General features: G+C 63.5%; 196 protein-coding genes, 13 tRNA genes and 4 pseudogenes (2 of these 213 running past the window's edge). 130 read left to right on the plus strand and 83 right to left on the minus strand.

Features of this window, described 5'->3' with window-relative positions:
- Positions 1–4,228, minus strand: partial view of an Ig-like domain-containing protein gene (locus tag SA190iCDA_RS08735; RefSeq protein ID WP_236101135.1) — the 5' portion only. 8,852 nt of this gene lie to the left of the window's left edge; only the first 4,228 of its 13,080 coding nucleotides appear in the window; its start codon is at positions 4,226–4,228; its stop codon lies off the left edge, out of view.
- A gap of 39 nt (positions 4,229–4,267) precedes the next feature.
- On the opposite strand from SA190iCDA_RS08735, the gene SA190iCDA_RS08740 reads away from it, so the two are divergent.
- The 4 genes from SA190iCDA_RS08740 (at position 4,268) to SA190iCDA_RS08755 (ending at position 9,716) form a co-directional block, all read left to right on the plus strand.
- Positions 4,268–4,621 (plus strand): hypothetical protein, encoded by a 354-nt coding sequence (locus SA190iCDA_RS08740; RefSeq protein ID WP_170833994.1) that lies wholly within the window; start codon positions 4,268–4,270, stop codon positions 4,619–4,621.
- A gap of 190 nt (positions 4,622–4,811) precedes the next feature.
- On the plus strand, positions 4,812–6,164 hold the full coding sequence (locus SA190iCDA_RS08745; RefSeq protein ID WP_070887968.1) for a TolC family outer membrane protein: 1,353 nt from the start codon (positions 4,812–4,814) through the stop codon (positions 6,162–6,164).
- Positions 6,165–6,196: 32 nt separating this feature from the next.
- Positions 6,197–8,353: a type I secretion system permease/ATPase gene (locus SA190iCDA_RS08750; RefSeq protein WP_070887860.1), complete on the plus strand. Its 2,157-nt coding sequence runs from the start codon at positions 6,197–6,199 to the stop codon at positions 8,351–8,353.
- Between the two features lie 19 nt (positions 8,354–8,372).
- Positions 8,373–9,716, plus strand: a complete 1,344-nt coding sequence (locus SA190iCDA_RS08755; protein ID WP_139159564.1) for an HlyD family type I secretion periplasmic adaptor subunit — start codon at positions 8,373–8,375, stop codon at positions 9,714–9,716.
- A gap of 4 nt (positions 9,717–9,720) precedes the next feature.
- On the opposite strand, the gene SA190iCDA_RS08760 is transcribed toward SA190iCDA_RS08755, so the two are convergent.
- Both SA190iCDA_RS08760 and SA190iCDA_RS08765 read right to left on the minus strand, forming a co-directional pair.
- The gene (locus SA190iCDA_RS08760; protein WP_070887858.1) at positions 9,721–10,821 is read right to left on the minus strand and encodes an enoyl-CoA hydratase/isomerase family protein; all 1,101 of its coding nucleotides are present in this window, start codon (positions 10,819–10,821) and stop codon (positions 9,721–9,723) included.
- A gap of 31 nt (positions 10,822–10,852) precedes the next feature.
- Positions 10,853–11,671, minus strand: coding sequence for an enoyl-CoA hydratase (locus tag SA190iCDA_RS08765; RefSeq protein WP_070887857.1), 819 nt, complete (start codon positions 11,669–11,671; stop codon positions 10,853–10,855).
- A 350-nt stretch (positions 11,672–12,021) separates the two neighbouring features.
- Between SA190iCDA_RS08765 and ung the strand changes: the two genes are divergently transcribed.
- Positions 12,022–12,720, plus strand: a complete 699-nt coding sequence (gene ung / locus SA190iCDA_RS08770) for a uracil-DNA glycosylase (RefSeq protein WP_070887856.1) — start codon at positions 12,022–12,024, stop codon at positions 12,718–12,720.
- On the opposite strand, the gene SA190iCDA_RS08775 is transcribed toward ung, so the two are convergent.
- The 6 genes from SA190iCDA_RS08775 to SA190iCDA_RS08800 all read right to left on the minus strand — a co-directional run bounded on the left by SA190iCDA_RS08775 (position 12,721) and on the right by SA190iCDA_RS08800 (position 19,069).
- Positions 12,721–13,575 carry a DUF6279 family lipoprotein gene (locus tag SA190iCDA_RS08775; protein ID WP_070887855.1) on the minus strand — a complete coding sequence of 285 codons (855 nt, stop codon included), beginning with the start codon at positions 13,573–13,575 and terminating at the stop codon, positions 12,721–12,723.
- A 105-nt stretch (positions 13,576–13,680) separates the two neighbouring features.
- Positions 13,681–14,736, minus strand: a complete 1,056-nt coding sequence (locus tag SA190iCDA_RS08780) for an AbrB family transcriptional regulator (RefSeq protein WP_070887854.1) — start codon at positions 14,734–14,736, stop codon at positions 13,681–13,683.
- A complete protein-coding gene (locus SA190iCDA_RS08785) occupies positions 14,729–16,243 on the minus strand; it encodes a tripartite tricarboxylate transporter permease (RefSeq protein ID WP_236101137.1) in 1,515 nt (504 codons plus the stop codon). Before SA190iCDA_RS08785 ends, SA190iCDA_RS08780 begins: the two co-directional genes overlap by 8 nt.
- 3 nt (positions 16,244–16,246) lie before the next feature.
- A complete protein-coding gene (locus SA190iCDA_RS08790; protein ID WP_083329825.1) occupies positions 16,247–16,702 on the minus strand; it encodes a tripartite tricarboxylate transporter TctB family protein in 456 nt (151 codons plus the stop codon).
- Positions 16,703–16,789: 87 nt separating this feature from the next.
- A complete protein-coding gene (locus SA190iCDA_RS08795; protein WP_070886586.1) occupies positions 16,790–17,773 on the minus strand; it encodes a Bug family tripartite tricarboxylate transporter substrate binding protein in 984 nt (327 codons plus the stop codon).
- Between the two features lie 30 nt (positions 17,774–17,803).
- Positions 17,804–19,069, minus strand: a complete 1,266-nt coding sequence (locus SA190iCDA_RS08800; protein ID WP_070886587.1) for an OprD family porin — start codon at positions 19,067–19,069, stop codon at positions 17,804–17,806.
- Between the two features lie 240 nt (positions 19,070–19,309).
- Between SA190iCDA_RS08800 and SA190iCDA_RS08805 the strand changes: the two genes are divergently transcribed.
- The gene (locus SA190iCDA_RS08805) at positions 19,310–19,981 is read left to right on the plus strand and encodes a response regulator (protein WP_070886588.1); all 672 of its coding nucleotides are present in this window, start codon (positions 19,310–19,312) and stop codon (positions 19,979–19,981) included.
- A complete protein-coding gene (locus SA190iCDA_RS08810; RefSeq protein WP_070886589.1) occupies positions 19,974–21,365 on the plus strand; it encodes a sensor histidine kinase in 1,392 nt (463 codons plus the stop codon). Before SA190iCDA_RS08805 ends, SA190iCDA_RS08810 begins: the two co-directional genes overlap by 8 nt.
- 33 nt (positions 21,366–21,398) lie before the next feature.
- On the opposite strand, the gene SA190iCDA_RS08815 is transcribed toward SA190iCDA_RS08810, so the two are convergent.
- Both SA190iCDA_RS08815 and SA190iCDA_RS08820 read right to left on the minus strand, forming a co-directional pair.
- Positions 21,399–22,235, minus strand: a complete 837-nt coding sequence (locus tag SA190iCDA_RS08815; RefSeq protein ID WP_070886590.1) for an HDOD domain-containing protein — start codon at positions 22,233–22,235, stop codon at positions 21,399–21,401.
- 48 nt (positions 22,236–22,283) lie between these two features.
- On the minus strand, positions 22,284–23,225 hold the full coding sequence (locus tag SA190iCDA_RS08820) for a YgfZ/GcvT domain-containing protein (RefSeq protein ID WP_070886591.1): 942 nt from the start codon (positions 23,223–23,225) through the stop codon (positions 22,284–22,286).
- A 157-nt stretch (positions 23,226–23,382) separates the two neighbouring features.
- On the opposite strand from SA190iCDA_RS08820, the gene SA190iCDA_RS08825 reads away from it, so the two are divergent.
- Together SA190iCDA_RS08825 and SA190iCDA_RS08830 are read left to right on the plus strand one after the other, a co-directional pair.
- Positions 23,383–23,637, plus strand: a complete 255-nt coding sequence (locus SA190iCDA_RS08825) for a succinate dehydrogenase assembly factor 2 (protein ID WP_070886592.1) — start codon at positions 23,383–23,385, stop codon at positions 23,635–23,637.
- Positions 23,621–24,073: a protein YgfX gene (locus SA190iCDA_RS08830; RefSeq protein WP_070886593.1), complete on the plus strand. Its 453-nt coding sequence runs from the start codon at positions 23,621–23,623 to the stop codon at positions 24,071–24,073. Before SA190iCDA_RS08825 ends, SA190iCDA_RS08830 begins: the two co-directional genes overlap by 17 nt.
- On the opposite strand, the gene nadB is transcribed toward SA190iCDA_RS08830, so the two are convergent.
- Entirely contained in the window at positions 24,042–25,658 is a 1,617-nt protein-coding gene (nadB, locus tag SA190iCDA_RS08835) for an L-aspartate oxidase (RefSeq protein ID WP_070886594.1), read from the minus strand. The genes SA190iCDA_RS08830 and nadB overlap by 32 nt on opposite strands.
- Positions 25,659–26,261: 603 nt before the next feature.
- On the opposite strand from nadB, the gene rpoE reads away from it, so the two are divergent.
- The 11 genes from rpoE (at position 26,262) to pdxJ (ending at position 36,411) form a co-directional block, all read left to right on the plus strand.
- The gene (gene rpoE / locus SA190iCDA_RS08840; protein WP_013792331.1) at positions 26,262–26,843 is read left to right on the plus strand and encodes an RNA polymerase sigma factor RpoE; all 582 of its coding nucleotides are present in this window, start codon (positions 26,262–26,264) and stop codon (positions 26,841–26,843) included.
- Positions 26,844–26,874: 31 nt separating this feature from the next.
- Positions 26,875–27,462, plus strand: coding sequence for a sigma-E factor negative regulatory protein (locus SA190iCDA_RS08845; RefSeq protein WP_070886596.1), 588 nt, complete (start codon positions 26,875–26,877; stop codon positions 27,460–27,462).
- Between the two features lie 11 nt (positions 27,463–27,473).
- A complete protein-coding gene (locus SA190iCDA_RS08850) occupies positions 27,474–28,427 on the plus strand; it encodes a MucB/RseB C-terminal domain-containing protein (protein ID WP_070886597.1) in 954 nt (317 codons plus the stop codon).
- Between the two features lie 102 nt (positions 28,428–28,529).
- On the plus strand, positions 28,530–29,963 hold the full coding sequence (locus SA190iCDA_RS08855) for a DegQ family serine endoprotease (RefSeq protein WP_070886892.1): 1,434 nt from the start codon (positions 28,530–28,532) through the stop codon (positions 29,961–29,963).
- A gap of 238 nt (positions 29,964–30,201) precedes the next feature.
- On the plus strand, positions 30,202–32,001 hold the full coding sequence (gene lepA / locus SA190iCDA_RS08860) for a translation elongation factor 4 (RefSeq protein WP_070886598.1): 1,800 nt from the start codon (positions 30,202–30,204) through the stop codon (positions 31,999–32,001).
- A gap of 5 nt (positions 32,002–32,006) precedes the next feature.
- Entirely contained in the window at positions 32,007–32,861 is an 855-nt protein-coding gene (gene lepB, locus SA190iCDA_RS08865) for a signal peptidase I (protein ID WP_070886599.1), read from the plus strand.
- Positions 32,862–32,967: 106 nt separating this feature from the next.
- Positions 32,968–33,345 (plus strand): DUF4845 domain-containing protein, encoded by a 378-nt coding sequence (locus SA190iCDA_RS08870; protein ID WP_013792325.1) that lies wholly within the window; start codon positions 32,968–32,970, stop codon positions 33,343–33,345.
- A complete protein-coding gene (gene rnc / locus SA190iCDA_RS08875) occupies positions 33,342–34,031 on the plus strand; it encodes a ribonuclease III (RefSeq protein WP_070886600.1) in 690 nt (229 codons plus the stop codon). The genes SA190iCDA_RS08870 and rnc overlap by 4 nt, the downstream gene beginning before the upstream one ends.
- Positions 34,024–34,926 carry a GTPase Era gene (gene era / locus SA190iCDA_RS08880; RefSeq protein ID WP_070886601.1) on the plus strand — a complete coding sequence of 301 codons (903 nt, stop codon included), beginning with the start codon at positions 34,024–34,026 and terminating at the stop codon, positions 34,924–34,926. Before rnc ends, era begins: the two co-directional genes overlap by 8 nt.
- 49 nt (positions 34,927–34,975) lie before the next feature.
- Entirely contained in the window at positions 34,976–35,671 is a 696-nt protein-coding gene (recO, locus tag SA190iCDA_RS08885; RefSeq protein ID WP_070886602.1) for a DNA repair protein RecO, read from the plus strand.
- Complete coding sequence (pdxJ, locus tag SA190iCDA_RS08890; protein WP_070886603.1) at positions 35,668–36,411, plus strand: pyridoxine 5'-phosphate synthase; 744 nt, start codon at positions 35,668–35,670, stop codon at positions 36,409–36,411. The genes recO and pdxJ overlap by 4 nt, the downstream gene beginning before the upstream one ends.
- Here the strand turns inward: pdxJ and SA190iCDA_RS08895 are convergent.
- Positions 36,408–37,310, minus strand: coding sequence for a LysR family transcriptional regulator (locus tag SA190iCDA_RS08895; protein ID WP_070886604.1), 903 nt, complete (start codon positions 37,308–37,310; stop codon positions 36,408–36,410). The genes pdxJ and SA190iCDA_RS08895 overlap by 4 nt on opposite strands.
- A gap of 126 nt (positions 37,311–37,436) precedes the next feature.
- On the opposite strand from SA190iCDA_RS08895, the gene SA190iCDA_RS08900 reads away from it, so the two are divergent.
- Entirely contained in the window at positions 37,437–37,712 is a 276-nt protein-coding gene (locus SA190iCDA_RS08900) for a hypothetical protein (RefSeq protein ID WP_070886605.1), read from the plus strand.
- A 7-nt stretch (positions 37,713–37,719) separates the two neighbouring features.
- Here SA190iCDA_RS08900 and cmoB read toward each other — a convergent pair whose 3' ends face one another.
- From cmoB to metR, 5 genes are all read right to left on the minus strand, one after another.
- Positions 37,720–38,688: a tRNA 5-methoxyuridine(34)/uridine 5-oxyacetic acid(34) synthase CmoB gene (cmoB, locus tag SA190iCDA_RS08905; protein WP_070886606.1), complete on the minus strand. Its 969-nt coding sequence runs from the start codon at positions 38,686–38,688 to the stop codon at positions 37,720–37,722.
- Positions 38,685–39,461: a carboxy-S-adenosyl-L-methionine synthase CmoA gene (gene cmoA / locus SA190iCDA_RS08910; RefSeq protein ID WP_070886607.1), complete on the minus strand. Its 777-nt coding sequence runs from the start codon at positions 39,459–39,461 to the stop codon at positions 38,685–38,687. Before cmoA ends, cmoB begins: the two co-directional genes overlap by 4 nt.
- An 83-nt stretch (positions 39,462–39,544) precedes the next feature.
- A complete protein-coding gene (locus SA190iCDA_RS08915; RefSeq protein ID WP_070886608.1) occupies positions 39,545–39,937 on the minus strand; it encodes a protease inhibitor I42 family protein in 393 nt (130 codons plus the stop codon).
- 76 nt (positions 39,938–40,013) lie between these two features.
- Positions 40,014–40,343: a DHCW motif cupin fold protein gene (locus tag SA190iCDA_RS08920; protein WP_070886609.1), complete on the minus strand. Its 330-nt coding sequence runs from the start codon at positions 40,341–40,343 to the stop codon at positions 40,014–40,016.
- 28 nt (positions 40,344–40,371) lie between these two features.
- Positions 40,372–41,292 carry a transcriptional regulator MetR gene (metR, locus tag SA190iCDA_RS08925; RefSeq protein ID WP_070886610.1) on the minus strand — a complete coding sequence of 307 codons (921 nt, stop codon included), beginning with the start codon at positions 41,290–41,292 and terminating at the stop codon, positions 40,372–40,374.
- Between the two features lie 211 nt (positions 41,293–41,503).
- On the opposite strand from metR, the gene SA190iCDA_RS08930 reads away from it, so the two are divergent.
- Positions 41,504–42,493 carry an alpha/beta fold hydrolase gene (locus SA190iCDA_RS08930; protein ID WP_070886893.1) on the plus strand — a complete coding sequence of 330 codons (990 nt, stop codon included), beginning with the start codon at positions 41,504–41,506 and terminating at the stop codon, positions 42,491–42,493.
- On the opposite strand, the gene glpD is transcribed toward SA190iCDA_RS08930, so the two are convergent.
- From glpD to SA190iCDA_RS08950, 4 genes are all read right to left on the minus strand, one after another.
- A complete protein-coding gene (glpD, locus tag SA190iCDA_RS08935) occupies positions 42,417–44,015 on the minus strand; it encodes a glycerol-3-phosphate dehydrogenase (protein ID WP_070886611.1) in 1,599 nt (532 codons plus the stop codon). The genes SA190iCDA_RS08930 and glpD overlap by 77 nt on opposite strands.
- Positions 44,016–44,277: 262 nt before the next feature.
- The gene (locus SA190iCDA_RS08940; protein WP_070886612.1) at positions 44,278–45,033 is read right to left on the minus strand and encodes a DeoR/GlpR family transcriptional regulator; all 756 of its coding nucleotides are present in this window, start codon (positions 45,031–45,033) and stop codon (positions 44,278–44,280) included.
- Between the two features lie 82 nt (positions 45,034–45,115).
- Positions 45,116–46,612, minus strand: coding sequence for a glycerol kinase GlpK (glpK, locus tag SA190iCDA_RS08945; RefSeq protein WP_070886613.1), 1,497 nt, complete (start codon positions 46,610–46,612; stop codon positions 45,116–45,118).
- Between the two features lie 69 nt (positions 46,613–46,681).
- Positions 46,682–47,530 carry an MIP/aquaporin family protein gene (locus SA190iCDA_RS08950; protein ID WP_070886614.1) on the minus strand — a complete coding sequence of 283 codons (849 nt, stop codon included), beginning with the start codon at positions 47,528–47,530 and terminating at the stop codon, positions 46,682–46,684.
- 336 nt (positions 47,531–47,866) lie between these two features.
- On the opposite strand from SA190iCDA_RS08950, the gene ybaK reads away from it, so the two are divergent.
- The 3 genes from ybaK to SA190iCDA_RS08965 all read left to right on the plus strand — a co-directional run bounded on the left by ybaK (position 47,867) and on the right by SA190iCDA_RS08965 (position 50,159).
- Positions 47,867–48,334: a Cys-tRNA(Pro) deacylase gene (ybaK, locus tag SA190iCDA_RS08955; RefSeq protein ID WP_070886615.1), complete on the plus strand. Its 468-nt coding sequence runs from the start codon at positions 47,867–47,869 to the stop codon at positions 48,332–48,334.
- Positions 48,335–48,540: 206 nt separating this feature from the next.
- Positions 48,541–49,284, plus strand: a complete 744-nt coding sequence (locus tag SA190iCDA_RS08960; protein WP_236101140.1) for a substrate-binding periplasmic protein — start codon at positions 48,541–48,543, stop codon at positions 49,282–49,284.
- A 95-nt stretch (positions 49,285–49,379) separates the two neighbouring features.
- Positions 49,380–50,159, plus strand: coding sequence for a PhzF family phenazine biosynthesis protein (locus SA190iCDA_RS08965; protein WP_070886617.1), 780 nt, complete (start codon positions 49,380–49,382; stop codon positions 50,157–50,159).
- Here the strand turns inward: SA190iCDA_RS08965 and SA190iCDA_RS08970 are convergent.
- On the minus strand, positions 50,156–51,241 hold the full coding sequence (locus tag SA190iCDA_RS08970) for an ABC transporter ATP-binding protein (RefSeq protein WP_070886618.1): 1,086 nt from the start codon (positions 51,239–51,241) through the stop codon (positions 50,156–50,158). The genes SA190iCDA_RS08965 and SA190iCDA_RS08970 overlap by 4 nt on opposite strands.
- Positions 51,238–52,158, minus strand: coding sequence for an ornithine carbamoyltransferase (argF, locus tag SA190iCDA_RS08975; RefSeq protein ID WP_070886619.1), 921 nt, complete (start codon positions 52,156–52,158; stop codon positions 51,238–51,240). Before argF ends, SA190iCDA_RS08970 begins: the two co-directional genes overlap by 4 nt.
- A gap of 286 nt (positions 52,159–52,444) precedes the next feature.
- Between argF and SA190iCDA_RS08980 the strand changes: the two genes are divergently transcribed.
- The gene (locus SA190iCDA_RS08980) at positions 52,445–54,553 is read left to right on the plus strand and encodes a molybdopterin oxidoreductase family protein (RefSeq protein ID WP_070886620.1); all 2,109 of its coding nucleotides are present in this window, start codon (positions 52,445–52,447) and stop codon (positions 54,551–54,553) included.
- Between the two features lie 106 nt (positions 54,554–54,659).
- On the plus strand, positions 54,660–54,986 hold the full coding sequence (gene grxD, locus SA190iCDA_RS08985) for a Grx4 family monothiol glutaredoxin (protein ID WP_070886621.1): 327 nt from the start codon (positions 54,660–54,662) through the stop codon (positions 54,984–54,986).
- Positions 54,987–55,511: 525 nt separating this feature from the next.
- Here the strand turns inward: grxD and tsaA are convergent.
- From tsaA to SA190iCDA_RS09025, 8 genes are all read right to left on the minus strand, one after another.
- Positions 55,512–56,204, minus strand: coding sequence for a tRNA (N6-threonylcarbamoyladenosine(37)-N6)-methyltransferase TrmO (gene tsaA, locus SA190iCDA_RS08990; RefSeq protein ID WP_070886622.1), 693 nt, complete (start codon positions 56,202–56,204; stop codon positions 55,512–55,514).
- A 6-nt stretch (positions 56,205–56,210) separates the two neighbouring features.
- Entirely contained in the window at positions 56,211–56,672 is a 462-nt protein-coding gene (locus tag SA190iCDA_RS08995; RefSeq protein WP_070886623.1) for a DUF1456 family protein, read from the minus strand.
- Positions 56,673–56,733: 61 nt separating this feature from the next.
- On the minus strand, positions 56,734–57,444 hold the full coding sequence (locus tag SA190iCDA_RS09000; RefSeq protein ID WP_070886624.1) for an rRNA pseudouridine synthase: 711 nt from the start codon (positions 57,442–57,444) through the stop codon (positions 56,734–56,736).
- A gap of 404 nt (positions 57,445–57,848) precedes the next feature.
- The gene (locus SA190iCDA_RS09005; protein WP_070886625.1) at positions 57,849–58,550 is read right to left on the minus strand and encodes an ABC transporter ATP-binding protein; all 702 of its coding nucleotides are present in this window, start codon (positions 58,548–58,550) and stop codon (positions 57,849–57,851) included.
- On the minus strand, positions 58,550–59,317 hold the full coding sequence (gene livG, locus SA190iCDA_RS09010) for a high-affinity branched-chain amino acid ABC transporter ATP-binding protein LivG (protein ID WP_070886626.1): 768 nt from the start codon (positions 59,315–59,317) through the stop codon (positions 58,550–58,552). Before livG ends, SA190iCDA_RS09005 begins: the two co-directional genes overlap by 1 nt.
- Positions 59,314–60,573 carry a high-affinity branched-chain amino acid ABC transporter permease LivM gene (locus SA190iCDA_RS09015; RefSeq protein WP_070886627.1) on the minus strand — a complete coding sequence of 420 codons (1,260 nt, stop codon included), beginning with the start codon at positions 60,571–60,573 and terminating at the stop codon, positions 59,314–59,316. Before SA190iCDA_RS09015 ends, livG begins: the two co-directional genes overlap by 4 nt.
- Positions 60,570–61,493 carry a high-affinity branched-chain amino acid ABC transporter permease LivH gene (gene livH, locus SA190iCDA_RS09020; protein WP_070886628.1) on the minus strand — a complete coding sequence of 308 codons (924 nt, stop codon included), beginning with the start codon at positions 61,491–61,493 and terminating at the stop codon, positions 60,570–60,572. Before livH ends, SA190iCDA_RS09015 begins: the two co-directional genes overlap by 4 nt.
- Positions 61,494–61,612: 119 nt before the next feature.
- Positions 61,613–62,734, minus strand: coding sequence for a branched-chain amino acid ABC transporter substrate-binding protein (locus SA190iCDA_RS09025; RefSeq protein ID WP_070886629.1), 1,122 nt, complete (start codon positions 62,732–62,734; stop codon positions 61,613–61,615).
- A gap of 290 nt (positions 62,735–63,024) precedes the next feature.
- On the opposite strand from SA190iCDA_RS09025, the gene SA190iCDA_RS09030 reads away from it, so the two are divergent.
- The 3 genes from SA190iCDA_RS09030 to SA190iCDA_RS09040 all read left to right on the plus strand — a co-directional run bounded on the left by SA190iCDA_RS09030 (position 63,025) and on the right by SA190iCDA_RS09040 (position 64,739).
- A complete protein-coding gene (locus SA190iCDA_RS09030; RefSeq protein WP_070886630.1) occupies positions 63,025–63,336 on the plus strand; it encodes a DUF2288 domain-containing protein in 312 nt (103 codons plus the stop codon).
- Between the two features lie 197 nt (positions 63,337–63,533).
- Positions 63,534–63,902, plus strand: coding sequence for a DUF5064 family protein (locus SA190iCDA_RS09035; protein ID WP_070886631.1), 369 nt, complete (start codon positions 63,534–63,536; stop codon positions 63,900–63,902).
- 45 nt (positions 63,903–63,947) lie between these two features.
- On the plus strand, positions 63,948–64,739 hold the full coding sequence (locus tag SA190iCDA_RS09040) for a hydroxypyruvate isomerase family protein (protein WP_070886632.1): 792 nt from the start codon (positions 63,948–63,950) through the stop codon (positions 64,737–64,739).
- Here the strand turns inward: SA190iCDA_RS09040 and mdoH are convergent.
- The 4 genes and pseudogenes from mdoH to lon all read right to left on the minus strand — a co-directional run bounded on the left by mdoH (position 64,722) and on the right by lon (position 73,030).
- Positions 64,722–67,294, minus strand: a pseudogene (mdoH, locus tag SA190iCDA_RS09045) (glucans biosynthesis glucosyltransferase MdoH). The gene SA190iCDA_RS09040 and the pseudogene mdoH sit on opposite strands and share 18 nt — an antisense overlap.
- Positions 67,291–68,835 (minus strand): glucan biosynthesis protein G, encoded by a 1,545-nt coding sequence (locus SA190iCDA_RS09050; protein WP_070886894.1) that lies wholly within the window; start codon positions 68,833–68,835, stop codon positions 67,291–67,293. Before SA190iCDA_RS09050 ends, mdoH begins: the two are co-directional and overlap by 4 nt.
- A 143-nt stretch (positions 68,836–68,978) precedes the next feature.
- Positions 68,979–70,235, minus strand: coding sequence for an acyltransferase family protein (locus tag SA190iCDA_RS09055; protein ID WP_070886634.1), 1,257 nt, complete (start codon positions 70,233–70,235; stop codon positions 68,979–68,981).
- 407 nt (positions 70,236–70,642) lie between these two features.
- Entirely contained in the window at positions 70,643–73,030 is a 2,388-nt protein-coding gene (gene lon, locus SA190iCDA_RS09060; RefSeq protein WP_070886635.1) for an endopeptidase La, read from the minus strand.
- 195 nt (positions 73,031–73,225) lie between these two features.
- On the opposite strand from lon, the gene SA190iCDA_RS09065 reads away from it, so the two are divergent.
- The 6 genes from SA190iCDA_RS09065 to SA190iCDA_RS09090 all read left to right on the plus strand — a co-directional run bounded on the left by SA190iCDA_RS09065 (position 73,226) and on the right by SA190iCDA_RS09090 (position 79,012).
- Positions 73,226–73,978, plus strand: coding sequence for an AraC family transcriptional regulator (locus SA190iCDA_RS09065; RefSeq protein WP_070886636.1), 753 nt, complete (start codon positions 73,226–73,228; stop codon positions 73,976–73,978).
- Between the two features lie 177 nt (positions 73,979–74,155).
- Positions 74,156–74,833: a methylamine utilization protein gene (locus SA190iCDA_RS09070; RefSeq protein WP_070886637.1), complete on the plus strand. Its 678-nt coding sequence runs from the start codon at positions 74,156–74,158 to the stop codon at positions 74,831–74,833.
- Positions 74,820–77,126, plus strand: coding sequence for an EAL domain-containing protein (locus tag SA190iCDA_RS09075; protein WP_070886638.1), 2,307 nt, complete (start codon positions 74,820–74,822; stop codon positions 77,124–77,126). Before SA190iCDA_RS09070 ends, SA190iCDA_RS09075 begins: the two co-directional genes overlap by 14 nt.
- On the plus strand, positions 77,123–77,989 hold the full coding sequence (locus SA190iCDA_RS09080) for a DUF3034 family protein (RefSeq protein ID WP_070886639.1): 867 nt from the start codon (positions 77,123–77,125) through the stop codon (positions 77,987–77,989). The genes SA190iCDA_RS09075 and SA190iCDA_RS09080 overlap by 4 nt, the downstream gene beginning before the upstream one ends.
- A 2-nt stretch (positions 77,990–77,991) precedes the next feature.
- The gene (locus tag SA190iCDA_RS09085; protein ID WP_419203832.1) at positions 77,992–78,417 is read left to right on the plus strand and encodes a group I truncated hemoglobin; all 426 of its coding nucleotides are present in this window, start codon (positions 77,992–77,994) and stop codon (positions 78,415–78,417) included.
- A gap of 139 nt (positions 78,418–78,556) precedes the next feature.
- Complete coding sequence (locus SA190iCDA_RS09090) at positions 78,557–79,012, plus strand: GNAT family N-acetyltransferase (RefSeq protein ID WP_070886640.1); 456 nt, start codon at positions 78,557–78,559, stop codon at positions 79,010–79,012.
- 220 nt (positions 79,013–79,232) lie between these two features.
- Here SA190iCDA_RS09090 and SA190iCDA_RS09095 read toward each other — a convergent pair whose 3' ends face one another.
- The 3 genes from SA190iCDA_RS09095 to imuA are packed head-to-tail and all read right to left on the minus strand — an operon-like array spanning position 79,233 to position 84,347.
- Positions 79,233–82,319: an error-prone DNA polymerase gene (locus SA190iCDA_RS09095; RefSeq protein ID WP_070886641.1), complete on the minus strand. Its 3,087-nt coding sequence runs from the start codon at positions 82,317–82,319 to the stop codon at positions 79,233–79,235.
- Positions 82,316–83,725 (minus strand): Y-family DNA polymerase, encoded by a 1,410-nt coding sequence (locus SA190iCDA_RS09100; protein WP_070886642.1) that lies wholly within the window; start codon positions 83,723–83,725, stop codon positions 82,316–82,318. Before SA190iCDA_RS09100 ends, SA190iCDA_RS09095 begins: the two co-directional genes overlap by 4 nt.
- 1 nt (position 83,726) lies before the next feature.
- Positions 83,727–84,347, minus strand: a complete 621-nt coding sequence (gene imuA, locus SA190iCDA_RS09105; protein ID WP_070886643.1) for a translesion DNA synthesis-associated protein ImuA — start codon at positions 84,345–84,347, stop codon at positions 83,727–83,729.
- Between the two features lie 304 nt (positions 84,348–84,651).
- Here imuA and SA190iCDA_RS09110 point away from each other — a divergent pair.
- Positions 84,652–84,741: transfer RNA gene (locus SA190iCDA_RS09110), tRNA-Ser, on the plus strand.
- Between the two features lie 52 nt (positions 84,742–84,793).
- Here the strand turns inward: SA190iCDA_RS09110 and SA190iCDA_RS09115 are convergent.
- The 3 genes from SA190iCDA_RS09115 to SA190iCDA_RS09125 all read right to left on the minus strand — a co-directional run bounded on the left by SA190iCDA_RS09115 (position 84,794) and on the right by SA190iCDA_RS09125 (position 85,699).
- Entirely contained in the window at positions 84,794–85,129 is a 336-nt protein-coding gene (locus tag SA190iCDA_RS09115; RefSeq protein WP_070886644.1) for a type II toxin-antitoxin system mRNA interferase toxin, RelE/StbE family, read from the minus strand.
- Positions 85,126–85,404, minus strand: coding sequence for an antitoxin of toxin-antitoxin stability system (locus SA190iCDA_RS09120; protein ID WP_083329828.1), 279 nt, complete (start codon positions 85,402–85,404; stop codon positions 85,126–85,128). The genes SA190iCDA_RS09115 and SA190iCDA_RS09120 overlap by 4 nt, the downstream gene beginning before the upstream one ends.
- An 85-nt stretch (positions 85,405–85,489) precedes the next feature.
- Positions 85,490–85,699 (minus strand): DNA-binding protein, encoded by a 210-nt coding sequence (locus tag SA190iCDA_RS09125; RefSeq protein WP_070886646.1) that lies wholly within the window; start codon positions 85,697–85,699, stop codon positions 85,490–85,492.
- Positions 85,700–85,789: 90 nt separating this feature from the next.
- On the opposite strand from SA190iCDA_RS09125, the gene SA190iCDA_RS09130 reads away from it, so the two are divergent.
- The 3 genes from SA190iCDA_RS09130 to SA190iCDA_RS09140 all read left to right on the plus strand — a co-directional run bounded on the left by SA190iCDA_RS09130 (position 85,790) and on the right by SA190iCDA_RS09140 (position 87,821).
- Positions 85,790–86,092, plus strand: a complete 303-nt coding sequence (locus SA190iCDA_RS09130) for a DNA-binding protein (protein WP_236101142.1) — start codon at positions 85,790–85,792, stop codon at positions 86,090–86,092.
- Between the two features lie 54 nt (positions 86,093–86,146).
- Positions 86,147–86,836 carry a hypothetical protein gene (locus SA190iCDA_RS09135; protein WP_139159520.1) on the plus strand — a complete coding sequence of 230 codons (690 nt, stop codon included), beginning with the start codon at positions 86,147–86,149 and terminating at the stop codon, positions 86,834–86,836.
- 232 nt (positions 86,837–87,068) lie between these two features.
- Positions 87,069–87,821 carry a hypothetical protein gene (locus SA190iCDA_RS09140; RefSeq protein WP_083329829.1) on the plus strand — a complete coding sequence of 251 codons (753 nt, stop codon included), beginning with the start codon at positions 87,069–87,071 and terminating at the stop codon, positions 87,819–87,821.
- Here SA190iCDA_RS09140 and SA190iCDA_RS09145 read toward each other — a convergent pair.
- Complete coding sequence (locus SA190iCDA_RS09145) at positions 87,805–88,380, minus strand: hypothetical protein (RefSeq protein WP_139159521.1); 576 nt, start codon at positions 88,378–88,380, stop codon at positions 87,805–87,807. The two genes, SA190iCDA_RS09140 and SA190iCDA_RS09145, sit on opposite strands and share 17 nt — an antisense overlap.
- 756 nt (positions 88,381–89,136) lie before the next feature.
- A complete protein-coding gene (gene yghU, locus SA190iCDA_RS09150) occupies positions 89,137–89,976 on the minus strand; it encodes a glutathione-dependent disulfide-bond oxidoreductase (RefSeq protein ID WP_070886648.1) in 840 nt (279 codons plus the stop codon).
- A 297-nt stretch (positions 89,977–90,273) separates the two neighbouring features.
- Between yghU and SA190iCDA_RS09155 the strand changes: the two genes are divergently transcribed.
- Entirely contained in the window at positions 90,274–90,723 is a 450-nt protein-coding gene (locus SA190iCDA_RS09155) for a DNA methylase (RefSeq protein WP_070886649.1), read from the plus strand.
- Positions 90,724–90,751: 28 nt separating this feature from the next.
- Here SA190iCDA_RS09155 and SA190iCDA_RS09160 read toward each other — a convergent pair whose 3' ends face one another.
- A complete protein-coding gene (locus SA190iCDA_RS09160) occupies positions 90,752–91,243 on the minus strand; it encodes a hypothetical protein (RefSeq protein ID WP_070886650.1) in 492 nt (163 codons plus the stop codon).
- A gap of 203 nt (positions 91,244–91,446) precedes the next feature.
- On the opposite strand from SA190iCDA_RS09160, the gene SA190iCDA_RS09165 reads away from it, so the two are divergent.
- The 3 genes and pseudogenes from SA190iCDA_RS09165 (at position 91,447) to SA190iCDA_RS23385 (ending at position 93,744) form a co-directional block, all read left to right on the plus strand.
- Positions 91,447–91,992, plus strand: a complete 546-nt coding sequence (locus SA190iCDA_RS09165) for a DUF4124 domain-containing protein (RefSeq protein WP_070886651.1) — start codon at positions 91,447–91,449, stop codon at positions 91,990–91,992.
- A gap of 708 nt (positions 91,993–92,700) precedes the next feature.
- A pseudogene (locus tag SA190iCDA_RS23380) lies at positions 92,701–92,823 on the plus strand (hypothetical protein); the annotation flags it as partial.
- 216 nt (positions 92,824–93,039) lie between these two features.
- A complete protein-coding gene (locus SA190iCDA_RS23385; protein WP_419203914.1) occupies positions 93,040–93,744 on the plus strand; it encodes a methyl-accepting chemotaxis protein in 705 nt (234 codons plus the stop codon).
- 32 nt (positions 93,745–93,776) lie between these two features.
- On the opposite strand, the pseudogene SA190iCDA_RS09175 reads toward SA190iCDA_RS23385, so the two are convergent.
- From SA190iCDA_RS09175 to SA190iCDA_RS09185, 3 genes and pseudogenes are all read right to left on the minus strand, one after another.
- Positions 93,777–93,986: pseudogene (locus tag SA190iCDA_RS09175) on the minus strand (hypothetical protein); the annotation flags it as partial.
- A gap of 82 nt (positions 93,987–94,068) precedes the next feature.
- Complete coding sequence (locus tag SA190iCDA_RS09180) at positions 94,069–94,692, minus strand: LysE family translocator (protein WP_070886653.1); 624 nt, start codon at positions 94,690–94,692, stop codon at positions 94,069–94,071.
- Positions 94,693–94,845: 153 nt separating this feature from the next.
- On the minus strand, positions 94,846–96,048 hold the full coding sequence (locus tag SA190iCDA_RS09185) for an NAD(P)/FAD-dependent oxidoreductase (protein WP_070886654.1): 1,203 nt from the start codon (positions 96,046–96,048) through the stop codon (positions 94,846–94,848).
- A 142-nt stretch (positions 96,049–96,190) separates the two neighbouring features.
- Here SA190iCDA_RS09185 and SA190iCDA_RS09190 point away from each other — a divergent pair, with 142 nt between their 5' ends.
- Positions 96,191–97,693: a PLP-dependent aminotransferase family protein gene (locus tag SA190iCDA_RS09190; protein WP_070886897.1), complete on the plus strand. Its 1,503-nt coding sequence runs from the start codon at positions 96,191–96,193 to the stop codon at positions 97,691–97,693.
- A 163-nt stretch (positions 97,694–97,856) separates the two neighbouring features.
- On the opposite strand, the gene SA190iCDA_RS09195 is transcribed toward SA190iCDA_RS09190, so the two are convergent.
- The 3 genes from SA190iCDA_RS09195 to SA190iCDA_RS09205 are packed head-to-tail and all read right to left on the minus strand — an operon-like array spanning position 97,857 to position 101,018.
- Positions 97,857–98,201 carry a YdbL family protein gene (locus tag SA190iCDA_RS09195; protein WP_070886655.1) on the minus strand — a complete coding sequence of 115 codons (345 nt, stop codon included), beginning with the start codon at positions 98,199–98,201 and terminating at the stop codon, positions 97,857–97,859.
- A 10-nt stretch (positions 98,202–98,211) separates the two neighbouring features.
- Entirely contained in the window at positions 98,212–98,403 is a 192-nt protein-coding gene (locus SA190iCDA_RS09200; RefSeq protein WP_013792254.1) for a YnbE family lipoprotein, read from the minus strand.
- 14 nt (positions 98,404–98,417) lie between these two features.
- The gene (locus SA190iCDA_RS09205; RefSeq protein WP_070886656.1) at positions 98,418–101,018 is read right to left on the minus strand and encodes a YdbH domain-containing protein; all 2,601 of its coding nucleotides are present in this window, start codon (positions 101,016–101,018) and stop codon (positions 98,418–98,420) included.
- A gap of 523 nt (positions 101,019–101,541) precedes the next feature.
- Here SA190iCDA_RS09205 and SA190iCDA_RS09210 point away from each other — a divergent pair.
- Positions 101,542–101,949, plus strand: a complete 408-nt coding sequence (locus SA190iCDA_RS09210; protein WP_083329830.1) for a tetratricopeptide repeat protein — start codon at positions 101,542–101,544, stop codon at positions 101,947–101,949.
- 57 nt (positions 101,950–102,006) lie between these two features.
- The gene (gene rmuC / locus SA190iCDA_RS09215) at positions 102,007–103,494 is read left to right on the plus strand and encodes a DNA recombination protein RmuC (RefSeq protein WP_070886657.1); all 1,488 of its coding nucleotides are present in this window, start codon (positions 102,007–102,009) and stop codon (positions 103,492–103,494) included.
- A gap of 22 nt (positions 103,495–103,516) precedes the next feature.
- Here rmuC and SA190iCDA_RS09220 read toward each other — a convergent pair whose 3' ends face one another.
- Together SA190iCDA_RS09220 and SA190iCDA_RS09225 are read right to left on the minus strand one after the other, a co-directional pair.
- A complete protein-coding gene (locus SA190iCDA_RS09220) occupies positions 103,517–103,855 on the minus strand; it encodes an FKBP-type peptidyl-prolyl cis-trans isomerase (RefSeq protein ID WP_070886658.1) in 339 nt (112 codons plus the stop codon).
- 314 nt (positions 103,856–104,169) lie between these two features.
- Positions 104,170–107,646 carry a hybrid sensor histidine kinase/response regulator gene (locus SA190iCDA_RS09225; protein ID WP_070886659.1) on the minus strand — a complete coding sequence of 1,159 codons (3,477 nt, stop codon included), beginning with the start codon at positions 107,644–107,646 and terminating at the stop codon, positions 104,170–104,172.
- A gap of 238 nt (positions 107,647–107,884) precedes the next feature.
- Here SA190iCDA_RS09225 and SA190iCDA_RS09230 point away from each other — a divergent pair, with 238 nt between their 5' ends.
- The 9 genes from SA190iCDA_RS09230 (at position 107,885) to SA190iCDA_RS09270 (ending at position 117,248) form a co-directional block, all read left to right on the plus strand.
- A complete protein-coding gene (locus SA190iCDA_RS09230) occupies positions 107,885–108,454 on the plus strand; it encodes a GNAT family N-acetyltransferase (RefSeq protein WP_070886660.1) in 570 nt (189 codons plus the stop codon).
- A 3-nt stretch (positions 108,455–108,457) separates the two neighbouring features.
- A complete protein-coding gene (locus SA190iCDA_RS09235; protein WP_070886661.1) occupies positions 108,458–109,303 on the plus strand; it encodes a helix-turn-helix transcriptional regulator in 846 nt (281 codons plus the stop codon).
- Between the two features lie 324 nt (positions 109,304–109,627).
- Complete coding sequence (locus SA190iCDA_RS09240; protein WP_070886662.1) at positions 109,628–110,338, plus strand: AzlC family ABC transporter permease; 711 nt, start codon at positions 109,628–109,630, stop codon at positions 110,336–110,338.
- Positions 110,338–110,667 (plus strand): AzlD domain-containing protein, encoded by a 330-nt coding sequence (locus SA190iCDA_RS09245; RefSeq protein WP_070886663.1) that lies wholly within the window; start codon positions 110,338–110,340, stop codon positions 110,665–110,667. Before SA190iCDA_RS09240 ends, SA190iCDA_RS09245 begins: the two co-directional genes overlap by 1 nt.
- Before the next feature lie 134 nt (positions 110,668–110,801).
- A complete protein-coding gene (locus tag SA190iCDA_RS09250; RefSeq protein ID WP_070886664.1) occupies positions 110,802–111,419 on the plus strand; it encodes a glutathione S-transferase family protein in 618 nt (205 codons plus the stop codon).
- A gap of 38 nt (positions 111,420–111,457) precedes the next feature.
- Positions 111,458–113,524, plus strand: coding sequence for a pyridoxamine 5'-phosphate oxidase family protein (locus tag SA190iCDA_RS09255; RefSeq protein WP_070886665.1), 2,067 nt, complete (start codon positions 111,458–111,460; stop codon positions 113,522–113,524).
- Positions 113,525–113,570: 46 nt separating this feature from the next.
- The gene (locus tag SA190iCDA_RS09260) at positions 113,571–114,035 is read left to right on the plus strand and encodes a DUF1348 family protein (protein WP_070886666.1); all 465 of its coding nucleotides are present in this window, start codon (positions 113,571–113,573) and stop codon (positions 114,033–114,035) included.
- A gap of 352 nt (positions 114,036–114,387) precedes the next feature.
- On the plus strand, positions 114,388–115,278 hold the full coding sequence (locus SA190iCDA_RS09265) for a LysR family transcriptional regulator (protein WP_070886667.1): 891 nt from the start codon (positions 114,388–114,390) through the stop codon (positions 115,276–115,278).
- 95 nt (positions 115,279–115,373) lie between these two features.
- Positions 115,374–117,248, plus strand: a complete 1,875-nt coding sequence (locus SA190iCDA_RS09270) for an MFS transporter (protein ID WP_070886668.1) — start codon at positions 115,374–115,376, stop codon at positions 117,246–117,248.
- 57 nt (positions 117,249–117,305) lie between these two features.
- Here SA190iCDA_RS09270 and sugE read toward each other — a convergent pair whose 3' ends face one another.
- From sugE to rdgC, 3 genes are all read right to left on the minus strand, one after another.
- Positions 117,306–117,623 (minus strand): quaternary ammonium compound efflux SMR transporter SugE, encoded by a 318-nt coding sequence (gene sugE, locus SA190iCDA_RS09275; protein ID WP_070886669.1) that lies wholly within the window; start codon positions 117,621–117,623, stop codon positions 117,306–117,308.
- A 277-nt stretch (positions 117,624–117,900) separates the two neighbouring features.
- Entirely contained in the window at positions 117,901–118,839 is a 939-nt protein-coding gene (locus tag SA190iCDA_RS09280) for a bile acid:sodium symporter family protein (protein WP_070886670.1), read from the minus strand.
- A gap of 388 nt (positions 118,840–119,227) precedes the next feature.
- Positions 119,228–120,148 carry a recombination-associated protein RdgC gene (gene rdgC / locus SA190iCDA_RS09285; protein ID WP_070886671.1) on the minus strand — a complete coding sequence of 307 codons (921 nt, stop codon included), beginning with the start codon at positions 120,146–120,148 and terminating at the stop codon, positions 119,228–119,230.
- Between the two features lie 310 nt (positions 120,149–120,458).
- On the opposite strand from rdgC, the gene SA190iCDA_RS09290 reads away from it, so the two are divergent.
- Positions 120,459–120,534, plus strand: a tRNA-Val gene (locus tag SA190iCDA_RS09290).
- A 12-nt stretch (positions 120,535–120,546) separates the two neighbouring features.
- Positions 120,547–120,623: transfer RNA gene (locus tag SA190iCDA_RS09295), tRNA-Asp, on the plus strand.
- Between the two features lie 86 nt (positions 120,624–120,709).
- Here SA190iCDA_RS09295 and SA190iCDA_RS09300 read toward each other — a convergent pair.
- From SA190iCDA_RS09300 to SA190iCDA_RS23150, 5 genes are read right to left on the minus strand one after another with little or no spacing between them, the layout of a single operon-like run.
- The gene (locus SA190iCDA_RS09300) at positions 120,710–121,378 is read right to left on the minus strand and encodes a DUF3618 domain-containing protein (RefSeq protein WP_070886672.1); all 669 of its coding nucleotides are present in this window, start codon (positions 121,376–121,378) and stop codon (positions 120,710–120,712) included.
- Positions 121,375–121,779, minus strand: coding sequence for a phage holin family protein (locus tag SA190iCDA_RS09305; RefSeq protein WP_070886673.1), 405 nt, complete (start codon positions 121,777–121,779; stop codon positions 121,375–121,377). The genes SA190iCDA_RS09300 and SA190iCDA_RS09305 overlap by 4 nt, the downstream gene beginning before the upstream one ends.
- Positions 121,776–122,189 carry a hypothetical protein gene (locus SA190iCDA_RS09310; protein WP_070886674.1) on the minus strand — a complete coding sequence of 138 codons (414 nt, stop codon included), beginning with the start codon at positions 122,187–122,189 and terminating at the stop codon, positions 121,776–121,778. The genes SA190iCDA_RS09305 and SA190iCDA_RS09310 overlap by 4 nt, the downstream gene beginning before the upstream one ends.
- A gap of 46 nt (positions 122,190–122,235) precedes the next feature.
- Entirely contained in the window at positions 122,236–122,658 is a 423-nt protein-coding gene (locus SA190iCDA_RS09315; protein ID WP_070886675.1) for a YgaP-like transmembrane domain, read from the minus strand.
- Positions 122,659–122,704: 46 nt separating this feature from the next.
- Entirely contained in the window at positions 122,705–122,830 is a 126-nt protein-coding gene (locus SA190iCDA_RS23150) for a hypothetical protein (RefSeq protein WP_268963891.1), read from the minus strand.
- A 271-nt stretch (positions 122,831–123,101) separates the two neighbouring features.
- On the opposite strand from SA190iCDA_RS23150, the gene SA190iCDA_RS09320 reads away from it, so the two are divergent.
- Entirely contained in the window at positions 123,102–124,895 is a 1,794-nt protein-coding gene (locus SA190iCDA_RS09320) for a thiamine pyrophosphate-requiring protein (RefSeq protein ID WP_070886676.1), read from the plus strand.
- Here SA190iCDA_RS09320 and SA190iCDA_RS09325 read toward each other — a convergent pair.
- The gene (locus tag SA190iCDA_RS09325) at positions 124,892–125,389 is read right to left on the minus strand and encodes a CinA family protein (protein ID WP_070886677.1); all 498 of its coding nucleotides are present in this window, start codon (positions 125,387–125,389) and stop codon (positions 124,892–124,894) included. The genes SA190iCDA_RS09320 and SA190iCDA_RS09325 overlap by 4 nt on opposite strands.
- 148 nt (positions 125,390–125,537) lie before the next feature.
- On the opposite strand from SA190iCDA_RS09325, the gene SA190iCDA_RS09330 reads away from it, so the two are divergent.
- Both SA190iCDA_RS09330 and SA190iCDA_RS09335 read left to right on the plus strand, forming a co-directional pair.
- Positions 125,538–126,338, plus strand: coding sequence for a glucose 1-dehydrogenase (locus SA190iCDA_RS09330; RefSeq protein ID WP_070886678.1), 801 nt, complete (start codon positions 125,538–125,540; stop codon positions 126,336–126,338).
- Positions 126,331–128,142 carry a glycoside hydrolase family 15 protein gene (locus tag SA190iCDA_RS09335; protein ID WP_070886679.1) on the plus strand — a complete coding sequence of 604 codons (1,812 nt, stop codon included), beginning with the start codon at positions 126,331–126,333 and terminating at the stop codon, positions 128,140–128,142. The genes SA190iCDA_RS09330 and SA190iCDA_RS09335 overlap by 8 nt, the downstream gene beginning before the upstream one ends.
- Before the next feature lie 4 nt (positions 128,143–128,146).
- On the opposite strand, the gene SA190iCDA_RS09340 is transcribed toward SA190iCDA_RS09335, so the two are convergent.
- The 5 genes from SA190iCDA_RS09340 to SA190iCDA_RS09360 form a co-directional block, all read right to left on the minus strand.
- Positions 128,147–129,001, minus strand: coding sequence for a DMT family transporter (locus SA190iCDA_RS09340; protein WP_070886680.1), 855 nt, complete (start codon positions 128,999–129,001; stop codon positions 128,147–128,149).
- Between the two features lie 689 nt (positions 129,002–129,690).
- On the minus strand, positions 129,691–131,160 hold the full coding sequence (locus SA190iCDA_RS09345) for a sodium:solute symporter family protein (RefSeq protein ID WP_070886681.1): 1,470 nt from the start codon (positions 131,158–131,160) through the stop codon (positions 129,691–129,693).
- Positions 131,161–131,278: 118 nt separating this feature from the next.
- Positions 131,279–131,671: a RidA family protein gene (locus SA190iCDA_RS09350; RefSeq protein WP_070886682.1), complete on the minus strand. Its 393-nt coding sequence runs from the start codon at positions 131,669–131,671 to the stop codon at positions 131,279–131,281.
- A 16-nt stretch (positions 131,672–131,687) separates the two neighbouring features.
- Positions 131,688–133,151 (minus strand): N-acyl-D-amino-acid deacylase family protein, encoded by a 1,464-nt coding sequence (locus tag SA190iCDA_RS09355; protein WP_070886683.1) that lies wholly within the window; start codon positions 133,149–133,151, stop codon positions 131,688–131,690.
- A 3-nt stretch (positions 133,152–133,154) separates the two neighbouring features.
- Positions 133,155–134,018, minus strand: coding sequence for a MurR/RpiR family transcriptional regulator (locus SA190iCDA_RS09360; protein WP_070886684.1), 864 nt, complete (start codon positions 134,016–134,018; stop codon positions 133,155–133,157).
- A gap of 173 nt (positions 134,019–134,191) precedes the next feature.
- On the opposite strand from SA190iCDA_RS09360, the gene SA190iCDA_RS09365 reads away from it, so the two are divergent.
- The 3 genes from SA190iCDA_RS09365 to SA190iCDA_RS09375 all read left to right on the plus strand — a co-directional run bounded on the left by SA190iCDA_RS09365 (position 134,192) and on the right by SA190iCDA_RS09375 (position 137,744).
- The gene (locus tag SA190iCDA_RS09365) at positions 134,192–135,412 is read left to right on the plus strand and encodes an amino acid deaminase (protein ID WP_070886685.1); all 1,221 of its coding nucleotides are present in this window, start codon (positions 134,192–134,194) and stop codon (positions 135,410–135,412) included.
- Positions 135,413–135,608: 196 nt separating this feature from the next.
- Entirely contained in the window at positions 135,609–136,571 is a 963-nt protein-coding gene (locus tag SA190iCDA_RS09370) for a sugar kinase (protein ID WP_070886686.1), read from the plus strand.
- Positions 136,572–136,691: 120 nt separating this feature from the next.
- Positions 136,692–137,744: an NAD(P)H-dependent flavin oxidoreductase gene (locus SA190iCDA_RS09375; protein WP_070886687.1), complete on the plus strand. Its 1,053-nt coding sequence runs from the start codon at positions 136,692–136,694 to the stop codon at positions 137,742–137,744.
- A 72-nt stretch (positions 137,745–137,816) separates the two neighbouring features.
- Here the strand turns inward: SA190iCDA_RS09375 and SA190iCDA_RS09380 are convergent, their stop codons facing one another.
- Positions 137,817–138,086: a hypothetical protein gene (locus SA190iCDA_RS09380; protein WP_070886688.1), complete on the minus strand. Its 270-nt coding sequence runs from the start codon at positions 138,084–138,086 to the stop codon at positions 137,817–137,819.
- A 449-nt stretch (positions 138,087–138,535) separates the two neighbouring features.
- Between SA190iCDA_RS09380 and SA190iCDA_RS09385 the strand changes: the two genes are divergently transcribed.
- From SA190iCDA_RS09385 to SA190iCDA_RS09455, 15 genes are all read left to right on the plus strand, one after another.
- A complete protein-coding gene (locus tag SA190iCDA_RS09385; protein WP_070886689.1) occupies positions 138,536–139,756 on the plus strand; it encodes an aspartate aminotransferase family protein in 1,221 nt (406 codons plus the stop codon).
- A 124-nt stretch (positions 139,757–139,880) separates the two neighbouring features.
- The gene (aruF, locus tag SA190iCDA_RS09390; protein ID WP_070886690.1) at positions 139,881–140,897 is read left to right on the plus strand and encodes an arginine/ornithine succinyltransferase subunit alpha; all 1,017 of its coding nucleotides are present in this window, start codon (positions 139,881–139,883) and stop codon (positions 140,895–140,897) included.
- Between the two features lie 52 nt (positions 140,898–140,949).
- On the plus strand, positions 140,950–141,966 hold the full coding sequence (gene astA / locus SA190iCDA_RS09395) for an arginine N-succinyltransferase (RefSeq protein WP_070886691.1): 1,017 nt from the start codon (positions 140,950–140,952) through the stop codon (positions 141,964–141,966).
- A 290-nt stretch (positions 141,967–142,256) separates the two neighbouring features.
- Entirely contained in the window at positions 142,257–143,711 is a 1,455-nt protein-coding gene (gene astD, locus SA190iCDA_RS09400; RefSeq protein WP_070886692.1) for a succinylglutamate-semialdehyde dehydrogenase, read from the plus strand.
- Complete coding sequence (gene astB, locus SA190iCDA_RS09405) at positions 143,708–145,108, plus strand: N-succinylarginine dihydrolase (RefSeq protein WP_070886693.1); 1,401 nt, start codon at positions 143,708–143,710, stop codon at positions 145,106–145,108. The genes astD and astB overlap by 4 nt, the downstream gene beginning before the upstream one ends.
- The gene (locus SA190iCDA_RS09410; protein ID WP_070886694.1) at positions 145,105–145,389 is read left to right on the plus strand and encodes a topoisomerase II; all 285 of its coding nucleotides are present in this window, start codon (positions 145,105–145,107) and stop codon (positions 145,387–145,389) included. The genes astB and SA190iCDA_RS09410 overlap by 4 nt, the downstream gene beginning before the upstream one ends.
- A gap of 8 nt (positions 145,390–145,397) precedes the next feature.
- A complete protein-coding gene (gene astE, locus SA190iCDA_RS09415; protein ID WP_070886695.1) occupies positions 145,398–146,408 on the plus strand; it encodes a succinylglutamate desuccinylase in 1,011 nt (336 codons plus the stop codon).
- A 38-nt stretch (positions 146,409–146,446) separates the two neighbouring features.
- A complete protein-coding gene (gene ltaE / locus SA190iCDA_RS09420; RefSeq protein ID WP_070886696.1) occupies positions 146,447–147,448 on the plus strand; it encodes a low-specificity L-threonine aldolase in 1,002 nt (333 codons plus the stop codon).
- Positions 147,449–147,764: 316 nt separating this feature from the next.
- Positions 147,765–150,389 carry an alanine--tRNA ligase gene (gene alaS / locus SA190iCDA_RS09425; protein WP_070886697.1) on the plus strand — a complete coding sequence of 875 codons (2,625 nt, stop codon included), beginning with the start codon at positions 147,765–147,767 and terminating at the stop codon, positions 150,387–150,389.
- Positions 150,390–150,499: 110 nt separating this feature from the next.
- Positions 150,500–151,738 (plus strand): aspartate kinase, encoded by a 1,239-nt coding sequence (locus SA190iCDA_RS09430; RefSeq protein ID WP_070886698.1) that lies wholly within the window; start codon positions 150,500–150,502, stop codon positions 151,736–151,738.
- A 179-nt stretch (positions 151,739–151,917) separates the two neighbouring features.
- The gene (gene csrA / locus SA190iCDA_RS09435) at positions 151,918–152,103 is read left to right on the plus strand and encodes a carbon storage regulator CsrA (protein ID WP_013792214.1); all 186 of its coding nucleotides are present in this window, start codon (positions 151,918–151,920) and stop codon (positions 152,101–152,103) included.
- Between the two features lie 61 nt (positions 152,104–152,164).
- Positions 152,165–152,255 (plus strand) — tRNA-Ser (locus tag SA190iCDA_RS09440).
- Positions 152,256–152,323: 68 nt separating this feature from the next.
- Positions 152,324–152,400 (plus strand) — tRNA-Arg (locus SA190iCDA_RS09445).
- 109 nt (positions 152,401–152,509) lie between these two features.
- Positions 152,510–152,586 (plus strand) — tRNA-Arg (locus SA190iCDA_RS09450).
- 111 nt (positions 152,587–152,697) lie between these two features.
- Positions 152,698–152,774 (plus strand) — tRNA-Arg (locus tag SA190iCDA_RS09455).
- Positions 152,775–152,829: 55 nt separating this feature from the next.
- Here SA190iCDA_RS09455 and bamE read toward each other — a convergent pair.
- Positions 152,830–153,258 (minus strand): outer membrane protein assembly factor BamE domain-containing protein, encoded by a 429-nt coding sequence (gene bamE, locus SA190iCDA_RS09460; RefSeq protein WP_236101145.1) that lies wholly within the window; start codon positions 153,256–153,258, stop codon positions 152,830–152,832.
- A 389-nt stretch (positions 153,259–153,647) separates the two neighbouring features.
- Here bamE and mgtE point away from each other — a divergent pair, with 389 nt between their 5' ends.
- Positions 153,648–155,090, plus strand: coding sequence for a magnesium transporter (gene mgtE, locus SA190iCDA_RS09465; RefSeq protein ID WP_070886700.1), 1,443 nt, complete (start codon positions 153,648–153,650; stop codon positions 155,088–155,090).
- Positions 155,091–155,207: 117 nt separating this feature from the next.
- Here mgtE and SA190iCDA_RS09470 read toward each other — a convergent pair whose 3' ends face one another.
- Positions 155,208–155,537 (minus strand): Arc family DNA-binding protein, encoded by a 330-nt coding sequence (locus SA190iCDA_RS09470; RefSeq protein WP_070886701.1) that lies wholly within the window; start codon positions 155,535–155,537, stop codon positions 155,208–155,210.
- A 422-nt stretch (positions 155,538–155,959) separates the two neighbouring features.
- Between SA190iCDA_RS09470 and phnN the strand changes: the two genes are divergently transcribed.
- Positions 155,960–156,538, plus strand: a complete 579-nt coding sequence (phnN, locus tag SA190iCDA_RS09475; RefSeq protein ID WP_070886702.1) for a phosphonate metabolism protein/1,5-bisphosphokinase (PRPP-forming) PhnN — start codon at positions 155,960–155,962, stop codon at positions 156,536–156,538.
- An 18-nt stretch (positions 156,539–156,556) separates the two neighbouring features.
- On the opposite strand, the gene SA190iCDA_RS09480 is transcribed toward phnN, so the two are convergent.
- From SA190iCDA_RS09480 to SA190iCDA_RS09490, 3 genes are all read right to left on the minus strand, one after another.
- Positions 156,557–156,739, minus strand: a complete 183-nt coding sequence (locus SA190iCDA_RS09480) for a PA3371 family protein (protein WP_139159522.1) — start codon at positions 156,737–156,739, stop codon at positions 156,557–156,559.
- A gap of 187 nt (positions 156,740–156,926) precedes the next feature.
- Positions 156,927–157,163, minus strand: coding sequence for a hypothetical protein (locus tag SA190iCDA_RS09485; RefSeq protein ID WP_070886703.1), 237 nt, complete (start codon positions 157,161–157,163; stop codon positions 156,927–156,929).
- A 178-nt stretch (positions 157,164–157,341) separates the two neighbouring features.
- The gene (locus SA190iCDA_RS09490; RefSeq protein ID WP_070886704.1) at positions 157,342–157,809 is read right to left on the minus strand and encodes an Lrp/AsnC family transcriptional regulator; all 468 of its coding nucleotides are present in this window, start codon (positions 157,807–157,809) and stop codon (positions 157,342–157,344) included.
- A 198-nt stretch (positions 157,810–158,007) separates the two neighbouring features.
- Here SA190iCDA_RS09490 and SA190iCDA_RS09495 point away from each other — a divergent pair, with 198 nt between their 5' ends.
- From SA190iCDA_RS09495 to SA190iCDA_RS09510, 4 genes are all read left to right on the plus strand, one after another.
- The gene (locus SA190iCDA_RS09495) at positions 158,008–161,475 is read left to right on the plus strand and encodes an indolepyruvate ferredoxin oxidoreductase family protein (RefSeq protein WP_070886705.1); all 3,468 of its coding nucleotides are present in this window, start codon (positions 158,008–158,010) and stop codon (positions 161,473–161,475) included.
- A gap of 223 nt (positions 161,476–161,698) precedes the next feature.
- Positions 161,699–161,773, plus strand: a tRNA-Arg gene (locus SA190iCDA_RS09500).
- Between the two features lie 446 nt (positions 161,774–162,219).
- Positions 162,220–162,867, plus strand: coding sequence for a YceH family protein (locus SA190iCDA_RS09505; RefSeq protein ID WP_070886706.1), 648 nt, complete (start codon positions 162,220–162,222; stop codon positions 162,865–162,867).
- 160 nt (positions 162,868–163,027) lie between these two features.
- Positions 163,028–164,359, plus strand: a complete 1,332-nt coding sequence (locus tag SA190iCDA_RS09510; RefSeq protein ID WP_070886707.1) for an MFS transporter — start codon at positions 163,028–163,030, stop codon at positions 164,357–164,359.
- A 215-nt stretch (positions 164,360–164,574) separates the two neighbouring features.
- Here the strand turns inward: SA190iCDA_RS09510 and SA190iCDA_RS09515 are convergent, their stop codons facing one another.
- From SA190iCDA_RS09515 to flgA, 4 genes are all read right to left on the minus strand, one after another.
- On the minus strand, positions 164,575–165,324 hold the full coding sequence (locus SA190iCDA_RS09515; protein ID WP_070886708.1) for a flagellar brake protein: 750 nt from the start codon (positions 165,322–165,324) through the stop codon (positions 164,575–164,577).
- Between the two features lie 78 nt (positions 165,325–165,402).
- Positions 165,403–165,870, minus strand: coding sequence for a flagella synthesis protein FlgN (locus SA190iCDA_RS09520; protein ID WP_070886709.1), 468 nt, complete (start codon positions 165,868–165,870; stop codon positions 165,403–165,405).
- A gap of 105 nt (positions 165,871–165,975) precedes the next feature.
- Positions 165,976–166,314, minus strand: coding sequence for a flagellar biosynthesis anti-sigma factor FlgM (gene flgM / locus SA190iCDA_RS09525; RefSeq protein ID WP_070886710.1), 339 nt, complete (start codon positions 166,312–166,314; stop codon positions 165,976–165,978).
- Positions 166,315–166,458: 144 nt separating this feature from the next.
- Positions 166,459–167,217 carry a flagellar basal body P-ring formation chaperone FlgA gene (flgA, locus tag SA190iCDA_RS09530; protein ID WP_070886711.1) on the minus strand — a complete coding sequence of 253 codons (759 nt, stop codon included), beginning with the start codon at positions 167,215–167,217 and terminating at the stop codon, positions 166,459–166,461.
- A gap of 79 nt (positions 167,218–167,296) precedes the next feature.
- Here flgA and SA190iCDA_RS09535 point away from each other — a divergent pair, with 79 nt between their 5' ends.
- The 25 genes from SA190iCDA_RS09535 (at position 167,297) to SA190iCDA_RS09655 (ending at position 197,945) form a co-directional block, all read left to right on the plus strand.
- A complete protein-coding gene (locus SA190iCDA_RS09535; RefSeq protein WP_070886712.1) occupies positions 167,297–168,220 on the plus strand; it encodes a chemotaxis protein CheV in 924 nt (307 codons plus the stop codon).
- Between the two features lie 100 nt (positions 168,221–168,320).
- Entirely contained in the window at positions 168,321–169,148 is an 828-nt protein-coding gene (gene cheR / locus SA190iCDA_RS09540; protein ID WP_070886899.1) for a protein-glutamate O-methyltransferase CheR, read from the plus strand.
- Positions 169,149–169,433: 285 nt separating this feature from the next.
- Positions 169,434–169,844 carry a flagellar basal body rod protein FlgB gene (flgB, locus tag SA190iCDA_RS09545; protein WP_070886713.1) on the plus strand — a complete coding sequence of 137 codons (411 nt, stop codon included), beginning with the start codon at positions 169,434–169,436 and terminating at the stop codon, positions 169,842–169,844.
- A gap of 11 nt (positions 169,845–169,855) precedes the next feature.
- Complete coding sequence (gene flgC / locus SA190iCDA_RS09550; RefSeq protein ID WP_070886714.1) at positions 169,856–170,299, plus strand: flagellar basal body rod protein FlgC; 444 nt, start codon at positions 169,856–169,858, stop codon at positions 170,297–170,299.
- Positions 170,300–170,313: 14 nt separating this feature from the next.
- Positions 170,314–170,985, plus strand: coding sequence for a flagellar hook assembly protein FlgD (flgD, locus tag SA190iCDA_RS09555; RefSeq protein ID WP_070886715.1), 672 nt, complete (start codon positions 170,314–170,316; stop codon positions 170,983–170,985).
- A gap of 43 nt (positions 170,986–171,028) precedes the next feature.
- Positions 171,029–172,510: a flagellar hook protein FlgE gene (locus SA190iCDA_RS09560; protein WP_070886716.1), complete on the plus strand. Its 1,482-nt coding sequence runs from the start codon at positions 171,029–171,031 to the stop codon at positions 172,508–172,510.
- 193 nt (positions 172,511–172,703) lie between these two features.
- Complete coding sequence (locus tag SA190iCDA_RS09565; protein ID WP_070886717.1) at positions 172,704–173,444, plus strand: flagellar basal body rod protein FlgF; 741 nt, start codon at positions 172,704–172,706, stop codon at positions 173,442–173,444.
- 46 nt (positions 173,445–173,490) lie between these two features.
- On the plus strand, positions 173,491–174,276 hold the full coding sequence (gene flgG, locus SA190iCDA_RS09570; RefSeq protein WP_070886718.1) for a flagellar basal-body rod protein FlgG: 786 nt from the start codon (positions 173,491–173,493) through the stop codon (positions 174,274–174,276).
- 61 nt (positions 174,277–174,337) lie between these two features.
- The gene (gene flgH, locus SA190iCDA_RS09575; protein ID WP_070886719.1) at positions 174,338–175,051 is read left to right on the plus strand and encodes a flagellar basal body L-ring protein FlgH; all 714 of its coding nucleotides are present in this window, start codon (positions 174,338–174,340) and stop codon (positions 175,049–175,051) included.
- Between the two features lie 12 nt (positions 175,052–175,063).
- The gene (locus tag SA190iCDA_RS09580) at positions 175,064–176,161 is read left to right on the plus strand and encodes a flagellar basal body P-ring protein FlgI (RefSeq protein ID WP_070886900.1); all 1,098 of its coding nucleotides are present in this window, start codon (positions 175,064–175,066) and stop codon (positions 176,159–176,161) included.
- A gap of 12 nt (positions 176,162–176,173) precedes the next feature.
- Positions 176,174–177,397 carry a flagellar assembly peptidoglycan hydrolase FlgJ gene (flgJ, locus tag SA190iCDA_RS09585; protein WP_070886720.1) on the plus strand — a complete coding sequence of 408 codons (1,224 nt, stop codon included), beginning with the start codon at positions 176,174–176,176 and terminating at the stop codon, positions 177,395–177,397.
- 6 nt (positions 177,398–177,403) lie between these two features.
- Entirely contained in the window at positions 177,404–179,443 is a 2,040-nt protein-coding gene (flgK, locus tag SA190iCDA_RS09590; RefSeq protein ID WP_070886721.1) for a flagellar hook-associated protein FlgK, read from the plus strand.
- A gap of 197 nt (positions 179,444–179,640) precedes the next feature.
- On the plus strand, positions 179,641–180,885 hold the full coding sequence (flgL, locus tag SA190iCDA_RS09595) for a flagellar hook-associated protein FlgL (RefSeq protein WP_070886722.1): 1,245 nt from the start codon (positions 179,641–179,643) through the stop codon (positions 180,883–180,885).
- Positions 180,886–181,550: 665 nt separating this feature from the next.
- On the plus strand, positions 181,551–182,318 hold the full coding sequence (locus SA190iCDA_RS09600; RefSeq protein WP_236101147.1) for a class I SAM-dependent methyltransferase: 768 nt from the start codon (positions 181,551–181,553) through the stop codon (positions 182,316–182,318).
- On the plus strand, positions 182,315–182,920 hold the full coding sequence (locus SA190iCDA_RS09605; RefSeq protein WP_070886723.1) for an HAD-IB family phosphatase: 606 nt from the start codon (positions 182,315–182,317) through the stop codon (positions 182,918–182,920). The genes SA190iCDA_RS09600 and SA190iCDA_RS09605 overlap by 4 nt, the downstream gene beginning before the upstream one ends.
- A complete protein-coding gene (locus SA190iCDA_RS09610; protein WP_070886902.1) occupies positions 182,896–183,558 on the plus strand; it encodes an NTP transferase domain-containing protein in 663 nt (220 codons plus the stop codon). Before SA190iCDA_RS09605 ends, SA190iCDA_RS09610 begins: the two co-directional genes overlap by 25 nt.
- On the plus strand, positions 183,551–188,842 hold the full coding sequence (locus SA190iCDA_RS09615) for a glycosyltransferase (protein ID WP_170833961.1): 5,292 nt from the start codon (positions 183,551–183,553) through the stop codon (positions 188,840–188,842). Before SA190iCDA_RS09610 ends, SA190iCDA_RS09615 begins: the two co-directional genes overlap by 8 nt.
- Positions 188,843–189,171: 329 nt before the next feature.
- Positions 189,172–190,359, plus strand: coding sequence for a flagellin (locus SA190iCDA_RS09620; RefSeq protein WP_070886903.1), 1,188 nt, complete (start codon positions 189,172–189,174; stop codon positions 190,357–190,359).
- Between the two features lie 75 nt (positions 190,360–190,434).
- On the plus strand, positions 190,435–190,794 hold the full coding sequence (locus SA190iCDA_RS09625) for a flagellar protein FlaG (RefSeq protein ID WP_070886725.1): 360 nt from the start codon (positions 190,435–190,437) through the stop codon (positions 190,792–190,794).
- Positions 190,795–190,867: 73 nt separating this feature from the next.
- On the plus strand, positions 190,868–192,313 hold the full coding sequence (fliD, locus tag SA190iCDA_RS09630) for a flagellar filament capping protein FliD (RefSeq protein WP_070886726.1): 1,446 nt from the start codon (positions 190,868–190,870) through the stop codon (positions 192,311–192,313).
- Positions 192,314–192,733: 420 nt separating this feature from the next.
- On the plus strand, positions 192,734–193,111 hold the full coding sequence (gene fliS / locus SA190iCDA_RS09635) for a flagellar export chaperone FliS (RefSeq protein ID WP_070886727.1): 378 nt from the start codon (positions 192,734–192,736) through the stop codon (positions 193,109–193,111).
- Between the two features lie 28 nt (positions 193,112–193,139).
- Positions 193,140–193,436 carry a flagellar protein FliT gene (locus SA190iCDA_RS09640; protein WP_070886728.1) on the plus strand — a complete coding sequence of 99 codons (297 nt, stop codon included), beginning with the start codon at positions 193,140–193,142 and terminating at the stop codon, positions 193,434–193,436.
- Positions 193,437–193,660: 224 nt separating this feature from the next.
- Positions 193,661–195,133 (plus strand): sigma-54 dependent transcriptional regulator, encoded by a 1,473-nt coding sequence (locus tag SA190iCDA_RS09645; protein WP_070886729.1) that lies wholly within the window; start codon positions 193,661–193,663, stop codon positions 195,131–195,133.
- Positions 195,134–195,335: 202 nt separating this feature from the next.
- A complete protein-coding gene (locus SA190iCDA_RS09650) occupies positions 195,336–196,541 on the plus strand; it encodes a sensor histidine kinase (RefSeq protein ID WP_070886730.1) in 1,206 nt (401 codons plus the stop codon).
- Between the two features lie 3 nt (positions 196,542–196,544).
- A complete protein-coding gene (locus SA190iCDA_RS09655) occupies positions 196,545–197,945 on the plus strand; it encodes a sigma-54-dependent transcriptional regulator (protein ID WP_070886731.1) in 1,401 nt (466 codons plus the stop codon).
- A 789-nt stretch (positions 197,946–198,734) separates the two neighbouring features.
- On the opposite strand, the gene SA190iCDA_RS09660 is transcribed toward SA190iCDA_RS09655, so the two are convergent.
- Positions 198,735–198,810, minus strand: a tRNA-Asn gene (locus SA190iCDA_RS09660).
- Positions 198,811–198,876: 66 nt separating this feature from the next.
- Positions 198,877–200,073 (minus strand): amino acid aminotransferase, encoded by a 1,197-nt coding sequence (locus SA190iCDA_RS09665; protein ID WP_070886732.1) that lies wholly within the window; start codon positions 200,071–200,073, stop codon positions 198,877–198,879.
- 166 nt (positions 200,074–200,239) lie between these two features.
- Between SA190iCDA_RS09665 and uvrB the strand changes: the two genes are divergently transcribed.
- From uvrB to SA190iCDA_RS09705, 8 genes are all read left to right on the plus strand, one after another.
- Positions 200,240–202,255, plus strand: coding sequence for an excinuclease ABC subunit UvrB (gene uvrB, locus SA190iCDA_RS09670; RefSeq protein ID WP_070886733.1), 2,016 nt, complete (start codon positions 200,240–200,242; stop codon positions 202,253–202,255).
- Entirely contained in the window at positions 202,252–202,767 is a 516-nt protein-coding gene (locus tag SA190iCDA_RS09675) for a nucleoside 2-deoxyribosyltransferase (protein ID WP_070886734.1), read from the plus strand. Before uvrB ends, SA190iCDA_RS09675 begins: the two co-directional genes overlap by 4 nt.
- A 194-nt stretch (positions 202,768–202,961) precedes the next feature.
- Positions 202,962–204,443: a glutamate--tRNA ligase gene (gene gltX / locus SA190iCDA_RS09680; protein WP_070886735.1), complete on the plus strand. Its 1,482-nt coding sequence runs from the start codon at positions 202,962–202,964 to the stop codon at positions 204,441–204,443.
- Positions 204,444–204,589: 146 nt separating this feature from the next.
- A tRNA-Ala gene (locus SA190iCDA_RS09685) sits at positions 204,590–204,665 on the plus strand.
- Positions 204,666–204,724: 59 nt separating this feature from the next.
- Positions 204,725–204,800 (plus strand) — tRNA-Glu (locus tag SA190iCDA_RS09690).
- A 49-nt stretch (positions 204,801–204,849) separates the two neighbouring features.
- A tRNA-Ala gene (locus SA190iCDA_RS09695) sits at positions 204,850–204,925 on the plus strand.
- A gap of 47 nt (positions 204,926–204,972) precedes the next feature.
- Positions 204,973–205,048: transfer RNA gene (locus tag SA190iCDA_RS09700), tRNA-Glu, on the plus strand.
- 214 nt (positions 205,049–205,262) lie between these two features.
- Positions 205,263–205,697: an acyl-CoA thioesterase gene (locus tag SA190iCDA_RS09705; RefSeq protein WP_070886736.1), complete on the plus strand. Its 435-nt coding sequence runs from the start codon at positions 205,263–205,265 to the stop codon at positions 205,695–205,697.
- A gap of 4 nt (positions 205,698–205,701) precedes the next feature.
- Here the strand turns inward: SA190iCDA_RS09705 and SA190iCDA_RS09710 are convergent, their stop codons facing one another.
- Positions 205,702–206,091: a hypothetical protein gene (locus SA190iCDA_RS09710; RefSeq protein ID WP_083329833.1), complete on the minus strand. Its 390-nt coding sequence runs from the start codon at positions 206,089–206,091 to the stop codon at positions 205,702–205,704.
- A gap of 157 nt (positions 206,092–206,248) precedes the next feature.
- On the opposite strand from SA190iCDA_RS09710, the gene SA190iCDA_RS09715 reads away from it, so the two are divergent.
- Complete coding sequence (locus SA190iCDA_RS09715) at positions 206,249–207,262, plus strand: tRNA dihydrouridine synthase (protein WP_070886737.1); 1,014 nt, start codon at positions 206,249–206,251, stop codon at positions 207,260–207,262.
- Here the strand turns inward: SA190iCDA_RS09715 and SA190iCDA_RS09720 are convergent.
- Complete coding sequence (locus SA190iCDA_RS09720; RefSeq protein WP_070886738.1) at positions 207,246–207,992, minus strand: SDR family oxidoreductase; 747 nt, start codon at positions 207,990–207,992, stop codon at positions 207,246–207,248. The two genes, SA190iCDA_RS09715 and SA190iCDA_RS09720, sit on opposite strands and share 17 nt — an antisense overlap.
- Before the next feature lie 118 nt (positions 207,993–208,110).
- Here SA190iCDA_RS09720 and SA190iCDA_RS09725 point away from each other — a divergent pair, with 118 nt between their 5' ends.
- Positions 208,111–208,563 (plus strand): Hsp20 family protein, encoded by a 453-nt coding sequence (locus SA190iCDA_RS09725; RefSeq protein ID WP_070886739.1) that lies wholly within the window; start codon positions 208,111–208,113, stop codon positions 208,561–208,563.
- Between the two features lie 48 nt (positions 208,564–208,611).
- Here the strand turns inward: SA190iCDA_RS09725 and SA190iCDA_RS09730 are convergent, their stop codons facing one another.
- Positions 208,612–211,536, minus strand: a complete 2,925-nt coding sequence (locus SA190iCDA_RS09730; RefSeq protein ID WP_070886740.1) for an EAL domain-containing protein — start codon at positions 211,534–211,536, stop codon at positions 208,612–208,614.
- Between the two features lie 91 nt (positions 211,537–211,627).
- Positions 211,628–212,533, minus strand: a complete 906-nt coding sequence (locus tag SA190iCDA_RS09735; protein ID WP_070886741.1) for a LysR family transcriptional regulator — start codon at positions 212,531–212,533, stop codon at positions 211,628–211,630.
- Between the two features lie 173 nt (positions 212,534–212,706).
- Between SA190iCDA_RS09735 and leuC the strand changes: the two genes are divergently transcribed.
- The 10 genes and pseudogenes from leuC to folC all read left to right on the plus strand — a co-directional run.
- The gene (leuC, locus tag SA190iCDA_RS09740) at positions 212,707–214,134 is read left to right on the plus strand and encodes a 3-isopropylmalate dehydratase large subunit (protein WP_070886742.1); all 1,428 of its coding nucleotides are present in this window, start codon (positions 212,707–212,709) and stop codon (positions 214,132–214,134) included.
- Between the two features lie 11 nt (positions 214,135–214,145).
- Positions 214,146–214,793 carry a 3-isopropylmalate dehydratase small subunit gene (leuD, locus tag SA190iCDA_RS09745; protein WP_070886743.1) on the plus strand — a complete coding sequence of 216 codons (648 nt, stop codon included), beginning with the start codon at positions 214,146–214,148 and terminating at the stop codon, positions 214,791–214,793.
- A gap of 197 nt (positions 214,794–214,990) precedes the next feature.
- On the plus strand, positions 214,991–216,073 hold the full coding sequence (gene leuB, locus SA190iCDA_RS09750) for a 3-isopropylmalate dehydrogenase (protein ID WP_070886744.1): 1,083 nt from the start codon (positions 214,991–214,993) through the stop codon (positions 216,071–216,073).
- Positions 216,074–216,127: 54 nt separating this feature from the next.
- On the plus strand, positions 216,128–217,240 hold the full coding sequence (gene asd, locus SA190iCDA_RS09755) for an aspartate-semialdehyde dehydrogenase (protein WP_070886745.1): 1,113 nt from the start codon (positions 216,128–216,130) through the stop codon (positions 217,238–217,240).
- A 129-nt stretch (positions 217,241–217,369) separates the two neighbouring features.
- Positions 217,370–218,373, plus strand: a pseudogene (locus SA190iCDA_RS09760) (aspartate-semialdehyde dehydrogenase).
- Between the two features lie 146 nt (positions 218,374–218,519).
- Positions 218,520–221,354 (plus strand): FimV/HubP family polar landmark protein, encoded by a 2,835-nt coding sequence (locus SA190iCDA_RS09765; RefSeq protein WP_070886747.1) that lies wholly within the window; start codon positions 218,520–218,522, stop codon positions 221,352–221,354.
- Positions 221,355–221,513: 159 nt separating this feature from the next.
- Positions 221,514–222,365 (plus strand): tRNA pseudouridine(38-40) synthase TruA, encoded by an 852-nt coding sequence (gene truA, locus SA190iCDA_RS09770; protein ID WP_419203833.1) that lies wholly within the window; start codon positions 221,514–221,516, stop codon positions 222,363–222,365.
- Positions 222,366–222,423: 58 nt separating this feature from the next.
- Positions 222,424–223,056, plus strand: a complete 633-nt coding sequence (locus tag SA190iCDA_RS09775) for a phosphoribosylanthranilate isomerase (protein WP_070886748.1) — start codon at positions 222,424–222,426, stop codon at positions 223,054–223,056.
- Positions 223,057–223,228: 172 nt separating this feature from the next.
- Positions 223,229–224,113 carry an acetyl-CoA carboxylase, carboxyltransferase subunit beta gene (gene accD, locus SA190iCDA_RS09780; RefSeq protein ID WP_070886749.1) on the plus strand — a complete coding sequence of 295 codons (885 nt, stop codon included), beginning with the start codon at positions 223,229–223,231 and terminating at the stop codon, positions 224,111–224,113.
- Positions 224,110–225,283 carry the 5' portion of a bifunctional tetrahydrofolate synthase/dihydrofolate synthase gene (gene folC / locus SA190iCDA_RS09785; protein WP_070886750.1) on the plus strand. The gene runs 134 nt beyond the window's last position, so 1,174 of the gene's 1,308 nt are visible here — the first part of the coding sequence; the start codon lies at positions 224,110–224,112; its stop codon lies off the right edge, out of view. The genes accD and folC overlap by 4 nt, the downstream gene beginning before the upstream one ends.

Genomic DNA, 225,283 nt, shown 5'->3' on the forward strand with positions numbered 1-225,283 from the left:
TAGTACCGGTGATGGTCGGCGTGGTGTCATTGGTAATGGCCGGCGCATCGACGGTGATCGCCGGCGCGGTGGTATCGATGGCACCACTGTCGGTAGCCGAACCAGTGTTGCCCGCCGGATCAGTTACCTGAGCGCCAACGGTATACGGGCCTTCGGCCAGCGGCTGAGGTAGCTCGACGCTGTAGGTACCGCCAGCCAATACCGGCGTGCTGACCGTAAAGGTGTTGGCGCCTTGAGTAATGGCTAGGGTAACGGTGCTGCCCACCAGCGCATCGGTGGTACCGGTAATGGTCGGCGTGGTGTCGTTGGTGATAGCCGGGGCGTCGACGGTGATTGCTGGAGCAGTCGTGTCGATGGCGCCACTGTCAGTGGCCGAGCCGGTGTTGCCGGCGGCGTCGGTGACGATGGCATCAACCGAGTACGGACCTTCAGCCAGGCCAGCAGGCACGTCAGCGGAATAAGTGCCGCCCGCCACGACCGTAGCTGTGGTGGCCAGTACGGTAGTGCCTTGTGTAATTGTCAGCGTAATAACGCTGCCTACTGGTGCATCGGTAGTACCGGTAATGGTCGGCGTAGTGTCGTTAGTAATAGCAGGCGCATCGACGGTAATTGCCGGAGCCGTGGTATCGATGGCACCGCTGTCAGTGGCCGAGCCAGTATTGCCAGCGGCGTCAGTGATCGAGGCATCAACGGCGTAGGATCCTTCGACCAGGCCTGCCGGTACGTTGGCAGAATAGGTTCCACCAGCAACCACGGTAGCCGTGGTGGTCAGTACGGTAGTGCCTTGTGTAATTGTCAGCGTAATAACGCTGCCTACTGGTGCATCGGTAGTACCGGTGATGGTCGGCGTGGTGTCGTTAGTAATAGCAGGCGCATCGACGGTAATTGCCGGAGCCGTGGTATCGATCGCACCGCTGTCAGTGGCCGAGCCGGTGTTGCCGGCGGCGTCGGTGACGGTGGCATCAACCGAGTACGGGCCTTCAGCCAGGCCAGTAGGTACGTCAACGGAATAAGTGCCGCCCGCCACGACCGTAGCTGTGGTGGTCAATACGGTACTGCCCTGGGTAATGGTCAGCGTAACGGTGCTGCCCACCAGCGCATCGGTGGTACCGGTAATGGTCGGCGTGGTGTCGTTGGTGATAGCCGGGGCGTCGACGGTGATTGCTGGAGCAGTCGTGTCGATAGCACCGCTGTCTGTGGCCGAGCCAGTATTGCCGGCGGTGTCAGTGATCGAGGCATCAACGGAATAGGGCCCTTCGACCAAGCCAGTAGGTACGTCAGCGGAATAAGTGCCGCCCGCCACGACCGTAGCTGTGGTGGTCAGTACGGTGGTGCCCTGAGTAATAGTCAGCGTGACAGTGCTGCCCACCGGCGCATCGGTAGTTCCGGTGATGGTCGGTGTGGTGTCGTTGGTGATAGCCGGGGCGTCGACGGTGATTGCTGGAGCAGTCGTGTCGATGGCGCCACTGTCAGTGGCCGAGCCGGTGTTGCCGGCGGCGTCGGTGACGATGGCATCAACCGAGTACGGACCTTCAGCCAGGCCAGCAGGCACGTCAGCGGAATAAGTGCCGCCCGCCACGACCGTAGCTGTGGTGGTCAGTACGGTGGTGCCCTGAGTAATAGTCAGCGTAATAACGCTGCCCACCGGCGCATCGGTAGTACCGGTAATGGTCGGCGTAGTGTCGTTAGTAATAGCAGGCGCATCGACGGTAATTGCCGGAGCCGTGGTATCGATGGCACCGCTGTCAGTGGCCGAGCCGGTGTTGCCGGCGGCGTCGGTGATCGAGGCATCAACGGCGTAGGATCCTTCGACCAGGCCTGCCGGTACGTTGGCAGAATACGTTCCGCCGGCAACCACGGTAGCCGTGGTGGTCAGTACGGTAGTGCCTTGTGTAATTGTCAGCGTAATAACGCTGCCTACTGGTGCATCGGTAGTACCGGTGATGGTCGGCGTCGTGTCGTTGGTAATGGCCGGCGCATCGACCGTAATTGCCGGAGCGGTGGTATCGACAGTACCGCTGTCAGTGGACGAGCCGGTGTTGCCGGCTGGGTCAGTTACCTGAGCGCCAACGGTATACGGGCCTTCGGTCAGAGCCTGGGGCACATCGGCGATATAGGTGCCGCCAGCCAGAACCGGGGTAGTCACGGTAATGACGGTACTGCCCTGGGTAATGGTCAGCGTAACGGTGCTGCCCACTGGTGCATCGGTAGTACCGGTGATGGTCGGCGTAGTGTCGTTGGTAATGGCCGGCGCATCGACCGTAATTGCCGGAGCGGTAGTGTCGATAGCGCCGCTGTCGGTGGCCGAGCCGGTGTTGCCAGCGGCGTCAGTGACCGAGGCATCAACGGAGTAAGGACCTTCAGCCAGGCCAGCAGGCACGTCAACGGAATAAGTGCCGCCCGCCACGACCGTAGCTGTGGTGGTCAGTACGGTACTGCCCTGGGTAATGGTCAGCGTAACGGTGCTGCCCACCGGTGCATCGGTAGTTCCGGTAATGGTCGGCGTCGTGTCGTTGGTAATGGCCGGCGCATCGACCGTAATTGCCGGAGCGGTGGTATCGACAGTACCGCTGTCAGTGGCCGAGCCGGTGTTGCCGGCTGGGTCAGTTACCTGAGCGCCAACGGTATACGGGCCTTCGGTCAGAGCCTGGGGCACATCGGCGATATAGGTGCCGCCAGCCAGAACCGGGGTAGTCACGGTAATGACGGTACTGCCCTGAGTAATTGTCAGGGTAACGGTGCTGCCCACTGGTGCATCGGTAGTACCGGTGATGGTCGGCGTAGTGTCGTTGGTGATAGCCGGCGCATCGACCGTAATCACCGGTGCGGTGGTATCGACAGTACCGCTGTCTGTGGCCGAGCCAGTATTGCCGGCGGTGTCAGTGACCGAGGCATCAACGGAGTAAGGGCCTTCAGCCAGACCAGCAGGCACGTCAACGGAATAAGTGCCGCCCGCCACGACCGTAGCTGTGGTGGTCAGTACGGTACTGCCCTGGGTAATGGTCAGCGTGACAGTGCTGCCCACCGGCGCATCGGTGGTACCGGTAATGGTCGGCGTGGTGTCATTGGTAATAGCAGGGGCATCGACGGTAATTGCCGGTGCAGTCGTGTCGATGGCGCCACTGTCGGTAGCCGAACCGGTGTTGCCGGCGGCGTCAGTGATCGAGGCATCAACGGCGTAGGATCCTTCGACCAGGCCTGCCGGTACGTTGGCAGAATACGTTCCACCAGCAACCACGGTGGCTGTCGTGGTCACAACGGTAGTGCCTTGTGTAATGGTCAGCGTAACGACGCTGCCCACCGGCGCATCGGTAGTTCCGGTGATGGTCGGTGTGGTGTCGTTGGTGATAGGCGGGGCATCGACAGTGATTGCTGGAGCAGTCGTGTCGATGGCACCACTGTCGGTAGCCGAGCCAGTATTGCCGGCGGCGTCGGTGACGGTGGCATCAACCGAGTACGGGCCTTCAGCCAGGCCAGTAGGTACGTCAACGGAATAAGTGCCGCCCGCCACGACCGTAGCTGTGGTGGTCAGTACGGTACTGCCCTGGGTAATGGTCAGCGTAACGGTGCTGCCCACCGGCGCATCGGTGGTGCCGGTAATGGTCGGCGTGGTGTCGTTGGTAATGGCCGGCGCATCGACGGTGATCGCCGGCGCCATAGTATCGACGGTATAAGGACGGCTGGCCGTGGCGGTGCCGACATTGCCTGCTGCATCCGCACTGCTGACCGTCGCGCTGATGGTGTTGAGGCTGCCGAGGTCAGCGCTGCTGACCGGAATGCTGAAGCCGAGCGCGCCGTTGCCGAGGGCGATGACCGTACCACTATAGAGGGTGCCCCCCAGGTTCAGGGTGATCGCGTCGCCAACTCGCGCATCGCCGCCCACCGTGCCGGTGATGGTCACCGTGGCGGTGCCGAGGTCGGCGCTGTTGAGAGCGTCATCGCCAGTGATCGGATCGATGCCGATGGTTACCACTGGAGCGGTTGCGTCGGGTGGGGTTGTATCGGGTGTGGCCGTGGCCGCTGCAGTGGTGAAAATGGCCGGGTCGTTGTCTTCGATCAGGTTGAAGCCGGGGGTGCCCAGTCCGGTAGTCTGAAAACCGATCGTCGGATCAACGCGTTGTGCCGTCTCGTCGAGCATTACCGCGCTATGGCCGCCACCCGCGCCGCCGCCACCAGCGCCCGCGCCGGGACCTGCCGCGGTGGGCTCGAGGTCGACGGTGGGGTCCATGCCTGCTGCCAGTGCCTGCTCGAGTTCACTGGCGGGCGCTTGCGCAGCCTCCGCAACGTCTTGCGTTTCGGGGTTGCCGGCTTGCCAGGAGCTGTTGGCACCAAGCTGGACGGTTTCGCCGTTCGCCATCTCAAGCGTCACGGAGCCGCCATCGGCCGTGGTGACCTGCTCGCCAGCGAAGACGCGATCCCCCTCAAATACCTGACGCCGAACTCCGTCAATCGAGGTGACGAAGACTTGGCCAATCAAAGATTTGATGACGGCGGCGAAATTGCTCATAACCAGCTCCATGCGCATGCGCGAGGTAAAATCTGTGAAAAGCGTCTATACCGATTTATAGCGGATAATGCTGAAAATACGGCGTCATATAATTGGCGGAAATTTATTGCTTGAGGGTGGCCGCCAGACTATTGACCCTTCGGGTCCGATCATAAACAATCGGACCGGTTGATGTCACTTTGATATTTTCAGCTGTTTGCCTTCTATCAAACACTTGAAGTTCCGTGGCAATGATAGTCTTCTGCCGGTCGCTCAGCGACTTGATATATACCGATCAAACATGTCGGCTTTAACAGGGAATTTACTGAACATGCGTTTCGTTGCCACGCTTCCTCTTGCCCTTGCCCTTGCCGTTTCAGCCCAGGCGCAGACGTTGACCGAGGCCATGCAGAACGCACTCACCGTGCATCCTGAAATCCAGTCCGGTATCAATGCGCGGCTGGCGGTCGAAGAGGACATGAAGGCGGCTCGGGCAGGCTATCTGCCGCGTGTCGACGTGCAGGCCGGCTATGGCCGCGAGGGTACCGAGAACAACAGCACCCGTGCCAGTGACGACCGCGGCTATCGGACCCTTAACCGCTCCGAAGCCAGCCTGACCGTTCAGCAGATGCTGTTCGACGGCTTCGCCACCCGCAATGAAGTCGCTCGTCAGCGCGCTACCGTCAACGCCCGTGCCTATGCGCTGCTGGCCAACTCCGAGCGCACGGCGCTGGAGGTGGCCCAGGTCTACCTGGATGTCTTGCAACGTCAGGAGCTGGCGCGCCTGGCAGAAGAGAACCTGCGCAGCCACGAGCGCATCTACGATCAGATTTCCCTGCGCAGCGAGCGCGGTGTAGGGCGCATGGCCGACCTCGACCAGGCCGAGGCGCGCCTGGCCCAGGCGCGTAACAACCTGCTGACCGAGCAGACCAATCTGGCCGATGCCCAGGTCACCTACCTGAGCGTGGTGGGTCGCGAGCCCGTCGACCTCGCCATGCCGGACAGCATGGGCGTTCATCTACCTGAAAGCCTGACGGCTGCCCGTGACGAACTGCTGGCCAACAACCCCAACATCAGCTCGGCCGAGGCCGATGTGAGGGCAACCGAGGCGCAATACGCCGCGGCGAAAAGCATCTACTACCCACGCTTCGATGCCGAAGTTTCCACCGGCCTCAACGACAACGTCGACGGTGTGGAAGGGCAAAACAAGGAATGGCAGGCAATGGTGCGCATGCGCTACAACCTGTACGCGGGCGGTAGCGACAGCGCCAACGTGCGCTCCAGGGCGTACCTGAGCAACCAGGCCATGGATATTCGCAACAATGCATTGCGCGTGCTCAACGAAGAGGTCGGGCTGGCCTGGAACGCACTGCAGAACGCCCGCGCGCAACTGCCGATCGCTCAGCAATACGTCGACCACAGCTCCCGAGTGCGTGACTCCTACCAGAAGCAGTTCGGGCTGGGCGAGCGCACCCTGCTGGATCTGCTCGACAGCGAAAACGAATACTTCACTGCCGCCCGCCGCCTGCAGGAAGTGCGCTTTACCGAGCTGTTCACCCATTACCGCATCAAGGCGACCACCGGTACGCTGCTCAAGAGCCAGGGAATCGCGGCGCCGATGGCTTCCGTGCCGCTCGATACGGTCAAGACTAATGTGCAACTGCCCAACATGAACTAGAGTTCGGTTTTTTAGGTAAGGGTAAATGTGCAGTGGCAGTAGAACCTGATCCATCCCAGCCACGTAACGATCCCCGTGACCGTTACGACGATCCTCTGCTGGATAGTTTACTGTCGTTGTGCAGTCTCCATCAGAAATCCGTCAGCCGGGCCATGCTCACTGCCGGGCTGCCGCTGCCCAAGCAGCGCCTGAGCGCCGAATTGCTCCCCCGGGCTGCCGCCCGCGCCGGGCTGCAGGGCCGCTGGCTGCGGCGCAATCTCGACAAGATCCCCGAACTGGCGTTGCCCGCGCTGCTGTTGCTGCGCGACGGGCGCAGTGCGCTGCTGCTTGGTTGGGAGGCCGATGGGCAGGCGCGCATCATGCCCAGCGAGACGGAAGGCGGCGAAGTGCGGGTCAGCGCCGAAACCCTGGCCGAGGACTACAGTGGCCGGGTGTTCTTCGCCCAACCTCAGCACAAGTTCGATTTCACCCGCGGCGAGCTCATTCCCCGGGCCAGCTCGTGGTTTCGAGATACCCTCAAGCGCTCGCGCTGGCTGTACATCGACGCGGTCGCGGCCAGCCTGCTGATCAACCTGATCGGCCTGGTCACCCCGCTGTTCGTGATGAACGTCTATGACCGCGTCGTGCCCAACCAGGCCGAGGCGACGCTGTGGGTGCTGGCCATCGGCATCGGTGGGGTGTTCATCTTCGATCTGTTGCTCAAGACATTGCGCGGCCTGTGCCTGGATCTGGCTGGCAAGAAGACCGACATGATCATCTCGGCCACCCTGTTCGAGCGCATCGTCGGCATGGCGATGAAGCATCGTCCGGCGCGGGTCGGCAGCTTCGCCCAGAACATTCACGAGTTTCAGAGCCTGCGCGACTTCCTCGCGTCCCTGACGCTGGCCAGCGTTATCGACCTGCCCTTTACCATCCTTATCCTTGCTGTCATCGCCTATCTGGGTGGGCACCTGGTGTGGATCCCCATCATCGCCTTCCCGCTGGTCGCACTGATCGGCTGGGCGCTGCAAAAGCCGCTGGCCGAGACCATGGAGCGCAGCATGGCCCTGGCGGCCGAGCGCCAGTCCGGCCTGATCGAGAGCCTGGCCGGCCTGGATGCGGTCAAGGTCAACAACGCGGAGAGCGAGCGTCAGTACCTCTGGGAGCAGACCATCGGCACCCTGGGCCGCTTCGAACTCAAGGCGCGCATGTTGTCGAGCCTGGCGATGAACGCGACGCTGTTGCTGCAGCAACTCGCCGGCGTGGTGATCATCGTGCTGGGCGTGTACCAGATCATCGCCGGCAACCTGAGCATGGGCGGGCTGATTGCCTGCTACATGCTCAGCTCCCGCGCCCTGGGACCCCTGGCCCAGGTGTCCGGTCTGCTGATTCGTTACCAGCAGGCCCGCGTGACGTTGGACTCGGTCAACCAGATGATGGAGCTGCCTCAGGAGCGCCAGGCCGACGAGCGCCCCCTCAAGCGCCAGACGCTGCAGGGCGGCATCGAATTTCGCCAGCTGGATTTCCATTACCCGGATCAGCAGCAGGCCGCGTTGCAGGGCATCAACCTGGTGATTCGCCCCGGCGAAAAGGTCGGCATCATCGGTCGCAGCGGCTCCGGCAAGAGCTCGCTGGCCAAGCTGATCGTTGGCCTCTACCAGGCCGATGCCGGCAGCCTGCTGGTCGACGGTATCGATGTGCGCCAACTGGATGTCAGCGACGTGCGCTACAACATCGGTTACGTGCCCCAGGATATCCAGCTGTTCGCCGGCACCCTGCGCGACAATCTGGTCTCGGGTGCGCGCTACGTCGAAGACGAGCTTGTACTGCAAGCCGCCGAGCTGGCCGGCGTGCACGAGTTCGCACGCCTGCACCCCAATGGTTACGAGCTGCAGGTGGGCGAGCGCGGCCAGAATCTTTCCGGCGGTCAGCGCCAGAACGTGGCCCTGGCCCGGGCACTGCTGCTGGATCCGCCGATCCTGCTGCTCGACGAGCCCACCAGTGCGATGGACAACACCGGTGAAGAGCGCCTCAAGCAGCGCCTTGCCGCCATCAGCAAGAACAAGACGCTGCTGCTGGTCACCCACCGCGCCTCGATGCTCAGCCTGGTGGAGCGGCTGGTCATCGTCGACCGGGGTCGCATCATCGCCGACGGTCCGAAAGAGAGCGTCATGGAGGCGTTGAAGAAGGGGCAGATCAGTGTCAGTTAAGGACTCCCTCCAGCGCTTCATACGCGCTGCCGCTTCCTATTTCGGCCCCCGTGACGAGGTTGGCGACGAGCCGCTCCCCGAGGTGCGCAAGGCGCTCATCGAGGATGCGCCGCGGGTCATGCGCCTGACCCTCTGGGGCATCATCGCCTTCGTGGTGTTCTGCCTGCTGTGGGCCAATTTCGCCGAAGTCGACGAGGTGACCCGCGGCGAAGGCAAGGCCATTCCGTCCTCGCGGGTGCAGAAGATCCAGAACCTGGAAGGCGGCATCGTTTCCGAGCTGTTCGTCCACGAAGGGCAGGTGGTCGAAGCCGGCACGCCGCTGTTGCGCCTGGACGACACGCGCTTCGCCTCGAACGTGGGCGAGACCGAAGCCGATCGCTTGTCGTTGGCCATGCGCGTCGAACGCCTGAGTGCCGAAGTCGAAGGGCGTGAACTGGCCATTCCCGAGGACATCGCCGCCAAGGCACCAGGCCTGGCGCAGAGCGAACGGGCGTTGTTCCTCAGCCGTCAGCAGCAGTTGCAGGACGAGATCGCTGGGCTGCAGGAACAGTTGACCCAGCGCCGTCAGGAAGTGCGCGAGTTCGTGTCCAAGCAGAGTCAGTTCCGAAACAGCCTGGAATTGTTGCGCCAGGAAATCCGCATGTCCGAGCCGCTGGTGGCCGAGGGCGCCGTATCGCCGGTGGAGGTGCTACGCCTCAAGCGGGCCGAAGTGGAAAGCCGCGGTCAACTGGAGGCGACCGGCCTGGCGATCCCCCGTGCCGAGGCAGCGATCAAGGAGGTGGAGCGCAAGATCGACGAGACCCGTGGGCGTTTTCGCAGCGAGGCGCTGACCCAGCTGAACGAGGCGCGCACCGACCTGAGCAAGATCGAGTCCACCGGTAAAGCGCTGGAGGATCGGGTCAATCGCACCCTGGTCACCTCGCCGGTACGGGGTATCGTCAAGCAGCTGCTGGTCAATACCATTGGCGGCGTGATCCAGCCCGGTAGCGACATGGTGGAAATCGTGCCCATCGACGACACCATCCTGGTCGAGGCGCGCATTCGTCCGCAGGACATCGCCTTCCTGCATCCGGGGCAGGAAGCCGTGGTCAAGTTCACCGCCTACGACTACACCATCTACGGTGGCCTTAAGGCCAAGCTGGAGCAGATCGGCGCGGATACCGTGACCGACGAGGAAGGCAACAGTTTCTACCTGATCAAGCTGCGCACCGAGAAGAGCCACCTGGGCACCGAGGAGCATCCGTTGCTGATCATTCCGGGCATGGTCACCTCGGTGGACATCATCACCGGCAAGAAGAGTGTGCTCAGCTACCTGCTCAAGCCGATCATTCGCGCTCGCGCCGAGGCGCTGCGCGAGCGCTGATCGGTCAGGCCAGATCGGCCAGGGGGTGATCGTCGAACGCGGCGAAATGCGCGGCGATCACCTGCTCCGGCACCTGGGTCACGTCCGGCCAGTGCCAGCGGGGGGCGTGATCCTTGTCGATCAGCCGGGCCCGCACACCTTCGGCGAACTCCGGGTGACGACAGCAGCTCAGGCTCATGCCATATTCCATCCGAAACACCTGGGCCAATGACAGGTGCCGGGCGCGCCTGATCTGCTCCCATACCAGATGACCGGTCAGCGGGCTGCCGCCGAGCAGGGTCTTGGCGGCCTTGGCGAGCAGGGCGTCGTCATCGTTTTCCAGGCTGGCCAGGGCCTGCCAGCTCAGGGGCAGGGTGGCCTGATCGAGCAGGGCATCGAGGCGCTCGCGGCGTGGCAGCCACTGCGCGGCGGGTAGCTCGCCTTGGGCCTGCTGTGCGAGCGCCTTGAGTAGACTATGCAATTGCAGGTCGGCCTGGTCACGCCAGTTCAGCTGAATCAGCCCGTCGATCAGGGCGTCCTGCTGGTCGTCCAGCAGAAAGCGATCGGCCAGGTTCAGGTCGAGGGCGTCGCGGGCATTCAGAGGGCTGGCGGTCAGCCCGAAGAACAGGCCCAGCTTGCCGGGCAGGCGAGACAGGAAGTGGCTGCCGCCCACGTCCGGAAACAGGCCGATGCTGATTTCCGGCATGGCCAGCCGGCTGCTCGGCGTGACGACGCGAATCCCCGCGCCCTGCAGCAGCCCCATGCCGCCACCCAGAACGTGGCCGTGAGCCCAACAGATCAGCGGCTTGGCGTAAGTGTGCAGATAGTGATCGAGGCGATACTCGCGGGCGAAGAAGCGCTCGGCTAGTTCGGGCGCCTCACCGGGGCTGGCCAGGCATTGCTTGGCCAGTTGCACCACATCGCCGCCCGCGCAGAATGCCTTGCTGCCGTTGCCGCGCAGCAGCACGCAGGCAATATCAGCGTCGTCGGCCCAGGCCTGCAGGCGATCCTGCAGGGCGTCGATCATCGGCAACGACAGGGCATTGAGGCTGGCGGGGGCGTCCAGGCTGGCGATGGCGATGCGGTAGCCATGCAGGCTGGGGCGTTCTTCGAAGGTGACATTCATGTGCAGTTCCAGGGGCAGTTGCCGGTAAACGTCATTGATTGCGCCAGTTGGCCGTGCGCTTTTCCAGAAAGGCGTTGACCCCTTCTCGGGTATCGACGGCATCGAACAGGTCGACGAAGCGTTCGCGCTCGGCAGCCAGCCAGGTCGTCGGAGCCCTTTCGCGCGCACCCTGGATCAGCGGCTTGATGGCGCGCACTGCCACCGGGCTCTGGCTGGCGACCCTGGAAGCCAGTAACAGCGCATGGCCGCGCGCTTCGCCGGTATCGACCACCTGCTCCACCAGGCCGATGCGCAACGCGGTGTCGGCATCGAGCCGTTCCCCGCACAGAATCATGCGCTTGGCCCAACCTTCGCCGACCAGCCAGGGCAGGTTCTGGGTGCCGCCGGCGCAGGGCAACAGACCGACGCTGGCTTCCGGCAGGGCCATCATGGCCTGGCGCTCGGCGATGCGGATGTCGCAGGCCAGTGCACACTCCAGGCCGCCACCCATGGCGTAGCCGTTGATCGCCGCAATGGATACCCCGCGGAAGGCGCTGAGTCGTTCGAATGCCTCGCCAAAGCGGCTGGCCATTTCCCGGGCGCGGGCCTTGTCGCCATCGGCGAACAGTTTCAGGTCGGCCCCGGCCGAAAAGAACTTGCCACCCTGGCCGGTGATGACCAGCGCATAAATGTCGTCATCGCGGTCCAGGTGGTCGATCAGCTGCTTGAGACCGATCAGCGATTCTCGGTCCCAGGTATTGGCAGGTGGGTTATTGATGGTGAGCAGGGCGGTGTGGCCGTGCTTTTCCACCGTGAGCTTGTGGGTCAGGTCGAAGATACCGGGTTTGTAGGGTTCCAGTGCCGTACTCATAAGGTGTCCTCTTCTAGCGGTGGTGTCTTTACTGTAGCGTCAAAGCTCGCTCGGCGTGGCAGCGCGTGCTCTGCCAGGTGGCCAGATCGCAGTCCGGTGCCGCCCTCCGGGCTACCAGCGCGTTTTGCTGGCGACCGCCACCGCCGGACGACGCTGCAGGTCCAGGCCGTTGGGCTGGCAGGGTTACTGGCCGCTCCTTTTTACGCGGTTATCGGCGGTTCGTGTGATTCGCTTTTGGTCTAAGAAATTGCCGCTGCCAAACCTTGTCGTCATACGTGACCGGGCGTTGCCTTGACTTGAGCAGGAGGCTTCTCTAGCGTGCCGGTTTCATTGGATTACCGGGAGCAGGCATGTCCGCCGCAGACAAGGTCAAGCTGGAGGCCGGCTGGAAACAGGCGCTTCACGACGAGTTCGACAAGCCCTACATGAGCGTCCTGGGCGATTTCCTGCGCCAGGAAAAGGCGGCCGGCAAGGAGATCTATCCACCCGGCCCGCTGATCTTCAACGCCCTGAATTCCACGCCCCTCGATCAGGTCAAGGTGGTGATCATCGGCCAGGATCCTTACCACGGTCCAGGCCAGGCCCATGGCCTGTGTTTCTCGGTGCAGCCCGGGGTGGCTACGCCGCCGTCGCTGCTGAACATCTACAAAGAGCTCAAGCGCGACCTCAATATCGATATTCCCAGCCACGGCTATCTGCAGTCCTGGGCGGAGCAGGGCGTGTTGCTGCTCAACACCTCGCTCACCGTCGAGCGCGGCAATGCCGGCTCCCATGCGGCCAAGGGCTGGCAACCATTCACAGACCGGATCATTTCATTGGTCAGCGAGCAGCGCCCGCATCTGGTGTTTCTGCTTTGGGGCGCCCATGCGCAGAGCAAGGAGCGCTTGATCGACACCAGCAAGCACCTGGTGCTGCGCTCGCCCCATCCCTCACCGCTGTCGGCGCATCGCGGTTTTATCGGTAACGGCCACTTCAGCCGCACCAACAAGTTCCTCGAGCAGCATGGGCTGGCGCCGATCGACTGGCGCCTGCCGCCGCTCCAGGATTGATCAGCCGGTGCAGATCTGCCCGGCCAGGTCGCTTTGCAGGGACGCGATGCGCTGGTTCACCTGGGTACGCTGCTTGTCGTCGGCAGCGGCCAGCAGATCGCTGAGCAGGGCGGCCATCGCCTGGCGCGATTGCTCGTAGGCCTGGGTGGCCTGCTCGTCATGGGCGCCGCGACGGTTCTCCAGCACCTGGTTCATGCGCTGGGCGAAGTCCTCGGCGTCGCGCTGGTCCAGCACGCTGCGAAATTCGCTCTGCCAGCGTGCACGGTTTTCCAGCCACAGGCGGTTCTGATCACGGCGCTCGCTAGCCCACTGGCCGATGCGCGCCCGCTGTGTCTCGTTGAGTGAGCCGAACCAGGGGCTCAGGCGCTTTTCCAGGCGCTCGGCACGCTCGCTGATCTGGGTCTGCAGGGGCGGCTCGAGAAATTTCTGGCGGTCTTCGACATTGCCCTTTTCCATCCGCGCATAGAGCCGCTCGACCTGTTCGGGGCGCAGATCGGCAAGCAGCGCGACGGCCGTGGGGTTGGTCTGCTGCACGACGGCATGGAACGCCTGCTCGGCCTCGATCATCTGTGCCTCCAGTTGACTGGCGTCTGGCGCGGGCTCCTGAAGCAGGTCCTGAGTGCGCTGCAGCCAGTCCACATAGCGCGGCAGTTCGGTGCTGCAGTGCCAGGCCAGATGCTCCTGCAGCTTCGGCTTGAACCAGGCCTTTTGCTGCGAATCGAGATCCAGGTACTGATCTACCCGCCAGGAAATCACCCAGTCCAGGTTGCGATAGGCCAGGCCAGCCTTGCTACAGGCACTGACCAGCAGGCCGAGCGATAGCAGCAGGAGCAAGCTCTTCAGATACCCGGACATGTCGATTCCTCTCGGTGCGCGCTGGGAAAGAGTACGCCAGCCATGTCGACAGCGCGCATTCGGACATATCCGCTAAAAAAGCCTGACGGAGTCAGACCTGAGAGGTCAGGGCAGCGGCGAGTGGCGCTGCCACAGCCGGAACAGGGGTTCGGCCAGAAACATCACCAGAAACAGGCGCAAGGCCTGCAGCGCCGTGACCAGGGCCACCGACAACTGCAGCGCTTCTGCGGTCAGGCACAGTTCGGTGATGCCGCCAGGCATCATGCCGAGCATCAGCGACACCGATTCGATACCACTCACCCAGCCGATGGCCGAACCGAGCAGCGCCGTGACGATCATCGCCAGCAGGGTGAACAGCATCACGCGCAACAGAAAGCCCGGTGCGCTGCGAAAGAACGCCCGGTCGAAATGACAGCCCAGGGCGCAGCCTATCAGCCATTGCCCGGCCTGACCGAGCCAGCCCGGCATGCCGATATGCAGATCGAAAATCACGCTGGCTGCGGCGCACAGCGTCAACGGGCCGAGCATCCAGGGGTTGGGTTGCCCGAGGCGGCGCCACAGCACGGCCAACAGTGCACCTGCGGGCAGCAGGATGGCCAGCCAGAACCAGTCCACCGGCACGGGCGGTGCGGGCTCGGCGGGTGGCAGGCCCCAGGTGAACAGTGCCGGGATCAACAGGATGACCATCAGCAGGCGCATACTGTGCGCGGCGGCGATACGTGCCGGTTGGGCGCCATGGCGGCGGGACAGGTTGACCATTTCGCTGGCTCCGCCCGGCATGCTGGCGAAGAACGCCGTGGCACGATCCACCCCGGCGCGGCGCAGGCCGGCAATGCCGATGGCGCTGAGGGCGAGGGTAGCGAAGGCGCCGAAGAGGATGATCGTCAGGTTGCCGAGCACCTGCTCGAGCACTTCGCTGGTGAAATGCAGGCCGATGCCGGCGGCCACCAACCATTGACCGACCTGGCGGCCGCCCGGCATTTCCTGGCTGAGTACGCCGCAGCAGCGCAGCAGGATGACTGCCAGCAGCGAACCGATCACCCACGGCAACGGCCAACCGACGAGGCTGGCCAGGTAACCACCAGCTGCGCCAACCAGTGGCGTGAGCCACCAGCTGCGCAGGTGCTTGGAATTGCCGTGCGGGTTTTCGCTATCAGGCATTGGCCGCATCGGCCTTGCGCTGGCTGCGCTTGCGCCAGGTGCGGTAGAACGGCAGGGCGATCATCACGGCGATCAGTGCCCATACGCCCCAGGTGATCGGGCTGGCGAACAGGATGCCTAGCTCGCCGTTGGAGATCGACAGGGCGCGGCGCAGGTTCTGCTCCATCATGCCGCCGAGAATGAATCCCAGCAGCACCGCCGACAGCGGAAAGTCCATCTTGCGCAGGATGTAGCCTGCGACGCCGATGCCGATCATCAGATACAGGTCGAACGCGGTGGCATGCACCGCATAGACGCCTATCGAGGTGATGATGGCAATGGCCGGCACCAGGGCCCAATACGGCACGGCCAGGATCTTGGTGAACACCTTGATCATCGGCACGTTGATGATGATCAACATGATGTTGGCCACGAACAGCGAGGCGATCAGACCCCAGACGATATCCGGTTGGTCGCGGAACAGCAGCGGGCCCGGGGTAATGTTGTACAGCGTCAGGGCGCCGAGCATCACCGCGGTGGTGCCCGAGCCGGGAACGCCGAGGGTCAGCATCGGTACCATCGAGCCGCAGGCCGCGGCGCTGTTCGCCGTTTCCGGCGCCGCCAGGCCGCGCAGGTCGCCGTCACCGAACTTGTTGTCCTTCACCGCCAGGCGTTTCTCGGCCATGTACGACACGGCGCTGGCCAGGGTTGCGCCGGCGCCTGGCAGAACACCCATAAAGAAGCCGGTGGCACCGCTGCGCAGGTTGGTAGCGAGTACCGACATGCCTTCCTTGACGTTGAACAGCATGCGGCCACTGGCGTCGATGGCCTTCTGACCATGGTGGGTGCGCTCGAGCAGCACGAGGATCTCGCTGACCGAAAACAGACCCAGCACCAGCACCACGAACTGAATGCCGTCGGCCAGGCCCAGGCTGCCGAAGGTGAAGCGGTACACGCCGCTGTTGGAGTCGATACCGACGCACGACAGGAACAAGCCGATACAGGCCGCGATGGCGGTCTTCATGGGTTTGTTGCCGGCCATGCCCGCCAGGCAGACGATGGCGAAGACCATCAGCACGAAGTATTCGGCCGGGCCGAAGGCCACTGCCCACTTGGCGAGCAGCGGGGCGAAGATCACCACGCCACAGGTCGCCATCAGGCCACCGACGAACGAGCTCCAGGCGGAGATCGACAGCGCCACGCCAGCCTTGCCCTGGCGGGCCAGCGGATAGCCGTCCAGGGTAGTCATCACCGCCGAGGCCTCGCCTGGGATGTTCAGCAGGATCGAGGAAATACGACCGCCGTATTCGCAGCCCAGGTAGACCGCCGCGAGCAGGATCAGCGCGGTTTCCGGTGGCAGGCCGAGGGCGAAGGCGATTGGAATCAGCAGCGCCACGCCATTGATCGGGCCCAGGCCCGGCAGCAGGCCGACGACGGTGCCGATCAGGGTGCCGCACAGGGCGGTGAACAGGTTGTAGGGGCTCAGGGCGACGCCGAAGCCCTGGCCCAGGTAGCTAAAAGTATCCACGGATCAGATCTCCAGGCTGGAAAGAATGCCGAGCGGCAGCGGGACGTCGAGGATCTTGTCGAACAGCAGGTACAAGCCGACTGCCAGCACCACGCCGGAAATCACGCTGGTCTTCCAGCTGCCCTCATAGAGTCGGGCCATGGCGATGCCGAAGATCAGGCTGGCGGGAATGAAACCCAGGGGCTCGAACAGCGCCGCATAGAGGGTGAAGACCACCACGCAACCGGCCACCTTGGCGATCACGTGCCTGTCCAGCGGGGGCTCGTCGTCATGAGACGTCGTGCTGGACGGTTTGACCAACAGGTAAATGGCGCCCAGGCCCATGAGGATCAGCAGCAACATCGGGTAGGCGCGCGGGCCCACCGGTTCGTAGGAGAAGGGCGCATGGTAGCCCCAGGCAACGATGCCCAGCCCTGCGCACGCCAGCAGTAGCACCACGCCAAATATGCGTTGTGACATGAGGGAGTCCTCGTTTTTTATCATGCCAAAAGCATCCCCTGGGCAGTGCCCAGAGGATGACCGTGAGTCGTAAGCGGTTAGAGCGGGTTACTGCTGAATCAGGCCGAATTCCTGAGCCAGCTCCTTGTACTGGGCAACCTGCTTCTTCACGTAGGCGTCCAGTTCTTCACCGGTCATGGCGAACGGATACAGCTCGCGGCTTTCACGCAGCTTGGCGAAGTCGTCGGAGGCCAGCAGCTGGTCGAACGAGTTCTTCCACCAGGTGTAGGCTTCGTCGCTGACCTTCGGGCCGAGGTAGAAGCCGCGGATTACCGGCCAGACCACGTCATAGCCCTGTTCCTTGGCGGTCGGGATGTCGGCCACCTTGGCACCCGGCAGGCGCTCTTCGGCGAAGACGGCGAGGATACGCATGTCGCCGCTTTCGACGTGCGGCACCGAGTCGGAAATGTCGGTACTGGCGACCTGGATATGGCCACCGAGCAGGGCGGTGGCCAGCTCACCACCGCCCTCCATCGCGACATAGCGCATTTCGCGCGGGTTGATACCGGCGGCGCGGGCAACCAGAGCGGTTTGCATCCAGTCCTGGCTGCCGACGGTACCGCCGGAACCAATCACCACCTTGCCGGGGTTTTCCTTGAGAGCCTTGACCAGGTCATCCAGATTCTTGAGCGGCGAGTCCTTGCGGACGGCCAGGGCACCGTAGCTGGTGCCAACGCCGGCCAGCCACTTCACGGCGTTCTCGTCGAAGCGGCCGAACTTGCCCTGGGCGAGGTTGAGCAGCGAGCCGCTGGAGAAGGCGGTGATGGTGCCTTCTTCGGAAGGGCGCTGGGCGACCACGGCGTTGTACGCTACTGCGCCGACGCCGCCGGGCATGTAGGTCACACGCATCGGCGATTTGAGCAGCTTGCTCTCCACCAGCGCGCTCTGCGCCAGCTTGCAGGTCAGGTCGAAGCCGCCGCCGGGGGCTGCCGGCGCGATGCATTCCGGACGACGGGGCTCATCGGCCAGTAGGGGGCCTGCGAAGGCCATGCAGGCGGCTGTCAGGGCTATACGGGTAAAGGTCTTTTTCATGGGACGGATCCTCCGAGTTTTTATTGTGAGTTACCAAATAGGCAGCGAGTAGCCAACGATGATGCGGTTTTCATCGGCATCGCGAGCGAAATCGGAGCGGAAGCTGGCATTACGCACGCGCACGTAGAGATCTTTCAGCGCGCCGCTCTGCACCACGTACTTGAGTTCGATGTCGCGCTCCCACTCGCCGCCGGTCTGGTTGCTGCCGCTGATCTTGGCGTCGTCACCACTGATGTAGCGGGCCATGAAGCTCAGGCCAGGAACGCCGACCTTGGCGAAGTCGAAATCGTAGCGGGCTTGCCAGGAGCGTTCGTCGGCGTTGGCAAAGTCGTTGATCTGCACGAAGTTGACCAAAAACGGATCGCTGCCATCGATATAGGCGAAGCCGGTGTCGCCGCTCATGTCCTGATAGCCGAGGCCGAACTTGTGGCTGGCGATGGCGTAACTGACCATGCCGTTCAAGGCCCGGTTGTCGATCTTGCCGGCCTTGGACGCGCCGCTGTCGTTGCTGATGGCCAGGCGCAGGTCACTGGAGAGTACGCCGGCGCCCAGGGCATGCTTGGTCTGCAGCCCGAAGAAATGCTGGCGGTAGATATCGTCGAGGTCGGCGAAGTAATAACGCCCCGTCACGCTTTTGCTGAAAGCGTAATCGAGACCCGCCAGGTCGAGATGGTCGGCGGTGATGCCGCCGGCATAACGGCCGTTCTTGCTGTTGAGCAGCATGTCTTCGGAGTTGGTCGAGGCACGGTCGATAACCTTGTCCAGGCGACCACCGGTGAGCGTCAGGCCGTCCAGTTCGGACGAGGTCAGCAGGCCGCCTTCGAATACCTGCGGCAGCAGGCGGCTGTCGCTGGCCTTGATCACCGGCAGTTCGGGAATGTGCGAGCCGTAGCGCATCTCGGTTTCCGACACCTTGAGCTTGGCGGTCAGGCCCAGACGGGAGAACTCATCCGGCGTACCGCCGTCATCCTGAACCGGCAGCAGGTCGGTACCGGTGCGGCCGCCGCCGGAGTCCAGCTTGACGCCCAGCATGCCCATCGCATCGACACCAAAACCGACGGTGCCTTCGGTGAAGCCGGAACGCAGGTCCAGCAGGAAACCCTGACCCCATTCTTCGCGTTTGTTCTGGCCAGTGCCTTCGCGGAAATCACGGTTCAGGTAGATATTGGTGGTGGTCAGGCTGGCGGAGCTGTCTTCGACGAAAGCAGCGTGAGCCATTGGGGCGAGTAGTGCGGTTGGCAGTGCGAGGCTGAGCAGGCTCAACGGCGAGATAGCCTGGCGCATGGCTGTCGGCATGTGGGGTAACTCCATTGTTGTTATTGTTTTTCACGACCGCACAGCACTGCGCAGATCGTTTTGCGAGCGGATCGAGCCGCCCTGTAGCGATCCTAGAAGTGCAACCTTTCATCAACCTTTCAGTGTTGAAAGTTGTTGCATATGTGCCGCCGCTGCACGCCGTAACTGCCAACGCCTCGCGCTAGCGGTAAACTCTCGCCACACATGGCGGTCAAGTCCATGGTTCGGTTGGAGGTTGCAGTGCGAATTCTGCTGGTCGAGGATCATCCGCAGTTGGCGGCAAGCGTCACCCAGGCGCTCAAGAGCGCTGGTTGGACGGTGGATGTTCTGCATGATGGCGTGGCGGCGGATCTCGCCCTCGGCAGCGAGGAGTACGCCCTGGCGATCCTGGACGTCGGCCTGCCACGCATGGATGGCTTCGAGGTGCTGGCCCGTTTGCGCGCCCGTGGCAAGACCGTGCCGGTGCTGATGCTCACGGCCCGCGGAGAGGTCAAGGACCGCGTGCACGGCCTCAACCTGGGCGCCGACGACTACCTGGCCAAGCCCTTCGAACTGAGCGAGCTGGAGGCGCGGGTCAAGGCACTACTGCGTCGCAGCATGCTCGGTGGCGAGCAGCAGCTGCGTTGTGGCGACCTGGTCTATGACCTGGATACCCGACGCTTCACCCTGCTGGAGGAAAGCCTCGCCCTGACCTCCCGCGAACAGGCCGTGCTCGAGGCGATGATTTCCCGGCCTGGACGGGTGATGAGCAAGGAGCAGTTGGCCTCCCAGGTGTTCGGCCTGGACGAGGAGGCGAGCGCCGATTCCATTGAGATCTACATCCATCGCCTGCGCAAGAAGCTCGAGGGCGGTGCGGTGCGCATCGTCACCTTCCGCGGCCTGGGTTATCTGCTGGAAGCCACGGGTGGTTAGCCCCGGCAGTTTGCGTGGCCGGCTGATTCGCCGGCTGGCCGTGCTGTTCACGGTCATCCTGCTGGTCAGCAGCCTGACCGCCTACTGGAGCGCCCGGCACGCCGCCGATACGGCCTATGACCGCACCTTGCTGGCCTCGGCACGGGCGATCTCCGACGGGCTCTACGCCGTCGAGGGCATGCTCAGCGCCAACGTGCCCTATATTGCCCTGGATACCTTCGCCTACGATAGCGCCGGGCGTATCTACTACCAGGTGCTCGGGCCCAAGGGTGAACTGGTCTCGGGTTACGAAGACCTGCCGGCCGCCCCGCCGGAAACACCGCGAACCAACGATTACCCGGCACTGGCCAAGTTCTACGACGGCGACTACCGCGGCCAGGGGGTGCGGGTGGTAAGTTTTCTGCAGCCGGTCAGCGAGCCCGGCTACAGCGGTGTTGCCGAGATTCGCGTGGCTGAAACCCAGGGTGCCCGGGAGCGCATGACCCGCGATCTGCTGCTGGGCACGCTGTGGCGCATGGGTTTGCTATCGCTCAGCGCGCTGCTGCTGGTCTGGTTGGCAGTAAGCGCCGGGTTGCGCCCGCTCGAAAGCCTGCGTAGGACGGTCGCCGCGCGAAGCAGCGACGACCTGCGGCCATTGCCGGACGAGGACATGCCCAGGGAGCTGCGACCGCTGGTCAACGCCTTGAATCAGTTCAACGACCGCCTGCGCGGCCTGTTCGAGCGGCAATCGCAGTTCATCGCCGATGCCTCCCATGAGCTGCGCACGCCCCTGGCGGCGCTCAAGGCCCGAGTCGAACTGGGCTTGCGTGACCAGGACCCGCGCATCTGGCACGCGACGCTGGAAGACGCCGCCCTCAATGCCGATCGCCTGACCCATCTGGCCAACCAGCTGTTGTCGCTGGCGCGAATCGAAAGCGGTGCGCGGGCAATCGCCGAAGGCGGGGCGTTGCGCCTGGATCTCAGCCAACTGGCCCGTGAGCTGGGCATGGCGCTGGCGCCCCTGGCCCATTCGCGCGGCGTCGCCCTGGCGCTGGAAGCCGAGCAGTCGGTGTGGATTCGCGGCGAGCCGACGCTGCTCAACGAGCTGTTGTGCAACCTGGTCGACAACGCCATGGCGTATACCGAAGCCGGCGGCAACGTCATCCTGCGGGTGCAGGAGCCGGGCGTGCTGGAGGTCGAGGACGATGGGCCGGGCATTCCCGAGGAGGATCGGGAGCGGGTATTCGAGCGGTTCTACCGACGCCAGGCCCAGGGGCTGGGCGCTGGCCTGGGGCTGGCCATCGTCGGCGAGATCTGCCGCGCCCACCGGGCCGATATCAGCCTGCATCAGGCCAGCCCCCATGGGCTGCTGGTGCGTGTGGTATTCCGCGGCGAAGCCAGTTGACCGCGGGGCGAGGCAGGCCTCGCCCCGCAGCGGTCACTGCAGCATGGTCATGGCTGCGTCCATGGCCGCCGACAGATCTTCGTCGGCGTGGATATCCAGGTCCGGCTTGATGCCGAGCTTGGCGAACGCCGGAATCTGGCTCCAGTCCAGCTGCGTGTAAGGATGCGGGGTGCCAAGGTGGCTCTGCAGCGTGGCGACCTGAACGATGTCTACGTAATCGACCTTGCCACCGTCGCGGCTGAAGTTCAGGTACTGGCTCGGGATGCAGGCGATCATTTCCGGGAATTCCCAGGTGCGCAGGATCTTGTCGCCAATGATCGGATGGATCTGCTCGATCACGTGGTTGAGGCTGATCGAGTCGGCCAGCAGCTCGCTGTGCTCTTCGGCGTAGGTGAGAATCGGCAACACGCCAATCTGGTGCACCAGGCCGGCGAGGGTGGCCTGGTCCGGCATCAGGCGCGTGTAGTGGCGGCACAGGACGTGGCAGATGCCGGCAATCTCGGTGCTCTTGGTCCACACTTCGCGCATCTTGCGGTCGACCACATCGGTGGTCGCCTGGAACATCTGCTCCATGGCCAGGCCGGTGGCCAGGTTGCAGGTGTAGTTGATACCCAGGCGGCCAATAGCCATCTGCAGATCGGTGATTTCCCGGTTGGTGCGCAGCAGCGGACTGTTCACCACCTTGATGATGCGCGCAGTCAGCGCCGCATCGTTGCCGATGACCTTGGTCATCTCGGGAATGCCGACGTTAGGGTCCTCCGCCGCCTCGCGAACCTTCAGGGCGACCTCGGGCAGGGTAGGCAGCACCAGTTCATCGTGGTCGATGGCCCTGGTCAGATCCAGCAGGACTTTTTCGGCGAGTTTGCTCATGAAATTCTCGTTATTGGCGGAGTGAGGGCAGACGCTACCCAGTGTAGGTCAGCGCTGAATTTCGCGGTTGCTGTCCAGCGCGTACGGCAGCTCGAGCAGGTCGAGCGGTAGACCTTCCAGACTGCCCAGGTGAACGCGGCCATCGAGCGCGGCATCTTCCTGCACGACCGCCAGCAGCTCGATACCCTCGGCACTCGAGGCGGCCAGCACCACTTCGCCCACCGCGCTGCGGTGCACAGGGGAGAACAGTTCGGTACCAGGCACGGGCGGTTGCTCGCCAGCCATGCGCAGGCGATAAAGGCGGCGCTTGAGCTTGCCCAGGTACTGCATGCGAGCAACGATTTCCTGGCCGGTGTAGCAGCCCTTCTTGAAGCTCACGCCGCCCACGGCCTGCAGGTTGATCATCTGCGGGATGAACAGCTCGCGGGTCGTGCCGGTCACCTGGCCAATGCCGGCGCGGATCTGCGCGAGCAACCAGTCATTGAGGCTGGCTTCGGCGAGGTGCTCGCTCAGGCGTGCGCGCAGGGGGTCGGCCTGCTCGGCCGGCGCCCATAACTCGGCGCGGCCGTCGCTGAGGCGAATGGCGAGCAACGAATCCGTACTGGTCACGCTGTCGGCCTCGGCGGCGAGATCCAGTCCCAGGGCCTGCAGGACGGCATCCGCGCCACCCAAGCCGAAGCGAACCCAGGCGGCGCTTTCATCGCCCAGCTTGGCCTTGGAGAACACCGCATATTTCTGCAGTTCGGCGAGCTGCGGTGCCAGCAGCTCCTGGCTCATGGCCAGGAGAAACCCGTCGGCTACGCTGACGATACGAAAGCTCGACAGCATACGGCCCTTTGGCGTGCAGCGAGCGCCCAGGCTCGAGCCGCTGGTGCCGAGGTAGTTGATGTTGCAGGTGATCTGGCCCTGCAGGAACTTGCCTGCATCGGGGCCGCGCACGGCAAGGATGCCTTCGTGGGTAAGCGGGCAAAAGAAAGCGCTGTCGGCCATGGTCGAGACGATCGTGGGCAAAGAATGAGGCTGCCATGATAAGAGCAGCGGCAAGCGTCTAGCTACAGGCAAAAGCACCGCCTGGCGTTTCGGCTGGCGACGCTGATGCAAGCGGCGGCTGTTGGTATACTGCCGGCCTTTTCCGAGGAGCATTGCCATGGTCGACGCCACTGAACTCAATCGCCTCTTCTGGCACAGCCGGCGCGGCATGCTGGAGCTGGACGTTTTGCTGGTGCCATTCGTGCAGGAGGTCTACCCCTCGCTCGACGAGGGCGATCGTGCCCGTTACCGCAAGCTGCTCGAGTGCGAGGATCAGGACATGTTCGGCTGGTTCATGCAGCGTGGCGAGCCGGAGGATGCCGATCTGCGTCACATCGTTCGCATGATCCTGGATCGTGTCCAGCCCAAGTAAACGCTTCGAGTGCCACTGGCGGCCGTCACGGCGGCTGCTGGAAATCTACCTGTGCGCCCAGGCCCTGGCGCTGCTGACGTTACTGCTCGTCGAGGTTGCCCTCTGGGCGCGTCTGCTCGGCCTGCTGGCGTGCGGCTGCCATGCCGCCTGGGTATTGCCCAGGCATGTGTTGCTGACCCATCCGGCCGTCTTCAACCGTTTACGTCATGACGACGAAGGTTGGCAGGTGCAGCGCGGCGGCGGGCAATGGCAACCCGTCACCCTGCAGGCAGACAGCATGGCGCTGCCCTGGCTGGTCATCGTGCGTTTGCGCCTGCCGGGGCGCCCGTTCACCCACAGCCTGTGCATCCCTGTCGACGCCATGCTGCCGGACATGCATCGACGCCTGCGGGTGCGCCTGAAGTTCAGCCGTCAGCGTTGGCGGGTTGCAGAATAGTGTCGCGTGCTTCGGCTAGCAGGTCCGGGTAATCCAGGGTGTAGTGCAGGCCGCGCGACTCCTTGCGCGCCATGGCCGACAGGATCATCAGTTCCGCCACCTGGGCCAGGTTGCGCAACTCGATCAGATCCCGGCTGACCTTGTAATTGCTGTAGAACTCGTCGATTTCATCGAGCAGCAGGCGCACGCGATGTTGGGCGCGCTGCAGCCGCTTGGTGGTGCGCACGATGCCCACGTAATCCCACATGAAGCGCCGCAGTTCGTCCCAGTTGTGGGCGATGATCACGTCCTCGTCCGAGTCGGTGACCTGGCTGGCGTCCCAGGAGGGCAGGTCGGCGGGCATCGCCACTTTATGCAGGTTGGCGACGATGTCGGCGGCGGCCGAACGCGCATACACGAAGCACTCGAGCAACGAATTGCTGGCCATGCGATTGGCGCCGTGCAAACCGGTGAAGCTGGTTTCGCCAATGGCGTACAGACCTGCCACGTCGCTGTGTCCGGCCTGATCGACGAGCACGCCGCCGCAGGTGTAGTGGGCCGCGGGTACCACCGGAATGGCCTGGCGGGTGATGTCGATGCCGAATTCCAGGCAGCGCTGGTAAACGGTCGGGAAGTGGTTTTTGACGAAGTCCGCCGGCTTGTGGCTGATATCCAGATAGACGCAGTCGATACCCAGGCGCTTCATCTCATGATCGATGGCGCGGGCCACGATGTCACGTGGCGCCAGTTCCTCGCGGGGGTCGAAGCGCGGCATGAAGCGTTCGCCGTTGGGCAGGCGCAGCAGTGCGCCTTCGCCACGCAGGGCTTCGGTAACCAGAAAGCTCTTGGCCTGGGGGTGGTAGAGGCAGGTGGGGTGGAACTGGTTGAATTCCAGGTTGCCGACCCGGCAGCCGGCGCGCCAGGCCATGGCGATGCCGTCGCCGCAGGCGCCGTCCGGGTTGCTGGTATAGAGGTAGACCTTTGCCGCGCCGCCGGTGGCGAGAATGACGAAGCGCGCGTGGTGAGTGTCCACCTCGCCGCTGCGCCGGTTCAGCACATAGGCGCCCAGGCAGCGCTGGCCGTCTCGGCCCAGTTTGCGTTCGGTAATCAGATCCACGGCGACCCGCTGCTCGAGCAATTCCACGTTGCGGCGCTGGCGTGTGCGCTCGAGCAGGGTGTTGAAGATGGCTGCGCCCGTCGCGTCGGCAGCGTGGATGATGCGTCGGTGGCTATGGCCGCCTTCACGGGTCAGGTGAAATTCGAAGCCGCCGTCTTCGCGATCATGCTTGTCGTCACGGGTGAAGGGCACGCCCTGTTCGATCAGCCATTCGATGGCTTCGCGGCTGTGCTCCACGGTGAAGCGCACGGCATCTTCACGGCACAGGCCGGCACCGGCATTGAGGGTGTCGTTGACATGGGAATCGACGGTGTCGCCGTGATCCAGCACCGCGGCGACTCCGCCCTGGGCCCAGTAGGTCGAGCCATTGGTCAGCTCGCCCTTGCTCAGCACGGCGATGCTCAGGTCGTCGGGAAGGGTGAGCGCCAGGGTAAGGCCGGCGGCCCCGCTGCCGATAACCAGAACGTCGTGCTGAAAATGTTGGCTCATTGTTATGGGTCCGCTGGGTGGCGTGCAGCTGAAAGGATGCGCCTGTCGATCACTGCGGGTGCTCTCTGTCGACACGGTCATGGCCGTCAACTTTTTGTATCTGGAGGTCACTCGAATGGTCGCTATGAGCCTGCGGCGGGGCTTCAAGGGCCATGGCGGCAGCTCGGCGGCCCCTAGTATATAGAGGGGGGCAACGGCACAATAGCCGACCTGGTAGGTTGTGCGGCGCAGAACGTGTATCGTGTTGGGATGGCGATATGCCTGCGCGGCTGGCCGCCATGCTGGAGCTGCATCTTATCCGCTGAAACCTGTATGAACTTTGTCATGGGGCAGGGTTCTATAGCGGAGTCGCCCCGGAGAGGGAATGTGTCTGGCGAGTCGGCGAGCGAAGTGGTCGTACCATTCGATTCGATCCGTCAGGTGATCTAAAGACAATTCGCGCAGCAGGCAGTGGCCCTGGTGCGTGGTTTCGTGCAAAACCAAAAAATGTTTTGTGGGAAGCTTGTTTGTAGGGGGAGAACTTTTGCATATGACTCGAGTCTATTTCGGCAGATCGATCTTCTGGCAGGCGCAGACCTCCTACGGGCTCAACGAGGAGTATTCATGCTAACCCAGGAAGAAGATCAGCAGCTGGTCGAGCGCGTGCAGCGCGGTGACAAGCGAGCATTTGATCTGTTGGTGCTGAAGTATCAGCACAAGATTCTCGGGTTGATCGTGCGATTCGTGCACGACACCCATGAAGCTCAGGATGTCGCCCAGGAAGCTTTTGTAAAAGCTTACCGGGCACTGGGAAACTTTCGCGGCGACAGTGCGTTCTATACATGGCTGTACCGCATCGCCATCAACACGGCGAAGAATCATCTCGTTTCTCGTGGCCGCCGGCCACCGGACAACGATGTAAGTGCAGAGGATGCCGAGTTCTACGATGGCGACCACGCCCTCAAGGATATCGAATCTCCCGAGCGAGCCCTGTTGAGGGATGAAATCGAAGCCACCGTGCATCGGAGCATCCAGCAACTGCCAGAAGATTTACGAACGGCGCTAACGTTACGTGAATTTGATGGTCTTAGTTATGAAGACATTGCGAGCGTCATGCAGTGTCCAGTTGGTACCGTGCGTTCGCGAATCTTTCGGGCGCGTGAAGCCATCGACAAGTCCCTGCAACCTTTGTTGCAGGAAGCCTGAGACAGCGGCGACAGCCAAGAGAGGAACCGCTATGAGTCGTGAAGCCCTGCAGGAATCGCTGTCCGCGGTGATGGATAACGAAGCGGATGAACTTGAACTTCGGCGTGTGCTCGGTGCGAGCAACGATGCCGATCTGCGTGCCACCTGGTCCCGTTATCAGGTAGCCCGTGCCGCGATGCACAAGGACCTGCTCGTGCCTAAACTGGACATCGCCGCAGCCGTTTCCGCGGCTCTGGAAAACGATGCCACTCCAGTTGTGCAAGAGAAAGTCGTGCGTGGTCCGTGGCGCAGCCTGGGACGCGTAGCCGTTGCTGCGACCGTCACGGTTGCCGTGTTGGCCGGCGTGCGTTTCTACAATCAGGATGACGTTTCTGGTGCCCAGTTGGCGCAGCAGGATCAGCCGTCCATCGCGCTGCCGCAAGCTCAGGGGCCGGCCATTCTGGCAGGCTTCAAGACTTCGGATGAGCAGCCGGCTGTAGAGACCGTCTCTGCCGAAGGTGAAGGCTGGCATGAACAGCGTCTGCCTGAGTACCTGCGTCAGCATGGTCAGCAATCTGCCCCTGGCACTGCTGAAAATGCACTGCCGTTTGCACGGTCTGCGAGTGTAGAAGAGCGTTAAGAACGACGCGTATGCGCTCCATTCTCGTCACCTCCCTGATGCTCGGCGGTATTTTGGCAACCCCTGCCATGGCCGCCGATGCACAGGGATGGTTGCAACGGCTGAGTCAGGCCGAGAGCAAGCAAAGCTTCCAAGGCACCTTCGTTTACGAACGCAACGGCAGTCTTTCCACTCACAGCATCTGGCGTCAGGTCGAGCCGGGTGGAACTGTGCGCGAGCGGTTGTTGCAACTCGATGGACCGCCGCAGGAAATGCTGCGGGTCAACGGCCAGGCGCAGTGCGTCAACGGCCCGATTGCCTCCGTCGTCGTCGATGAGCAGGCGTGGCCTGCCCATGGTCTCGATGCCAGGCAGATCGAGCAATGGTACGAGCTGAGTCTGCGTGGCGAGTCCCGGGTAGCCGGGCGCTCGGCCGTGGTGCTTGGCCTGGTTCCGCGTGATCAGCATCGTTACGGTGTTCAGCTTTACGTGGACAAGGAAACCGGCCTGCCGCTCAAGTCGCTGCTGGTCAATGACCGCGGTGAGCTACTCGAGCGATTCCAGTTCACCCAGCTTGATACGGCGGCTATGCAGCCAACTGCCGTATTGCAGCCTTCTACCCAATGCGCACCGGTGCGCGTCGTCAAGGCGCGTACGCCGTCGGCAGAGTCCTGGCGCTCCGAGTGGTTGCCGCCGGGTTTCAATCTCAGCGCGGTAACCCGGCAGCGCAGCCCGTTATCTACCGATAGCGTCGATTGTCTGGTTTATGATGACGGTCTGGCGCGCTTTTCCGTCTTTCTCGAGCCCCTGCACGATGCGGCTGTAGCCGATGCGCGCAACCAGCTTGGGCCTACCGTGGCCGTGTCCCGGCGCCTGACAACGGACGATGGAGATGTCATGGTAACGGTGGTGGGCGAAATTCCGCTGGGAACGGCGGAGCGTGTCGCCATGTCGATGCGTACCGGCGACGTGCACGCCACGCCGTAACGGCCGACGATAACGATCAAGGCCGATGTGCCGCCTGTTTGTTGTACCACTGGCCCCACAGGGGCCTCGTTTGTTCTGGATGGGGAAGAAACTGCAATGTCGATGCCTAGCCTGAAAAATTATGCGGCCGCGTTGTTCGCGGTGTTTCTGATGGGGCAATCCGTGGCGGCGCATGCACAGCTACCGGACTTCACCCCATTGGTCGAGGCGGCTTCACCTGCCGTGGTCAACATCAGCACCCGGCAGAAGGTGCCGAACGCCGTCGCCAGCAGTGGCGGGCTCGCCGTTCCGGACCTGGAAGGCCTGCCGCCGATGTTCCGCGAATTCTTCGAGCGCAGCATTCCTCAGCAGCCTCGCGCGCCAGGTGGCGGTGGTCGCCAGCGTGAAGCACAGTCGCTCGGCTCGGGCTTCATCATCTCCAAGGATGGTTACATCCTGACCAACAACCATGTGGTCGCCGACGCCGATGAAATCATCGTTCGCCTCTCTGACCGCAGCGAGCTGGAAGCCAAGCTGATCGGTACCGATCCGCGCAGTGACGTGGCGCTGCTCAAGGTCGAGGCGGATGATCTGCCGACCGTGAAGCTGGGCAACTCCGACAACCTCAAGGTCGGTGAGTGGGTACTGGCCATCGGCTCGCCGTTCGGTTTCGATCACTCGGTCACCGCCGGTATCGTCAGTGCCAAGGGGCGCAGCCTGCCAAACGAGAGTTATGTGCCGTTCATCCAGACCGACGTGGCGATCAACCCGGGTAACTCCGGCGGCCCGCTGTTCAACCTCGATGGCGAAGTGGTCGGTATCAACTCGCAGATCTTCACCCGCTCCGGCGGCTTCATGGGGCTGTCCTTTGCCATTCCCATGAGCGTGGCGATGGATGTGGCCGACCAGCTCAAGGCCAGCGGCAAGGTCAGCCGCGGCTGGCTGGGTGTGGTGATTCAGGAAGTGAACAAGGATCTCGCCGAGTCGTTTGGCCTGGAGAGACCGGCCGGCGCCCTGGTCGCCCAGGTGCTTGAAGACGGCCCGGCTGCCAAGGGCGGGCTGCAGGTCGGCGATGTGATCCTCAGCCTGGATGGCAAGCCGATCATCATGTCTGCCGACCTGCCTCATCTGGTTGGCGCCCTGAAGCCGGGCACCAAGGCCAACCTGGAAATCGTCCGTGAGGGCGCGCGCAGGAATCTGAAGCTGGCGGTCGGCACCATGCCGGCCGATGACGCCGACGAAGCGACCCCAGGTGCCACGCCAGGCGCCGAACGCAGCAGCAACCGTCTGGGCGTCAGCGTTGCCGAGCTGACCGACGAACAGAAAAAAGCGCTGGATCTGCGCGGTGGCGTGGTGATTCGCGAAGTTCAGGATGGTCCGGCTGCGCTGATCGGCCTGCGTCCGGGCGACGTGATCACCCACCTGAACAATCAGGCGATCAGCTCGGCGAAGAACTTCACCGAAGTGGCGCAATCGCTGCCGAAGAATCGCTCGGTGTCGATGCGCGTACTACGTCAGGGCCGCGCCAGCTTCATTACTTTCAAGTTGGCCGAATAGGTCTGGCCGACCAAGCTGAGATGGGCGACGAAAGTCGCCCTTTTTTATGGCCGCCTCATGACCTCTGCTTGGGGGCATGCCTGAGAAATGCCGACCGCCCAAGGCAGGTGTGGCAAGCGGATACTCGATTACTGCGCTCTCACGCTTGTCCTGACGTGACGTGGGGGCAACCACTCGGGTAAACTTTGCGGCTATTTTCGGCAGGCATTCGCCTGCGGCCTTTTTCGAGTGTTGTCCTGTGAGTGACCTGAGTCATATCCGCAATTTTTCCATCATTGCCCACATTGACCACGGCAAGTCGACGCTGGCTGACCGTTTCATCCAGATGTGCGGCGGCCTGACCGCGCGCGAGATGGAGGCTCAGGTTCTCGATTCCATGGACTTGGAGCGCGAACGCGGCATCACCATCAAGGCCCACAGCGTCACGCTCTATTACAAGGCAAAGGATGGCATCACCTATCAGCTGAACTTCATCGACACGCCCGGTCACGTCGACTTCACCTATGAGGTGAGCCGTTCGCTGGCAGCCTGTGAAGGTGCGCTGCTGGTCGTCGATGCGGGGCAGGGGGTGGAGGCGCAGTCGGTGGCCAACTGCTACACCGCCATCGAGCAGGGCCTGGAAGTCATGCCGGTGCTGAACAAGATGGACCTGCCGCAGGCCGATCCCGATCGCGTCAAGGACGAGATCGAGAAGATCATCGGTATCGATGCCAGCGACGCCGTGGCCTGCAGCGCCAAGAGCGGCGTGGGCGTCGACGAGGTGCTCGAGCGTCTGGTGCAGGCCATTCCGGCGCCGACCGGTGAGATCGAGGCGCCCCTGCAGGCGCTGATCATCGACTCCTGGTTCGACAACTACCTGGGCGTCGTGTCCCTGGTGCGCGTGCGCCACGGCCGCGTCAAGAAAGGCGACAAGATCCTGGTCAAGTCCACCGGCAAGGTGCACCTGGTCGACAGCGTCGGGGTGTTCAACCCCAAGCACACCGCCACCGCCGATCTCAAGGCCGGCGAAGTGGGCTTCATCATCGCCAGCATCAAGGACATCCACGGTGCGCCGGTGGGCGACACCCTGACCCTCAGCTCCACGCCCGACGTGGAGATGCTGCCCGGCTTCAAGCGCATCCAGCCGCAGGTCTACGCCGGCCTGTTCCCGGTCAGCTCCGATGACTTCGAGGACTTCCGCGACGCCCTGCAGAAGCTGACGCTCAACGATTCGTCCCTGCAGTACCTGCCGGAGAGTTCCGACGCCCTGGGCTTCGGCTTCCGTTGCGGCTTCCTGGGCATGCTGCACATGGAAATCATCCAGGAGCGCCTGGAACGCGAATACGACCTGGACCTGATCACCACGGCGCCGAGCGTTATTTTCGAAGTCGTGCTCAAGACCGGTGAAACCATTTATGTGGACAACCCGTCGAAGCTGCCGGATGTGTCCTCGGTCGAAGATTTCCGTGAGCCGATCGTACAAGCCACGATCCTGGTTCCACAGGAACATCTGGGCAACGTCATCACCTTGTGCATCGAAAAGCGCGGCGTGCAGCGTGACATGCAGTTCCTCGGCACCCAGGTTCAGGTTCGCTACGACCTGCCGATGAATGAAGTGGTGCTCGATTTCTTCGACCGTCTGAAATCCACCAGCCGTGGCTATGCCTCGCTGGATTACCATTTCGACCGTTACCAGTCGGCCAACCTGGTCAAGCTGGACGTGTTGATCAACGGCGACAAGGTCGATGCCCTGGCGCTGATCGTGCACCGTGACAACGCCCATTACAAAGGGCGCCAGTTGACCGAGAAGATGAAGGACCTGATTCCTCGGCAGATGTTCGACGTGGCGATTCAGGCTGCCATCGGCGGCCAGATCGTGGCGCGGACCACTGTCAAGGCGTTGAGAAAGAACGTTCTGGCCAAGTGTTACGGCGGTGACGTGAGCCGTAAGCGCAAACTGCTGGAAAAGCAGAAGGCCGGTAAGAAGCGCATGAAGCAGGTGGGGAACGTGGAGATTCCACAGGAAGCCTTTCTTGCTGTACTCAAGTTGGATAGCTGAGGCCTATGTCATTCAATTTCCCGCTGTTGCTGGTCATTGCCGTCGCCGTGTGCGGCGCCCTGGCCCTGTTCGATCTGGTATTCCTGGCGCCGCGGCGTCGTGCGGCGATCGCCAGTTACCAGGGCAAGGTCGAGCAAGTCGACGACGCAGTGGTCGAGAAGCTCAACAAGGAACCCTTGCTGGTCGAATACGGCAAGTCGTTCTTTCCGGTGCTGGCCATCGTCCTGGTGTTGCGCTCCTTTCTGGTCGAGCCGTTCCAGATCCCGTCCGGCTCGATGATCCCGACCCTGGAAGTGGGCGACTTCATCCTGGTCAACAAGTTTGCCTACGGCATTCGCCTGCCGGTGCTGGACACCAAGGTGATCGAAGTGGGTGACCCGCAGCGCGGCGACGTCATGGTGTTTCGCTACCCGAGCGACCCCAACGTCAACTACATCAAGCGGGTAATCGGCCTGCCAGGCGACCACGTGCGCTACAGCAGCGACAAGCGCCTGTTCGTCAACGGCAAGCCGGTTGCCGAGCAGTTGATCGGCGAGGAGCCGGGGAGCCTGGGCAGCGCCACGCTGTACAGCGAACGCCTGGGCGATGTGGAGCACCGCATCCGCAAGGAAATGACCCGCTACCGCGCCGAGCCCGGCAAGGAGTGGACCATCCCGGAAGGGCACTACTTCATGATGGGCGACAACCGCGACAACTCCAACGACAGCCGTTACTGGAACGACCCGAATATCCCCAAAGACGTGCTGGGCATGGTTCCGGATCGCAACATCGTCGGCAAGGCGTTCGCCATCTGGATGAGCTGGCCGGATCCGAAGTTCAAGACCCTGCCGAACTTCTCCCGTGTCGGGCTGATTCACTGATCTGATGAAAATTTGCGGCGCCGTTCAATACGGCGCTGCCACCTATCTATAGTCTTGTGATGCGCCCGGTGCGCATCGGACCATCTGGATATTTTTGGGGATGAACATGAAATTCGCACGCTCGCAGCAGGGCTTGTCGATCGTCAGCTGGCTGGTGGTACTGGCTGTCGTGGCGTTTCTGGCCAGCACGGCGTTCAAGGTGGTGCCGCATTACCTCGACTACATGTCGATGGAAAAGATCATCACTTCGGTGGAAACCGACCGCCTTCAGGAAGTCAGGACCGTGGGCGATTTCTACAGCCACGTCAGCCGTGGCATGACGGTCAACAGCATCCGCGACCTGAATATGCAGGACGCGCTGAAGGTGACCCAGGACGGCAACGAGTTCCTTGCCCACCTCAAGTATGAAAAACGTGAGCACCTGATCGAGAACATCGACCTGGTGGTTAATTTCGATAAAGAATTTCGTGTGCGTATGCCGTGAGTGTTTCGTTGACCCGCCTCGAGCGCCAGCTCGGGCACAGCTTCAAGGACCAGGATCTGATGATCCTGGCCCTGACCCATCGCAGTTTTGCCGGGCGCAACAATGAGCGTCTGGAGTTCCTCGGTGATGCCATCCTCAATTTCGTCGCCGGCGAGGCGCTCTACGAGCGTTTTCCCCAGGCTCGCGAAGGCCAGCTGTCGAGGCTGCGTGCGCGTCTGGTGAAGGGCGAGACCCTGGCCGTGCTGGCACGCGGTTTCGATCTGGGCGAGTACCTGCGCCTGGGTTCCGGCGAACTGAAGAGCGGTGGCTTTCGCCGCGACTCGATCCTCGCCGATGCCCTGGAAGCGCTGATCGGCGCCATTTATCTGGATGCCGGCATGCAGGTCGCCCGCGAGCGGGTGCTGGCCTGGCTGACCAGCGAGCTGGACGGCCTGACCCTGGTCGATACCAACAAGGATCCCAAGACCCGCCTGCAGGAGTTCCTGCAATCGCGCGCCTGCGAGCTGCCGCGTTACGAAGTGGTCGATATCCAGGGCGAACCCCATTGCCGGACATTCGTGGTCGAATGTCAGGTCAATCTACTCAATGACAAGACCCTGGGCCAAGGCGCCAGTCGCCGGATCGCCGAACAGGTCGCGGCCACCGCCGCGCTGATCGCCCTGGGTGTGGAGAACGGCAATGACTGATTCGCCCGTAACGCGCTGTGGCTATGTCGCCATCGTTGGCCGTCCCAACGTGGGCAAATCGACGCTGCTCAATCACATCCTCGGCCAGAAGCTGGCGATCACCTCGCGCAAGCCGCAGACCACCCGCCACAACATGCTCGGCATCAAGACCGAAGGCGAGGTGCAGGCCATCTATGTCGATACCCCCGGCCTGCACAAGAACAACGACAAGGCGATCAACCGCTACATGAACAAGAACGCCTCGTCGGCCCTCAAGGACGTCGACGTGGTGATCTTCGTGGTCGATCGCACCCGCTGGACCGACGAGGACCAGATGGTCCTCGAGCGCGTCCAGTACGTCGAAGGCCCGGTAATCCTCGCGGTCAACAAGACCGATCGTCTGGAAGACAAGGCCGACCTGATGCCGCACCTGCAGTGGCTGGCAGAGCAGTTGCCCAACGCCGAGATCGTGCCGGTTTCGGCGCAGCACGGCCATAACCTCGATGCGCTGGAAAAGCTGGTAGGCGAGCGTTTGCCCGAAGGCGTGCATTTCTTCCCCGAAGACCAGATCACCGACCGCTCCGGACGCTTCTTCGCCGCCGAGCTGGTGCGCGAGAAGATCATGCGTCAGCTCGGCGCCGAGTTGCCGTACCAGATCACCGTGGAGATCGAGGAATTCAAGCGCGAAGGGCGGATCATGCACATCCATGCGCTGATCCTGGTCGAGCGCGATGGGCAGAAGAAGATCATCATCGGCGAGAAGGGCGAGCGCCTCAAACGCATTGGCCAGGAAGCGCGCAAGGATATGGAGTCGATGTTCGACACCAAGGTCATGCTCAACCTCTGGGTCAAGGTGAAGAGTGGCTGGTCCGACGACGAGCGCGCCCTGCGTTCGCTCGGTTACGACGATATCTGACCGCGGCATCCACCGCGCCGCGGCTGGCTAACCCAGCGAGTTTACCCCCATGCTTGCGCCCAGCCAGCCCGCCTATGTCCTGCACAGCCGCGCCTACCGCGAGAGCAGTGCGCTGGTGGATTTCCTCACCCCGCAAGGCCGCTTGCGCGCCGTGCTGCGTGGCGCGCGGGGCAAGGCCGGCAGCCTGGCCCGGCCGTTCATTCCCCTGGAGCTGGAAACCCGCGGCCGTGGCGAGCTGAAGAACGTCGGTCGCCTGGAAGCCGCCGGCATTCCCAATCTGCTCACCGCCGAGGCGCTGTTCAGTGGCCTGTACCTCAACGAATTGCTGATCCGCGTACTGCCGGCCGAAGACCCGCACCCGGTGATCTTCGAGCATTACGCCATGACCATCCTGGCGCTGGCCCAGGGCCGGCCCCTGGAGCCGCTGCTGCGTGCATTCGAATGGCGGCTGCTCGACGAACTCGGCTATGGTTTCGCCCTCGACAGCGACGTGCAGGGCAATGCCGTGGTCAGCGACGGCTTGTACCGGCTGGAGGCCGACAGCGGCTTTCTGCCCATCGGCCACTGGCAGCCGGGCGCGTTTCTCGGTCGTGAGCTGCTGGCCATGGCCGATGCCGACTGGAGCACGCCCGGCGCGCTGGCTGCCGCCAAGCGTCTGATGCGCCAGGCACTCGCCCCTCATCTCGGCGGCCGACCCCTGGTCAGCCGCGAATTGTTCATGACGCTCAAGGAGCCGACCCCGTGACTGAAGCCAACCGTGTTTTGCTGGGTGTGAATATCGATCACGTCGCCACGCTGCGCCAGGCGCGCGGCACCCGCTATCCCGACCCGGTAAAAGCCGCGCTGGATGCCGAAGAGGCGGGTGCCGACGGCATTACCGTACACCTGCGCGAAGATCGCCGGCATATCCAGGAGCGCGACGTGCGCGTGCTCAAGGAAGTCATGCAGACGCGCATGAACTTCGAAATGGGGGTGACCGATTTCATGCTCGCCTTCGCCGAGGAGATACGCCCCGAGCACGTGTGCCTGGTGCCGGAAACCCGCCAGGAGCTGACCACCGAAGGCGGCCTGGACGTGGCGGGTCAGGAGGCGCGGATTGCCGCCGCCGTCAAGCAACTGGCGGCCGCTGGCAGTGAGGTGTCGCTGTTCATCGATGCCGACCCGCAGCAGATCGAGGCCAGCAAGCGCGTCGGCGCGCCGGCCATCGAACTGCATACCGGGCGTTATGCCGATGCCCATACGCCGCAGGAAGCAGCCGTCGAGCTGCAGCGTATCCGTGAAGGTGTCGCCCTGGGTGTTTCCCTGGGATTGATCGTCAATGCCGGCCACGGCCTGCATTACCACAACGTCGAGCCGGTGGCGGCGATCCCGGGCATCAACGAGCTGAACATTGGTCACGCGCTGGTCAGCCACGCGCTGTTCGTCGGCTTCAAGGAGGCCGTGCGGGAGATGAAGCAGCTGATCGCAGGCGCTGCGGTACGCTAACGCATTGCCCCGTAGGCCATCGCCACTTGCGCCGCCAGTGCTTCGGCGGCTGCGCCACGGTTGCTGCCGCGCAGCAGCTTGATGTGATAGTCGCCCAGGGGCGGCAGATCGTGCTCCTGCTGAGAAAGGCGGCGTAGCGGCGGTTTGACCAGGCTGGCGGGCAAGGCCGCAATGGCCAGGTCGGCCAGCAGCGCGGCTTCCTGACCCGCACATTGTTCGCTGGAATAGGCGATGCGGTAGCTGCGCCCGAGGCGGTCCAGGCCGTCCAGGGCGGCACGACGCCAGGCACAACCGGTACTGGCCAGCGCAAGCGGTAACGGGTTGCGCTTGACGGCCAGGCCACCTTCGCGACCTGCCCACACCAGTGACTCGCTGCAAATGACTTCGCCACGGGCGTCGTCGGCATCGGCATCGCCGGTATTGAGCAGTGTCAGGTCGAGTTCGCCAGCGTCCAGGCGCTCGATCAGCTCGCAACTGCGACCCACCGAGACATCGACTTGCACGGCCGGATGGCTGAGGGCGAACTGCGACAGCAGATCCGGCAGCGAGCCGACACCGATGTCGAAGGGGGTACCGAAACGCACGGTACCCGTCAGGTCGGGCACGCGAAAATGTGCCACCGCTTCCTCGTTGAGCTTGAGCAGGCGGCGGGCATAGCCGAGCAGGATCTCGCCATCCGGCGTGAGACGCACCCGGCGACTCTCGCGAAGAAACAGCGCCCGCCCAAGGGTTTCCTCCAGGCGCTTGATCTGCTGGCTGACCGCCGCTGTGGTGCGGAACACCTGCGCGGCCGTGCGGGTGAAGCTGCCGCTTTCGGCAATGCCGACAAAGGTCTTCAGCACATCGCTTTCCAATAAGGGCAATGCGGCGGGTACGTCTGCTGGCGACGGTCTGTTCATTTGTGGTTAATATTTTCTTAATCGTATGTTAGGTATTTGTCGATTTAATTAACGATAGGCGCAGCTCAAGCTGTCGGCAAGCAATCACCGATAACCGGTGAGCACTGGCTGCCGAGGAGAGTTGTCATGAAGTCGAATGAACAGCATGCCGCACCTGTCGGGCGCGCCAACCCGGCGAGGTCGCCGGATGACAGCCCCCATGAACTGACACAGTGGCTGGGCGACTGGTATTTCGCCTGGTGCTGGAGGCGCAAGATGCGCCGCCTGCTGCTGCTCGATCGGACCGGGCGGATTCGCCTGGGAAGCGCTCATGGGCGCGTCAGTGCCGGGGCGCAGATGTCCCTGGCGATGATCGCGGCGCGGCAGGCCGAATGGCGCCGCAAGGGTGATGCCGCCAGCTAAATCCCTGTCACGGCTTGCGTGCTACCAGCACGGCCCGGCGTGGCGCCGGCAGGCCTTCAAGGGTGCGCCGGTGGTCGAGCGGGTCGAGAAACTCGGGCAGCGACTGGTAGCGCATCCAGTCGGTGCTGCGCTGTTCCTCGACCGAGGTGACGCTGACATCCACGCAGCGCGCGTCAAGAAACCCGGCGCGGCGCAGCCATAGCTCCAGCGCGGGGACCGAGGGCAGGAACCAGACGTTGCGCATCTGCGCGTAGCGGTCTTCGGGTACCAGTACCTGTTGGGCGTCACCTTCCACCACCAGGGTTTCCAGCACCAGCTCGCCACCCTTGCGCAGGCAGTCCTTGAGTTCCAGCAGGTGATCGATGGGCGAGCGGCGGTGGTAGAGCACGCCCATGGAGAACACCGTGTCGAACCCCAGCAACTTGGCCGGCAGCTCTTCGATACCCAGCGGCAAGTGCCAGGCTGGCATATCTGGCAGGTAGTTCTTCATGGCCAGGAACTGGCAGAGGAACAGCCAGTTCGGGTCGATGCCGACCACACTGCGGGCGCCGGCGCCGAGCATGCGCCACATGTAGTAGCCATTGCCGCAGCCGACGTCGAGCACCCGTCTGCCTTGCAGATCCAGGTGCGGGGCGACCCGCTGCCATTTCCAGTCCGAACGCCATTCGGTGTCCAGGTGCACGCCGAACGGATGGAAGGGCCCCTTGCGCCAGGGGATCAGACCACGCAACGCACTGTCCAGCGCCGTTCGGGTGGCCTCGTCACAGGGGCCGTCGAGGCGGAAGTCCTGCTGTAGGTCGATCTGCTCGGCCGTTAGTGGCGGCAGCGCTTCGACGGCGGCGTACCAGCGCTGCAGGTCGCCGTGACCGATGGCCAGCTTGGCGTCGATCTGCCCGGGCAGGGCGGCGCTCCAATCCTGCAGAGGCGTGCCGGCGAGCTCGGCCTGCAGGGCGTCCAGGTCCATGCGGCGCATCATGGCAGGGCCACCAGGGAGGCGAAGTTCAGGCACTGGAACCAGGGCACCACCTTGCTGAAGCCGGCGGCGTGCAGGCGCTCGCGGTGCTGTTCGAGGCTGTCGGGCAGCATGACGTTCTCGATGGCGCTGCGCTTCTGGGCGATTTCCAGTTCGCTGTAGCCATTGGCCCGCTTGAAGGCGATATGCAGGTCGGTGAGCAGGGCGTGCTGCTGGCCGTCTTCGAAACGCAGCTTTTCCGACAGGATCAATGCACCGCCCGGTAGCAGCGTGCGATGAATACGGCTTAGCAACTCCAGGCGATTTTCCGGGGCGATGAACTGCAGGGTGAAGTTCATCGCCACCAGCGAGGCGGGCTGCCAGTCCATGGCGAGGATGTCCGCCTCGATCACCTCGACCGGCAGCAGCTCCTGAAACATGGCGTCCTGGGCGTGCAGGTATTCGCGGCAGCGCTCGACCATGGCGCTGGAGTTGTCCACGGCCATCACCCGGCAGCCATCGGCCTGTACGTGGCGGCGCAGTGCCTGGGTGACGGCGCCCAGCGAGCAGCCCAGGTCGTAGAGCAGGCTGCCGGGCCGGGCGAACTGACCGGCCAGCACGCCGATGTTCTCGACGATGGTGGGGTAGCCCGGTACCGAGCGCTTGATCATGTCCGGGAACACCCGGGCCACGTCCTCGTTGAAGACGAAATCCGGCACCTGATCCAGTGGCTGGGCGAAGAGTTGGTCGGGCTGTCTGTTCACGGTCGGTCTGCATGGCGCTGGAAAGGCGCGCATTTTAGCCAAGTCCGGCGATTAGCCAAACCTCACCGCAAGCCTGATGCGATGGTCGGCGTGTGTGGGGCGATGCAGGCGACTGGTCAGCGCACGCGGATCTGGCAGTCGAAGGTGTCGGCCGGCGCGGCGCTGGTATCCCAGGGCTGGGCGTAGGTCAGCAGCAGTTGGGCCTCGCCTGGCTCGGTGGCCTGGAAGCGCCAGGTGGAGTGGCCGTCGCCGCCGACCAAGTCGGAGTCTTCGGCCGCGCTGTAGACTTCCGGGCCCAGGGCCTTGAGCACCGCGGCCGCGTCTTCCTGTACTGTCCAGCGGTAGCCCGTGGTCGGGTTGCTCGGCAGGCTGAGAATCAGTTGCTGGCCAGCCTGCAGGCTGATCGGGCACTGGCTCTGTTTCTGCACCTGCAGGCTCTTCGAGGGGCTGGCGCAGGCGCTCAGCAGAACCAGGCCAGCGAGAAGAGGCAGACGGTTGGCGTTGATCATGACGGGCTCCAGGCGCGGAAATCGACCGTCAGCATAACGGCAGAACGCCAAGGCTGTAACCCGCCCGCGGCCTGATTCAGTCGACGATGAACAGGCGCGCGCCACGAGTCGTCGAACTGCGGTGCGCTTCGGCCTCGTCGGCCACCTGATAGCTCATGCCCGGGGTCATCACGAAACGGCGGCCGTCTTCGAGCTCGGTGTGCAGTTCACCTTCCAGGCAGAGCAGGATATGGCCCTTCTTGCACCAATGGTCGGCCAGGTAGCCCGCCGTGTATTCGACCATGCGCACGCGCAGCGTACCGAACTGGCAGGTGCGCCAGTAGGCCATGCCCGTTTCGCCGGCATGTTCGGTAGCGGAAATCTGGCTCCAGTCGGTGACGCCAAAGGGGATATCGCTGATGTTCATCAAATGGCCCTGCAGAAAGGAGAGGGTGTTAGTGCCGAGCAACGCTCACACCTTCGAGGTTGGCGAACGAGGTGTCCTTGGCGGTGAGCAGGAAGTCGCGCATGAAGGGCGCATCGAGCATGTCGGTGCGTACGCCGGCATAGAGCGTGGCGAACAGACCCTTGTCGCCCAGGCGCTTGGCGGTCACGTAACCGCGTGAACTGTACTCGTGCAGCGCCCAGTTGGGCAGGCCGCAGACGCCGCGACCGCTGGCCACCAGTTGCATCATCATCACCGTCAGCTCGGAGGTACGCACCTGAGCCGGCTCGATGTCGGCGGGCTCCAGGAAGCGGGTGAAGATATCCAGGCGATCACGCTCCACCGGATAGGTGATCAGGGTTTCCTTGAGCAGATCCTCGGGGCGGATATAGGCGCGGTTGGCCAGGGCGTGCTGGTTGGCCACCGCCAGCATGGCTTCGTAGGTGAACAGCGGCACGTAGGTGATGCCTGAGAGCTCCAGCGGGTCGGAGGTCACTACCAGGTCCAGATCGCCGCGGGCCAGGGCGGGCAGCGGGGCGAAGGAAAAGCCCGAGGCCAGGTCGAGCTCGACCTCCGGCCAGGCGTCGCGGAACTGATCGATGGTCGGCATCAGCCACTGGAAGCAACTGTGGCATTCGATGGCCATATGCAGGCGGCCAGCCGTACCGCCGGCGAGGCGCGACAGATCGCGCTCGGCGCTGCGCAGCAGCGGCAGCACGCTATCGCACAGCTGTAGCAGGCGCAGCCCGGCGCTGGTGAAGCGCACCGGCTTGGTCTTGCGCACGAATAGCTGCATACCGAGGCGTTCTTCGAGCTCCTTGAACTGATGCGACAGCGCCGACTGGGTCAGGTGCAACCGGTCGGCGGCCTCGACCAGGCTGTCGGTTTCACGCAGGGCGTGAAGGGTCTTCAAATGGCGGATTTCGAGCATCGGGTACCTGTAGGCTATTCAACTGCTCAGGAAATAAGATGAACAGTATTCATGCCGGTCAGTGTCGCCGATGAGCCGGTCTGCTGTCGAGTCGCCCTCCATGTGTCCGCCTGGCAGGTTTCATCAAACTGTCACCAATCTGTGGCAGCGCGCCATGGTCCATCACTGCGAGACTTGCCTGCTATTCGGCTTATCGTTCGTGGACCCCAAGATGCGCGTGGTTATTTTTCTGGCTGCCTGGCTATGCAGCCTGTCGTCCCTGGCGACTGAAACATGCAAGGTCGGTATGGGCGTCGAGCGCGCATCCGTCGGCAAGGTGAGCCTGGCGTATCAGAGCATCGGGCGTCGCAGCGATCCTGCACTGTTGCTGGTCATGGGCCTGGGCGGGCAACTGATCCACTGGCCCGACGACGTGGTCGAGCAGCTGTGCGAACAGGGCTTTCGGGTGATCCGTTTCGACAACCGTGACGTCGGGCTGAGCCGCTGGAACGCCGAGGCGCCCAGCGCCAACCTGGCCTATGAAGTACTGCGCTACCGCCTTGGCCTGGCGGTGGGTGCCCCGTATGGCTTGCGTGATATGGCCGCTGATTCACTGGGGCTGATGGATGCGTTGGGCATTGGCGAGTTTCATCTGCTGGGCGCCAGCATGGGCGGCATGATCGCCCAGCATATCGCCGACATGGCGCCGCAGCGGGTGCGCAGCCTGACCCTGGTGATGACCAGCTCAGGCGCCCAGGGGCTGCCGGCACCGAGTCCGGCGCTGTTGCACCTGCTGGCACGCCGCGAGGCGCCGAGCCGGGAGGTGGCCCTGGAGCAACAGGCCGATCTGCTGGCCGCGCTGGGCAGCCCGAGTGTGGTGGATGATCGTGCAGCGCTGCTGCAGCAGGCCGAAATCGCCTACGACCGGGCCTTCAACCCGGCGGGGGTGGAGCGGCAATTGCTGGCGATTCTTGCCGAAGGCAGCCGGGTCGATCTGCTCAATCGTCTGCAGGTGCCGACCCTGGTGGTGCATGGCACCGCCGACCCGCTGTTGCCGGTGATGCACGGCGTGCATGTCGCCGCGCATATCCGGGGCAGTGAGCTGCGCCTGATTCCAGGGCTGGCCCACCGGTTTCAGGAGCGCTTCAAGGCGCCGTTGCTTGCCGCGGTACTGCCACATCTGCAAGCGCATCGCCAGGATGTGCAACTGGTACAGATGTAAGCAGCGCGCTCGCCTCGCCCGGAGCCAGATAGGCTTCCAGACGGCTGCGCTCGGCGCCACTCAGGAACAGCCCCAACTTGCTGCGGCGCCAGAGAATGTCATCCACCTCGGTGGCCCATTCCTGTTCGCGCAGGTAGTCCACCTCGCGGGCGTACAGACCATGACCGAAGTGCTCGCCCAGGTCGGCTTCGCCCTGCACCTTGTCGAGCAGCTGCCAGATACGGCTGCCATAGGTGATTGCCCAGCGACTCGCCAGCTCGGCAGTCAGCCAGCTGTGGCGGGCGCGCAGGGCTTCGACCAGGCTTTCGCGGCTTTGCATGTTCTCGCCGCCCGGCAGTGGTGCCTCGGCCGTCCAGCGCGCCTGCATGTTCGGGAAGAACGGCGCCAGCTGGGCCAGCGCCGACTCCGCCAGCTTGCGGTAGGTGGTCAGCTTGCCACCGAACACCGACAGCAGCGGCGGCTCATTGCCCTGGGCGGACAGCGACAGGGTGTAGTCGCGGGTGATGGCCGACGGCTCGTCGGACTCGTCATCGCACAGCGGGCGCACGCCAGCGTAGCTGTGCAGGATGTCCTCGCGGCTCAGTGACTTGCGGAAATGATCGTTGACCACCTTGAGCAGGTAACCGGTTTCTTCCTCGCTGATACTCACGGCAGCCGGGTCGCCCTGGTACTCGCGGTCCGTGGTGCCGATCAGGGTGAAGCGATCCAGGTAGGGGATGGCGAAGACGATGCGGCGGTCTTCGTTCTGCAGGATATAGGCTTCCTTGCCCTCGAACAGGCGCGGCACCACGATGTGGCTGCCCTGGATCAGGCGGATGCCGTAGGGCGATTTCTGCTGCAGGTCGTCACGGATGAAGCGTGCCACCCAGGGGCCTGCGGCATTGACCAGCGCCTTGGCGCGGATCGAGAAACGGCTGCCATCGGCACGCTCCAGATCGACTTCCCAGGCACCCTTGCTGCGCCGTGCGCTGACGCAGCGGGTGTGGGTATGCACGTGGGCGCCGTGCTCGCGGGCCGCCATGGCATTGAGTACCACCAGGCGGGCATCGTCGACCCAGCAATCGGAGTATTCGAAACCCTTGCTGATCTCGGCCTTGAGCGGGCTGTCGGCGCCAAAGCTCAGGCCGCGCGAGCGCGGCAGCGCCTTGCGCTTGCCCAGGTTGTCGTAGAGAAACAGGCCGGCGCGAATCATCCAGGCCGGACGCAGGTGCGGGCGGTGGGGAAGGATGAAGCGCATCGGGCTGACGATGTGCGGCGCCTTGGCCAGCAGCACTTCGCGTTCGGCCAGGGCCTCGCGTACCAGGCGGAACTCGTGGTGCTCCAGGTAGCGCAGCCCGCCATGGATCAGCTTGCTGCTCGCCGAGGAGGTATGGCGGGCCAGGTCGTCCTTCTCGCAAAGAAACACCGACAGGCCGCGACCTGCCGCATCACAGGCAATGCCGGCGCCATTGATGCCGCCGCCCACCACGGCAATATCGTAAACCTCGGACAGCGGGCTGTTGGACAGGCTGGGTGTGGACATCGTCGTGGCCTCGTATAGCGTTTGTATTTTCAAATCGAACATGAATGTTCATTTTCGAAAATATTAGCGCATGAATAAATGGGTATCCAGTGCTGTTCGATCAAAAAGAATCACGAAATACGCCGGAATGAAAATTCGCGAACACAGTTACAGATGCTCGCCGGCCGAGAAGGTTCGCTGGATGTTCGAATTGGAATAAAAACGACACGCGCCGCCGCGATGGGCGTGTCAGGCCCAGGGCGGCGGTGGTTGCAGGAGGGCGTCAGACAACGTCGAGACGGATCTTGTGCTGGTCGAGCAGCTGGCAAAGGCCGGCAACCGGCTGCTGGTCGGTCACCAGGCAGTCGATCAGGCTGATCGGGCCCAGGCGAATCATCGCGTTGCGGCCGAACTTGCTGGAGTCGGCGGCGAGAATCACCTGGCGAGCATTGGCGATGATCGCCTGGGAAACCCGTACTTCCTGGTAGTCGAAATCCAGCAGGCTGCCATCTTCGTCGATGCCGCTGATACCGACCAAGGCGAAGTCGACCTTGAACTGGTTGATGAAGTCCACGCTGGCCTGGCCCACCAGACCGCCATCGCGGCGCACATTGCCGCCGGTCAACAGCACGTCGAAGTCATCCTTGGCGGCGAGCATCGCGGCGACGTTGAGGTTGTTGGTGATGATCTTCAGGTGGTTGTGGTTGAGCAGCGCCCGAGCGATGGCTTCGGTGGTGGTGCCGATGTTGATGAACAGCGAGGCATGGTCGGGAATCTGCGCGGCCACCGCTTCGCCGATGCGCTGTTTCTCCTGGCGCATCTGGTCGGCGCGCATCGCGTAGGCGGTGTTCTCGACGCTGGAGTCATAGGCCGCGCCGCCATGGTAGCGGCGTAGCAGGTTGGCATCGGCCAGCTGATTGATATCGCGGCGGATGGTTTGCGGGGTGACGACGAACTGGGTGGCCAGCTCCTCGATGCTGACGTACCCGCGTTCGCGGATCAGATCGAGGATTTGCTGCTGGCGAGGGGGCAGATTCATTGAATGTCCTTCGGGCCGCACGGAATTTCCCCATGATGCCGCACGAATCTGCTCACTGCCAGCAACAGCCGGGGCTGAGGGCTTACTGCTGCGCTTCGTGGGGCTGCCAGTCGCGGGTGCGGCCCACGGCCTTCTTCCAGCCCTCGTAGAACTTCTCCTTGTCCGTATCGGCCAGCTGGGGCTCGAACTCGCGCTCGATCACCGCCTTGCCACGCAGTTCGTCCAGGCTGCTCCAGAACCCGGTGGCCAGGCCGGCCAGGTAGGCGGCGCCCAGGGCGGTGGTCTCGCGCATTTGCGGGCGCTCCACATGGGTGCCCAGGATGTCGGCCTGGAACTGCATCAGGAAGTTGTTGGCCACCGCGCCGCCATCCACGCGCAGGGATTTGAGGCGCTCGCCGGAATCCTGCTGCATGGCGTCGAGCACGTCGCGGGTCTGGTAGGCGATGGACTCCAGGGCGGCGCGGATGATGTGGTCGATCTTCACGCCGCGGGTCAGGCCGAGCAGCCCACCACGGGCATAGGGATCCCAGTAGGGCGCGCCCAGGCCAGTGAAGGCCGGGACCAGGTACACGCCGTTGCTGTCCTTGACCTTGCCGGCGAAGTACTCGGTGTCGTAGGCGTCGTTGACCACCTTCAATTCGTCGCGCAGCCACTGGATGGTGGAGCCGGCGTTGAAGATCGCCCCTTCCAGTGCATAGGCCACTTCGCCGCGCGGGCCGCAGGCGATGGTGGTGAGCATGCCGTGCTGGGACTTGACCGCCTTGTCGCCGGTGTTCATCAGCAGGAAGCAGCCGGTGCCGTAGGTGTTCTTGGCCTGGCCTGGTTCGACGCACATCTGGCCGAACAGCGCGGCCTGCTGGTCGCCGGCGATGCCGGCGATGGCGATGCCGCTCTTGGTGTGGCCGTAGACCTCGGACGAGGATTTGACCTCGGGCAGCATCTCCCTGGGGATATCCAGCACCTCCAGCATCTTCGCATCCCATTGCAGGGTGTGGATGTTGAAGAGCAGGGTGCGCGCGGCGTTGGTGTAGTCGGTGACGTGCACCTTGCCGCCGGTGAATTTCCAGATCAGCCAGCTATCGATGGTACCGAACAGCAGCTCCCCCTTGCGGGCGCGCTCGCGGCTGCCTTCGACATGGTCGAGGATCCACTTCAGCTTGGTGCCCGAGAAGTAGGGGTCGGTGACCAGGCCGGTGGTTTCCTGGATGTATTCTTCCAGGCCATCGCGCTTGAGCTGCTGGCAGATTTCGGTGCTGCGGCGGCATTGCCAGACGATCGCGTTGTGGATCGGGCGGCCGGTGTTCTTGTCCCACACCACGGTGGTTTCGCGTTGGTTGGTGATACCGATGGCGGCCACCTGGTCATGGTGCAGACCGGCCTGCGCCAGTGCCTCGACCATCACCGCGCTTTGCGTGGCGAAGATTTCCATCGGATCGTGTTCGACCCAGCCGCTTTGCGGGTAATGCTGGGTGAATTCGCGCTGGGCGATGCACACCACATTGGCATCGCGATCGAAGATGATCGCCCGGGAGCTGGTGGTGCCCTGGTCGAGGGCAATGAGGTAGTTCTTGTCGGTCATGTCGATTGCCTTGAGGTAAGCGGAGGACAAAATGGCGTGCGTCTCGTGCCGATGCGTACGCCGTTGAAATCAGGAAGCTTTGACGTCGCGGTCGGCGGCGCGTTCTGCCGTCGGCGCTTCGACCACGCTGGGCAGGTGGCGCGCGACCAGGGTGCGGTACGCCGCGGCGCCGAGGCAGGCGCCCAGGATCGGCGCGAAGATCGGCACCAGGAAATAGGGGATGTCACGGCCGCCGGTGAGGGAGATCTCGCCCCAGCCCATGATGAAGGTCATCAGCTTGGGCCCGAAGTCCCGCGCCGGGTTCATCGCAAAGCCGGTCAGCGGGCCCATGGCACTGCCGATCACGGCGATCAGCAGGCCGATCAGCAGCGGTGCCATCGGGCCGCGGGGCAGGCCGTTGTTGTCGTCGGTAATGGACATGATCACGCCCATCAGGATGGCGGTGATCACCACTTCGACCATGAATGCCTGCCCGGTGGAGAGCGCCGGATTGGGGAAGGTGGAGAACACCGACGCCAGTTCCAGGCTGGCCTGGGAGCCACGAACCATCTGGTTGGCCTGTTCGAATTCGCTGAACAGCCCGCTGTACAGGGTGTAAACCAGCAGTGCGCCGCAGAAGGCGCCGGCGATCTGGGCGAGTATGTAGAACGGCAGCTTGCGCTTTTCGAAACCGGCGAACAGCCAGAGCGCGACGCTCACCGCCGGGTTGAGGTGCGCGCCGGATACGCCTGCCGTCAGGTAGATGGCCATGCTGACGCCGACGCCCCAGATGATGCTGATTTCCCACAGGCCGAAACTGGCACCTGCGACCTTGAGGGCGGCAACGCAGCCGGTGCCGAAGAAGATCAGCAGGGCCGTGCCCAGAAACTCGGCCATACATTGGCCCGATAGCGAGGGTTGTTGTAGTGCAGCTGTCATGGGAAGCCTCGTTTTTGTTGTTGTGCGGCGCTGGTGTCAGGTACGGCGGCCCACTGCGGGATTAGGGCGGCGTTTGCACCATTGCCATCGGGGTAAGGGTCTCTGGATGTTCGTAATCGAAAAAAGTAGATCTGGTTTGCGCATATTGTCAAAAATCGAACCCCTCAAAGGGTGGATATTTTCGATATCAATCGCGCATACAGTTCAATAGGTCAGTTTCGCGACTGATAGGTTCCGTTGTGAAACAAGTTTCCTCGGCGGCCGCCGATTGGCGCAGCGTTTCGCCGGTCGTGGCGCTAGAATCGCCGGACGTTTCCCACGCCTTCCGGAGCCTGCATGACACCCGCATTGAATCTGTTGAAGAAGGTTCGTGCCGCGCATCGAATCCATAGCTATGAACATGATCCCAAGGCGGCTTCCTATGGCCTGGAAGCGGCCGAGAAGCTAGACCTTGAGCCGGCTCAGGTGTTCAAGACGTTGTTGGTGGCCAGCGAGAAAGGGGAGTTGCTGGTGGCGGTGGTGCCGGTGGTCGGCAGCCTGGACCTCAAGGCCCTGGCCCACGCGGCCGGGGTGAAGAAGGTGGACATGGCGCCGGTCGACGCCGCGCAGCGCGCGACCGGGTATCTGGTCGGCGGCATCAGCCCGCTGGGCCAGAAGAAGCGCCTGCGGACCTTTATCGATAGCAGCGCCAGGGGTTTCTCCGCCATCTATGTCAGTGCCGGGCGGCGCGGGCTGGAGGTCGAGTTGAGCGCCGAGGTCCTGGCCGAACATACCCAGGCGCAGTTCGCCGATATCGGTCGCTGATCCGCCCGGCACCATGGGTTGCGCCGGCCGCATCAGCGCGCGCCGAGCTTGAAGCGAAGGCCAGACACTGGCACTGTCGGCATCGCCGCCGCGCTTCCCTGACAGGGCCGGGTGCGGCGTATCATGGAGTGGGGCGGTAACGGCGCCCGCATCGGCAGGAGGCTAGGCGAACAGTGAAAGGCGTTGGTTGGGTGACGGGAGGCCTGTTGGCGGCTTTGCTGCTGAGCAGCGCCTGCGCCAGGGCTGAAACCCTGGTCATGGAGGCCGACGTCTGGTGCCCTGTCAATTGCGCGCAGGATGCCGAGCGCCCCGGCATCTTCGTCGAGCTGGCCATGCAGATCTTTGCCGAGGCCGGCATTCAGGTCGAATACCGCGTCACCAACTGGGCGCGCGCCGTGCAGGACGTGCGCAGCGGCCGCGCCAACGCCTTGGTCGGCGCTGGCGTGCGCGACGCGCCGGACTTTCTCTTCGGCCGGTCGGCGCCAGGTATCTCCCGCAACTGTTTCTATGCCCGAGCCGACAGCACCTGGCGCTATACCGGGTTGGATTCGCTCGCCGGGATTCGTCTGGGCGTGATCAACGGCTACAGCTACGGCCAGGAGCTCGATGAGTACATCCGCCGTTATCAGCGAGAACAGGAGCGATTGCAGCTCGCCGCCGGCGAGCAGGCACTGGCGCTGAACGTGCGCAAGGTCGAACTGGGGCGCCTGGATGCCTTGCTGGAAAACACCTGGGTCATGGCCTTGTATCAGGATCAGCACGGCAATCATGACGACCTGGTTCAGGTCGGCTGCCGGGTGCCGGACGTGCCGATCTACATCGCGTTCTCCCCGGCGCTGCCCTCCAGCGCCCGCTACCGCGACATCTTCGACGAGGGTGTGCGGCGTTACCGGCAGGATGGCCGTCTCGACGCCTTGCTGCAGCGCTACGGTATCCACACGCAGCCCTGATTGCACTGTTGCGCCGTAATGGCGGCGCGCTGTATCGCAGCCAGGCGATGCGATGCAGGCATGCTGAGCCTATCTGCCGCCTAGAGGAAATCCCGATGCTCCTGCCTTTTCATCAAATCGACGCCTTCAGCGACAAGCCCTTCGCGGGCAACCCGGCGGTGGTCTATCGCCTCGAGCACTGGCTCGAGGATGGGCTGATGCAGCAGATCGCCGCCGAGCACAACCTGGCCGAAACCGCGTTCGTGGTGAAGGAGGGCATAGCCTGGCGCATCCGCTGGTTCACGCCGACCACCGAAGTACCGCTGTGCGGGCATGCCACGCTGGCCAGCGCCCATGCCTTGTTCGAATGCCATGGCGAGCCGGGTGAGCGTATCGATTTCGACTATGTGGACGGCACCTTGTCGGTCGGCCGCGAAGGTGATCGCCTGGTGCTGGATTTTCCCTGCGTGCAGCCGACGCCGATTGCCACGCCCCGGGGGTTGGCAGAAATTCTCGGGCAGGTGCCGGTTGCCGTGCTGGATGCGCCGCAACTGCTGGTGGTACTCGAATCCGCGGCCGCGGTACGGGCCTGCCAGCCCGATCTGCGTGCGCTGGCGCAATTGCCCTGGTCGGCGGTGATCGTTACGGCGAAAGGCGAGACGGTCGATTTCGTGTCGCGCAACTTCGCGCCGGCGGTGGGCATCGACGAGGATCCGGTTACCGGTTCGGCGCACTGCATCCTCACGCCGTACTGGGTGCAGCAGTTGGGTAAGGCGGAGCTGAGCGCCTACCAGGGCGGCGCTCGCGGGGGCTTTCTGTGGTGCCGTCTGAATGGCGAGCGGGTAGCGATCGCTGGGCAGGCCCGGGTGGTGAGTAGTGGCCAGCTATACCTCTAGTCCGCCCGCTCCAGCGTGGAGGGCGCCGCCACGCTGCCGGCAGCAGCGAAGGCCACCAGGTGATCGGCGGCAACGCGGATACCCACCTGTTCACCAGGCAGGTGATCGGCGTGGCTGGGGAACAACGCTTCCAGCTGGCTGCCGGTGGGCAACTGCAGGCGATACAGGGTGGCGGCGCCGAGAAAGCTCTTGCCGACGATCTTGGCCTTTTGCGCGCTCTGTGGGTCGCGGACGATATCGTCCGGGCGCAGCAGCACATCCACCGCGCTGCCAACCGGCCAGGCATAGGCACGATTGCCGCGGATCACGCCCAGCTCGGTCTGCACCTCGTCGGGCGCCAATAGCTGGCCACGAATGAAGTAACCCTGGCCGATAAAACTGGCAACGAAGGGCGTCTGCGGCTCGTGGTAGAGGTTGAACGGCGTGTCCCATTGCTCCAGGTGCCCGGCCCTGAACACACCGACCTGATCGCTGACGGCAAAGGCTTCCTCCTGGTCATGGGTGACCAGAATGGCGCTGGTGCCACGGGCCATGAGAATGTCGCGCACCTCATGGCTGAGGCGTCGGCGCAGTTCGCCGTCGAGGTTGGAGAACGGCTCGTCGAGCAGCAGCAACTGCGGGTTGGTGGCCAGGGCACGGGCCAGGGCGACGCGCTGCTGCTGCCCGCCGGACAGCTCGTTCGGATGACGCTTGCTCAGGTGGTCGAGCTTGACCAGCTCCAGCAGCTCGCGGGTCAGCTGCTCGCAGTCGGGCTGCTTGCGAATGCCGAAGGACACGTTCTGTGCCACGCTCAGGTGGGGGAACAGGGCGTAGTCCTGAAATACCATGCCGATACGGCGCCTCTCCGGCGCCAGGGTGAAGCCAGGGCGGGAGATCACCTCGCCGGCCAGGGCGATTTCACCTTCCAGCACCGGCTCGAAGCCGGCGATGGCGCGCAGGGTGGTGGTTTTGCCGCAACCGGAAGGGCCGAGCAGGCAACCGATTTCCCCGGCGTTGAGGTGCAGGTTCAGCTGCTGCACGATGCGCTGGTCACCGTAACCGCAACCCAGGTTGCGCAGGCTCAACAGCATCGCCTGGCTCATGCGTGGTGGTACGCCGGTTCGACCAGGAATTCGAGCAGTGCCTTCTGCGCATGCAGGCGGTTCTCCGCCTGGTCCCAGGCCGCCGAGCGCGGGTCGTCGAGCAGGTCGACGCTGATTTCCTCGCCACGGTGGGCCGGCAGGCAATGCAGGAACAGCACGTTCTCGTCGGCGGCGTCGAGCAGGGCGCGGTTCACCTGATAGGGCGCGAACAGCTTGTGACGCTCGGCGATTTCCTCTTCCTGGCCCATGGAGGCCCACACGTCGGTGCTCACCAGGTGGGCACCGGCCACCGCCTCGCGCGGGTCGCGGAAGATCCTCACCCGCGCGCCGGCTTCGGCCAGCAGGGCAGCGCTCGGCTCGTAGCCTTCCGGACAGGCGACATGCAGGGTGAAATCGAACTGCATGGCCGCTTCTATATAGGAGTTGCACATGTTGTTGCCGTCGCCGATCCAGGCGGCGGTCTTGCCGACGATGCTGCCGCGGTGCTCGAGAAAGGTCTGCATGTCGGCCAGCAGCTGGCAGGGGTGCAGATCGTCCGACAGGCCGTTGATCACCGGCACGCGGGAGTTGGCGGCGAACTCGGTCAGGGTGCTGTGGGCGAAGGTGCGGATCATGATCGCATCGAGCATGCGCGACATGACGATGGCCGAGTCGGCGATCGGCTCGCCGCGGCCCAGCTGGGTGTCACGCGGTGACAGGAAGATGGCCTGGCCGCCGAGCTGGATCATGCCGGCTTCGAAGGACACGCGGGTACGGGTCGAGGCCTTTTCGAAGATCATGCCCAGCACGCGATTGCGCAGGGGTTCGAACAGCACGCCGCTGTTGCGCAAGCCTTTCAGCTCCATGCCGCGTCGGATCAGGCCCACCAGTTCGTCCGGTGTGCAGTCCTTCAGCGAGAGAAAGTGTCTTGCGCTCATCGTTAACTACCTTTTGACATACAGGGCGCAGGCTCTTTTTTCAGCAAAAACGCGAGAACCTGCGGCTGGGGGCCGCACAGGGCGACGAAACGGGAAGCCGCCGATCTTATAAGTAAATGACGCCTAGGCGCAAATTTGCCCGGATTGCCAGATGTGACGGGCCTTTCAGGCCTCCGGGCGGCCTGATGCATGGCCCTGATGGCCCGCGATTCATGGCGCTGAAGCTGCTGGTACGCAGCGGCGCTGGCGCCCATGATGGGCCTTTGACAATAAAGCGAGGCTGGCCATGACCACGACCCTCCATCACCGTGCCTGCCACCTGTGCGAGGCCATCTGCGGGCTGACCCTGGAAATCGAGCAGGCTGCCGATGGGCGGCCCCAGGTACGCGCCATCAAGGGCGACCGCGACGATCCGTTCAGCCGCGGCCATATCTGCCCGAAGGCGGTCGCCCTGCAGGACATCCAGAACGACCCGGATCGCCTGCGCCAGCCCATGCGCCGTACCGGCGACAGCTGGGAAGCCATCAGCTGGCAGGAGGCCTTCGAATTCGCCGCCAGCCGCCTGGCCGCCGTGCAGGCAGCCCACGGGCAGAATGCGGTGGCGGTCTATCAGGGCAACCCCAGCGTGCACAACTATGGGTTGATGACCCACAGCAACTACTTCCTCGGCCTGCTCAAGACCCGCAACCGCTATTCCGCCACCTCGGTCGATCAACTGCCCCATCACCTGACCTGCCACCTGATGTATGGCCACGGTTTCCTGATCCCCGTCCCGGATATCGACCACACCGACTTCATGCTGATTCTCGGCGGCAACCCGCTGGCGTCCAACGGCAGCCTGATGACCGTGCCGGATGTGGAAAAGCGCCTCAAGGCCATCCAGGCCCGCGGCGGCAAGCTGGTGGTGGTCGACCCGCGCCATACCGAAACCGCGGCCATCGCCGATCAACACCTGTTCATTCGCCCTGGGCAGGACGCCGCCTTGCTGCTGGGTATGCTCAACACGCTGTTCGAGGAAGGGCTGGGGCGCGCCAGTCACTTGCCGGTGGCGGGACTGGATGAGCTGCGCCATGCGCTCTTGCCGTTCGGCGTGGATGAGATGGCTGCCCGCTGCGGCATACCGGCGGGGATGATCCGCCAACTGGCCCGCGATTTCACCGCGGCCGAGCGCGCCGTCTGTTACGGGCGCATGGGTGTCTCGACCCAGGTGTTCGGCACCCTGTGCCAATGGCTGGTGCAGGTGATCAACCTGGTGACCGGCAACCTGGATCGCGAGGGGGGGGCGCTGTGCACCGAGCCCGCGGTGGATCTGGTGGGTGCCACCTCTGGCGGGCACTTCAATCGCTGGCAGAGCCGAGTATCCAGGCTTGCGGAATATGGCGGCGAGCTGCCGGTCAGCGCCCTGGCCGAGGAAATGCTCACCCCGGGGGATGGGCAGGTGCGGGCGCTGATCACCGTGGCCGGTAACCCGGTGCTGTCCACGCCCAACGGCCGTCAGCTGGAGCGTGGCCTCGAGGGCCTGGAGTTCATGCTCAGCGTGGACCTGTACATCAACGAAACCACCCGGCATGCCGATCTGATCCTGCCGTCCACCGCGCCGCTGGAGCATGACCACTACGACACCACCTTCAACCTGTTCGCCGTGCGCAATGTCACCCGCTTCAATCAGGCAGTGCTGCCCAAGCCCGAGGGCGCGCTGGATGACTGGGAAATTTTCGTCGGGTTGGCGCAGGCCTTCGCGGCGCAGACGGGGGCCACGTTGAAGCCGACGCAGCCGCCGGCGCAGATGATCGACCTGGGCCTGCGGATGGGGCCCTATGGCGATCGCTCGCCGCTCAAGCTGTCATTGCAGACCTTGCTGGCGCATCCCCATGGCCTGGATATCGGCCCACTGAGACCCAACCTGGCGCCACGCCTGAAAACCGTCGATGGCAGGGTGCAGATCGCTCCCGCGCTACTGCTGGAGGACCTGCAGCGTTTCGTGGCGCAGCCGGCGTCGGCTGACGGCCAACTGCTGCTGATCGGTCGCCGCCATGTACGCAGCAACAATTCCTGGATGCACAACTATCACCGGTTGGTGAAGGGCAAACCGCGCCATCAGTTGCTGATGCACCCCCAGGACCTGGCGCAACGTGGGCTCACCGATGGCCAGCGGGTCAGCGTGCGTTCGCGGGTCGGCGTGCTGGAAGTCGAGGTACTCGGCAGCGCCGAGATGATGCCGGGCGTGGTCAGCCTGCCCCACGGTTGGGGGCACGGCCGCCCCGGCGTGCAGATGAGCATCGCCCAGGCGACCCCCGGGGTTAGTGCCAATGACCTGACCGACGAACGTCTGCTCGACGCGCTGTCCGGCAACGCTGCGCTCAATGGCGTGCCGGTGGACGTGGTGGCGGCTTGAATCAGGTGCGGTGCGTCTGCACGACTGAGCATTGCGCTCGGCTTTTGGTTACAATGCGCGCACCGTATCGACCCACGAGTCGGATAGTCCAGTTCTGAGGTGCCTAATGGATATCATCGAAACCATCAAAGAGCAGATCGCCAACAACACCGTTCTGCTGTACATGAAAGGCTCGCCGAATGCGCCGCAGTGCGGTTTCTCCGCCCGTGCTTCCCAGGCGCTGATGGGCTGCGGCGAGAAGTTCGCCTATGTCGACATCCTGCAGAACCCGGAAATCCGCGCCAACCTGCCCAAGTACGCCAACTGGCCGACCTTCCCGCAACTGTGGGTGGCCGGTGAGCTGGTCGGCGGCAGCGACATCCTGCTGGAAATGTACGAAAAGGGTGAGCTGCAGACCCTGATCAAGGATGCCGTGCAGAAAGCCGGCGCCTGATCGACTGACGATCCCGAATCCGCAGCCAGCGATGGCTGCGGATTTTTTTCGTCTGCAGGAAAGTGTCGGTGCTTGTGTTGAGGCAACGATGTGGCGAAGCGGACGGCCGACCGCTTTGCCTTTTTGGTGCTCCTCATGCCACAAAATTATCAGGCGATACCAATCGCCCCTTCAGGAGGCCGAGCGGAATCATTGTGGAGAGGGTTGAGCGACATGGATGTCGCGAGAGCCGCGATGGGCCAGGGACGGCCCTTCGCGGCGGGCCCTCGGAGCAATGATGAAGCGAGGGAACCCCAGCGGAGCTGGGGCCGGATGTCGGGGCTAGACCTTTTGGTTTCTTTTGGGGCGATGCCAAAAGAAACCCGCTCGTCAGAGCGGAACCGAACGTATGAACAACGCGATAACGCTGGCAAGCCCAACTCTCGCATGGAACGTAAAGAGCTCGCGGCTAAAGCCGCTCCCACGCAATCGCTGAATGACCGTTTCTGCCTTAAACCCTCCGCTGCAGAGAGTACCCGCACGCCGTCAGGGCATGGTGATAGCCAGCACCTTGATGCAGCCCGACTGCGGGTAATGCCAGTGCACATCGACGTCCCACAAACGTACCCCATAGCGACGTTCGGGCGTGGGCTGCTGATAGGCCGGGCGTGGATCCTGGGCCAGGCATTGCTCGATCAGCTCTACCAGCGGTTCGCCCAGGCGCAGGGCGTGACTGCGGGCGCTGTCCAATGCGCTGTCCTGCCAGAGCACATCAATTTGCGCTGGTGCATCGGTCGCGATGTGATTGTGGGCGCCCGGCACGTTGTCCGCATAGGGCACGTAGGGTTTGACGTCGAGCACCGGGGTGCCGTCGAGCAGGTCGATGCCGGACAGCCACAGGCGATCCTGATCGACTTTCTCCAGTTTCACCACCGACTGGCCAATGCCGTTGGGGCGATGGGTCGCCCGGGTGGCGAACACACCGATGGCGCGGTTGCCGCCCAGGCGCGGCGGCCGCACCTTGAGGCGCGGTTTGTCTTCCAGCGCCTGGTGGAACAGGAACAGCAGCCACACGTGGCTGACCTTCTCCAGGCCCTGGACCGCGTCGCCGCCATCGAATGGCGGGCACAGTTCCAGCACGCCGCGTGCGGCGGGCGCCAGTTGCGGTTGCCGGGGAATAGCGAACTTCTCCTTGAAGCAGGAGCGCACGTAGCCGATGGGCGAGACCTGATGATTCATGGCGTGTCAGTCACGCAGGCGCTGGGTCAGGCCCTTGAGAAAGTTGCGCAGGAACTGATCGCCGCAGGGACGGTAATTGCTGGTACCGGCCTTGCGGAACAGTGCGCTCATTTCCGGTTTCGACACCACGAAATCGACGCTGCGCATGATGGTATGGATATCGTCTTCCTTCAGCTCGAAGGCCACACGCAGTTTCTTCAGCACCTGGTTGTTGCTCACCGGCAGCTCCAGCGCCGGCGCCGGGCGGCTGTCATCCTTGCCGCGCTTGAAGTAAACCAGGCCGTCGAGAGCATGGGCCAGCAGCTCATCGCTGCACGGCAGGAAACCGGGCTCGTCGTCCTTTTTCAGCACGGCGGCGATTTCCTGCTCGCTCACCGAATGGCCGCCAAGCTGGACGATCTCGGCCAGCTGTTGGTCGCTGATGTCGAGCATATAGCGCAGGCTGCGCAGTACATCGTTGTTGATCATGGATATTCCTGATGGCGGGCGCGCCAGCGCGGCGCATCCCTGTGAAAGGCAATGGCGTGGCTCAGAAGCGTTCCTTGGCACCCAGGTAGCGCCACTGGCCCGGCGGAACCTTGCCCATGGGCACGCCGCCGATGCGGATGCGTTTGAGGCCCAGCACCTTGAGGCCGACGCTGTTGCACATGAATACCAGCTGGCCGGGCAGCGGGTTCTTGAGGGCGAAGCGCAGGCGGGTTTCGTTCTGCCAGCTGACCTTGCAGGGCGCCAGTGGCGTGCCGTTGAACACCAGGCCCTGGTTGAGGCGCTTGAGGTCGCGTTCGGACAGCTCGCCGCTGACCTCCACCACGTACTCCTGCTCGAGCTTGGCCAGGTCTTCGCGCAACTTGCGCTCGGTGCGCCAGTCTTGGGTCAGCACGTGCAGGCCATCGGCGCCGGCCTGCAGGGGAATGCAGGGGGTCAGGCGAGCGAAGTGCCCCTTCAGGGTGCGTTGCTCGGCGCGGTCGTCGGGCCAGCGGCTATCCGGGCCGATTTCTTCGGCAGCACGTTCAGGGAAACGTCCGCTGGGGATATGTAACAGCAGAGTAACCGGCGTCAGCGGCTCGGCAACGGCGTCCGGAAGCAGGGCGACGCTTTCGTCGGTGACCTTGCGCTGTGGCTCGTCCACCACCTCACCGTCGACCGTGACCCAGCCGCCTTCGATATAGAGTTCAGCCTCGCGGCGTGAACAGCCGGTGAGTTCGATCAGGCGTTTGGACAGGCGAAGGGGAGCGGTCATGGCGGAGCATCGTCAGCGAAGTGATGCCCATTGTACCGTTGCGCAGAGACTCATGCGCGCGGCATGAAAAAAGCCGGGCAGGGTGCCCGGCTTATGGATGGGGTGATCAGAAGATCAGCGAGAAGATACCGATCACGACCAGCAGGCCGATCAGGAAGATGATGCCGATGGTGCTGCCCAGAAACTTCAGCATGGTGCGACTCCTGTTTTGTCCGTTCAGTATTGGGACTGGAGCGCGCCGGGCATCGTTCAGGGTAAATGTCCCCTGCTCTGGTACAGAGGTACGAAAACGTAGGCGAGGCAGTCAGCGCAAGGCGAAAGCAGGCTAAAAAGCGGAGTGTACGAGCTGTACATGAGCATTTTTAGCCTGCTTTCAACGCAGCGATGGCAACGTAGGTAGTTTTCTAGCCGCCCAGGTAGGCGTCACGCACCTTTGGATCATTCAGCAACTCATGGCCACTGCCCTGCATGACGATCCGCCCGTTCTCAAGCACGTAGCCACGGTCGGCGAGCTTGAGCGCCTGGTTGGCGTTCTGCTCGACCAGGAACACCGTCACCCCGTCCTTGCGCAGCTGTTCGATGATGTCGAAGATCTGCTGGATGATGATCGGTGCCAGGCCCAGCGATGGTTCGTCGAGCAGCAGCAGCTTGGGCTTGCTCATCAGCGCACGGCCAATGGCGAGCATCTGCTGTTCGCCACCGGACATGGTGCCGGCGCGCTGCACCAGGCGTTCCTTCAGGCGCGGGAACAGGTGCAGCACCTTGTCCAGTTGCTCCTGATTGTCCGCCTTGCTGCCGAAGAAGCCGCCCATGGCGAGGTTTTCCTCGACGGTCAGGCGGGCGAACACGCGGCGGCCTTCCGGCACCACCGCAATGCTCTTGCGCATGATCAGCGGGGTTTCCATGCCGACCAGCTCTTCACCCTGGTAACGGATGCTGCCGCTGGTGGCCTGGGGCGTCCCGCACAGGGTCATCAGCAGGGTGGACTTGCCGGCGCCGTTGGCGCCGATCAGGGTGACGATCTCGCCCTGGCGCACTTCCACGCTGACGCCGTGCAGCGCCTGGATCTTGCCGTAGAAGGTGGAAACGTTGTCGAAATACAGCATTACGCTTCCCCCAGGTAGGCTTTGATCACGTCCGGATTGTCGCGGATCTGCTCCGGCGTGCCGTCGGCCAGGGGCGTGCCCTGGTTGATCACGAAGATATGGTCGGAAATGCTCATGACCAGCTTCATGTCGTGTTCGATCAGCAGCACGGTCACGTTGTGCTCGTCACGCAGCACGCCGATCAGCGCTTTCAGGTCGTCGGTTTCCCGCGGGTTGAGGCCGGCGGCCGGTTCGTCGAGCATCAGGATGCTCGGCCGGGTCATCATGCAGCGGGCGATTTCCAGGCGGCGCTGCTGACCGTAGGCCAGGGTGCCGGCCGGGCGGTTGGCGAATTCGGTCAGGTTGACCTGCTCCAGCCAATGGGCGGCATAGTCCATGGCCTCGCGCTCGCTGCGGCGAAACGCCGGGGTCTTGAACAGCCCGGAGAGGAAGTTGGTGTTGATGTGGCGGTGCTGAGCGACCAGCAGGTTTTCCACCGCGGTCATTTCCTTGAACAGGCGAACGTTCTGGAAGGTACGCACCACCCCCTTGCGGGCGATCTTGTGGCCCGGCAGGCCTTCGATCTGTTCACCGTTGAGGCGGATGCTGCCCGAGGTCGGTTTGTAGAAACCGGTCAGGCAGTTGAACACGGTGGTCTTGCCGGCGCCGTTCGGGCCGATCATCGACACCACCTGTTTTTCATTGACCGAGAGGCTGACCCCGTTGACGGCCAGCAGACCGCCAAAACGCATGGACAGGCCGCTCACTTCTAGAATCGGGCGGCTCATCGTTGTTTCAACTCCAGGTGGGGGCGCTGCATGGGCATCAGGCCCTGCGGACGCCAGATCATCATCACGATCATGGTCAGGCCGAATATCAGCATGCGGTACTCGTTGAAGTCGCGCATTTCCTGCAGCAGGGTCATCACCACCGCGGCGAAGATGATGCCGAGCTGCGAGCCCATGCCGCCGAGCACCACGATGGCGAGGATCATCGCCGACTCGATGAAGGTGAACGACTCCGGCGTCACCAGGCCCTGACGGGCGGCGAAGAAGCTGCCGGCGAAACCGGCGAAGCTGGCGCCGATGGTAAAGGCCGAGAGCTTGACCGTGGTCGGGTTGAGGCCCAGGGCGCGGCAGGCGATTTCGTCTTCACGCAACGCTTCCCAGGCGCGGCCGATCGGCATGCGCATCAGGCGGTTGATCACGAAGATGGCCAGCAGCACCAGCAGCAGGGCGATCAGATAGAGAAAGATCACCTTGTAGGTGGAGTTGTAGGCGATACCGAGGAAATCATGCAGGGTCTGGCCGCCATCCGGCGCGCGGCGATCCAGCGACAGGCCGAACAGTTCCGGCTTGGGAATCGAGCTGATGCCGTTCGGGCCGCCGGTGATGTCGGTGAGGTTGCGCAGCATGATGCGGATGATCTCGCCGAACCCCAGGGTCACGATGGCCAGGTAGTCGCCCCGTAGCCGGAGCACCGGGAAGCCCAACAGGCAGCCGAAGGTGGCAGCCATCAGGCCCGCTATCGGCAATGCCGTCCAGAAGCCGAAACCGGCGTACTCGGCGAGCAGCGCGTAGGTGTAGGCACCCACGGCGTAGAAGCCGACGTAACCCAGGTCGAGCAGGCCGGCGAGGCCGACCACGATGTTCAGGCCGATGCCCAGCATCACGTAGATGAGGATCAGCGTGGCGATGTCCACCGCCGCGCGGGAGCCGAAGAACGGCCAGGCCAGGGCCACCACGAACAGCGCCAGCATGATCCAGCGCTGCACGCTGGGCAGGGTCAGGGTGTCCTTGAGGTTCGCCGGCATGCTCGGCAGCGCGCCCTTGAGCTTCTCCCCGCCAAGCAGGCGATCACGCAGCACCAGGTGCCAGATGAACAGCAGCGCGGCGGCGATGCCGATGGTCCACAGGGTTTGCGCGCTGGCACCCTGTACCTGCAGGCTGATGCCGACGACGCTGAGCTTGAGGCCGAGAATCGGGTAGGAGATCAGTAGCAGGAGAATGCTGCTGAACAGGGCAGTCTTGAGGTTCTTGCTCATACCTTTTCAACCTCCGGACGGCCGAGAATACCGGTCGGGCGGAACAGCAGCACCAGTACCAGCAGGCTGAAGGCCACGACGTCCTTGTACTGGTCACCGAAGATGTCGGCGCCGAAGGCTTCGGCCACGCCGAGTACCAGGCCGCCGAGCACGGCGCCCGGAATGCTGCCGATGCCGCCAAGTACCGCCGCGGTGAACGCCTTGATGCCGGCCAGGAAGCCCAGGTGCGGGTTGATCACGCCGTATTGCATGCCCAGCAGCACGGCCGCGACGGCCGCCAGGGCGGCGCCGATGACAAAGGTCAGGGCGATGATGTTGTTGGTGTTGATGCCCAGCAGGTTGGCCATCTTCAGGTCTTCGGCGCAGGCGCGGCAGGCGCGGCCCAGGCGAGAGCGAGAGATGAACAGGGTCAGGCCGATCATGGTCAGGAAGGTGACCACGAAGATCAGCACCTGCATGTAGGAGATCACCACGCCGTTCATGGCGCTTTCCCCGAACACGAAGTTGCCGGGCAGCGGGTTGCTGATGGCCTTGTCCTTGGAATCCTGGGAAAGCATTACGGCGTTCTGCAGGAAGATCGACATGCCGATTGCCGAAATCAGCGGGATCAGCCGGTTGCCGCCGCGTAGCGGCCTGTAGGCGACCCGTTCGATGCTGTAACCGAAAGCACTGGTGACGATGATGCTCGCCGCGAAGGCGCAGATCATGATCAGCGGCAGGCTGTCGAGGCCCATCATCGCCAGTAGGGTGATGGCAATGAAGGCGACGTAGGAGCCGATCATGTACACCTCGCCGTGGGCGAAGTTGATCATGCCGATGATGCCGTAAACCATGGTGTAGCCAATGGCGATTAGGGCATAGGTACTGCCGACGGTCAGGCCGTTGAGCAGCTGTTGCAGGTAGTGATAAAGATCAGGCATTGCCTAACTCCTGGGTTTGCGCGCACGACAGCGCTTGTGGCGCAGCGCGAAACCGGGATTCTTTCCAATAAACAAAGCCCACTGCACGTGCAGTGGGCTTTAGGCTCAGGCGGGGGGCTTTACTTGGCTTCGGACTTGGTGCCGTCCTGGTGCCATTCGTAGACCACGAAGTTGAAGTTCTTCAGGTCGCCCTTCTCGTCGAAACCAAGGGTGCCGGTCGGGGTTTCGAAGGTGTTGGCGCGCAGGGCTGCGGCTACTTCGGCGGTGTCGGTGCTGCCGGCCTTCTTGATGCCTTCGGCAATGACCTGTACGGCAGCGTAAGCCGGGAATACGAATGGACCGCTCGGGTCTTCGTTCTTGGCCTTGAAGGCCTCGACCAGTGCCTTGTTCTTGGGATCCTGGTCGAAGGATTGCGGCAGGGTCACCAGCATGCCTTCGGAAGCCGGGCCGGCGATGGCCGAGATTTCCTTGTTGCCTACGCCTTCGGGGCCCATGAAGCGAACGTCCAGGCCTTTTTCCTTGGACTGACGCAGCAGCAGGCCCAGTTCCGGGTGGTAGCCGCCGTAGTAGACGAAGTCGATGCCCTGCTGCTTGAGCTTGGCGATCAGCGAGGAGAAGTCCTTGTCGCCGGCGTTGATGCCTTCGAACACGCCGACTTTTACGCCCTTGGATTCCAGGGTCTGCTTGACGGCGCTGGCGATGCCTTCACCGTACTGCTGCTTGTCATGGATGACGGCGACGTTCTTCGGCTTGATGTGGTCGGCGATGAAGTTGCCGGCAGTCGGGCCCTGCAGGCTGTCCAGGCCGATGGTGCGGAAGATCAGCTCGTAGCCGCGGGCGGTGATTTCCGGGCTGGTGGCAGCCGGGGTGATCATCAGGATGCCTTCGTCTTCGTAGATGTCCGAAGCTGGCTGGGTGGAGCTGGAGCACAGGTGGCCGACGACGAACTTGGCGCCATCGTTGACGATCTTGTTGGCAACGGCCACGGCCTGCTTGGGATCGCACGCGTCGTCATAGACCACGCCTTCGAGTTGAGCACCGTTCACGCCGCCGGCCTTGTTGATCTGCTCGATGGCCATCTTGGCGCCGACGAACTGCATTTCACCGTACTGAGCGACGGCCCCGGTCACCGGGCCGGCCATGGCGATCTTGATGGTGTCGGCGGCGACCGAGTAGCTGGCGCAACCAGCCAGGGCCATAGCGGCGAACAGCTTGGAAATCTGCTTAGTAGCGTTGTTCATAGTGCTCCACTCGTTGTGTTTTGTTGTAGTTCTGGTAGCCAAAGCAGCAGAACCGGAGTCGACTTCCGGCCATATCCCCGGCAACTGTACCGATACAGTGTAGAGCGCGAATTTGCGCCTTGGAAAGTCGGCAGTCGAAAGAGATCGGTAAGAATGTCGCGTAATTGCAAGAAATGTATAGAAATACGGCTAGTTCCTGACCGCCGGATGGTTGACAGTCCCTTGCCTGTCAGCCGTCCGTCGTTATCATGACGGCCGTCAAAAAACGGCCATCGAAATACGGAACCGCCATGAACAAAGAACCAAGCACCCTCTATGCCAAATTGCTCGGCGAAACTGCTCCCATCACCTGGCAAGAGCTGCAACCGTTCTTCGCCCGCGGCTCGCTGCTGTGGGTCGACGGCGAACAGGACTTGGTCGAGGTGGCCGAAGCGGTGGCCGAAAACCGTCAGGAGCGGGTCGCCGCCTGGCTGGAAGCGGGAGATGTCGCGGTATTGGCCGACGCCCGAGCCGAGGATCTGGTCAACCGCGATCCGTCCCTGTGGGCTGTGGTCGTCGCGCCATGGGTACTGGTGCAAGAGCGCGCCGAAAAGGAGCACTGAGTTGAAACGGGCGTATCAAGTGCGCTGAGATGGGTATTCGCGGCGGCTCGCATGTTTCGAAAATGCCCACTATTGGTGCTTTTGATGACCTTTTATGGTGCGGCCTAGTTTTCGCATCATCCTGCACCGTGGCTGTCTATGGTGAGGAGTTCGGCGTTGACTGGCGCTTCGGTCATTTCCCACCACAGGAGACAATCATGTTCGAGCCTGGCCATTTTCACCGCAGTAACGGCGTAGCAACCGCTGATATCCCGCGCTATGCCATCGACCTGCATTACGACATCCGCCAGGATGCAGCCGAGGGACCGATGCTGCACATGACCTTGAAGGGCGAGGTCGACGGCACGGCATTCGAGGAATCCTTCGAGCTGCACCGCGACACCGCCTTCAACTTCGCCAGTGTGGTCAGCCGCCTGGCGCACAAGCATGGTCTGCCGACGGGCGTGGTGCTGATCAGCCACGAACATGACGAGTTCGACCAGATGTTCGAGGACATTCGTCATCGCCTGGATGCCCACAGCGGTGATCCGGTGAATCTCGATCACCTGGAAAAGGATGGGCTCTAAGCGTAACGTTCGCGCCGTTGAGGACGGCCAATCAGGGAGTCCCGCATGAAGCTATCCGCCAATCTGACGATGCTGTTCACCGAGCGGCCCATGCTCGAGCGCATCGTGGCAGCCGCCGCAGCGGGTTTCGAAGGGGTGGAAATACAGTTTCCCTATGAGATACCGGCGCTGCGCCTGAAGGACGAGTTGGAGCGGGCAGGGCTGCCGCTGGTGCTGATGAATTTCCCCGGTGGCGACTTTCTCGACGGTGGCCCTGGCCTGGCCGCGGTACCGGCGCGCCAGGCGGCATTCGACGAGGCGCTCGAAGCTGCGTTGACCTACGCGGCCATGGTGCGCCCGCGGTTCGTCAACGTATTGCCGGGGCGCCTGGCCGAAGGCCTCAAGCGCGAGCAGGCGCTCGATACCCTGGCGGGCCATATCCGCAAGGCCGCCGAGGCATTCGGGTTGTTGAACATCGGGGTGGTCAGCGAGGCGATCAATCCCCTCGACATGCCGGGCTTTCTGGTCAATACGCCGCAGCACCTGCAGGCGCTCCTGGCCGCCGTGGATCACGAGAATTTCCAGGTGCAGCTGGATATCTATCACATGGCCCGGCAGGGCATCGACCCGGTGCTGGCCGTGGAGGCGCTGGCGGGGCGAGTCGGCCACGTGCAGTTCGCCGATTGCCCGGGGCGCGGGGCGCCAGGCAGTGGCGGTATCGATTTTGCTGCAGTGCGCGGGGCGCTGGAGAAGGCCGCTTACCGCGGCTGGCTGGGCGCCGAGTATCGCCCCGAAGGGAGCGATACCCGTGCCAGCCTGGGCTGGATGACCGCCTGGCGGTCAGTTGACCAGGGGTGAGGGGGTGCCGACCGGCGCCAGCTTGAGCGCCTGGTTGTCATGTTTTGGCTGGGCCGGCACGCGCTGATTGTAGGCATGGCGCCACAGCGGGTGCTGTTCGGCCTGTTGCCACAGTTGCGCGTGCAGACGGGCCAGCAACACCGGGTCGCTGAGCAGCGCCAGCTTGCGTTTGCCATCGAGCTTCTTGGGGCCCAGTTCCAGGGCTTCGCCCAATGCCCGTTGGCGCGCCTGTTCGAGCAGTGGTGCCTGCCCATGACGCGCCGTGGCCATGGCGCAGGCCAGGGCGTTGGGGAAGGGCCGCAGTACCGCTTCGATAAAGCCGTTTTCCATGGCGTGCTCGCGGTTGTGCCGGGTGTAGGCATAGGTCGACAGCAACTCCTGAGGCGGGTTGGATTCCTCGGGAATCAGGAACAGCTTGGCCTTCTTGCTGCCCAGGCCCAGGCTGAGGCGGCTGGAGAACACCGAAACCGGGATCGACAGCATCAGCGAGACCACGATCGGCGACAGCCACCACAGGAAGTTCGGGTCGAGCCAGGCCACGCCCGCCGTCCAGACGATGCCCAGCAGCGCCTGCCAGCCATGACGGCGCACGGCGTCGCCCCAGGTGGTGATGCCGTTGTCACGCTGTGGCGAGTTCCAGGTGGCGGACCAACCCAGGAAGGCGGCGGTGACGAACAGGGTGTGGAACAGCATGCGCACTGGCGCCAAGAGCACCGAGAAGAGCATCTCCAGCAGCATGCTCAAGGTCGCCTTGAACGCGCCGCCATAAGCCTTGGCGCCCTTGACCCAGATAAGGATCACGGCGAGCAGCTTGGGCAGGAACAGCAGGGTCAGGGTGGTGGAGAACAGCGCGATGGCCTTCTCCGGGTTCCACCGCGGCCACACCGGGAACAGCTGGCCGGGTACCAGGAAATACTGCGGCTCCATCAGCGTGTGGATGGCCAGCAGGGCGGTGGAAAGCAGCAGGAACATAAACCACAGCGGTGCCGACAGGTAGGACATCACGCCGGTCAGGAACACCGCGCGGTGCACCGGATGCATGCCCTTGACCAGGAACAGGCGGAAGTTCATCAGGTTGCCGTGGCACCAGCGCCGGTCGCGCTGCAGCTCGTCGATCAGGTTGGGCGGCAGTTCCTCGTAGCTGCCCGGCAGGTCGTAGGCGATCCACACGCCCCAGCCGGCGCGGCGCATCAGCGAGGCTTCGACGAAGTCGTGGGACATGATCGCGCCGGCGAACGAACCCTTGCCCGGCAATGGCGCCAGGGCGCAGTGTTCGATGAACGGCTGCATGCGGATGATCGCGTTGTGGCCCCAGTAGTGGGATTCACCGAGCTGCCAGTAGTGCAGGCCAGCGGTGAACAGCGGGCCGTAGGCGCGGGTGGCGAACTGCTGCAGGCGTGCATAGAGGGTGTTCATGCCCGCGGCTTTCGGCGAGGTCTGGATGATGCCGGCCTGGGGTTGGCTTCCATCAGCCGCACCAGCTTGGTCAGGCATTCGCCGCTCATCACGCTGTCGGCGTCGAGCACCACCATGTAGCGGTAATCGCCACCCCAGCGGCGGCAGAAGTCGTCGATGTTGCCACTCTTGCGCTTCACGCGGCGGCGACGACGGCGGTAGAAGATGTTGCCGAAGCCCTCGGTCTCCTGGCACAGCTCCAGCCAGGCGCGCTGCTCGGCCACGGCGATATCGGCGTCGCCGGTATCGCTGAGCACGAAGAAGTCGAACTGGTCGAGCTCGCCGGAGGCCTTCACCGACTCGTAGGTGGCGCGCAGGCCGGCGAATACCCGGGGCACGTCCTCGTTGCAGATCGGCATGATGATCGCGGTACGTGCCTGCGGGTCGATCGGCTCGTCACCGGCGCTGCTGCCGGAAATACCGTAACGGTCATAGCCGCGCATCAGTTCCCAGAAGCCCATCAGGGCTGTCCAGAAACCGGCCGATACCCAGCAGAACAACAGGGAAAACAGTGCCAGGATGCTGCCTTGCACCACATAGGGCAGTACTTGGAAGAAACTGTCCTGCCACCCTTGCTCCATCACTTCCTGCAGGTTGATCAGCCCCCAGCCCTGGTAGGGCAGGATGCTGTTCATGTACCAGGTGGCGACGGCGGTCTGGCCGAGCATCAGCAGGAGCAGCACGTAACGGCGCAGCGAACCGACCCGGCGCCAACGGGCCGGCTCCAGTTCGCGCTCGGGCGGACGGGGCGGATTACGCTTGCCGAACAGCGCGCGAAAGCCGCGGGTCAGCAGGTTGGTGCGCCACGGCTCGGGGGTCATCTTGGTGCGGTTGAGCGGCGGCGCGGCGCGCAGAACCGGCCGCCCGGCTGCATCGAGAGCGAGCAGGCCGGTCGCTTCCAGAGGCTCGCCCGCGCCGAACTCGATACGGCGGGCGGCGGACTTGTGCACCGCCTCTTCGGCCTCGGCTGCCGGCACGCCGCCGAGGCGGCTGTGCAGTTCGGTGAAGTCGCGACAATCAGCCAGCGCCTCGCGCTCGGTGGCACTCAGAGGCAGGCTGTCCAGGTACTCGTCCAGGGCGGACTGCTCGGTGGTTTTCATTGGGGGGCAACCGTGTTGGGCGGGAGTTGATAGCTCCAGGTCTCGCTGAGGGTCTTGTCACCCTCGACCAGAGCCGCGCGCATTTCCACCGCTTGCTTGGGATCCTTGACCTTGAAGCGCACCGTCATGCGCCAACCTTTGGTGGCCTTGTTGTACTGCAGGTGATTGTCCAGCACCTCGGCGTTGTCGTTGATGCTGAAGTTGCTGGCTACCGCGGCATCGGGCTTGAGCGCTTCCAGGGACGGGCCTTCGAAGTCCACCAGCAGGGCGATGCTGCCATCGAGCTTGCGGGTCAGGTTGGGCTGCTTGACTTCACCGGCGCTGCGCATGGTCTGCTTGACCCAGGCGATGTCCTGGCCCAGCTGGGCGCGCTCGTCCTTGGTCCAGTGCATGCGGTAGTCGAACTCCATCGGCTCGCCCGGCTCGGGCTGCTCATCGGGGATCCAGAAGGCGACGATGTTGTCGTTGGTCTCATCCGGGGTGGGGATCTCCACCAGCTCGACCTTGCCCTTGCCCCATTCGCCCTTGGGTTCGATCCACACGCTGGGGCGCTGTTCGTAGTGGTCGTCCAGGTCTTCGTATTGGGCGAAGTCGCGGCCGCGTTGCAGCAGGCCGAAACCTTTCGGGTTCTGCACTTCGAAGGTGCTTACCGCGAGGTTCTGCGGGTTGTTCAGCGGGCGCCAGATATGCTCGTCGCTGCCGGTATGGATCGCCAGGCCGTTGGCGTCGTGCAGGGCCGGGCGGTAGTTGGCCTTGGCGGAGCGCTGGTTGCTGCCGTACAGGAACATGCTGGTCAGCGGCGCGACGCCCAGCTTGTTGACGTTGTCGCGCAGGAACACCCGGGATTTCACATCGACCACCGCGTCGTTGCCGGGGCGCAGGATGAACCGGTAAGCACCGGTGGCGCGGGGCGAGTCGAGCAGGGCGAAGATCACCAGGTGCTTGTCGCCGGCTTTCGGGCGCTCGATCCAGAACTCGCGAAAATAGGGGAATTCCTCGCCGCTGGGCAGCGCGGTGTCGATGGCCAGGCCGCGGGCCGAGGTACCGTAGACCTGATCCTTGCCGACCACGCGGAAGTAGCTGGCGCCGAGCAGGCTCATGATTTCGTCGAGCTTGTCCTTCTCGTTGACCGGGTACATGACGCGAAAGCCCGCGTAGCCCAGCTCCTTGGTGGCGTCCTGATCGACTTTCAGGTCGCCGAAGTCGAAGCGCTCGGGGTCGTATTTGATCTCGTTGACGCGGGTGGCGGTCACTTCGTTGATCTTCACCGGGGTCTCGAAGTGCATGCCCTGGTGATAGAAGCTCAGCTTGAAGGGCGTCTTGCTGTCGGCCCATTCATACTTGTCTTCACGTGCCTTGATCTGCTGGTAATCCTTGAACGACAGGGTGCGCAATTCGCTGGGCAGGTTGCTGGCAGGCGCGGCGTAAGGCTTGTCCAGCAATCCCTTGGCTTGCGAAGCCACATCGTCGAGGGAGAAAGCCAGCACCTGGGCACTGAACAACGTGGTGGTGCAGGCCAGGCACAGCGCAGCTGGAAGCATGCTGTGGCGGACAGATGCCTTGACGGTTTTGAGGATCACGGATCCCTCCAGAAAACAGTAAGAAACAGCGGCACGGTCGGCCGAACACTTCCTTCCGACCGTCGCCATTGCAGATGATTCCTGGGAATTTCCTTTCCTTTGGCTCAGCTTGTGCTACGCCGTACCGGCAGCCACTTGAGCAGCCGTTTGCGGGTCGGCACCACGGCGTTCTCCTGGGCCCAGACGCAGAGGATCACCGTCAGTAGCAGGAACAGTGGGTAGAAGACGATCGACAGCTCCTGCTCGCCAGCCTGCACCGCGCACTGCGCCCAGTTGGCGAAGCAGTCGCCGGAGGCCACGCCGAGCAGCTTTTCCGAACGGGAAAACAGGGTGAAGGCCGGTACGTGCAGCACGAACAGCGGCAGCGAGGCGGCGCCCAGGCGCTGTGACCAGCGCCTAACCGATTCGCTGTCTGGCGAGGCTGCCAGCGCACAGAGGTAGATCAGCATGACCTGCGCCGGCAGCAGCAGGCCGTTATGCAGCAGGTAGTACCAGAACTGCGGCCCTTCGATCAGCCAGGCCGTGGCGAGGAAACAGGCCACTACCGTGGCGATCATCAGCCCGACGCCGCCCGCGCCCGGGGTACGGCCGGCGTCCTGCAGGTCGCGGAACAGCCCGTAGGCGAGAATGCCGGCGAGAAACTCGGGCAGGCGCACCAGCGGGTTGCGGTGCAGGATGCCGGTGAACGGCATGCCGTAGTCACCGTTGAGAATCACCAGCACCGGCGGAATCAGGTAGATCAGGGTGATGATGCCCAGCCACAGCACCTTGTGCTTCAGGCGCGCCAGGCGCGGCGCCACGAAGGGAAAGGTGAGGTAGAAGAAGAACAGCGTGGAGATCGACCACAGCGGCGCGTTGAAGGTCAGGTAGAAGGGGTTCCAGGCCTGCAGCATCAGCAGTTGCAACACGCTGTTGAAGGCCAGCTCGCCGTTGCTCATGAAATGCTCGAGCGTGGCGCGCGAGATATCGGTCATGTCCTCGTTGGTGTCGTACACCACGAAACGGACACTGGCCTTGGTGTCGTCCGGCGGAATGCCCAGGCTGCTGATGACGAAGATCACCGAGATGGTCAGCAGCAGCGAAAAGATATGCAGCGGGTAGAGATTGGCGAAGCGCCTGCTCCAGAAACTCACCGCCGGTTCGCGCAGCTGGCCGCGCTGGCAGTAGACGTGGGCGAGTAGAAAGCCGGAGAGCACGAAGAAGGTACTGGTGGCGAAGAAGCCCGCGCCGCTGAGCTGCTTGATGATCGGCAACTGCTGTTCTGGGTAGTTGTGCAGGGTGTGGAAGACCACGATGTACAGGCCGAGTATGAAGCGCAGCCACTCGAGCCCGATGAAATGTTCCTTGTCGGTGCGGGGCATCCCCGTTCTCCTTATATCGACAATCGCCCCGGCACGGATCGACCTGCACAGGCGAGCCTCACGGCAGCCGGGTCAGGTTCTGACAGCAGCATTCGGGTTTCGATCTATCGATTTGCCAGCAGGCGGGCACGGGGGAGGTCTGTTCACGACCTCGCGAGCTAGAGCCATACCAGGCCTAGGCGGACGGTGAGCAGAGATTTCGAGGGGAGGCCGGGCGGCGATCCGCTTTAGCCTCGATTTTGCCTGACTAGGCGTAAAGAGCTCGCGGCTAAAACCCCTGCCACGAGATCGCGAACGGCTGCTATCGCCACGTTGCAGTCCACATAGATAGAACCCGGCATGAAGATCGTGAACAGGTTCTAAAAAGCAGCGAGCTGCCCTATCAGGCAGCCCGCAGCATAGGGCGATCAGTCGAACAGCACCTTGGCGACATCGCTGAAGCGTTTGGCGAAGTGCACGGTGATGCCCTGCTTGAGGTAGTCCGGCAGCTCCTGATAGGAACCGCGGTTGGCCTCGGGCAGGATCAGCTCGTGAATCTTCTGCCGGCGTGCGGCGATGACCTTCTCGCGCACCCCGCCGATGGCCAGCACCTGGCCGGTCAGGGTCAGCTCGCCGGTCATCGCCACGCCTTTCTTCGGCACCTGGTTGCGGGCCAGGGAGAGCAGGGCGCTGGCGATGGTGACGCCGGCGCTCGGGCCGTCCTTGGGCGTGGCGCCTTCGGGCACGTGCATGTGCACGAAGGCCTGGTCGAAGAAGGTCGGGTCACCCTTGTAGGTCTTCAGGTTGGAGCTGACGTAGCTGTAGGCGATCTCCGCGGATTCCTTCATCACCTCGCCGAGCTGGCCGGTGAGCTTGAAGCCGCGGTTGAGGGTGTGGATGCGCGTCGCCTCGATCGGCAGGGTGGCGCCGCCCATGCTGGTCCAGGCCAGGCCGGTGATCACGCCGACACCGGACAGCACCTGCTCGCTGCGAAACACCGGCATGCCCAGGTAGCCTTCCAGGTCCTTGGCGGCGATCTTGACCTTGCTCTGCGGATCCTCCAGCAGTTGCACCACCGCCTTGCGCACCAGCTTGCCGAGCTGCTTCTCCAGCTGGCGCACGCCGGCCTCGCGGGCATAGCCTTCGATCAGCGCGCGCAGGGCGCTGTCGCTGATCGACAGCTGCTTGGTGGATACGCCGGCCTTGTCCAGCTGCTTGGGCCACAGATGGCGTTTGGCGATGGCCAGTTTTTCCTCGGTGATGTAGCCGGACAGGCGGATCACTTCCATACGGTCGAGCAGCGGGCCGGGAATCGAATCCAGGGTGTTGGCGGTGCACACGAACAGCACCTTGGAGAGGTCCAGGCGCAGGTCCAGGTAGTGGTCGAGGAATTCGACGTTCTGCTCCGGGTCGAGGGTCTCCAGCAGCGCCGAGGCCGGGTCGCCCTGGAAGCTGCTGCCCATCTTGTCGATTTCGTCGAGCATGATCACCGGGTTCATCACCTCGACCTCCTTGAGCGCCTGCACCAGCTTGCCGGGAAGGGCGCCGATGTAGGTGCGGCGGTGGCCCTTGATCTCGGCCTCGTCACGCATGCCGCCCACCGAAAAGCGGTAGAACGGCCGGCCCAGGGATTCGGCGATGGACTTGCCGATGCTGGTCTTGCCCACGCCCGGCGGGCCGACCAGCAGCACGATGGAGCCGGCGATCTCGCCCTTGAAGGCGCCAACGGCGAGGAACTCGGTGATGCGCTGCTTGATGTCGTCCATGCCGGCATGGTGATCGTCGAGCACCTTGCGCGCGTGCTTGAGGTCGAGCTTGTCCTTGCCGACCACGCCCCAGGGCACGCTGGTGGCCCAGTCCAGGTAGTTGCGGGTGACCGCGTATTCCGGCGAGCCGGTTTCCAGCACGGAGAGCTTGTTCATCTCCTCGTCGATGCGCTTGCGCGCCTGTTCGGGCAGGGTCTTGCCTTCCAGGCGCCCGCTGAACTGCTCGGCGTCGGCGCTGCGGTCGTCCTTGGTGATGCCCAGTTCCTGCTGGATGATCTTCAGCTGTTCCTTGAGAAAGAACTCGCGCTGGTGTTCGCCCACCGAGCGGTTCACCTCGTCGGAGAGTTCGTTCTGCAAGCGTGCGACTTCGACTTCCTTGCGCAGCAGCGGCAGGACCTTTTCCATGCGCTTGAGAATCGGCACGGTGTCGAGCACTTCCTGCAGCACCTTCGATTGCGCGGTGGTCAGGGCGGCCGCGAAGTCGGTGAGCGGCGAGGGATCGTTGGGGCTGAAGCGGTTGAGGTAGTTCTTCAGCTCCTCGTTGTACAGCGGGTTGAGCGGCAGCAGCTCGCGGATCACGTTGATCAGCGCCATGCCGTAGGCCTTGACCTCGTCGCGGGAGTCGTTGGCGTTGCGCGGGTAGTCGACCTCGGCCAGGTAGGGCGGGCGGTGGTGCTTGAGCCAGCCGCGGATGCGCACCCGGGTCAGGCCCTGGGCGACGAACTGCAGCTTGCCGTCGTCATTGCTGACATGGTGCACGCGCACCACGGTGCCGTGTTCGGGCAGGCTGGAGGTGTCGAAGTGACGGGGATCGGTAACCGGCTTGTCCACATAGAACAGGGCCAGGGTCTTGTGCTCGGTCTTGCTGACCAACTCCAGGGTTTCCGCCCAGTGCTCCTCGTTGACGATCACCGGCAGCACCTGGGCCGGGAAGAAGGGGCGGTTGTGGATCGGAATCACATAGAGTTTGTCCGGCAGGTTCTGGCCGGGCAGCATCAGGCTGTGGCTGGCTTGCTCCGAAGCGATCTCGATATCGTGCGGGTCGTTCATGCGGCACCTGTCCATTGACGTTGAGGGTTAGATGGGGCGCCGCCGGCTTTTTTCAACATTTATTCATGGACCAGGCGTTTCGCTTGCCAGCCTCCGGTACCGCGCTTTTTCCGTCTTCAGGCCTCCTGTCGCCACCCATACAGTTTTGCCCGGCAACGCGGTAGAGTGCGCGCGTCGCCCCTTGAGTCGCGAATCATGCTCAACGCCCGCCTCATGCGCCTGGACGATCAGGCCCACGAACATACCCACGACCACCATCAACTGGTGATGTCGGTGTCCGGGCGTGCCGAGTTCGAGGTGGTGGGGCGTGGCGGCGAAGTGTGCCGCATGCGCGCCTGCCTGGTGCCGGGCGATGCCGACCATCAGTTCGCCGGTATCGGCGACAACCGCATGCTGATCGTCGACCTCAACGAGCAGGACATGAGCAGCGAAGACCTGCAACTGCTCGGCCACCTGTTCGACACCCCGCGCTACCCGCAGCTCGATGCCGACTTCCAGCACCTGCTCTGCTACGCCGGCGCCGAGCTGGAGCGCTATGGCAGCGACCCGCTGCTGGCCCGTTCGCTGGGCGGGGTGCTGCTGCGCGCCCTGCACCTGCGGCTGTTCGGCGAGCCGTCCGTGCGTGGCCATGGCTCGCTGGACGTGCAACGCCTGGACGGTTACATCGCCGACAACCTGGCACGGCGCATCAGCGTGGCCGAGCTGGCCCATGTCGCCTGCCTGAGCCCGAGCCATTTCCACGCGCAGTTCAAGGACAGCGTCGGCCTTACGCCGCACCAGTACCTGCTCAAGGCGCGCCTCGATCGCGCCACCCGTCTGTTGCGTGGCAGTGGACTGCCACTGGTGCGCATCGCCGAGGAGTGCGGCTTCTCCAGCCAGAGCGCACTGACCACCGCCATGCGCCGCTACCTGGGGCTTACGCCAAAGCGCCTGCGCGGCAGCGAATAGCGCTCAGGGCGCGGTTTTGGAGCCATTTCGTCTGATAGTGGCATTTTGACTTTATTGGTCATCATAAAAGCTCGAACTTATCCCAGGGGGCGGCTAATCTTTCCCGCAGACCTCCCTGATCAGCGTAGAGGCCCCTGCGGCCTCCCGGCAGGGCTGAGCAGCCCTTGACGAGCGCCTATGACCAAATCCTTTTTCCTCGCTGCACCCCTGTACCTGATCGGCGCGCTGGGCCTGGTCGAGGCCGCCAGCCTGCAGGGCGACGTGGTGGACGCCAAGGGCGCGCCGCTGGCCAATGCCGTGGTGACGCTGCAGGGCCCGGCAGGGGGCGCCGCCGCGCCGGGCAAGGCGGTGATGGACCAACAGGAGATGCGTTTCGTGCCCAGCGTGCTGGCCGTGCGCACCGGCACCGCGGTGACCTTTCCCAATCGCGACGACATTCGCCACCAGGTCTATTCGTTCTCACCGGCCAAACGCTTCGAGCTGCGCCTGTACCAAGGCACGCCCAGCGAACCGGTGCTGTTCGACAAGCCCGGCCTGGTGGTTCTGGGCTGCAATATCCACGACTGGATGGTGGGCTACATCTACGTCACCGATGATCCCTGGTTCGCCGTCAGCGACGCCCAGGGCAAGGTCAGCTTCGACAACCTGCCGGCTGGCGACTACCGCGTGACCCTCTGGCATTCGGCGCTGCCCGACATGCAACCGCGCCAGGGCGAGGCGTTCAAGGTCGAGGGCGCTGCGGCGCAGCGCTTCACCCTGCCGGTCGAGGCCGCCAGTGAGGCCGAGCCACCGGGCGCGCCACCCAGCGCCTTTGGCGATGCCTTCAAGAAAGCCGTGGAACATGGTTCGCACTAGCTTCCAGGCGCGTATCGCCAGTGTGCTGATCCTGCTGTTGCTGGTGGTGATCGGCGCGCTGTATTTCGCCGTGCAGGCGGCCACCACGGCGTCGATCCGCACCCAGGCGCGCGAGCAGCTGGAGGTGGGAACCAGCGTGTTCGGGCAACTGCTCGACGTCCACGCCCGGCAGCTGCGCGACGCGGTACAGGTGCTGACCGCCGATTTCGGTTTCCGTGAAGCGGTGGCCAGTGGCGACGAGGCGACCATCCGCTCGGCGCTGTTCAATCATGGCGCGCGGATCAATGCCGGCGTGGTGATGATGTTCGACATGGATGGCAAGTTGACCGCCAGCACATTGGCGCCGCTCTCCGTGTCGCGGGCCGAGCAGATCAACGGGCAACTGAGTCAGCATGGGCAGAGCCTGCTCATGCCGGTCGATGGCCGCATCTATCTGTTGGTGCAAGCCACCGTCAATGCCCCGGTGCCGATCGCGCGGCTGGTCACGGGGTTCGCCATCGATGAAGGGTTCGCCCGCGAGCTGAATCAGCTCACTCACCTGGAATTGACCCTCACCGGCAGCATCGAAGGCCAGCCGGACGTGCATGTGAGCACTCTGCAGGACATGCCGATGATCACCTTCGACGGTGACAGCGGCGAGGTCATGCATGGCGGCGAACCCTTTCTGGTGCAACGCCTGGTACTTGCCAGCGGTGACGGCTTCCGCGTGCAGGCCCTGCTGCAGCGCTCGCTTGAACAGGCCCGGGGCTCGGTGGCTGCCCTCAACAAGCAGATTCTGCTGATCGCCGTGGCCGCCCTGGTGGCGTCCCTGCTCGGTGCGCTGCTGCTGGCGCGCAGCCTGTCGCGGCCAATCCGCCAGCTGGCCGGTGCGGCGCAGCGGGTTGGCCAGGGCGACTACGACGTGCCGCTGGCCCTCGACCGCTCCGATGAACTCGGCAGTTTGGCCAGTGCCTTCCAGAGCATGCAGCGCGGTATCGCCGAGCGTGAGCGGCAACTGGCCCATAACGCCCTGCACGACTCCCTGACCGGCCTGCCCAATCGCAACCTGGCGCTCGAACGCCTGAGCAGTGCGATCATGGCCGAGCGGCATATCGCCTTGCTGTACCTGGGCATCGGCAACTTCCGTACGGTCACCGAAAGCTGCGAGACGGGCGGCGGCGACCGCGTCATGCAGCAACTGGCCGCCCGCCTGCAGGCGGCGTTGCGCCCCTCCGACAGCCTGGCGCGGCTGCACGGCGACGAGTTCGTGCTGCTGCTCGATGGCGCCGACGTCGACAGCGCGGTGGCCACGGCCGACCGGGTGCAGCAACTGTCCATGAAGCCCTTTCGTATCGGCAACGTGGACATTGCCCTGGATTGCCGCATCGGCATCGCTGGCTACCCCAATGATGGGGTGACACCTGAAGAGCTGCTGCGCCGCGCCAGCATTGCCATGCAGGACGCCGGGCACCTGGCTGGCCGCATCCAGGTCTACGAGAGTGGCCGCGATGCCGCCCTGCAGCGCCAGGTGCAACTGATCCGCGACCTGCGCCGCGCCGCCCAGCGTGACGAACTGCTGCTGCACTACCAACCCAAGCTGGACATCCGCAATCCGGCGCGCATCCAGGCCGAAGGCCTGCTGCGCTGGCAGCACCCGGAGTTCGGCATGGTATCGCCGGGCGAATTCATCCCCTTGGCCGAGCGCACCGGCAGCATCCAGAGCCTCACCGCCTGGGTGATCGAGGAGGGCGTGCGGCAGTTGCAGGCGTGGCGCCAGCGCGGCCAGGTGGTGCAGCTGTCGCTGAACATCTCTACCGAGGACCTGATCGACGCCGAACTGCCCACCCGCGTCGGCCGGTTGCTGGCCCATTACCAGATTCCCGCCTCGCAGCTGATCTTCGAAATCACCGAGAGCGGCGTGATGCTCAACCCGGCCGTCGCCCTGCAGGTACTTCACGCGCTGCGCGAGAAAGGCATCGGCCTGTCGGTGGACGACTTCGGCACCGGCTATTCTTCACTGGCGCAGCTCAAGCGCATGCCGGTGCAGGAATTGAAGATCGACCAGTCCTTTATTCGCGAGTTGGACGACACCAGCGAAGACGCGGTGATCGTGCTCTCGACCATCGAGATGAGCCACAGCCTGGGCCTCAAGGTGGTGGCCGAGGGCGTCGAGCTGCAGCGCAGCCTGGAGCTGCTCGACCGCTGGCAGTGCGACAGCGTGCAGGGCTACCTGATCAGCCGACCCCTGGCGGTGCAGGCGTTCGAGGCCTGGATGCAGCGGCCGTTAACTTCTCCCGTTTCCCTGGTGCATTGACCATGTGGCTATCGCAACTGACCGGCGCCCTGCTGTTGGGCTTGCTCACCTCGGCCGCCCTGGCCGGCGAAGGCCGCTTGCTGGCAACCGGCGGCGCCAGCAGCCTGGAAGGCGCTGCCGGTGGCGGCATCACGCCCTGGGCGGTGCTGTCCGGTTATGGCGAGAAGGGTGAGTGGGGCGCCGACGTGTTCGCCACGCGGGTGGAAACCGGTGACTACCGCCTGGACGTGGCCGGCGTGGCTGCGGCCTATGACAACCGCATCGAGCTGTCCTACGCGCGCCAGCGCCTCGACCTGGGCAACCTGGCCCGTGACCTGAGCCTGCCGGAAAACAGCCTCAGCCAGGATATCTTCGGTATCAAGGTGCGCCTGTTCGGCGACCTGATCTACGATCAGTTGCCCCAGGTTTCCCTGGGTATCCAGCACAAGCGCCAGAAGGACTTCCTGATCCCCAGCCTGGTCGGTGCCCAACGCGACGAGGACACCGAAGGCTACCTGACCGCCAGCCGGCTGATCCTTGGTGGCGCCTTTGGCTACAACCTGCTGCTTAACGGCGGCGTGCGCTACAGCCGCGCCAACGAGCTGGGCCTGCTGGGCTTCGGCGGTGATCGCCGCGACCGTCGCTCGGTGCTCAAGGAAGGTTCGCTGGCCGTGCTGCTCAACCGCCAGTGGGCGGTGGGCGTCGAGTACCGGGAAAAGCCGGACAACCTCAACTTCGCTGGCGAAAGCGACTGGGCCGACCTGTTCGTCGGCTACTTCCCCAACAAGCACCTGGCCATCGTGCTGGCCTATGCGCGCCTCGGCGAGATCGCCACCCTGGATAACCAGAACGGCGCCTACCTGTCCGTGCAGGGGAGTTTCTGAGCATGCTGCGTTCACTCTGCGTGGCGCTGCTGGCGCTGGTGTTGATCGGTTGCGCGCAGCAGCCGGCCAAGGACGACAGCCTGTACCGCGACCTGGGCGAAAAACCCGGCATCACCCGTATCGTCGAGGGCATGCTGATCAACGTGGCAGGCGACCCGCGCATCGTGCAGTTCTTTGCCAGGGTGGATATCGCCGGGCTGCGTGACAAGCTGGTCGACAAGTTCTGCGTGATCGCCGGTGGGCCCTGCGTGTACACCGGCGACTCCCTCGAGGAGAGCCACAAGGGCCAGAACCTGTCGCCCAGCCACTTCAATGCCCTGGTCGAGAACCTGCAGGCCTCGATGGACAGCCAGGGCGTGCCGACGCCCGTGCAGAACCGCTTGCTGGCCCGCCTGGCCGCCCTGCGTGGGCAGGTGATCGAGAAGTAGAGCGGCTGCGCCCATGACGAAAGGGGGCGAAGCGGGTAGAGTCACCGGCTGTCCCCCTAAACCTCTTTTCGGACACCTCTAAAAACGTAGGCGATGGCAACTCAGGTAGTTTTTAGAGGTGACCTTTCGTGAGCCGACCATGTCCGTCACCTGGCACTGCAAACACCACACCGAACTGACCAAGACCGAGCTGTACGCTGCGTTGGCGCTGCGTACCCAGGTGTTCGTGGTCGAGCAGAACTGCCCGTATCTGGAAGTCGATGGCCGTGACCTGGAGGGCGATACCTGCCACCTGCTGGGCTGGCTCGGCGACGATCTGGTGGCTTACCTGCGCCTGCTCGACCCCGGCCTCAACGACGGCGAGGTGGTTATCGGCCGCGTGGTCACCGCGCCCAGCGCGCGGGGCACGGGGCTTGGCCACGGCATGATGGAGCAGGCCCTGCTGGCCTGCGGGCTGCGCTGGCCAGGCCTGCCCATATACATGTCGGCCCAGGCGCACCTGCAGGGTTATTACGGCCGCTATGGGTTCGAGGTGGCTACCGATGAATACCTGGAAGACGATATTCCCCATATCGGGATGCGCCGGATGCTGTAAGCAACGGTTCTGCAGCACTAACCGTACCCTGTGGGAGCGCGCGGGGATGCCTAGTCCATGCGCGCGAAAAGCTCACGGGCCTGCACTGGGCATCTCCGCCCGTTCCCATAAAATCGGGCGCATGGCGCCCTCCCACAAAAGACTGGATCAACCCCCATACCGGTGGCAGCCCATCAAAACGGCAGCCAAACTACAACCGCCGACCCGCTGCATCCCCGCCTCAATGAAAATCCCGGCTGCGCACATCCAGCCCCACTAGCCAGTCGGTCAGGTCGACCAGCCGCCCGGCGATCACGTGCTGCACGCCCTTGGCGGCTTCCAGATGGCCGTCGATGCGCAGCAGGCGCGATTGCAGCAGCGTCTTGCGCTGGCGCTCGGCCAGCTCCAGGCGTACCAGCACATTGATCATGCCGAACTCGTCTTCCAGGGTGACGAAGGTCACGCCGCTGGCAGTCTGTGGGCGCTGGCGGCCGATCACCAGGCCGGCCACGCTGACCATCCTGCCGGGTTCCACACGCTCCAGTTCGCGACGGCTGCGGCAGCGGGCGGCCCTGAGTTTGCCGCGCAGCAACGCCAGCGGATGGGGGCCGAGGGTGGTGCCGAGGGTTGCATAGTCGGTCAGCAGGTTTTCACCGACGCTGGGGCGCGGCAGGTTGATGGCGACCTCCTGTTGTGCCGGCAAACTGGCGAACAGGGGCAACTGCGGCTCCACCCCGGCGATGGCCCAGCGCGCCTGGTGGCGATGGCCGACCAACGCCTGCAGGGCGCCCGCGTCGGCCAGGCGCGCGCGGGCGTTGTTATCCAGGCGGGCGCGCTGGCAGAGGTCGGCGATATCGCTGAATGCGGCCTGCTCGCGGGCAGTGGCGATGCGCAGCGCGGCGTCTTCGCGAAAGCCCTTGACCAGGCACAGCCCCAGGCGAATGGCCGGTTGCGGCTTGCCGACGTCTTCCAGGGTGCACTCCCAGGCGCTGTAGCGCACGTCTACCGGGTGAATGCGCAAGCCGTGGCGGCGGACGTCCTGCAGCACCTGGTCGGGGTTGTAGAAACCCATCGGCCAACTGTTGATCGGCGCGCAGGCGAAGGCCGCCGGCTCGTGGCACTTGAGCCAGCAACTGGCATAGGTGAGCAGGGCGAAGCTGGAGGCATGGGATTCGGGAAAGCCGTAGCTGCCAAAGCCCTTGATCTGCTCGAAGATGCGGTTGATGTATTCGATCGGGTAGTCCTTCTCGAGCATGCGCTTGGTCAGTCGCTCGCGGTGCGGTTCCAGACCGCCGTGGCGCTTCCAGGCCGCCATGGCGCGGCGCAACTCATCGGCTTCGCCGGGGGTGTAATCGGCGGCGATGATCGCCAATTCCATCACCTGTTCCTGGAACAGCGGCACGCCCAGGGTGCGCTCGAACACCGGCTGCAGCTCCTCGGAGGGGTAGGTGACCTTTTCTTCCCCGGTTCGACGGCGCAGGTAGGGGTGCACCATATCGCCCTGGATCGGCCCCGGCCGCACGATGGCCACCTGGATCACCAGGTCATAGAAGGTCTTTGGCCGCAGGCGCGGCAGCATGGCCATCTGCGCCCGGGATTCGATCTGGAACACGCCCAGGGTGTCGGCGCGGCTGATCATCTCGTAGGTGGCCGGGTCCTCGGCCGGCAGGCTGGCCAGCGTCCAGCGTTTGCCGCGGTAGGCGGCCAGCAGGTCGAAGCAGCGGCGCAGGGCGCTGAGCATGCCGAGGGCCAGCACGTCGACCTTGAGCAGACCGACGGCGTCGAGATCGTCCTTGTCCCACTGGATCACGGTGCGCTCGGCCATGCTGGCGTTTTCCACCGGCACCAGGGTGTCGAGGGGCGTCTCGGAAATCACGAAGCCGCCGGGGTGCTGGGAGAGGTGACGGGGAAAGCCGATCAGCTCGCCAGCCAGCACCAGCACGCGGTGCAACACCTTGCTCTGCGGGTCGAAGCCGGCTTCGCGCAGGCGTTCGGCATCCGGGATGCGATCGCTCCAGCGCCCGCAGCAACCGGCCAGGGCGTTGATCTGGTCGGGCGGCAAGCCCAGGGCCTTGGCCACGTCACGAATCGCGCCGGCGCCATGGTAGGTGCTGACCACCGCGGTCAGCGCCGCGCGCTCGCGGCCATAACGGCGAAACACGTACTGGATGACTTCCTCGCGGCGGTCGTGCTCGAAATCCACGTCGATATCCGGCGGCTCGTTGCGCTCGCGGGACAGGAAACGCTCGAACAGCAGGCGGCTGTCCTTGGCCATCGGGTTGAGTTCGGTGATGCCCAGGGCGAAGCACACCGAGGAGTTGGCCGCCGAGCCACGGCCCTGGCAGAGAATCGACTGCTCGCGGGCGAAACGCACGATGTCGTGCACGGTGAGGAAATAGCTTTCGTAGCCCAGCTCGCTGATCAGCGCCAGTTCCCTTTCGATCTGCGCCCGCGTCTTGTCGCTGATGCCATCTCCCCAGCGCCAGCGGATACCGTCCTCGACCAGTTGGCGCAGCCAGGAGCTGGCGTCATGACCGGCCGGCACCAGCTCATGGGGATACTGGTACTTGAGCTCTTTGAGATCGAACCGGCAGCGCTCGGCGATATGCAGGCTTTCGCTGAGCAGCTCGGGCGGATACAGCTCGGCCAGTTCCTCACGGCGGCGCAGGTGGCGCTCGCCATTGGCGAACAGATGGGCGCCGGCTTCGGCCACGGGCAGGTGGTGGCGGATGGCGGTCATGCAGTCCTGCAGGGCGCGGCGGCCACGGGCGTGCATATGCACGTCGCCACAGGCCACGGCAGGGATGCCCAGTTGCCGGGCCAGGCCTAGGCCATGCTGCAGCAACGCCGCATCGTCGGCACCGCGGTGCAGCTCCACCCCCAGCCACAGGCGTTCGGCAAAGCGCTCACGCAGCCAGGCACCAGCCATGGCGTTGTCGTCCGGTGCCGGCAGCCAGATGGCCAGCAACCCGTCCGGCTCCACGGGCAGATCCTCGTCGAGCAGGATGTAGTGGCCCTTTTCCGCACGCCGCCGGGCGCGGGTAATCAGCGCACACAAACGCTGGTAACCGGCGAGATTCTCGACCAGCACAACCAGCCGGGCGCCGTTCTGCAGCCTCAGCTCGCTACCGACGATCAGCTTCACGTCGTGCTCCTTGGCGGCCTGCCAGGCCCGCACGATGCCGGCCAGGGTGCATTCGTCGGTGATCGCCAGGGCGCGATAGCCGAGCAGCTTGGCGCGCTCGAACAGCTCGGCAGCGCTGGAGGCACCGCGCTGGAAACTGAAGTTCGACAGGCAGTGCAGCTCGGCGTAGTCGGGGAGGCTCATGCGAACCAGCCGTGCAGCCGCAACGGGCCGTCTTCGCCGACGCTGCGAAAGGCCCAGCCGCGCTGGCCGCTGCGGGTCTCGATCAGGTAGTAGTCGCGGCGCACGTCCTCGCCGTCCCACCAGCCGGACTCGATGCGCTCCGGGCCGCTGAGAATCTGCAGCGGCTCGCGCAGCACCTGCGGTTCCGGTAGCAACCAGCTGGGCCGCGCGCCGCTCGGGCTGGGCAGTGCCGCGCGGCTTGTATCGGTGCGCCAGGCCTTCTCCGGGCGGTGATCGGCATGGGCGGCCAGGCTTTGCACGGCGTCGTCGCCCAGGCGCGCGCGCAGGCGTTCACGCAGTTGTTCCCAGCCCAGGGTTTGTTGTGGGCGATCCTCAAAGAGTGCCTGATGCTGCGGCACGAAAGTCGGCAGGTCGCGGGCCACCAGGCGCAGCGCCAGCACCGGTGACGGCAGTTGCAGCTGCTCCAGGCGGCCGCGGGTGAACTCCAGCAGCATGGCCGCCTCCCGCTCGGCACTGAGCAGGCCAACGGGCAGCAGGCTGTCTTCACCGTCACGGTGCTCCAGGTGCAGCACGAAACGCTGCACGCCGCAGTCCCGGCCCGCCAGGTAGGCGGCCAGGTCCGCGGTCAGGCGGCGTAGCGGAAACAGCAGGGCCTGGGTCGACTCCACCTCGAAGTGCAGCTCCAGTCGGCTGTCGAACACATCCGGTGGGCGGTAGTAATCCAGCGCCAGCGGGCGCAGGCCCATCAGGGTATCCAGGCCGGCCAGCAACTCAGGCGGGAAGCGCCGCGCCAGGCTGTCGCGGGGCAGCGCCTGCAGCTGGCGCACCTGGCGCAGGCCCATGCGCGCCAGCGTCGTGGCCAGCTCCTCGGGCAGACCGATGCGATCCAGCGGCATGGCCGCCAGGCGCTCGCGCAGTGCCTGCTCGTCGGTGATCGCCAAACCATCGTGCAGGTTGGCGAGCATGCGCGCTGCAGCCGGGTGGTGCGCCAGGGTGATGCGATGGCGAAACCCCAGGCCCGTCAGCTCCTCACGCAAGCGCGCCTCGAAGCGAGGCCAGGGCCCGAACAGGGACAGGCTCGATTGCACCTCGAGCAGCAGGCAGCGCGGATAGTGCAGGCTCACCTGGGAGCTGAAACCGTAGGCCCAGGCAGCCAGGAAGCTGCGCCAGCGCTCGATATCGGCGGGCTCGTACTCGGCACTGGCGAACGCGCAGTTCAGGGATTGCGCCGCCGTCAGCGTCAGCCCGGGGCGCAAGCCGAGTGCCCGGGCGGGCGAATTGACCGCCTGCAACACGCGTCGCTGGGGCGTGCCGCTCAGCAGTACCAATGGCGCATCGTGGTCCTCACGGCCACGCAGCACGCCGTCCATGGCCAGTTGCGGCAACAGGATGCAGGCCCAGCGCATCTCAAAGCCCCCAGGCGCTCAAGGCAAACGCCCGTGCCGGCGGCTGCCCACCTCGGCACTTGAGCACCCGTACTTGCGCGGGCTGCGCCTGGATGGTCAGGCGCAGGGCCGCCGGAGAAGGGTTGCGCGCCTCAAACAGCGGGCGGTAGGCAAAGGCCAGGGTCTGCCCGGTTTCCGCGGCGATCTGCAGGCGGCGCAGGGCACGGTCATCGGCACGCTGCGGCCACAGCACCACCGCGCCGCAACTGCCCGAGCGCAGGCACTGCTCGGCCGCCCACAAGGCATCCCGTGGACTCGCCTGGATCAGCGTCAGCTGCTTCATCTCTACACCCGCCGCCAACCAGGCGCTGGGGTAGGGCAGGTAGGGCGGTGCGACCAGTACCACCCGCTCCCCGGCAGCGCTCAGGCGCGCCAAGGTCGCCAGCACCATGCGCAACTCACCAATACCCGGCGCCTCGACCAGGAGCTCGCTCAACGCCGCCTCCGGCCAGCCACCGCCTGGCAGCGACGCATCCAGCGCCGCATTGCCCGTGGGCTGGTGGCCATTGGGCGCGACAATGCCCTGGCCGCGCCAGATACGGCGTTCATTGAGCAGATGATCGATAGCAACGACGGAGGACATGGCAGGCAGGTGGCAAGAAAAATACTGTTTAAATGTACAGTATTCTGTTGCGCCAGCAAGCCAGTATCCGCCGAGTGGATGGTGCTCGATTCTGGCTGCGCTGCTCCTCTGCCGAGCGGCTTCAACTGCAGAGCTCCGAGGCAGAGGGCTATGGAACGCCGAATCCAGCGTTGCAGGCGTGCCGATCAGCCTAGGGCAGCGCAGCTGTTACCCAGCGAATGAGCCAAGCATTTGATAGCACGCGAAAAAAATTACGCAATGGGCTTCGCCAAACGGATTTCTGCTGATATCATGCGCGCCGCCTGGGAAGATGCCGGAGTGGCCGAACGGGACGGATTCGAAATCCGTTGTATCAGCGATGGTACCTAGGGTTCAAATCCCTATCTTCCCGCCATATCTCAAGCCTAAGCCCCTGAAATTCCTAGAGTTTTGGGGGCTTTTGCTTTTCAGGGCCTTCCGACTGTCGAAACAGTGTCGAAAGGCATAATGGCTTGCTGCTCAACCCTGGAGCGGGGCCACATCCTGGCGACATGCACCAAGGCGAGAGTCCAGACCGCATCATTTTCAGCCTGATAGATGAGCCGGTAGTTTTCGTGGGGAATCAATTCGCGGGTGCCGACGATCTGTCCCAACCTGCCCTTGTCGGGAAAGTCTCTCAGGGATGCTGCTGCAGCACTGAACAGCTCATCCATACGTACGGCTGCTGGCGGGTTATCTGTCGCGATGTAGTCCCATATATCCAAACGATCCTGCTCAGCTTCGGGCGTCCAGATAACCTTCATTCGTGACCCAAAGCCTTAGCGCGGCGTGCAGCAAATGCGGCTTCTACATCTTCATTGGATCGACCACGACCAGCCTCGACAGAAGCTCTGGCAACAGCCACTTTGCGCTGAACAAATTCATCATGCGCCTTGGCTTGTTGCTGCTGGCGAATGTAATCGCGCATAAGGTCACGCATTATCTGAGAGGCTGGGAGGCGTGCAGCTTGTGCAGCAGCCATGAATCCGTCACGCAGTTCAGGCTCCAGCTTCAGGTTGAATACAGCTTCTTTAGCCATGACAGACACCCTTGATCGTGTGTACGACGTATATACGTTTTCAAGCATGGTAAGCCAAGACTCAGAGACTGTCAGCAAAGAGCTGCTATGCCTCCTGCTCAAGCAGCCAATGGCGGAGCATGGCGCTGTTGACCATGCGGCGTTTGCCGAGCTTCACGGTGGGCAGCACACCACGCATGGCCCAGGAGCGAGCGGTGTCGTAGGTGATGCCGTTGCGATCCGCCCAGGTTTCGATGGTTTCAACGTCCTGTTGCGGGCCTATCAGCTTGTTGGCGTCCAGCTCTTCTAGTCCCATGTCGTTCCGTGCCTATTCGTGTCAATATTCGAGGCAGTGAACTTGCCTCATGGATATAGTCCATATGGATAATATCCATAGAGGGGCATTATGGCAATATTCCATAAATGGTATTTGTTAATGGCTCAAGGCATGGCCGATAGAGCGCATCAATTGCTGAACGCAACCAGCCTCAAAGAGCTGGCAGAGGTGAACAGCAAGGACTACGTGCGCTGGCAAAGCATCAAGAGAGGAAGAGCGCGCATTGGTGCGGAAGAGGTGGAGCTTCTAGGGAAGCTGTACCCGCAATATCGCTGGTGGCTAATGACTGGGGAGGTCATGCCAGATAAAGGACAAGTTAGCCCCGACTACGACGAGGCCAACCGAAACTTGCCCAATCAGAACGCGGGATAGCGATTACATCGGAAGTAGCTAAACGTTGGTATGCCCGAGCAAAAGGAGATTGGTGTGGCGCAGAAGAGTTTAAATAAATATATATTGTCTATAGTGATTTTGGCGCTTTTGTTGCCGGCGGCATTTATGGGCGGAGTGATCTTATCTGAAACGATTAAAGATGACTTCTTACTGACTGCCGACTCTTTGTCTTCATGGATATCTGCTGGGGCAACGGTGGCGATAGCTGTTTTGACTTTTATACTGGCTAAAGAGACGTGGTACCTAAGGGCGGCGCAGACTAAGCAGCTCTCAGAGTTGCAGAGGGACTCTATTAAACCTTATGTGGATTTTTCGCTGGTTCATAGTCGGGTCGATTTTCATTTTATTGAGTTAAAGATTGCAAATTATGGTCGCGGTGTTGCAAAGAATATTAAATTTAAGCTACTGAGCGATCTTGATGGTATTGGCATTGAAGACGCCAATCCAGTGGTTGACAGCATTTTTAAGCTTGGGGCTATAAAAAGCGGTATATCGAATTTAGGTATAGGGCAGGTTTATAAGAGCTTTGTGTTTGGCTTTTTGGATGTTATTGGAAAAATTGGTGAGGATAAGGTTTTCTTAACAAGGTTTTCAATTGAGATCACTTATTTCGATACCCAAGGATACGAGTATAGGAATACTGTTTTAATTGATATGTCGTCATTTTCCGGCATCATTGAGCTAGGGGGGGTGACCCTGTTTACAAAATGGCAAAAAGCTTAGAGAAAATTAGTGCCTGGGCTCAAGGCCTAACAAGTAGTGGTGAAAGAATTAATGTGAACTCATACTCTAATGCTGATCGAGTCCGAGAAGGGAAAGCTTTAGAAGCTAGGTATAAGGCCTTCCAGAAAGCTAAGATAGATAAGCAAATAAACCCTGAAGGTTCGAGCTGAGCAGAGATGTACGTTCAATATACTTTTCTCCTATTTAAATGGGGGCAGCACAAGGAATAGTGATGAGAGCTGATAAGGAAGATGTTCCTGATTACCTGAAGCCACGAAAGAAACAAGGCCCATGGCGAACGCTGGCAATCTTGGGTGTTGGCTCTGCAATCTTTTGGGGCTTGGTAACAGTATTCGCAAAACCCATCGTGATCGACGTGGCACAGCTCAAGCAGGCAATCCGCTTTGGCGGTGAGCCCATATTCAGCCAGCAGCCTGCACAGCCTCAGCAGGCGCCAGCCGAAGCACTACAAGGCAATGATCAAGACTGGATCAGATCCAGCCAAGCCCAACAGACCATCCAAGCTAACCGCGAGCTTGAAGAATGGTCACGCCAACGCGCCCAGGAAACCCACGAACGGCAAACGGTATTCAACGATAATAACTACACGCCTAAGCAGCCTGTAAACACCTACAAGCCGGCACCCGCACCAGTTCAACAGATCGCATCAGTAGAGCAGCCAAGACAACAGCAACGCAGCGTGCAGCGTGAGCGTACTTCCAGGTGGATTAAAAGCTGGAATGGTGGCACCAATTATCTGGCCGAGTGGATATCCGTTAACAACCACATTGACGGCACCACCGTATGCGCGAACCACAAGCGTGGTTCAATTGACTATCGCGAATGCCGTAAAGCTGCCAAACAGCATTATCACGAGGAGTGCCGCACCTGGCGCGCTCGCTATGATAACGATCGAAAAACAAATAGCGACCTGATGAGGGATCGCTACTGTGTCGCTGCAAGTAGTTTTAATCCGATGGGTTAGTGGTTGTTAGCTCTAGCTGTTTGTTGATTTTTGATCTGGCCAAATAGCAAGTGAGCAGAAACGCTGCTGGCGGAATCAGGTGCATTGAGGCAATCAAAAGTATGGATGCAGCCAAAGCCTTAGCGGTTGGGCCAGACCAATAAGAAATTTCAAGCAACTTGTAATCTGATACTTGATTTAAAATCCCTAGTATCGCAGTCATGCTTAAAATGTAAAAAGCAAGCTGTGTGAGTCCGTACAGATATACAGGTGCGATATGGCTTGAAAAGGCTTGGTTATTTCGCATTGAGAAAACTACGAAGATAAAAATGGAGGCGCTTGTAATGAGTCTAAAATAAGCTATTTCAAGTGCGAATGTTGTCAGGTACATGTGGTGCAAAAAAGAGACGCTTCCAGCTCTAGTGAGAGTTCCTTTCTGAGCAGCAAGCAAATAGTTTATATCGCTCCAAAATAGATAAGCCGTAATGGCTGCAAGCAGTACCAATAGGCCGGTGACAGCAATAGAGGTGGCTGAAGGTTTAACACGGACTGATGCAGATGGCTGAAACGGATTACTCATGTTAATGGCTCAATTGGGAAGGGGGCATTCAATTCAAAAGGAATGAGGCTCAGAAACGGTTGTGATGCTGGGTTTCTAGTGGTCTACTTATTAGAGTAACAGCGAGATATTACGTGTCTCTTGCTTTTGCAAAAGTGCTCGCCTATATAAGGTGGCATGTTGCTTGCGGTAAAATGGGCGGTAGCAAAAAATGCTATCAATAATATAAATGCAATTATATTCATGAATTTGCTGCCACCAAATCTTTTCCTCCAGCGACTCGCAATTGCTAAGATAAAAAGGCAAAGAAAAGGAATGATGCAAAGGGCAATAGCAAGGCCTGTTAGCGTGATTGGCTTGGTAGACGTTATAGCGATGAGAATCAGCATTCCTGCCATAGGGAAGTGCCGAAGCCTTCGGGGCCATGGATTGTTTTTCATTACAGGTCGCATATCTATCCTTAGATGCGAAGAAATCGCAGCGGGCTTCAATCGTCACCTAAGGGCAATTGACTGGTCAAGGTGCGGGCAAGACGTTCTCAACGAATCATGAAATGTGTCGAAAAAGTGTCGAAAATACTGTGCCGAATAGTCATGAATCGACACGCTGAGCCCCAGTAAAATCACAGAGTGGCACGTACTGTGCCGTACTGATACCGCTCAAAAACGGGTTCAAATCCCCATGTCTCGTGCATAAAACAAGCCCTGATGTTGTGCATAATCAGGGCTTTGTAGTTCACCTGCGGCAAGCGCGAAGCCTCGCCGAGATCGTCTCACCTCAGGCCAAATCCGCAGCCTGGTGCCGCTCCGGCACCTGCTCGGACTCATCGCCCCAGGTGCGATTCACCCGGCGGCCACGTTTTACCGCTTCGCGCTCGGCGATTTCGTTGGCCCAGCGTTGCACGTGGGTGTACTCGTGGGCAGAGAGGAACTCGGCGGCGCCGTAGACGTTGTTGCGCACCAGCTCGCCATACCAGGGCCACACGGCGATATCGGCGATGGTGTAGGTGTCGCCGGCCAGGTAGCGGTTCTGCGCCAGGCGCTGGTCGAGCACGTCCAACTGGCGCTTGGCTTCCATGGTGAAGCGGTTGATGGCGTACTCGAACTTCTCCGGGGCATAGGCGTAGAAGTGCCCGAAGCCGCCGCCCAGGTAGGGCGCCGAACCCATTTGCCAGAACAGCCAGTTGAGGGTTTCGGTACGGCCGGCCGGATCCTCTGGCAGGAACTCACCGAACTTTTCCGCCAGGTACAGCAGGATCGAGCCGGACTCGAACACGCGGATCGGCGTGTCGCCGCTGCGGTCGAGCAGGGCGGGGATCTTCGAGTTCGGGTTGACGCCCACGAAGCCGCTGGAGAACTGGTCGCCTTCGCCAATGCGGATCAGCCAGGCGTCGTACTCGGCGCCGCCGTGCCCCAGGGCCAGCAGCTCCTCGAGCAGGATGGTCACCTTCACGCCATTGGGCGTTGCCAGGGAATAGAGCTGCAGCGGGTGCTTGCCGACCGGCAGTTCCTTGTCGTGGGTCGCGCCGGCGGTGGGGCGGTTGATCTTGGAGAACTGGCCACCGGAAGCTTCAAGGTGCTGCCATACCTTTGGCGGAACATAGGTTGTTTGGGTCATCGAATCCTCGCTATCGGCGTGATGGGGCAATGCAGGTGAACGCGAGGCTAGCCCCATTACGCCTGTTATTCGAGAGGCCATGGTGCATGTTGGATATCGACCGGGTTGATGGTGGGCCGATTAGCCGACGGACAGATTCCCTCCAGGCCCGCGTGTGCATTAAAGAAGGCGCAGCTTGTGATCCAACTGCAGCTGAAACCTCATGGGCCCCCGGGGTTCTGACTTGAGGTAGGGCAGACCGGGCGTTGCTGGCCTGGCATTCAGCCACGGCTTGGCGGATTGGCGAGGAGGGCATGCATGGCCGAAAAACGTATCAGCGCACAACAGCTTGGGCTCGAGGCCGGGCTCGACAAGGCGGATGAGAGGGCGCTGTTCAAGTGGCTGCTGGCAAGCTTCGTGTTCGGCAAACCGATCCAGCAGGCGGTGGCCGAGCGGGCCTACCGGGTCCTCGTCGAGCAGCAGGGGCTGGACACGCCTGCCAAGCTCGTCCACTGCAGCCAACAGCAACTGGTGCGGCTGCTCGGCCAGGCGCGCTACGTGCGGTACGACATTTCCACGGCCGCGCGCCTGCACAAACTCAGCCGCAAGTTACTGGACGACTACGCTGGCACCGTCACCGCCATCCGCCAGCAAAGTCCCTGTCGGCACGAGTTCGTGCAGCGCTTGCTGGCCTTCGAGGGCATCGGCCCGAAGACGGTGGAAATCTTTATGCGCGAGGCCGAGGCCGGGTTATATGGGCGTGAATGACTGAGGCCATCAACTGAGGCTCGTGGCCTCAGGCGCGCGCGCCGCCACGGGCATTCTTCTTCTGCAGTATCTCCGAGGCCTCGTTGTAGGCTGTCTGGAAGGTTTCGCTGCCGATCCACTGCACGGCGGTGTCTTCGTCCTCGTGGTGGAACAGGCTGCGGTAGACGATCAGCAGGCCCATCATGAAATCGGTCGCCGTTTCCGGGTCTTCCTCGGCGATCACCAGCTCCAGCACCGGGTACTGCAAATACACCAGGCACAGGGCGAGCAGGCTAATGGCTTCGGCCTTGTGCATGGCCTGGAACAGGTCATCGAAGTGGGCCGGGTCGAAGCCGTTCTCCTCGATGTCCTTGAAGTCGAAGGTGCCGAGGTCGATCTCCACGTCATCGAAGGGCTCGTCGATCAGCGGGTTGGCCAGCAACGGGTGCACGACATTGGCCCTGGGCTTGGCCATGCGGTTCTGCCTGGCCTTGGTCTTGGCCCGCTGGGCGCGTTTTTTCTGCTTGTCGGGAGAGGCCATGGCGGCGGATCCTTGTGCGGAGCTGAAAGCGGATGGGCATTGTATGCAGTCTTGGCTGTTTCGTTGCGGCAACTTTATGTAAAGCCATCGTGGGCCCGTTCGCAGATATCAGGCGGCTAGTAAAACCGCCCCTTGGCAAAGCCGTCGCCTGGTTCTAGATTGCCCGCAGCGCAGCCCGCGCTCAGTAAAGGGATTTATCGACCATGCCCATTCGCCAGATACTCGCCTTGCTCGTGCTGTGCAGCCTTTCCCTTCAAGCGCTGAGCCAGGTGTACAGCTGGGTGGACGAAAAGGGGCAAAAGCATTTCGGCAGCCAGCCACCGGCGGCCCAGCAGGTCGAGGCGGTGACGATCAAGCCCGGTTACGCCGGTGAAGCGCGAGCGGCAGCACCTGCTGCGCCCGCCCAGGCGGCGCGAACTGAAGCTGCGCCAGCCAAGACGTCGAAGCGCGAAATGTGCCAGAGCGCCATGCGCTGGACGGTCATCGACCTCGAGAACCTGCGCGAGATTGCCGAGGAGCGCAAGAGCGCCGGGCGCATCACGGCAGCCGAATACGCCCAGGCGCAAAAGAACCTGGCCGGTGCCGAGCAGCGGATCACCCTGCAGGACTGCCTGAGCAGCTCGGCCGAGGATCAGCAGCGCTATGAGTGCCTTTCCGGTGGCGCCGGTGTGCTGGCCTGCTCCGGGCTGCTGTCCGCCGCCATGCAGGAGGCCGAGCAGGAGGCCAGGCAGCGGATCGGTAATCCCTAGCCTTCGAGAGACACGGACACACGGTATCGGCAAAAAGCCACTATCTGGACGACTGGTTATCTCGCTGCAATATATCTGTCATGCAATCTTCATAAGCTCGCTACATCTTTCCTCCCGTTCGAGATTTCCATGAGCTTTGGTCGTTCGCTGCGTGCCCAGTTGGTGTTGCTGATTGGCGGTGGCCTGGTGTTGATGTTGCTGATTGCGCTGGCCGGTTTTGCGTTGTTGTCGCGCCAGCTGGATGGCTATGGGGCGCTGCTCAGCGGCCCGCTGGAAGAAGCACGCCAGGTGGACGGCGCCAACCTGGCCTTCAAGATCCAGGTCCAGGAATGGAAGAACGTGCTCCTGCGCGGTGCTGACGAAGCGCAACGCAACCGTTACTGGCAGCAGTTCCAGGATGAAGAGCAGCGGGTGCAGAGGCAGATCGGCACGCTGATCGATACCGCAGACAGCGCCGAGCTGCGCCAGCGGCTGAGCGAGCTGCGCGCCGCCCATGCCGAGATGGGCCAGGCCTATCGCCGTGGCTACCAGGCCTTTGCCGCAGCAGGGTTTTCCGCCCAGGCCGGCGATGCCGCGGTCAAGGGTATCGACCGGGCCACTACCGAGCAGCTGTCGTTGTTGGTCGACGAGTTGCACGCGCGTAGCCAGGCCAGCGCCGGGCAGCTGAGTGAAGATGCCCAGCGCAGCGTGTTATTTGGCAGCCTGGCGATGCTCGGGCTCGGCGTGCTGCTGGCGCTGTTCAGCGCCTGGCTGGTCAACCGACGCATTACCACGCCGCTGCTGCGGGCCACTGGGCAGCTCGAACTGCTCAGCCGTGGGCAGTTCGGCGAACGCCTGAGCGAAGGTCGCGAGGATGAGGTCGGGCAGCTGGCCGAGGCCGCCAATCGCCTGCGCGAGTTCATGCAGGCGCTGTCCCAGCAACTGCGCCGCGGCACCGGTGAACTGGACGCCGCCACGCAAGAGCTGAGCAGCGTGGCCGGGCATATCGGCCAGGGCATTCGCGACCAGTTCACCCGCACCGACCAGGTGGCCACCGCCATGCACGAGATGAGCGCCACGGCCGAGGAGGTGGCGCGCCATGCAGCCAGTGCGGCGCGAGCCGCTGACCAGGCCGACCAGGCGGCCCAGGAGGGTGAAACCACCATGGCCGGTACCATCGCCACCATCGAGCAGCTGCACGGGGAGATCACCCGCACCGCCGAAGTGATCGCCCGGCTCGACAGCGACAGCGAGCGCATCGGTGGCGTGCTGGAAGTGATCCGCGGCATCGCCGACCAGACCAACCTGCTGGCCCTCAACGCTGCCATCGAGGCCGCGCGCGCCGGTGAGGCCGGCCGCGGCTTCGCGGTGGTGGCCGATGAGGTGCGCAACCTGTCGTCGCGCACCGCCAGCTCGATCAGCGAGATTCACCAGTTGATCGCCAACGTGCAGGGCGCCTCCAAGGAGGCCAGCGCCGCGATCGCTGCGGGAGCCCAGCAGAGCGCGGCCGGCAGGGCACAGGTCGGGGTGGCCGGCGAGCGCCTGCACAGCATCACCCGGGCGGTGGAAGCCATCCGCGACATGAACCGGCAGATCGCCACGGCGGCCGAGGAACAGACTTCGGTGGCCGAGGACATCGCCCGCAACCTGGCCGAGATCGTGTCCATCGCCCAAAGCAACGAAGCCGACCTGCAGCGCAGCGAATCGGCGAGCCGCGCCATGCAGGGCCTGTCCGGTGATCTGTCGACGTTGGCGGCGCGCTTGCAGCACTGATCAGACATGGGAAGGAGAGGGCTGAAAGGTCCTCACACCCTGAACTGATCCATCAGCCTCATTTGTTGGTTGGCCAGGCTGTTTGGCTGATTGCTGACCTTCGCCGATTCGCTGGCCTGTTCGGTAAGGGTTTCGGTCACGCTGCGGATGGCGACGACGTTGCGGTTGACCTCTTCGGCCGCCGCGCTCTGCTATTCGGCGGCGCTGGCGATCTGCAGGTTCATGTCACTGATCACCGATACGGCGTCGGGCCAGGTTACGCACCTCGTCGGCCACCACCGCAAAGCCGGCAATGGAGCATGGCCGTTACTGGTCAGGGCGCGGTCAGACCTTGGACAGCACGACCAGCATACCCAGCGCCAGAACGATCAACACCAGGCCCGAAAGCCGCTCGAGCAATGGCAGGGCGCGCTGGAAGCGATGCAGCAGGCGGCCATTGCCGATGGCCAGGGCCACCAGCAGGTCCCAGCCGAGCACCACGGTGAACATCCAGATGCCATAGAACGTCTTCCAGCCGGCACTGCTCTGGGCCCCCAGCATGCTCGCCAGGCTGACATAGAACAGCGCATTCTTGGGGTTGAGGACGCCGGACAGAAACCCCATGCCGGCCGCCTGCAGCCAGGTGCTTCGCCCGCCAGGCGGCGCCTCGCCGGGGGCCTGCAGCAGGCTGCTGCCGGCATGGCGGATGAACAGCATGCCCAGGTACAGCAGGTACAGGCAGCCGACCAGTTGCAGGGTGATGAACGGCGCGCTGCCCTGCTTCAGCACCGACACGCCGGTGAACGCCGCGACGATGAATACTCCATTGGCCACGGCAATGCCCAGACAGGCGCCGCTGGCGACCCGCCAACCCGCCGTCAGGGAGGTGCGGGCGACCAGGAAGAAATCCGGGCCGGGGGAAATCAGCGCCAGGAAGTGGGCGGCGGCAATGATCAAGAACTGCTGCATGGCGGGCGTCGCTCATCAGGAAAAGACGCCCGGAGTCTGTCGCTGCGTGCAGCGGCTGTATTGAAGAAAATCGTCAGCCTGCAGGCCAACGCCGCAAGGGCAGGCCCTTTGCGGATGCCGCCAGGCCGGGCCGGCATCGCGTGGGCAAGGCCGCTATGCCACCACCGGAATCAGCGGATCAGCCGCGGCCAGGGCGGTGGCGCGGACGGCGGCGGGCGGGTAGATCCACTCGGTATTGATCTGGGTTTTCAGCTGCTTGCCCTCGGCGCCGGTGAGCACCACCTTGCGCTCCCAGCCCTCACTGAATACCGCGCCCCACTCACCGAGATCCAGGCAGGTGACGTACTTGGGCTGGCGGTAGGCGATGGGGGCCACGCCGAGCAGGTCGGCGGCCGCATTGTTGCCGGCCGAGCGACCCAGGGCAATGGCATGCTGACAGCTCATCAGCGCGTGGTGGCCGTCATCGTCGACGGCGGCGAAGGCGGTGTCGCCGGCGGCGTACAGGTTCGCCAGCCCGGTAACTCTGAGGTTGCGATCCACATGCAGGCGGCCATGCCCATCGCGCTCGGCGGACAGCTGTGCGGTGAGAGGCGAGGCCTGCACGCCAACCGTCCAGATCACCGTCAGTGCTTCGATGCACTCACCGTTGGCGAGGATGACACCCCCGGCATCCACGGCGCTTACTGAAGTGCCCAGGTGCCAGGTAACGCCTTGCCTGGCGCTGGCCTCGGCGATGAGCGGCGCCATCTGGGCGCCCAGGCTGGCGCCGATGCGCTCGCCACGGTCGACCACGATCACGCGGATCGCCGTCTCGTCGCCAAGAATCGCCCGCAAGCGGGCCGGCAGCTCGGTGGCTGTCTCGATGCCGGTGAAGCCGCCGCCGGCGACCACCACGGTATTGCGGGCGAGGCTCTCCGGTAACTCGCCCAGGCCGTGCAGATGGTGCTCCAGGGCGATGGCATGCTCCAGGCTGTCGACATCGAAGGTCTGCTCGACGTCGCTCAGGGCCGGGCGCTTGACCTGGCTGCCGCTGGCCAGGATCAGGCGGCTGTAGCTCAGTTGCTGCTCTGCCTGGTGGCTATCGCGGTACGTCACGCACTGGCTGGCGCTGTCGATAGCGGTGACCCAACCCTGCACGAAGCGCACGTTCACGGCGGTGAACAATGCGTCGAGCGGTGCGTTCATGCGCGCCACATCCGCCTCGTAGAAGCGCGGGCGTACGTGCAGCTCGGCCTTTGGCGCGATCACGCACACCTCGATATCGTTGCGCCGTTGCAGGTCGAGCAGACGCGCGGCGCTGAGGGCGCTCCACAGGCCGGCGAAGCCTGTGCCGATCACTAGAATACGTTGTTTCATGGGCGAGTCCTCAAAGCGTTTGCCTGGCCGCCGCGTGGGCCGGGCGTCACACCAAATGGCGTGGTGAGCCGATTCTGTACTTGAAGTGGACCAGCGTATTGATCCATAAAGCCTCGACCCGATTGATCCAAGTGAGACGATGATGGCGCGCGAAAACCCTGGCCCTCTGGTGGTATCGCTGCCGCTCGGTGCGCCGCAACCGGGCGAGGGCCTGCAACGCTGGTTGTACGGCGCGTTGCGCGAGGCGATTCTCAGCAGCCGTCTACCGGCGGGCAGCCAGCTGCCGAGCACCCGTGCGCTGGCCGAGCATTACGGCATGGCCCGCGGCACCGCGCAGGCGGCGTACCAGCAACTGCAGTCCGAAGGCTACCTGGATACCGGCAGCGGCTATGGCACGCGGGTGTGCAGGGTGCTGCCGGATGCCACGCTGAACGCCGGTTATGTGCGCCGCCGCGTGCTGCCCGCCGCGGAGCAGCAGCGCGATGCGCCGGATACGCTGTGGGCGCAACGCCTGCAGGCGGAAAAACCGATCTTCATGGGCAGCGGCGCTCAGCCTGGGCTGCGGCCGTTCTTTCCGCACCGGGGCGACGTGCTGGCATTTCCCATCGACCTGTGGCGCAAGCTGCATACCGCCCATCTGCGCCCATCGCGCCTGTTGGACATGCTCGATGCCGACCCGGCCGGTTTGCCCGCGCTGCGCAGCGCCATCGCCCAGTACCTGGCGATTGCCCGTGGCGTGCGGGTGGGCGCCGAGCGCATCGTGATTCTTGGCAGCGTGCAGCAGGCCCTGGACCTGACCTTGCGGCTGGTGGTGGCGCCTGGCGAACGGGTGTGGATGGAAGACCCCGGCTACCCCGGCGCGCGGCAGTTGATGAAGGCCAGCGGCGTGGCGCTGGTCGATGTGCCGGTGGACCGCCAAGGTCTGCAGGTCGAGATGGCCATGGGCATGGCGGCGGATGCGCGGCTGGCCTATGTGACGCCCTCGCACCAGGCGCCGCTGGGCGGCGAGCTGTCACCGGCGCGGCGCCTGGCGTTGCTGCGCTGGGCCAGCGAGCAGGGCAGCTATATCTTCGAGGACGACTACGACAGCGAGTACCGCTTCGTCGCCAAGCCCATCCCGGCGCTGCGCAGCCTGGCCGGCGGCGATGCCTCGGTGATCCTCGCCGGTACCTTCAGCAAGCTGCTGTTTCCGTCCCTGCGCCTGGCTTACGTGGTGCTGCCGCCGCAGTTGGTGGAAGGCTTCACGCGGCTGGTGTCGCTGACCGCGCGGCATGCCAACAGCCTGGGCCAGGCGGTGCTGGCGGATTTTATCGAGCAGGGGCATTTCGACCGTCACCTGCGCCGCATGCGCAAACTCTATGCGGCGCGGGCCGAGGCCTTCGCCGAGGCCGCCGAGCGGCACTGGCAGGGGCTGATCGAGGTGCCACCGATACGCGCCGGGCTGGATGTGGTCTGCCGTCTGCACGGCATCGATGAAGGCGAGGCCCAGGCGCGCCTGGCCGAGGTGGGTATCGACGTGCTGCCCTTGCAGCACTATTGCGTGAAGACCCAGGCACCCGGGCTGGTGATGGGCTTTGCGGCGTACACCGAAGCGGCCATCGACGAGGCTGCCAGGGCCGTGGCGCGGCTGCTTCGACGCCTCTGAAAGCGGCTCAGCCCGCGACGATGATCACGGTGATACAGCAAACACTATGCGGGCAATCCAGGGCGTCGTGAGCCAGGCCATGGTGGCGCCGGTACCCTGACCTCGCTCAGCCGCCGATTGCCGGGGCTGGGGAAGCGCTCGCTACGGCGAGCACTCGGCACGGTTACTTGCGGCGCCACTGACCCTGCTGCTGGATGTACTGGCCAGCGGGGGTCTTGTCGATGGCCTTCTGGCCGGCGATGGTTTCCACGTCGCTGAGCTGGATGCCGTTCTGCTGGGCGAGCTTCTGGTATTCGGCGCGGCGTGCGGCATTGATCAGCTTGGCGATCTCGTCGGCCTGGCCGCCGGCCTTGACCACGCCAAGGTAACCATTGGGCATTTCACCCAGCTGGCCGCTGGCCTTGGCATCGCCCAGGGCGGACATCGCCTCGTTGAGGCTGATGGCATGGGCCGGCAGGCTCAGGCTGAGCAGCAGCAACAGGCCGGCGAAGGGTTTGATCAGGTTCATGCGTGGCTCCTCAGAACAGTCCGCTGGATTCACTGAACATGCTGTCCAGCGCCTTATCCACCTTGATATAGATCTCGTGCTCGATCTTCACATTCAGGTTGATGTTGATCGGCTCGTTGGGCATCGCCAGCTGTACCGTCGGGGTACAGGCTGTGGTCAGCAGCCCCAGCAGCAGGGCGGTGATGCAACTACGCAAGCGCATGGCGCTTCTCCTCGTCAAGGCTCCTTGGGGGCGGTGTTGCGCTGCAGCATTCGCTGCTGCACGCGCCGCGTGATGATGTCGTTGACCCGGTCGGTCAGCTGCAGGCTGGCGAGCAGGTTGGGAATGTCCTCCTCCAGGTTGATGTTGAAGTGAATCGGCCGGCCGTTCTCGATGGCCGGGTTCTGCCCTTCCAGGCGCATGCCCAGGGTCAGCGTGCCGTGCTGATCATAGTCGACCGCGCTGTGCAGGGTGGTGAAGCGGAAGTCCTCCAGGGACTGGGTCACCAGCTGCATCGCCGGGTTGCTGCGGCCCAGGGCCTTGATCCTCTCCGAGCTGAACTGCAGGTATCCGCCGGGCTGGCGGGCGGCGATATGGCCGTTATCGATCTCGATACCGTTCGGGCCCAGGCGCACCGGCAGGTCGCCGTCCAGGGTGCCGCTGCCGGCCAGACCTTCAGCGGGGTAGAGGACGAACAGCTGCTGGAGTTCCAGGCCGCGGACCTGGATTGGAAACAGCTGATTAGCGGCGGCCAGGTTCCATTGTCCTGGGGTGAGGGTGACCTGGCCTCCCATCAGCGCGGAGCGCGCCAGGTTGACCTCCAGCTGGCCCTTGGCAGCAGCGGCCAGCGGCGCGCCATAACGCACTCGCGCTTCGAGGGGGCCGATCGGCAGGCCGGGGTTGGCCTGCTGGATTTTCAGTTCCGGGATGTACAGCTCGAAGCGCTGGCGCGCCAGCTTGAACTGCAGGCGGGTGTCAACGCCGCTGAGCTCCGTGCGGTCGTAGATGCCGCCCAGGCCGTTGCCGGCCAGGTTCAGGTCGAGGTCTGCTGCGCTGCTGCCGGAGGCCAGCGTCAGGTTGGCGTCGGCATTCAGGCGGCCACTGTCGAGCTCGAGCAGCTCGGGCCATTGCACCAGGGTCTTGGCCAAGGGGTTGCCGGAGCGCAGGAACAGCTCGCCGAGGGTGGCCTTGAGCTGCAGGTTCTGCTGCGCATCGAGGCCGGCATCCAGGTCGAGCTGCAGTTCGCTGTCGTTGCCCAGTTTGCCTTGCAGGGTACCGGCCCCATCGGCGGCGGCCAGCTGGCCTTGCAAACGCCAGCCCTGGGGCTTGAGGTTGGCCTGTTCCAGGCGCGCTATGCTCAGGTTCAGCGGGCCGGTGAATTGCCAGCCCTGCAGGGCACCCGCCTGCAGCGCCAGCCTGAGGTCGCTGCCGCCAAGATCGGCCTGCAGCTTTTGCGCGCCCAGCGCGGCGCCTTTCAGGCTGGCGGCCTGCAACTGCGAACCCTGGGCAAGGCTCAGCTCGATTGCGCTGGCATCAGCGTAACCGGCCAGATTCAGCTCGCTGCTCAGCTCGGTGGCTTGCCAGCCGGCCTGGTTCGCCCTGGCGGTGCGCGTGGTCAGGCGCGTATCGGCGAACTGCAGCGCCCAGGGCGCCGAACTGGCGACGGCGACGCGGCCTTGCAGATCCAGGCGCGTGGTGCCGCGCAGTGCAGCCGTCACCTGCAAGGGCAGGCTGCGCTCGGCCAATTCGGGGCGCAGGTTGGTGAGCGCCGTATCCGCTTGCACCTGCACGTGCAGGGAGTCGCTGCGCAGTTCCGGCGGCAGCGCCGTCAGCCAGTCGGGGTTGGGCTCGCTGAGCTGCAGATCGGCCTCGACGCGACTGGCGATCCACTGCTGGCCTCGATTGTGCGCCGCCAGGGCCAGTTGCCCCTGCAGCAGGCCGATGCCAGGCACCGGCCAGGGCTCTGGCAGATTGCCGTGCACCTCGAACCGGCCGCTGGCTGCCAGCACATTGTTCACCTCCAGCTGGCGGCGTGGCAGGTCGAGCTGCCAGGCGCCTTCGAGGCCGGCCGCGCCGGGTGCTGCCGGCCATTGCCTACCTTCGGGTAATGCCCAGGCGCTCAGCAGGTCGTGCAGCGCGGCGGCCTGGGTAAGATCACTGGCGTCGAGCTGGCCCGACCAGGTCAGGCCCTCGCCGTGCTGCTGCAGGTGGCTGGTCAGGGTCGCTTGCGGCTGCTGGTCCACCGCCAGGGTCAACTGCAGCTCGAGCGCGTCGGGGCCTGGTTCGAGGTCGAGCGCGGCGCTCAGGATCTGCGCCTGCTGAGTGAGGTTCACGCGCAGGGCGATGGGTTGAGCTTCACTGCGCTGCAGATCCAGGCTGCCGCTGGCGATGCATTGCCCGCGGGCACAGGGCAGGGTGGCCTCGACATGCGCGATCCTCAGGCTGCGTGGCAGCAGGGCCAGCGGCGCCGCCAACTGCTGCAGATCAAGGTCGGTCGACGGCGTGGCGGTTGGGGCGTCTTGCTGTGCCGGTTGCCAGCCGAGCGATAAACGGTCGATAGCCACATGCCGCCAGAACGGCAGGCTGAACGCGAAGTCGCGCCAGGCCAGGTCGAGGCCATGGCCGTATAGCTCCAGGGTGCCAGCACCGCTGCGCTGGCGCAGCGCCAGGCTATCGATGCGCAGGCCCGCGCCCGAGATCGAGGCGCCGTGCCAGTCGAGGGTTTCGATACCGCTGCGCTGCAACAGGTAGCGGCCACCCAGATAAACGGCGACTACCAGCATCAGCAGCAGGGCAAATGTGACGGACAGTCGCAGCCAGACGCGGCGGCTGAGCATGGGCGTGGGTCCCTAAACGGATCAATTCGCGACGGTAACCCGAAGTGATCGAGGCTGCCAAACCGGGCGCGCCTGATTGGTGCTTCAGACTTCTGTGGCATGCAGATGACAGGGTCGGATTTGGTGCACGGCCTGCACGCCCCGCCCGTCGCGGCGTGCCGCCTTGTCAAGGCTGATTTTGCCCCGCAAAGGCGCATATTTCCGACCTGATTGCGGGACTTGTGCACAATCGCGAGGCAGCTTGTCAAGCTGCATAATGCCTCTTGCTAAAACCTCGCCAATAGCGTAAGTGCAAAGATAAGTTTATGAAAAATATAGACTTTTTTATATGGTGAAAAAATGAGCAGTTTGAGCGCAAGGCCCATTTCATCAGTGTTAGGAGGTATTTCGCCCACCATACCCACAAAGTTATCCACAGCTTCTGTGGATTGTCATGCGCAGCCGCTCTGCCACGGGCCAGGGCTTTACCTGTGAATAAAAAAGAGTAGAGTGGCGCGCCTGTTCAGAACCCTGCTTTAGTCTTATGCCCCGCGTTTTACCCCGCAGCGAATTCCACACCCTCCCAGTACGTACCCAGGTTCCCGTTCGTGTCGCCACCTGGCTGCTCGATAGCCCACGACTGGGCGAGGCGCCCAGCGTGAAACGCATCGCGGGCCGTCTGCTCAAGCAGCCTGCGCGCCAAGGCGTGGTTCAGGCGCAGAGCCGGCTGGGGCAGATGCTCTGCCGCGAGTGCGGCAATACACGCGACCGCCGCATCGGTCTGGAGCTGCTGCGCCAGGCGGCGCGTGCCGGCGACGGCCTGGCTCAGCTGGAGCTGGGCCGTCTGTACTGCCAGCCGCGTACCCTCGAGCCGGAGCAGGCCCGGCACTGGTTGGAGCTGGCGGCGCTGCAGGGGCACGACGAGGCGCGAGACCTGCTCCAGCGTCTGTAGCCGCTGCCGAGCAGCCAGCGCGGTTATACTGCCCGGCAGTCTTGCCTGGATGCCTTTATGCCTTTCGATCTCCTGACCCTGTTGCCGGCTGTTCTGGCCGGCGCACTGCTGGCCGCCGTTCCGTTATGGCTGCGCATGGCCGCCGCCCTGCGCCAGGCCGAGGAGATGCGCCTGCAGTCGGGCCTGGCCCAGGAACGCATGAATGCAGCGCAGCTGGCCCAGGCCGGCTTGAGTGCGCAACTGGACACCTGCCGCGACGAGCTCGCCGAGATCCTCGAGATCAAGGCCGACCAGCAGGCCGAGTTGGCGGCCCTGCGCCGCGAAACCCAGCTGTTGCAGAACGGCCTGCAACTGGCCCGCGAGCAGCTCGAGGGTGCCCAGGCGCTGCGCGAGCGCCAGGAAACCGAACTGCGCCGCCTGGATAGCGAGCGAGCGGGGTTGGCCGCCGAGCTGCATGAGCAGCAGGAAAACCATCAGCAGCGTCTCGAGGATCTGCAGGGCGCCCGCGATGCCCTGCGCGCGCAGTTCGCCGAGCTGGCCGGCAAGATCTTCGACGAGCGAGAGCAGCGCTTTTCGGAAACCAGCCAGCAGCGCCTCGGCCAGCTGCTCGACCCGCTCAAGGAGCGCATTCAGGCCTTCGAGAAGCGGGTCGAGGAGAGCTACCAGCAGGAGGCGCGCGAGCGCTTTTCTCTCGGCAAGGAGCTGGAGCGCCTGCAGGGGCTCAACCAGCGCCTGAGCGAGGAGGCGATGAACCTCACCCAGGCGCTCAAGGGCCAGAAGACCCAGGGCAACTGGGGCGAGCTGGTGCTCGAACGGGTGCTCGAGCATGCCGGGCTGCAGAAGGGCCGCGAGTACCACACCCAGGTCAGCCTGAAGAGCGCCGAGGGCGAGCGCTTCCAGCCGGACGTGCTGATCCAGCTGCCGGGCGACAAGCAGGTGGTGGTCGATGCCAAGGTCAGCCTCACCGCCTATCAGCAGTACGTGTCGAGCAACGAGGAAACGGCGCGGCAGCTGGCCCTCAAGCAACACGTGCTATCGTTGCGTAGCCACCTCAAGGGCCTGTCGCTCAAGGATTACCAGCACCTCGACGGGCTGCACAGCCTGGATTTCGTGCTGCTCTTCGTGCCCATCGAAGCGGCCTTCGCGGCGGCCTTGCAGGCCGACCCGGGGCTGTTCCAGGAGGCCTTCGACCAGCATATCGTGATCGTCAGCCCGACCACGCTGCTGGCCACCCTGCGGGTGATCGACAGCCTGTGGCGCCAGGAGCGGCAGAGCCAGAACGCCCGGGAAATCGCCGAGCGGGCAGGGGCGCTGTACGACAAGTTCGTGGCCTTTATCCAGGATCTGGACGAAGTCGGCCTGCGCCTGCAGCAGCTCGACAAAGCCTATGCCGGCGCGCGTAACAAACTGGTGGACGGACGCGGCAACCTGATCAGCCGCGCCGAAAACCTCAAGCTGCTCGGCGCCCGGGCCAGCAAGAGCCTGCCGCCGGAGCTGCTCGAGCGTGCCGCCGGGCTGCCGCTCGATGAGTTGGAGCCGGACTGAGCCCGGGGCGTTTGCCATTGGCTCAGTCGTCCCGCGTCAACACTTCCAACAGTTCGATTTCAAAGTTCAGGTTCGAGTTGGGCGTGATCGCGCCCATCGAACGCTCGGCATAGGCCAGGTGCGCCGGCACGAACAGCCGGCGCTTGCCACCGACCTGCATGCCCATCAGGCCCTGATCCCAACCCTTGATGACCCGCCCGGTGCCGATCACGCACTGGAACGGCTTGCCCCGCGAATAGGACGAGTCGAACTCGGTGCCGTCTTCCAGCCACCCGCGGTACTGGGTAGTGATCAAGGCGCCCTTGACCACCGCCTTGCCATCACCGGGGTGGATGTCTTCGATACGTAGTTCTTCGCTCATTTTCGTGGTTCCAATCGTGCAGAGGGCCGCGTTTTCGCAGGAAATGCGGGGCTTTGCAACAGCGGTTCAGCGAACCACTGAGGAAGCGGGCGGCGACGCCTAGTTCATGCCCGCGATTCGCGCGCATGGCGCGCTCCCACAGAAGCGGGGCGTTATCGTTTTTGTATTTGATGGCTTCGGCGCATCGGTTGGGGGCAAAAGAGGAGATTTTCACGGGGGCCGATCACCGTGGGAGCGGGCCATGCCCGCGAAAGAATCACGGGTATCAACTAGGCGTGCCCGTCCATTCCCACAGCTGGTGCACCACTGGCTGCTTACTGCCGCGGCAAATGCCGGCTGATCAACGCCCGCAGCGCCGCGGGTTTCACCGGCTTGGGCAGAAAATCCAGGCCCGCGGCATGCACCTGGGCGATCAGTTCGGGGCGGCCGTCGGCGCTGATCACCACGCCGGGTACCGGCTCGCCCAGGCGGGTGCGCAGCCAGGCCATCAGCTCGGTGCCGGTATCGCCTTCGTCGAGGTGATAATCCACCAGCGCCAGGTGCGGGCGTACGTCCTCGTCGAGCAGTTGCTCGCATTCGGCCCTGGTGCGCGCCGACCACACCTGGCAGCCCCAGCGCGACAGCAGGCTGTGCATGCCGGTGAGGATGCTTTCCTCGTTGTCGATGCACAGTACCTGGGTGCCGGTGAGCAGTTGGCCGTTGCCCTCGGGGCGCACCCGCTGGGCTACCGGGGCCTGGCTGCGGGCGATCGGCACGGTGACGCTGAACACGCTGCCCTTGCCCGGCCAGGAGCGCACTTCCAGGCTGTGGCCGAGCACCCGGCACAGCCCGTCGGCGATGGCCAGGCCGAGGCCCAGGCCTTTTTCGGCGCGGGTCTGGTGGCTGTCCAGGCGCTTGAATTCCTCGAAGATGGTCTGTCGCTTGTCTTCGGGAATGCCCGGGCCGCGATCCCAGACCTCCAGGCGCAGCTGCCCGCCCTGGCGGCGCACGCCGAGCAGTACGCGACCCTTGGCATAACGGAAGGCGTTGGTCAGGAAGTTCTGCAGTATGCGGCGCAGCAGCTTGCTGTCGCTGTCTACCCGCAGCCTGCTGCCCTGCATATGAAAGTCGACGCCATGCTCGGCGGCCAGCACCTTGAATTCGGCGCCCAGGGTGTCGAACAGGCTGTTGAGTACGAAGGGGTTGCGATCCGGGGTGATGCGGCCGTTTTCCAGGCGCGAGATGTCCAGCAGATCGCTGATTAGGTCCTCGGCCGAGCGCAGCGAGCTGTCGAGGTGGCGCACCAGTTCCTGGGCTTCCTTGGGCAACGCCTCTTCCTGGTGGGAGAGGGCGGCGGAGAACAGCCGGGCGGCGTTGAGCGGCTGCATCAAATCATGGCTGACCGCCGCCAGAAAACGGGTTTTCGAGGCGTTGGCCGCTTCGGCCACCCCGGTGGCGGCGGTCAGCGCTTTGTTCAGTTGCGACAGCTCATGGGTGCGCTCGGCGACGCGCTGCTCGAGGCCCTCGTTGGCGGCCTTGAGGGCGCGTTCGGCTTCGCGGAATTCGGTGATGTCGGTGAAGCTCATGACGAAGCCGCCACCGGGCATGGGGTTGCCGATCAGCTCGATGACCCGGCCATTGGGAAACACCCGCTCGTAGCTGTGGGCGGTGCCCTGGCGCATCCAGTACAGGCGCTTGGCGACGCTCTCCTCGACGTCGGCGCTGCCAAGCATGCCGCGCTCGGCGTTGAAGCGAATGATCTCGGCGATCGGCCGGCCGACGCAGATCAGCCCCTCGGGATACTCGAAGATTTCCAGGTAACGCTGGTTCCAGGCCACCAGGCGCAGGGACTGGTCGACCACGCTGATGCCCTGGCTGATGTTCTCGATGGCGCCCTGCAGCAGGGCGCGGTTGAACTGCAGCACCTCGCTGGCTTCGTCGACGATGCGCACCACGTCCTCGACCTGCATGTCGCGGCCTTCGATGGCGGCCTTGACCACCGCGCGGGTCGACGAGGCGCCGAGCACGCCGGCGAGCAGGCGTTCGGTGTGGGCGATCCATTCGCTGTTGGCCGGTTGTGCCGAGTTGAAGGCTTTGCCCTGGCGCCGGGCGAAGTGGCTGAAGCTGTCCAGTGCGCGTTCTTCGCCGACGAAGCGGCCGGCGAGCAGCAACAGGTCGTTGACCTGCACCGCCAGGGCGCCACGGCCGCCCTGTTTGCTGCCGAAGTCGTGGTTGACGAAGCGCCCGGCCTGCCAGTGTTCGGACACCCGGGTGCGCGAGAAGAACGATACCCAGGCGAACAGCGTCAGGTTGCCGGCCAGCGACAGCACCACACCGCGGGTCAGGGCGTCGACTTCGAAGCCGATCGGTGCGTAGAGCAGGGTGCGCAGGCCGGGAAAGATATCCAGCGGCCAGCCAAGGCCACGGGCCAGCACCGGCAGCACCAGGGTGTAGATCCACAAGGCTGCGCCGGTGATCAGCCCGGCGAATACGCCGCGGCGGTTGGCCTGTTTCCATACCAGGGCGCCAAACATGGCCGGCGCCAACTGGCCGATGGCGGCGAAGGAGATTTGCCCGATGGTCGCGAGACTCGCGTTGGTGCCGAGCAGCCGATAGCACACGTAGGCGAGCAGCAGGATCAGCACGATGCTCACCCGCCGCGCCGTGAGCATCCAGTGGCGGAACGCCTCGAACGGTCGCTCGGTGCTTTTGCGGTGCAGCAGCCAGGGCAGCAGCATGTCGTTGGAAATCATCGTCGACAGCGCCACCGAGGCGACGATCACCATGCCGGTGGCCGCGGAGGCGCCGCCGATAAAGGCCAGCAGGGCCAGGGCCGGGTGGGCTTCGGCGAGCGGCAGGCTGATCACGAAGGAGTCCGGGCTCACCCCGCCGGGCAGCAGCATCTGCCCGGCCAGGGCGATGGGGATCACGAACAGCGCGGCCAGCAGCAGGTACAGCGGGAACACCCAGCGCGCCAGGCGCAGGTCACGGGGGTCGGTGTTCTCCACCACGGTGACGTGGAACTGCCGCGGCAGGCAGACGATGGCGATCATTGCCATGCCGGTCTGCACCAGCATCGCTGGCCAGTTCACCGCCTCGGCCCAGTACGCCTCCAGTTCGGCGCTGCGTTGCGCCTGGCTGAACAGGTCGCCGAAGCCGTTGTACAGCCCGTAGGTGACGAAGGCGCCGACGGCGATGAAAGCCAGCAGCTTGACCAGGGATTCGAAGGCGATGGCCAGCACCATGCCGCGGTGGTGCTCGGTAACGTCCAGGTTGCGGGTGCCGAACAGGATGGTGAACAACGCCAGGATCACCGAGACGATCAGTGCGGTGTCCTGGGCGCGGGTGCCGGCGGGGTCGGTTTCCGAGCCGATCAGCAGATTCACGCCCAGCACGATGCCCTTGAGCTGCAGGGCGATGTAGGGCAGCACGCCGACCAGGCAGATCAGCGCGACGACGATGGCCAGGGACTGCGATTTGCCATAGCGCGCGGCGATGAAATCGGCGATCGAGGTGATGTTTTCCTGCTTGCTGATCAGCACCATCTTCTCGATCACCCAGGGGGCGAACAGCAACAGCAGCATCGGCCCCAGGTAGATGGGCAGGAACGACCACAGCTGTTCGGCGGCCTGGCCGACGGCGCCGAAGAAGGTCCAGCTGGTGCAGTACACCGCCAGCGACAGCGAGTAGACCCAGGCGCGAACCCTGGGCGGCAGCGGTTTGCGGCGGCGGTCACCGTAGAAGGCAATGGCGAACAGCACGGCCATGTAGAGCAGGGCGACTGCAGCGATAAGCCAACTGGACAGCGACATGCAGACTCCACGAAAACATGAGGGTGGTGAGGCGAGCGCATCCTGGCCTGCCTGCGCTGGCGGTTTGCGCTCACCTGCCTAGTGTCGCAGCAAAGCGGCGTAGCGTCAGGCGCTACCAAGGTCGCAGGGGCATGGGGGCGGGTTTGCGGCACCCTGTGCTCACTTGTTTTTAGGCAGACAGGCCGGTTGTTCGGTGAGAAACTGCCCCGCCTGGCAGCGTCGCACGTGGAGAAAAACGATGTTCAAGCCGCAATTGATCACCCTGCAGCGCGGTGCCCTGCGCATCGAACCGTTGCTCGATGGCGATATTCCGGCGCTGGTCAGCCTGGCTGAAGCCAACCGCGAGGAACTGCTCTACATGAGCGGCACCCAGCGCCTGGATTGGTATCGCCTGGCTTTGCAAGAGCAGCGTGAGGAGCGCGCCTTGCCCTTGGTGATTCGCCTCGCCGATCAGGTGGTCGGCACCACGCGGTTCGCCGACTTCATGCCGACCCTGCCGGCCGTGGAAATCGGCTGGACCTGGCTGGACGCCGCCCAGCACGGCACGGGCCTCAATAACATGGTCAAGTACCTGATGCTGCGCCACGCCTTCGAAAGCTGGCAGATGGTGCGCGTGCAGCTGAAAACCGCGGCCAGCAACCTGCGCGCCCAGCGCGCCATCGAAAAGCTCGGCGCCATCCGCGAGGGGCTGCTGCGCAACCATCGGCGCCTGGCCGACGGGCGCCTTGACGACACCGTGCTGTACAGCATCACCGACCAGGAGTGGCCGCTGGTCAAGGCCGGACTGGAGGCACGCTTCGGCGTGTGAGCCATGCCTACCGGCGAGCGCATCCGCTTTTGGGAAAGCCCCGCACTGGCCGGTGTCGAACTGCTGCAGGCGCGCTATATCAAGCAGCGCTTCACCCCCCACGTGCACGAAGGCTTCGTGTTCACCGTGATCGAGGGCGGCGCCCAGCGCTTTCGCCATCGTGGCGCCGACCACCTGGCGCCGATTGGCAGCATGGTGTTGATCAACCCCGATGAAGTGCACACCGGCTCGGCCGCCCACGAGCAGGGCTGGTTCTATCGAGCGTTCTACCCGGCCCCGGCACAGGTCAGCGGTGTGCTCGACGAGCTCGGGCTGGCGCAACGCGGCTTGCCGTCGTTCGCCGCCAGCGTGCTGCAGGATGTGCAGTTGCACCAGGCGTTCGGCCAGCTGCATCGCTTGCTCGACAGCGACGCCAGCGTGCTGCAACAGCAGACCGCCTGGCGCGAGACGCTGCTGCTGCTGCTGTTCCAGCGCCATGCCGGCGTCAGGCAGGCGCCAACGCCTGGCCAGGAGCCACGGGCGGTAAGCCTGGCCAAGGAGCTCTTGGCCGCGCGCCTGGGCGAGCCACCGACACTGGAAGCATTGGCGGCTGCGGTGAACCTCTCGCCGTTTCACTTCGCCCGGGTATTTCGCCGCGCCACCGGCCTGCCGCCCCATGCCTGGCTGCAGCAACGCCGCCTGGAGCGGGCACGGGCGCTGTTGCGTAATGGCTGCGCGCCGCTGAGCGTGGCGCTGCAGCTGGGCTTTGCCGACCAGAGCCACCTGACGCGGCAGTTCAAGCAGGTGTATGGCGTGGGCCCCGGCGAGTACCGCAAGGCCTGCCATCGCAGCCCCGTAGCCTGTGGTTGAGCGCAGCGATACCCAGGGCCGAATAACGGTCGCTGGCTCGGCAACAATCGACCTGCGTATTACCTGTGGGAGCGGGCCATGCCCGCGATTTTTCGCGCGCATGGCGCGCTCCCACAGGTACTACGCTGACGCTGTTTTTGCCTATCGACACTGATTGGGAGAGAGCAGGTTGCTGGTTGCCCCATCCTGGGTATCGCTGCGCTCAACCCAGGCTACCTGGTGTGCGAACTGCGCAAGATCGTTCAAGACAGCCGGTGCAGGCTGGGCTAGCCTGATGCGCTCCTGATCGCCCACAAGCGGTCTTTCCAGCCAAGCGACCAGCCGATGTCCCGATACCAAGAATTCTTCCAGGGCCTGCGCGACATGCTGCCGATGCTGCTGGGCGCCATGCCGTTCGGCATCATCTACGGCAGCCTGGCCGGCGCCGCCGGGCTCGACGCCTGGCAGACCATCGGCATGTCGGTGCTGGTGTTCGCCGGCTCCGCCCAGTTCATCGCCGTTAGCCTGCTGACCGGTGGCGCCACCCTGGCGGTACTGTGGCTGACCACCCTGGTGGTCAACCTGCGCCATGCGCTGTACAGCGCCACCCTGCAGCCGTTCGTGCGCCATCTGCCCAAGCGCTGGCGCATGCCGCTGGCCTTCTGGCTGACCGACGAGGCCTTTGCCGTGGTGCAGCAGCGTTACGCGCGAAACGACGACTCGCCAGACAAGCACTGGTACTTCCTTGGCGCCGGCCTGGCCATGTACGGCAACTGGATCACTTGCACGCTGATCGGCCTGCTGTTCGGCCAGGCGGTGCCGAACCTTGCTGCCTGGGGCCTGGATTTCGCGATGATCGCTACCTTCGTCGGCATCGTCGTACCCATGTTGCGCAACCGTCCGCAGGTCGCGGCGGCGCTGGTAGCGGCAGTCACGGCGCTGATCTTTCATGACCTGCCGTACAAACTCGGGCTGATGGCCGCTGCCTTTGCCGGCATCGTCGTTGGCGTGGCGCTGGAGCGTTATCAACGGCCGCTGCAGGAGGAGCTCTGCTGATGGAAAACTGGATCCTGATCTTCGGCATGCTGGCGATCACCTTCGCCTCCCGCTACAGCCTGTTCGCCTTTCCCGACCTGCGCTTTCCCGGGGCGGTGCGCCAGGCGCTGCATTACGTGCCGACCGCGGTGCTCACCGCCATCGTGGTACCCGCCATGCTGCTGCCGGACGGGCGCAACTGGGCGCTGAGCTGGGACAACGCCTACCTGCTGGCGGGCCTGGCGACCATCGTGATTGCCGTGGTGACCCGCCATCTGTTGGCGACCATCGGCGGTGGGCTGCTGATTTTCTTCAGTCTGCGCTGGGCGCTGGGCCAGTTGCCTATCTGATGTGAAACCGGATTGTTCCAGTTATCGCAATAAAGTAGTGCCAACAACACCTATTCCTCAAAACGCCACTTGGTCGCAAGCTGGTTGCACGGATCGGGACTTCTCCCGGCCCACCGTCAACCAGGAGCCGACCCATGAAAATCCATCACGTCCCCCTGTCCGGCCATGCCCATCGCGCCGTTCTGTTTGCCTCACTGCTGGGCCTCGAGCCCGAACTGGTCGAGATCGACCTGGCCGGCGGTGCCAACAAACAGCCCGAGTTCCTTGCGCTCAACCCCTTCGGCCAGGTGCCGGTGCTGGAAGACGACGGCGTGGTGGTCGCCGACTCCAACGCCATCCTCGTTTACCTGGCCAAGAAGACCGGGCGCACCGACTGGCTGCCGGAAGATCCCGCTGGTGCGGCGGCGGTGCAGCGTTGGCTGTCCGTGGCCGCCGGCGAACTGGCTTACGGGCCTTGCGCGGCGCGCCTGATCACGGTATTCGGCGCCGATTTCAACGCCGAGGAAGTGATCGCCCGCGCCCATGTGCTGCTCGCCCGCCTGGAGCGTCACCTGAGCGATCGCCAGTGGCTGGCCGCCGATCATCCGACCATCGCCGACGTGGCGTTGTACAGCTACCTGGCCCGGGCGCCGGAAGGCAACGTCGACCTGTCGGCCTACGGGCAGGTCCGCGCCTTTCTGGCGCGCATCGAAGCGTTGCCGGGCTTCGTCGCGATTCCCGAGACAGCTGCCGGGCTGACCGCCAACGCCTGAGCATCCATGCCGCCGCCGCCGCTACCGGGAGAACAGCCATGAGCGACCTGACGAGCACGCCCGCCACCTGGCACCAGGGCGAAACCTTCATCCAGGAAAAACTCGGTGTCGCCGAACGGATGGCAGCGGTCGGCAAGCGTGTGGTGCGCGACTTCATGCCCGACCAGCACCGCGAGTTCTACGCCCAGCTGCCGTTTATCGTGGTGGGCAGCGTGGATACCCAAGGCGACCCCTGGGCCGGCATGCTCGAAGGGCAGGCCGGTTTCATGAGCTCGCCGACACCTACCACGCTGGATATTGCGGCCCGCGCAAACTCAGGTGATCCGGTCGGGCAGGGCATGGCCGAGGGCGCGGCGGTCGGGCTGCTGGGTATCGAGCTGCACACCCGTCGCCGTAACCGCATGAATGGTGTGGTGGCGGCAGGCGGACAGGGCCTGCGGGTAGCGGTCGAGCAAAGTTTCGGCAACTGCCCGCGTTACATCCAGCAGCGCGACTTCACCCTTGCCCGTGATCCGGCGGCGACGTTCGTTGGCGAGGTCGATGAATTGCCGGCGCTGGATGCTGCGGCGCGGGCGTTGATCGAAGGGGCGGATACCTTTTTCGTGGCGACCTATGCCGAGGTCGAAGGGCGGCGCCAGGTGGACGTTTCGCACCGTGGCGGCAACAGCGGCTTCGTGCGCATCAATGCCGACGGCACCCTGACCATCCCGGATTTCAACGGTAACCTGTTCTTTTCCACCCTGGGCAATATCGTGCTCAACGGCAAGGCCGGCCTGCTGTTCGTGGATTTCGCCACGGGTGATGTGCTGCAACTGAGCGGCGATGCCGAGGTGATTTTCGATTCAGCGGAGATTGGCGCATTCCAGGGCGCCGAGCGGCTGTGGGCGTTCCGGGCTCGGCGGATAGTGCGTCGCCCGGGTGCCACGGCCCTGCGCTGGGCGCTACGTGAGGATGGTTGGGCGGACAGCTCTCTGCTCACCGGCAATTGGCAGCAGGCTGCTGACCGGTTGCGCGCCGCCCGGTACGCCACGCAATGGCGGCCGATGAAGATCGTGCGCGTCGCTCAGGAAAGCCAGTCGATCCGCTCGCTGCATCTCGAGCCCGTCGACGGCGCCGGGCTGCTGCCGTACCTGGCTGGCCAGCACCTGCCGATTCGGTTGCAGCTTGGCGCGGATGAAAGGCCGCTGATTCGCACCTACACCCTGTCGGTGGCGCCGTCCGATGGCCTCTATCGGATCAGCGTCAAGCGTGAAGGGCGGGTGTCGCAATTCATCCACGATCAGCTGCGCGAGGGCGACCTGATCGAAGCCCGCGCACCGGCAGGGGCGTTCATCCTCGATGCACAGCAGGAGCGCCCGCTGGTGCTGCTGGCTGGTGGCATTGGCATCACGCCGCTGCTGGCGATGCTGCGTCATGTGGTTTACGAAGGCTGGCGCCAGCAGCGGATCAGGCCGGTCACCCTGTTCTACGCCGCGCGTTCGAAAGCCGAGCGTGCCTTTGATGGTGAGCTGGCCGATCTGGTCGCTGCCGCTCAAGGCGCTATAAGGTTGGTGCGGGTGCTCAGCGACACCTCGGGCGCCGAGCCAGGTGTCGATTACGACACGGCGGGACGTATCGATATGGCCCTGTTGACCCGCTACCTGGCCTTCGACGATTACGCCTTCTACCTGTGCGGGCCGCCGGCCTTTACCCAGGGACTGTATGACGGCCTGCGTGGCTACAACATTGCCGATGGGCGCATCCATGCCGAGGGCTTCGGGCCGGCGTCCCTGGCTCGGCGTCCCGACCGGCCGGTGGTGGCCGCCGTGACGCGGCCGCCCGCCACCGAGCCGGTGGCGGTGTTGTTCACCGAGTCGCTGAAGGAGGGGCGCTGGACGCCGGGCTCCGGCAGCTTGCTGGAGCTGGCCGAGGCTAGAGGCCTGGCGCCTGAATTCAGCTGCCGGGAAGGCTCCTGCGGCACCTGCAAGACCCGCCTGGTGAAAGGCGCGGTGAGTTACCTGAAAGAACCCAGCGCCCCGCACGGCGACGACGAAGTGCTGATCTGCTGCGCCGTACCGGCCCAACCGCAGGGCGCCGATGATAAGCGCCTCGAGCTGGCGCTCTGACATTCACCCAATACCTGTGTTCTTAACGTAAATGAGGAGTTCTGCCATGTCCCGTCCACCGCTGCCTCCGTTCAATGAGCAGTCCGCCATCGAAAAGGTGCGCCTGGCCGAAGACGGCTGGAACAGCCGCGACGCCGCCAAGGTGGCGCAGGCCTATACCGTCGATACCCGCTGGCGCAACCGCGTCGAGTTCGTCAGCAACCGCGCCGAGGCAGAAGCCTTCCTGACCCGCAAATGGAACCGCGAACTCGACTACCGGCTGATCAAGGAACTGTGGGCTTTCACCGGCAACCGCATCGCCGTGCGCTACGCCTACGAGTACCGCGATGACAGCGGCCAGTGGTTCCGCGCCTACGGCAACGAGAACTGGGAATTTGCCGAGGACGGCCTGATGCGCGCCCGCCACGCCAGCATCAACGAACAACCGATCAGCGAGGCCGAGCGCAAGTTTCACTGGCCGCTGGGGCGCCGGCCGGATGACCACCCCGGGCTTAGCAGTTTCGGATTCTGAAAGCCTGTTCACGCGCTTTTATAAGCGTATAAAGCTCGGCGCCGGTAGCAGGCAGGGATTGCTACAAGGCAAATGCGGCCGGTCGTGCTGCGATTTCAAACCTGCTCATATTGGTGGGCTGAAGCCCACCCTACGAGGCTGGCACGATCTGTAGGGTGGGCTTCAGCCCACCACTGCAAATGGCCGCTCCTGCCACGTTCCTGCCGCTGGTTTTGCTTTCCAGAATCAGCCTTGAGTGATCCTGAACGCGCTATGCGTATGCAGTTGTGCCCCCACTCGGCGCCATCAGATACGGCATACTCCCTTGGCTGCGCCACCAGTGCAGCCAGCGCTTGAGCAGAGGAGTGGGCAGATGGATCGTTGGCAGGCGATGCGGGTATTTGTGAAGGTTGCGGAAACCGGCAGTTTCGCCAGCACGGCGCGGCAGATGCACATGAGTGCGCCAGCGGTGACGCGCATCGTTGCCGGCCTCGAGGACCTGATCGGTGCACGGTTGCTGGTGCGCACCACACGCTCGGTGAAGACCACCGACGCGGGCAGCCGCTACCTGCAGGACTGCCGGCGCATTCTCGGTGATATCGCCGAGGCGGAACTGGCCGCGGCCGGCCATTACGCCGAGCCGTCGGGCACCCTGGCCATCACCGCAGCGTCGATGTTCGGCCATCTGCACGTGTTGCCACTGGTGCTCGATTACCTGGATGCCTACCCGGGCATGCATGCGCGGACCTTTTTCGTCGACCGCCCGGTGAATATCGTCGATGAAGGCATCGACGTGGCGATTCGTATCGGTCACCTGGCGGACTCGGGCTTCACCGCCATTCAGGTCGGCTCGGTGCGCCGGGTGATCTGTGCGGCGCCGTCCTACCTGGAAAAGTATGGCGTGCCCGCCACGCCCGCCGATCTCAAGCATCACCGTATCGTCGTCTCGCAAAGTGCCTGGGCTTCGCCGGAGTGGCGCTTTGCCGAGGGGCAGCGGGTGCTGGTCGATCCGCTGTTGCAGTGCAACACCAACGAGTCGGCCATCGCCACGGCGCGCGCTGGCTGGGGGCTGACCCGGGTGCTGAGCTATCAGGCCGGCCCATCGTTGCAGGAGGGGGCGCTGCAGATCGTGCTCGATGCATTCGAGGAGCCGCCGCTGCCGATTCACGTGTTGTACCCCGAAGGCCGCCAGGCACCGGCCAAGGTGCGTGCGTTTGTTGACCTGGCGGTGGCGCGCCTGCGTGGCAACCCGCTGTTCAACTGAAGAGGCGCAGCGGTCGACAAAAATCGGCGCGGCTGTGGCTTTGCTCGAGCCGTTGCAGTCCAATGCTCATCGAATCCGCATAAGGAAAGGTCTCGATGAGTCAGCAATCGCAATTCGCTCTGCTGAAAAGCCGGCGCTTCCTGCCGTTCTTCATCACCCAGTTGCTCGGTGCGTTCAACGACAACATCTTCAAGCAGTCGTTGATCCTGGCGATTCTCTTCAAGCTCAGCCTCGACACGGACCGCGACCTGCTGGTCAACGTCGCCGCCATGCTGTTCATCCTGCCGTTTTTCCTGTTTTCCGCCCTTGGCGGCCAGTTCGGCGAGAAGTTCGCCAAGGACTGGCTGATCCGCCGGCTCAAGTTCTTCGAGATCTTCATCATGGGCGTCGGTGCGGCGGGTGTGCTGCTCGGCAACCTGGCGCTGATGCTCGGCGTGCTGTTCACCATGGGCCTGCAGTCGGCGCTGTTCGGCCCGGTGAAGTACTCGATCCTGCCCCAGGCGCTCAAGCCCGAAGAGCTGGTCGGCGGCAACGCGCTGGTGGAAATGGGCACCTTCCTGGCGATCCTGGCGGGCACCATCGGCGCCGGTCTCATGCTCACCAGTGCGCATTACGGGGTGATCGTCGCCGCCTCGGTGGTGCTGGTGGCGGTGCTCGGCTACCTGTCGGCGCGGAGCATTCCGCGGGCCAGTGCCGCGCTGCCCGATCTGGCACTGGACTGGAACATCTTCCGGCAAACCTGGCTGACCCTGCGCATGGGCCTGACCCAGCCCAAGGCGGTGTCGCGCTCGCTGGTCGGCAACTCGTGGTTCTGGTTTCTCGGCGCGGTGTACCTGACGCAGATCCCGGCCTATTCCAAGGAATGGCTGCATGGCGACGAAAGCGTGGTCACCCTGATCCTAACCGTGTTCTCGGTGGGCATCGCCCTGGGCTCGATGCTCTGCGAACGGATGAGCGGGCGCAAGGTGGAGATCGGCCTGGTGCCGTTCGGCTCCATCGGCCTGTCGGTGTTCGGTATTGTGCTCTGGGCGGCCTCGGGCGGTATTCCCGAGGCGGCGCAGCCCTACGACTGGCTGGCGCTGCTGGGTTTTGGCCACGCCTGGTGGGTGCTGGGCTCGATTCTCGGCATCGGTGTGTTCGGCGGTTTCTACATCGTGCCCTTGTATGCACTGATCCAGTCGCGCACCGCCGAGAACGAGCGGGCCCGGGTGATCGCCGCCAACAACATCCTCAACGCAGCGTTCATGGTGGTGTCGGCGCTGGTGTCGATCCTGTTTCTCAGCGTCGCCGGGCTGTCGATCCCCCAGCTGTTCCTGGTCATTTCGCTGATGAACGTGGCGGTGAACAGCTACATCTTCAAGATCGTCCCAGAGTTCACCATGCGTTTCCTGATCTGGATGCTCGGCCACTCGATGTACCGGGTGTCGCACAAGGGGCTCGATTCGATTCCAGAAGAGGGCCCGGCGGTGCTGGTGTGCAACCACGTGTCGTTCGTCGATGCGCTGCTGATCGGTGGCGCGGTGCGGCGGCCGGTGCGCTTCGTCATGTACTACAGGATCTACAACCTGCCGGTGCTCAACTTCATCTTCCGCACCGCCGGCACGGTGCCGATTGCCGGGCGCAGCGAGGACCTGCTGGTGTTCGATGCGGCGTTCAAGCGCATCGGCGAATACCTGCGCGACGGTGAACTGGTGTGCATCTTCCCCGAGGGCAAGCTGACCGCCGATGGCGAGATCGACGAATTCAAGGCCGGCGTCGAGCGCATCCTGCAGGACAACCCGGTGCCGGTGATCCCCATGGCGCTGGGCGGACTATGGGGCAGCTTCTTCAGCCGTGACCCGCAAAAGGGGCTGTTCCGCCGCTTCTGGTCGCGGGTCGACCTGGTGGCGGGGGCGCCCATCGAGGCGGCTGCGGCGACCCGCCAGGTGTTGCAGGCAGAGGTGCAGGCGCTGCGTGGGGATAATCGCTGAGCTGGAAGATCGAACCCAGGAAAAGAGAAAGCCCGCCGATTGGCGGGCTTTCTCATGTCAGCCGTGGCTCATTTTCAGGCCGATCAGGCCGCAGATGATCAACGCCACACTGACCAGGCGAACCAGGGCCATCGACTCGCCGAACAGGATGATCCCGGCGATCACCGTGCCAACGGCACCGATGCCCGTCCAGATTGCGTAAGCGGTGCCCAGTGGCAACTCGCGCATGGCCAGGCCGAGCAGGCCGAGGCTGACCAGCATGGCGGCGACGGTGAGTACGGCGGGAAGCGGGCGGGTGAAGCCGTCGGTGTACTTCAGGCCGACGGCCCAGCCGACCTCGAACAGGCCGGCGAAGAACAGGATGATCCAGGACATATGACCCTCACGGATAGCAGTGGGGTCGTCCCCGGCAGTAAGGCACGCAAACCCGGGGTCGTCCCCGGCGTGCACCGCTATTGTGCATGAAGTGCATGTCTGGGCAAGTCGGTTGGACGCGAGGTGTTGCGATAAAGCAGATCGTCGTGTCTATGCGTGGGAGAGCACGCTGCCATCAATTCATACTGGCTGGTGGGCTGAAGCCCACCCTACGATCGATGTGTATGCGCTGTAGGGTGGGCTTTAGCCCGCCAATTGCGGTCGTGGCTAAGCCCGCTTACTGGTCGCGGTCATCCTTGATCCGGCGCAGGAAGGTCGCCAGCAGCGGGCCCGAGAGGTTGTGCCAGACGCTGAACAGCGCGCTGGGCACCGCCGCCAACGGCGAGAAGTGGGCGCTGGCCAGAGCCGCACCGAGCCCGGAGTTCTGCATGCCGACCTCGATGGACAGGGTCTTGCGCTGCGCCAGGGGCATGCCGAAGAGTCGCCCCGCGGCATAACCCATGGCCAGGCCGAGGCCGTTGTGCAGCATCACCACGGCCATGATGATCAGGCCGGATTCGGCGATCTTCGCCTGGCTGGCCGCCACCACCGCGGCGACAATGGCGACGATGGACAGCACCGAGACCAATGGCAGCACGTCGACCGCCAGCTTGACCCGTTCGCCCAGCAAACGCTGGGCCACCAGGCCGAGGACGATCGGCAGCAAGACCATCTGCAGGATCGAGCTGAACATCGTCCAGAACGACACCGGCAGCCATTCCGAGGCCAGCAGCCAGATCAGCGCCGGGGTAACGATCGGTGCCAACAAGGTGGTCACGGCGGTGATGCCGACGGACAGCGCCACGTCGCCCTTGGCGAACCAGGTGATCACGTTGGAGGCAGTACCGCCCGGGCAGCAGCCGACCAGGATCACGCCAACGGCAATTTCCGGTGGTAGGGCGAACAGCTGGCAGAGCAGCCAGGCCATGCCCGGCATGATGATGAACTGGGCCAGCACGCCGACCAGCACGCGCAGCGGGTGGCGGGCCACTTCACGAAAATCTTCGGTCTTCAGGGTCAGGCCCATGCCGAACATAATCAGCCCGAGCAGCGGCACGATGAATGCCGTCAGCGGCAGGAAAGCGCTGGGCAGCAGGAACGCCAGCACGGCGAACAGCAGAACCCAGATGGCGAAAGTATTGCCGACGAAGCGGCTGAGGGCGATCAAGGCGGACATGGCGGGGTTTCCTAAAGAGCGGTGGCAGGCTCCGGGGCGGAGCGCTGTGCAGCCAGTTTATTGTTGGATAGACAGCGGTGGCTGTCTGATGGGGCGGGTACTGGGCTGGTGTAGAACAGCTGCAATTGAAAAGGCTCGCGAGCTAGAGCCCTGCAAGCCTAGGCGGCCCCACAAAAATAGGCGAGAAACGCAGCGTAGCGAAGTAACAGCCGAAGGCTGGCCCCTAGGGTGAGCGCAGCGAATCAAGCGGCCGGGGTCGCGGCCGACTGTACTTTTGTACCTGAGCATTACTCGCTCCGCTCGCCCTTCGGGCCGCACTGAAGTGCGTTAGCCGCAAGCGGCTTTTCGAGCCTATTTTTAACGCCGCAGGGCCGACGCGCAGCAGCCTTTAGAGACCTTGCGGGGTGTCTTCGCCACCCAGGGCTTCAAAAAGTGCCGGCAGGAACTCGATCAGGGTCAGCATCATCAGCGTGAAGCTGGCGTCCTGCTGGCTCAGGTCGTCGTCGCCGCCATCCTGCTCGGCCTGCTCCTGCAGCAGGTCTTCGAACTTCAGGCGCTTGACCACCAGCTTGTCGTCGAGCACGAAGGACAGCTTGTCCTGCCAGGCCAGGGACAGCTGGGTGACCTGCTTGCCCGAGCTCATGTGCAACTGCACTTCTTCGCCAGTCAGGTCCTGGCGCTTGCAGCGCACGATGCCGCCATCTTCGTGGGTGTCGCGCAGCTCGCACTCGTCCAGCACGTGGAAGTCGGCGGCAGCCTGCTGGGCCTTGACCCAGTCGGTCATGGTCGCGCTCGGAGCGATCTTCACGGTCAACGGGCGTACCGGCAGCGAGCCGATGGCTTCACGCAGGGTCGACAGCAGGTCTTCGGCCCGCTTGGGGCTGGAGGCGTTGACGATGATCAGGCCCTGGGCCGGTGCGATGGCGGCGAAGGTTGCCGACTTGCGGATGAAGGCGCGGGGCAGGAAGGCCTGGACGATCTCGTCCTTGATCTGCTCGCGCTCCTTCTTGTAGACCTTGCGCATCTGCTCGCTTTCGATCTCGTCGACCTTTTCCTTCACGGCGTCCTTGACCACGCTGCCGGGCAGGATGCGTTCTTCCTTGCGCGCCGAGATCAGCAAGAAGCCCTGGCTCTCGTGTACCAGCGGCGCGTCTTCACCCTTGCCGAACGGGGCGACGAAGCCATAGGTGGCCAGTTCCTGGCTGGCACAGGGGCGGGCCGGCTTGGCGGCCAGTGCGGCTTGCAGTTTTTCGGTATCGAAATCGACGTCCTGGGTGAGGCGGTAGACCAGCAGGTTGCGAAACCACATGAGCGGGTTGTCTCCAGTTAGCGGATGCGCGCCACGGCGCGCAGGAAATCTTCAATTCGAGCGCATGGCAGCTGCGTCAGGCAGCGCATGGGCAGTCCGGCGGCGGATGGGGTTGAATGCCGCGCGACGATCAGACCCGCGCGAGGGCGCATTATTCCTTCCGGTGGTGGATTAGGCCAACCCTCTATCGAGCAGCCGACGGATTTCGGCTCTGAATCCTAAGCCTTTGGATCGCCAATAAATTTTTTTCACAAAGGGGCTTGCCAAGGTGCAGGTCGCTCTCTAGAATGCGCCCCACTTCGAGAGTGAAGGGTGATTAGCTCAGCCGGGAGAGCATCTGCCTTACAAGCAGAGGGTCGGCGGTTCGATCCCGTCATCACCCACCAATCGAGGTATGCGCAGCGGTAGTTCAGTCGGTTAGAATACCGGCCTGTCACGCCGGGGGTCGCGGGTTCGAGTCCCGTCCGCTGCGCCATATATAGCTTCCAGGGCCCACTGAACACCCGGAAGCAACGAAAAAAGCGCCCTAGGGCGCTTTTTTCGTTTCTGAATGTCGTGGAGTCAGATGGCGCCAGGGCGGAAAGGCGGCTCGTCATCCAGCTCCTCGGTCAGTTCCTCGAAACCGGCTTCGATATCCGGCACCACGTAGGTTTCATGCGCCACGTCCGCGCCAGGCGAGCGCTGGCGGCCGATACCCAGCAGACCCACGATCGCACCCACTGCCAGGCCGGCTGCCGCGAAGGCCCAGGGATGGCGGTGCAGGGCCTGGCCCATGGCATCCGCACTCTGCTTGACCTGCGCTGTCGCGGCGCTGGCACCGTCCGCCAGGTCATGCAGCTTGCGCCGGGCGGCCTGGGTACTTTGTTCCAGTGATTGCTTGGCGTTATGCAGGGCCTCGGCCAGGGATTCGTGATCGTCCGGCAGGTCAGGCTCCGGCGCTGCGGGCGCATGCTTGCGGGTCTGCTCCACGGCCAGCCAGGCCAGGCCGATGGCGGTCATGGCCACGGGAACCGGGTTGGCCTTGAGGGTATGCCCCAGGCGCTCGGCCATTTCCAGGCCGCCGCTCTCACGGCCGTAGGCCAGCGCTTGGTCGATCAGCCGTTGTGGCTTCAGGCGTGCTTCGACGGCATCGATAAGTGCGTCGATACGATCGCGTTGCTGATCGATTTCCTGCTCGAGGATTTCTGGAGGCTTGCGCGATTCGGCGGCAATGCTGCTATTGGCACTCATGACATTTGCCTCTGCACCGCTTCCTTGTCTTTCTGCAAGGAATCCAGGGTGCGCTCGGGGGTGAGTTGGGAAGGGGCGAATTTCTGCTGGCCGATCTTGAGCATGATCAGGCCGATGATGGTGACCACCACGCCAACGATCAGCGCGGCCGCCCACGGCGGCATCACCTCGCTAAGGCCATAGACGGCCGCGAGCAGCAGCATCAGCACGCCGCACAGCAGCACGATGGCGCCACCGGCGACCGCAGCGATACCGGTCTTGGTGGCTTGCAGCGAGGCATTGAGCTCAACCTTGGCCAGCGCCAGCTCCTTGGTGAACAGCGTCTGTACTTCCCGGGTCAGCTGGCGCAGCAGGCCGAGCAGGGTCGGTTCCAGTGGCGGATGCCGAGGATCTTCGTTCATCGCAGCGCTCCTCCAAGTGGGTATCCATCCTTACGGCTGCGGCGTTTGCACAGCACACAGCTCACCAGAAGACCCGCTGCCAGGCCACCGGCCGCCAGCCATAGCGGGTGCTTGCGGGCAAGGCGGTCGACGCTGTGCACCGCGTGGCCGCTGTAGTTGTTCAGGGCATCGCGCAGGACGGCGAGTTGGCGTGCGGCCTCGCGCAGGCGATCCGGCGACGGCACGGCATCGGGATTTTCCAGGTCGGCGATGGTGGAGCGGGCGCTGCTCGCCAGGGCTTCCAGTTCATCGGTATGGGACTGCTCGGCCTGGATGCGTGCGCGCAGCTGTTCCTGGGCATCTTGTTGCCAGTGCCCGGTAATGAGCTTGGCAGGGCGCTTGTGCGGGCGGTCTTTGCTGTCGTTGTCCATATGGCTACACCTGTTGATGCATGAAAGGGCGATACGGTAAGGCTGGCTAGCGGCTTTGTTCACGGCTGGCGAATTCGTCCGCAATCGGATTACCTGGATCCATTGGCGCAGGCGTGACCGGCGCCGGTGCAACGGGAACGGGCACCACCGGGGCTGCCTGGGTGCGATCGGCCACTTCCTCGGCCATCAGCACCAGCTCCTGCAAGCGCTGCACGCGAGCACGCAGGTAGCGGATCTCGGCCAGCGGGTCGTCCACCGCGCTCTTCACGCTGCAATGCCCGCTCAGCCCACGCAACAGCAGCAAGCCGCCGACGCTCAGCTGGCGTTTGCCCTGCTGGCCATGCTTGCTGGCGCCCAGCGCTGCCAGCAGCAGCCCGCCACCAATGGACAGCAGGCGCTCCCAGCCTCTGACGTTCTGGCGTGGTGGGCCCTGTCGTTCGGGTTGCGATTGCGGTTCGAAGGCGACCATATGTTCACTCCTGCCTGATGGATGACGGCCAGTCATGCACGCGTGCTCAAACGGGGTCGGGCTGCGGCTTGTCCGGTAACGCATCGTTGTCGGGTTGCTGAGGCTGGCCGAGGGGTGGAGGCTCGCCCGGCAAGTCGGGTGCCTGGGTCGGGTCGGGTACTCGCTGGGTCATGCCGCGTTCCTCGGTGCGCTGCTCTACGTGGTTTGAGGGTGGCGGACGCTGCATGTTCGATCTTTTTGCCGGCCTGTCCTCGCGCGCCCGGCCCGCGTTGGCACAGGCGCAGCGGCTGGGGTCGAAACCTTAAACCTCTGCCGATCGAGGCCGGTCAAGATTCCTGTGCCCGGCAGCCAGGCTGCCCGGCCGGACCGTCGCGCACCCAGACATCGCGTGGCAACTCCATCCATGTCGGCCTACGCGGGCCTGAACTTCGAGCGAGTTATCCATGAGCATGACCGTCGCAGATTTCATCGTCGAACGCCTCCATCAGTGGGGCGTACGGCGCATCTATGGCTATCCGGGGGATGGCATCAACGGCGTATTCGGCGCCCTGGCCAAGACCGAGGGCAAGATCCGCTTCATTCAGGCGCGCCATGAGGAAATGGCCGCCTTCATGGCGGCGGCCGATGCCAAGTTCTCCGGGGATCTGGGGGTGTGCATCGCCACCTCGGGCCCGGGCGCGGCCCATCTGCTCACCGGCTTGTACGATGCGCGCATGGACCATATGCCGGTGCTGGCCATCGTTGGCCAGCAGGCCCGCAATGCCCTGGGCGGGCATTACCAGCAGGAGGTGGACCTGCTGTCGATGTTCAAGGACGTGGCCGGCGCCTTCGTGCAGCAGGCCAGTGCGCCGTCCCAGGTCCGCCACCTGGTCGACCGCAGCATCCGCACCGCCCTGGGCGAGCGCCGGGTGACGGCGATCATCCTGCCCAACGACCTGCAGACCCTGCCCTACGAGGAGCCGCCCCGCGAGCACGGCACCCTGCATTCCGGCGTCGGTTATAGCCGGCCCCGCGTGGTGCCCTATGAAGCTGACCTGCAACGCGCGGCGGATGTCCTCAACGCCGGCAAGAAGGTGGCGATCCTGATCGGCGCCGGCGCATTGGGTGCCGCCCGGGAGGTCACGGAGGTAGCCGAGGTGCTGGGTGCGGGTGTCGCCAAGGCGCTGCTTGGCAAGGCGGCGCTGCCGGACGATCTGCCCTGGGTGACCGGCTCCATCGGCCTGCTGGGCACCAAGCCCAGTTACCAGATGATGAACGAGTGCGACACCCTGCTGATGATCGGCTCGGGCTTCCCCTATGCCGAATTCCTGCCCAAGGAGGGCCAGGCGCGCGCCGTGCAGATCGATATCCAGGCGGACATGCTCGGCCTGCGCTACCCCATGGAGGTCAACCTGCAGGGCGACGCCGCCGATACCTTGCGGGCGCTATTGCCGCTGCTCGAACGCAAGGCGCTGCGTACCTGGCGCAAGCGCATCGAACGGTGGACGGCGCAGTGGCAGACCACCCTAAAGCGTCGCGCCCTGGCCTCGGCCTCGCCGATCAACCCGCAGCGGGTCGCCTACGAGCTGTCGCCGCGGCTGCCCGATCGCGCCGTGGTGACCAGCGATTCCGGTTCCTGCGCCAACTGGTTCGCCCGTGACGTGAAGATGCGCGAGGACATGCTCTGCTCGCTGTCCGGCGGCCTGGCGTCGATGGGAGCGGCGGTGCCCTATGCGATTGCCGCCAAGTTCGCCCATCCGGACCGCCCGGTGGTGGCGCTGGTGGGTGACGGCGCGATGCAGATGAACAACATGGCCGAGCTGATCACCGTGGCCAAGTATTGGCACGAATGGCAGGACAAGCGCTGGATCTGCGCGGTGTTCAACAACGAAGACCTCAACCAGGTGACCTGGGAGCAGCGGGTGATGGAGGGCGACCCGAAGTTCTCGGCGTCCCAGGACATTCCCAGTGTCGCCTACCACCAGTTCGCCGAATCCATCGGCCTCAAGGGCATCTACGTCGACCGCGAAGAGGATGTGGCGGGTGCCTGGGAACAGGCGCTGGCGGCCGATCGCCCGGTGCTGATCGAGTTCAAGACCGACCCGGACGTACCGCCTTTGCCGCCGCACATCACCCTGGCCCAGGCCAAGGCCTTCGCGTCGACCTTGTGGCAGGGCGATCCGAACCAGGGCGGCATCCTGCGCCAGGCGACCAAGCAGGTGCTAGGTTCGATCCTGCCGGGCAAGGGTCGAGATTAGCCTTCGCCAAGCAGCTGCGCATGCCGCTCCGGCAGGCGCAGCAGCGCGAAGCGGGCGGCCTCGTCGAGAATACGTGAGCGGTCACCGGCAAAATGTTCGGTACTGGAAAACAGCCGGGTGCTGCCGTCCGCCAGGCGAAAGGCCCAGGCGAAACACAAGGTACCGGGCGCGATCTCGCCTTGCGGCTCGGGGCCGGCGACCCCCGTGGTAGCGACGGCCACATTGGCCGGGCTGCCGTTCAAGGCGCCGCTGGCCATCGCCCGCGCCACTTCTTCGCTGGTCAGGTTAAAGCTGTCGAGGATTTCCTGGCTGACCCCCAACAGGCGTTTCTTGGCGGCTGGCGAATAGACCACGTGGCCACTGTCCAGGCATTCGCCGCTGCCGGGGTGCTTGGCGAGCAAGGCCACGACCAGGCCGGCGGTACAGGATTCGGCGGTGGTCAGGTACAGCTTGTGGCGCTTGAGATAGTCGAGCAGCGCTTCGATTTCTTGCATGGTGGTTCTCCTCACATGACCGATTTCTCTTTGACGGGCACCTGGCGCTGTAGGTGCTGGCGTCCTGATCGACGGCAATGGGCTTTTCCCTGAACTCTGCCGCTTGGCTTCCAGTCAGGTGTAGCAAGTCGAGGAAAGGGAAACGGCCATGCTCATCTCTCTGCAGTCACAGGTTGCGTTGGTTACCGGCGCCAGTTCCGGTATTGGCGCGGCATCTGCCAAGGCATTGGCCGAGGCGGGCGCCGCAGTGGTGCTCAACTACCGTTCCGGGCGCGAAGCCGCCGAGCGTCTTGCCGAGGAGATCCGTGACGGCGGCGGCCAGGCCATCGCCGTGAAGGCGGATGTTTCCAGCGAGCAGGAGGTCGAGGCGCTGTTCGCCGAAACCCTCTCCACCTTCGGGCGGCTCGATATTCTGCTGGCCAACTCCGGCATGCAGCGCGATGCGCCAACCGTGGACATGAGCCTGGACGAGTGGAACCAGGTGCTGCAGGTCAACCTCACCGGCCAGTTCCTCTGCGTGCGGGCGGCGCTGCGGCAGTTCGCCAAACAGGGCATTCGTGGGGAGATCTCCCGCGCTGCCGGCAAGATCATCCAGATGAGCTCCGTGCACCAGCTGATTCCCTGGGCCGGGCGCGTCAACTATGCCGCCTCCAAGGGCGGGCTCGACCTGCTGATGCGCAGCGTGGCCCAGGAAGTGGGCGAGCAGCGTATCCGCGTCAATGCCATTGCGCCGGGGGCGATCCGCACGGCGATCAACCGCGAGGCCACCGAAGGCGAAGCGGCCGACAAGCTCCTCGAACTGATCCCCTATGGCCGCATCGGCGATGCTCAGGACATCGCCAATGCGGTGGTGTGGCTGGCCTCCGACCTGGCCGACTATGTCCATGGCACCACGCTGTTCATCGATGGGGGTATGAGCCTTTACCCGGAGTTTCGTGACAATGGCTGATATCCAGGATCGTCAGATGCCCATCGAGGCCCATGGCATCATCGGCGACATGCGCAGTGCCGCGCTGGTGGCCGACAGTGGTTGCGTGGACTTCTTCTGCTGGCCGGACTTCGACAGCCCGTCGATCTTCAGCGCCCTGCTCGATACGCCCCAGGCCGGGGTGTTCCAGCTGGCGCCGGACCTGCCCGACGCGCGCCGCCAGCAACTCTACCTGCCCGATACCAACGTGCTGCAAACGCGCTGGCTGGACGAGCAGGCGGTGGTCGAATGCACCGACCTGATGCCGATCAACACCGATGTCGACGCGGCGCCGCGGCTAATCCGCAATATTCGCGTGGTCTCCGGCAGTGCCATGATCCGCCTGCGCTGCCGGGTGCGCCACGATTACAGCCGCGCCGATACTGTGGCCCAGATCGGTGGCGACGATGTGCTGTTCCATGCGCCGGGGCAGCCCAGCCTGCGGCTATCGGCGAGCCAGCCGTTGCGTATCGATGAGCACTGCGCCATCGCCGAATTCGAATTACGCGAAGGCGAGCATGCGGAGTTCGTGCTGGGCGCGCCGGATGACCCCCTGGTGGCTGCCGGTGCCTGCGCGCATTGCCTGCAGGCAACCCTGAAGTACTGGCGGGGCTGGATGAAACAGTCCAATTACCGTGGGCGCTGGCGCGAGATGGTGCACCGCTCGGCCCTGGCGCTCAAGCTGCTGACCTCGCGCAAGCATGGCGGCATCATCGCCGCCGCCACCTACGGCCTGCCCGAAGCACCGGGGGGCGAGCGTAACTGGGATTACCGCTACACCTGGATCCGCGATGCCTCGTTCACCGTCTACGCGTTCATGCGCCTGGGCTTTTCCGAGGAGGCCAATGCCTTCATGCGCTGGGTGCGCGATCGTGTCGACGATTGCTCGGAAACCCCCGCGCACCTGCGCATTCTCTACAGCCTGCGCGGGCAGCACCACCTGCCGGAGAGCTCACTCGATCACCTGGCCGGCCATGGCGGCGCGAAGCCGGTGCGCATCGGCAACGAAGCCCACGAACAGACCCAGCTGGATATCTTCGGCGAGTTGCTGGACGCCGTGTACCTGGCCAACAAGTACGGCGAAGCGATTTCCCACGACGGCTGGAAGCATGTGGTGGGCATCGTAGATCAGGTCTGTGACAGCTGGCAGCAGAAGGACGTGGGCATCTGGGAAATCCGTGGCGAAGAGCAGCATTTCCTGCACTCGCGACTGATGTGCTGGGTGGCCCTGGATCGCGCCATCCGCCTGGCCCAGAAACGCTCGCTGCCGGCGCCCTTCGCGCGCTGGAACGACGAGCGTCAGGCCATCCATGACGATATCTGGAACAACTTCTGGGACGAGCGCTGCGGCCATTTCGTGCAACGCCTCGGCTGCCAGGACGTCGACGGCTCCATGCTGCTGATGCCGCTGATGCGTTTCGTCGCCGCCACCGACCCCCGCTGGCTGGCCACCCTGGAGGCCATCGAGCAGCAACTGGTTCGCGACGGCATGGTATATCGCTACCGCACCGATGACGGGCTGGATGGCGAGGAGGGCTCGTTCATCGCCTGCTCGTTCTGGTACGTCGAGTGCCTGGCGCGCGCCGGCAGGCTGGAAAAAGCCCATCTGGAGTTCGAGCAGTTGCTGCGCTATGCCAATCCCCTGGGGCTGTACGCCGAAGAACTGGATCGACGTGGCCATCACCTGGGCAATACGCCCCAGGCGTTGAGCCACCTGGCGCTGATCAGCGCGGCGAGCTTTCTCGATCACCGGCTCAGTGGCGAGCGCACCACCTGGCAGCCCTGAGGATTCAGTGCCCGCCCTGCAGCCCGGCCCAGGCCACGGCGCCGAGAATCAGTGCGCCGCCGAGCAGCATGCCGGCGGTCGGCACCGAACCGAACAGCAGCCAGGCACCGGCGATGGCGTAGATCGGCTCCATGGTGATCACCACCGCGGCGGTGTGGGTGCGCACGTGGCGCAGCGAAGCGATGAACAGGCTGTAGGCCAGGGCGGTGCACAGCACCCCCAGCGCCGCCAGTTGCCACCAGTCATCGGTGCTGATGCCGGGCACTTCCGGCAGACACCAGAACAGCAGCGCAAGGCTGATCGCCAGGCATTGCCACCAGCACGAGGCCAGGCCGTCGATGCTGCTGGCCGCATGCTTGTTGGCTACCGCGATTGCGGCATACACCGCACCGGATAGCACACCGTAGAGCAGCCCGACCGTGGCGCCATCGCCTAGATCGAACGACGGGGTGATGAGGATCAAGCCGAGCGACACCAGCACCAGTATCCAGCGGTCGCTGCGCCCCAGGCGCTGACCGAACACCAGCCGCTCGATCAGTGCGGTAAAGGCGGGGAAGGAGGCGAAGCCCAGGGTGGCCACGGCAACGCCACCGGTTTGCACCGCCATGAAGAACAGCAGCCAATGCGCGCCCAGGGTCCCCCCCGTCGCCAGCAGGGTAGCGGCGGTGCGCGCATTCACGGTGCGCCATGGGCGTTTGTTCAGGCACAGGCAGAACAGGCTCAACGCCAGCAGGGCGAAGGCCGAGCGGCCAAGCACGATCATGCCGGCGCTGACCTTCAGCGACTCGCCGAACAGTGCCGAGACGCCGACCAGCAAGGCGGCCGTGTGGAGTTGCAGGTGGGCGGTGCGAGAACTCATTGGGTGGAACGCCTGGGAAATGTCGCGCAGTGCAGGAGAGGTATGCGTCACACGCTAGAGCGCGCGGACCGGCAAACCTCTAAGGTGCCGTTTACCGCGCACGTTTAAAAGCAGTTTTGATCCGCCACGCTCTCAGGAAACGACCCTTCGGCTCGACTTCAGCGTGTTGACTGCAAAAAAAGGCGGGAGCTGCCGTTCGGCCGCTTTGCCTTTTGGTGCTCCTCATGCCACAAAATTGGCAGGCAGCACCAATCGCCCCTTCAGGAGGCCGAGCGGAATCGTCGTGGAGAGGGCCGGGCGGGCAGCCTTGAGCGGCATGGATGCCGCGAGAGGCTAGGCGCCCCCACCGGATGGGCCAGGGATGGCCCTTCGTGGGGGGCCGCCTAGGCCGTGCCCTCGGAGCGATGATGGAGCGAGGGAACCCCAGCGAAGCGGGGGCCGTATGTCGGGGCTAGACCTTTTGGTTTCTTTTGGCGGGGCCGGCCATCCGGGCGATGCCAAAAGAAACCCGCTCGTCAGAGCGGAACCGGACGTATGAGCAACGCGATAACGATGGAAAACCACAGCTCACGCATCGCATGTGGGGCGTAAAGAGCTCGCGGCTAAAGCCGCTCCTACGCAAGCGTTGAGTGTCCGCTTCTGCCTTGTCGCAGCCTTTTTACGTCGCCTAAAAGATCGTCAACAGGTTCTCAGGAAACGATCTTCACCGGCGTCTCCATTGACTCGCGCTCTTCGGTCACCCGGGCCAGCGCCTGTTCCGGGGTGATCTGACAGCGCGGGCTGAGCAGCGATACCACCAGCCCGGCCACCACTGCCGCGATAACCGCTGGAATGCTGGGGTTGCCCCAGTAGGCGCTCCAGCCGGCATGGCTGATGATCGCCAGCGAGGTGCTGGAGGCCGCGACCAGGGTGGCAATCGCGCCTTGCCAGTTATAGCGGCCCCAGAACTTGCCGAGGATGGCGCAGACGAACATGCCGGCCATGACCGTGGCGATCATCTTGGTGATGTAGCTGATGATGTTGTCCGAGGTGAGGGCGAAGGCCAGGGCCATGCCGATGGTGAACAGCAGGGCGAAGCGCGAATAGCGCACCACGCGCTCGGCCGGCGGGGTGTGGCCGGTGACCAGGATGTAGAGATCACGCATCATGATCGACACGCCTGCCAGGGCATCCGAACTGGCGCTGGACATGGTCGCGGAAAGCCCGGCGATCATCACCAGCAGGCCCAGCCAGAGTGGCAATACCTGGGTGGCCAGGAACGGGAACGCGTAATTGCTGTTTTCCAGATTCGGCGCGAGGGTGTGCGCGGCCATGCCGATGATCGCCGGAATGATCGAAAAGCCCAGATACAGGATGCCGGTGAACATGAAGGAGCGGCGCACGCTGCCAACCGAGTCCGCCGAGTAGATACGCTGGCGGAAGGACGGCGTGGCCAGCACCCCGATGGCGACCACGGCGGCGAGGGAAATCGCCGGAATCGGCCCCAGGCTGCTTATCCCCAGAAAACCGGTGGTGCTGGCGTCCATGTTGTCGGCGAGATGCTCGAAGCCGCCGATCTCGACCAGGGCGAATACCGCCATGGCGATGAAACCGATGAACAGCAGAATGGCCTGGATGGTGTCGGTCCACACCACGGCCAGGTAGCCGCCGATCACGCAGTACAGGCCGAAGCCGATGGCGACCACGAATTTTGCGGTGTTCAGGTCGATGTCGGTGATCCACGCCAGGTACATGCCGCCGCCTAGGATATGCGCACCCAGCCAGCCGATGCTGGCGATGTAGATCAGCAGCGCCACCACGTTGCGCACCACCCGGCTGCCGCCCACGTAATAGGCCAGCTCTTCGCTCATGGTCATGAAACGCAGCTTGCGAACCGAGGCGAACAGCACGGCCAGCAGCAGAATGCCGACCGCTCCGCCAATGCCGTACAGCGCACCGGCCCAGCCATTGTTGTAGCCAAAGCCCACCGCGCCCATGCTCGAGCCGGTGCCGACCATGGTCGCGACGGTGGTGCCGATGGTGAGAAACAGCGGAATGCTGCGCCCGCCGAGGAGAAAGTCGTCGCCGGTGGAGCGATGGTGGCGCGATACCCACCAGCCCAGCGCGATCATGGCCAGGAGGTAGACGAAGAAACTGCCGAGAAAGATGTTGCTGTTCATACCTGACCTCAGATTGGAATGATTGTTGATGAGGTAGCTGTCAGCGAGCCGGGCAGCGCGGCGCCGGCTCGTTGCTGCGGTGATGAAAGGGTGGTTCTCCTCTGGGCGGGCGCTGGGATCAGGCGCGCGAGGCCTTGAAGCACTTCACGTCGACCTCGACCTTGCAGTCGACCACCAGGTCCTGAACGCTGCAGATACGCGCCGGCGGGTGGTCACCGAAGATTTCCTTGAAGACCTTGTTGAACGAGCTGAAGTAGCGCGCGTCGGTGAGCACGGTGGTCACGTGCACCACGTCTTCGACGCCGTAGCCGGCCTCGGCCATGATGTCGAGGCAGTTCTGAAAGGCCAGGCGCGATTGCTCGATGATGCCGCCTTCGACCACTTCACCGTCCTTCATGGGCGTCTGGCCGGACACGTAGAGCCAGCCACCGGCTTCCACCGCGCGTGAGAACGGCAGCTTCTGCCCGCCGGTTCCGGTTCCGCCTTCGGCGCCATAACGTTTGATGCTCATGGGATTTCTCCTTGATTCAGGTTGAAGAATGGGGGGATTTTTCGGGGCGTTTGAGCAGGCGGCCGGCGCGCGCTTCGAGTTGCCCGTGGCGGTAGGCCACCGCGCCGTTGACCACCACCAGTTCGATGCCTTGCGCCGCGGCGATGGGGTTGGTGAAGGTGGCGCTGTCGTGCACCGCGGCGAAGTCGAACAGGGTCAGGTCGGCATAGGCGCCGACGCGCAGCTCGCCGCGGTCGTGCAGGCCGAAGTTGCGCGCGGACAAGCCAGTCATCTTGTAGATGGCTTCGGGCAGGGTGAACAGCCCCTGGTCCCGGCAGAAATGGCCGATCACCCGCGGAAACGCGCCCCATAGCCTGGGATGGGGGTGGGGGTCGTTGGGCAGGCCGTCGGAGCCGACCATGCTCAGGGGATGGCGCAGGATGCGCCGCATGTCGTCTTCGGCCATGTTGTGGTAGACCGCGCCAGCCGGCTGCAGGCGGCCGGCGGCCTCGAGCAGCGAGACGCCCCAGCTGGCGGCGATGGCTTGCAGGGTCTGGCGCGCCATCTGCGGGTGCGGGTCGGACCAGGTAATGAAGATCTCGAAGTCGTCGGTGACCTGGCCGAGGTCCAGGGTCGAGGAGCCGGCGGTGTAGGGGTAGCAGTCGCAGTGACAGCTGTGCTGCCGCGCCGCCGACTCGAGTTTTTCCAGGGCCAGGGGCGCCGTGCCCCAGTTGCCGACGCCCGCGCACTTGAGGTGGGAGATCACCAGCGGCGCCCTGCCATGGCGGGCGGTTGCCACGGCCTCGTCCATGGCGTCGAGCAGCCCGGCGAACTCGTCACGCAGGTGGGTGGTGTAGAGGCCGCCGGCTGCGCCGACCTCTTCGACCAGGGCGCGCATCTCCGCCGCGGGAGCATGCCGCGCATTCATGTAGGCCAAACCCGAACTCATGCCGATGGCACCCTCCGCCAGGGCCTGACGCAGGGCGCCGCGCATCTGCTGGATTTCCTCGGCGCTGGCCGGGCGGTCGAAACGCTCCATCACCGTGGCGCGCAACGCGGTATGCCCGACCAGCGCCGCGACGTTGACGCTTGGCTGCGCCGCGCTGACCGCTTCGGCATAGGCGGCGAACGTCGGGTAGCAAAAATCCTCGAGCCGGCCCAGCAGGTTCATGGGGTCTGGAACCTCGGGGCCGGGCAGGTGCACCGGCGAGGCGCTGATCCCGCAGTTGCCGACGATGACCGTGGTAACGCCCTGGGTGAGCTTGGGCAGCATCTCCGGCATGCGGATGACGTTGCTGTCGTCATGGGTGTGCACGTCGATAAAGCCGGGAGACAGGCAGCGACCATGGCCCTCGATACAGGTGTCGGCTGACCAGTCGCGCAGGTCGCCGAGGGCGACAATGCGCTCGCCGCGTACCGCCAGGTCGCCCTGATAGGGCGCGGCACCGGTGCCATCGATGAGCTGAACGTCGCGAATCAGCAGGTTGGCGTGCTGCGACATGCCTCAGTCCCCCAGCGGCTGGCGGTTGTCGCCGCCACGGTGGCTGTCGAGGGTCAGCTTCAGGCGCCGCAGTTTGTCGCGCGAGCGCTGCCGGTGGCGCAGCGCCAGGCTCATGGCCAGCACGTCGATGGCCGCCAGCATGGCGTAGCGCGACGACGAGGGGTGGTAGATGAAGTCGGTCTCCCGAGCGGCAATCGGCAGGATCACGTTGGCCTGCTGCGCCAGGGGCGAATCCGAGGCGGTCAGCGCCAGCACCTGGGCGTCGTAACTGCGGGCGATGCGCGCCGCGTCGACGATTTCCGGGGTGAAGCCGGTCACCGACAGCGCCACTACCAGGTCGCTGGGGTCGAGCGTGGCGGCGACCATGCGCGGCATCAGTGCCTGGGAGTAGGCGCTGACGGCATAACCCAGGCGCACCAGGCGGAATTGCATCTCCTGGGCAAGCACCACCGAGCCGCCACCGGCACCGAAGATGACGATCTGCCGGGCGCCGTCGAGCAGATCGAGGGCGCCCTCGATATCGGCATTGGCGATCAGTTCGCGGTTGAGGTCGAGGGTCTGCTTGGCGATCTCGTATACCGCGCCGATGCCGTCCTCTTCGCTGGCCTCCTGAATGAAACGCCGGCCGACGGCGAGCGATTGCGCCAGGCGCAGCTTGAGCTCGCGCACGTCCTGGCAGCCGATGGACTTGGCGAAGCGGGTGACGCTGGCATCGCTGACACCGGCGCGGGCGGCGATGCTGGAGATGTTGGCGCTGGTCACGAAGTCGATATCGTCGATGATCATGGCCGCGACCTTGCGCTCGGCTTCGCGCAGGGTCGGGTAACGTTCGGTGATGCGCGACAGGATGTCGATTTCCAGATTCACTTCAGGGCTCCAAGGCTGACCCGGGGCAGGGCTGAAAAGCCGTGCGCGACTTCTGTTAATTTCTAACTTAAAAATTTTATTTGTGATAGTTATTTTCCGTGATTCAATCCAGTCGACCCTGCGAGGCGCCGTTGCATGGCCGTCGCGCCCAGAAAATCGAGAAGGATGCAGACATGAAACCTGCTGAGCCGAGCGACGCGCCGCCAAGCGGTGTGGAGAAAGCCGCGATCATCGGTACCGGGCGCGCCTTGCTGCGCGACGTCAGCCTGCCGGCAGCGGTGGTGTACCAGCGTCCACTGGCGCACAACATCGCCTGGATGCAAGCCTTCGCCGAGCGCCACGGTGCGCGGCTGGCGCCCCATGGCAAAACCACCATGACGCCGGCGCTGTTCAAGCGTCAGCTCGAAGCCGGAGCCTGGGGCATTACCCTCGCTACCGCCACCCAGTGCATGGCGGCATTCGAGCACGGCGTGACGCGCCTGCTGATGGCCAACCAGCTGGTCGGCGCGGCGAACATGGCGTTGGTGGCCGATCTCATCGCCAGGGGCGCGGAGTTCCACTGCGTGGTCGACAGCGTGGCCAACGTCCGCGCGCTGGATGCGTTCTTTGCGGCTCGCGGCCTGCGGCTGCAGGTGATGATCGAGCTGGGCGTGGAAGGTGGTCGCTGCGGCGTGCGCAACGACGGCGAGCTGGAGGCGCTGCTGACGGCACTGGAACAGTCGAGCGCCCTGGTGCTGTCCGGCATCGAGGGCTACGAGGGGATGATTGGCGGACAAGCGCCGATTGCCGATGTGCGGGCCTATGGCGCGCGCCTGGTCGAGACCCTGATGCGCCTGAAACGCAGCGCTGCCTTTACCGCCGACAAGCCGGTGGTCACTGCGTCCGGTTCCAAATGGTTCGATCTGATCGCCGAAGCCTTCGACCGCGCCGAGCTGCGCGGCCAGTACGTCCCGCTGCTGCGCCCCGGCTGCTACGTGGTGCACGACCACAAGCTGTATGCCGGGGCGATGGAGGAGGTCAAGGCGCGGCACGCGGATCTCGAGGGCGAGCTGCTGCCTGCCCTGGAAGTGTTCGCCCATGTGCAATCGCTGCCCGAACCCGGCCTGGCCATCGTCGCCCTCGGCAAGCGCGACATCGGCTGTGACCCCGACTTGCCGATGCCCCAGCATCTGTACCGCGAAGGCCAGGCCCCACAGGACGTGCGTGGTTGGGGCGTGCGCATGATCATGGACCAGCACCTGTTCCTGTCGGTGCCGGCGGGCGAGACCCTGGCGGTCGGCGACATTCTTTCCTTCGGCACTTCGCACCCTTGCCTCACCTTCGACAAATGGCGGCAGGTGCTGCTGGTCGACGAGGCGCTGGAGGTGTTGGAGGTGATGCCGACGCGCTTCTGAGAACCTGTTCAAAGTCTGCTGCGCGTCGGCACTGCGGCGTTAAAAACAGGCTCGGACTGCTCATTTACAGCTCGTAAACTCCGCGTCCTCGCCTGTTTTTGCCTTGCATTGCTCTAGCTCGCGAGCCTTTGAATAGGCTCTGAGATCCCGGTAGATGGCCTATTCAACCCTGATGCACGCAGATACAGGAGCCTCCATGTCGACCCCAACCAACCAGACATCACCGATAGCGGTCGGCCTGATCGGCGAGTGCATGGTCGAGCTGCAACGGCAGGCTGACGGCGGCATGCGCCAAGGCTTCGGCGGCGACACGCTGAACACGGCGATCTACCTGAACCGCCTGTGCCGGCGCGAGGGTGTGGCGATCGACTACCTCACCGCCGTGGGCGACGACCCGTTGAGCCAGGCGATGCGCGCGCGCTGGCGGGAAGACGGCGTGGGTGATGGCCGCGTGCGCGTGCTGATGGATCGGCTGCCGGGCCTGTACATGATCCAGACCGACGCCCAGGGCGAGCGAAGTTTTCTCTACTGGCGGGGCGAGTCCGCCGCCCGGCATTGCTTCGATGGCCCGGGCGCCGACGAGCTGCTGGCGGCTCTTGGCGACTATCACACGCTGTATCTCAGCGGTATCAGCCTGGCCATTCTCACCGTCGAAGGGCGTGAGCGCCTGCTGGAGGCCCTGTGCCAGGCGCGCAGCCGGGGCACGCGCATCGTCTTCGACAACAATTACCGGCCGCGGCTGTGGCCAGATGCGGCCGAGGCGCGGCGGCACCATGAAGCGCTACTGGGTATGGTGGATATCGCACTGGTTACCTGGGAGGACGACGTCGCCGTGTTCGGTTTCGCCCCCCCGGAGCAGCTCTTCAGTCACTACGCAGGCCTCGGCGTGGGCGAGGTGGTGGTCAAGCGCGGCGCGCGCAGCTGCCTGCTGCACACCGCCGATGGCCGCGCCGAGGTGTCGGCAGAAACGGTCGAGCAGGTGGTGGATACCACGGCCGCTGGCGATGCGTTCAGTGCGGCCTACCTGGCCGCTCGCCTGCGTGGTGGCGAGCCCGAGGTGGCGGCACGCTGGGGGCACCGTCTGGCCGGCAGCGTGATCCAGCACCCGGGTGCGCTGATGCCCCTGGCGGCGATGCCAAGCATGCCCGCGTTGCGCTGATGTCCTGCTCCACGCCGCGGCGGTGTGCGGCAACCCCGGCGCTCTCCGGGTCGTGGCCTGGTCGGCAGCAGTTGGGCTATCTTCCCGGTTCCTGTTTTGAGTTTTCTTGAGGATCGCCGTATGAGCTGCGCCGTATTGGGTATCGACCTGCCGATCATTCAAGCGCCCATGGCGGGCACCGCCACCCCCGCTCTGGCGGCGGCGGTCAGCAATGCCGGCGGGCTGGGCTCGATTTCCATCGCCGCGGTGCAGGCCGAGGCCGGCCGGCAGATGATCAGGGAAACCCGCGCCGCCACCGGCAAGCCGTTCAACATCAACGTGTTCTGCCACCACCTGAGCAGTGCCGATGCCGCCGTGGAGCGGGCATGGCTGGCGCATTTGCAGCCCTATTTCGCCGAGTTCGGCGCCGCTGCGCCAGCGGCTATCCGGGATATCTACTGCAGCTTCCAGGAAGACGAAGGGCAGCTCGAGGTGCTGCTGGAGGAGCGCCCACCCATCGTCAGCTTCCACCTGGGTCTGCCGCCGCGCGAGCGAATCAATGCCTTGAAGCAGGCCGGCATCACCTTGCTGGCCTCGGCCACCACCCTGAAAGAAGGGCTGCTGGCCCAGGAGGCGGGCATCGACATCATCGTCGCCCAGGGCATCGAGGCCGGCGGCCACCGCGGCGTGTTCGACCCGGCCCACGATCAGGGCATCGGCACCCTGGCCCTGGTGCGGGTGCTGGCCAAGCACCTGTCGCGCCCGGTCATCGCCGCCGGGGGCATCATGGACGGTGCCGGTATCGCGGCGGCCATGAACCTGGGCGCCTGCGCCGCACAGCTGGGTACCGCGTTCATCCTCTGCCCCGAGTCGGCCGCCAACGACGCCTATCGGCGCATGCTGGGCAGCGGGCGAGCACAGGTGACCCAGGTCACCACGGTGATTTCCGGGCGCCCGGCGCGGGGCATCGTCAATCGCTTCATGGCTGAAGTGGGCGCCCCCGGCCACCCCGCCGTGCCGGGTTTCGGCATCGCCTACGATGCCGGCAAACAGCTGATCGCTGCCGCTGCCAAGACCGGCAACGCCGAATTCGCAGCCCACTGGGCCGGCCAGGGGGCCGCCCTGGCGCGGGCGATGCCGGCGGCTGAACTGGTGGAGGTGCTGCAGCGCGAGTACCTGGCGGCACGCACCTAGAATCCGGGATGGCGTCGAGTCACGAGAGCAGGGGGCCGATGGAAACCTCGGCCTAGGTGAGGGGCAGCGCGCTCAGGCCGAATGCAGCTGGACTTCCTCGATGGTATCGACGCGAATGGGGGCTTCGACGCCGGTCAGTTCACTGATCAGCACCCATTGCTGATCCAGTTCCTGGCTCACCGCGCCGAGGCGAGTGATCATCTTCGAAGCGGCAGAGCGAACGCCGCTGTCATCGCTACGCAACAGGTCGAAGGACAACGCCGTCATGGCGGCCGTCATGTGGGTGATGCTGCGAGAGGTGAGGGTGAGCAGTTCGGTCAGTTGTTTTTCTTTGGCGTTCATCACGTGCTTCCTTGACTGGACGAGTCGATGCACAGCATTGAAGGGAACCTGCGTCAGGCCATCAGATCCTTGATGGGCTGCCAGTGAGACGCCGTTCACGATGGAACGTCGCACCGTGGTCAAAATGATATCACCGTCACGCCAGGCGCTGGCAATACGCTGCAGCAGGACGAATGAAAATATTTTTCATGCATGCCAAGGTCAGCAATTCCCTTGCTGGACCCATTGTCTCCAGGGGTACTGTGGATAAATGTTAGTCGACCCGTGCGTCGAGGCAGCCGCAACGTTTAAACTGCGCCTCGCCAGCCGACGGACGGGTTTCGCCCAGCCGGCTCGCAACGGCGCTGTAAGAAGTTGTCGCATGCGGGCAATGCCGGCCCATGAGCACCCCCTACAATCTTTCGCATCGCAGGCCTGGCCGGCCTGCGTGTCTCGTCAGGAGAGTCCCGATGTCCGTTCAGCACGACCCGGTGCAACGCGCCGATTTCGACCAGGTGATGGTGCCCAGCTACGCCCCGGCTGCGTTCGTGCCGGTGCGCGGCGCCGGTTCGCGCGTCTGGGACCAGAGCGGTCGCGAGCTGATCGACTTCTCCGGCGGCATCGCCGTCAACGCCCTGGGCCATGCCCACCCGGCGCTGGTCAAGGCGCTGACCGAGCAAGCCGGCAAGCTGTGGCACGTCTCCAACGTGTTCACCAACGAGCCGGCACTGCGCCTGGCCAGGAAGCTGGTGGACGCCACCTTTGCCGAGCGCGTGTTTCTCTGCAACTCGGGCGCCGAAGCCAACGAGGCGGCCTTCAAGCTGGCGCGCCGCGTGGCCCACGACCGCTTCGGCGCCGACAAGTACGAGATCATCGCCGCCACCAACAGTTTTCACGGCCGCACCCTGTTCACGGTCAGTGTCGGTGGTCAGCCGAAGTACTCCGATGGCTTCGGGCCAAAGATCCAGGGCATCACCCACGTGCCGTACAACGACCTCGAGGCGTTGAAGGCGGCGGTCAGCGACAAGACCTGCGCCGTGGTCATCGAGCCGATCCAGGGCGAAGGCGGCGTGCTGCCGGCGGATCTGGCCTACCTGCAGGGCGCCCGCGCGCTGTGTGACCAGCACGACGCACTGCTGCTGTTCGACGAGGTACAGAGTGGCGTCGGCCGCTCAGGCCATCTGTATGCCTACCAGCACTACGGCGTGACCCCGGATGTGCTGTCCAGCGCCAAGAGCCTGGGCGGCGGTTTCCCGATCGCCGCGATGCTGACCACCGAGGCGCTGGCCAGCCACCTGGCGGTCGGCACCCACGGCACTACCTACGGCGGCAACCCGCTGGGGTGCGCGGTCGCCGAGGCGCTGCTCGATGTGGTCAACACGCCAGAGGTGCTCGAGGGCGTCAAGGCCAAGCATGAGCGCTTCAAGGTGCGCCTGCTGCAGGTCGGTGAGCGCTACGGGGTGTTCTCCGGCGTACGTGGCATGGGCCTGTTGATCGGTGCGGTGCTGGCCGATGCGTGGAAGGGCAAGGCGCGGGAATTTTTCGATGGGGCGGCCGAGGAGAACCTGATGATCCTGCAGGCCGGCCCGGACGTGGTGCGCTTCGCCCCCAGCCTGGTGATCGAGGATGCCGACATCGACGAGGGGCTGGACCGCTTCGAGCGCGCCGTCGCCAAGCTGGCGGGCGCCTGACCCTTTATGGGCGGCTGGGCGCCGCCCGCTCAATTCGCTGCGCCGGCAGATGCCGGCCAGCTTCACGGACGATGATTCTCGCTGCCAGGGCTGCAATGCCCCCGCCTTGCTGAAGGAGTGAACCATGCTGGTTATGCGCCCTGCGCGAATGACCGACCTTGCCGAAGTGCAGCGCCTGGCCGCGGACAGCCCGGTGGGCGTCACCTCGCTGCCCGACAACGCCGAGCGCCTGCGCGACAAGATCGCCGCCTCGGAAGCGTCGTTCGCCGCCGAGGTCAGCTTCAATGGTGAGGAACGCTACTTCTTCGTGCTCGAAGACAGCGAAACCGGCCGTCTCTCGGGCTGTTCGGGCATCGTCGCTTCGGCGGGCTACTCCGAGCCGTTCTACAGCTTTCGCAACGAGACCTTCGTTCACAACTCCCGTGAGCTGAAGATCCACAACAAGATCCACGTGCTGTCGCTGTGTCACGACCTGACCGGCAACAGCCTGCTGACCAGCTTCTATGTCGAGCGCGGCCTGGTCGACAGTGTGTGGGCCGAGCTCAACTCCCGGGCGCGCCTGCTGTTCGCCGCCTGCCACCCGGCGCGCTTCGCCGATGCCATGGTGGTGGAGATCGTCGGCGAGAGCGACGACGCCGGCGAGTCGCCGTTCTGGGATGCGGTCGGTCGGCATTTCTTCGGCATGAGCTACGCCGAGGCCGAGCGCCTGTGCGGGCTGCGCAGCCGCGCCTACCTGGCCGAGCTGATGCCCCATTACCCGATCTACGTGCCGCTGCTGCCGGATACCGCCCAGGAGTCCATGGGCCTGGTGCATCCGCGTGCCCAGGTGTCGTTCGACATCCTGATGCGCGACGGCTTCGAAACCGATCACTACATCGACATCTTCGACGGCGGCCCGACCCTGCACGCACGTACTTCCGGCATTCGCACCATCGCCCAGAGCGCGGTGGTGCCGGTGATGCTCGGCGAAGCGGGCGAGGGCGGCCAGGCCTACCTGGTCAGCAACGAGCAACTGCAGGGCTTTCGCGCCGTGGTCGCCGAACTCAACTGGGCGCCGGGCCAGCCCGCGCTGCTCGACCCACAGACCGCACAGATCCTCGGTGTCGCCGAGGGCGGCCAGGTAAGGCTGGTGGCGGTATGAGCCTGCCCATCGTGAACGCCACCCGTCTGGCTCGCCATTTCCCGGAGGCAACATGATCGTTCGCTCCGTACGTGCCAGTGACCTGCCGGCACTGATCGACCTGGCGCGCAGCACCGGCACCGGTCTGACCACCCTGCCGGCCAACGAAGCGCGCCTGGCCTACCGGGTCGGCCGCGCCGAAAAGACCTTCAGCGGCGAAGCCGAGCGCGGCGACTGCGACTACATGTTCGTGCTCGAGGACGACGACGGCCGCGTGCTGGGCATCTCCGCCATCGCCGGTGGGGTCGGCTTGCGCGAGTCCTGGTACAACTATCGGGTCGGCCTCACCGTTTGCGCCTCCCAGGAGCTGGGCATCCATCGCCAGGTGCCAACGCTGTTTCTGGCCAACGACCTGACCGGCCATTCCGAGCTGTGCTCGCTGTTCCTGCATGCCGATCACCGAACTGGCCTGAACGGGCGCCTGCTGTCCAAGGCGCGTTTCTTGTTCATCGCCGAATTCCGTGAGCGCTTTGGCGACAAGATCATCGCCGAGATGCGTGGCGTGTCCGATGAGCAGGGACGATCGCCGTTCTGGGAGTGCCTGGGCCGGCACTTCTTCCGCATGGAATTCTCCCAGGCGGACTACCTGACCGGTGTCGGCAACAAGGCCTTCATCGCCGAGCTGATGCCGCGCTTCCCGCTCTACACCTGCTTTCTGTCCGAGGCCGCCCGTGAGGTGATCGGTCGGGTGCACCCGGACACCGAGCCGGCGCTGGCGATGCTCAAATCCGAGGGCTTCAGCTACCAGGGCTATGTCGACATCTTCGACGCCGGCCCGGCCATCGAGGCGGAAACCGCCAAGATCCGTGCGATTCGCGACAGTCAGTTGCTGGTGCTGGCCATCGGCACGCCGGGTGACGATGCACCGGTGTACCTGGTGCACAACCGCAAGCAGGCGGATTGCCGCATCACCGCGGCCCGTGCGCGGATGGCCGCCGGCACCCTGGTGGTCGACCCGCTGACCGCCCGGCGGCTGCGCCTGAATGTCGGCGATCAGGTGCGGGCGGTGCCCCTGGCGGTAAAGGCCTGAGCAAGCCATTGATGTGACCCGGAGCGGCGCGCCGCCCCGACCGGTAAGAGCCTGTTCAAAGTCTCGCGAGCTAGAGCAATGCAAGGCCTAGGCGGCCCCACAAAAACAGGCGAGGACGCGGAGTTTACGAGCTGTAAATGAGCAGTCCGAGCCTGTTTTTAACGCCGCAGTGCCGACGCGCAGCTGACTTTGAACAGGTTCTAAGGTCGCCATAGAGCGGCAGCCGTTACAGGTAACGGACCGTCGCCCCGCGCCGGCCTGTGCAACCGTGAAGCCTGGAGTGATAGACCATGAGCACGCATTACATTGCAGGTCTCTGGCAGCTAGGACAGGGCGACGCCCTGGAGTCCCTCGACCCGGTCAGCCAGCAGGTGCTCTGGGTGGGCCGCGAAGCCGACACGGCCCAGGTCGAGGCCGCCGTGCAGGCGGCCCGCGAGGCCTTTGCCGGTTGGGCGGCGGCGCCGTTGAGCGAGCGCATCGCGGTGCTCGAGCGTTTCGCCGCGGTATTGAAAAGCCGGCAGGACGAACTCGCCCATGCCATCGGCGAGGAGACCGGCAAGCCGCTGTGGGAGGCGAAGAGCGAAGTCGCCAGCATGATCGCCAAGGTGGCCATCTCGATCCACAGCCATGCCGAACGTACCGGTCAGCGCAGCGGCCCCCAGGGCAGCGTGCTGCGCCACAAGCCCCACGGCGTGGTGGCGGTGTTCGGCCCGTACAACTTCCCCGGCCATCTGCCCAACGGGCATATCGTGCCGGCCCTGCTGGCCGGCAACGCGGTGGTATTCAAACCCAGCGAGCAGACCCCGAAGGTCGCCGAGCTGACGCTCAGGTGCTGGATCGAGGCCGGGCTGCCGGCCGGCGTGCTGAACCTGCTGCAGGGCGCGCGGCAAACCGGCGCCGCGCTGGCGGCTCACCCGGGTATCGACGGCCTGTTCTTCACCGGTTCCAGCCGCACCGGCAACCTCTTGCATGCCCAGTTCGGCGGCCATCCGGAAACCATCCTGGCCCTGGAAATGGGCGGCAACAACGCGCTGATCGTCGATCAGCTCGCCGATATCGATGCGGCGGTGTACTGCATCATCCAGTCCGCGTTCATCTCCGCGGGCCAGCGTTGCACCTGCGCGCGCCGCCTGCTGGTGCCCGAGGGCGAATGGGGCGAGGCGCTGCTGGCACGGCTGGTCAGCGTGGCCGCGAGCCTCAAGGTGGGCGCCTTCGATGCCGAGCCGGCGCCGTTCATGGGCGCGGTGATCTCCCTGGATGCCGCCCAGCACCTGCTCAAGGTGCAGGCGCGGCTGATCGACAAGGGCGCGCGGTCGCTGCTGGACATGAGCCAGCCGCTCGAGGGCGCGGCGCTGCTGACGCCGGGGATCATCGACATCACCGCCGTGCAGCCGCGTGCCGATGAAGAAGTGTTCGGGCCCTTGCTGCAGGTGATCCGCTACGCCGACTTCGACGCGGCCATCGTCGAGGCCAACGCCACCCGCTTCGGGCTCGCGGCCGGCCTGCTGTCCGATTCGCGCGAGCGCTACGAGCAGTTCTGGCTGCGCAGCCGCGCCGGCACCGTCAACTGGAACAGGCCGCTGACCGGCGCCGCCAGCAGCGCGCCGTTCGGCGGCATCGGCGCCTCGGGCAACCATCGCCCCAGCGCCTACTACGCCGCGGATTACTGCGCCTACCCGGTCGCTTCGCTGGAAAGCGAGCAGCTGGCCTTGCCCGACAGCCTGGCACCGGGAGTCAGCCTATGAGCCGACCCACCTCCTGCGAGCTGAACATCGACGGCCTGGTCGGCCCGACCCACAACTACGGCGGCCTGTCCCACGGCAACGTGGCCTCGCAAAGCAACTGCCAGGTCGCCTCCAACCCAAGGGAAGCGGCGCGCCAGGGCCTGGCCAAGATGAAGGCGCTGATGGACATGGGCTTCGCCCAGGCGGTGCTCGCCCCCCAGGAGCGTCCCGATGTGCAGGCGCTACGGAGCTGCGGTTTTACCGGCAGCGACGCCCAGGTGATCGAAAAGGCGGCGCGCGAAGCCATGCCCCTGCTGGTCGCCAGCTGTTCGGCTTCGAGCATGTGGACGGCCAACGCGGCGACCGTCAGCCCCAGCGCCGACACCGCCGACGGCCGCGTGCATTTCACCGCCGCCAACCTCAACTGCAAGTTTCACCGCTCCATCGAGCACCCCACCACCAGCCGGGTGCTGGCGGCGATGTTCGCCGACGAGCGCTATTTCGCCCACCACGGCGCCTTGCCGGCGGTCAGCCAGTTCGGCGACGAAGGTGCGGCCAACCACACCCGCTTCTGCCGCGACTACGGCGAGCGGGGCGTGGAGTTCTTCGTGTTCGGCCGCAGTGCCTTCGACCTGCGCCTGCCCGCACCGCAGCGCTACCCGGCGCGCCAGACCCTGGAAGCCTCCCAGGCGGTGGCGCGTTTGCACGGCCTTGCCGACGACGCCGTGGTATTCGCCCAGCAGAACCCGGCGGTGGTCGACCAGGGGGTGTTCCACAACGACGTGATAGCGGTGGGCAACGGCCAGGTGCTGTTCCACCACGAGGACGCCTTTCTCGACAGCGAACGGGTGGTCGGTGAGCTGGGCGACAAGCTCGCCCGCCTGGGCGGGCAGCTGCAGCCGGTGTGTGTGCCGCGGCACGTGCTGGCAGTCGAGGACGCGGTGCGCTCCTACCTGTTCAACAGTCAGCTGTTGAGCCGCGCCGACGGGCGTATGCTGTTGGTGGTGCCGGAGGAGTGCCGCGGCAATCCGCGGGTCTGGGCCTACCTGCAGACGCTGCTGGGCAGCAATGGGCCGATTGCCGAGGTGCGCGCCTTCGACCTCAAGCAGAGCATGCAGAATGGCGGCGGTCCCGCGTGCCTGCGCTTGCGTGTGGCCTTGCAGGCAGAGGAACTGGCGGCGATGAATCCGGGGGTGATGATGACGCCCGGTCTGTACGAGCGGCTGCTGCAATGGGTCGACCGCCACTACCGCGACCGCCTGAGCGAGCAGGACCTGGCTGACCCGCAGCTGCTCGACGAATGCCGCACGGCGCTGGATGAGTTGACGAAAATCCTCGATCTCGGCGCCGTGTACCCCTTTCAACTCACTGGAGGCGGCTCACCTGCGAGCCGCCCTGACACACTGGAGCAACCATGAGCGACGCCCTGCAACTGATCCTCGAAGACGCCGACGGCACCCAGCTGGAAACCTCGTGCACCCGTTTTGCCGTGATGTGGCAAGGCAAGGAAGTGTGGATTCAGCAGGTCGGCAACGGCCAACTGATGATCGGCGTGGATGTCGCCGAGGGCGATACCGAGTACGCCAATCTGTTGCTGCGCCCGCTGGCCACCAACCTGGTCAGCCTGGAACTGGAAATGGAGCCGGCTGATGACGGCGCCGACGACGACCACGTCCATGGTCCGGACTGCAATCACTGAGGTACGCCATGCTCGCCCTCGGCAAACTGCTCGAATTGACCCTGACTGGCCATGAGCCGGCTTCGAAGATCCAGTTGACGCCGCAGGGCACGCGCTTGCGCTGGCTGGCCGAGGGCGCCCTTGAAATCACCCCGGCCTGTGGGCGCGACAACGGCATGGATCTGCTGCTGTCGGCCGGTATCCACGGCAACGAGACCGCGCCGATCGAGCTGCTCGACCGCCTGCTGCGCCGCATCGCCCGCAACGAGCTGCAGCCCCGCGCCCGGGTGCTGCTGCTGTTCGGCAACCCGGCGGCGATGCGCCGGGGCGAGCGTTTCGTCGAGCAGGACCTCAACCGGCTGTTCAGCGGCCGCCATGAGTTGAGCAGCGGTGCCGAGGCGATGCGCGCTTGCGAGCTCGAGCACCTGGTTTCGTCGTTCTTCGCCGACCCTGGCCGCGAGCGCCTGCATTACGACCTGCACACCGCGATCCGCGCCTCGCGCATCGAGCAATTCGCCCTTTATCCCTGGGCCGAGGGGCGTCGCCAGGCGCGCCGCGAATGCGCACGCCTGCAGGCCGCCGGCATCGATGCGGTGCTGCTGCAGAGCAAACCCTCGACCACCTTCAGCGCCTACACCTATGCCGAGCTGGGCGCTGAAGCCTTCACCCTGGAGCTGGGCAAGGCCAGGCCGTTCGGCCATAACGAGCGGGTCAACCTGGACCTTCTCGAGGCGCGCCTGCAGGCCATTATCGAAGGCAACGAGCCGCCGATCGAGGACGATGCCATCGACCAGCTGAAGCTGTTCGCCTTCGCCCGCGAGCTGATCAAGCACAGCGATGCCTTCACCCTGCACCTGCCGGCCGACGTGGAGAATTTCACCGAGCTGGCGCCCGGCTATCTGCTTGCCGAGGACCTGGCCAACAGCCGCTGGGTGGTGGAGGAGCAGGGCGCACGCATCATCTTTCCCAATCCCAAGGTGCACAACGGCCAGCGGGCCGGCATTCTTATCGTGCCGGCCGAGGCTTCGCTGCTGGCGTGAGCGCCGAAACCCATCCCTTCGCATGCACAGGAGTGCCCATGCCCATCATCGATCTGCGTAGCGACACCGTGACCCAACCCACCGCCGGCATGCGCGAAGCGATGCTGGCCGCCGAGCTGGGCGATGACGTGTACGGCGAAGACCCGACCGTCAACCGTCTGGAGCAGCGCCTGGCCCGGGATCTGGGCTTCGCCGCCGCGCTGTTCGTGCCCACTGGCACCATGAGCAACCTGCTCGGCCTGATGGCCCACTGCGAGCGCGGTGACGAATACATCGTTGGCCAGCAGGCCCACACCTACAAGTACGAGGGTGGTGGCGCGGCCGTACTGGGTTCCATTCAGCCCCAGCCGCTGGACATGGAAGACGACGGCTCTCTGGATCTGGCAAGGGTCGAGGCGGCGATCAAGCAGGACGACTTCCATTTCGCCCGCACCCGCCTGCTGGCGCTGGAAAACACCATGCAGGGCAAGGTGCTGCCAGTGGAGTACCTGGCCGAGGCCCGCGACTTCACCCGTGACAAGGGCCTGGCGCTGCACCTGGACGGCGCACGGCTGTACAACGCAGCGGTCCGGCTGGGTGTCGAGGCGCGGGAGATCACCCGGCATTTCGATTCGGTGTCCGTGTGCCTGTCCAAGGGCCTGGGCGCGCCGGTCGGCTCGGTGCTGTGCGGCAGCGAGGCGCTGATCGGCAAGGCCCGGCGCCTGCGCAAGATGGTCGGCGGCGGCATGCGCCAGGCCGGTGTGCTGGCGGCGGCCGGGCTGTATGCCCTGGACCATCAGGTCGAGCGCCTGGTCGAGGATCACGCCAATGCCGAATCCCTGGCGGCCGGTCTGCGAGAACTGGGCTATTCGGTCGAGCCGGTGCAGACCAACATGGTCTACGTGCAGGTCGGCGAGCGCGCCGCGGCGCTCAAGGCCTTTTGCGCCGAGCGTGGCATCCGCCTGAGCGCCGCGCCGCGTCTGCGCATGGTCACGCATCTGGATGTGGATGCCGGCGCCATGGCCCAGGTCATCGAGGCCTTCGCCGCCTTCCGCGCCTGAGTGGGCTTGCACGGCGCCAGGTTTCTCCCTGGCCGCTGCCGCCCGGGCGTTTTCCGGCCATCGCGCCGCCTGCAAATAATTCAGCCCATGGCCTAGCCGCCGCGGACAAGCCCGATATAATGCGGGCTTTTGCCGGCTCTGCCGTGCAGGCTGTGTGAAAGCTACTGCGCTCGGCCATGCTGCGTTAAAAATCGGTTCGGAATGCTCATTTACAGCTCGTAAACTCCGCTTCCTCACCGATTTTTGCCTTGCCTGACCTTCGCTCACCACGTTTTCACACAGCCTGCCTGACCGCCTGTTTTCCTGGAAAATGCCAATGAAAAGCGCAGAAATCCGTGAAGCTTTCCTGAGCTTCTTCGAAGAGAAGGGGCACACCCGTGTCGCTTCCAGCTCCCTGATTCCGAACAACGACCCCACGTTGCTGTTCACCAACGCTGGCATGAACCAGTTCAAGGACTGCTTCCTGGGCCTGGAAAAGCGCGCCTATACCCGTGCCGCCACCAGCCAGAAGTGCGTGCGCGCCGGTGGCAAGCACAATGATCTGGAAAACGTCGGTTATACCGCGCGTCACCACACCTTCTTCGAAATGCTCGGCAACTTCAGCTTTGGTGACTATTTCAAGCGCGATGCCATCCACTTCGCCTGGGAATTCCTCACCGGTGACAAGTGGCTGAAATTGCCCAAGGACAAGCTCTGGGTCACGGTGTATGCCACCGATGACGAGGCCTACGACATCTGGAACAAGGAAGTCGGCGTGCCGGCCGAGCGGATGATCCGCATCGGCGACAACAAGGGCGCGCCCTACGCCTCCGACAACTTCTGGACCATGGGCGATACCGGCCCGTGCGGCCCGTGCACCGAGATCTTCTTCGATCACGGCGAGCACATTTGGGGCGGCCCACCCGGCTCGCCCGAAGAAGACGGCGACCGCTACATCGAGATCTGGAACAACGTGTTCATGCAGTTCAACCGTACCGCGGACGGCGTGCTGCATCCGCTGCCGGCGCCGAGCGTGGACACCGGCATGGGCCTGGAGCGCGTCAGCGCGGTGCTGCAGCACGTCAACTCCAACTACGAGATCGACCTGTTCCAGAGCCTGCTGGCGGCCAGCGCCCAGGCCATCGGCTGCGCCAACAACGATGACGCCTCGCTGAAAGTGGTGGCGGACCACATCCGTTCCTGCAGCTTCCTGATCGCCGACGGCGTCACGCCGTCCAACGAGGGTCGCGGCTACGTGCTGCGCCGCATCATTCGCCGCGCCTGCCGTCACGGCAACAAGCTGGGCGCCAAGGGCAGCTTCTTCCACAAGATCGTCGCGGCCCTGGCGGGCGAGATGGGCGACGCCTTCCCGGAACTGAAACAGCAGCAGGCGCATATCGAGCGCGTGCTGAAGACCGAAGAAGAGCAGTTCGCCAAGACCCTGGAGCAGGGCCTGAAGATTCTCGAGCAGGACCTGGCCGAGCTCGAGGGCAGGGTGATTCCGGGTGAAGTGATCTTCAAGCTTTACGACACCTACGGCTTCCCGATGGACCTGACCGGCGACATCGCCCGCGAGCGCGAGCTGACCCTCGACGAAGCCGGCTTCGAACGGGAAATGGAAGCCCAGCGCGTCCGTGCCCGTTCCGCCAGCGCCTTCGGTGTGGACTACAACAACCTGGTCAAGGTAGACGCCGATACCCGTTTCCTCGGCTACGGCGCCACCGTGGCCAGCGGCCAGTTGCTGGTGCTGCTGCGCGACGGTCAGTCCGTCGACACCCTGAACGAAGGCGAGGAGGGCGTCGTGGTGCTCGATCAGACGCCGTTCTACGCCGAATCCGGCGGCCAGATCGGTGACTGTGGCTTCCTCGAAGGCCCGGGCGTGCGTTTCGATGTGCGCGACACCACCAAGGTGGGCGGCGCCTGGCTGCATCATGGTGTGGTCAGCAAGGGCAGCCTGAGCGTCGGCGCCACCATCAACGCCGAAGTGGATGCCTCGGTGCGCACCGCCACCGGCCTCAACCACTCGGCTACCCACCTGCTGCACGCCGCGCTGCGCCAGGTGCTCGGTGAGCACGTGCAGCAGAAGGGTTCGCTGGTCGACAGTCAACGCCTGCGTTTCGACTTCAGCCACTTCGAGGCGATCAAGCCCGAGCAGTTGAGAGAGCTGGAAGAGATCGTCAACCGCGAAGTGCGCCGCAACACCCCGGTGCAGACCGAGGAGATGGATATCGAAAGCGCCAAGGCCAAGGGCGCCATGGCGCTGTTCGGCGAGAAGTACGGTGACAGCGTGCGCGTGCTGACCATGGGCGACGGCTTCTCGGTCGAACTGTGCGGCGGCATCCATGCCAACCGCACCGGCGACATCGGCGTGTTCAAGATCGTCAGCGAAGGTGGCGTGGCGGCTGGCGTGCGCCGTATCGAAGCGGTCACCGGGGCAGCGGCCTTCGCTTACCTGAACGGTGCCGAAGAGCAGCTGAAAGAAGCGGCAACCCTGGTCAAGGGCAGTCGCGACAACCTGCTCGACAAGCTTTCGGCCGTGCTCGATCGCAATCGCCAGCTGGAAAAGGAACTGGAGCAGCTCAAGGCCAAGGCGGCCAGCGCGGCGGGTAGCGACCTGGCCGGTTCGGCCGTCGATATCAAAGGCGTGAAGACGCTCAGCGCGCGCATCGATGGCCTGGATGGCAAGGGCCTGCTGGCGCTGGTCGATCAACTGAAGAACAAACTCGGCAGCGCGGTGATCCTGCTCGGCGGCGTGCAGGACGACAAGGTCGTGCTGGTGGCCGGCGTGACCCAGGACCTGACCGCCAAGCTGAAGGCCGGCGACCTGATGAAACAGGCCGCCGCGGCTGTCGGCGGCAAGGGCGGTGGTCGCCCGGACATGGCGCAGGGCGGTGGGGTCGATGCGGCCGCGCTCGACGGCGCCCTGGCGCTGGTCGGCCCGTTCGTCGAGCAGGGTCTTTAAGGCCCCGTAACTCAAGCGTGAACAGGCCGCTCGCCATGCCCGGCGAGCGGCCTGGGTGTGCGGTGTTGTCTGTTTAATGGGCGCCCTTCACGGGCTGAGGCAGCTTTGAAATGGCTTTGATCGTACAGAAATTCGGCGGTACCTCCGTCGGCACCGTCGAGCGTATTGCGCAGGTCGCCGAGAAGGTGAAGAAATTCCGCGAGAAGGGCGACGACATCGTCGTCGTGGTATCGGCCATGAGCGGCGAGACCAATCGCCTTATCGACCTGGCCAAGCAGATCAGCGATGACCAGCCGATTGCGCGCGAACTCGACGTCATGGTCTCCACCGGCGAGCAGGTGACCATCGCCCTGCTGGCCATGGCGCTGATCAAGCGTGGCGTGCCGGCGGTGTCCTACACCGGCAGCCAGGTGCGCATCCTGACCGACAGTGCGCACACCAAGGCGCGCATTCTGAGCATCGACGACACCAACATTCGCGCCGACCTCAAGGCGGGCCGCGTGGTGGTGGTCGCCGGTTTCCAGGGTGTCGACGAGCAGGGCAACATCACCACCCTCGGCCGTGGCGGCTCCGATACCACGGGTGTGGCCCTGGCTGCCGCCCTGAAGGCTGACGAATGCCAGATATACACCGATGTAGATGGCGTTTACACCACCGACCCGCGCGTGGTGCCCAAGGCCCAGCGTCTGGAGAAGATCACCTTCGAAGAGATGCTGGAAATGGCCAGCCTCGGCTCCAAGGTGCTGCAAATCCGTTCGGTGGAATTCGCCGGCAAGTACAACGTCCCGCTGCGCGTTCTGCACAGCTTCCAGGAGGGTCCGGGCACCCTCATTACCCTTGATGAAGAGGAATCCATGGAACAGCCGATCATCTCCGGCATCGCCTTCAATCGCGACGAAGCCAAGCTGACCATCCGTGGCGTGCCTGACCTGCCGGGCGTTGCGTTCAAGATTCTCGGCCCGATCAGCTCCGCCAACATCGAAGTGGACATGATCGTGCAGAATGTCGCGCACGATAACACCACCGACTTCACTTTCACCGTGCACCGCAACGACTACCAGCACGCTCAGCAGGTGCTCGAAGCCACCGCGCGCGAACTCGGTGCCCGTGAAGTGGTCGGAGACGTTAACATCGCCAAGGTGTCCATCGTCGGCGTGGGTATGCGTTCCCATGCCGGTGTGGCCAGCCGCATGTTCGAGGCGTTGGCCAAGGAGAACATCAATATCCAGATGATCTCCACCTCCGAGATCAAGGTCTCGGTGGTCATCGAAGAGAAATATCTGGAATTGGCGGTGCGCGCCCTGCACACTGCGTTCGAACTCGATGCCCCGGCCCGTCAGGGCGACTGAGGCATCCTGCAAAAGGCGCGGCTATCCGCGCCTTTTGTTGTTTTGGTTGGTGTTGGTGGAACTTTCCTTCCGTCCGTGCTGGTCAATACTTGAGTGCTGGCTGGTCGCTGTTGCGTCCGGCCGATGCTTTTCACGTTTGCAGACTTGTTGTCCGAAATTGAATCCGTAAGGAGAAAGGAATGCTGATTCTGACTCGCCGGGTCGGAGAGACCCTGATGGTGGGTGACGAAGTCACTGTCACCGTATTGGGTGTTAAAGGTAATCAGGTGCGGATTGGCGTCAACGCGCCGAAGGAAGTCGCCGTTCACCGCGAAGAGATTTACCAACGCATCCAGAAAGAGAAGGGCGAAGAACCAAACCATTAATTTTTCTCAAAATTTTGGTTTGCAAACGGGGAAAACATGTTTATCATGCGCCCCGTGTTGCGGAGAGGTGGCCGAGTGGCCGAAGGCGCTCCCCTGCTAAGGGAGTACACCTCAAAAGGGTGTCGGGGGTTCGAATCCCCCCTTCTCCGCCATTATTTGACAAGCCGGGTTTTACCGGGCTGGCAAACAACCAGAGGTGATCTGGTATAAAAACACCAACGGACTCATAGCTCAGCTGGATAGAGTACTCGGCTACGAACCGAGCGGTCGGAGGTTCGAATCCTCCTGAGTCCGCCATATTGAATGGCTTGCAGCAATGCAGGCCATTTTGTTTCAACCAGCGGTGATCTGGTCTAAAAGCGCCAAGATCGCATGAAAGCGTAGTGGCTTTCAGGTGATCCGTAACGGACTCATAGCTCAGCTGGATAGAGTACTCGGCTACGAACCGAGCGGTCGGAGGTTCGAATCCTCCTGAGTCCGCCATATTGAATGGCTTGCAGCAGTGCAAGCGGTTTTGTTTCAACCAGCGGTGATCTGGTCTAAAAGCGCCAAGGATCGCATGAAAGCATGGTAGTTTTCAGGTGATCTTGTAACGGACTCATAGCTCAGCTGGATAGAGTACTCGGCTACGAACCGAGCGGTCGGAGGTTCGAATCCTCCTGAGTCCGCCATACCAAAAGGGCCTGCAGCGATGCAGGCCCTTTTTCTTTGCCTGGCGTTAGCCCCTTAGCGTCTACCGGTCACGCAGTCATTCTGGTCGAAGGTGACAGTGCGTCGTTCGTCGTTGTGCCTGCTGGCGTAGTGATAGGTGGTCTGGCCATTACGCTTGCTGATGCGTTCGGGTTTGCCCAGGGCGCTTTCCACGTCGCTGCGGGTCATGCCGGCGCGCACCTGCTTTCTGATGATCGCCTCGCGCCTGGCGTTGCCGGTAACGGCGTTGTCGCAGCCGTCCTGCCGACCGCCGACAATGGTCAGCGTGCGCTCGTTGCTGCTTGCCCTGGTAGCTTTATTATCGACTCGAGGTGTTGCCAGTGGAACGGCTGCGCCGCTGCCGGGTCTGGGGTTGTGGGTGTTCTGAATCTGCTGTTGCTGGCTGCTGGCGCAGCCGTGGCGCGTGAAGGTGACATGGCCTGTTTCATCCTCGCAGCGAAGCACGTTCGAGGCCAATAGCGGGGCAGGGCAAAGCAGCATGGCGCAGAGGGCTAGGCAGGGTATCCGATGCATGGTGGCGTCCTCCGTGACGTTTCAAGCGGGTCTACCCGACAATCTGCCACTACCAGGTGTCTTGCCAAGCCCGATGTGCGTCGCAGTATTTCGAACTCTTGCCAATGGGCTCAGGAAAACGCTGCAAGCGCTTGTCCTGCCATGCCTTTGTCACGTACGTGGCCGATTGGCATGGTATTATTCGCCCCGTCAGCCCCGCCGGGGCTTGTGGATCCCTTCCATGGACTTACCCAGTAGTAACTCAGAATTCCAAGTGTGCAATCACGTATTGACTGATTGACCCTCGCTGGCGCGCGCCGCCGCTGGGGGCGGAGTGTGCCATGACCGAAGTAGAAGCCAAGAAGCCGCAAGAAAGCCTGCAGGATCGACTCGCTCAGGTCGTCGAACTGTTGCAGCGGCACAGGCTGGTCGAAGACCTGACTCATCGCCAGGAAGGCCCGCACCACGACCGCATCGAAGGCCTGGTGCACCGGCAGAACCTCGCCGAGCTGCAGCGCAAGCTCGACGAGTTGCACTCTGCCGACGTCGCCTACATCCTCGAAGCCCTGCCGCTGGAAGATCGTCTGGCCATCTGGCAACTGGTCAAGGCTGATCGGGACGGCGACATCCTCCTCGAAGTGTCCGATGCCGTTCGTGAAACCCTGCTGGCCGACATGGAGGATCATGAGATCCTCGCGGCTGCCAAGGAGATGGATGCCGACGAGCTGGCCGACCTGGCCTCGGAGCTGCCGCGCGACGTCGTGCACGAGCTCATGGAAACCCTCGACGCCCAGCAGCGTGAGCGGGTGCGTTCCGCGCTCTCCTATGAGGAGGAGCAGGTCGGTGCGCTGATGGACTTCGAGATGGTCACCATCCGCGAGGACGTGAGCCTCGAGGTGGTGTTGCGCTACCTGCGCCGTCTCAAGGAATTGCCAGGGCATACCGACAAGCTGTTCGTGGTCGATTACGACGGTGTGCTCAAGGGCGTGCTGTCGATCAAGCGCCTGTTGGTCAATGACCCGGACAAGCAGGTCGCCGAGGTCATGGCCAATGATCCGGTCAGCTTCCACCCTGACGAGGATGCCTACGACGCCGCCCAGGCCTTCGAGCGTTATGACCTGATTTCCGCGCCGGTGGTGGACAAGAACGGCAAGCTCATCGGTCGTCTGACCATCGATGAGATGGTCGACCTGATCCGTGAGGAGAGCGAAAGCGAAGTCCTCAATATGGCGGGTCTGCGCGAAGAAGAAGACATCTTCGCCTCGGTGTGGAAGTCGGTGCGCAACCGCTGGGCCTGGCTGGCGGTCAATCTAGTCACGGCGTTTATGGCCTCGCGGGTCATCGGGTTGTTCGAAGGGTCCATCGAGAAGCTGGTGGCGCTGGCTGCGCTGATGCCGATTGTTGCGGGTATCGGTGGCAACTCGGGCAACCAGACCATCACCATGATCGTGCGCGCCATGGCGCTCGATCAGGTCAGTACCGGCAATACCTCACGGCTGATCCGCAAGGAACTGGGCGTGGCGCTGATCAACGGCCTGGTATGGGGTGGGGTGATCGGGGTCGTGGCCTACGGGCTGTACGACAGCTGGTCGCTGGGGGTGGTGATGACCGCAGCGATGACCCTCAATCTGTTGCTCGCTGCGCTGATGGGCGTGCTGATTCCCATGACCCTGATGCGCATGGGGCGTGACCCTGCCATGGGCGCCAGCGTGATGATCACCGCGGTGACCGACAGCGGCGGCTTCTTCATCTTCCTGGGGCTGGCATCGCTGTTCTTGCTCTAGATACCAGTCGCCAGGCAATAAAAAAACCGGCCTTGAGCCGGTTTTTTGTTGCCTTGCCATCGCTTGCGGGGCGTCGCAAGTGGCAGGGCGCTCCCTGCGCTTATTGCCGATGTCGCATCAGTCGTCGTTGCCAGCGGCCATCTCGGCATCATGCGCGATCAGCGCAACGAGGGCGTTCTGCTGGCGGCGCGACAGCTGGCGAAAGCGCTGCAGCAACTCTCGCTCGTGCAGCGATAGTTCGGGGCTGTCGAGGCGGGTGTCGAGCTCATCGTCCAGGGCGCCTTCCTGAAGCATGCTCTGCTCCAGGCGAGCGATGATCTCGGAGTTCATGCTGCGGTGGTGTTGGCGGGCCACATCAGCAATGCGTTCGCGCATGCCGTCGGGCAACCGAACGACGAATTTGTCAGCCGTACGGCTGGAGTAGATAGCCTGTTTCATAGGGCGCATACATCAACCAAATTAGTTCAGGGAAACGAAGCTGTAATGGCATATAGCTACGGAATGTCAGGGTTCTGACCATCTTTCGCACCTGCCGTTCAACGACGTCGGCATTTTGTCTGGTGATCGTACATCGTGCTAGCAGATAATTGACGCCAATTACGTGTCGTATTCTGGCCCGAGTACCGGCTTTTTGCCAGCACAACTTATCGGAATTGATTCCGATTGCGCGCAGCGTCGCATTTCTTGTGGATGGCAGTGGGCCGCACTTGGTGATTTTCTTCAGTTATCGAGATAAAAAAATCATTCTTATGCAGTTGAATGCGCTGCCACCTGCTTAGGATGCGAACTGGGTATCATCAGTGACGACTGGGTGCCGTCGCGTCGGTGGTTGGCTGACAGGTGATAATTCACGCAGATGAGGTGGTTTCATGAACGTTGGCAGGCTGATCTACCTGATGGGGCCTTCCGGTGCCGGCAAAGACAGCGTGCTGCAAGGGTTACAAGAGCGTCTCGACGAGTCGCGCTACCGGATTGCTCGCCGTATCATCACGCGATCGGCCGAGGCGGCGGGCGAAGAGGCCGTTGCCGTTTCGCCAGAGGCCTTCGCCACGCTGGAAGCCGCTGGAAACTTCGCCATGGCGTGGCGTGCCAACGGCTTGGCCTATGGCATCTCCAGGGAAATCGATGGCTGGTTGCTGCAGGGGTATCAGGTGGTGGTCAATGGGTCGCGGGGGTATCTGGGTGAGGCTCGCGAGAAATACCCGACCCTTGTACCGGTTCTGCTGAAGGTCGAACCCGCCATTCTGCGGGCCAGGCTCCTGGCACGAGCCCGCGAAAGCGCCGATCAGATCGAGGCGAGGCTGGCTCGCAGCGCCGCGTTCGCCGATAGCGATACCCTGCATGGAGATCCCGGCATCCTTCGCCTTGATAACTCCGCAAGCCTCGAGGCGACGGTGAAGCGGCTGCTCGATATCCTCGAAAACCGCCCGGGCAGTGAGGCCCCTTGAGCCTCGAATACCTGTGCTTCAGCGCAGGACGGGGTCGAACTTGACGCGCTTGCCGATCAACAGGGCGACCGCCAACGACACGCCGCTTACCGCCAGGGTGATCTTGGCGAGGGCGGTGAGCCATTGGACTTGATCGGGTACCGCCAGCGCTGCACCGGATAGAAAGGCGATCAGCAGAAACAATACCGCTGGTTTAGACATCATGCTCTCCTCGCGCGGCAGGCTTGCCAGCTAGAAAAAGGGATCGTGGGGGCCATTGTGCTCATCGTTGGAGCTTTGCGGTGGGACTCGATCCGAGAGTCCATCGATCAGCCAGATGGAAGCACAGGTAATGGTGGCCAGCAGCAGTACGAAACCGGGGAAGAATACGCTCCACATGATCAGGCGCTCAGAAGGTGAAGCGCTGTTGCGGGCTGGGCTTCCATTCACCGGTGGTCAACGGCTTAGCGACGAACTGGCCCGGCTCGACCTTGGTGGCATGCTGGAACTGCACCGGTGTGGCGCGGATCTGCTGCACCAGTTGCATGGCGGTGGCCTGCTGCTGATTGTTCTGGAAATTGGCGAATGCGGCCCCTGCAAGCAGGGTCAGGGCGATGGCGGTGGCCAGAGCGATGAGGCTGTTCATGGAATGGGTTCTCGCATTCGAATTCTATGCGAGTGAAATAGCAGTTCCCGTGCCAGGAGTTTATTCTGAAAAATTCGTTTAAAATCAATGAGTTGCATATGTTACCATTGGACTTTTCCGTGCATGTTGCAAGGCGCCTGAGTTGCCGCGTTGCAAAATGCACGGCTGCTGTTGCGACTCAGTCCAGAGGCAGTTCGGTTGTGCGTTTGACTTCGCTCATCGCGATACCGGAATGAGCCTCTTGCACATGGGGCCTCTGCAGCAATTGGTCGCGTAAAAAGCGCTCGTAACTGGCGATATCCCGTGCCACCACCTTGAGCAGATAGTCCGAGCTGCCCGCCATGGTGTAGCACTCGATGACCTGGGAATAGCCGGCGATCGCGCGCTCGAACTCATCCAGATTGCTGCGACCATGTGCCGACAGCTTGATGCTGACGAACACCGTAATGGTGAACCCAAGCCGCTTGTGGCTGAGCAGCGCAACCTTGCGCTCGATGAATCCCTCTTCCTGCAAACGATTGATACGGCGCCAGCAGGGTGACTGGGACAACTCGACCTTCTTGGCGATTTCCGCCGCGCTCAGATCGGCATTGCGTTGCATGAGGCGAAGAATTCGCCGGTCTATGGCGCTCAGGGAGTCCTGCATGTTCGTTTCCCATTTTTGATTATTTTCGAAACGTTCATGCGCAGTATTGGCATTGGCGGCATAAATAGGAAAGAAAAAATCGCCACGCTCCGGTCTATGCTTAAGGCAGTCATCCACACAGTGATCCTGGTGGATGCAGGCAGGTGATTAATCGTGTCACCTGACAGGTCGCTATAAAAACAACAGGAGCGCCGTCTTATGTCTCTGGCCGAAATCCGTCTGGACGACAAATACCGTCTCGCGACGGGCCATTTGTACCTCACCGGCACCCAGGCGCTCACCCGCCTGCCCATGCTGCAGAAACAGCGGGACGCGGCCGCCGGGTTGAACACCGCCTGTTTCATCTCCGGTTACCGTGGCTCGCCCCTGGGCGGGCTGGACAAGAGCTTGTGGGAGGCGCGCGAGTTTCTGCAGCAGAACGCCATCCATTTCCAGCCGGGGGTCAACGAGGAGCTCGGCGCCACGGCGGTGTGGGGCAGCCAGCAGACCAATCTTTTTCCCGGTGCGCGCTACGATGGCGTATTCGCCATGTGGTACGGCAAAGGGCCCGGTGTCGATCGCAGCGGCGACGTGTTCAAGCATGGCAACTCCGCCGGCGTATCGCCCCATGGCGGTGTGCTGGTGCTGGCCGGTGACGACCACGGCTGCAAGTCCTCGACCATCGCCCACCAGAGCGAGCACGCCTTTATCGCCGCCTCGATGCCAGTGCTCAACCCGGCCAACGTTCAGGAAATTCTCGATTACGGCATCATCGGCTGGGAGCTGTCGCGCTACAGCGGCTGCTGGGTGGCACTGAAGACCATCGCCGAGAACGTCGACTCCTCCGCAGTTGTGGATGTCGATCCACAGCGGGTGCAGGTCAGCATCCCGGATGACTTCGAGTTGCCCGAGGACGGTGTGCACATTCGCTGGCCCGACCCGCCCCTGGCCCAGGAAAAGCGCCTCAACGTCTACAAGATCTACGCGGCCCGGGCCTTCGCCCGTGCCAATGGCCTCAACAAGATAATGCTCGATTCGCCCAATCCGCGCCTGGGGATCATCACCACCGGCAAATCCTACCTCGATGTACGTCAGGCACTGGATGACCTGGGCCTGGACGAGGCGCTCTGCGCGCAGATTGGCCTGCGGGTATTGAAGATCGGCATGAGCTGGCCGCTGGAGCCAGTTTCTGTACATGGCTTTGCCGAGGGCCTGGACGAGATTCTGGTCGTCGAGGAAAAACGCAGCATCATCGAGGATCAGTTGACCGGGCAGCTGTACAACTGGCCGGTCGGCAAACGGCCCAGGGTGGTCGGTGAATTCGACGAGCAGGGCCGGTCACTGCTGCCCAACCTGGGCGAGCTGACCCCGGCGATGATAGCCCGGGTCATTGCCCGGCGTCTGGCGCCGATTTACACCAGCGCCGCGATCGAGGCGCGCCTGGGCTTTCTCGAGGCCAAGGAAAAGGCCCTGGCGGCGCGCAGTTACAACACCGTGCGCACGCCGCATTTCTGTTCGGGCTGCCCGCACAACAGCTCGACCAAGGTGCCCGAAGGCAGTCGTGCGATGGGCGGCATCGGCTGCCACTACATGACCCAGTGGATGAGCCGCAGCACCGATACCTTCACCCAGATGGGCGGCGAAGGGGTCACCTGGATCGGCCAGGCACCGTTCACCGACACGCCCCATGTGTTCCAGAACCTCGGCGATGGCACCTATTTCCATTCCGGACACCTGGCGCTGCGCGCCGCCGTCGCGGCCGGGGTGAACATCACCTACAAGATTCTCTACAACGATGCGGTGGCCATGACCGGCGGCCAACCCGTGGATGGCGAGCTGCGTGTCGACCAGCTCAGCCAGCAGGTATTCGCCGAAGGAGTCAAGCGCATCGCGGTGGTCAGCGACGAGCCGGACAAGTACCCGAGCCGCTCCAGCTTTGCACCGATCACCAGCTTTCATCATCGCCGCGAGCTCGATGCGGTGCAGCGCGAGCTGCGTGAGTTCAAGGGCGTCTCGGTGATCATCTATGACCAGACGTGTGCGACCGAAAAGCGTCGGCGTCGCAAGCGCGGCAAGCTGGTCGATCCGGCGCGTCGCGCGTTCATCAATGCTGCGGTATGCGAGGGTTGCGGCGACTGCAGCGTGAAGTCCAATTGCCTGTCGGTGCTGCCGCTGGAAACCGAGCTGGGACGCAAGCGGGAAATCGACCAGAACGCCTGCAACAAGGACTTCAGCTGCCTCGATGGCTTCTGCCCCAGCTTCGTCACCGTGCACGGCGGCCAGCTGCGCCAGCCCCAGGCGCTCGGCGCCGGGGCGCTGTTCGTGGCCTTGCCGGAGCCGCGGCAGCCATCCCTTGATCGGCCATGGAACATCCTGTTGCCCGGCGTCGGCGGCAGTGGCGTGACCACCGTGGGCGCGCTGCTGGGCATGGCGGCGCATCTGGAAAGCAAGGGCTGCACCGTGCTCGATCAGGCCGGCCTGGCGCAGAAGTTCGGTCCGGTGAACACCCATGTGCGCATCGCCGCCCGCCAGGATGATATCTACGCCGTGCGGATTGCCGCCGGTGAGGCCGACCTGCTGATCGGCTGCGACCTGGTGGTGGCGGCCGGTGAAGACGCGTTGGCCAAGCTCAACGAGAAGGTCTCCCACGCGGTGATCAATGATCACGAAGCGGCCACGGCGGAATTCACCCGCAACCCAGACGCCCAGGTACCGGGACCGGCGATGCGCCAGGCGCTGATCGACGCCGTAGGCGCCGAGAAAACCTGGTTCGTCGATGCCACGCAGCTGGCGACCCGTCTGCTCGGCGACAGTATCGCCACCAACCTGTTCATGCTCGGCTATGCCTACCAGAAAGGCCTGGTGCCCATCAGCGCCCAGGCCATCGACAAGGCCATCGAACTGAACAACGTGGCGGTCGAGTTCAACCAGCAAGCGTTTCTGTGGGGGCGGCGGGCTGCCTACGACGCCGCTGCCATCGAGCGCCTGGTTCGCCCGCAGGGCAGTGAGAACGTACGCTGCACCACGCTCGATGAACTCATCGAAGACCGTGTTGCGCGCCTGACCGCCTACCAGAATGCCCGTTATGCCGATCGCTATCGCCAACTGGTCGGCCGCGTCCGCGCACGCGACAGCGACTCAAGGCAGCGCCTCACCGAGGCGGTGGCGCGCTATTACTTCAAGCTTCTCGCTTACAAGGACGAGTACGAGGTGGCGCGTCTGTACAGCGATACGGCGTTCAGCGAAGCGTTGCACGGGCAGTTCCAGGGCGATTTCCGCCTGCAGTTCCACCTGGCGCCGTCCTGGCTGAGCCGCACCGATCCGGTGACGGGGGAGCCCCGCAAGCGCAGCTTCGGGCCATGGATGCTGAGTGCCTTCAAGGTGCTGGCCACGTTGCGCGTACTGCGTGGCACCTGGCTGGACCCCTTTGCGCGCAGCGAGGAGCGCAGGCTGGAGCAGGCGTTGATCGGCGACTATGAACGCAGCGTGGGTCAGTTGCTGGAGGCGCTCGATACCGGCAACTACGAGACCGCGCTGGCCATCGCCGAGCTTCCAGAGCAGATCCGTGGCTTCGGGCACGTCAAGGTAAAGGCCGTGGAGCGGGTACGCACCCAGGAGCAACAGTTGCAGGCGAGGCTCAAGTCGGGCCAGGCGGTGGTCGTGAAACTGTTCGAGCCGGCGGCCTGATTGCCTGCACCGACATGACAAATCCGCTTGCGCTGGTTAACATGCCGCCCGGCGCCCAAACAGGCCGTTGAAAAACGTAGGCGAGGCAGACAGCGCAAGGCAAAAACATGCGAAAAAAGCGGAGTGTACGAGTAGTACATGAGCATTTTGAGCCTGTTTTTAACGCTGCGATGGTAACGCAGCTAGTTTTTCAACAGCCTGCCAAGGGCGCCGGATCAATTGGGTCTCCTTAGTTCAACGGATAGAATAAGCCCCTCCTAAGGGCTAGATGCTGGTTCGATTCCAGCAGGGGACGCCATGATCCGTACGCAATGCCCGCCCTCGATGGCGGTCGTGTCCCAGTTTGCGTTAGCCTGAAAAAAAGCAAAAAATCGCCGGGAGCGATTTTTGACGTCGGCTCTGCCGACGGCCCGAAGGGTGGCCGGCAGGGACGGCAGGCCACAAAAAAAGACCCGGCAAAAAGCCGGGTCAATAACCGTGATTAGCCTGATGAGGAGATAAACTGGAAGCATCCGACCAGGAAGCCTTCAGATTATCCAACCAGCCTCGCGGCTGGTGATGTAGATAATAGTCATTCTCGATTATTAGTCAATAAAAATACTTCTCATTTGCCGTTTTCCTTGGTTGTCGATTGCGTGTGTGTTGAAAATCAGCGACTTGCATGACCACAAAATTCGCTTCACCTGTGTCAACCGCATCGCACTCAGGCTACGCTAGGGGCAATCCCCAGGCCTGGTGAGCGACATGACCCAAGATAGCAACGACACGTCTCCGTTGAGCGCCGCTGAAGCGCGTATCCTGGGCTGCCTGATCGAAAAGCAGGCCACCACTCCCGAAGCCTACCCGCTGACCCTGAATGCGCTGGTGCTCGCCTGTAACCAGAAAACCAGTCGTGACCCCCTGATGAACCTAACCCAGGGCGCGGTAGGGCAGGGGTTGCGCAACCTGGAGGAGCGCGGTTTCGTGCGTCTGGTCATGGGTAGCCGTGCCGATCGCTGGGAGCATCGGATCGACAAGGCCCTCGAATTGGTGGCGCCGCAGGTGACCTTGCTCGGTCTACTGCTGCTACGTGGGCCGCAGACCACTGGTGAGCTACTGGCGCGCAGCAACCGCCAGTACGATTTCGATGACACCCAACAGGTGCAGCACAACCTCGAGCGAATGATCGGCCGACAGTTGGTGGCCCTGGTCGGACGCCAGGCTGGGCAGCGTGAGGAACGTTATGCCCAACTGCTCGGTGATCCCGAGCAGTTGCAGGCGCAATTGCAGGCGCGGGCGCAGCGCCAGGAGCCATCGAGTGGCGGCGCAACGGAGCGTCTGGAGGTGCTCGAGGCGCGTATCAGCGCCCTGGAAGCGCGGCTGGCGCTGCTGGAAAACAAGGCAGCCGACTGAGCCGTCCGCAGAGTGCTCGGAATGAGTGAACTGTGTCCGATGCGTACCATCCATATGGCACAGCGGCAGCTTGGTAGCCCCGGATGCAGGGTGACTTGCCGGGCCGCCCGTCGAACATAGGCCTGCTCTCGAAGCCGGTACAAGGAGTTGTTGCAGCCCAATGCGCCTGATCTGGAAATCCTTCAGTTCCCTCTACATCGCCACCGTCCTGATGCTGCTGGGCTCCGGCCTGCTCAGCACTTACCTGGCGTTGCGCCTGGCCGAGTCCGGCGAGGGCGTATGGGCCGGTGCGCTGATGGCGGCCAATTATTTCGGCCTGGTGCTCGGCGGCAAGATCGGCCACCGGCTGATCGCCCGCGTGGGCCATATCCGCGCTTACGTGGCCTGTGCCGGGGTGGTGACGGCGGCAGTGCTCGGTCACGGCCTGCTCGACTGGCTGCCGGCATGGCTGCTGCTGCGTGTGCTGGTCGGTCTGGGCATGATGTGTCAGTACATGGTGATCGAGAGTTGGCTCAACGAGCAGGCGGAAACCAAGCAGCGTGGTCTGGTCTTCGCCGGCTACATGGCCGCGTCCTACCTGGGGTTGGTGCTCGGCCAACTGGTGCTGGTGGTGCATCCGACCCTGGGGCTGGAGCTGCTGATGCTGGTGGCGCTGGCGTTCGCCCTGTGTCTGGTGCCCGTGGCGTTGACCCGGCGCCTGCACCCGGCGCCGCTGCGCCCCGCGCCCCTGGAAATGCGCTTCTTCTTGCGCCGCGTTCCGCTGTCGCTTACCACCATTGGCGTTGCCGGCCTGATGATTGGCTCCTTTTATGGCCTGGCGCCCCTTTACGCCGCCGAGATGGGGCTGGCGAACGAGCAGATCGGTATCTTCATGGGCTGCTGCATCCTTGCCGGGCTGGTGGTGCAGGCGCCCCTGGGCTGGCTGTCGGATCGCTTCGACAGGGTCAAGCTGATCCGCGGCATGTCAGGTTTGATGGTGCTGGTCGCGTCGCCTCTGGCCATCGTTTCCGAAGCGCCGTTGCTGCTTCTGGTGTCGGTGGGCTTCATCGTCAGCATGCTGCAGTTCAGCCTCTACCCGTTGGCCGTGGCATTCGCCAACGACCACGTCGAGACGGACCGGCGGGTGTCGCTGACTGCCATGTTACTGGTCACCTTCGGGGTCGGTGCCTGTATCGGGCCGCTGCTGGTCGGTGTGCTGATGCGCTTTTTTGGCGCCAACATGCTGTATGCGTTCTTCTGCCTGTGCGGGCTGTTGCTGGTTTGGCGAGTGCGTTCGAATATCGTCACCCACCTGCATCAGGTCGACGACGCGCCGCTGCAGCACGTGGCCATGCCGGTGAACATGACTGCATCGCCGTTGGTTGCCGCGCTGGATCCGAGGGTCGACGAGCAGGTGGTGCAGGAGCAGATGCAGGAGCCCGTGGCGAGCGAACCCGAAGACGCCGAAAGCCAGAGCGATGGCCCGCAGCCTTCCTCCACGCCACAGGCCTGACGCGGAAGGGCTAGGGTCTGTTGATGTTTCACGCACGGCCCTACGGGTGGGGGCCGCCTAGGGTGCGCGAGAAATCGCCATACGTCGCTGGAGGACTTGGCAAGGGAAATCGCGAACGGCTAGTCCATTACCTGCGTCCCCCGCCTGGCGGATCGCCGCCCGGCCTGGCGAGATTTCTCGCGGCAACGCGGCTCGCGTTGAAACGTCAACAGACCCTAGAGAAAGGTGTCGCTCTCGAAGCGGCGCGCCTCGCGCTGTAGCTGGTAGACGAAACGTTCGATCAGGCGTTGCTGCAGGCCACTCAGGTTGTCGAAGTGCAGGCCCGCGTAGGTGACGTCGAGCTTGTCGTCGTAGCGGGTGTGACGCAGCTCGATGGCCGTCTCCAGCTTGCCGACGGGTAGCTGCGCGCTGAACATCTCGTAGATCTGCCCAGGTTGCAGTTGCTTGCCGGCGTCGCCAGGGAGGCGAATCTTGCAGCCCGAGGCAGAGATGTCCAGCATCAGGCCTTCGAGCGGGTTGCGCAGTCGCGTTCCGCCCAGTTGTACCTTGACCTGCTCCGATTGCTTGAGCGCGGCACGAAAGGCGTTGCGTCGCTGGTGGTAATGCACTTCGGCGGGAATGGCGCCGATGTAGCAGCGCTCCCCCTGGTGCTCACCCGTACGCATGCCCGCCGGGCAATCCCAGGCGATGCGCACGCCGTCATGCTGAGATTCGACGCTGAAGGCTTCGCCATTTTGCAGGTAGCGTTCGCCGTCACTGGGGATCATCTGATCGAGAACCAGCAGGTTGCGCTCTCGGTCGATTTCGATCACGTAGCTCTGGAAGCGCTGGTTGCGCTCATGAAACGTAAGGGTCAGCGGGTCATGATGCTGTTGCAGGAGACGTAGGTTGGCAACGATTTCCACCGGTGCCTTGAGCACCTTGGGAGGTTGCGGGCCACAGTCCTGAGCGAAGGGGTTGGACACGGTCCAGTGATCTCCGGGGCGAGGTACTGCTGCGTTAAATGAGGCACCGGGTGCATCACCGCGCATCTTGTCGTTATGTCAGGCCTGGCTGAGCGGGCGTTTGTTGCCGATTTTAGCGGTACTGCCGCTGCTGTCATAGAGCGACGGCGTTTCCGCGCCGCGCAGGATGCCGAGCATGCTGGCCGTGGATTTCTGGCTGGAGCGAATGACTCGGCCGTTGCGCAGGTTGGCTTCCTGGCAGCGCTCGAGCAGCTCGTTCAATTGCTCGCTGGCCTGGATCAGTTCGTCACCCCTGTCCGAACGCTCGGCAAGCGCCTGCAAGCCTGAGCGGTCAGGGCTCAACTGCAGGCTGACCAGGGCTTGGGTGCGGCTTCTGCCGTGTTGCTCGAGGGAGGCCAGCAGCGGTTGCTTGCTGGCCAGAATGTCCTGCAACTTGCTCAGGTCATGTTCGCCAAGGGCATCATATTCGGCGTCGATCAGCTCAAGCAGTTGCGCTGCGTAGCCGATATCCTCGTTGAACAGGTCGAGCAGGGGCGTGATGTTCATGGTTCAGGCTCTCCGGGGTGAAACCTTCAGGCGCGCGTCTGCTGTAGCAGCGGACTGGCATCAAGACGGTTTTCGGGCGTCCAACACCCCAGTGCGAGCCGAAGACTAGCGCTGGGATTCGAAATTGAGCAGCTTGCTGGCGACGCGCTGGCTGTCGACCTGGTAGCTACCGTCAGCAACGGCCTGTTTCAGCTTGGCCACTCGATCACTATCGACGGCAGGCTGGTCACGCAGCTTGTCGACGGTTTTCTGCAACTGTTGTGCTTCGCTGCTCAGCTGAACGGACTCGCCGCTCTTGCTGCCGGCAGCAGGGGTCGGCTGAGCCGCAGCGGTGCTGCCAGCGGCCTTGTTGTCGATGGCTTCGTTCTTGCCGCCCTGGGTGCTGCCCGCACGGGTAGTGCTGGCTGGCGTGGAGCTGTTGAGTCGGTTGAAGTCGATGACCATGATGCAAAACCTCTAACGGTGTGTGGACGCTTGCCTAGTGTGTCGGCTGTGCCCGGAAAAACTTTAGGCAAAAAAAATCGCGTCGCCTGCACAGTCTAAAACAGCCTTGCCCGATCGTCAGCCAGTCCGTTGGTCGAGCCGTCCTCACATCGACACTTCTACCTGTCCGGGGCCCACCACGCGGGCGCGCACCACGCGTTGCGAACGCTGGTTGCGTACGCTGATCTGCTTGCCCACGGCGCCGTCGGAAAGCGCTTCGCCGGGCATGCGCACGTTGATGCCGCCGCTGCGTGCGCTGATCACCACCTGGTCGCCTCGGCGGATGACTTCCGCCTGGCGAATGAAGGTGGGGGATAGCACCTGGTCGGGTTGCAGGGGGCGGGTGGTCTTGCGGCCAATCGCCTGGTCCAGATCGATCATGTAGCCCTGGTTGAGCAGGCCGACGTCGCGCTCGGCAAGCATCAGGTCGCCTTCACCGAGTACCCCTTCGCGCTTGACCGGGCGTACCACGGTGACCACCTCGCGATAAAGTCGCACCTGGCCCGGAACGAACACTGTCCAGGGGGAGGTCCCGTCACAGCGCACCCGCGTCGTTACCCGGCCAACCGGTTCGGCCGGCGTTTCCAGGGTGATCGTCAGCGGTTGATCGCACAGGGGCAGGCGTAGCCGTGGGTCGAGGCGGTTGATTTGCACCTCGTGGCGCGCCTGAATATTGCTGCGCTGCAAATAGTCTGCAACTGCCTGCTCAAGAAAGCGCTGGGTCTCGCCGATAAGCTGATCGGGCAGGGTGACGGAGGCAGTCGTCAGCGTGCTATAGCCGAGCGCCAGCAAAGCAGGTAAAACTGCCAGGCAACGAAGGCTCTTGGCCATCGCCCGTCGGATAATTGTCATTTGTGCATTCATGTCTGGTTCGAAGCAAGGCGCGTGCCGCCTGCTACGCTAACCAAATCTGATGTGTTACTGGAATCTTGGGAGCCCGTACATGGCCGGTGTGATGGATTCGGTCAACCAGCGAACTCAGCTGGTTGGGCAAAATCGCCTGGAACTGCTGCTGTTTCGTCTCGACGGCTCTCAGCTGTACGGGATCAACGTCTTCAAGGTGAAGGAGGTGTTGCAGTGCCCAAAACTCACCATTATGCCCAAGTCGAGCCCGGTGGTTCGAGGCGTGGCCAACATCCGCGGCGGTACGATCCCCATCCTGGATCTGTCCATTGCCACCGGCAAGCGTCCGCTGGCTGACCTCAACGGCAGCTTCGTCATCATCACCGAGTACAACACCAAGGTGCAGGGTTTCCTGGTGCGTTCGGTGGAGCGCATCGTCAACATGAACTGGGAAGAGATCCACCCGCCACCCAAGGGCACGGGGCGCGATCACTACCTGACGGCGGTCACCCGGCTGGATGACAAGCTGGTCGAGATCATCGACGTCGAGAAGATTCTCGCCGAAGTGGCGCCCACCTCCGAAGTGATCTCGGCAGGGGTGATCGATGACGAAGTGCAGACCAAGGCCGTCAGCCAGCACGTGCTGATCGTCGATGATTCCTCGGTCGCCCGTAAGCAGGTGATGCGTTGCCTGCAGACCGTTGGCGTGGAGGTCACGGCGCTGAACGACGGTCGCCAGGCACTGGAGTACCTGCGCACGATGGTCGAGGCCGGCAAGACGCCGGAGCAGGAATTGCTGATGATCATCTCCGATATCGAGATGCCGGAGATGGACGGTTATACCCTGACCGCAGCGATCCGTTCCGATCCGCGCATGCAGAAGCTGCACATTCTCCTGCATACTTCACTGTCCGGTGTGTTCAACCAGGCCATGGTAAAGAAAGTGGGGGCCGACGACTTTCTGGCGAAATTCCGCCCGGATGATCTGGCTTCCCGGGTGGTGGAACGCATCAAGGCTGGCTGATCGTCGCAGCGTCAACAGGGCTGGCAGGTACCGGCAAACCGGCGAGCGCTTCTGGGAGCGTTCCCCGTATCCGATTCAACAGATGGGCGAGGCCTCACGAGTGTCTTCAGGTAATTTGGATTTCGAGCAATTCCGGATCTTTCTGGAAAAAGCCTGTGGCATCGTGCTGGGCAGCAACAAGCAATACCTGGTTTCCAGCCGACTCAACAAGCTGATGGAGAGTAACGGCATCAAGACCCTGGGCGAACTGGTGCAGCGTATGCAGAACCAGCCGCGCAGTGGCTTGCGCGAGCAGGTGGTCGATGCCATGACCACCAACGAAACCCTGTGGTTTCGCGACACCTATCCCTTCGAAGTGCTGAAGAATCGCGTGTTGCCCGAGCTGATCAAGGCCTATCCCGGGCAGCGCCTGCGTATCTGGTCGGCCGCCTGCTCGTCGGGTCAGGAGCCTTATTCGCTGTCGATGAGCATCGATGAATTCGAGCGCAGCAATATCGGCCAGCTCAAGGCGGGAATCCAGATCGTGGCCACCGACTTGTCGCCCACCATGCTGAACAACTGCAAGTCGGGCGAGTATGACAGCCTGGCCATGGGCCGGGGCCTTGCCCAGGATCGCCTTCAGCGTTACTTCGACCCCAAGGGGCCGGGGCGTTGGGTGGTGAAGCCGGCGGTCAAGAGCCGTGTGGAATTCCGACCACTCAACCTGCTCGACAGTTATGCCAGCCTTGGCAAGTTCGATATCGTGTTCTGTCGCAACGTACTGATCTACTTCTCGGCGGAAGTGAAGAAGGACATCCTCACGCGTATCCACGCCATGCTCAAGCCGGGCGGTTACCTGTTTCTCGGTGCATCCGAGGCGCTCAACGGGTTGCCCGAGAAGTATCAGATGGTGCAGTGCAGCCCAGGCATCATCTACAAGGCAAAGTGATTCTTGCGCCCTGAACAAAACGGGAGGCCATGGCCTCCCGTTTTTCTTTGTCCCCACCCAACAGCTGACGATGTTCTGTCGTCGCGGCGTCAGAAAAGCGGCAAATGGCTGTTGATATTGCCGCTGCCACCTTGCCAAACGGCGGAAAAGCTTTGCCGCCTTGGCCCTTAACGCCTCCTGTTTTCAGCGATCTAGCTGATTTATAAGCAGAAAAAATATTTGGCACGTGCCTTGCTGTGATCTTTGCACGAGAACAGGCGAGCCGCTACGGCAAAGGTTCCTGAGATGAGCATCAGTTTCGACAAAGCACTTGGCATCCACGAGAAGGCCCTAGGCTTCCGTGCCCAGCGGGCCGAGGTACTGGCCAACAACATGGCCAACGCCGATACCCCCAATTACAAGGCCCGCGACCTGGATTTTGCCTCGGTGCTGGCGCAGCAGGCTGCCAAGGGCAGCGGCAGTGGCACGTCGGGGCTGCAGACCACCAACAGCCGGCATATCGCAGCAGAAGGCGTGCCAATGGGCGATGCGGCCTTGGCTTATCGCACGCCCACCGCGCCCTCCATCGACCAGAACACCGTCGATGCCCAGGTCGAGCAAGCCAATTACGCCGAGAACGCGGTGGCCTTCCAGACCAGCTTCACGCTGCTAAACAGTAAATTCAAAGGGCTCATGAGCGCCCTGCGTGGTGAATAAAGGAGCCTGACATGTCCCTGACCAGTGTGTTCAATATCGCCGGAACCGGTATGAGTGCCCAGAGCACCCGCCTCAATACCATCTCCAGCAACATTGCCAACGCCGAAACCGTCTCGTCGAGCATCGACCAGACCTATCGCGCACGCCATCCAGTGTTTGCCACCGTGTTCCAGAATGCCCAGGGGGGCAGTAACGGTTCGCTGTTCGCCGACCAGGATCAGTCAGGCGCCGGCGTGCAGGTGCTGGGTATCGTCGAGGATCAAAGCAGCCTGATGCCGCGCTACGAGCCCAATCATCCGGCGGCGGACGAGGCGGGCTACGTGTATTACCCCAACGTCAACGTGGTCGAGGAGATGGCGGACATGATCTCCGCCAGTCGTGCCTTCCAGACCAACGTGGAAATGATGAATACCGCCAAGCAGATGATGCAGCGCGTTCTGACCTTGGGTCAGTGAGCCGGGAGTGAGCGATGAGCACCGTTGATGGCGTAGGCTCCAGTTCCGTACTGGACAAATACCAGGTCAAGCAGGACAGCACGCAGAACAAGGAACTGGGCAAGGACCAGTTCCTCAACCTGCTGGTGGCCCAGTTGAACAACCAGAACCCGCTGGAGCCCCAGGGCAACGGCGAGTTCATCGCGCAGCTGGCGCAGTTCAGTACCGTGGAGGGGGTCGAGAAGCTCAATTCGAGCATGGAGACCATCCTGTCCGGCTATCAGTCGTCCCAGGCGCTGCAGGCGTCCTCGCTGGTCGGGCGCAAGGTGATCGTGCCGGTCGACAAGGCTGTCGTCGATACCAGCGAGAGTTTCAAGGCCAGCGCCGTGCTGCCGACCAGCAGCAGCAACGTGTACGTCAACGTTTACGACAGTTCCGGCGCGGTGGTCAATCGCATCAACCTGGGTGAGCAAAAAGCCGGCAACGTGAGCTTCATCTGGGATGGCAAGGATTCGAGCGGCAACGTGATGAAGCCGGGCACCTACAAGTTCGAGGCCCAGGCCACGTACGGCAACGAAACCAAGGGGCTTTATACCTTGCTGCCGGCCAACGTCGACAGCGTCACCCTGGGTGGCAATGAATTGATGCTCAACCTGGCGGGGATCGGCAACGTGCCGTTGTCGCAGGTGCAGGTCATTGGTCAGTAATTAACAGGCTGTAACTGCCGGGTAGTCGGCAAGGAGAGTTTTCATGTCGTTCAATATCGGTCTGAGTGGCCTGCGTGCTGCGACCAGCGACCTCAATGTGACGGGTAACAACATCGCCAACGCCGGCACCGCTGGCTTCAAGCAGTCACGCGCCGAGTTTGCCGACCTGTACGCCTCGTCGATGCTCAGCAGCGGCTCCAATCCGATCGGCAGTGGCGTGCTGCTCAGCGATGTGTCCCAGCTGTTCAGCCAGGGCAACATCAACTACACGAAGAACTCGCTGGATCTGGCCATCAATGGCAGCGGCTTTTTCCGTACCAGCAACAACGGCGATATCAGCTACACCCGTGCCGGCTATTTCGGCACCGACCGTGAGGGTTTCATCGTCAACAACTTCGGGCACAACCTGCAGGGTTACGGCGTGGATGCCAACGGCAACCTGCAGAATGGCATCATCGGCAACCTGAAGGTGGAAACCGCCAGCCAGGCGCCGCGCTCGACGAGCACCATTACCCAGCCGTTCAACCTGAACTCGACCGAGAGCGTGCCGGTGCTGAGACAGAGCGCTTATGACGGTGCCTATCAGACGGCGTTCAACGGTTCGCTGTTGCCAGGTAACCCGAACCCAACTCCTGCGGAAATTGCCGCAGCTACCGCAGCGGCTACCCCGGCGCAGCTTGCAGCTGCCAATGCCGCAGGTGCTGCAGCAGGTACTACTGCGGCCAACGCTTCCTTCAACCCGGCGGACCCGACCAGTTACAACCGTTCTACCTCGGTCAACATCTATGACGCCCAGGGCAATGCGCATTCCTTTACCCAGTATTTCGTGAAGACCGGGGCTAACAACTGGGACGTCAAGATTCTGGTCGACGGCCGTAACCCGCTGAATCCGGCCAATACCCAGCCGCTTTCCGCCGGCATCAGCTTTGACGCTGCCGGCAAGCTGCAGACCGTCGATCCCGCTGGCCTGAGCGCCGGGCTCAGTGTCAATCCGGACGGCTCCATCAGCATGAATGGCTGGATTCCCGCAGCGCCCACCAATGCCGAAGGCACTACCTGGGCCGCCAACGGCTCCGAAGCCAGTGCTGCGGTCAAGTTCGATTTCCGCGGCTCCTCGCAGTACAACAGCACCTTCTCGGTGGCCAAGGTCGTGCAGGACGGCTATAGCACGGGCGAATTGGCTGGGCTCGAGATCGACGAGACCGGCGTTCTTTTCGCCCGCTACACCAACGGTCAGACCAAGGTGCAGGGCCAGCTGGTGCTAGCCAATTTCGCCAACATGCAGGGCTTGACTCCGGTGGGCAAGACCGCCTGGGTGCAATCCTCGGAGTCCGGCGAGCCGGTGATTGGAACGCCGCGAAGCGGCACCTTGGGCAGCCTGCAATCGGGCGCGCTGGAGGACTCCAACGTCGAGCTGTCCGACCAACTGGTCAACCTGATCGTGGCGCAGCGCAACTACCAGGCCAACGCCAAGACCATCGAAACCGAAAGCGCCATCACGCAGACCATCATCAACCTGCGTTGATAGCGTCAGGGAGTCGTTGCCGGAACCGGCAACGACTCGCCGAACGACAAAATACAGGCTCCCTCGGGAGCCTTTTGTTTTTATAAAAACTCTTTTAATTCAGTTGCTTATTTGTTTTTTTGTGATGTGGCATGTGTATTGCTTTTGAGGTGTGGACAGAGTCGCGGGCGCGTCGCCCACCTCGGAGGAAAACATGGACAAGATGCTGTACGTCTCCATGACTGGTGCCCATAACAACACCTTGGCCCAGCGTGCTCACGCCAACAATCTGGCGAACATCTCCACCACCGGTTTTCGCCGTGATTTCGAGCAGGCGCGTTCGATGCCGATTTTCGGTGAGACCCAACCTTCGCGCGTATTCGCCATGAGCGAGCGACCGGGCACCGACTTCACGCCGGGCTCGTTGCAGGAAACCGGGCGCGATCTGGACGTCGCCATCGGCGGCAAGGGCTGGCTGGCGGTGCAGGCCCCCGACGGTACCGAGGCATACGTGCGCACCGCGAGCCTGAATGTAGATGCCCAGGGCATGTTGCGCACCGGCAACGGCATGCCGGTCATGGGCAATGCCGGTCCCATTGCCGTGCCGCCTGAGCAGAAGATCGAGATCGGCCAGGACGGCACCATCAGTATCCGCGCCCTCGGCGAAGCGCCCCGGGTGCTGGCCGAGGTCGACCGGCTGCGACTGGTCAATCCTGACCTAAAGCAGATGCAGAAGGGCACCGACGGGCTGATCCGCTTCAACGGCCCGCAGCCGCCGGAAGCCGACGCCACGGTGCAGATCACCTCGGGCTTTCTGGAGTCGAGCAACGTCAATGCGGTCGAGGAGATGACCTCGATCCTGGCGCTGTCCCGGCAGTTCGAACTGTCCGTCAAGATGATGCGCACTGCAGAAGATAATGACACTGCCATGGCGCGTGTCTTGCAAATGAGCTGATAACCAACGCGCGGCGCCACGATTCCGGCGCCCGAGGAGAAACGCTATGCTTCCGGCACTTTGGGTCAGCAAGACCGGCCTGTCCGCTCAGGACATGAACCTGACGACCATTTCCAACAACCTGGCCAACGTGTCCACCACGGGCTTCAAGCGCGACCGCGCCGAGTTCGAGGATCTGCTGTACCAGATCCGTCGCCAGCCAGGCGGCCAGTCCAGCCAGGACAGCCAATTGCCGTCCGGCCTGCAGCTGGGTACCGGTGTGCGCATCAACGGCACCCAGAAGATCTTCACCGCAGGCAGCCTGCAGACCACCGAGCAGCCGATGGACATGGCGGTCAACGGCCGTGGCTTCTTCCAGGTGCTGATGCCCGATGGCACGGTGTCCTACACCCGTGATGGCAGCTTCCACCTGAACTCCAACGGCCAGGTGGTCACCTCCCAGGGCTTCGCCCTGGAGCCCGCCATCGTGCTGCCGCCGGAAGTGCGCACCTTTACCGTCGGCGAGGACGGTACCGCGTCGGTCACCACCACCGGTAACCCGCAGCCGCAGATCGTCGGCAACATCCAGATCGCCGACTTCATCAACCCTGGTGGTTTGGAAGCGATCGGCAACAACCTGTTCCTGGAAACCGCTTCCAGCGGTGCGCCGCAGGTCGGTACGCCTGGCCTCAACGGCCTGGGCACGACCCTGCAGAACACCCTGGAAAACTCCAACGTCAGCGTGGTCGAGGAGATGGTCAACATGATCACCACCCAGCGCGCCTACGAGATGAACTCCAAGGTCATCTCCACCGCTGACCAGATGCTGTCCTTCGTTACCCAGAACCTTTAAGACCCCGGGGTAGGGCATCGGCCCGCCCCCTGATACGCCTGAACGCTGTGAGGTAGTGGTTATGAACCGCTTGGTGTGTGTGTTCTCGATTCTCGGCAGCGTAGTGCTGAGTGGCTGCGTGGCGCCTGCCGCCAAGCCCAACGATCCGTACTACGCACCTGTACTGCCGCGCACACCGCTGCCGGCTGCGCAGAACAACGGCTCGATCTTCCAGTCCGGGTTTGAAAACAACCTGTACGGCGATCGCAAGGCCTTTCGCGTGGGTGACGTGATCACCATCAGCCTCAGCGAACGGATGCAGGCCAGCAAGAACGCCAGCTCGCAGATGTCCAAGGACAGCAACGCCAATATCGGCCTGACCTCGCTGTTCGGCGGTGGGGTATCGATCGACAACCCCAGCTCCGGCCTCAACCCGCTGAAAGCCGAGAACCTGGGGCTCAGCGCCCAGTACGGCGCCCAGCGTGACACCAGCGGCTCCGGTCAGGCCGGGCAGAGCAACAGCCTGACCGGCTCGATCACCGTGACCGTGGCCGAGGTGCTGCCCAACGGCCTGCTGGTGGTGCGCGGCGAGAAGTGGATGACCCTCAATACCGGTGACGAGCTGGTACGCATCGCCGGCCTGGTGCGCTCCGACGACGTGGCCCGCGACAACACCGTGGCCTCGACCCGTATCGCCGATGCGCGCATCACCTACTCCGGTACCGGCGCCTTCGCCGATGCCAGCCAGCCGGGGTGGCTGGACCGCTTCTTCGTCAGCCCGCTGTGGCCGTTCTGAGGTTAAATGATCATGCGTAAATGGATCATCACCGTTGCTGCGCTGTTGCTGGCCTCGACCGCTCAAGCCGAGCGGCTCAAGGATTTGGCCAGCATCCAGGGCGTGCGCACCAACCAGTTGATCGGCTACGGCCTGGTCGTGGGCCTCAATGGAAGTGGCGACCAGACCACCCAGACGCCGTTCACCGTACAGACCTTCAACAACATGATGGCGCAGTTCGGCATCAAGGTGCCGGAGGGCGGCAACGTGCAGTTGAAGAACGTCGCGGCGGTGTCCATCCACGCCGACCTGCCGCCGTTCGCCAAGCCTGGGCAGACCATCGACGTGACCATTTCCTCGATCGGTAACGCCAAGAGCCTGCGCGGTGGCAGCCTGCTGATGACGCCGCTCAAGGGTATCGACGGCAACACCTACGCCATCGCCCAGGGCAACCTGGTGGTGGGCGGCTTCGACGCCAGCGGCGCCGATGGCTCGCGCATCACCGTCAACGTTCCGTCGGCTGGCCGTATCCCCGGCGGTGCAACGGTCGAGCGCCCGGTGCCGAGCGGCTTCGATCAGGGCAATACCCTGACCCTGAACCTCAATCGCCCGGATTTCACCACCGCCAAGAACATCGTCGATCACATCAACGAGTTGCTCGGCCCGGGTGTCGCCCAGGCGTTGGACGGCGGCTCGATTCGCGTCAGCGCGCCGCTCGATCCGAGCCAGCGCGTCGACTACCTGTCGATTCTGGAAAACCTGGAAGTCGACGTCGGCCAGGCGGTGGCCAAGGTCATCATCAACTCGCGCACCGGCACCATCGTCATTGGCCAGAACGTGCGTGTGCAGCCTGCAGCGGTGACCCACGGCAGCCTGACGGTGACCATCACCGAAGACCCGATCGTCAGCCAGCCGGGCGCGCTGTCCGGCGGCGAAACCGCCGTGGTGCCGCGTTCGCGCGTCGGTGCGGACGAAGAACAGAAACCGATGTTCAAGTTCGGTCCTGGTACCACCCTCGACGAGATCGTGCGGGCAGTGAACCAGGTAGGCGCTGCGCCTTCCGACCTGATGGCCATCCTGGAGGCGCTCAAGCAAGCCGGCGCTCTGCAGGCCGACCTGATCGTGATTTAAAGGACACGCGACATGGATACTCGACTCTCGGCATCCGGCACCAGCACCGTCGACAGCGGTGCCTACACCGATCTCAATCGCCTCAACCAGTTCAAGGTGGGGGGCGACAATGAGGAGAACATTCGCAAGGTCGCGAAGGAGTTCGAGTCGCTGTTTCTCAACGAAATGCTCAAGACCATGCGCTCGGCCAACGAAGTGTTCGGTGAAGGCAACTTCATGAACAGCAACGAGGCCAAGACCTACCAGGACATGTACGACCAGCAGTTGTCGGTGACCATGGCCGGCAACAAGAACGGTATCGGCCTGGCCGACGTGATGGCGCGGCAGATGTCGAAGATGAAGAGCGTCAGCGACCGGCCCAACCCGTTCGCCCAGGTCGACGCACCCGTGCCGGCGGCGCCGAGCAAGCCGCTGGCACGTGGCGAAGCCGCTGCCGATGTAGCGCCGACGCGGGTCGAGAAGATCAGCGCGGCGGCAGATCCCGAGCGCAACGACATGACGCTGATCAATCAGCGCCGTCTGTCGTTGCCGGGCAAACTGGCCCAGCGCATCCAGGCCGGCATCGTGCCGGGCGCCGAGTCGCCCACGGCAGCTACCGCGGCCAATACGCTGGCCGGTGACGCCATTGGTAAACCGCTGGCCAAAGGCGACTGGTTGCCTGCCAAAGCCTACGCCGCACCGGCCGAACGCCGCCTGAACATCAATGGCAGCGAGGAGATCGCCAGCCGCACGACGTTCAAGTCGGCCAAGGAATTCATGGAAACCATGTTGCCGATGGCCGAGAAGGCGGCTGCCCAGCTGGGCGTTGATCCCACCTACCTGGTTGCCCAGGCGGCGCTGGAAACCGGCTGGGGCAAGTCGATCATCAAGCAGGGCGATGGCAGCAGCAGCTACAACCTGTTCGGCATCAAGACCCACAACACCTGGAGCGGTGATTCCGCCCGGGTGATGACCACCGAATACCAGAACGGCAAACCGGTGAAGGAGGCGGCCTCGTTTCGCTCCTACGAATCCTTCGCCCACAGCTTCGAGGATTACGTGAGCTTCCTGCAGAGCAATGGGCGGTACGAAAAGGCGCTGAGCTCCACCGCCAACCCCGAGCAGTTCGCCCGCGAATTGCAGAAAGCCGGCTATGCCACCGATCCGCAGTATGCCCGCAAGGTCTCGCAGATCGCCCGCAAGCTGTCGACCTACCAGATGATCGCGGCCAACGGCGCGCCCTCGAACAAGGGATGATGAAGCATGGCTGACCTACTGAACATAGGCCTGTCGGGCTTGGCGGCGAACAAGACTTCGCTGGCCGTGACCGGTCACAACATCACCAACATCAATACACCGGGGTTCTCGCGCCAGGACACCATCCAGGCGACGCGTACGCCGGAGTTCAGCGGTGCCGGCTACATCGGCAGCGGCACCTCACTGGTGGACATCCGCCGTAGCTACAGCGAGTTTCTCACCACCCAGTTGCGCAGCAGCACCGCGCTGAGCAGCGACGTGAAGGCCTACAAGAGCCAGATCGACCAGCTCGATTCCTTGCTCGCCGGCACCACCACGGGTGTGACGCCTTCGTTGCAGAAGTTCTTTTCGGCCATGCAGACGGCTGCCGAGGATCCCTCCAACCTGCCTGCGCGCCAGCTGGTGCTTTCCGAGGCGCAAGGGCTGAGCCGGCGCTTCAACACTGTCTACGACCGCTTGAACGAGCAGAACAGCTTCGCCAACAAGCAAATGGGCGCCGTTACCGAGCAGATCAACCGCCTTGCCGGCTCCATTGGCCGACTCAACGAGTCGATCGCCATTGCCCAATCCAACGGCAGCCAGCCCAACGACCTGCTGGATGCGCGTGAGGAGGCGGTGCGTCAGTTGGCGACTTTCGTGGGCGTCAACGTGGTGGCACAGAACGACGGCTCGCAGAACGTTTTCATCGGCTCCGGGCAGCCGCTGGTGATCGGCAGCAACGCCGCGCGCCTGGAAGTGGTACCTGGCAGCAACGACCCGAATCGTTCCGAAGTCCAGTTCATCGTTGGCGCCGCCCGGCAGACCATCACCACGCAGGTGACCGGGGGCGAGCTGGGCGGCATCCTGCGTTATCGCGAAGACGTTCTGGACAAGACCTTCAACTCCCTTGGGCGCCTTGCGCTGTCGATCAACGATCAGGTCAACAGTCAGCTGGGCCAGGGCCTGGACCTCAAGGGGCAGGTCGGTACCAAGCTGTTCGGTGACTTCAATGAGGAGTCGCTGGCGCGCCTGCGCGTGCTGCCGTCCACTACGAACAGCAGCAATGCCTCGCCAATCTTGAACATCAGCAACAGTTCGTTGTTGACCACCAGTGATTACCGCCTGGAGTTCGATGGCAGCAATTACACCGCGCGGCGACTGAGCGACAACCAGTCGATGACCGTCATGCAGAACCCGCCGGGCACCCTGAGCTTTCAGGACAGCGCCGGCCGCAACCAGGGTTTCCAGATCGTTGTCGGTACCCCTGCACCGGCCGCCGGCGACTCCTTCGTGCTGCAGCCGACCCGTATCGGCGCCTCGACCATGTCTATCGTGCTGGATCAGGCCGACCAGCTGGCCTTCGCCGCGCCGATTCGCTCCGAGGCCAACCTGCAGAACCGCGGCAATGGGGTGATCAGCCAGCCGACGTTGCAGCCTTCGGGCAGCAGCATCAATCCCGCTGCATTGCAGGCCGCCTTTCCACCCGTCACGCTGACCTATGACTCGGCATCGGGGGGCTTCACCGGCCTGCCGGCAGGTGCAACCTTGGTTCGCGTCGACAACAAGGGGCAGCCGATCACGCCAGCGCCGACGCCACTGTTCGAGCCGGGCCTGCAGAACAACTACCAGCTGACCATGGCGGACGGCACCCGGGTCAACATGAGCCTCAGCGGCCGCCCGCAAAATGGCGACCGCTTCGACATCGCCTTCAACCAGAACGGTGTCTCGGACAACCGCAACGCGCTGGCCTTGGTCGGCCTGCAGAACAAGCAGGTGGTAGGGGTCGATCCCACCGTTACCGGCGTCGCCACCGGCTCCAGTTTCACCGACAGTTACGGCGACCTGATCGAACGCGTCGGCACCCTGACCGCCCAGGCCCGCCAGGACAGCGAGGCGACCGGTGCTATTCTCAAACAGGCACAGGACAACCGTGATTCGCTGTCCGCGGTCAACCTGGACGAAGAGGCGGCCAACCTGATCAAGTTCGAGCAGTACTACAACGCCTCCGCCCAGGTGATTCAAGTTGCGCGCTCGTTGTTCGATACCCTTATCGGAGCATTCAGGTAGCGAGTAGGGCGTCGCGCTCGCCGTGAGGCGGGCAGGGTCGTAACGCGGTGTCAGCGTTGCCCGCTGGATGTGCCGCGTGGGCGCGCCACTAACGATTATCCGTTCGACCACCCGGCAAACGGCAGGTGGTTCAACAAATCCCCAAGCGGGTGCGGGGCTGGCCAACGTCAGCCACCGTCAGAGAAGACGAGGCTGTTATGCGCATTTCTACTGTTCAGGCGTTCAACAACGGCGTGCAAGGCCTGCAGCGCAACTACGCCAATGCCATTCGCACCCAGGAACAGATCAGTACCGGTAATCGCATTCTCACTCCAGCTGACGATCCGGTCGCGTCGGTGCGCCTGTTGCAGCTCGAGCAGCAGCAGAACGTATTGAGCCAGCACAAGGAAAACCTCACGGCGGCCGATAACAGCCTGGTGCAGGAAGAGTCCGTTCTCAACTCGATCAATACCGTCCTGCTCCGTGTCCAGGAGCTCGCCGTTCGCTCTGGCAGTGGCTCGCTCAGTGCCGATGATCGCAAGTCCAATGCGGCCGAATTGCGTGAGCGGGAAAATGAGCTGCTGGGCCTGATGAACACCAAGAATGCCCGCGGCGAGTACCTGTTCTCCGGCTTTCAGGGCAAGGCCGAGCCTTTTGTCCGCAATGCCGATGGCACCTACAGCTATCAAGGTGACGAGGGGCAGCGCAAGTTGGAAATTGCCAGCTCGCTGAATGTGGCGATCAGCGATAACGGTAAGAAGGTTTTCCAGAATGTCACCAATGCCGGGCGGCTGGATGCCACGCCGACGCTGCAGGCAGGCTCGACGCTGCGTGCCTCTACCCCATTGGTGCAGGATGAGGTGGCGTTTACCGGCACGCCCGGTTTCCCGGACGGCGGTGTCGATATCGTGTTCGGCAACCCCAGTGCCACCAGCTATGAAGTGTTCGCGGCTGGCACTACGACGCCGCGCTTGGCCGCAGGCTCCATGGATGAAAACGAGAAAACCGCCGACAAGTTGGTATTTCGCGGGGTCATGATCAATTTCGATGGCGTGCCGGCCGCTGGTGATCGCATCACCGTGACAGCCGACCCCAACAAACAGACCCAAGGCGTTCTGGATTCGATTGCCAATCTGCGCAAGGCGCTCGAAGAAACGCCGTCGACGCCTGAGGGCGGGCTGATGGTGCGTGATGCAGTCGCCGAGGCCATCACCAATCTGTCCAATGCCAGTATCGTGATCGACAGCACGCGTGGTGACATCGGTGCGCGGCGCAACATCATCGATACCACGCTCACCAGTAACGAAGACTCGGCCCTGGGCAACAAGGCCGTGCAGGCCGAACTGCGTGAGCTGGATTATCCAGAAGCCCTTTCTCGCCTGTCTTTCCAAAGCCTGATTCTTGACGCAGCGCAGCAGAGCTACGTGAAGATCAGTGGTCTTAACTTGTTCAGCAAGCTTTGAAAGAAGTATCACACCTTTTAATAGCGCCTTTTGGCCAGTGCAGGATACCTTTGACCGTTTCTCTCTTTATTGAGAGCTCTATATGCGTCCATTGTCGGGCTGCTCGTATGCTCTACAGCGTTGGCTTCATCCCTGAGGCTTTATCCGCGCGTACACAGGCGCTCGGTTGCTCGGCTAGGTGCAGTTCTCTCCGATCTGCCTGGACAGGATGAAAGTACTGACGATGCGAGCTGCGTTGGCGCTGCTCTCTTCGATGTCATGGTCTCCCGATCGCGAGTGTTCAGTGACGATGCCTGTCATTTTCCGCTGCTATCCCGCGGTCAGCTGCGACACTGCATGGCCGACCCATGCGGGCTACACTCCTGTTTTACGCACCCGAGCTTTTCTCTCAGGTAGTCATATTGGCCGGGTTCTTGCTATTTGAAGTTCCCAAAGGGCTGAGTGCCGGCCATTTGACGAGGACGATCACCTTGCCCTCGTGTGATAGGTGGTCTGTTTGAGCGGACCTGGCAAGGGGTAAGGGTGTCTAGCGAGCCAGCATTACTTGTTTAGCGGTACTTTGGGGCTGACAGCTTCATGTCGAGCTAATGGGCGCCGCCAAGAAATCTGTGAATCGGGTAATACCTCACAAAAGCGTAGTTCAGTGGAACGCGAGGGCTATATTGATGGATGTACGACGTATCAAAGGGCGTCCGGTTGCGATCGACTACGAGAGTACTCAAGCTTTTTTTGAATCTCGCGGGCAGCGCCAGTATGCCAATCTTCTGAGTGCAACCATGTATCAGGATGAGCAGCCCGAATTGGTCGCAGCTCGCGACCTGGCAGAGAAGCAGCGAGTGTCATCGGTTCTCGCACTTACAGACATCGGCAAGGTTTTTGATATCGGCTGTGGCGTGGGCCGCTGGGGCTGGTTTTTGGCCGAGCACTACCCGGAGTTGCGTTATTTGGGCGTCGACTTCTCCGCTAGTCTTATCGAGCAGGCGCAACGAGAAGCGGCCAGTCGTGACCTCGGACAATTAGCGTTTCAGATAATGTCCGCCACTAGCCTGCAACCCAATGATTTGCAACTGCCCGCGCCATTCGATTTGTTGCTGATTTCGGGCCTATTGATCTATCTGAACGATGCAGATTGCGCCAAGGTGCTGCGCGATGCGGCACTCCTATGCGCGCCCGGCGGCGCCATCTATCTCCGTGAGCCGGTGGGCATCGAAGAACGCTTTACGCTGGATCGCTTTTATTCTTCCGAACTGGCCGAGGAATATTCGGCGATATATCGCACGGTCGAGGAGCTCCACGGCCTTATGGCAGAAGCGCTAAAGGGGACTGAGGTAGCTATAGAGCAGGAGGACGTTCTGTTCGCCGACAGCCTCGAGAAGCGCGCCGAGACCCGGCAGTATTTTTTCATCCTGCGTCGTGCGGGAGGCAGCCAATGACCACGGCTTATTGCTTCGACCTCGACGGCACGCTGACCCGCCAGGAGTTACTACCGCTCATTGCTTCGTCTGTCGGGTTGGAAGACGAGATCAGCGTCCTTACTCAGGCCACCATCGATGGCCTGCTACCGTTCGATAAATCTTTCAAGCTCCGGGTTCGCCTGCTGCGAGATGCACGTCTGGACTGGATTCACGCCGTGCTTGAGGAGCAGGTTGAGTTCGATCCCAATATCATGGAGTTCCTCGGACGTCATCGTGAGCAGTCTTTCGTGGTCACCGGAAGCCTCGATCTTTGGGTAAAGCCGATTCTTGACAAGTTGGGAATCCAGAGCTTCACCTCTCGCGCCCGGTTTGACGCCCAAGGCGGCCTGGAGGGGGTGGAGCATATTCTGCATAAAGGCGACGCCATAAGCGCGTTGCGTGGGCAATTCGACCGTATCGTCGCCGTAGGGGAGGGCATGAACGACGTGCCCATGTTCGAAGCGGCCGACTGGCGCATCGCATACGGCGGTGTGCATACGCCCAACAAGACACTGCTCAAGCTCAGTGACTTCCTCCTGCATGACGGAAAAGCCTTATGTCGTCTATTAGACACGTTGTAATCAGCGCCGCTGGGATTGGCTCGCGGCTGGGACTTAATAAGCCGAAATGCCTCGTCGAAGTTGCCGGTCGCACGTTGCTGGAGTGGCATCTGCAGCGCCTACAGTGGGCCGAATCCGTCTGGCTGGTAGTAGGCTTTCGCGAGGAAGATGTGATCGAACATGCCGTTTCGCTACGTCCCGACGTCATCATCGTTCGCAATCCCGACTATGCCCGGACAAATACGCTGCAGAGTATCCACCGCGTTTCTCGTCATCTGAACGAGCGGATGCTGATTCTTGATGCCGATACCATTCTTGAAGACCGCAGCTTCCAGCATTTTCTCGATGCCGGTGAGCGGCATGAACAACTGGTAGGCGTGTCACCTTATCTCACCAGCGACGGTGTGCGCGTTTTGCTGGATACGTCGGGCGAGCAGGTAACTGGCTTCACGCGTGAGCCGGTCTCGGATCTGGAATGGACCGGGATCGCCATCATTCGACCGGAGCTGGTAATAGACAAACCGATTTATGTCTATGAGGCGATAGCGGCCTATACGCCTTTGCCCGCATTCACGATAAAAGCATTCGATATCGACACGACTGCAGATCTAGACATGGCGCGTAATGTACTGGCCGACCAGTGGGGTGAAAATGAGTAATCAAGATCAGGGGGCAGTGGCTGATAAATTTTGGAGCAACACTGATCGTGGTCAGATCGGGCCGGCAGCCCTTTATCAGCGGCAGGAGCAACATCTGATCGAACACGTTTTGCCACTGCTTGGTGAAAAGGACCATTTGCTGGATATCGGTTGTGCGGACGGCAGGTTCAGCCGGCTTTTTGCTAGCAAGGTCGCTCGTGTATCGGCCATGGATCTGGGAGCTGAACTCATCGAACAGGCCCGAGCGCATGCGTGCGCCGAAGGCTTGGAGAATATTGAATTTGAGGCAGGCAACGTCTTCGACTTCAGTTCAGAAGAGCGCTTCGATGCCGTAAGCCTAATGGGCGTTCTGACCCGCATCAATGATGACCTGGCCGCTGCTCGCGTGCTACTCAAGGCTATTTCACTGCTCAAGCCGGGCGGACTGTTGATCCTCAAGGATTCAGTGTTGCTCGAGGGGCAGGAAGCACGTCAACTGCTCAATGAACAGGACGAAGCAAAATACCGCCCCGAAAGTCGTTATTTGGCAATGATTCGTTCAATGGGGTTGTACGAGATTGCCAATTATCCGCTTTTAACCATGGATAATTGCAATCAGACCAGCGTGCTCTATCTATTCCGGCCACTGCTGGCTGAAACGCCGGCCGTTTTGCCCATCAAGGATCTGAGGGTTGCCTGCTTTGGCAGTATGCCTTTTCATTTCCGCTCCTTGCGCCCCCTGTCGGCCTGTTTTGAAAACAGCCTGCTGAGCCTGTCCATCTCCGAAGTGATGGCATGGCGACCGCAGGTTATCGTCGTGGCAGACGGCTGGTCTGTCGAGTTCTGGCGTGACTACTGCGATGCCCATCAAGTCCTGCTGATCGGCATGCGCCACGGTTCAGTTACGCGTTATGGGTTCGCCGAGCCGCAATACAACCACGCCGACTACCTGTGCGGCAGTCCGTGGGATATTGAGGACACGCTGCGTTCAAACGTGCAGCCGCGATCGGGCTTTCTGCTGACCGGCAACGCCTGGGTCGACGAAGTCTTCCGTCTGCCGCCTCGACCGGTGAACGAGCAGGCGCCGACTATCGTGTTCGCACCGACTTACAACCCCGAAATTAGTGCTGCGGCTTTTTTTGGAGAGCGATTGGTAGGCTTGATCCGCGAAGTCTATCCCGCTTCTCGCATCATTATTAAGCCGCACCCTGCCATCGTTTCGCATGAGCATAGTTTCGTCGTCGACAAGGCGCTGTTCCGTGGCCTGATGGAGGCTTGGCGCGCGCAGGTCGCGGCCGATCCGCTGGTGGAGCTGGTCGACGACCCCGAGGCCAGTATCGCCGAAAGTTTCGCCGAGGCTGACATCCTCGTTGCCGACCGCTCCTCGTTGCTGTTCGAGTTCATGGCGCTGGACCGCCCGATTCTTCTATATTCGAGCGAAGCTCGGGTGGGACATTGGGAATACAACCCCGACGCGCCCGGCAATGCCTGGCGTGATATCGGGATGGAATTCAGCGAGGATGAAGGCTTCCTCGAGCTGCTGCGTAACGCATATGCCAACCATGCACGGTATTGCCGCGACAGTCAGGCGCGCCGGGTGAGTGAGCTATACGGGCGCTTTCAGGATGGCCGCTCGGTCGAGCGGGTAGCCGATGCGATTGCTCGTGTGCCGAGACCGCACGTGGTAATTGATGTGCGCGATGCTCAACTCGATCCTGACATGCTGGATGCGTTCGAGCGCTCAATGGCATTCGGTCAGGTCGCGGTCTTGGGCGGGCAGACTGCGCAAAAGCAGCTTGCGGGAGTGCCGCAGTTCGAGAGCGCCCAAACGATGCTGGACTGGCTTGAGAGCCGACAGGCTCAGATCCAGGCCTTGATGCTCGTTGACGGCAAGGTTCCTTATCGTCCCGGCAGCGGGCATCGTATCAGTCAGGGACTGGCCAAGCTTGCCCGCGGCGAGGCTGCAGCCCAGGTCTTGACACGACGGCCAGTGCAAAGTGCTCCGCTCGCGCTGTCGAGTGAGCCGGAAGACTGGATAATTCAGCGCCAGCGCTGGGCTATAGAAACGCTTCAAGGCACGCAGCTATGGACACTTTTGCCAGGATACGTGTTACGGCGTGCTTTTGCCGATCTGCCTGAGTGTGCAACCGACCAGGTCTTCAGTGCCTGGTGGCAGACACTCTGCGTACAGGGTAATAGCACCCCATGGCCAGCCCAACGTATTGATACTGTCCTCGACGATAGTGTTGTGCGAGTGGTTGGGCGCAACCATTATCTGCTGGCACCGCGCGCCCGCCTACAGTTGGTGTGTGCCGTCGACGGTTGGCCTGAGCGCGATGGCTCACTGCAGATCGACGTTTCGGCGGTGCACGGTGTCGAATATGATCGATTCCCCTTCAAAGCCGAGCTGCGCATCAATGGCATTGCTCATCGCGAGCTGACGTTTAGGGATTACCAGGCGCAACGACTGGTGATTCCGTTCCGCCCAGAAGATGGCGGCGGCGTGATGCTGGAAGTCCATAGTAGCGCGCATTTTGCGGGGCTTGCTGGCCTGGCCGGTCCGCTTTCGCTGGCGCTGGGCTTCGTAGATGCCCCGGTCAAGCGGGTCTCTGCTGCATCGCCACCGGTGGATACCATCAGGCAATGGCTGGCGGGTCGGCAGCCCGGTGTAATCGAGCGGCGACTGATTCGAGAGCGCCTGGCGAAGCACAACGGCGGTCCACGAATGGCGGTTGTGGTGATGGATCCGGAGGGCGATGCCCAGGCGTTGGCGAAAACGTTGCGCAGCCTGAACCAGGATCATCACCTCTACCAGCCAAGCACGGTAGTCGTGGTGACTACCCAAGCTGAGCCCTCCGATGATGGTCGGATAGCAGTTTGTATGATCCAGACGCGCCCTGACGAATTGGCGGGCAAGGTCAATGCGCTAGCAACAGACCTGGATGTGGATTGGCTGATGCTGGTCAACGCCGGTGACGAGTTCACGGCCAGCGGGCTGACCATAGTGGCGCTAGAGCTGTTGAATGCGGGCGACTGTCGCGCGCTTTACTGCGACGAATTGCAACGTATGCCCGATGGCACCCTGGGCGCAGCCTTCCGGCCGAGTTTTAACCTGGACCTGCTGTTGAGCCTGCCTTCGGTAATGGCGCGAAACTGGTTGTATCGCCGTGACGTCTTCATCCAAAGCGGCGGGCTGGATCCGCACTATCCGCGTGCGATGGAGTTCGAATTGCTGACGCGACTCGTGGAGGCCGGAGGCATAGCGGGGCTGGGCCACGTCGACGAGCCCTTGCTGGTCACCGATGCACATGTTCCCGTGGAAATCACTGACGAGCAGGCTGCGCTGCTCGCGCACTTGAACCGTCGTGGCTACACCAATGCGCAATTGGTCGCCAGCGCACCAGGCACCTACCGCATACGATACGGCCATGCCGATCAGCCACTGGTGTCGATCCTGATTCCGACGAAGGATCAGTTGGCAATGGTTCAGCGCTGTGTGGAAACCTTGCTCGAACAGACCCGCTATACCCACTATGAGCTCCTGATCATCGATAACGCCAGTGAAACACCCGAGGCGCAAGCCTGGCTGGCCGGTATCGAGGCGCTTCAAGAGGAGAAGATCCGCGTGTTGCGCTACCCGCAGCCTTTCAACTTCTCGGCCATGAATAATTTCGCAGCACGTGAGGCACGGGGTGAGTACCTGGTACTGCTCAACAACGATACGGCGATCATTCGCGAAGACTGGTTGGATGAGATGCTCAACCACGCGCAGCGCCCCGAAGTGGGCATCGTTGGTGCCAAGCTGCTGTACCCAGATGGGCGCATCCAGCATGCCGGTGTGGTGCTGGGCCTCAATGGGCCGGCGGATCACCCGTTCATCGGCGAAGCCATTGATGCACCGGGCCACATGCGTCGCCTGCAGGTGGATCAGAACTACAGTGCGGTGACCGCCGCCTGCCTGATGATTCGCCGGTCCTTGTATCTAGAGGTCGGCGGCATGGACGAGGAGGCCTTCAAGGTCTCTTACAACGATGTCGATCTGTGCCTCAAGGTTGGCCAAGCTGGTTACCTGAACGTGTGGACACCCCATGCATTGGTACTGCACGAAGGTAATGTGAGCCAAAAGGCGATCGATCCACATAAGCAGGAAGCCAAGCGCAAACGTTTTGTCGCAGAGCAGGCCATCATGTACGAGCGTTGGCTGCCGTTGCTCGCCCGTGACCCTGCTTACAACGCCAATCTATCACTGGTTCAACGTGGCGGTTTCAAGTTGACCGACAACGCCATCAGCTGGCGACCGCTTCAGTCCTGGCGCCCGCTCCCCACGTTGCTCGTTCACCAGGCCGACATGCAGGGCTGCGGCCACTATCGGATGGTTCAGCCCTTTATCGCCATGAAGCTTCAAGGGTTGGTCGACGGCACGCTTTCGCGTGGGCTGATGCATACGCCTGACCTAGAACGTTATGATCCCGATTCCATTGTGCTGCAGCGTCAAGTTGGCGAGGATCGAATCCAGGCCATGCAGCGGATGAAGGCGTTTTCCCGGGCGTTCAAGGTCTATGAGCTGGACGACTACTTGCCCAACTTACCGGTCAAGAACATCCATAGAAGCCACATGCCCAAGGATATCCTAAAGACCTTGCGTCGCGGACTCGGCTTCGTTGATCGCTTCGTGGTGTCCACCGATGCGCTGGGCGAAGCCTTCTCCGGGCTTCACGACGACATCCGGGTCGTCAAAAATCGCCTGCCCACCCAGTGGTGGCAGGGGCTGGAAAGCGCGCGACGTGTTTCAGCCCGGCCTCGGGTCGGCTGGGCCGGCGGCATCAGCCACACCGGCGATCTCGAGATGATCGGCGATGTGGTTCGGGAGTTGGCCAAGGAAGTGGATTGGGTGTTCTTCGGCATGTGCCCGGAAAACCTCAAGCCCTATATCCACGAGTTTCACCCGGGCGTGCACATCGAGAGTTATCCGGCTGCGCTGGCAAAACTCAACCTGGATCTGGCCATCGCGCCGGTCGAGCAGAACCTGTTCAACGAATGCAAGAGCAACCTGCGACTCCTTGAGTACGGCGCCTGTGGATTCCCGGTGGTGTGCAGTGACATTCGTTGCTATCAGGACGATGCCTTCCCAGTCACCCGCGTGAAGAACCGCTACAAGGATTGGGTGGACGCTATCCGCATGCATCTGGCCGATCTGGACGCGACGGCCCGCATGGGCGACGAGCTGCAGAAGATCGTACTGAGTGACTGGATGCTGCAAGGTGAAAACCTGGACGCTTGGGCCCGTGCCTGGTTGCCGGACTGATCACGGCGCTCCAGCTTGACCGGCCGGCAAGCGTGTCAGCTGCTTCCCGGCCATCGATTCCCGACCAATTGCTGCCGCTCAAGTTTTTGCGTTGGGCGGCGATAACCTTCACGACGGTTGCGCCGCTGCTTCGACGCTTTTAGTGGGCATGGTGCACCGAAGAGTTATCGCCAAGTAAGACAGGGTAAGAAAAAGCTGTTTCAGACCCTAAAGCTTCTCGTCAAGGTGACGATAACTAATTCGAACGCGAACTAAATGGGTGCCTGGGCAATGCCTCACCCGAGGTCGCAGGCTTAGGCAAGCATCACAGTCCTGTGGAGGACAGCATCATGGCTCTTACTGTCAACACCAACGTGGCGTCGCTGAACACTCAGCGCAACCTGAACACCTCTTCCAACTCGCTGAGCACCTCCCTGCAGCGTCTGTCCACCGGTAGCCGTATCAACAGCGCCAAGGATGATGCCGCCGGTCTGCAGATCTCCAACCGTCTGACCAGCCAGGTCAACGGCCTGAGCGTCGCCACCAAGAACGCCAACGACGGCATCTCGTTGGCCCAGACCGCTGAAGGTGCGCTGCAGCAGTCCACCAACATCCTGCAGCGTATGCGTGATCTGTCCCTGCAGTCGGCCAACGGCTCCAACAGCACTTCGGAACGCGACGCGCTCAATAGCGAAGTCGGTCAGCTCAAGAAAGAACTGGACCGTATCAGCAACACCACCACCTTTGGTGGTCGTAAGCTGCTGGACGGCTCTTTCGGTACCGCGAGCTTCCAAGTGGGTTCGGCTGCGAACGAAATCATCAGCGTCGGCATCGACGAGATGAGTGCCGAGTCGCTGAAAGGCTCTTACTACACCGCCAGCGGTGGTGCGACCACCTTTGCAACCGGCACCGCCGCGAGCACCGGCAGCATTACCATCAACACTGCAGCCGTCAACGGCGCTGCCAGTGGCGAGACCAAAATCACGGTCAACTTCAAGGGCAATGAAACGGCCGAGCAGGCAGCTTCCAAGATCGCTGCGGCGGTCAACGATGCCAACATCGGCGTGGGTGCCTTCGTCGATGGTGACAAGATTAGCTACATCGCCCGGGCTGGCGAAAATGCTTCCGGCGTTGCCACCGGCAGCATCACCTCGATCTCCTTCGCGGGTGCTGCGTCCGGCGCTACTGCGGTCACCGCGTTCTCGGCATCGGCTTCCGGCGACAGCCGCGTGTCCGACATCGACATCAGCTCGGCCAGTGGTGCACAGGCTGCGGTACTGGTCATCGATGATGCGCTGAAAATGATCGACTCCCAGCGCGCTGATCTGGGTGCCATCCAGAACCGCTTCGACAACACCATCGCCAACCTGCAGAACATCGGTGAAAACGTTTCGGCAGCCCGGGGTCGTATCCAGGACACTGACTTCGCCGCAGAAACGGCCAACATGACCAAGAACCAGGTGTTGCAACAGGCTGGTACCGCGATTCTGGCCCAGGCTAACCAGTTGCCACAGTCGGTTCTCAGCCTTCTGCGCTAACCGGTACGAAGGTCAGGGAAAATTCGGGGGGGAGCGTTCGCGCTTCGCCCCGTTCTTCGTTGAGAGGTCAGCATCATGGACATTAAGTCGATCAGTAGCCAAGGAGTCATCCCTGTCGATCGCCTGTCGAATAAAAATGTCGCAGCTCTGGTTGTGCAGCAATCTGCACCTGCAGTGGCGCAGTTTCCTGTCGAAGATATGCGCGATCCGTCGAAGGAGGAGTTGCAGCAGGCGGTCGCGAGTGTCGAGTCCTTCACGCAGAGCATTCGCCGCGATCTCAAGTTCTCAATGGACGATGAGAGCGGTAAGGTGGTGGTCAAAGTAACTGACTCGAAGACCGGCGAGGTCATTCGTCAGATGCCTTCGGAAGAAGCATTGAGGCTAGCGCAGCGGCTTGATGAAGCGCGCAGCCTGTTATTCAAGGCTGAGGCTTGAGGATTCTGGCGCGTATGCTGCATTGAATCGCGTGTAAGCGGCTTTGCCGTCAATGAACTGACGAGGGTTTGTCATGGCTGTCACGACAATCAATGGTTTCAACTCAGGGCTAGACATCAAAGGGATCGTCAAAGCCATGGTTGACTCTGAAAGGGCGCCCAAGGCTCAGCAGCTTTCCAAGCTGCAAACGAAGACCATGGCGCAGATTTCTGGCCTGGGATCCTTGAAGTCGGGCATCTCCAATTTGCAGAGCGTGATGAAGGACCTGAACAGCGCCAAGTTGTTCCAGGCGCGCACGGTAACTTCGTCGGACACCACTCAGGTTTCAGCAAAGGCTGGTGCTACAGCGACACCTGGTACCTACAAGGTCGACGTCACGCGTCTCGCTACAGCCAGCACCGTGGCGAGTGCTGCAGTCGAGAAGGATGCAAAGTTCGCTGCCGGTGGCAGCTTGACAATCAGTCTCGGCGATGATGCGCTGAAGACAGTTACGCTACCGACGGGAAAAGATTTATCCCTCTCAGAGGTGAGCACCGCGATCAATACGCAGCTCAAAAACCAAGGCATATCGGCTACCGTCGTGACCAACCCGAGCGATGGCAAAGCGCGATTGATGCTCACCTCCAACAAGACGGGTGATGGCAACGACATCACACTTTCTGCCAGTGGCGATCTTGCCAAGCTAGAGATACCGGTGCAGGGCGCGAGTAACAATCCGCCGGATGGCGTGCAGTACATTTCCAAGGCCTCTAACGCGCAGTTGAGCATCAACGGCTTGAGCATTCAGAGTGCCAGCAACACTGTGAGCGACGCCATCGAAGGCGTCACCCTGACCCTGACGGCGCCGACGACCAGCAACTCGACTGTCAATGGCGAGACGGTTTCGACCAGCAAGCCCGTTATGCTGACGGTCGCCGAGGATAAAGCTGGAGTCAAAGGCAACGTCAAGAAGTTCGTCGAGGCATATAACAGCCTGATGACGACAACCAGTTCGCTCACCCAGGTCACCAAGGTCGGTGAGGATGGAGCCCCCATTGCCGCTGCGCTCGTTGGGGATGCCGGGGTTCGTCAGTTGCTCGGCACCATGCGTACCGAACTCGGCAACCCGCAGCCGGGAGCGGATAGTGGTGTGCGTATCCTTGCCGATATGGGGATCACCACGGGCAAGGATGGCAAGCTCGTCATCGACGACGCCAAACTGACCAAGACTCTGGACGAGAACTACGAAGCTGTTGCCGGCTTTTTCACTGGCGATGAAGGTCTGATGAGCCGCCTTAGCAGCAAGCTTGAAATCTACACCCAGACCGGTGGCATCCTTGAATCGCGTGTCAGCGGTTTGAACGGTACGATCAAATCGATCGATAAGCAGAGCGACGCACTCACCATGCGCATGGACAAGTTGCAAGCTCGCTTGTTGGCCCAGTTCAATGCTATGGACGGGCTACTAGGGCAGATGAGCTCTACCAGCAATTCGCTGGCTTCGGCGTTATCCAGCCTGCCGGGTGTAGTGCGCTCCTGACACGTACGTAGCGGCTAATTAGGCGCTTATCAAGCGCAGCGGCCTCAGCTGTCATATGGCTCAGTAAATGACCGTTCCATGCCGCCGCTTGGGCGTGCCGATCGAAATCACGGCGGGCTGGTGGACCGCTTTCAGGCTGCAACCCGACCTCGGCGTACCGTGATCTGCGGTCACACGCGGATGCGTGCTTTACGCTGGGACGGTCCCGCAGCTCTGCGCCAGGTTAGGGTGCTGCAGCGGTGAGCTGCATGAATACGCATGCAATCATGCTCATTTACAGCACCGCTGATTGCCAGCACGCGATTGCGATCCTAGCTAGTGCGCGGCAGGATGAGACGATAAAGCTTGAATCACTGCTAAAGCTCAGGCCGAGCATGCCGATACATTGAGTATTCCCGCTGTACACTGGAGTACATCTACATGAATGCCATGGCCGCTATGCGTCAGTACCAAAACGTCAACACTCAGGCTCAGGCTGTAGATGCCAGCCCGCACCGTCTGATTCAGATGCTGATGGAAGGTGGCCTGACTCGTCTGGCACAGGCGCGTGGTGCCATGGAGCGTGGTCAGTTTGCGCTCAAGGGTGAGTTGATCGGCAAGGCCATTGGTATCATCGGCGGGCTGCGTGAAGGCCTGAACTTTGAGCAGGGCGGTGAGTTGGCCCATAATCTCGATAATCTGTATGACTACATGAACCGTCGCTTGCTCGAAGCAAACCTTAAAAACAGCGTCGAACCACTCGATGAAGTTGCAGACTTGCTGCGCAACGTGAAGACCGGCTGGGATGCCATCGCTTAGTGATTGGCGTGCTGAAAGGAGCTTTTCCATGAATACATCTGTTCAGCGTCTCCAGAATACGGGTACGGCCATGCGCCAAGCATTGTCCACCCAGGACTGGGCGGCCATTGGCGAGCTGGATCTGCAGTGCCGGCAGGCTGTCGAAGAGGCGATGGTGGATGCCGCCGATGAGGACGGTGCGCTGCGTGCGCGCATGCAAGAGCTCCTGGATCTCTACAAGGATCTGGTCAGTGCCTGCCAGGCTGAGCGGCAACGGTTGGCCAACGAACTGGTGCAATTCAATCAGTCGCAGCAGGGTGCCAAGGTCTATCAGCTTTTTGGCTGAGTGATCTGTCCATCTGACTCCGCTGCGCCAGTTCTTATCATCGATAGTGTTTGCGCTTTTCCCGTGCGTCTCGAATTCTCGAGAGCCTGCTCCAGATGGGCCTGATCAGCGCCTTGTAAATAATCCCGCCATAAAATTGACTAAGCGCCAATAATTTACTTTACTGCTGGCTATATGCCGGCGCACTGGTGGTCGGCGGCTTTTTCTTTTTGGGCCGAGCAATTATGTGGCGTGAAACCAAGCTTCTGCTAATCGACGACAACCTTGAACGTCGCCGTGACCTGTCGGTGATCCTCGATTTTCTCGGGGAAGATCATCTCGCTTGTGGCAGCGGCGACTGGAACAAGGTGGTCGAGCAGATCGACTCCAGCAGAAGCATTCTGGGTGTCCTGCTCGGCGAGGTACAGCTCAAGGGCGGCGCGCTGGATCTGCTCAAGGAATTCGCCGCCTGGGACGAGTATCTGCCGGTTCTGATGCTCCACGAGCACGCCACCACGGATTGGCCGGAAGAGTTTCGCCGTCGTGTGCTGGCAACCCTGGAAATGCCTCCGAGCTACAACAAGCTCCTCGATTCCCTGCATCGCGCCCAGGTTTATCGCGAGATGTATGACCAGGCCCGCGAGCGTGGCCGACAGCGTGAACCCAACCTGTTCCGCAGCCTGGTAGGTACCAGTCGCGCCATCCAGCAGGTCAGGCAGATGATGCAGCAGGTGGCGGACACCGAAGCCAGCGTGCTGATTCTGGGTGAGTCGGGTACCGGCAAGGAGGTGGTAGCGCGCAACCTGCACTATCACTCCAAGCGCCGTGAAGCGCCGTTCGTGCCGGTCAACTGCGGCGCCATTCCGGCCGAATTGCTGGAGAGCGAACTGTTCGGCCATGAGAAGGGCGCCTTTACGGGCGCCATCACCAGTCGTGCCGGGCGCTTCGAGTTGGCCAACGGCGGCACGCTGTTTCTCGACGAAATTGGCGATATGCCGCTGCCCATGCAGGTCAAGCTGCTGCGGGTTCTGCAGGAGCGTACCTTCGAGCGCGTGGGTAGCAACAAGACCCAGAACGCCGATGTGCGTATCATTGCGGCGACCCACAAGAACCTTGAAAGCATGATCGAGAGCGGCAGCTTCCGTGAGGATCTGTACTATCGCCTGAACGTATTCCCCATCGAAATGGCGCCGCTGCGTGAGCGCATCGAAGACATCCCGCTGCTGATGAACGAGTTGATCTCGCGCATGGAGCACGAGAAGCGCGGCTCGATCCGCTTCAACTCGGCGGCCATCATGTCGCTCTGTCGCCATGACTGGGCGGGCAACGTTCGCGAGCTGGCCAACCTGGTCGAGCGCATGGCGATCATGCACCCCTACGGCGTGATCGGCGTGGGCGAGTTGCCAAAGAAATTCCGCCACGTCGACGACGAGGACGAGCAGCTTGCTGCCAGCCTGCGCGACGAGCTGGACGAGCGTGCGGTGCTGACCTCGCCGTCGCCGTCGGTGCTGTCGCCGGCGATGCTGCCGGCCGAGGGTCTGGATCTCAAGGACTACCTCGGCAATCTGGAGCAGGGGCTTATCCAGCAGGCGCTGGATGACGCTGGCGGCATCGTGGCTCGGGCTGCCGAGCGACTGCGCATTCGTCGTACCACGCTGGTCGAGAAGATGCGCAAGTACGGCATGAGCCGGCGCGAAGATGAGGCTGGCGACGACTGAGTCGCTTGGCCTGGGCGTCATAGGATGGGCGGCGGCCCGCCTGATCTTTCCGAGCCTACCGCTCTCAGTCAGCAGATTGACGACTCGTCACCTATCAAACTCTTATGTGCCTGAAAAGAAAGGTTTTTATTTTCAGGCATGAGTATTGCTATCTCCTTGGTAAATGACCGCCTTCTGACGGCTCGCCCTGCGAGAGAGTGCAATGAAGCCAAGCCCGCAACGTCACGCCCCGCTGGATACCTCCTCGCCGTTACCGGCGCAGCGGGGGGATCTGGAGCAGTCGCTGGCCTTGTTCGAGCAGATGTCGAGCCGCCTGGGTAGCTCCTACAGTCTTCTGGAAAGTCGCGTCAATGAACTGACTGGGCAACTGGCCCAGGTCAGCGAGCAGCGCGTGCAGGAACTGAACGAAAAGGAGCGGCTGGCTCATCGCCTGCAAAGTCTTCTGGATCTGCTCCCGGGCGGTGTCGTCGTCATCGATGGTCATGGCGCCGTGCGGGAGGCCAACCCCGTGGCGCGGGACATGCTGGGTGAGTCGTTACTCGGCTGCCTGTGGCGTGAGGTGATCGCGCAGCGCTTTGCCCCCCGTCGCGATGACGGCCATGAGATTTCCCTGGCCGATGGTCGGCGGCTGTCGATTTCCACCCGCTCGCTGCAAGGCGAGCCGGGTCAATTGGTATTGCTGACCGATCTGACGGAAACCCGGCGCTTGCAGGATCAGCTGTCGCGACACGAGCGGCTGAGCGCCATGGGGCGCATGGTCGCTTCCCTGGCTCATCAGGTGCGTACGCCGCTGTCGGCGGCGCTCTTGTATGCCAGTCACCTGACCGAGCAGGTACTGCCGGCCGAGCAGCAGCAGCGCTTTGCCGGACGCTTGAAAGAACGGCTGCATGAGCTCGAGCACCAGGTGCGCGACATGCTGGTATTCGCACGTGGCGAGCTGCCACTCGCGGACCGACTCGATCCCGCTCAGCTGTTCGAGGCGCTCAGGCAGGCCGGCGAGTCGGTGGTGCAGGGCATCAACGTTCGCTGGCAGTGCGATGCCCGGGGTGGCGAGCTGCTATGCAATCGCGATACGCTGGTGGGTGCTCTGCTGAACCTGGTCGAGAACTCGATCCAGGCGGCGGGGCAGGGTGTGCGCCTCAAGGTGCATGCCTACCGCCGCGGCTCCACATTGCGGCTGTGCATCAGTGATGACGGTCCGGGTATCGATGCACTGACGCTGGCGCGCCTGGGCGAGCCGTTCTTCACCACCAAGACCACCGGCACCGGCCTCGGCCTGGCGGTGGTCAAGGCAGTCGCCCGCGCGCATCAGGGCGAACTGCAGCTGCGTTCACGGCCGGGGCGCGGTACCTGCGCCTTGTTGATTCTGCCGCTGATTATCCCAGCGCACCCCACGAGTGAGGAGTGACCCATGGCTGCCAAAGTCCTGCTGGTTGAAGACGATCGCGCATTGCGCGAAGCCCTGGCCGATACCCTCGAACTTGGTGGCCACGATTACCGCGCCGTCGATTGCGCCGAGGCGGCGCTGGTCGCCCTTGCTCAGGAGCCGTTCGGCCTGGTGATCAGCGACGTGAACATGCCGGGCATGGATGGTCATCAGCTGCTATGCGTCATCCGTGAACGGCAGCCGCAGTTGCCGGTGCTGCTGATGACGGCTTTTGGCGCTGTCGAGCGTGCCGTCGAGGCGATACGCCGTGGTGCGGCCGATTATCTGGTCAAGCCCTTCGAGCCCAAGACCCTGCTGTCGCTGGTGGCGCGCCATGCACTGGGGCGAGCCAGCGAATCGGAGCAGGACGGTCCGGTGGCCTGCGAGCCGGCCAGTTTGCAACTGCTCGAGTTGGCGGCGCGGGTCGCCCGTAGCGATTCTACCGTGCTGATCACCGGCGAGTCGGGAACCGGCAAGGAAGTATTGGCCCGTTATCTTCATCAGCAGTCGCAACGCGCCACGGGGCCGTTCATCGCCATCAACTGTGCGGCGATCCCGGACAACATGCTGGAAGCCACCCTGTTCGGTCATGAGAAGGGCGCCTTCACGGGGGCCGTTGCCAGCGCACCGGGCAAGTTCGAGTTGGCCGAAGGCGGCACCATTCTGCTCGATGAAATCTCCGAGATGCCGCTCGCCCTGCAGGCCAAGTTGTTGCGTGTGCTGCAGGAGCGGGAGGTGGAGCGGGTCGGCGCCCGCAAGCCGATCAGCCTGGACATCCGCGTGCTGGCGACCAGCAACCGGGACCTGGCGGCAGAGGTGGCGGCGGGGCGTTTTCGTGAAGACCTGTTCTATCGCCTTTCGGTTTTTCCCCTGGCCTGGCGGCCGCTGCGTGAGCGACCGGCGGATATCCTGCCCCTGGCCGAGCGGCTGCTGGCCAAGTATGTGAAGAAGATGAACCTGGCACCGCTGCGCCTTTCGGCCCAGGCAGTCGCCTGCCTGACCCACCATGCCTGGCCGGGCAACGTGCGCGAACTGGACAACGCCATCCAGCGCGCGGTCATTCTCCAGCAGAACGGTGTTATCGAGCCCCACGACCTGTGCCTGACCGCGCCGATCGGTTTCGCTCAGCCGTCCCAGCCTCCGCTGGCGGTGGTGCCAGGCGTGGCGATGCCGGTAGTGCCGGACGCCATCGTGGCGGATGGCGCGTTGGGCGAGGACCTGCGGCGCCGGGAATACCAGGTGATCATCGATATCCTGCGTGCCGAGCGCGGGCGTCGCAAGGAGGCGGCCGAGCGCCTGGGCATCAGCCCGCGAACCCTGCGCTACAAGCTGGCGCAGATGCGCGATGCGGGGATGGATGTCGAGGCGTATCTCTACGCCAGCTGAGTTCGAGCAAGGCAATGTCAGGCCTGCACAAAAAAACGGCGCCCGCGCGTTGTAGGAACGGGCCATGCCCGTGATTTCGCGCGCATGGCGCGCTCCCACAGTGGATAGGCGCTGACAGTCGTCCCCGTACCACTACCGCTCTTCGGCATGCTATGGCCCGATGAGGTTTAGCGGGTAGGGCGGACTCAGGAGCGAAGCGAACAGTCCGCCAACCCATATCGATCCTGCCACAGCGGCAACGGCGTACTGCTTCGCGAGTACGCCCTACCGCGCTGAGCTCGCGCAAGGCTTGAAATGTCGGGCCTGCACAGAAACGGCGCCCCAGCTTGTGGGAGCGGGCCATGCCCGTGATTTCGCGCGCATGGCGCGCTCCCAATGTGAATAGGCGCTGACAGTCCTCCTCGTACCACTACCGCTCTTCGGCATGCTATGGCCCGATGAGGTTTAGCGGGTAGGGCGGACTCAGGAGCGAAGCGAACAGTCCGCCAACCCATATCGATCCTGCCGCAGCGGCAACGGCGTACTGCTTCGCGAGTACGCCCTACCGCGCTGAGCTCGCGCAAGGCATGAAATGTCGGCTTGCACAGAAACGGCGCTCGAGCTTTGTGGGAACGGGCCATGCCCGTGATTTCGCGCGCATGGCGCGCTCCCACCGTGAATAGGCGCTGACAGTCCTCCTGCACCAATAACCTCCTTCGGCATGCTGTGGCCGGTGAGGTTTAGCTGGCACCCAGAGGCAGCTTTTCGGCAGGCATAAAAAAGCCCCGGATCAACCGAGGCTTCTGAATTTGGCTCCGCGACCTGGACTCGAACCAGGGACCCAATGATTAACAGTCATTTGCTCTACCGACTGAGCTATCGCGGAACAACGACGCGTATCCTACTGATTACGAAGGGGAAGTCAAGCATCTGCCGACTTCTCCCTGGCAACTTACAGAACGGCGGCGATGGCCTTGGTCACCACCGGCAGGTTGCGGGTGTTCAGGGCCGCCACGCAGATCCGGCCGGTGCCCACGGCGTAGATGCCGAACTCGCTGCGCAGGCGCTCGACCTGTTCGGTGGTCAGCCCGGAATAGGAGAACATGCCGCGCTGCTGCGCGACGAAGCCGAAGTCGCGCTTGGCGTTCAGGTCAGCCAATTGCTCGACCATGGCCAGACGCATGGTGCGGATGCGATCACGCATTTCGCCCAGCTCGGTTTCCCACATCACCCGCAGCTCCGGGGTGTTGAGTACGGCTGCGACCACGCTGGCACCATGGGTCGGCGGGTTGGAGTAATTGGTGCGGATCACCCGCTTGACCTGGGACAGCACACGGCTGCCTTCTTCCTGGTCCCCGACCACGATGCTCAGGGCGCCGACGCGTTCGCCGTACAGCGAGAACGACTTGGAGAACGAGCTGGAGACGAAGAAGGTCAGGCCAGATTGGGCGAACAAACGTACCGCTGCGGCGTCTTCTTCAATACCGTCGCCAAAACCCTGGTAGGCGATGTCGAGGAAGGGTACATGCTCGCGTTCGCGCACGATTTCCAGCACCGCCTGCCAGTCTTCGGGGGTCAGGTCGACGCCGGTCGGGTTGTGGCAGCAGGCATGCAGCACGACGATGGAGCGCGCCGGCAGGTTCTTCAGGTCCTCGAGCAGGCCGCCACGGTTCACGCCGTTGCTGAAGGCGTCGTAGTAACGGTAGTTGCGCACCGGGAAACCGGCGGCTTCGAACAGGGCGCGATGGTTCTCCCAGCTCGGGTCGCTGATCGCCACGGTGGCGTCGGGCAGCAGGCGCTTGAGAAAGTCCGCGCCGGTCTTCAGCGCGCCGGTACCGCCAATGGCCTGGGTGGTGATCACCCGGCCCTGCTGGATCAGCGGCGAGTCGTTGCCCAGCAGCAGCTTCTGCACGGCCTGGTCGTAGGCGGCGATGCCTTCGATCGGCAGGTAGCCACGGGGCGCGCGGGCAGCGGTGAGCGCCGCTTCCGCTTCGACCACGGCACGCAGCAGCGGGATGCGACCTTCTTCGTTGGTGTAGACACCCACGCCAAGGTTGACCTTGTCAGGGCGTTTATCGGCGTTGAATGCTTCGTTGAGGCCCAGGATGGGATCGCGCGGAGCCATTTCGACGGCGGAGAACAGACTCATGGGGGCGGCAGCTCTGTGGTGAGGTGGGTATCGAGCAACCCGGCAACTGGATTAGGGGTTGCGCAAGCGGGCCGTTAGTATAGCGGCCCATATTCGGTGTCGCGACAGCGTACATCAGGTATGACGCACGTGTTGTCGTGGCGTCACAGCCTTTGCAGAGGTATTTATGTCCGAGTTCCAACTGGTCACCCGTTTCGAGCCCGCCGGCGACCAGCCCGAGGCGATCCGGCAGATGATCGAGGGCCTTGAAGCCGGGCTTTCGCACCAGACGTTGCTCGGCGTGACGGGCTCCGGCAAGACCTTCAGCGTGGCCAACGTCATCGCCCAGGTGCAGCGCCCGACCCTGGTGCTGGCGCCGAACAAGACCCTGGCGGCGCAGCTGTATGGCGAGTTCAAGTCGTTCTTCCCGAACAACGCGGTGGAGTATTTCGTCTCCTACTACGACTACTACCAGCCCGAGGCCTACGTGCCGTCGTCGGACACCTTCATCGAGAAGGACGCCTCGATCAACGACCATATCGAGCAGATGCGCCTGTCGGCGACCAAGGCGCTGATCGAGCGCAAGGACGTCATCGTGGTCTGCACCGTGTCGTCGATCTACGGCCTGGGCAGCCCCGAGGAATACCTGAAAATGGTGCTGCACCTCGACCGTGGCGACAAGATGGATCAGCGCGCGCTGCTGCGCCGCCTGGCCGAGCTGCAATACACCCGCAACGACATGGATTTCGCCCGGGCGACCTTCCGGGTGCGTGGCGACGTGATCGACATCTTCCCGGCCGAATCGGACCTGGAGGCGATCCGCGTCGAGCTGTTCGACGACGAGGTGGAGAACATCAGCGCCTTCGATCCGCTGACCGGCGAGGTGCTGCAACGCCTGCCGCGCTTCACCTTCTACCCCAAGAGCCACTACGTGACGCCCCGCGACACGCTGCTCGAGGCGGTGGAGAAGATCAAGGTCGAGCTCCAGGATCGCCTCGACTACCTGCGCGGCGCCAACAAGCTGGTCGAGGCCCAGCGCCTGGAGCAGCGCACCCGGTTCGACCTGGAGATGATTCTCGAGCTGGGCTACTGCAACGGCATCGAGAACTACTCGCGCTACCTGTCCGGCCGCCCGTCGGGGGCGCCACCACCCACGCTGTACGATTACCTGCCGGCCGAAGCGCTGCTGGTGATCGACGAGTCCCACGTCAGCGTGCCCCAGGTCGGCGCCATGTACAAAGGCGACCGTTCGCGCAAGGAAACCCTGGTCGAGTACGGCTTCCGCCTGCCGTCGGCGCTGGACAACCGCCCCATGCGCTTCGAGGAGTGGGAGGCCGCGTGCCCGCAGACCATCTTCGTTTCCGCCACGCCGGGGCCCTACGAGGCCGACCACGCCGGGCGGGTGATCGAGCAGGTCGTGCGCCCCACCGGCCTGGTCGACCCGGAAGTGGAGGTGCGCCCGGCGCGCACCCAGGTCGACGACCTGCTGTCGGAGATCAACAAGCGCGTGGCCGCCGAGCAGCGCGTGCTGGTCACCACCCTGACCAAGCGCATGGCCGAGGACCTGACCGATTACCTGGCCGATCATGGCGTCAAGGTGCGCTACCTGCACTCGGATATCGATACGGTCGAGCGGGTGGAGATCATCCGCGACCTGCGCATCGGCACCTTCGACGTGCTGGTCGGCATCAACCTTTTGCGCGAGGGCCTGGACATGCCCGAGGTCGCCCTGGTGGCGATTCTCGACGCCGACAAGGAAGGCTTCCTGCGCAGCGAGCGCTCGCTGATCCAGACCATCGGCCGCGCCGCCCGTAACCTCAACGGCCGGGCGATTCTCTACGCTGACAACATGACCGGTTCCATGGAGCGCGCCATCGGCGAGACCGAGCGGCGCCGGCAGAAGCAGCTGGCCTTCAACGAGGCCAACGGCATCGTGCCCAAGGGCGTGGTCAAGGACATCAAGGACATTCTCGAAGGTGCGGTGGTGCCGGGGGCGCGCAGCAAGAAGCGCAAGGGCATGGCCAAGGCCGCCGAAGACAATGCGCGCTACGAAGCGGAGCTGCGCTCGCCGGCGGAGATCACCAAGCGTATCCGCCAGCTGGAGGAAAAGATGTTCGAACTGGCCCGCGACCTGGAATTCGAGGCGGCGGCGCAGATGCGCGACGAAATCCAGAAGCTGCGTGAACGGCTACTCGCGGTATGAGTGCAGCAGCTCACCCTAAGGTCTACCTGGCTGGTTTCGACGTGTTCAGGGGCGATGCCGTCGAGCGGGGCGAATACCTCAAGCGCCTGTGCCGCGAGCAGGGGCTCGAAGGGCTCTATCCGTTCGACAACGAGGTGCCCGGAGGCCTGGCGCCCGCCGAGCAGGCGGCGCAGATCTGTCAGCTCAACCTGGCGATGATCCGTGACGCCGACGCCGTGCTGGCCAACCTCAATCCCTTTCGCGGCTCGGAGCCGGATTCCGGCACCGCATTCGAGGTCGGGGCGGCGGTAGCCCTGGGCAAGCCGGTGTGGGCGTACTTCGAGCCCCGGGGCAGCATGCGCCAGTGGCTGCCTGGTGACGAAGCGGGCCGTGATGCCGATGGCTACTTCATCGAGGATTTCGGCCTGCCGCGCAACCTGATGCTCGCCTGCTCCTGGGCAGGCTGCAGCGCCAGTGTGGAGGAGGGCGTCGCGGCGCTGCGTCGCCATCTGCGCGGCGCTTCGGGCATCTGAGCCGGCGGCCCGCCACGGTGCCGGGTTCGCCAGCGGCCGGCGCCCAGCTTTGCTGGAGCCAGTCGGGGCTGGCCTGTTAATATTCGTTTCCTTCGCTTTCTCGCGTCATTCATGGCGCCTGCGCCGGTGGCTCATGCAGCCAGGGCGTGAGGCCAGCCCATGCCATCTTCAGTCTTACTTGCTCGGGACTTTCCATGACCACCGTTCGCACTCGCATCGCTCCGTCGCCCACCGGCGATCCTCATGTCGGCACCGCCTATATCGCTCTGTTCAACCTGTGCTTCGCCAGGCAGCATGGCGGCGAGTTCATCCTGCGCATCGAGGATACCGACCAGGTCCGTTCGACCCGCGAATCGGAGCAGCAGATCTATGATGCCCTGCGCTGGCTGGGTATCGAGTGGAACGAAGGCCCGGACGTCGGCGGCCCCTATGGCCCTTACCGGCAGAGCGAGCGTGGCGAGATCTACCGCAAGTACGCCCTGGAGCTGGTGGAAAAGGGCCACGCCTTCTACTGCTTCTGCACCCCGGAAGAGCTCGACCAGATGCGCGCCGAGCAGATGGCCCGTGGCGAGACGCCACGCTACGACGGCCGCGGCCTGCTGCTCTCCGACGAGGAGGTGCAGCGTCGCCTGGCGGCCGGCGAGCCCCACGTGATCCGCATGAAGGTGCCGAGCGAGGGCGTCTGCGTGGTGCCGGACATGCTGCGCGGCGACGTGGAGATTCCGTGGGATCGCATGGACATGCAGGTGCTGATGAAGACCGATGGCCTGCCGACCTACTTCCTGGCCAACGTGGTCGACGACCACCTGATGAAGATCACCCACGTGCTGCGTGGCGAGGAGTGGCTGCCGTCGGCGCCCAAGCTGATCCTGCTGTACGAATACTTCGGCTGGGAAAAACCGCAGCTGTGCTACATGCCGCTGCTGCGTAACCCGGACAAGAGCAAACTGTCCAAGCGCAAGAACCCGACCTCGATCACCTTCTACGAGCGCATGGGCTTCCTGCCTCAGGCGATGCTCAACTACCTGGGCCGCATGGGCTGGTCGATGCCGGACGAGCGCGAGAAATTCACCCTCGGGGAGATGATTGCCAACTTCGACGTGCAGCGCGTCTCCCTCGGTGGGCCGATCTTCGACCTGGAGAAGCTGTCCTGGCTCAACGGCCAGTGGATGCGCGACCTGAGCGTAGAGGAATTTGCCGCTGGCGTGCAGAAGTGGGCCTTCAACAGCGACTACCTGATGAAGATCGCGCCCCACGTGCAGGGCCGGGTGGAGACCTTCAGCCAGATCGCCCCGCTGGCGGGCTTCTTCTTTGCCGGTGGCGTGCAGCCGGACAAGGCGCTGTTCGCCCACAAGAAGCTCTCCGACGACCAGGTGCGCCAGCTCATGCAGCTGATCCTCTGGAAGCTCGAAGCGCTGCGCCAGTGGGAGAAGGAGCGCATCACCGCCTGTATTCAATCGGTGGTCGAGCACCTGGAGCTGAAACTGCGCGACGCCATGCCGCTGATGTTCGCTGCGGTCACCGGCCAGGCCAGCTCGGTATCGGTACTCGACGCCATGGAGATTCTCGGCCCGGACCTCACCCGTTTCCGCCTGCGCCAGGCCATCGAGCTGCTCGGCGGCGTGTCGAAGAAGGAGAACAAGGAGTGGGAAAAACTGCTGGCCAGCATCGGCTGATTCTCGGCCGCCTGTCGCCGTGTGCGGCCGGCCGCCAGCGGTTTGCGGTAAGTGATTGTTATGTCAGCGAAAAAAAATGCATCACCGGCTAAAATTTTGTTGACAGGGTGCAGGGGCGCACTTAACATGCGCCCCGTCCTCGAGATGGGGCTATAGCTCAGCTGGGAGAGCGCTTGCATGGCATGCAAGAGGTCGACGGTTCGATCCCGTCTAGCTCCACCAATCTCGGATGCCACAACCGGTTCCTCGGAACGGGTTGAGTTGTAAAGAAGGGCATTTGCGTCCCCTTCGTCTAGTGGCCTAGGACACCGCCCTTTCACGGCGGTAACAGGGGTTCGAGTCCCCTAGGGGACGCCACTATTTCCAGCTGCAGTGCTCAAGCATTGCAGCCAGACCGCAAGGTTCTGGGGCTATAGCTCAGCTGGGAGAGCGCTTGCATGGCATGCAAGAGGTCGACGGTTCGATCCCGTCTAGCTCCACCAATCCACGACAGGCCAGCCTAGTGCTGGCCTTGTTCTTCGAAGGTTTCGTCCCCTTCGTCTAGTGGCCTAGGACACCGCCCTTTCACGGCGGTAACAGGGGTTCGAGTCCCCTAGGGGACGCCATTTTTGCCCGCTCTGCGGGATTTTTAAGGGTCACTTCTCACGAAGTGGCCCTTTTGTTTTTGCGCGCTCGAAAAGTGCTGGCCGCTCTGTTGATGCAGGCCTTGCGTTGCGCAAGGCTTAGCCCCTAAGGTCAGGCTCGTTCCGTCGACAAGGGAAGCCACCCCATGAAGCTGACTCACACCGTTGCAGCGCTGCGCGCCCTGGGGCGTCTGCCGTGAACTGGGATCGCCCTGATCCATTCACCATCGACCTGATGGTCGGCAGCGAGGATATCGACGGCCTCGGCCACGCCAACAACGCCGTCTATGTGACCTGGCTGGAACGCTGCGCCTGGCGGCATTCGCAATCGCTGGGGCTGGATCTGGTCGAGTACCGGCGCCTGGATCGGGCCATGGCGGTGGTGCGCCACGAGATCGACTACCTGAGCAGCGCCTACGAAGGCCAGGCGCTGGTCATGGGTACCTGGATCGTCGCATCCGACCAGCGTCTGAAGATGGATCGCTGTTTCCAGTTGGTGCGCCCCCAGGACGGCGCCACCTTGCTGCGCGCGCGCACCACCTTCGTCTGCATCGAGCTGTCCAGCGGGCGGCCCAAGCGCATGCCGGCCGAATTCGTCGCGAGCTATGGCAGGGCATTGCTGCCCGCCTGAGGGATCACTGCTGCGGCGCCAGAAACAGCTTCTGCTCCTCGTACACCGCCTGGTAGCGCCTGACCTCGCCGGGTTGCAGCAGGATCGACTGGCTGCTTAGCAGGTCGATCTCGGCGCAGAAGCCTTCCCGTGAAGGTGTCAGCACAACGGTTCTTTCGCCGCTGGGCACGTCCAGCGTGACACTTTCGCCGGCCGGTAGCGCCACCACCACTTGCTCATCGACGCGCAGCTGCAGGTCGCAGGCGTTTGGGGCATGGCGGTCACGGCTGACGATCAGTTTGGCAGCCGCTGCCGGATCCAGTGGCACGCCCTCGGAGATCGGCGTGACGGCCAGGGCGCTGGTGGTGGCCAGCAGCAGGGCGAGCGGGGCACCGCGCAACAACAGTGGGCTCATGGTGATTCCAATCGGTAGTCGTCACTGCAATGGACTGCCTGAGGTGGCAGGTGTTCAGCTGCCGCGCCGCTGGGCTGATGCGAGTCTCGCCGCTACACTACGCGCCGTTTTCCGGCCGACGCCGCCGGGTTTCCCCTGATAGTTCGAGAGTATTGCCATGCAGATCGCCCTGGCGCCCATGGAGGGGCTGGTCGATGAAATCCTCCGCGATGTGCTGACCCGGGTTGGCGGCATCGACTGGTGCGTGACCGAGTTCATCCGCGTGACCGATCGCGTGCTGCCCAGGTCGACCTACCGCAAGCTGGCACCCGAGCTGTTCAGCGGCGCCCGTACGGCTGCCGGCACGCCACTGCGCGTGCAACTGCTCGGCTCCGACCCCAAGTGTCTGGGCGACAATGCCGCCTATGCCTGCGTACTCGGCGCGCCGGTGATCGACCTGAATTTCGGCTGCCCGGCCAAGACGGTGAACAAGTCCCGCGGCGGGGCGGTGCTGCTCAAGGAGCCGGAGCTGCTGCACGCCATCGTGCGCGAGGTGCGCCGCAGCGTACCGGCGCCCATTCCCGTTACCGCCAAGATGCGCCTGGGCTTCGATCACAAGGATCTGGCCCTCGATTGCGCCCGGGCGCTGGCCGAGGGCGGCGCCGCGCAGATCGTCGTGCACGCACGCACCAAGGTCGAGGGCTACAAGCCGCCGGCCCACTGGGAGTGGGTGGCACGGGTGCAGGAAGTGGTCGCCGTGCCGGTGTATGCCAATGGCGATATCTGGTCCGTCGAGGACTGGCGACGCTGCCGCGAGGTGAGCGGCGCCGAGCATTTCATGCTGGGCCGTGGCGTGGTGGCGCGGCCCGACCTGGCTCGGCAGATCGCCGCGGCAAAGGTCGGTCAGGATGCCGGCGTGATGACCTGGGTAGAGTTGCAGGCGCTGCTGGGCGAATTCTGGCTGCAGGCACGGCGCAAGATCTCGCCGCGCTACGCCCCTGGCCGGCTCAAGCAATGGCTGGCGATGCTCACGCGCAGCTATCCGGAGGCGGTCGAGTTGTTCGCCCTGGTACGGCGGGAGACCAGCTGCCAGATCATCGATGCGCTGCTGGGCGTAAGCATCGCGCCGGCAGAGGTAAGCGCTCTGCAAGCGCTCGCAGCCGACGACGAGGCGTTCAGCGCCCTCCGCTGACGTCCAGCAACGAGCCGGTGGTGTAGCTGGCCTGCTCGCTGGCCAGCCATACAATCGCCTCCGCCACCTCGTCGGCGCGCCCGCCACGGCCCAGTGGCACGCTGGCCGCCACCCGCGCCACCCGTTGCGGCTCGCCGCCGCTGGCGTGGATCTCGGTGTCGATCACCCCGGGGCGCACGGCATTGACGCGAATGCCGTCGGCGGCGAGCTCCTTGGCCAGCCCCACCGTCATGCTGTCGACCGCGCCCTTGGCCGCGGCGTAGTCGATGTACTCCTCGGGCGCGCCGAGGCGGGCGGCGATCGATGAAACGTTGACGATCACGCCGCCACGCCCGCCCTGGCGGGTGGACATCCGCGCGATCGCCTCGCGGCTGCACAGGAAGCTGCCGTACACATTGGTGGCGAACACCCGTTGCCAGCGCTCCAGGCTCATCCGTTGCAGGCGCATCTGCTGCTCCAGTATCCCGGCGTTGTTGACCAGCACGTCCAGGCGCCCCAGGTGCGTGTCGATCTCGGCGAACAGCCGGCGCACCTGATCTTCGTCCGCCACATCGGCCTGCAGCGCCAGCGCCTGGCCGCCCTGGACTGCGATCGCCTCGACGAGCGCCTCGGCGGCGTCACGCTGGCGGTGGAAGTTGACCACCACGCGGTAGCCCTGCTGCGCCGCCAGCCTGGCCGTGGCTGCGCCGATGCCACGACTGGCGCCGGTAACCAGCATTACCTTGCACATCGAAAAATCTCCTTTTCAGGCCCTTGAAATTTTTTCCGGCATCCACATTTTTCTCACCGTGGGATGCCGAAGGCGGGTCCCGCACCTTATCACTCGCTGACTATTCAGGAGATCTACCATGAGCACTGCATTTTCCATGACCCCGCTGTTCCGTCAGTCCATTGGCTTCGACCGTTTCAACGACCTGTTCGAATCGGCGATGCGCAACGAGACGAGCAGCAGCTACCCACCCTACAACGTCGAGAAGCATGCCGACGACCAGTACCGGATCGTCATCGCTGCCGCTGGATTCCAGGATGAAGATCTGGATCTGCAGGTCGAGCGCGGCGTGCTGACCGTGACCGGCGGCAAGCGTGCGGGCAATGGCAACGGTGACAATGTCACCTACCTGTATCAGGGCATCGCTCAGCGTTCGTTCAAGCTGTCGTTCCGCCTGGCCGATCATATCGAGGTCAAGAGCGCCAGCCTGGTGAACGGCCTGCTCAACATCGAGCTGGAGCGCCATGTGCCGGAAGAGGCCAAGGCCAAGCGCATCCCGATCGGGTCGGCACGCCCGGCACTGGAGAACTGATCCAGCACCGGCACACCGGAAAAGGCGCCCCTGTGGCGCCTTTTCCGTTCAGTGCGGCAGGCGCTGGTCGCTGTGGCTGAGCAGGGCCCGAAAGGCCGGTAGCGGCTGTGGGCGGCTGAACAGGTAGCCCTGGTAGCAGTTGCAGCCCTGGCTCTGCAGGAAGTCCAGCTGGCTCTGCTGTTCCACGCCTTCGGCGATGACCTCCAGGCCCAGGCTCAGGCCGAGGGCCACCACGGCGCGGATGATTTCCGCATCGCTCGGGTTGCTGGTGGCGTCGCGCACGAACGACTGGTCGATCTTCAGCACGTCCACCGGCAGGCGTTTGAGGTAGGTGAGCGACGAGTAGCCGGTGCCGAAATCGTCCATGGCGAAACTGACGCCCAGCTGGCGCAGACGGTTCATCTTGCTGATGGTGTCGTCGATGTCCTCGATGACGATGCCTTCGGTGATTTCCAGCTTGAGCATGCCCTGGGGCAGCATGTTCTGGCGCAGGCAATGCTCGACGCGCTCGACGAAATCGCCCTGGCGGAACTGCCGCGTGCTGATGTTCACGCACAGGCTGAAGCGCTCGTCGATCAGGCCGTCCTCCAGCAGCTGCGCGCAGGCGTGGCAGGCTTCGCCCATCACCCAGGCGCCGACCTCGAGGATCAGGCCGCTTTCCTCCAGCACGTGGATGAACAGCGCTGGCGATTGTTCGCCGAGGGTCGGGTGGGCCCAGCGCAGCAGTGCTTCGGCGCCAATGATCTGATCGGTGCGGGCGTCCACCTGGGCCTGGAAATACAACTCGAATTCGCCACGGCTCAGGGCCGTGCGCAGCTCGTTCTCCAGGCGCAGGCGCTCGCTGGCGGCGTGCTGCATGGAGCTGTGGAACAGCTGAATGGCGTTGCGGCCCGAATCCTTGGCACGGTACAGGGCGATGTCGGCGCGCTTGAGCAGGTCGGCCGGCGTCTGGCCGTGGTCGGGGATCAGGGCGATGCCGATGCTCGGGGTGACCTGCAGGCGATGGCCTTCGAGCAGCATGGGTTCGCTGAGCAGGGTGCGCAGCTTTTCGGCGGCATGGCCGGCGTGGCTGATGACTTCTTCCAGCGTACCCTCGATGCCGGTGAGCAGTACCACGAATTCGTCGCCGCCCAGGCGCGCCACGGTGTCTTCCTCGCGCACGCTGACTTCCAGGCGGGCGGTGATCAGCTTGAGCACCGCATCGCCGAACGGGTGGCCGAGCGAGTCGTTGATGTGCTTGAAATGGTCGAGGTCGAGAAACAGCAGGGCGCCGCGCAGTGCGTGGCGCTGCAGCAGGGCGATCTGCTGGGTCAGGCGATCCATCAGCAGGGCGCGATTGGGCAGGCTGGTCAGCGGGTCGTGGTAGGCCAGGTGCTGAATCTGCTGCTGGGCGGCCTTGAGTTCGCTGATGTCGCGGGCGGTGACCAGCAGGCACTGGGTGCCATCCAGCTCGATCGGTTCGAAGGAGATTTCCACTTCCAGGTGCTTGCCATGGCGGTCGCGACCGCTCATCTCGATGCGCTGGATATGGCCCTGCTCGCGCAGGGTGGCGAGCAGGCGCTGGCGTTGGTGATCGTCGGGCCAGATGCCCACCTCGGTCGAGGTGCGGCCGATGACTTCCTCGGCGCTGTAACCGGTGAGGCGGGTGAAGCCGTCGTTGATCTCGATGTAACGGCCGGTGTCGCGGGTGGTGATGGTGATCGCGTCCGGGCTGGAGTGAAAGGCCTTGTAGAATTTTTCCTGGCTGGCCTTGAGCGCCGCCTCGGCGCGTTGTTGCTCGGTGATGTCGCGAAACTTGCTGAGCACACAGGGCTGGCCGGCCAGTTCCAGGCGCCGGCACGACACGATGCAGCTCATCAGGCGGCCTTGCGGGTCGTGCAGGTCGATGCGTTCGTCGGTCAGGTCGGTGCCGCCGAGAATCTTGGCGCGCAGCGGCGAATCCTCGGGTAGCACCTGCCAGGGCGCGAGCTTGAAGATATTGCGGCCGCTGACTTCCGCCGGCCGCCAGCCGAAGGCCTGGGTGAACGCCGGGTTGATTTCCAGGATCCGGCCTTCCGGCAGGGTGGTGACGCAGATCGGGTCGGGGCTGGCCTGGAAGACCATGGCGAACTTGCGTTCCGAGGCCTGCAGGCGCTGCTCGCGCAGGGTGCGTTCGCTGGTGTCGATCATGATGCCGGTCATGCGCACGGGCTGGCCCTGGTCATCGCGGTGCAGCTTGGCGGTGCTTTCCAGGTAATGGGTCTGGCCGTTGGCGTGCACCGTGCGGTAGGTCACCTGGGAGTCCTGGCCGTTATCGGGCAGCAGGTCGCGATAGGCCTGCCGCAGGGCCTGAAGATCCTGCGGGGGCACGTGGGCGAAAAAGTCCGGGAAGGGACCCTGGAAGGCCGCGTCCGGCAGCCCATGAAGGACGGCGGCGCGCGGTGAGGCGAACAGGGTGTCGCTGGGGATGTGCCAGTCCCAGGTGCCCAGATCCGCCGATTCGAGCGCCATGCGCAGGCGCTCCTGGCTGTCGGCCAGGGCCTGTTCCTGGACGCGCTGGCGGGTGATGTCGCGCACCACGCCGAACATCCGGTTCTGGCCGCCATCGCCGGCCTGCAGGCTGCCGGTGATCTCGATCCAGCGCAGGCTGCCGTCCGGCCATTGAATGCGATGGCGAATCGGCTCGGCCGTGGGCGAGCCATCGATCACTGCCTGGAACATGCGCAGCACTTCGCCGCGCTCCTCCTCGGGAATCAGCCCGATATAGTCGACGGGGGCGCTGAGCGGGCGGGTCGGGTCGAGGCCGAATACCTTCTGGGCGCCACGGGACCAGCTGACCTCGCCGGTGTCGACGTTCCAGAACCAGGCGCCGAGTCCGGCACCATTGAGGGCAGCCAGCAGGTGTTGGCTGTCGCGCCAGGTCTTTTCGAACTCGGCTGGGTCGAGCACCGGTACATGGGGCAACGGTGGGCGTTTGTCGTTGGAATTGCCCATTGACCCTTCCTCTACAAAAGCCCGGCGAGGCGGGAAGCCGGGCTATTGGGGCTTGTGCTGCATGAATGCCGGCAGATGGCCGGCATGGGTATCACGTTAGCTGCTGCCCCGGCGCTAAAGCAAGACTGTCGCGATGACTGTCGAGCAGTTGCATGAAGGCCCTGGCGGCGTTCGACAGGGTGCGTTCGGTATGCACGATATAACCGAGCTGACGCGACAGCTGGATGCCCGGCAGGGGCAGGCGGGCCACCTGCTCGTCGAGCATGGTGCGCGGCAGCACGCTCCAGGCCAGGCCGATGGAGACCATCATCTTGATGGTCTCCAGGTAGTTGGTGCTCATGGCGATGTTGGGGGTCAGGTTCTCGGCCTCGAACAGGCGCTGCACGATATGGTGGGTAAAGGTGTTGCCGCCAGGAAACACTGCCGGGTGCAGGGCCACGTCGGCAAGCGTCACGCCGGTGCCCTGGGCCAGCGGATGTTCAGGCGCGGTGACGAAATCCAGCGGGTCGTCCCATACCGGCACGGCGCGCACCGGATCGCGGGTATCCGGTGCCAGGGTGATCACCGCCAGCTCGGCGCGGCCGTGGAACACTTCGTCATAGGCCACTTCCGAGTCGAGAAACTGGATATCCAGCGCCACTTGCGGGTGGGCGCGGGTAAAGGCGCGCAGCAGCGGCGGCAGGCGGTGCAGACCGATATGGTGGCTGGTGGCGAGGGTCAGCCGCCCGGTGATCTCGCCGTTGAGGTTGGTCAGCGCCCGGCGGGTGTCCTCCAGCACGTTGAGAATCTGATAGGCACGCGGCAGCAGGGCGCGGCCGGCTTCGGTCAGGCTCACCTCGCGGCCGAGGCGGTCGAACAGGCGCACGCGCAGCTGCTGCTCGAGGCTGGCGATGCGTTTGCTCACCGCCGGCTGGGTGAGGTGCAGGCGTATGGCGGCCTCGGAGAAGCTGCCGAGTTCGGCGATGGCGATAAAGGCATTGAGGGTGGCGAGATCCATGGGGCTTCCAGTCGCGATCTGGGTTGTTGTCCCGCGATGCTATATCAATTCCGATCAGGAATCTTCTGGATGAAAAATATGAATTTGAGTTATTCGCCGGTCGCGCATAGCATTCTCCCCATAAGCCACAAGGCTATTGCCCCAGGCATAGAAATAGTGATGAGGACAGGCTGATGACCGGCAAGACGCTCTACGACAAGTTGTGGGACATGCACGAAGTGAAGCGCCGCGACGACGGCTCGTCGCTCATTTACATCGACCGCCATATCCTTCACGAAGTGACGTCGCCCCAGGCCTTCGAAGGCCTGCGCCTGGCCGGGCGCAAGCCATGGCGCATCGATGCCAATATCGCCACGCCGGACCACAACGTGCCGACCACCCGCGCCGAGCGCCTCGGTGGCCTCGACGCCATCGCCGATGAAGTCTCGCGCATCCAGGTCAAGACCCTGGACGAGAACTGCGATGACTTCGGCATCCTCGAATTCAAGATGAACGACGTGCGCCAGGGCATCGTCCACGTGGTCGGCCCGGAGCAGGGCGCCACCCTGCCGGGCATGACCGTGGTCTGCGGCGACTCGCACACCTCCACCCATGGCGCCTTCGGTGCCCTGGCCCATGGCATCGGCACCTCCGAGGTCGAGCATGTGCTCGCCACCCAGTGCCTGGTCGCCAAGAAGATGAAGAACATGCAGGTGCGCATCGAAGGCAAGCTGCCGTTCGGCGTCACCGCCAAGGACATCGTGCTCGCGGTGATCGGCAGGATCGGCACCGCCGGCGGCAATGGCCATGCCCTGGAATTCGCCGGCAGCGCGATCCGCGAGCTGTCCCTGGAAGGGCGCATGACCATCTGCAACATGTCCATCGAAGCCGGTGCGCGGGTAGGGCTGGTGGCGGTCGACGAGAAAACCATCGCCTACGTCGAAGGCCGTCCGTATTCGCCGAAGGGCGCGGACTGGCAAAAAGCCGTGGCCGTATGGCGTGATCTGGTTTCCGATGCCGACGCGCATTTCGACACTGTCGTCGAGCTGCAGGCCTGCGACATCAAGCCCCAGGTCAGCTGGGGTACCTCCCCGGAAATGGTGCTGGCCGTCGACCAGAACGTGCCGGATCCGGCTCGGGAAAGCGACCCGGTGAAAAAGGATTCGATCACCCGCGCGCTCAAGTACATGGGCCTGGCGGCCAACCAGCCGATCACCGATATCAGGCTCGATCGCGTGTTCATCGGCTCGTGCACCAACTCGCGTATCGAAGACCTGCGCGCCGCCGCCGAGGTGGCCAAGGGCCGCAAGGTCGCCGCCACGGTCAAGCAGGCGCTGGTGGTGCCGGGCTCCGGTCTGGTCAAGGCCCAGGCGGAAAGCGAAGGGCTGGACAAGATCTTCATCGAGGCCGGCTTCGAATGGCGTGAACCGGGCTGCTCCATGTGCCTGGCCATGAACCCGGACAAACTGGGCAGCGGCGAGCATTGCGCCTCGACCTCCAACCGCAACTTCGAAGGCCGCCAGGGCGCCGGTGGCCGTACCCACCTGGTCAGCCCGGCCATGGCCGCGGCGGCGGCGGTGACCGGGCGCTTCATCGACGTTCGCGAATTGATCCAGGCCTGAGGAGAGAGATGATGAAAGCCTTTACCCAACACACCGGCCTGGTCTGTCCGCTCGACCGTGCCAACGTCGACACCGACCAGATCATCCCCAAGCAATTCCTGAAGTCGATCAAGCGCACCGGCTTCGGTCCCAACCTGTTCGACGAGTGGCGTTACCTGGATGTCGGCCAGCCCAACCAGGACAACGCCAACCGTCCGCTCAACCGGGATTTCGTGCTCAACTTTCCCCGTTACCAGGGCGCCAGCGTGCTGCTCGCTCGCGAGAACTTCGGTTGTGGTTCGAGCCGTGAGCACGCGCCCTGGGCGCTGGACGAGTACGGTTTCCGCACGGTGATCGCGCCGAGCTTCGCCGATATCTTCTTCAACAACAGCTTCAAGAATGGCCTGCTGCCCATCGTGCTGGCCGAAGAAGACGTCGATGCGCTGTTCGAACAGACCGAAGCCACCGAGGGCTACCAGCTGACCGTCGACCTCCAGGCGCAGACCGTGACCCGCCCCGATGGCGTGCAGTACGCCTTCGAGGTCGACGCCTTCCGCAAGCACTGCCTGCTCAACGGCCTGGACGACATCGGCCTGACCCTGCAGGACGCCGAGGCGATTCGCGCTTTCGAGGTCGGTTATCAGCAGCGCCAGCCCTGGTTGTTCGGGGCCATCAAGTAAGCCCCGCCGCGCCCGCTGGTGGCGCGGAAAGATAAGGTTACGTGTTATCAGTGGATGGGCCCGTCGTGCCTTGACCCCGTCGAAGCAGGCGCCGAATATGGCGCCCCTCGCGGCAGGGTGATGGCCGCGGGCCTGTTCGGGTTTTCACAGGTCGCACACGGCAGGGCCGGCGATCCGAAGGTAATGAAGGAAAACGTATGAGCAAGCAGATTCTGATACTTCCCGGTGACGGCATCGGCCCCGAGATCATGGCCGAAGCGGTCAAGGTGCTGCGCCTGGCCAACGACAAGTTCGCCCTCGACTGCGAGCTGTCGTTCGACGAGCTGGGTGGCGCGGCCGTGGACAAGTACGGTGTGCCGCTGGCCGACGAGACCCTGGAGCGCGCCCGTGGGGCCGATGCCGTTCTGCTCGGCGCCGTCGGCGGCCCGAAGTGGGACAAGATCGACCCGGCCATCCGCCCCGAGCGCGGCCTGCTGAAGATCCGCTCGCAGCTGGGTCTGTTCGCCAACCTGCGCCCGGCCATCCTCTATCCGCAACTGGCCGATGCCTCCTCGCTCAAGCCGGAAGTGGTGGCGGGGCTGGATATTCTCATCGTCCGTGAGCTGACCGGCGGCATCTATTTCGGCCAGCCGCGCGAGAGCAAGGTGCTGGACAATGGCGAGCGCATGGCCTATGACACGCTGCCCTACAGCGAGAGCGAGATCCGTCGCATCGCCAAGGTCGGCTTCGACATGGCCCGCGTGCGCGGCAGCAAGTTGTGCTCGGTGGACAAGGCCAACGTGCTGGCCTCCAGTCAGCTGTGGCGTGCGGTGGTCGAGGAAGTCGCCAGGGACTACCCGGACGTCGAGCTGAGCCACATGTACGTCGACAATGCCGCCATGCAGCTGGTGCGTGCGCCCAAGCAGTTCGACGTGCTGGTCACCGACAACATGTTCGGCGACATCCTCTCCGACGAAGCCTCGATGCTCACCGGCTCCATCGGCATGCTGCCGTCGGCGTCGCTGGATGCCAACAACAAGGGCATGTACGAGCCGTGCCACGGTTCGGCGCCGGACATCGCCGGGCAGGGCATCGCCAACCCGCTGGCGACCATCCTGTCGGTGTCGATGATGCTGCGTTACAGCTTCAACCAGACCCAGGCGGCCGATGCCATCGAACTGGCGGTCAGCCGCGTGCTCGACCAGGGCCTGCGCACCGGCGACATCCATTCGGCCGGTACGACCAAGGTCGGTACGGCGGCAATGGGTGATGCGGTAGTCGAAGCGCTGCGTAGTCTGTAATCTTCCAGGCCGCTGGAAACTGTCCGGCGGCTTGTTCATATAGGTGTAGTGGTTATGAAACGTGTAGGTCTTATCGGTTGGCGGGGCATGGTCGGTTCCGTGCTCATGCAGCGCATGCTGGAAGAACAGGATTTCGATCTGATCGAGCCGGTGTTCTTCACCACCTCCAATGTGGGCGGCCAGGGGCCGGCCATTGGCAAGGAAACCGAGGCGCTCAAGGATGCCTACAGCATCGACGAGCTCAAGGGCCTGGACGTGATCCTGACCTGCCAGGGCGGCGACTACACCAATGAAGTCTTCCCCAAGCTGCGCGAAGCCGGCTGGAAGGGCTACTGGATCGATGCCGCGTCCTCGCTGCGCATGGCCGACGACGCGGTGATCGTACTCGACCCGGTCAACCGCCGGGTCATCGACCACGCATTGGACGCCGGCACCAAGAACTACATCGGCGGCAACTGCACCGTCAGCCTGATGCTGATGGCGCTCGGCGGCCTGTACGAAGCCGGTCTGGTCGACTGGATGAGTGCCATGACCTACCAGGCGGCCTCCGGTGCCGGCGCGCAGAACATGCGTGAGCTGATCAAGCAGATGGGCACCATCAACGCCACCGTGGCCGATGAACTGGCCGACCCGGCCAGCGCCATCCTTGATATCGACCGCAAGGTCGCCGAGGCCATGCGCGGTGATGCCTTCCCGGTCGACAACTTCGGCGTGCCGCTGGCCGGCAGCCTGATCCCCTACATCGACAAGGAGCTGCCGAACGGGCAGAGCCGCGAAGAGTGGAAGGCCCAGGCGGAAACCAACAAGATCCTCGGTCGCTTCAAGAATCCGATTCCGGTCGACGGCATCTGCGTGCGCATCGGCGCCATGCGTTGCCACAGCCAGGCGTTGACCATCAAGCTCAACAAGGACGTGCCGCTGACCGACATCGAAGGCCTGATCAGCCAGCACAACCCCTGGGTCAAGCTGGTGCCGAACCACCGCGAAGCCAGTATCCGCGAACTCGGCCCGACGGCCGTCACCGGCACCCTGAGCGTACCGGTCGGCCGCCTGCGCAAGCTCAACATGGGGTCGCAGTACCTCGGCGCCTTCACCGTGGGCGACCAGCTGCTGTGGGGCGCCGCCGAGCCGCTGCGGCGCATGCTGCGCATCCTGCTGGAGCGCTGATTCGCCACCGGCGCGCTGCCAGACCCTAGGGGCGGGTAGAGGTGATCGCTTGCGATTGCCGTCGCCCGCCCCTCTGCTTTTCGGTAGAGTGCCGGGTCTGTTTCAGCTACCCAGCCTCAGGCCTCCTTCATGACCTCTACCTTTGCTATCGCCGTCGTCGGTGCCACCGGCAGTGTCGGCGAATCCCTGCTGCAGCTCCTCGAGGAACGCGACTTTCCCGTCTCCGACCTGCATTTGCTGGCCAGCAGCGAGTCGGCCGGGCGCAGCCTGGCGTTCAGGGGCGCAATCTGCGCGTGCGCACGGTGGAGGGGTTCGATTTTCGTACCGTTCAGCTGGCGTTCTTCGCCGCCGACCCGTCGGTGACCCGGGCCCATGCCGCGGCGGTACGCCAGGCCGGGTGTTCGCTGATCGACGTCACCGGTGCGCTGCCCGCCGACATGGCGCCGCGGGTGGTGCCGGAAGTGAACGCCGGGGCGATCAGTGGCCAGGCGCCGTTCGCGGTGACCAGCCCGGCGTCGGTGGCCGTGGCCGTCGGTCTGGTGCTCGGCGCCCTGGGCGAGCAACTACAAGTGCAGCGGTTGGTGATCGATGCCGGCCTGGCAGTGTCCAGTCGTGGCCGGGAAGGCGTTGGCGAGCTGGCGCGGCAAACCGCCGAGTTGCTCAACGGCCGTGCGCTGGAGCCCCGTCTGTTCGGCCGGCAGATGGCGTTCAACCTGCTCGCCCAGGTGGACGAGCCCGATGCCGAGGGTCACGGCTCGCTGGAGCGTCGCATCCATGCTGACGTCAAGGCGCTGCTCGGCAGCGACCTGAAGGTGGCGGTCAGTTGTCACCAGGTACCGGTATTTTTCGGCGACAGTTTGAGTGTCACCGTACAGGCGTCTACACCTGTAGAACTGGCCGAGGTCATGGCCGCGCTGGAGGCGGCGCCCGGTATCGAACTGGTCGAGGCGGGCGACTATCCCACCGTCACTGGTGACGCGGTCGGCCAGGACGAAGTCTACGTAGGCCGCGTGCGCCGTGGCATGGACGATCCCTGCGCCCTCACTTTGTGGATTGCGTCTGATAATGTGCGAAAAGGTGCCGCTTTGAACGCCGTACAGCTGGGCGAGTTATTGATAAAACACCACCTGTAAAAGATACTTATCGGGAAATCTGCATATCTATTCGAGCTTGGCAAATACTGAGCGCGCTGATCGTTGGCTGGGGGGCCTGCAAAGGGGCAGCCAGCGATCATCTATCCTCTCGTTGTGCGAGAGCCGTCAACACAAAGGAAAAGGCTATGGTTCGGGTTCGTAAACTGGTGCTGGCTATCGCTGCGGCGACGGCGCTGTCTTCCGGTATGGCGCATGCGCTGGGGGTCGGTGAGCTGACACTGCAGTCGTCTCTGAACCAGCCGCTGGTGGCGGAAATCGAGCTGCTCGACGTACGCGACCTGTCCGCCGCGGAAATGCGCCCGTCGCTGGCCTCGCCCGAAGAGTTCAACAAGGCTGGCGTCGACCGCCAGTATTTCCTGACCGACCTCAAATTCACGCCCATCGTCAAACCCAACGGCAAGAGCGTGATTCGCGTCACCTCGACCAAGCCGGTTCGCGAGCCCTACCTGAATTTCCTCGTCGAAGTGCTATGGCCCAATGGCCGTCTGCTGCGCGAGTACACCCTGCTGCTCGATCCGCCGCTGTACTCCCCGCAAGCCGCCGCGGCCCCGCAGCTGCCGGTCGCCGCGCCAGCGCCAGCGCCTCGTCCAGCGCCGAGTGCCGCCCCCCGTGCTGCTGCTCCGGTTGCCAGCGCCCCGGCAGCCCCGCGTGCCGGTAGCGCCGATGGTGACTACCGCACCAACGCCAACGACACGCTGTGGGAAGTCGCCGAGCGTGCCGGTGGCAGTGGTAGCGTTCACCAGAAGATGCTGGCCATTCAGGATCTCAATCCGGATGCCTTCATCGGCGGCAACATCAACCGCATGAAGAGCGGCCAGGTGCTGCGTCTGCCCGATGACCAGCAGATCGCCCGTCGCAGCCAGTCCGAAGCCCTGGCCCAGGTGGCCGCACAGAATAGTTCCTGGCGCCAGGGCCGCAGTGCCCCAGCCACCGCCGCTAGCCGGCAGATCGATGCCACGCGGCGCAGCGCAGCGGGCGCTGCGCCGTCCGAAGTCACCAGCGAGGACAAGCTCAAGCTGGTGGCTGCCGAAGCCGGCAAGGCCACCTCGGGCAGCGAGAGTGGTACTGCCAATAACGCCGCGCTGGCCAATCAGTTGGCGGTGACCCAGGAAAGCCTGGATTCGACGCGCCGCGAGAACGACGAGCTGAAGGATCGCATGGGTGACCTGCAGGGCCAGCTCGACAAGCTGCAGCGGCTGATTCAGCTCAAGGACAACCAGTTGGCCAAGCTGCAGGCCGATGTCGCTGCCTCCAACGGTCAGGCCGCTGGTGGCGCAGGCGCTGCTGCCGGTGCTGCCTCCGCGCCAGCGGAATCGACCAGCCAACCTGCCGAGGCACCGGCCGCTGCTGCGCCGGCTACCGAGGTGCCCGCCGCGAATCAGCCGGCGCCCGAGTCAGCCCCGGTTGATCCTTCGGCCGCTCAGCCGGCGGGTGAGCCAACCGCCGAGGCACCGGTCGCCGAGAACCCACCCGCGCCAGCCCCTGAGGCGGCCGCGCCAGCCGAGCCGACCGCACCTGCTGCCGAAGCGCCTGCCCCGGCACCGGTCGCCACCACGCCCGAGCCGGTCGAAGAAGACAGCGCCCTCGACAACCTGCTGGCCAACCCGATGATGCTCGGCCTGATCGGTGGCAGCCTGCTGCTGGCGCTGCTGCTGGTGCTGCTGATTCTGTCGCGTCGCAATGCCCGCAATGCCCGCAAGGCCGAAGAGGAAGAGGCCAGCCTGGCGACCTATGAAGAGGACACCCACCGTTTCGACAGCGATCTGGAGCTGCCGGCCGACAGCCTGAACGATCTGCCGGACGACCAGGTGGCCCTGTCCCAGCCGGTGGGCGAAGAGCGGGTGACTGCCCAGACGGGCGATGCCTTGGGCGAGGCGGACATCTATATCGCCTACGGTCGCTTCAACCAGGCGGCCGAGTTGCTGCACAACGCGATCAACGACGAGCCGCATCGCACCGACCTGCGCCTGAAACTGATGGAGGTCTACGCCGAACTGGGTGATCGCGAAGGCTTTGCCCGCCAGGAAAACGAGCTGCGCGAGATCGGTGGCGCCAACGCCCAGGTCGAGCAGTTGAAGAGCCGCTACCCGGCGATGGTCGTGCTCGGTGGTACCGCCGCCCTGGCCGGCACCGCCGCTGCAGACGACCTGGACGCTTTCAGCCTCGACGACCTGGTTCTGGACGAGCCCGAGCAGCCAGTGGCTCCGCTGCAGCCAGCGGCCGACGATGCCTTCGATCTGGATCTGGACGCCCTCGAAGCCGAATTCGCCGCAGCCCCGCAGCCCAAGGCGCAGGATGACGTTGCTCGTTTCGACGAAATCGACACCCTGAGCCTGGGGGATCTGCAGGCGCAGCCACCGGTGGCGAGCCAGAACGAGCCCCTGGACTTCGACCTGGATCTGGGTGACGAGCCCGCCAGCCGTCAGGCGCCGGGCGGTGAGCTGGCGGACTTCAACCTGGACCTCGACACCCCAGCCGCGCCAGCTACCGCGCAGGACGATGACTTCCTGCTGAGCTTGGACGACGATGCCGACAAGCCGGCCGCTGATCTGCCGGAGCTGTCTTCGGCCCTGGACAACGACAAGGGGGATGATTTCGGCCTGCCCGCCGACTTCGACCTGTCGCTCAATGACGAGCCGGCCCAGCCGAGCAGCGGCGCCAGTTTTGCCGCCCAGCTCGACGACGTGACCGCCGAGCTGGACCAGCTGGCCGAGAGCCTCGAGCAACAAGGCCAGCAGACGCCACAGGACATGCAGGCCGATAACGTGCCGCTCGATGAGGACGATGATTTCGACTTCCTCTCCGGCACCGACGAGACCGCCACCAAGCTGGATCTGGCGCGAGCCTACATCGATATGGGCGATAGCGAGGGTGCCCGTGACATCCTCGATGAAGTGATCGCCGAAGGTAACGATGGTCAGCAGCAGGAAGCACGCGAGCTGATCGGCAAACTGGTTTGACGGGTAACTGATTGGCATTGACGGCAGCCCAGGGGCTGCCGTTTTTGCATCTACGGCACACAGGTAAATTGGCGGCTGGCGTGGCAGCCTGCCTGGGTAGCGGTATAATTGTCTGCATTGCAGCTTTGATCTGGTCGTAACCAATTGATTAACGAACAAATGACGGCAGCCGAAATGGCTGCCGTCGGCATTTACAAGATCGCCCTGGGTGTCGAGTACCGCGGCACCCGCTACCGCGGTTTCCAGCGTCAGCGCGATGGTGTTCCGTCGATCCAGGCGTCCCTCGAAACGGCCTTGTCCAAGGTTGCCGGTGGCGCTCCGGTGACGCTCAGCTGTGCCGGGCGTACCGACGCGCTGGTGCATGCCAGCGGCCAGGTGGTGCATTTCGACACCCGCATCGAGCGCTCCATGCACGCCTGGGTGATGGGCGCCAACATGAACCTGCCGGGCGATATCAGCGTCACCTGGGCCAAGGCGATGCCGAGCCATTTCGATGCGCGCTTCTGCGCCATGGCACGGCGTTACCGCTACGTGATCTACAACGACCAGATCCGCCCGGCGCACATGGCCGAGGAGGTCACCTGGAACCACCGCCCGCTGGATGTCGAGCGCATGCGCGAAGCGGCCCAGGTATTTCTCGGCACCCATGATTTCAGCGCCTTCCGCGCCCGGCAGTGCCAGGCCAAGTCGCCGATCAAGACGGTCCACCACCTCGAGTTGCTGCAGCATGGCCGCTTCATCGTCCTGGATATCCGCGCCAATGCCTTTCTGCATCACATGGTGCGCAACATCGCCGGCGTACTGATGACCATCGGCGCCGGCGAGCGGCCGGTGGAGTGGGCCGGGCAAGTGCTGCGCACCGGCGTACGGCGCACCGGCGGGGTGACCGCTCACCCGTACGGGCTGTATCTGGTGCAGGTGGACTACCCACAGGAATTCGACCTGCCGACCCGTTACCTGGGGCCGCACTTTCTGTCCGGTCTCGCGGACGTGGCGGCGCGCAGCAATTAATGGCGCGCCTTCGCCGGTCATTTGTTACCATCCGGCCTTTCGCGGAGGTATTCGTCTTTTGTCAGTCGTTCGCAGCAAGATTTGTGGGATTACCCGTCTCGAGGATGGGCTGGCTGCCGTGGCGGCGGGCGCCGATGCCATCGGGCTGGTGTTCTATGCACCCAGCCCGCGGGCGGTCTCGGTCGAGCAGGCGCAAGCCATCGTCGCCGGCCTGCCGCCATTCGTGACCACCGTCGGCCTGTTCGTCGACATGCCGCCGCGCGACATCGAGGCGGTGCTGGCCGCTGTCCCCCTGGATCTCCTGCAATTTCACGGCGACGAAAGTCCGGCGGCGTGCGAGGCGCTGGGCCGGCCGTACATCAAGGCGCTGCGTGTACGCGCGGGCGATGACGTCGCCGCGCTGGTGGATGCCTACCCGGGCGCCCGCGCCGTGCTCCTCGATACTTTCGTGGACGGTGTGCCCGGTGGCACCGGGCAGCCCTTCGACTGGGCGCTGGTGCCGGCGAACCTGAGCAAGCCGGTGATCCTCGCCGGCGGCCTGACGCCCGGCAACGTGGCGGCGGCCATCGCTCAGGTGCGCCCCTATGCCGTGGATGTCAGCGGCGGTGTCGAAGCGAGCAAGGGCATCAAGGATGCCGCCAAGGTCGAGAACTTCGTGCGCGCGGTGCGCGCGGTTGGAGACTCGATGTGACGGCGCCGCGCAGCGAGCCGTCCATACTGCTATCGCCGCGAACAGTGCGCGCTTTTTTCGTGGTCGAAGCAGGTGGCGGGCATCAGGCCGGCCCCAGCGGCGACCACTTTGTGAATTCGCTTGTCATGTGCAGCAAGCATGTTGAAGCCTACAGCGTTGGAGAATTGAGAGCATGAGCAACTGGCTGGTAGACAAACTGATCCCCTCGATCATGCGTTCCGAGGTCAAGAAGAGTTCGGTACCTGAAGGCCTGTGGCACAAGTGCCCATCCTGCGAAGCGGTGCTGTACAAGCCGGAGCTGGAAAAGACCCTGGACGTTTGCCCCAAGTGCAACCACCACATGCGCATCGACGCCCGCGCCCGCCTGAACATCTTCCTGGATGCCGATGGCCGTGGGGAGATCGGTGCCGATCTGGAACCGTCCGACCGCCTGAAGTTCCGCGACAGCAAGAAGTACAAGGACCGCCTGGTGGCTGCCCAGAAGCAGACCGGTGAGAAGGACGCGCTGATCGCCATGAGCGGCAGCCTGGAAGGCATGCCGGTGGTGGCCTGCGCTTTCGAGTTCGCCTTCATGGGCGGTTCCATGGGCGCCATCGTCGGTGAGCGTTTCGTGCAGGCCGCCAACGTGGCCCTGGAAAAGCGCTGCCCGTTCATCTGCTTCGCCGCCTCCGGTGGTGCGCGCATGCAGGAAGCGCTGATCTCGCTGATGCAGATGGCCAAGACCTCGGCGGTGCTGGCGCGCCTGCGTGAAGAGGGCATTCCCTTCGTGTCGGTGCTGACCGACCCGGTGTATGGCGGCGTTTCCGCCAGCCTGGCGATGCTGGGTGACGTGATCGTCGCCGAGCCCAAGGCGCTGATCGGCTTCGCCGGCCCGCGGGTGATCGAGCAGACCGTTCGCGAGAAGCTGCCCGAAGGCTTCCAGCGCAGCGAGTTCCTCATCGAGCACGGCGCCATCGACATGATCATCCATCGTGCCGAGCTGCGTCCGCGCCTGGCCCGCCTGCTGGCGCAGTTCACTCACCAGCCGTCTCCTGCTGCCCTGCCGGTCAGCGCATGACCCAGCGCTCCCTGGCCGAGTGGCTGGCGTACCTGGAGCGTCTGCATCCAAGCGCCATCGACATGGGCCTGGAGCGCTCCCGCGAGGTCGCGGCACGCCTCGGCCTTGGCCGACCGGCGCCGCGGGTGATCACCGTCACCGGCACCAATGGCAAGGGCTCGACCTGTGCCTTTATCGCGTCGCTGCTGCGCGCCCAGGGCCTGAAGGTCGGGGTGTACAGCTCGCCGCACCTGCTGCGTTACAACGAGCGGGTGCAGATCGATGGCGAACAGGCCAGCGATGCCGGCCTCTGCGAGGCCTTCACGGCCGTCGAGGCGGCCCGTGGCGACACCTCGCTGACCTATTTCGAGATGGGCACCCTGGCCGCGTTCTGGCTGTTCGAGCGCGCCAGGCTGGATGTGGCCGTGCTCGAAGTCGGCCTGGGCGGGCGCCTGGACGCCGTCAACCTGATCGATGCCGATCTCGCGCTGATCACCAGCATCGGGGTCGACCATGCCGACTGGCTGGGCGATACCCGTGAGTCGGTGGCCTTCGAGAAGGCCGGCATCATGCGGCCAGGCAAACCGGCGCTGTGTGGTGATTTCGATCCGCCGCTGCCGCTGCTCGAGCGAGTCGCCGAACTCGATTCGCCATTGTTCCTGCGTTGCCGGGATTTCGACCTGAGCGTCAACGAGTCGGGTTGGAGCTGGTACGGGCTCACGGCCGTTGGCGAGGTGCTGCGCCTGGACGACCTGCCGCTGCTCGACCTGCCCATGGAAAACGCCGCGCTGGCGCTGCAGGCCTACGCCTTGCTCGACCTGCCCTGGGACGCCGAGAAAATCGCCGATGCCCTGCAGGCCACCCGGGTGACCGGTCGCCTGGATCGCCGTCACTTGAACTGGCGCGGCAAGTCCCTCACTCTGTTGCTCGACGTGGGGCACAATCCCCATGCCGCGCAGTTTCTCGCCGGTCGGCTGCAGGCGCGCGCCTGTGCCGGGCGGCGCCTGGCGGTATTCGGCCTGCTGGCCGACAAGGAGCTGCCCGGCGTGGTGACGCCGCTGCTGGCCGACATCGCCCATTGGGCGGTGACGACCCTGCCCAGCGAGCGCTCGCGTCCTGCCGCCGAGCTGCAGGCGCACCTGGTATCCCGTGGTGCCCAGGTCGAGGCCCATGGCGATGTCGCCAGCGCCC

The organism is Pseudomonas argentinensis (assembly GCF_001839655.2).
Classification (GTDB): Bacteria; Pseudomonadota; Gammaproteobacteria; order Pseudomonadales; family Pseudomonadaceae; genus Aquipseudomonas; species Aquipseudomonas argentinensis_B.

Bases quoted from the DNA above. Each gene is read 5' to 3' on its own strand.
- SA190iCDA_RS08760 (WP_070887858.1), bottom strand. From the start codon at position 10,821: ATGAATGTCACCTTCGAAGAACGCCCCAGCCTGCATGGCTACCGCATC.
- SA190iCDA_RS08765 (WP_070887857.1), bottom strand. From the start codon at position 11,671: ATGAGTACGGCACTGGAACCCTACAAACCCGGTATCTTCGACCTGACC.
- ung (WP_070887856.1), top strand. From the start codon at position 12,022: ATGTCCGCCGCAGACAAGGTCAAGCTGGAGGCCGGCTGGAAACAGGCG.
- SA190iCDA_RS08775 (WP_070887855.1), bottom strand. From the start codon at position 13,575: ATGTCCGGGTATCTGAAGAGCTTGCTCCTGCTGCTATCGCTCGGCCTG.
- SA190iCDA_RS08780 (WP_070887854.1), bottom strand. From the start codon at position 14,736: ATGCCTGATAGCGAAAACCCGCACGGCAATTCCAAGCACCTGCGCAGC.
- SA190iCDA_RS08790 (WP_083329825.1), bottom strand. From the start codon at position 16,702: ATGTCACAACGCATATTTGGCGTGGTGCTACTGCTGGCGTGCGCAGGG.
- SA190iCDA_RS08795 (WP_070886586.1), bottom strand. From the start codon at position 17,773: ATGAAAAAGACCTTTACCCGTATAGCCCTGACAGCCGCCTGCATGGCC.
- SA190iCDA_RS08800 (WP_070886587.1), bottom strand. From the start codon at position 19,069: ATGCCGACAGCCATGCGCCAGGCTATCTCGCCGTTGAGCCTGCTCAGC.
- SA190iCDA_RS08815 (WP_070886590.1), bottom strand. From the start codon at position 22,235: ATGAGCAAACTCGCCGAAAAAGTCCTGCTGGATCTGACCAGGGCCATC.
- SA190iCDA_RS08820 (WP_070886591.1), bottom strand. From the start codon at position 23,225: ATGGCCGACAGCGCTTTCTTTTGCCCGCTTACCCACGAAGGCATCCTT.
- SA190iCDA_RS08825 (WP_070886592.1), top strand. From the start codon at position 23,383: ATGGTCGACGCCACTGAACTCAATCGCCTCTTCTGGCACAGCCGGCGC.
- nadB (WP_070886594.1), bottom strand. From the start codon at position 25,658: ATGAGCCAACATTTTCAGCACGACGTTCTGGTTATCGGCAGCGGGGCC.
- rpoE (WP_013792331.1), top strand. From the start codon at position 26,262: ATGCTAACCCAGGAAGAAGATCAGCAGCTGGTCGAGCGCGTGCAGCGC.
- SA190iCDA_RS08845 (WP_070886596.1), top strand. From the start codon at position 26,875: ATGAGTCGTGAAGCCCTGCAGGAATCGCTGTCCGCGGTGATGGATAAC.
- SA190iCDA_RS08850 (WP_070886597.1), top strand. From the start codon at position 27,474: ATGCGCTCCATTCTCGTCACCTCCCTGATGCTCGGCGGTATTTTGGCA.
- SA190iCDA_RS08855 (WP_070886892.1), top strand. From the start codon at position 28,530: ATGCCTAGCCTGAAAAATTATGCGGCCGCGTTGTTCGCGGTGTTTCTG.
- lepB (WP_070886599.1), top strand. From the start codon at position 32,007: ATGTCATTCAATTTCCCGCTGTTGCTGGTCATTGCCGTCGCCGTGTGC.
- SA190iCDA_RS08870 (WP_013792325.1), top strand. From the start codon at position 32,968: ATGAAATTCGCACGCTCGCAGCAGGGCTTGTCGATCGTCAGCTGGCTG.
- era (WP_070886601.1), top strand. From the start codon at position 34,024: ATGACTGATTCGCCCGTAACGCGCTGTGGCTATGTCGCCATCGTTGGC.
- recO (WP_070886602.1), top strand. From the start codon at position 34,976: ATGCTTGCGCCCAGCCAGCCCGCCTATGTCCTGCACAGCCGCGCCTAC.
- SA190iCDA_RS08895 (WP_070886604.1), bottom strand. From the start codon at position 37,310: ATGAACAGACCGTCGCCAGCAGACGTACCCGCCGCATTGCCCTTATTG.
- SA190iCDA_RS08900 (WP_070886605.1), top strand. From the start codon at position 37,437: ATGAAGTCGAATGAACAGCATGCCGCACCTGTCGGGCGCGCCAACCCG.
- cmoB (WP_070886606.1), bottom strand. From the start codon at position 38,688: ATGATGCGCCGCATGGACCTGGACGCCCTGCAGGCCGAGCTCGCCGGC.
- cmoA (WP_070886607.1), bottom strand. From the start codon at position 39,461: ATGCGCGCCTTTCCAGCGCCATGCAGACCGACCGTGAACAGACAGCCC.
- SA190iCDA_RS08915 (WP_070886608.1), bottom strand. From the start codon at position 39,937: ATGATCAACGCCAACCGTCTGCCTCTTCTCGCTGGCCTGGTTCTGCTG.
- SA190iCDA_RS08920 (WP_070886609.1), bottom strand. From the start codon at position 40,343: ATGAACATCAGCGATATCCCCTTTGGCGTCACCGACTGGAGCCAGATT.
- metR (WP_070886610.1), bottom strand. From the start codon at position 41,292: ATGCTCGAAATCCGCCATTTGAAGACCCTTCACGCCCTGCGTGAAACC.
- SA190iCDA_RS08930 (WP_070886893.1), top strand. From the start codon at position 41,504: ATGCGCGTGGTTATTTTTCTGGCTGCCTGGCTATGCAGCCTGTCGTCC.
- glpD (WP_070886611.1), bottom strand. From the start codon at position 44,015: ATGTCCACACCCAGCCTGTCCAACAGCCCGCTGTCCGAGGTTTACGAT.
- SA190iCDA_RS08940 (WP_070886612.1), bottom strand. From the start codon at position 45,033: ATGAATCTGCCCCCTCGCCAGCAGCAAATCCTCGATCTGATCCGCGAA.
- glpK (WP_070886613.1), bottom strand. From the start codon at position 46,612: ATGACCGACAAGAACTACCTCATTGCCCTCGACCAGGGCACCACCAGC.
- SA190iCDA_RS08950 (WP_070886614.1), bottom strand. From the start codon at position 47,530: ATGACAGCTGCACTACAACAACCCTCGCTATCGGGCCAATGTATGGCC.
- ybaK (WP_070886615.1), top strand. From the start codon at position 47,867: ATGACACCCGCATTGAATCTGTTGAAGAAGGTTCGTGCCGCGCATCGA.
- SA190iCDA_RS08965 (WP_070886617.1), top strand. From the start codon at position 49,380: ATGCTCCTGCCTTTTCATCAAATCGACGCCTTCAGCGACAAGCCCTTC.
- SA190iCDA_RS08970 (WP_070886618.1), bottom strand. From the start codon at position 51,241: ATGAGCCAGGCGATGCTGTTGAGCCTGCGCAACCTGGGTTGCGGTTAC.
- argF (WP_070886619.1), bottom strand. From the start codon at position 52,158: ATGAGCGCAAGACACTTTCTCTCGCTGAAGGACTGCACACCGGACGAA.
- SA190iCDA_RS08980 (WP_070886620.1), top strand. From the start codon at position 52,445: ATGACCACGACCCTCCATCACCGTGCCTGCCACCTGTGCGAGGCCATC.
- grxD (WP_070886621.1), top strand. From the start codon at position 54,660: ATGGATATCATCGAAACCATCAAAGAGCAGATCGCCAACAACACCGTT.
- tsaA (WP_070886622.1), bottom strand. From the start codon at position 56,204: ATGAATCATCAGGTCTCGCCCATCGGCTACGTGCGCTCCTGCTTCAAG.
- SA190iCDA_RS08995 (WP_070886623.1), bottom strand. From the start codon at position 56,672: ATGATCAACAACGATGTACTGCGCAGCCTGCGCTATATGCTCGACATC.
- SA190iCDA_RS09000 (WP_070886624.1), bottom strand. From the start codon at position 57,444: ATGACCGCTCCCCTTCGCCTGTCCAAACGCCTGATCGAACTCACCGGC.
- SA190iCDA_RS09005 (WP_070886625.1), bottom strand. From the start codon at position 58,550: ATGCTGTATTTCGACAACGTTTCCACCTTCTACGGCAAGATCCAGGCG.
- livG (WP_070886626.1), bottom strand. From the start codon at position 59,317: ATGAGCCGCCCGATTCTAGAAGTGAGCGGCCTGTCCATGCGTTTTGGC.
- SA190iCDA_RS09015 (WP_070886627.1), bottom strand. From the start codon at position 60,573: ATGAGCAAGAACCTCAAGACTGCCCTGTTCAGCAGCATTCTCCTGCTA.
- livH (WP_070886628.1), bottom strand. From the start codon at position 61,493: ATGCCTGATCTTTATCACTACCTGCAACAGCTGCTCAACGGCCTGACC.
- SA190iCDA_RS09025 (WP_070886629.1), bottom strand. From the start codon at position 62,734: ATGAACAACGCTACTAAGCAGATTTCCAAGCTGTTCGCCGCTATGGCC.
- SA190iCDA_RS09030 (WP_070886630.1), top strand. From the start codon at position 63,025: ATGAACAAAGAACCAAGCACCCTCTATGCCAAATTGCTCGGCGAAACT.
- SA190iCDA_RS09035 (WP_070886631.1), top strand. From the start codon at position 63,534: ATGTTCGAGCCTGGCCATTTTCACCGCAGTAACGGCGTAGCAACCGCT.
- SA190iCDA_RS09040 (WP_070886632.1), top strand. From the start codon at position 63,948: ATGAAGCTATCCGCCAATCTGACGATGCTGTTCACCGAGCGGCCCATG.
- SA190iCDA_RS09050 (WP_070886894.1), bottom strand. From the start codon at position 68,835: ATGCTTCCAGCTGCGCTGTGCCTGGCCTGCACCACCACGTTGTTCAGT.
- SA190iCDA_RS09055 (WP_070886634.1), bottom strand. From the start codon at position 70,235: ATGCCCCGCACCGACAAGGAACATTTCATCGGGCTCGAGTGGCTGCGC.
- lon (WP_070886635.1), bottom strand. From the start codon at position 73,030: ATGAACGACCCGCACGATATCGAGATCGCTTCGGAGCAAGCCAGCCAC.
- SA190iCDA_RS09065 (WP_070886636.1), top strand. From the start codon at position 73,226: ATGCTCAACGCCCGCCTCATGCGCCTGGACGATCAGGCCCACGAACAT.
- SA190iCDA_RS09070 (WP_070886637.1), top strand. From the start codon at position 74,156: ATGACCAAATCCTTTTTCCTCGCTGCACCCCTGTACCTGATCGGCGCG.
- SA190iCDA_RS09075 (WP_070886638.1), top strand. From the start codon at position 74,820: ATGGTTCGCACTAGCTTCCAGGCGCGTATCGCCAGTGTGCTGATCCTG.
- SA190iCDA_RS09085 (WP_419203832.1), top strand. From the start codon at position 77,992: ATGCTGCGTTCACTCTGCGTGGCGCTGCTGGCGCTGGTGTTGATCGGT.
- SA190iCDA_RS09090 (WP_070886640.1), top strand. From the start codon at position 78,557: ATGTCCGTCACCTGGCACTGCAAACACCACACCGAACTGACCAAGACC.
- SA190iCDA_RS09095 (WP_070886641.1), bottom strand. From the start codon at position 82,319: ATGAGCCTCCCCGACTACGCCGAGCTGCACTGCCTGTCGAACTTCAGT.
- SA190iCDA_RS09100 (WP_070886642.1), bottom strand. From the start codon at position 83,725: ATGCGCTGGGCCTGCATCCTGTTGCCGCAACTGGCCATGGACGGCGTG.
- imuA (WP_070886643.1), bottom strand. From the start codon at position 84,347: ATGTCCTCCGTCGTTGCTATCGATCATCTGCTCAATGAACGCCGTATC.
- SA190iCDA_RS09115 (WP_070886644.1), bottom strand. From the start codon at position 85,129: ATGAAGGTTATCTGGACGCCCGAAGCTGAGCAGGATCGTTTGGATATA.
- SA190iCDA_RS09120 (WP_083329828.1), bottom strand. From the start codon at position 85,404: ATGGCTAAAGAAGCTGTATTCAACCTGAAGCTGGAGCCTGAACTGCGT.
- SA190iCDA_RS09125 (WP_070886646.1), bottom strand. From the start codon at position 85,699: ATGGGACTAGAAGAGCTGGACGCCAACAAGCTGATAGGCCCGCAACAG.
- SA190iCDA_RS09130 (WP_236101142.1), top strand. From the start codon at position 85,790: ATGGCAATATTCCATAAATGGTATTTGTTAATGGCTCAAGGCATGGCC.
- SA190iCDA_RS09140 (WP_083329829.1), top strand. From the start codon at position 87,069: ATGAGAGCTGATAAGGAAGATGTTCCTGATTACCTGAAGCCACGAAAG.
- SA190iCDA_RS09145 (WP_139159521.1), bottom strand. From the start codon at position 88,380: ATGAGTAATCCGTTTCAGCCATCTGCATCAGTCCGTGTTAAACCTTCA.
- yghU (WP_070886648.1), bottom strand. From the start codon at position 89,976: ATGACCCAAACAACCTATGTTCCGCCAAAGGTATGGCAGCACCTTGAA.
- SA190iCDA_RS09155 (WP_070886649.1), top strand. From the start codon at position 90,274: ATGGCCGAAAAACGTATCAGCGCACAACAGCTTGGGCTCGAGGCCGGG.
- SA190iCDA_RS09160 (WP_070886650.1), bottom strand. From the start codon at position 91,243: ATGGCCTCTCCCGACAAGCAGAAAAAACGCGCCCAGCGGGCCAAGACC.
- SA190iCDA_RS09165 (WP_070886651.1), top strand. From the start codon at position 91,447: ATGCCCATTCGCCAGATACTCGCCTTGCTCGTGCTGTGCAGCCTTTCC.
- SA190iCDA_RS23385 (WP_419203914.1), top strand. From the start codon at position 93,040: ATGAGCGCCACGGCCGAGGAGGTGGCGCGCCATGCAGCCAGTGCGGCG.
- SA190iCDA_RS09180 (WP_070886653.1), bottom strand. From the start codon at position 94,692: ATGCAGCAGTTCTTGATCATTGCCGCCGCCCACTTCCTGGCGCTGATT.
- SA190iCDA_RS09185 (WP_070886654.1), bottom strand. From the start codon at position 96,048: ATGAAACAACGTATTCTAGTGATCGGCACAGGCTTCGCCGGCCTGTGG.
- SA190iCDA_RS09190 (WP_070886897.1), top strand. From the start codon at position 96,191: ATGGCGCGCGAAAACCCTGGCCCTCTGGTGGTATCGCTGCCGCTCGGT.
- SA190iCDA_RS09195 (WP_070886655.1), bottom strand. From the start codon at position 98,201: ATGAACCTGATCAAACCCTTCGCCGGCCTGTTGCTGCTGCTCAGCCTG.
- SA190iCDA_RS09200 (WP_013792254.1), bottom strand. From the start codon at position 98,403: ATGCGCTTGCGTAGTTGCATCACCGCCCTGCTGCTGGGGCTGCTGACC.
- SA190iCDA_RS09205 (WP_070886656.1), bottom strand. From the start codon at position 101,018: ATGCTCAGCCGCCGCGTCTGGCTGCGACTGTCCGTCACATTTGCCCTG.
- SA190iCDA_RS09210 (WP_083329830.1), top strand. From the start codon at position 101,542: ATGCCCCGCGTTTTACCCCGCAGCGAATTCCACACCCTCCCAGTACGT.
- rmuC (WP_070886657.1), top strand. From the start codon at position 102,007: ATGCCTTTCGATCTCCTGACCCTGTTGCCGGCTGTTCTGGCCGGCGCA.
- SA190iCDA_RS09220 (WP_070886658.1), bottom strand. From the start codon at position 103,855: ATGAGCGAAGAACTACGTATCGAAGACATCCACCCCGGTGATGGCAAG.
- SA190iCDA_RS09225 (WP_070886659.1), bottom strand. From the start codon at position 107,646: ATGTCGCTGTCCAGTTGGCTTATCGCTGCAGTCGCCCTGCTCTACATG.
- SA190iCDA_RS09230 (WP_070886660.1), top strand. From the start codon at position 107,885: ATGTTCAAGCCGCAATTGATCACCCTGCAGCGCGGTGCCCTGCGCATC.
- SA190iCDA_RS09235 (WP_070886661.1), top strand. From the start codon at position 108,458: ATGCCTACCGGCGAGCGCATCCGCTTTTGGGAAAGCCCCGCACTGGCC.
- SA190iCDA_RS09240 (WP_070886662.1), top strand. From the start codon at position 109,628: ATGTCCCGATACCAAGAATTCTTCCAGGGCCTGCGCGACATGCTGCCG.
- SA190iCDA_RS09245 (WP_070886663.1), top strand. From the start codon at position 110,338: ATGGAAAACTGGATCCTGATCTTCGGCATGCTGGCGATCACCTTCGCC.
- SA190iCDA_RS09250 (WP_070886664.1), top strand. From the start codon at position 110,802: ATGAAAATCCATCACGTCCCCCTGTCCGGCCATGCCCATCGCGCCGTT.
- SA190iCDA_RS09255 (WP_070886665.1), top strand. From the start codon at position 111,458: ATGAGCGACCTGACGAGCACGCCCGCCACCTGGCACCAGGGCGAAACC.
- SA190iCDA_RS09260 (WP_070886666.1), top strand. From the start codon at position 113,571: ATGTCCCGTCCACCGCTGCCTCCGTTCAATGAGCAGTCCGCCATCGAA.
- SA190iCDA_RS09265 (WP_070886667.1), top strand. From the start codon at position 114,388: ATGGATCGTTGGCAGGCGATGCGGGTATTTGTGAAGGTTGCGGAAACC.
- SA190iCDA_RS09270 (WP_070886668.1), top strand. From the start codon at position 115,374: ATGAGTCAGCAATCGCAATTCGCTCTGCTGAAAAGCCGGCGCTTCCTG.
- sugE (WP_070886669.1), bottom strand. From the start codon at position 117,623: ATGTCCTGGATCATCCTGTTCTTCGCCGGCCTGTTCGAGGTCGGCTGG.
- SA190iCDA_RS09280 (WP_070886670.1), bottom strand. From the start codon at position 118,839: ATGTCCGCCTTGATCGCCCTCAGCCGCTTCGTCGGCAATACTTTCGCC.
- rdgC (WP_070886671.1), bottom strand. From the start codon at position 120,148: ATGTGGTTTCGCAACCTGCTGGTCTACCGCCTCACCCAGGACGTCGAT.
- SA190iCDA_RS09300 (WP_070886672.1), bottom strand. From the start codon at position 121,378: ATGAGTGCCAATAGCAGCATTGCCGCCGAATCGCGCAAGCCTCCAGAA.
- SA190iCDA_RS09305 (WP_070886673.1), bottom strand. From the start codon at position 121,779: ATGAACGAAGATCCTCGGCATCCGCCACTGGAACCGACCCTGCTCGGC.
- SA190iCDA_RS09310 (WP_070886674.1), bottom strand. From the start codon at position 122,189: ATGGACAACGACAGCAAAGACCGCCCGCACAAGCGCCCTGCCAAGCTC.
- SA190iCDA_RS09315 (WP_070886675.1), bottom strand. From the start codon at position 122,658: ATGGTCGCCTTCGAACCGCAATCGCAACCCGAACGACAGGGCCCACCA.
- SA190iCDA_RS23150 (WP_268963891.1), bottom strand. From the start codon at position 122,830: ATGACCCAGCGAGTACCCGACCCGACCCAGGCACCCGACTTGCCGGGC.
- SA190iCDA_RS09320 (WP_070886676.1), top strand. From the start codon at position 123,102: ATGAGCATGACCGTCGCAGATTTCATCGTCGAACGCCTCCATCAGTGG.
- SA190iCDA_RS09325 (WP_070886677.1), bottom strand. From the start codon at position 125,389: ATGCAAGAAATCGAAGCGCTGCTCGACTATCTCAAGCGCCACAAGCTG.
- SA190iCDA_RS09330 (WP_070886678.1), top strand. From the start codon at position 125,538: ATGCTCATCTCTCTGCAGTCACAGGTTGCGTTGGTTACCGGCGCCAGT.
- SA190iCDA_RS09335 (WP_070886679.1), top strand. From the start codon at position 126,331: ATGGCTGATATCCAGGATCGTCAGATGCCCATCGAGGCCCATGGCATC.
- SA190iCDA_RS09340 (WP_070886680.1), bottom strand. From the start codon at position 129,001: ATGAGTTCTCGCACCGCCCACCTGCAACTCCACACGGCCGCCTTGCTG.
- SA190iCDA_RS09345 (WP_070886681.1), bottom strand. From the start codon at position 131,160: ATGAACAGCAACATCTTTCTCGGCAGTTTCTTCGTCTACCTCCTGGCC.
- SA190iCDA_RS09350 (WP_070886682.1), bottom strand. From the start codon at position 131,671: ATGAGCATCAAACGTTATGGCGCCGAAGGCGGAACCGGAACCGGCGGG.
- SA190iCDA_RS09355 (WP_070886683.1), bottom strand. From the start codon at position 133,151: ATGTCGCAGCACGCCAACCTGCTGATTCGCGACGTTCAGCTCATCGAT.
- SA190iCDA_RS09365 (WP_070886685.1), top strand. From the start codon at position 134,192: ATGAAACCTGCTGAGCCGAGCGACGCGCCGCCAAGCGGTGTGGAGAAA.
- SA190iCDA_RS09370 (WP_070886686.1), top strand. From the start codon at position 135,609: ATGTCGACCCCAACCAACCAGACATCACCGATAGCGGTCGGCCTGATC.
- SA190iCDA_RS09375 (WP_070886687.1), top strand. From the start codon at position 136,692: ATGAGCTGCGCCGTATTGGGTATCGACCTGCCGATCATTCAAGCGCCC.
- SA190iCDA_RS09380 (WP_070886688.1), bottom strand. From the start codon at position 138,086: ATGAACGCCAAAGAAAAACAACTGACCGAACTGCTCACCCTCACCTCT.
- SA190iCDA_RS09385 (WP_070886689.1), top strand. From the start codon at position 138,536: ATGTCCGTTCAGCACGACCCGGTGCAACGCGCCGATTTCGACCAGGTG.
- aruF (WP_070886690.1), top strand. From the start codon at position 139,881: ATGCTGGTTATGCGCCCTGCGCGAATGACCGACCTTGCCGAAGTGCAG.
- astA (WP_070886691.1), top strand. From the start codon at position 140,950: ATGATCGTTCGCTCCGTACGTGCCAGTGACCTGCCGGCACTGATCGAC.
- astD (WP_070886692.1), top strand. From the start codon at position 142,257: ATGAGCACGCATTACATTGCAGGTCTCTGGCAGCTAGGACAGGGCGAC.
- astB (WP_070886693.1), top strand. From the start codon at position 143,708: ATGAGCCGACCCACCTCCTGCGAGCTGAACATCGACGGCCTGGTCGGC.
- SA190iCDA_RS09410 (WP_070886694.1), top strand. From the start codon at position 145,105: ATGAGCGACGCCCTGCAACTGATCCTCGAAGACGCCGACGGCACCCAG.
- astE (WP_070886695.1), top strand. From the start codon at position 145,398: ATGCTCGCCCTCGGCAAACTGCTCGAATTGACCCTGACTGGCCATGAG.
- ltaE (WP_070886696.1), top strand. From the start codon at position 146,447: ATGCCCATCATCGATCTGCGTAGCGACACCGTGACCCAACCCACCGCC.
- alaS (WP_070886697.1), top strand. From the start codon at position 147,765: ATGAAAAGCGCAGAAATCCGTGAAGCTTTCCTGAGCTTCTTCGAAGAG.
- SA190iCDA_RS09430 (WP_070886698.1), top strand. From the start codon at position 150,500: ATGGCTTTGATCGTACAGAAATTCGGCGGTACCTCCGTCGGCACCGTC.
- csrA (WP_013792214.1), top strand. From the start codon at position 151,918: ATGCTGATTCTGACTCGCCGGGTCGGAGAGACCCTGATGGTGGGTGAC.
- mgtE (WP_070886700.1), top strand. From the start codon at position 153,648: ATGACCGAAGTAGAAGCCAAGAAGCCGCAAGAAAGCCTGCAGGATCGA.
- SA190iCDA_RS09470 (WP_070886701.1), bottom strand. From the start codon at position 155,537: ATGCGCCCTATGAAACAGGCTATCTACTCCAGCCGTACGGCTGACAAA.
- phnN (WP_070886702.1), top strand. From the start codon at position 155,960: ATGAACGTTGGCAGGCTGATCTACCTGATGGGGCCTTCCGGTGCCGGC.
- SA190iCDA_RS09480 (WP_139159522.1), bottom strand. From the start codon at position 156,739: ATGTCTAAACCAGCGGTATTGTTTCTGCTGATCGCCTTTCTATCCGGT.
- SA190iCDA_RS09485 (WP_070886703.1), bottom strand. From the start codon at position 157,163: ATGAACAGCCTCATCGCTCTGGCCACCGCCATCGCCCTGACCCTGCTT.
- SA190iCDA_RS09490 (WP_070886704.1), bottom strand. From the start codon at position 157,809: ATGCAGGACTCCCTGAGCGCCATAGACCGGCGAATTCTTCGCCTCATG.
- SA190iCDA_RS09495 (WP_070886705.1), top strand. From the start codon at position 158,008: ATGTCTCTGGCCGAAATCCGTCTGGACGACAAATACCGTCTCGCGACG.
- SA190iCDA_RS09505 (WP_070886706.1), top strand. From the start codon at position 162,220: ATGACCCAAGATAGCAACGACACGTCTCCGTTGAGCGCCGCTGAAGCG.
- SA190iCDA_RS09510 (WP_070886707.1), top strand. From the start codon at position 163,028: ATGCGCCTGATCTGGAAATCCTTCAGTTCCCTCTACATCGCCACCGTC.
- SA190iCDA_RS09520 (WP_070886709.1), bottom strand. From the start codon at position 165,870: ATGAACATCACGCCCCTGCTCGACCTGTTCAACGAGGATATCGGCTAC.
- flgM (WP_070886710.1), bottom strand. From the start codon at position 166,314: ATGGTCATCGACTTCAACCGACTCAACAGCTCCACGCCAGCCAGCACT.
- flgA (WP_070886711.1), bottom strand. From the start codon at position 167,217: ATGAATGCACAAATGACAATTATCCGACGGGCGATGGCCAAGAGCCTT.
- SA190iCDA_RS09535 (WP_070886712.1), top strand. From the start codon at position 167,297: ATGGCCGGTGTGATGGATTCGGTCAACCAGCGAACTCAGCTGGTTGGG.
- flgB (WP_070886713.1), top strand. From the start codon at position 169,434: ATGAGCATCAGTTTCGACAAAGCACTTGGCATCCACGAGAAGGCCCTA.
- flgC (WP_070886714.1), top strand. From the start codon at position 169,856: ATGTCCCTGACCAGTGTGTTCAATATCGCCGGAACCGGTATGAGTGCC.
- flgD (WP_070886715.1), top strand. From the start codon at position 170,314: ATGAGCACCGTTGATGGCGTAGGCTCCAGTTCCGTACTGGACAAATAC.
- SA190iCDA_RS09560 (WP_070886716.1), top strand. From the start codon at position 171,029: ATGTCGTTCAATATCGGTCTGAGTGGCCTGCGTGCTGCGACCAGCGAC.
- SA190iCDA_RS09565 (WP_070886717.1), top strand. From the start codon at position 172,704: ATGGACAAGATGCTGTACGTCTCCATGACTGGTGCCCATAACAACACC.
- flgG (WP_070886718.1), top strand. From the start codon at position 173,491: ATGCTTCCGGCACTTTGGGTCAGCAAGACCGGCCTGTCCGCTCAGGAC.
- flgH (WP_070886719.1), top strand. From the start codon at position 174,338: ATGAACCGCTTGGTGTGTGTGTTCTCGATTCTCGGCAGCGTAGTGCTG.
- SA190iCDA_RS09580 (WP_070886900.1), top strand. From the start codon at position 175,064: ATGCGTAAATGGATCATCACCGTTGCTGCGCTGTTGCTGGCCTCGACC.
- flgJ (WP_070886720.1), top strand. From the start codon at position 176,174: ATGGATACTCGACTCTCGGCATCCGGCACCAGCACCGTCGACAGCGGT.
- flgK (WP_070886721.1), top strand. From the start codon at position 177,404: ATGGCTGACCTACTGAACATAGGCCTGTCGGGCTTGGCGGCGAACAAG.
- flgL (WP_070886722.1), top strand. From the start codon at position 179,641: ATGCGCATTTCTACTGTTCAGGCGTTCAACAACGGCGTGCAAGGCCTG.
- SA190iCDA_RS09600 (WP_236101147.1), top strand. From the start codon at position 181,551: ATGGATGTACGACGTATCAAAGGGCGTCCGGTTGCGATCGACTACGAG.
- SA190iCDA_RS09605 (WP_070886723.1), top strand. From the start codon at position 182,315: ATGACCACGGCTTATTGCTTCGACCTCGACGGCACGCTGACCCGCCAG.
- SA190iCDA_RS09610 (WP_070886902.1), top strand. From the start codon at position 182,896: ATGTCGTCTATTAGACACGTTGTAATCAGCGCCGCTGGGATTGGCTCG.
- SA190iCDA_RS09615 (WP_170833961.1), top strand. From the start codon at position 183,551: ATGAGTAATCAAGATCAGGGGGCAGTGGCTGATAAATTTTGGAGCAAC.
- SA190iCDA_RS09620 (WP_070886903.1), top strand. From the start codon at position 189,172: ATGGCTCTTACTGTCAACACCAACGTGGCGTCGCTGAACACTCAGCGC.
- SA190iCDA_RS09625 (WP_070886725.1), top strand. From the start codon at position 190,435: ATGGACATTAAGTCGATCAGTAGCCAAGGAGTCATCCCTGTCGATCGC.
- fliD (WP_070886726.1), top strand. From the start codon at position 190,868: ATGGCTGTCACGACAATCAATGGTTTCAACTCAGGGCTAGACATCAAA.
- fliS (WP_070886727.1), top strand. From the start codon at position 192,734: ATGAATGCCATGGCCGCTATGCGTCAGTACCAAAACGTCAACACTCAG.
- SA190iCDA_RS09640 (WP_070886728.1), top strand. From the start codon at position 193,140: ATGAATACATCTGTTCAGCGTCTCCAGAATACGGGTACGGCCATGCGC.
- SA190iCDA_RS09645 (WP_070886729.1), top strand. From the start codon at position 193,661: ATGTGGCGTGAAACCAAGCTTCTGCTAATCGACGACAACCTTGAACGT.
- SA190iCDA_RS09650 (WP_070886730.1), top strand. From the start codon at position 195,336: ATGAAGCCAAGCCCGCAACGTCACGCCCCGCTGGATACCTCCTCGCCG.
- SA190iCDA_RS09655 (WP_070886731.1), top strand. From the start codon at position 196,545: ATGGCTGCCAAAGTCCTGCTGGTTGAAGACGATCGCGCATTGCGCGAA.
- SA190iCDA_RS09665 (WP_070886732.1), bottom strand. From the start codon at position 200,073: ATGAGTCTGTTCTCCGCCGTCGAAATGGCTCCGCGCGATCCCATCCTG.
- uvrB (WP_070886733.1), top strand. From the start codon at position 200,240: ATGTCCGAGTTCCAACTGGTCACCCGTTTCGAGCCCGCCGGCGACCAG.
- SA190iCDA_RS09675 (WP_070886734.1), top strand. From the start codon at position 202,252: ATGAGTGCAGCAGCTCACCCTAAGGTCTACCTGGCTGGTTTCGACGTG.
- gltX (WP_070886735.1), top strand. From the start codon at position 202,962: ATGACCACCGTTCGCACTCGCATCGCTCCGTCGCCCACCGGCGATCCT.
- SA190iCDA_RS09710 (WP_083329833.1), bottom strand. From the start codon at position 206,091: ATGAGCCCACTGTTGTTGCGCGGTGCCCCGCTCGCCCTGCTGCTGGCC.
- SA190iCDA_RS09715 (WP_070886737.1), top strand. From the start codon at position 206,249: ATGCAGATCGCCCTGGCGCCCATGGAGGGGCTGGTCGATGAAATCCTC.
- SA190iCDA_RS09720 (WP_070886738.1), bottom strand. From the start codon at position 207,992: ATGTGCAAGGTAATGCTGGTTACCGGCGCCAGTCGTGGCATCGGCGCA.
- SA190iCDA_RS09725 (WP_070886739.1), top strand. From the start codon at position 208,111: ATGAGCACTGCATTTTCCATGACCCCGCTGTTCCGTCAGTCCATTGGC.
- SA190iCDA_RS09730 (WP_070886740.1), bottom strand. From the start codon at position 211,536: ATGGGCAATTCCAACGACAAACGCCCACCGTTGCCCCATGTACCGGTG.
- SA190iCDA_RS09735 (WP_070886741.1), bottom strand. From the start codon at position 212,533: ATGGATCTCGCCACCCTCAATGCCTTTATCGCCATCGCCGAACTCGGC.
- leuC (WP_070886742.1), top strand. From the start codon at position 212,707: ATGACCGGCAAGACGCTCTACGACAAGTTGTGGGACATGCACGAAGTG.
- leuD (WP_070886743.1), top strand. From the start codon at position 214,146: ATGAAAGCCTTTACCCAACACACCGGCCTGGTCTGTCCGCTCGACCGT.
- leuB (WP_070886744.1), top strand. From the start codon at position 214,991: ATGAGCAAGCAGATTCTGATACTTCCCGGTGACGGCATCGGCCCCGAG.
- asd (WP_070886745.1), top strand. From the start codon at position 216,128: ATGAAACGTGTAGGTCTTATCGGTTGGCGGGGCATGGTCGGTTCCGTG.
- SA190iCDA_RS09765 (WP_070886747.1), top strand. From the start codon at position 218,520: ATGGTTCGGGTTCGTAAACTGGTGCTGGCTATCGCTGCGGCGACGGCG.
- truA (WP_419203833.1), top strand. From the start codon at position 221,514: ATGACGGCAGCCGAAATGGCTGCCGTCGGCATTTACAAGATCGCCCTG.
- accD (WP_070886749.1), top strand. From the start codon at position 223,229: ATGAGCAACTGGCTGGTAGACAAACTGATCCCCTCGATCATGCGTTCC.